At 72.9% G+C, this 227,602-nt stretch carries 201 protein-coding genes, 7 pseudogenes and 1 riboswitch (2 of these 209 cut by a window edge); of the genes and pseudogenes, 110 read left to right on the forward strand and 98 right to left on the reverse strand.

The genetic code is table 11. From position 1 onward, the window contains the following. Together O7607_RS02490 and O7607_RS02495 are read left to right on the forward strand one after the other, a co-directional pair. Nucleotides 1–1,751 carry the 3' portion of a Tex family protein gene (locus O7607_RS02490; RefSeq protein ID WP_269700696.1) on the forward strand. It extends 682 nt beyond the left edge of the window, so 1,751 of the gene's 2,433 nt are visible here — the last part of the coding sequence; its start codon lies off the left edge, out of view; it ends in the stop codon at nucleotides 1,749–1,751. 77 nt (nucleotides 1,752–1,828) lie between these two features. Next, the gene (locus O7607_RS02495) at nucleotides 1,829–2,263 is read left to right on the forward strand and encodes a hypothetical protein (RefSeq protein WP_269700697.1); all 435 of its coding nucleotides are present in this window, start codon (nucleotides 1,829–1,831) and stop codon (nucleotides 2,261–2,263) included. Here the strand turns inward: O7607_RS02495 and O7607_RS02500 are convergent. Next, nucleotides 2,226–3,239 carry a DUF389 domain-containing protein gene (locus tag O7607_RS02500; RefSeq protein WP_269700698.1) on the reverse strand — a complete coding sequence of 338 codons (1,014 nt, stop codon included), beginning with the start codon at nucleotides 3,237–3,239 and terminating at the stop codon, nucleotides 2,226–2,228. The genes O7607_RS02495 and O7607_RS02500 overlap by 38 nt on opposite strands. A gap of 181 nt (nucleotides 3,240–3,420) precedes the next feature. Between O7607_RS02500 and O7607_RS02505 the strand changes: the two genes are divergently transcribed. From O7607_RS02505 to O7607_RS02515, 3 genes are read left to right on the forward strand one after another with little or no spacing between them, the layout of a single operon-like run. Next, a complete protein-coding gene (locus O7607_RS02505; protein WP_269700699.1) occupies nucleotides 3,421–4,551 on the forward strand; it encodes a DegT/DnrJ/EryC1/StrS family aminotransferase in 1,131 nt (376 codons plus the stop codon). After that, entirely contained in the window at nucleotides 4,548–5,756 is a 1,209-nt protein-coding gene (locus O7607_RS02510; protein ID WP_269700700.1) for a glycosyltransferase family 4 protein, read from the forward strand. Before O7607_RS02505 ends, O7607_RS02510 begins: the two co-directional genes overlap by 4 nt. Next, complete coding sequence (locus O7607_RS02515; RefSeq protein WP_269700701.1) at nucleotides 5,756–6,976, forward strand: glycosyltransferase; 1,221 nt, start codon at nucleotides 5,756–5,758, stop codon at nucleotides 6,974–6,976. Before O7607_RS02510 ends, O7607_RS02515 begins: the two co-directional genes overlap by 1 nt. A gap of 54 nt (nucleotides 6,977–7,030) precedes the next feature. Here O7607_RS02515 and O7607_RS02520 read toward each other — a convergent pair whose 3' ends face one another. Genes O7607_RS02520 through O7607_RS02545 form a run of 6 tightly spaced genes read right to left on the reverse strand, consistent with a single transcriptional unit; the run spans nucleotide 7,031 to nucleotide 13,722 of the window. Continuing rightward, nucleotides 7,031–8,365, reverse strand: a complete 1,335-nt coding sequence (locus O7607_RS02520) for a glycosyltransferase (RefSeq protein ID WP_269700702.1) — start codon at nucleotides 8,363–8,365, stop codon at nucleotides 7,031–7,033. Nucleotides 8,366–8,414: 49 nt separating this feature from the next. Beyond that, nucleotides 8,415–9,740: an oligosaccharide flippase family protein gene (locus O7607_RS02525; protein ID WP_269700703.1), complete on the reverse strand. Its 1,326-nt coding sequence runs from the start codon at nucleotides 9,738–9,740 to the stop codon at nucleotides 8,415–8,417. Further along, nucleotides 9,737–11,017, reverse strand: coding sequence for an O-antigen ligase family protein (locus O7607_RS02530; RefSeq protein ID WP_269706874.1), 1,281 nt, complete (start codon nucleotides 11,015–11,017; stop codon nucleotides 9,737–9,739). The genes O7607_RS02525 and O7607_RS02530 overlap by 4 nt, the downstream gene beginning before the upstream one ends. Nucleotides 11,018–11,054: 37 nt before the next feature. Continuing rightward, a complete protein-coding gene (locus tag O7607_RS02535; protein WP_269700704.1) occupies nucleotides 11,055–12,062 on the reverse strand; it encodes an SDR family NAD(P)-dependent oxidoreductase in 1,008 nt (335 codons plus the stop codon). Further along, on the reverse strand, nucleotides 12,059–12,997 hold the full coding sequence (locus O7607_RS02540) for an NAD-dependent epimerase/dehydratase family protein (protein ID WP_269700705.1): 939 nt from the start codon (nucleotides 12,995–12,997) through the stop codon (nucleotides 12,059–12,061). The genes O7607_RS02535 and O7607_RS02540 overlap by 4 nt, the downstream gene beginning before the upstream one ends. Continuing rightward, nucleotides 12,994–13,722, reverse strand: a complete 729-nt coding sequence (locus O7607_RS02545; protein WP_269700706.1) for a sugar phosphate nucleotidyltransferase — start codon at nucleotides 13,720–13,722, stop codon at nucleotides 12,994–12,996. The genes O7607_RS02540 and O7607_RS02545 overlap by 4 nt, the downstream gene beginning before the upstream one ends. Before the next feature lie 149 nt (nucleotides 13,723–13,871). On the opposite strand from O7607_RS02545, the gene O7607_RS02550 reads away from it, so the two are divergent. Beyond that, entirely contained in the window at nucleotides 13,872–14,801 is a 930-nt protein-coding gene (locus O7607_RS02550) for an NAD(+)/NADH kinase (RefSeq protein ID WP_269700708.1), read from the forward strand. 6 nt (nucleotides 14,802–14,807) lie between these two features. On the opposite strand, the gene pgm is transcribed toward O7607_RS02550, so the two are convergent. Both pgm and glgC read right to left on the reverse strand, forming a co-directional pair. After that, a complete protein-coding gene (gene pgm, locus O7607_RS02555) occupies nucleotides 14,808–16,451 on the reverse strand; it encodes a phosphoglucomutase (alpha-D-glucose-1,6-bisphosphate-dependent) (protein WP_269700710.1) in 1,644 nt (547 codons plus the stop codon). 33 nt (nucleotides 16,452–16,484) lie between these two features. After that, a complete protein-coding gene (gene glgC, locus O7607_RS02560; RefSeq protein ID WP_269700711.1) occupies nucleotides 16,485–17,717 on the reverse strand; it encodes a glucose-1-phosphate adenylyltransferase in 1,233 nt (410 codons plus the stop codon). A gap of 94 nt (nucleotides 17,718–17,811) precedes the next feature. Between glgC and glgA the strand changes: the two genes are divergently transcribed. The 4 genes from glgA (at nucleotide 17,812) to glgB (ending at nucleotide 24,236) form a co-directional block, all read left to right on the forward strand. Further along, entirely contained in the window at nucleotides 17,812–19,005 is a 1,194-nt protein-coding gene (gene glgA, locus O7607_RS02565; RefSeq protein ID WP_269700712.1) for a glycogen synthase, read from the forward strand. A gap of 90 nt (nucleotides 19,006–19,095) precedes the next feature. Further along, nucleotides 19,096–19,824: a class I SAM-dependent methyltransferase gene (locus tag O7607_RS02570; protein WP_269700713.1), complete on the forward strand. Its 729-nt coding sequence runs from the start codon at nucleotides 19,096–19,098 to the stop codon at nucleotides 19,822–19,824. A 225-nt stretch (nucleotides 19,825–20,049) separates the two neighbouring features. After that, a complete protein-coding gene (locus O7607_RS02575) occupies nucleotides 20,050–22,146 on the forward strand; it encodes an alpha-1,4-glucan--maltose-1-phosphate maltosyltransferase (protein ID WP_269700715.1) in 2,097 nt (698 codons plus the stop codon). After that, the gene (gene glgB / locus O7607_RS02580) at nucleotides 22,134–24,236 is read left to right on the forward strand and encodes a 1,4-alpha-glucan branching protein GlgB (RefSeq protein ID WP_269700717.1); all 2,103 of its coding nucleotides are present in this window, start codon (nucleotides 22,134–22,136) and stop codon (nucleotides 24,234–24,236) included. Before O7607_RS02575 ends, glgB begins: the two co-directional genes overlap by 13 nt. 240 nt (nucleotides 24,237–24,476) lie before the next feature. Here glgB and O7607_RS02585 read toward each other — a convergent pair whose 3' ends face one another. Beyond that, nucleotides 24,477–25,517, reverse strand: coding sequence for an App1 family protein (locus O7607_RS02585; protein WP_269700719.1), 1,041 nt, complete (start codon nucleotides 25,515–25,517; stop codon nucleotides 24,477–24,479). 118 nt (nucleotides 25,518–25,635) lie between these two features. Here O7607_RS02585 and O7607_RS02590 point away from each other — a divergent pair, with 118 nt between their 5' ends. From O7607_RS02590 to O7607_RS02605, 4 genes are all read left to right on the forward strand, one after another. Beyond that, entirely contained in the window at nucleotides 25,636–27,240 is a 1,605-nt protein-coding gene (locus O7607_RS02590) for a hypothetical protein (RefSeq protein ID WP_269700721.1), read from the forward strand. A 16-nt stretch (nucleotides 27,241–27,256) separates the two neighbouring features. After that, nucleotides 27,257–28,060: a peroxide stress protein YaaA gene (gene yaaA, locus O7607_RS02595; RefSeq protein WP_269706875.1), complete on the forward strand. Its 804-nt coding sequence runs from the start codon at nucleotides 27,257–27,259 to the stop codon at nucleotides 28,058–28,060. A gap of 107 nt (nucleotides 28,061–28,167) precedes the next feature. Next, entirely contained in the window at nucleotides 28,168–28,815 is a 648-nt protein-coding gene (locus O7607_RS02600; protein WP_269700723.1) for a hypothetical protein, read from the forward strand. A gap of 80 nt (nucleotides 28,816–28,895) precedes the next feature. Then, nucleotides 28,896–29,837, forward strand: coding sequence for a TAXI family TRAP transporter solute-binding subunit (locus O7607_RS02605; RefSeq protein WP_269700725.1), 942 nt, complete (start codon nucleotides 28,896–28,898; stop codon nucleotides 29,835–29,837). 3 nt (nucleotides 29,838–29,840) lie between these two features. Here the strand turns inward: O7607_RS02605 and O7607_RS02610 are convergent, their stop codons facing one another. Beyond that, a complete protein-coding gene (locus O7607_RS02610) occupies nucleotides 29,841–31,229 on the reverse strand; it encodes a sensor histidine kinase (RefSeq protein ID WP_269700726.1) in 1,389 nt (462 codons plus the stop codon). Nucleotides 31,230–31,239: 10 nt separating this feature from the next. Beyond that, complete coding sequence (locus O7607_RS02615; RefSeq protein ID WP_269700727.1) at nucleotides 31,240–31,896, reverse strand: response regulator transcription factor; 657 nt, start codon at nucleotides 31,894–31,896, stop codon at nucleotides 31,240–31,242. 84 nt (nucleotides 31,897–31,980) lie between these two features. On the opposite strand from O7607_RS02615, the gene O7607_RS02620 reads away from it, so the two are divergent. Together O7607_RS02620 and O7607_RS02625 are read left to right on the forward strand one after the other, a co-directional pair. After that, complete coding sequence (locus tag O7607_RS02620; RefSeq protein WP_269700728.1) at nucleotides 31,981–32,319, forward strand: DUF952 domain-containing protein; 339 nt, start codon at nucleotides 31,981–31,983, stop codon at nucleotides 32,317–32,319. Nucleotides 32,320–32,384: 65 nt separating this feature from the next. After that, nucleotides 32,385–32,927 carry an acyltransferase gene (locus O7607_RS02625; protein WP_269700730.1) on the forward strand — a complete coding sequence of 181 codons (543 nt, stop codon included), beginning with the start codon at nucleotides 32,385–32,387 and terminating at the stop codon, nucleotides 32,925–32,927. 51 nt (nucleotides 32,928–32,978) lie between these two features. Here O7607_RS02625 and O7607_RS02630 read toward each other — a convergent pair whose 3' ends face one another. From O7607_RS02630 to O7607_RS02645, 4 genes are all read right to left on the reverse strand, one after another. Continuing rightward, a complete protein-coding gene (locus O7607_RS02630) occupies nucleotides 32,979–34,727 on the reverse strand; it encodes a CDP-glycerol glycerophosphotransferase family protein (RefSeq protein ID WP_269700732.1) in 1,749 nt (582 codons plus the stop codon). A gap of 192 nt (nucleotides 34,728–34,919) precedes the next feature. Continuing rightward, nucleotides 34,920–36,203 carry a nucleotide sugar dehydrogenase gene (locus O7607_RS02635; protein WP_269700733.1) on the reverse strand — a complete coding sequence of 428 codons (1,284 nt, stop codon included), beginning with the start codon at nucleotides 36,201–36,203 and terminating at the stop codon, nucleotides 34,920–34,922. 3 nt (nucleotides 36,204–36,206) lie between these two features. Beyond that, nucleotides 36,207–37,775 carry a glycosyltransferase family 2 protein gene (locus O7607_RS02640; protein WP_269700734.1) on the reverse strand — a complete coding sequence of 523 codons (1,569 nt, stop codon included), beginning with the start codon at nucleotides 37,773–37,775 and terminating at the stop codon, nucleotides 36,207–36,209. Next, complete coding sequence (locus O7607_RS02645; protein WP_269700735.1) at nucleotides 37,772–39,337, reverse strand: glycosyltransferase family 4 protein; 1,566 nt, start codon at nucleotides 39,335–39,337, stop codon at nucleotides 37,772–37,774. Before O7607_RS02645 ends, O7607_RS02640 begins: the two co-directional genes overlap by 4 nt. Nucleotides 39,338–39,617: 280 nt before the next feature. Between O7607_RS02645 and O7607_RS02650 the strand changes: the two genes are divergently transcribed. Further along, nucleotides 39,618–40,808, forward strand: a complete 1,191-nt coding sequence (locus tag O7607_RS02650; RefSeq protein ID WP_269700736.1) for a hypothetical protein — start codon at nucleotides 39,618–39,620, stop codon at nucleotides 40,806–40,808. A gap of 3 nt (nucleotides 40,809–40,811) precedes the next feature. On the opposite strand, the gene O7607_RS02655 is transcribed toward O7607_RS02650, so the two are convergent. Continuing rightward, the gene (locus tag O7607_RS02655; protein WP_269700737.1) at nucleotides 40,812–42,725 is read right to left on the reverse strand and encodes a hypothetical protein; all 1,914 of its coding nucleotides are present in this window, start codon (nucleotides 42,723–42,725) and stop codon (nucleotides 40,812–40,814) included. Nucleotides 42,726–43,164: 439 nt separating this feature from the next. Here O7607_RS02655 and wecB point away from each other — a divergent pair, with 439 nt between their 5' ends. The 3 genes from wecB to O7607_RS02670 are packed head-to-tail and all read left to right on the forward strand — an operon-like array spanning nucleotide 43,165 to nucleotide 47,817. Further along, on the forward strand, nucleotides 43,165–44,250 hold the full coding sequence (gene wecB, locus O7607_RS02660; RefSeq protein ID WP_269700738.1) for a non-hydrolyzing UDP-N-acetylglucosamine 2-epimerase: 1,086 nt from the start codon (nucleotides 43,165–43,167) through the stop codon (nucleotides 44,248–44,250). 34 nt (nucleotides 44,251–44,284) lie between these two features. Next, nucleotides 44,285–45,697 carry a glycosyl transferase gene (locus tag O7607_RS02665; RefSeq protein WP_269700739.1) on the forward strand — a complete coding sequence of 471 codons (1,413 nt, stop codon included), beginning with the start codon at nucleotides 44,285–44,287 and terminating at the stop codon, nucleotides 45,695–45,697. Beyond that, complete coding sequence (locus O7607_RS02670; RefSeq protein WP_269700740.1) at nucleotides 45,694–47,817, forward strand: glycosyltransferase family protein; 2,124 nt, start codon at nucleotides 45,694–45,696, stop codon at nucleotides 47,815–47,817. The genes O7607_RS02665 and O7607_RS02670 overlap by 4 nt, the downstream gene beginning before the upstream one ends. 59 nt (nucleotides 47,818–47,876) lie before the next feature. Here the strand turns inward: O7607_RS02670 and O7607_RS02675 are convergent, their stop codons facing one another. The 5 genes from O7607_RS02675 to O7607_RS02695 form a co-directional block, all read right to left on the reverse strand. Further along, nucleotides 47,877–49,463: a glycosyltransferase gene (locus tag O7607_RS02675; RefSeq protein ID WP_269700741.1), complete on the reverse strand. Its 1,587-nt coding sequence runs from the start codon at nucleotides 49,461–49,463 to the stop codon at nucleotides 47,877–47,879. A gap of 98 nt (nucleotides 49,464–49,561) precedes the next feature. Then, nucleotides 49,562–51,217 (reverse strand): glycosyl transferase family 1, encoded by a 1,656-nt coding sequence (locus tag O7607_RS02680; RefSeq protein WP_269700742.1) that lies wholly within the window; start codon nucleotides 51,215–51,217, stop codon nucleotides 49,562–49,564. Nucleotides 51,218–51,249: 32 nt separating this feature from the next. Beyond that, complete coding sequence (locus O7607_RS02685) at nucleotides 51,250–52,275, reverse strand: Gfo/Idh/MocA family protein (RefSeq protein ID WP_269700743.1); 1,026 nt, start codon at nucleotides 52,273–52,275, stop codon at nucleotides 51,250–51,252. 56 nt (nucleotides 52,276–52,331) lie between these two features. After that, the gene (locus tag O7607_RS02690) at nucleotides 52,332–53,438 is read right to left on the reverse strand and encodes a DegT/DnrJ/EryC1/StrS family aminotransferase (RefSeq protein ID WP_269700744.1); all 1,107 of its coding nucleotides are present in this window, start codon (nucleotides 53,436–53,438) and stop codon (nucleotides 52,332–52,334) included. Nucleotides 53,439–53,589: 151 nt separating this feature from the next. After that, nucleotides 53,590–54,222, reverse strand: a complete 633-nt coding sequence (locus tag O7607_RS02695) for a TetR/AcrR family transcriptional regulator (RefSeq protein WP_018784870.1) — start codon at nucleotides 54,220–54,222, stop codon at nucleotides 53,590–53,592. A gap of 155 nt (nucleotides 54,223–54,377) precedes the next feature. Between O7607_RS02695 and O7607_RS02700 the strand changes: the two genes are divergently transcribed. The 4 genes from O7607_RS02700 to O7607_RS02715 all read left to right on the forward strand — a co-directional run bounded on the left by O7607_RS02700 (nucleotide 54,378) and on the right by O7607_RS02715 (nucleotide 59,377). Continuing rightward, nucleotides 54,378–55,280, forward strand: a complete 903-nt coding sequence (locus tag O7607_RS02700; protein ID WP_269700745.1) for an ABC transporter permease — start codon at nucleotides 54,378–54,380, stop codon at nucleotides 55,278–55,280. Further along, nucleotides 55,273–56,073: an ABC transporter ATP-binding protein gene (locus O7607_RS02705; protein WP_269700746.1), complete on the forward strand. Its 801-nt coding sequence runs from the start codon at nucleotides 55,273–55,275 to the stop codon at nucleotides 56,071–56,073. The genes O7607_RS02700 and O7607_RS02705 overlap by 8 nt, the downstream gene beginning before the upstream one ends. Nucleotides 56,074–56,178: 105 nt before the next feature. Beyond that, nucleotides 56,179–57,681 carry a bifunctional cytidylyltransferase/SDR family oxidoreductase gene (locus O7607_RS02710; protein WP_269700747.1) on the forward strand — a complete coding sequence of 501 codons (1,503 nt, stop codon included), beginning with the start codon at nucleotides 56,179–56,181 and terminating at the stop codon, nucleotides 57,679–57,681. A 19-nt stretch (nucleotides 57,682–57,700) separates the two neighbouring features. Then, on the forward strand, nucleotides 57,701–59,377 hold the full coding sequence (locus O7607_RS02715; RefSeq protein ID WP_269700748.1) for a CDP-glycerol glycerophosphotransferase family protein: 1,677 nt from the start codon (nucleotides 57,701–57,703) through the stop codon (nucleotides 59,375–59,377). Nucleotides 59,378–59,383: 6 nt separating this feature from the next. Here the strand turns inward: O7607_RS02715 and O7607_RS02720 are convergent, their stop codons facing one another. The 5 genes from O7607_RS02720 to O7607_RS02740 all read right to left on the reverse strand — a co-directional run bounded on the left by O7607_RS02720 (nucleotide 59,384) and on the right by O7607_RS02740 (nucleotide 64,365). Beyond that, nucleotides 59,384–60,130: an alpha/beta fold hydrolase gene (locus tag O7607_RS02720; protein ID WP_269700749.1), complete on the reverse strand. Its 747-nt coding sequence runs from the start codon at nucleotides 60,128–60,130 to the stop codon at nucleotides 59,384–59,386. Nucleotides 60,131–60,311: 181 nt separating this feature from the next. Beyond that, nucleotides 60,312–61,166, reverse strand: coding sequence for a C39 family peptidase (locus tag O7607_RS02725; protein WP_269700750.1), 855 nt, complete (start codon nucleotides 61,164–61,166; stop codon nucleotides 60,312–60,314). A 193-nt stretch (nucleotides 61,167–61,359) separates the two neighbouring features. Then, nucleotides 61,360–61,502: riboswitch (cyclic di-AMP (ydaO/yuaA leader) on the reverse strand. Nucleotides 61,503–61,811: 309 nt separating this feature from the next. Beyond that, on the reverse strand, nucleotides 61,812–62,573 hold the full coding sequence (locus tag O7607_RS02730) for a hypothetical protein (RefSeq protein WP_269700751.1): 762 nt from the start codon (nucleotides 62,571–62,573) through the stop codon (nucleotides 61,812–61,814). Nucleotides 62,574–62,710: 137 nt separating this feature from the next. Then, nucleotides 62,711–63,055: a hypothetical protein gene (locus O7607_RS02735; RefSeq protein ID WP_269700752.1), complete on the reverse strand. Its 345-nt coding sequence runs from the start codon at nucleotides 63,053–63,055 to the stop codon at nucleotides 62,711–62,713. A gap of 80 nt (nucleotides 63,056–63,135) precedes the next feature. After that, entirely contained in the window at nucleotides 63,136–64,365 is a 1,230-nt protein-coding gene (locus O7607_RS02740) for an acyltransferase family protein (RefSeq protein ID WP_269700754.1), read from the reverse strand. Between the two features lie 159 nt (nucleotides 64,366–64,524). Here O7607_RS02740 and O7607_RS02745 point away from each other — a divergent pair, with 159 nt between their 5' ends. From O7607_RS02745 to O7607_RS02755, 3 genes are all read left to right on the forward strand, one after another. After that, nucleotides 64,525–65,850, forward strand: coding sequence for a polysaccharide pyruvyl transferase family protein (locus tag O7607_RS02745; RefSeq protein WP_269700756.1), 1,326 nt, complete (start codon nucleotides 64,525–64,527; stop codon nucleotides 65,848–65,850). 40 nt (nucleotides 65,851–65,890) lie between these two features. Beyond that, entirely contained in the window at nucleotides 65,891–66,526 is a 636-nt protein-coding gene (locus O7607_RS02750; protein ID WP_269700758.1) for an alpha-ketoglutarate-dependent dioxygenase AlkB, read from the forward strand. 95 nt (nucleotides 66,527–66,621) lie between these two features. After that, nucleotides 66,622–67,959 carry a uracil-xanthine permease family protein gene (locus tag O7607_RS02755; RefSeq protein WP_269700759.1) on the forward strand — a complete coding sequence of 446 codons (1,338 nt, stop codon included), beginning with the start codon at nucleotides 66,622–66,624 and terminating at the stop codon, nucleotides 67,957–67,959. Between the two features lie 453 nt (nucleotides 67,960–68,412). Here the strand turns inward: O7607_RS02755 and O7607_RS30430 are convergent. From O7607_RS30430 to O7607_RS02765, 4 genes and pseudogenes are all read right to left on the reverse strand, one after another. Then, a pseudogene (locus O7607_RS30430) lies at nucleotides 68,413–70,494 on the reverse strand (DNA gyrase subunit A); the annotation flags it as partial. 393 nt (nucleotides 70,495–70,887) lie between these two features. After that, nucleotides 70,888–71,721: pseudogene (locus O7607_RS30435) on the reverse strand (LAGLIDADG family homing endonuclease); the annotation flags it as partial. After that, a pseudogene (locus O7607_RS30440) lies at nucleotides 71,701–72,189 on the reverse strand (DNA gyrase subunit A); the annotation flags it as partial. The pseudogenes O7607_RS30440 and O7607_RS30435, both read right to left, overlap by 21 nt. A gap of 32 nt (nucleotides 72,190–72,221) precedes the next feature. Then, a complete protein-coding gene (locus O7607_RS02765; RefSeq protein ID WP_442929450.1) occupies nucleotides 72,222–74,279 on the reverse strand; it encodes a DNA gyrase/topoisomerase IV subunit B in 2,058 nt (685 codons plus the stop codon). A gap of 347 nt (nucleotides 74,280–74,626) precedes the next feature. On the opposite strand from O7607_RS02765, the gene O7607_RS02770 reads away from it, so the two are divergent. Next, the gene (locus O7607_RS02770) at nucleotides 74,627–75,883 is read left to right on the forward strand and encodes a hypothetical protein (protein WP_269700762.1); all 1,257 of its coding nucleotides are present in this window, start codon (nucleotides 74,627–74,629) and stop codon (nucleotides 75,881–75,883) included. A 46-nt stretch (nucleotides 75,884–75,929) separates the two neighbouring features. On the opposite strand, the gene O7607_RS02775 is transcribed toward O7607_RS02770, so the two are convergent. Together O7607_RS02775 and O7607_RS02780 are read right to left on the reverse strand one after the other, a co-directional pair. After that, entirely contained in the window at nucleotides 75,930–76,562 is a 633-nt protein-coding gene (locus O7607_RS02775; RefSeq protein ID WP_269700763.1) for a class I SAM-dependent methyltransferase, read from the reverse strand. Then, entirely contained in the window at nucleotides 76,562–76,999 is a 438-nt protein-coding gene (locus O7607_RS02780) for an RrF2 family transcriptional regulator (RefSeq protein ID WP_269700765.1), read from the reverse strand. Before O7607_RS02780 ends, O7607_RS02775 begins: the two co-directional genes overlap by 1 nt. 155 nt (nucleotides 77,000–77,154) lie before the next feature. Here O7607_RS02780 and O7607_RS02785 point away from each other — a divergent pair, with 155 nt between their 5' ends. The 5 genes from O7607_RS02785 to O7607_RS02805 all read left to right on the forward strand — a co-directional run bounded on the left by O7607_RS02785 (nucleotide 77,155) and on the right by O7607_RS02805 (nucleotide 82,082). Further along, the gene (locus O7607_RS02785) at nucleotides 77,155–78,366 is read left to right on the forward strand and encodes a globin domain-containing protein (RefSeq protein ID WP_269700767.1); all 1,212 of its coding nucleotides are present in this window, start codon (nucleotides 77,155–77,157) and stop codon (nucleotides 78,364–78,366) included. Nucleotides 78,367–78,667: 301 nt separating this feature from the next. Then, nucleotides 78,668–79,885 (forward strand): glycosyltransferase, encoded by a 1,218-nt coding sequence (locus O7607_RS02790; protein ID WP_269706876.1) that lies wholly within the window; start codon nucleotides 78,668–78,670, stop codon nucleotides 79,883–79,885. A 135-nt stretch (nucleotides 79,886–80,020) separates the two neighbouring features. Then, the gene (locus O7607_RS02795) at nucleotides 80,021–80,878 is read left to right on the forward strand and encodes an alpha/beta hydrolase family protein (protein WP_269700769.1); all 858 of its coding nucleotides are present in this window, start codon (nucleotides 80,021–80,023) and stop codon (nucleotides 80,876–80,878) included. An 85-nt stretch (nucleotides 80,879–80,963) separates the two neighbouring features. Beyond that, nucleotides 80,964–81,593, forward strand: coding sequence for a hypothetical protein (locus O7607_RS02800; RefSeq protein ID WP_269700771.1), 630 nt, complete (start codon nucleotides 80,964–80,966; stop codon nucleotides 81,591–81,593). A gap of 111 nt (nucleotides 81,594–81,704) precedes the next feature. Further along, nucleotides 81,705–82,082, forward strand: a complete 378-nt coding sequence (locus O7607_RS02805) for a hypothetical protein (RefSeq protein ID WP_269700773.1) — start codon at nucleotides 81,705–81,707, stop codon at nucleotides 82,080–82,082. Nucleotides 82,083–82,086: 4 nt separating this feature from the next. Here the strand turns inward: O7607_RS02805 and O7607_RS02810 are convergent, their stop codons facing one another. Together O7607_RS02810 and O7607_RS02815 are read right to left on the reverse strand one after the other, a co-directional pair. Next, nucleotides 82,087–82,287: a GTPase activator gene (locus tag O7607_RS02810; RefSeq protein WP_269700775.1), complete on the reverse strand. Its 201-nt coding sequence runs from the start codon at nucleotides 82,285–82,287 to the stop codon at nucleotides 82,087–82,089. 36 nt (nucleotides 82,288–82,323) lie between these two features. Next, on the reverse strand, nucleotides 82,324–83,214 hold the full coding sequence (locus O7607_RS02815) for a DUF72 domain-containing protein (protein ID WP_269700776.1): 891 nt from the start codon (nucleotides 83,212–83,214) through the stop codon (nucleotides 82,324–82,326). 144 nt (nucleotides 83,215–83,358) lie between these two features. On the opposite strand from O7607_RS02815, the gene O7607_RS02820 reads away from it, so the two are divergent. Both O7607_RS02820 and O7607_RS02825 read left to right on the forward strand, forming a co-directional pair. After that, a complete protein-coding gene (locus O7607_RS02820; RefSeq protein ID WP_269700778.1) occupies nucleotides 83,359–84,069 on the forward strand; it encodes a hypothetical protein in 711 nt (236 codons plus the stop codon). Nucleotides 84,070–84,092: 23 nt separating this feature from the next. Continuing rightward, a complete protein-coding gene (locus tag O7607_RS02825; RefSeq protein WP_269700779.1) occupies nucleotides 84,093–84,845 on the forward strand; it encodes a Pr6Pr family membrane protein in 753 nt (250 codons plus the stop codon). Between the two features lie 21 nt (nucleotides 84,846–84,866). Here O7607_RS02825 and O7607_RS02830 read toward each other — a convergent pair whose 3' ends face one another. After that, nucleotides 84,867–86,945: an amylo-alpha-1,6-glucosidase gene (locus tag O7607_RS02830; RefSeq protein WP_269700781.1), complete on the reverse strand. Its 2,079-nt coding sequence runs from the start codon at nucleotides 86,943–86,945 to the stop codon at nucleotides 84,867–84,869. Next, nucleotides 86,942–87,319: an SCP2 sterol-binding domain-containing protein gene (locus O7607_RS02835; protein WP_269700783.1), complete on the reverse strand. Its 378-nt coding sequence runs from the start codon at nucleotides 87,317–87,319 to the stop codon at nucleotides 86,942–86,944. The genes O7607_RS02830 and O7607_RS02835 overlap by 4 nt, the downstream gene beginning before the upstream one ends. A 122-nt stretch (nucleotides 87,320–87,441) precedes the next feature. On the opposite strand from O7607_RS02835, the gene O7607_RS02840 reads away from it, so the two are divergent. Then, a complete protein-coding gene (locus O7607_RS02840; RefSeq protein ID WP_269700785.1) occupies nucleotides 87,442–88,419 on the forward strand; it encodes a glycoside hydrolase family 88 protein in 978 nt (325 codons plus the stop codon). Here O7607_RS02840 and O7607_RS02845 read toward each other — a convergent pair. Next, nucleotides 88,406–88,912, reverse strand: coding sequence for a mycothiol transferase (locus O7607_RS02845; RefSeq protein WP_269700787.1), 507 nt, complete (start codon nucleotides 88,910–88,912; stop codon nucleotides 88,406–88,408). The genes O7607_RS02840 and O7607_RS02845 overlap by 14 nt on opposite strands. Before the next feature lie 99 nt (nucleotides 88,913–89,011). On the opposite strand from O7607_RS02845, the gene O7607_RS02850 reads away from it, so the two are divergent. From O7607_RS02850 to O7607_RS02905, 12 genes are all read left to right on the forward strand, one after another. Then, nucleotides 89,012–89,527: a 2'-5' RNA ligase family protein gene (locus O7607_RS02850; protein WP_269700788.1), complete on the forward strand. Its 516-nt coding sequence runs from the start codon at nucleotides 89,012–89,014 to the stop codon at nucleotides 89,525–89,527. Nucleotides 89,528–89,739: 212 nt separating this feature from the next. Next, the gene (locus O7607_RS02855; protein ID WP_269700790.1) at nucleotides 89,740–90,849 is read left to right on the forward strand and encodes a hypothetical protein; all 1,110 of its coding nucleotides are present in this window, start codon (nucleotides 89,740–89,742) and stop codon (nucleotides 90,847–90,849) included. Nucleotides 90,850–90,872: 23 nt separating this feature from the next. Further along, nucleotides 90,873–91,700: an MEDS domain-containing protein gene (locus tag O7607_RS02860; RefSeq protein ID WP_269700792.1), complete on the forward strand. Its 828-nt coding sequence runs from the start codon at nucleotides 90,873–90,875 to the stop codon at nucleotides 91,698–91,700. After that, nucleotides 91,697–92,659 carry an anti-sigma factor RsbA family regulatory protein gene (locus tag O7607_RS02865; protein WP_269700794.1) on the forward strand — a complete coding sequence of 321 codons (963 nt, stop codon included), beginning with the start codon at nucleotides 91,697–91,699 and terminating at the stop codon, nucleotides 92,657–92,659. Before O7607_RS02860 ends, O7607_RS02865 begins: the two co-directional genes overlap by 4 nt. 136 nt (nucleotides 92,660–92,795) lie before the next feature. Then, nucleotides 92,796–94,265, forward strand: a complete 1,470-nt coding sequence (locus tag O7607_RS02870; RefSeq protein ID WP_269700796.1) for a hypothetical protein — start codon at nucleotides 92,796–92,798, stop codon at nucleotides 94,263–94,265. Between the two features lie 118 nt (nucleotides 94,266–94,383). Then, the gene (locus tag O7607_RS02875; protein WP_269700798.1) at nucleotides 94,384–94,758 is read left to right on the forward strand and encodes a hypothetical protein; all 375 of its coding nucleotides are present in this window, start codon (nucleotides 94,384–94,386) and stop codon (nucleotides 94,756–94,758) included. A 43-nt stretch (nucleotides 94,759–94,801) separates the two neighbouring features. Further along, complete coding sequence (gene pip / locus O7607_RS02880) at nucleotides 94,802–95,806, forward strand: prolyl aminopeptidase (RefSeq protein WP_269700800.1); 1,005 nt, start codon at nucleotides 94,802–94,804, stop codon at nucleotides 95,804–95,806. Then, nucleotides 95,803–96,627 carry a metallophosphoesterase family protein gene (locus O7607_RS02885; protein ID WP_269700801.1) on the forward strand — a complete coding sequence of 275 codons (825 nt, stop codon included), beginning with the start codon at nucleotides 95,803–95,805 and terminating at the stop codon, nucleotides 96,625–96,627. The genes pip and O7607_RS02885 overlap by 4 nt, the downstream gene beginning before the upstream one ends. Then, nucleotides 96,624–97,286 (forward strand): 4'-phosphopantetheinyl transferase family protein, encoded by a 663-nt coding sequence (locus O7607_RS02890; RefSeq protein ID WP_269700802.1) that lies wholly within the window; start codon nucleotides 96,624–96,626, stop codon nucleotides 97,284–97,286. Before O7607_RS02885 ends, O7607_RS02890 begins: the two co-directional genes overlap by 4 nt. Nucleotides 97,287–97,378: 92 nt before the next feature. Beyond that, nucleotides 97,379–99,640, forward strand: a complete 2,262-nt coding sequence (locus O7607_RS02895; RefSeq protein ID WP_269700803.1) for a catalase — start codon at nucleotides 97,379–97,381, stop codon at nucleotides 99,638–99,640. Nucleotides 99,641–99,728: 88 nt separating this feature from the next. Next, a complete protein-coding gene (locus O7607_RS02900) occupies nucleotides 99,729–100,829 on the forward strand; it encodes an L-dopachrome tautomerase-related protein (RefSeq protein WP_269700804.1) in 1,101 nt (366 codons plus the stop codon). 120 nt (nucleotides 100,830–100,949) lie between these two features. Further along, nucleotides 100,950–102,323 (forward strand): glycosyl hydrolase family 18 protein, encoded by a 1,374-nt coding sequence (locus tag O7607_RS02905; RefSeq protein ID WP_269700805.1) that lies wholly within the window; start codon nucleotides 100,950–100,952, stop codon nucleotides 102,321–102,323. Nucleotides 102,324–102,366: 43 nt separating this feature from the next. On the opposite strand, the gene O7607_RS02910 is transcribed toward O7607_RS02905, so the two are convergent. Together O7607_RS02910 and O7607_RS02915 are read right to left on the reverse strand one after the other, a co-directional pair. After that, complete coding sequence (locus O7607_RS02910) at nucleotides 102,367–103,344, reverse strand: DUF2804 domain-containing protein (RefSeq protein WP_269700806.1); 978 nt, start codon at nucleotides 103,342–103,344, stop codon at nucleotides 102,367–102,369. A 70-nt stretch (nucleotides 103,345–103,414) separates the two neighbouring features. Continuing rightward, nucleotides 103,415–104,173, reverse strand: coding sequence for a peptidylprolyl isomerase (locus O7607_RS02915; RefSeq protein WP_269700807.1), 759 nt, complete (start codon nucleotides 104,171–104,173; stop codon nucleotides 103,415–103,417). Between the two features lie 218 nt (nucleotides 104,174–104,391). Between O7607_RS02915 and O7607_RS02920 the strand changes: the two genes are divergently transcribed. Then, nucleotides 104,392–105,540 (forward strand): RNA ligase RtcB family protein, encoded by a 1,149-nt coding sequence (locus O7607_RS02920; protein WP_269700808.1) that lies wholly within the window; start codon nucleotides 104,392–104,394, stop codon nucleotides 105,538–105,540. Then, nucleotides 105,537–106,142 (forward strand): peptide chain release factor H, encoded by a 606-nt coding sequence (gene prfH, locus O7607_RS02925; protein ID WP_269700809.1) that lies wholly within the window; start codon nucleotides 105,537–105,539, stop codon nucleotides 106,140–106,142. Before O7607_RS02920 ends, prfH begins: the two co-directional genes overlap by 4 nt. A gap of 28 nt (nucleotides 106,143–106,170) precedes the next feature. Here prfH and O7607_RS02930 read toward each other — a convergent pair whose 3' ends face one another. Beyond that, nucleotides 106,171–106,596, reverse strand: a complete 426-nt coding sequence (locus O7607_RS02930) for a VOC family protein (RefSeq protein ID WP_269700810.1) — start codon at nucleotides 106,594–106,596, stop codon at nucleotides 106,171–106,173. 128 nt (nucleotides 106,597–106,724) lie between these two features. On the opposite strand from O7607_RS02930, the gene O7607_RS02935 reads away from it, so the two are divergent. The 3 genes from O7607_RS02935 to O7607_RS02945 are packed head-to-tail and all read left to right on the forward strand — an operon-like array spanning nucleotide 106,725 to nucleotide 108,546. Then, nucleotides 106,725–107,063, forward strand: coding sequence for a hypothetical protein (locus O7607_RS02935; protein ID WP_269700811.1), 339 nt, complete (start codon nucleotides 106,725–106,727; stop codon nucleotides 107,061–107,063). Next, nucleotides 107,060–107,689, forward strand: a complete 630-nt coding sequence (locus tag O7607_RS02940; RefSeq protein ID WP_269700812.1) for a hypothetical protein — start codon at nucleotides 107,060–107,062, stop codon at nucleotides 107,687–107,689. The genes O7607_RS02935 and O7607_RS02940 overlap by 4 nt, the downstream gene beginning before the upstream one ends. A 29-nt stretch (nucleotides 107,690–107,718) precedes the next feature. Next, on the forward strand, nucleotides 107,719–108,546 hold the full coding sequence (locus O7607_RS02945) for a DUF72 domain-containing protein (protein WP_269706877.1): 828 nt from the start codon (nucleotides 107,719–107,721) through the stop codon (nucleotides 108,544–108,546). Between the two features lie 89 nt (nucleotides 108,547–108,635). Here O7607_RS02945 and O7607_RS02950 read toward each other — a convergent pair whose 3' ends face one another. After that, nucleotides 108,636–109,430, reverse strand: coding sequence for a DUF3152 domain-containing protein (locus O7607_RS02950; protein WP_269700814.1), 795 nt, complete (start codon nucleotides 109,428–109,430; stop codon nucleotides 108,636–108,638). Between the two features lie 121 nt (nucleotides 109,431–109,551). Here O7607_RS02950 and O7607_RS02955 point away from each other — a divergent pair, with 121 nt between their 5' ends. The 3 genes from O7607_RS02955 to O7607_RS02965 all read left to right on the forward strand — a co-directional run bounded on the left by O7607_RS02955 (nucleotide 109,552) and on the right by O7607_RS02965 (nucleotide 112,345). Then, on the forward strand, nucleotides 109,552–110,070 hold the full coding sequence (locus tag O7607_RS02955) for a SigE family RNA polymerase sigma factor (RefSeq protein ID WP_269700816.1): 519 nt from the start codon (nucleotides 109,552–109,554) through the stop codon (nucleotides 110,068–110,070). Between the two features lie 5 nt (nucleotides 110,071–110,075). Next, entirely contained in the window at nucleotides 110,076–110,795 is a 720-nt protein-coding gene (locus O7607_RS02960; RefSeq protein ID WP_269706878.1) for a hypothetical protein, read from the forward strand. A 503-nt stretch (nucleotides 110,796–111,298) separates the two neighbouring features. Next, nucleotides 111,299–112,345, forward strand: a complete 1,047-nt coding sequence (locus tag O7607_RS02965; protein WP_269700817.1) for a zinc-dependent alcohol dehydrogenase family protein — start codon at nucleotides 111,299–111,301, stop codon at nucleotides 112,343–112,345. Nucleotides 112,346–112,412: 67 nt separating this feature from the next. Here O7607_RS02965 and O7607_RS02970 read toward each other — a convergent pair whose 3' ends face one another. Together O7607_RS02970 and O7607_RS02975 are read right to left on the reverse strand one after the other, a co-directional pair. Further along, nucleotides 112,413–115,643 (reverse strand): Ig-like domain-containing protein, encoded by a 3,231-nt coding sequence (locus O7607_RS02970; RefSeq protein ID WP_269700819.1) that lies wholly within the window; start codon nucleotides 115,641–115,643, stop codon nucleotides 112,413–112,415. A gap of 248 nt (nucleotides 115,644–115,891) precedes the next feature. Then, nucleotides 115,892–116,464: a winged helix-turn-helix domain-containing protein gene (locus O7607_RS02975; protein ID WP_269700821.1), complete on the reverse strand. Its 573-nt coding sequence runs from the start codon at nucleotides 116,462–116,464 to the stop codon at nucleotides 115,892–115,894. 257 nt (nucleotides 116,465–116,721) lie between these two features. On the opposite strand from O7607_RS02975, the gene O7607_RS02980 reads away from it, so the two are divergent. Beyond that, the gene (locus O7607_RS02980; RefSeq protein WP_269700822.1) at nucleotides 116,722–121,119 is read left to right on the forward strand and encodes a S8 family serine peptidase; all 4,398 of its coding nucleotides are present in this window, start codon (nucleotides 116,722–116,724) and stop codon (nucleotides 121,117–121,119) included. A 364-nt stretch (nucleotides 121,120–121,483) separates the two neighbouring features. On the opposite strand, the gene O7607_RS02985 is transcribed toward O7607_RS02980, so the two are convergent. After that, nucleotides 121,484–121,972 carry a winged helix family transcriptional regulator gene (locus O7607_RS02985; protein ID WP_269700823.1) on the reverse strand — a complete coding sequence of 163 codons (489 nt, stop codon included), beginning with the start codon at nucleotides 121,970–121,972 and terminating at the stop codon, nucleotides 121,484–121,486. 279 nt (nucleotides 121,973–122,251) lie between these two features. Here O7607_RS02985 and O7607_RS02990 point away from each other — a divergent pair. Further along, a pseudogene (locus O7607_RS02990) lies at nucleotides 122,252–122,458 on the forward strand (hypothetical protein); the annotation flags it as partial. A 30-nt stretch (nucleotides 122,459–122,488) separates the two neighbouring features. Here the strand turns inward: O7607_RS02990 and O7607_RS02995 are convergent. After that, a complete protein-coding gene (locus tag O7607_RS02995; protein ID WP_269700825.1) occupies nucleotides 122,489–123,523 on the reverse strand; it encodes a sigma-70 family RNA polymerase sigma factor in 1,035 nt (344 codons plus the stop codon). A gap of 96 nt (nucleotides 123,524–123,619) precedes the next feature. Between O7607_RS02995 and O7607_RS03000 the strand changes: the two genes are divergently transcribed. Continuing rightward, nucleotides 123,620–124,447, forward strand: coding sequence for an alpha/beta fold hydrolase (locus O7607_RS03000; RefSeq protein WP_269700827.1), 828 nt, complete (start codon nucleotides 123,620–123,622; stop codon nucleotides 124,445–124,447). Between the two features lie 67 nt (nucleotides 124,448–124,514). Further along, a complete protein-coding gene (locus tag O7607_RS03005) occupies nucleotides 124,515–124,742 on the forward strand; it encodes a hypothetical protein (protein ID WP_269700829.1) in 228 nt (75 codons plus the stop codon). Between the two features lie 52 nt (nucleotides 124,743–124,794). Here the strand turns inward: O7607_RS03005 and surE are convergent, their stop codons facing one another. From surE to O7607_RS03020, 3 genes are read right to left on the reverse strand one after another with little or no spacing between them, the layout of a single operon-like run. Continuing rightward, on the reverse strand, nucleotides 124,795–125,625 hold the full coding sequence (gene surE / locus O7607_RS03010) for a 5'/3'-nucleotidase SurE (RefSeq protein WP_128138723.1): 831 nt from the start codon (nucleotides 125,623–125,625) through the stop codon (nucleotides 124,795–124,797). Beyond that, nucleotides 125,615–126,556 carry a 1-phosphofructokinase family hexose kinase gene (locus O7607_RS03015; protein WP_269700832.1) on the reverse strand — a complete coding sequence of 314 codons (942 nt, stop codon included), beginning with the start codon at nucleotides 126,554–126,556 and terminating at the stop codon, nucleotides 125,615–125,617. The genes surE and O7607_RS03015 overlap by 11 nt, the downstream gene beginning before the upstream one ends. A gap of 60 nt (nucleotides 126,557–126,616) precedes the next feature. Next, nucleotides 126,617–127,561, reverse strand: coding sequence for an FAD-dependent oxidoreductase (locus O7607_RS03020; protein WP_269700833.1), 945 nt, complete (start codon nucleotides 127,559–127,561; stop codon nucleotides 126,617–126,619). A 148-nt stretch (nucleotides 127,562–127,709) separates the two neighbouring features. Between O7607_RS03020 and O7607_RS03025 the strand changes: the two genes are divergently transcribed. From O7607_RS03025 to O7607_RS03050, 6 genes are read left to right on the forward strand one after another with little or no spacing between them, the layout of a single operon-like run. After that, nucleotides 127,710–128,123 carry a YbaB/EbfC family nucleoid-associated protein gene (locus tag O7607_RS03025; RefSeq protein ID WP_269700834.1) on the forward strand — a complete coding sequence of 138 codons (414 nt, stop codon included), beginning with the start codon at nucleotides 127,710–127,712 and terminating at the stop codon, nucleotides 128,121–128,123. Further along, complete coding sequence (locus O7607_RS03030; RefSeq protein WP_091423449.1) at nucleotides 128,120–128,449, forward strand: hypothetical protein; 330 nt, start codon at nucleotides 128,120–128,122, stop codon at nucleotides 128,447–128,449. Before O7607_RS03025 ends, O7607_RS03030 begins: the two co-directional genes overlap by 4 nt. Nucleotides 128,450–128,452: 3 nt before the next feature. Beyond that, complete coding sequence (locus O7607_RS03035) at nucleotides 128,453–128,947, forward strand: WXG100-like domain-containing protein (protein ID WP_269700836.1); 495 nt, start codon at nucleotides 128,453–128,455, stop codon at nucleotides 128,945–128,947. Next, nucleotides 128,940–129,467 (forward strand): endonuclease, encoded by a 528-nt coding sequence (locus O7607_RS03040; protein ID WP_269700837.1) that lies wholly within the window; start codon nucleotides 128,940–128,942, stop codon nucleotides 129,465–129,467. The genes O7607_RS03035 and O7607_RS03040 overlap by 8 nt, the downstream gene beginning before the upstream one ends. Next, nucleotides 129,464–130,009: an SUKH-4 family immunity protein gene (locus tag O7607_RS03045; protein WP_269700839.1), complete on the forward strand. Its 546-nt coding sequence runs from the start codon at nucleotides 129,464–129,466 to the stop codon at nucleotides 130,007–130,009. The genes O7607_RS03040 and O7607_RS03045 overlap by 4 nt, the downstream gene beginning before the upstream one ends. Further along, entirely contained in the window at nucleotides 130,006–130,542 is a 537-nt protein-coding gene (locus O7607_RS03050; protein WP_269700841.1) for an SUKH-4 family immunity protein, read from the forward strand. The genes O7607_RS03045 and O7607_RS03050 overlap by 4 nt, the downstream gene beginning before the upstream one ends. Before the next feature lie 2 nt (nucleotides 130,543–130,544). Here the strand turns inward: O7607_RS03050 and O7607_RS03055 are convergent, their stop codons facing one another. Together O7607_RS03055 and O7607_RS03060 are read right to left on the reverse strand one after the other, a co-directional pair. Next, entirely contained in the window at nucleotides 130,545–131,438 is an 894-nt protein-coding gene (locus tag O7607_RS03055; protein ID WP_269700843.1) for a hypothetical protein, read from the reverse strand. Between the two features lie 47 nt (nucleotides 131,439–131,485). Beyond that, nucleotides 131,486–132,100 carry a dihydrofolate reductase family protein gene (locus O7607_RS03060; RefSeq protein ID WP_269700844.1) on the reverse strand — a complete coding sequence of 205 codons (615 nt, stop codon included), beginning with the start codon at nucleotides 132,098–132,100 and terminating at the stop codon, nucleotides 131,486–131,488. 163 nt (nucleotides 132,101–132,263) lie between these two features. Between O7607_RS03060 and O7607_RS03065 the strand changes: the two genes are divergently transcribed. Beyond that, nucleotides 132,264–132,626 (forward strand): ADP-ribosylation/crystallin J1, encoded by a 363-nt coding sequence (locus O7607_RS03065; RefSeq protein ID WP_269700846.1) that lies wholly within the window; start codon nucleotides 132,264–132,266, stop codon nucleotides 132,624–132,626. Between the two features lie 40 nt (nucleotides 132,627–132,666). Here O7607_RS03065 and O7607_RS03070 read toward each other — a convergent pair whose 3' ends face one another. After that, nucleotides 132,667–133,404 (reverse strand): VOC family protein, encoded by a 738-nt coding sequence (locus O7607_RS03070; RefSeq protein WP_269700848.1) that lies wholly within the window; start codon nucleotides 133,402–133,404, stop codon nucleotides 132,667–132,669. Between the two features lie 143 nt (nucleotides 133,405–133,547). Here O7607_RS03070 and O7607_RS03075 point away from each other — a divergent pair, with 143 nt between their 5' ends. Then, entirely contained in the window at nucleotides 133,548–133,973 is a 426-nt protein-coding gene (locus O7607_RS03075; RefSeq protein WP_269700850.1) for an iron chaperone, read from the forward strand. Between the two features lie 8 nt (nucleotides 133,974–133,981). Here O7607_RS03075 and O7607_RS03080 read toward each other — a convergent pair whose 3' ends face one another. Further along, nucleotides 133,982–134,935: an NAD(P)/FAD-dependent oxidoreductase gene (locus O7607_RS03080; protein WP_269700851.1), complete on the reverse strand. Its 954-nt coding sequence runs from the start codon at nucleotides 134,933–134,935 to the stop codon at nucleotides 133,982–133,984. A 95-nt stretch (nucleotides 134,936–135,030) separates the two neighbouring features. Then, nucleotides 135,031–135,735 (reverse strand): hypothetical protein, encoded by a 705-nt coding sequence (locus O7607_RS03085; protein ID WP_269700853.1) that lies wholly within the window; start codon nucleotides 135,733–135,735, stop codon nucleotides 135,031–135,033. 199 nt (nucleotides 135,736–135,934) lie between these two features. Between O7607_RS03085 and O7607_RS03090 the strand changes: the two genes are divergently transcribed. The 5 genes from O7607_RS03090 (at nucleotide 135,935) to O7607_RS03110 (ending at nucleotide 138,410) form a co-directional block, all read left to right on the forward strand. Next, on the forward strand, nucleotides 135,935–136,384 hold the full coding sequence (locus tag O7607_RS03090) for a MarR family winged helix-turn-helix transcriptional regulator (protein ID WP_269700854.1): 450 nt from the start codon (nucleotides 135,935–135,937) through the stop codon (nucleotides 136,382–136,384). Then, nucleotides 136,381–137,196, forward strand: coding sequence for an NAD-dependent epimerase/dehydratase family protein (locus O7607_RS03095; protein ID WP_269700855.1), 816 nt, complete (start codon nucleotides 136,381–136,383; stop codon nucleotides 137,194–137,196). Before O7607_RS03090 ends, O7607_RS03095 begins: the two co-directional genes overlap by 4 nt. Before the next feature lie 62 nt (nucleotides 137,197–137,258). Further along, nucleotides 137,259–137,591 carry an ArsR/SmtB family transcription factor gene (locus O7607_RS03100; RefSeq protein ID WP_269700857.1) on the forward strand — a complete coding sequence of 111 codons (333 nt, stop codon included), beginning with the start codon at nucleotides 137,259–137,261 and terminating at the stop codon, nucleotides 137,589–137,591. After that, nucleotides 137,588–138,064, forward strand: a complete 477-nt coding sequence (locus O7607_RS03105; protein ID WP_269700858.1) for an SRPBCC family protein — start codon at nucleotides 137,588–137,590, stop codon at nucleotides 138,062–138,064. The genes O7607_RS03100 and O7607_RS03105 overlap by 4 nt, the downstream gene beginning before the upstream one ends. Continuing rightward, the gene (locus tag O7607_RS03110) at nucleotides 138,042–138,410 is read left to right on the forward strand and encodes a nuclear transport factor 2 family protein (RefSeq protein WP_269700860.1); all 369 of its coding nucleotides are present in this window, start codon (nucleotides 138,042–138,044) and stop codon (nucleotides 138,408–138,410) included. Before O7607_RS03105 ends, O7607_RS03110 begins: the two co-directional genes overlap by 23 nt. Here the strand turns inward: O7607_RS03110 and ftrA are convergent. Then, nucleotides 138,377–139,378, reverse strand: coding sequence for a transcriptional regulator FtrA (gene ftrA, locus O7607_RS03115; RefSeq protein ID WP_269700862.1), 1,002 nt, complete (start codon nucleotides 139,376–139,378; stop codon nucleotides 138,377–138,379). The two genes, O7607_RS03110 and ftrA, sit on opposite strands and share 34 nt — an antisense overlap. Before the next feature lie 70 nt (nucleotides 139,379–139,448). Between ftrA and O7607_RS03120 the strand changes: the two genes are divergently transcribed. Both O7607_RS03120 and O7607_RS03125 read left to right on the forward strand, forming a co-directional pair. Next, entirely contained in the window at nucleotides 139,449–139,904 is a 456-nt protein-coding gene (locus O7607_RS03120; RefSeq protein WP_269700864.1) for a rhodanese-like domain-containing protein, read from the forward strand. Nucleotides 139,905–139,958: 54 nt separating this feature from the next. Next, nucleotides 139,959–140,537 carry a dihydrofolate reductase family protein gene (locus O7607_RS03125; RefSeq protein WP_269700866.1) on the forward strand — a complete coding sequence of 193 codons (579 nt, stop codon included), beginning with the start codon at nucleotides 139,959–139,961 and terminating at the stop codon, nucleotides 140,535–140,537. Here the strand turns inward: O7607_RS03125 and O7607_RS03130 are convergent. Further along, nucleotides 140,519–141,229 (reverse strand): helix-turn-helix domain-containing protein, encoded by a 711-nt coding sequence (locus O7607_RS03130; protein WP_269700868.1) that lies wholly within the window; start codon nucleotides 141,227–141,229, stop codon nucleotides 140,519–140,521. The two genes, O7607_RS03125 and O7607_RS03130, sit on opposite strands and share 19 nt — an antisense overlap. A 21-nt stretch (nucleotides 141,230–141,250) precedes the next feature. After that, nucleotides 141,251–142,126 (reverse strand): sulfotransferase domain-containing protein, encoded by an 876-nt coding sequence (locus O7607_RS03135; protein ID WP_269700870.1) that lies wholly within the window; start codon nucleotides 142,124–142,126, stop codon nucleotides 141,251–141,253. Between the two features lie 243 nt (nucleotides 142,127–142,369). Between O7607_RS03135 and O7607_RS03140 the strand changes: the two genes are divergently transcribed. Both O7607_RS03140 and O7607_RS03145 read left to right on the forward strand, forming a co-directional pair. Continuing rightward, the gene (locus O7607_RS03140; RefSeq protein ID WP_269700872.1) at nucleotides 142,370–145,642 is read left to right on the forward strand and encodes a hypothetical protein; all 3,273 of its coding nucleotides are present in this window, start codon (nucleotides 142,370–142,372) and stop codon (nucleotides 145,640–145,642) included. Between the two features lie 45 nt (nucleotides 145,643–145,687). Then, entirely contained in the window at nucleotides 145,688–146,113 is a 426-nt protein-coding gene (locus tag O7607_RS03145) for a VOC family protein (RefSeq protein ID WP_269706879.1), read from the forward strand. A 3-nt stretch (nucleotides 146,114–146,116) separates the two neighbouring features. On the opposite strand, the gene O7607_RS03150 is transcribed toward O7607_RS03145, so the two are convergent. From O7607_RS03150 to O7607_RS03160, 3 genes are all read right to left on the reverse strand, one after another. Beyond that, nucleotides 146,117–147,106 (reverse strand): BtrH N-terminal domain-containing protein, encoded by a 990-nt coding sequence (locus O7607_RS03150; protein ID WP_269700874.1) that lies wholly within the window; start codon nucleotides 147,104–147,106, stop codon nucleotides 146,117–146,119. Further along, the gene (locus O7607_RS03155) at nucleotides 147,103–148,059 is read right to left on the reverse strand and encodes a DUF3800 domain-containing protein (protein WP_269700875.1); all 957 of its coding nucleotides are present in this window, start codon (nucleotides 148,057–148,059) and stop codon (nucleotides 147,103–147,105) included. The genes O7607_RS03150 and O7607_RS03155 overlap by 4 nt, the downstream gene beginning before the upstream one ends. A gap of 77 nt (nucleotides 148,060–148,136) precedes the next feature. Beyond that, on the reverse strand, nucleotides 148,137–148,616 hold the full coding sequence (locus tag O7607_RS03160; RefSeq protein ID WP_269700877.1) for a DUF4240 domain-containing protein: 480 nt from the start codon (nucleotides 148,614–148,616) through the stop codon (nucleotides 148,137–148,139). A gap of 179 nt (nucleotides 148,617–148,795) precedes the next feature. Here O7607_RS03160 and O7607_RS03165 point away from each other — a divergent pair, with 179 nt between their 5' ends. Together O7607_RS03165 and O7607_RS03170 are read left to right on the forward strand one after the other, a co-directional pair. Then, complete coding sequence (locus O7607_RS03165) at nucleotides 148,796–149,737, forward strand: ATP-binding cassette domain-containing protein (RefSeq protein ID WP_269700879.1); 942 nt, start codon at nucleotides 148,796–148,798, stop codon at nucleotides 149,735–149,737. Continuing rightward, on the forward strand, nucleotides 149,734–150,480 hold the full coding sequence (locus O7607_RS03170; RefSeq protein WP_269700880.1) for an ABC transporter permease: 747 nt from the start codon (nucleotides 149,734–149,736) through the stop codon (nucleotides 150,478–150,480). Before O7607_RS03165 ends, O7607_RS03170 begins: the two co-directional genes overlap by 4 nt. On the opposite strand, the gene O7607_RS03175 is transcribed toward O7607_RS03170, so the two are convergent. Genes O7607_RS03175 through O7607_RS03190 form a run of 4 tightly spaced genes read right to left on the reverse strand, consistent with a single transcriptional unit; the run spans nucleotide 150,464 to nucleotide 155,493 of the window. Continuing rightward, nucleotides 150,464–153,601 (reverse strand): BTAD domain-containing putative transcriptional regulator, encoded by a 3,138-nt coding sequence (locus O7607_RS03175; RefSeq protein ID WP_269700882.1) that lies wholly within the window; start codon nucleotides 153,599–153,601, stop codon nucleotides 150,464–150,466. The genes O7607_RS03170 and O7607_RS03175 overlap by 17 nt on opposite strands. Before the next feature lie 52 nt (nucleotides 153,602–153,653). After that, nucleotides 153,654–154,340: a hypothetical protein gene (locus O7607_RS03180; protein ID WP_269700883.1), complete on the reverse strand. Its 687-nt coding sequence runs from the start codon at nucleotides 154,338–154,340 to the stop codon at nucleotides 153,654–153,656. After that, nucleotides 154,337–155,158: an ATP-binding cassette domain-containing protein gene (locus tag O7607_RS03185; RefSeq protein ID WP_269700884.1), complete on the reverse strand. Its 822-nt coding sequence runs from the start codon at nucleotides 155,156–155,158 to the stop codon at nucleotides 154,337–154,339. The genes O7607_RS03180 and O7607_RS03185 overlap by 4 nt, the downstream gene beginning before the upstream one ends. Further along, a complete protein-coding gene (locus O7607_RS03190; protein WP_174533405.1) occupies nucleotides 155,155–155,493 on the reverse strand; it encodes a PadR family transcriptional regulator in 339 nt (112 codons plus the stop codon). The genes O7607_RS03185 and O7607_RS03190 overlap by 4 nt, the downstream gene beginning before the upstream one ends. A 134-nt stretch (nucleotides 155,494–155,627) precedes the next feature. Between O7607_RS03190 and O7607_RS03195 the strand changes: the two genes are divergently transcribed. Further along, complete coding sequence (locus O7607_RS03195) at nucleotides 155,628–156,473, forward strand: hypothetical protein (RefSeq protein WP_269700885.1); 846 nt, start codon at nucleotides 155,628–155,630, stop codon at nucleotides 156,471–156,473. 46 nt (nucleotides 156,474–156,519) lie between these two features. Here O7607_RS03195 and O7607_RS03200 read toward each other — a convergent pair whose 3' ends face one another. Genes O7607_RS03200 through O7607_RS03220 form a run of 5 tightly spaced genes read right to left on the reverse strand, consistent with a single transcriptional unit; the run spans nucleotide 156,520 to nucleotide 162,164 of the window. After that, the gene (locus O7607_RS03200) at nucleotides 156,520–157,656 is read right to left on the reverse strand and encodes an acyl-CoA dehydrogenase family protein (RefSeq protein WP_442929515.1); all 1,137 of its coding nucleotides are present in this window, start codon (nucleotides 157,654–157,656) and stop codon (nucleotides 156,520–156,522) included. A 38-nt stretch (nucleotides 157,657–157,694) separates the two neighbouring features. Beyond that, on the reverse strand, nucleotides 157,695–158,642 hold the full coding sequence (locus tag O7607_RS03205) for a hydroxyacid dehydrogenase (protein WP_269700887.1): 948 nt from the start codon (nucleotides 158,640–158,642) through the stop codon (nucleotides 157,695–157,697). Nucleotides 158,643–158,650: 8 nt separating this feature from the next. After that, nucleotides 158,651–160,078 carry an aldehyde dehydrogenase family protein gene (locus O7607_RS03210; RefSeq protein ID WP_269700888.1) on the reverse strand — a complete coding sequence of 476 codons (1,428 nt, stop codon included), beginning with the start codon at nucleotides 160,076–160,078 and terminating at the stop codon, nucleotides 158,651–158,653. 2 nt (nucleotides 160,079–160,080) lie between these two features. Beyond that, entirely contained in the window at nucleotides 160,081–161,130 is a 1,050-nt protein-coding gene (locus tag O7607_RS03215; protein ID WP_269700889.1) for an ABC transporter ATP-binding protein, read from the reverse strand. Then, nucleotides 161,127–162,164, reverse strand: a complete 1,038-nt coding sequence (locus O7607_RS03220; RefSeq protein WP_269700890.1) for an ABC transporter ATP-binding protein — start codon at nucleotides 162,162–162,164, stop codon at nucleotides 161,127–161,129. The genes O7607_RS03215 and O7607_RS03220 overlap by 4 nt, the downstream gene beginning before the upstream one ends. A gap of 120 nt (nucleotides 162,165–162,284) precedes the next feature. Here O7607_RS03220 and O7607_RS03225 point away from each other — a divergent pair, with 120 nt between their 5' ends. From O7607_RS03225 to O7607_RS03240, 4 genes are read left to right on the forward strand one after another with little or no spacing between them, the layout of a single operon-like run. Beyond that, nucleotides 162,285–162,815 (forward strand): Lrp/AsnC family transcriptional regulator, encoded by a 531-nt coding sequence (locus tag O7607_RS03225; protein WP_269700891.1) that lies wholly within the window; start codon nucleotides 162,285–162,287, stop codon nucleotides 162,813–162,815. Between the two features lie 19 nt (nucleotides 162,816–162,834). Next, nucleotides 162,835–163,782 carry a nickel ABC transporter permease gene (gene nikB, locus O7607_RS03230; RefSeq protein WP_269700892.1) on the forward strand — a complete coding sequence of 316 codons (948 nt, stop codon included), beginning with the start codon at nucleotides 162,835–162,837 and terminating at the stop codon, nucleotides 163,780–163,782. Beyond that, nucleotides 163,772–164,677, forward strand: a complete 906-nt coding sequence (locus O7607_RS03235; protein WP_269700893.1) for an ABC transporter permease — start codon at nucleotides 163,772–163,774, stop codon at nucleotides 164,675–164,677. Before nikB ends, O7607_RS03235 begins: the two co-directional genes overlap by 11 nt. A 36-nt stretch (nucleotides 164,678–164,713) precedes the next feature. Next, entirely contained in the window at nucleotides 164,714–166,900 is a 2,187-nt protein-coding gene (locus O7607_RS03240) for a thiamine pyrophosphate-dependent enzyme (RefSeq protein WP_433496119.1), read from the forward strand. Nucleotides 166,901–166,962: 62 nt separating this feature from the next. Here the strand turns inward: O7607_RS03240 and O7607_RS03245 are convergent, their stop codons facing one another. The 5 genes from O7607_RS03245 to O7607_RS03265 all read right to left on the reverse strand — a co-directional run bounded on the left by O7607_RS03245 (nucleotide 166,963) and on the right by O7607_RS03265 (nucleotide 171,770). Beyond that, nucleotides 166,963–167,943, reverse strand: a complete 981-nt coding sequence (locus tag O7607_RS03245; RefSeq protein WP_269700895.1) for a D-2-hydroxyacid dehydrogenase — start codon at nucleotides 167,941–167,943, stop codon at nucleotides 166,963–166,965. Then, nucleotides 167,940–168,140, reverse strand: a complete 201-nt coding sequence (locus O7607_RS03250) for a tautomerase family protein (protein ID WP_018786431.1) — start codon at nucleotides 168,138–168,140, stop codon at nucleotides 167,940–167,942. Before O7607_RS03250 ends, O7607_RS03245 begins: the two co-directional genes overlap by 4 nt. A 1-nt stretch (nucleotide 168,141) precedes the next feature. After that, nucleotides 168,142–169,008, reverse strand: a complete 867-nt coding sequence (locus O7607_RS03255) for a tetratricopeptide repeat protein (RefSeq protein ID WP_269700896.1) — start codon at nucleotides 169,006–169,008, stop codon at nucleotides 168,142–168,144. A 67-nt stretch (nucleotides 169,009–169,075) separates the two neighbouring features. Further along, the gene (locus tag O7607_RS03260) at nucleotides 169,076–170,689 is read right to left on the reverse strand and encodes an ABC transporter substrate-binding protein (protein WP_269700897.1); all 1,614 of its coding nucleotides are present in this window, start codon (nucleotides 170,687–170,689) and stop codon (nucleotides 169,076–169,078) included. A 31-nt stretch (nucleotides 170,690–170,720) separates the two neighbouring features. Next, the gene (locus O7607_RS03265; protein ID WP_269700898.1) at nucleotides 170,721–171,770 is read right to left on the reverse strand and encodes a dipeptidase; all 1,050 of its coding nucleotides are present in this window, start codon (nucleotides 171,768–171,770) and stop codon (nucleotides 170,721–170,723) included. Between the two features lie 345 nt (nucleotides 171,771–172,115). Here O7607_RS03265 and O7607_RS03270 point away from each other — a divergent pair, with 345 nt between their 5' ends. After that, entirely contained in the window at nucleotides 172,116–172,748 is a 633-nt protein-coding gene (locus tag O7607_RS03270; protein ID WP_269700899.1) for a helix-turn-helix domain-containing protein, read from the forward strand. Between the two features lie 74 nt (nucleotides 172,749–172,822). Here the strand turns inward: O7607_RS03270 and O7607_RS03275 are convergent, their stop codons facing one another. The 13 genes from O7607_RS03275 to O7607_RS03335 are packed head-to-tail and all read right to left on the reverse strand — an operon-like array spanning nucleotide 172,823 to nucleotide 188,908. Next, nucleotides 172,823–173,914: an alpha/beta hydrolase gene (locus O7607_RS03275; protein WP_269700900.1), complete on the reverse strand. Its 1,092-nt coding sequence runs from the start codon at nucleotides 173,912–173,914 to the stop codon at nucleotides 172,823–172,825. 5 nt (nucleotides 173,915–173,919) lie between these two features. Next, nucleotides 173,920–174,918 (reverse strand): LLM class flavin-dependent oxidoreductase, encoded by a 999-nt coding sequence (locus tag O7607_RS03280; RefSeq protein WP_269700901.1) that lies wholly within the window; start codon nucleotides 174,916–174,918, stop codon nucleotides 173,920–173,922. Further along, nucleotides 174,915–175,241, reverse strand: coding sequence for a TIGR04076 family protein (locus O7607_RS03285; RefSeq protein ID WP_151500654.1), 327 nt, complete (start codon nucleotides 175,239–175,241; stop codon nucleotides 174,915–174,917). The genes O7607_RS03280 and O7607_RS03285 overlap by 4 nt, the downstream gene beginning before the upstream one ends. Next, entirely contained in the window at nucleotides 175,238–176,242 is a 1,005-nt protein-coding gene (locus O7607_RS03290) for a zinc-binding dehydrogenase (protein ID WP_269700902.1), read from the reverse strand. The genes O7607_RS03285 and O7607_RS03290 overlap by 4 nt, the downstream gene beginning before the upstream one ends. Next, nucleotides 176,239–176,652 (reverse strand): nuclear transport factor 2 family protein, encoded by a 414-nt coding sequence (locus O7607_RS03295; protein WP_269700903.1) that lies wholly within the window; start codon nucleotides 176,650–176,652, stop codon nucleotides 176,239–176,241. Before O7607_RS03295 ends, O7607_RS03290 begins: the two co-directional genes overlap by 4 nt. Next, a complete protein-coding gene (locus tag O7607_RS03300) occupies nucleotides 176,649–177,914 on the reverse strand; it encodes an amidohydrolase family protein (RefSeq protein WP_269700904.1) in 1,266 nt (421 codons plus the stop codon). The genes O7607_RS03295 and O7607_RS03300 overlap by 4 nt, the downstream gene beginning before the upstream one ends. After that, nucleotides 177,911–179,581, reverse strand: a complete 1,671-nt coding sequence (locus O7607_RS03305; RefSeq protein WP_269700905.1) for a hydantoinase B/oxoprolinase family protein — start codon at nucleotides 179,579–179,581, stop codon at nucleotides 177,911–177,913. Before O7607_RS03305 ends, O7607_RS03300 begins: the two co-directional genes overlap by 4 nt. After that, a complete protein-coding gene (locus tag O7607_RS03310) occupies nucleotides 179,574–181,262 on the reverse strand; it encodes a hydantoinase B/oxoprolinase family protein (protein ID WP_269700906.1) in 1,689 nt (562 codons plus the stop codon). The genes O7607_RS03305 and O7607_RS03310 overlap by 8 nt, the downstream gene beginning before the upstream one ends. Beyond that, nucleotides 181,259–183,310: a hydantoinase/oxoprolinase family protein gene (locus O7607_RS03315; RefSeq protein ID WP_269700907.1), complete on the reverse strand. Its 2,052-nt coding sequence runs from the start codon at nucleotides 183,308–183,310 to the stop codon at nucleotides 181,259–181,261. Before O7607_RS03315 ends, O7607_RS03310 begins: the two co-directional genes overlap by 4 nt. After that, on the reverse strand, nucleotides 183,307–185,340 hold the full coding sequence (locus tag O7607_RS03320; protein ID WP_269706880.1) for an ABC transporter ATP-binding protein: 2,034 nt from the start codon (nucleotides 185,338–185,340) through the stop codon (nucleotides 183,307–183,309). Before O7607_RS03320 ends, O7607_RS03315 begins: the two co-directional genes overlap by 4 nt. A gap of 2 nt (nucleotides 185,341–185,342) precedes the next feature. Then, complete coding sequence (locus O7607_RS03325) at nucleotides 185,343–186,227, reverse strand: ABC transporter permease (protein WP_269700908.1); 885 nt, start codon at nucleotides 186,225–186,227, stop codon at nucleotides 185,343–185,345. Next, nucleotides 186,227–187,237, reverse strand: a complete 1,011-nt coding sequence (locus O7607_RS03330; protein ID WP_269700909.1) for an ABC transporter permease — start codon at nucleotides 187,235–187,237, stop codon at nucleotides 186,227–186,229. The genes O7607_RS03325 and O7607_RS03330 overlap by 1 nt, the downstream gene beginning before the upstream one ends. Before the next feature lie 15 nt (nucleotides 187,238–187,252). Continuing rightward, the gene (locus O7607_RS03335) at nucleotides 187,253–188,908 is read right to left on the reverse strand and encodes an ABC transporter substrate-binding protein (protein WP_269700910.1); all 1,656 of its coding nucleotides are present in this window, start codon (nucleotides 188,906–188,908) and stop codon (nucleotides 187,253–187,255) included. A 263-nt stretch (nucleotides 188,909–189,171) separates the two neighbouring features. Here O7607_RS03335 and O7607_RS03340 point away from each other — a divergent pair, with 263 nt between their 5' ends. The 12 genes and pseudogenes from O7607_RS03340 to O7607_RS03395 all read left to right on the forward strand — a co-directional run. After that, nucleotides 189,172–189,294 (forward strand): hypothetical protein, encoded by a 123-nt coding sequence (locus O7607_RS03340; protein WP_269700911.1) that lies wholly within the window; start codon nucleotides 189,172–189,174, stop codon nucleotides 189,292–189,294. Nucleotides 189,295–189,651: 357 nt separating this feature from the next. Then, nucleotides 189,652–190,968, forward strand: a complete 1,317-nt coding sequence (locus tag O7607_RS03345; protein WP_269700912.1) for a cellulose binding domain-containing protein — start codon at nucleotides 189,652–189,654, stop codon at nucleotides 190,966–190,968. A 287-nt stretch (nucleotides 190,969–191,255) separates the two neighbouring features. Next, the gene (locus O7607_RS03350; RefSeq protein WP_269700913.1) at nucleotides 191,256–193,685 is read left to right on the forward strand and encodes a ricin-type beta-trefoil lectin domain protein; all 2,430 of its coding nucleotides are present in this window, start codon (nucleotides 191,256–191,258) and stop codon (nucleotides 193,683–193,685) included. Nucleotides 193,686–193,809: 124 nt separating this feature from the next. Further along, the gene (locus tag O7607_RS03355) at nucleotides 193,810–195,549 is read left to right on the forward strand and encodes a family 43 glycosylhydrolase (protein WP_269706881.1); all 1,740 of its coding nucleotides are present in this window, start codon (nucleotides 193,810–193,812) and stop codon (nucleotides 195,547–195,549) included. Nucleotides 195,550–195,560: 11 nt separating this feature from the next. Continuing rightward, a complete protein-coding gene (locus tag O7607_RS03360; RefSeq protein WP_269700914.1) occupies nucleotides 195,561–196,685 on the forward strand; it encodes an RICIN domain-containing protein in 1,125 nt (374 codons plus the stop codon). A 140-nt stretch (nucleotides 196,686–196,825) separates the two neighbouring features. Then, nucleotides 196,826–197,161: pseudogene (locus O7607_RS03365) on the forward strand (TIGR03618 family F420-dependent PPOX class oxidoreductase); the annotation flags it as partial. Nucleotides 197,162–197,248: 87 nt separating this feature from the next. Next, nucleotides 197,249–197,839, forward strand: coding sequence for a DinB family protein (locus tag O7607_RS03370; protein ID WP_269706882.1), 591 nt, complete (start codon nucleotides 197,249–197,251; stop codon nucleotides 197,837–197,839). A gap of 89 nt (nucleotides 197,840–197,928) precedes the next feature. Further along, nucleotides 197,929–199,740 (forward strand): hypothetical protein, encoded by a 1,812-nt coding sequence (locus O7607_RS03375; protein WP_269700915.1) that lies wholly within the window; start codon nucleotides 197,929–197,931, stop codon nucleotides 199,738–199,740. Between the two features lie 36 nt (nucleotides 199,741–199,776). Then, nucleotides 199,777–200,787 (forward strand): glycosyltransferase family 2 protein, encoded by a 1,011-nt coding sequence (locus O7607_RS03380; protein ID WP_269700916.1) that lies wholly within the window; start codon nucleotides 199,777–199,779, stop codon nucleotides 200,785–200,787. A 123-nt stretch (nucleotides 200,788–200,910) separates the two neighbouring features. After that, nucleotides 200,911–202,038: an SPFH domain-containing protein gene (locus O7607_RS03385; RefSeq protein ID WP_269700917.1), complete on the forward strand. Its 1,128-nt coding sequence runs from the start codon at nucleotides 200,911–200,913 to the stop codon at nucleotides 202,036–202,038. A gap of 53 nt (nucleotides 202,039–202,091) precedes the next feature. Next, nucleotides 202,092–203,123 (forward strand): hypothetical protein, encoded by a 1,032-nt coding sequence (locus tag O7607_RS03390; RefSeq protein ID WP_269700918.1) that lies wholly within the window; start codon nucleotides 202,092–202,094, stop codon nucleotides 203,121–203,123. Between the two features lie 159 nt (nucleotides 203,124–203,282). Beyond that, nucleotides 203,283–203,903: pseudogene (locus O7607_RS03395) on the forward strand (DUF4386 domain-containing protein); the annotation flags it as partial. A gap of 84 nt (nucleotides 203,904–203,987) precedes the next feature. On the opposite strand, the gene O7607_RS03400 reads toward O7607_RS03395, so the two are convergent. Beyond that, on the reverse strand, nucleotides 203,988–204,767 hold the full coding sequence (locus O7607_RS03400) for an SDR family NAD(P)-dependent oxidoreductase (protein WP_269700919.1): 780 nt from the start codon (nucleotides 204,765–204,767) through the stop codon (nucleotides 203,988–203,990). 86 nt (nucleotides 204,768–204,853) lie between these two features. Here O7607_RS03400 and O7607_RS03405 point away from each other — a divergent pair, with 86 nt between their 5' ends. Continuing rightward, entirely contained in the window at nucleotides 204,854–205,693 is an 840-nt protein-coding gene (locus O7607_RS03405) for a helix-turn-helix transcriptional regulator (protein WP_269700920.1), read from the forward strand. A 21-nt stretch (nucleotides 205,694–205,714) separates the two neighbouring features. Here O7607_RS03405 and O7607_RS03410 read toward each other — a convergent pair whose 3' ends face one another. Together O7607_RS03410 and O7607_RS03415 are read right to left on the reverse strand one after the other, a co-directional pair. Further along, nucleotides 205,715–206,977, reverse strand: coding sequence for a cellulose-binding domain-containing protein (locus tag O7607_RS03410; RefSeq protein ID WP_269700921.1), 1,263 nt, complete (start codon nucleotides 206,975–206,977; stop codon nucleotides 205,715–205,717). Between the two features lie 206 nt (nucleotides 206,978–207,183). Beyond that, nucleotides 207,184–208,083, reverse strand: a complete 900-nt coding sequence (locus O7607_RS03415) for a DUF6745 domain-containing protein (protein WP_269700922.1) — start codon at nucleotides 208,081–208,083, stop codon at nucleotides 207,184–207,186. Between the two features lie 144 nt (nucleotides 208,084–208,227). Between O7607_RS03415 and O7607_RS03420 the strand changes: the two genes are divergently transcribed. Next, complete coding sequence (locus O7607_RS03420) at nucleotides 208,228–208,704, forward strand: SRPBCC family protein (RefSeq protein WP_269700923.1); 477 nt, start codon at nucleotides 208,228–208,230, stop codon at nucleotides 208,702–208,704. A 28-nt stretch (nucleotides 208,705–208,732) separates the two neighbouring features. Here O7607_RS03420 and O7607_RS03425 read toward each other — a convergent pair whose 3' ends face one another. Next, nucleotides 208,733–209,914, reverse strand: a complete 1,182-nt coding sequence (locus tag O7607_RS03425) for a hypothetical protein (RefSeq protein WP_269700924.1) — start codon at nucleotides 209,912–209,914, stop codon at nucleotides 208,733–208,735. Between the two features lie 199 nt (nucleotides 209,915–210,113). On the opposite strand from O7607_RS03425, the gene O7607_RS03430 reads away from it, so the two are divergent. Together O7607_RS03430 and O7607_RS03435 are read left to right on the forward strand one after the other, a co-directional pair. Then, complete coding sequence (locus O7607_RS03430; protein ID WP_269700925.1) at nucleotides 210,114–210,452, forward strand: hypothetical protein; 339 nt, start codon at nucleotides 210,114–210,116, stop codon at nucleotides 210,450–210,452. A 103-nt stretch (nucleotides 210,453–210,555) separates the two neighbouring features. Further along, on the forward strand, nucleotides 210,556–210,960 hold the full coding sequence (locus tag O7607_RS03435) for a DoxX family protein (RefSeq protein ID WP_269700926.1): 405 nt from the start codon (nucleotides 210,556–210,558) through the stop codon (nucleotides 210,958–210,960). A gap of 24 nt (nucleotides 210,961–210,984) precedes the next feature. Here the strand turns inward: O7607_RS03435 and O7607_RS03440 are convergent, their stop codons facing one another. Continuing rightward, entirely contained in the window at nucleotides 210,985–212,115 is a 1,131-nt protein-coding gene (locus O7607_RS03440; protein ID WP_269700927.1) for a glycoside hydrolase family 53 protein, read from the reverse strand. 11 nt (nucleotides 212,116–212,126) lie between these two features. Continuing rightward, nucleotides 212,127–213,308, reverse strand: coding sequence for a cellulose binding domain-containing protein (locus tag O7607_RS03445; RefSeq protein WP_269700928.1), 1,182 nt, complete (start codon nucleotides 213,306–213,308; stop codon nucleotides 212,127–212,129). 200 nt (nucleotides 213,309–213,508) lie between these two features. Between O7607_RS03445 and O7607_RS03450 the strand changes: the two genes are divergently transcribed. Together O7607_RS03450 and fmdA are read left to right on the forward strand one after the other, a co-directional pair. Beyond that, nucleotides 213,509–213,787 carry an FmdB family zinc ribbon protein gene (locus O7607_RS03450; protein ID WP_269700929.1) on the forward strand — a complete coding sequence of 93 codons (279 nt, stop codon included), beginning with the start codon at nucleotides 213,509–213,511 and terminating at the stop codon, nucleotides 213,785–213,787. A gap of 21 nt (nucleotides 213,788–213,808) precedes the next feature. Continuing rightward, nucleotides 213,809–215,062, forward strand: coding sequence for a formamidase (gene fmdA, locus O7607_RS03455; RefSeq protein WP_269700930.1), 1,254 nt, complete (start codon nucleotides 213,809–213,811; stop codon nucleotides 215,060–215,062). Nucleotides 215,063–215,131: 69 nt separating this feature from the next. On the opposite strand, the pseudogene O7607_RS30540 reads toward fmdA, so the two are convergent. The 4 genes and pseudogenes from O7607_RS30540 to O7607_RS03475 all read right to left on the reverse strand — a co-directional run bounded on the left by O7607_RS30540 (nucleotide 215,132) and on the right by O7607_RS03475 (nucleotide 217,848). Beyond that, nucleotides 215,132–215,702 (reverse strand): annotated as a pseudogene (locus tag O7607_RS30540) (response regulator). A gap of 57 nt (nucleotides 215,703–215,759) precedes the next feature. Next, the gene (locus O7607_RS03465) at nucleotides 215,760–216,944 is read right to left on the reverse strand and encodes a sensor histidine kinase (RefSeq protein ID WP_269700931.1); all 1,185 of its coding nucleotides are present in this window, start codon (nucleotides 216,942–216,944) and stop codon (nucleotides 215,760–215,762) included. 5 nt (nucleotides 216,945–216,949) lie between these two features. Further along, on the reverse strand, nucleotides 216,950–217,468 hold the full coding sequence (locus O7607_RS03470) for a DUF418 domain-containing protein (RefSeq protein ID WP_269700932.1): 519 nt from the start codon (nucleotides 217,466–217,468) through the stop codon (nucleotides 216,950–216,952). Continuing rightward, complete coding sequence (locus O7607_RS03475; protein ID WP_269700933.1) at nucleotides 217,420–217,848, reverse strand: hypothetical protein; 429 nt, start codon at nucleotides 217,846–217,848, stop codon at nucleotides 217,420–217,422. The genes O7607_RS03470 and O7607_RS03475 overlap by 49 nt, the downstream gene beginning before the upstream one ends. A gap of 320 nt (nucleotides 217,849–218,168) precedes the next feature. Here O7607_RS03475 and O7607_RS03480 point away from each other — a divergent pair, with 320 nt between their 5' ends. Then, nucleotides 218,169–220,787 carry a hypothetical protein gene (locus O7607_RS03480; protein ID WP_269700934.1) on the forward strand — a complete coding sequence of 873 codons (2,619 nt, stop codon included), beginning with the start codon at nucleotides 218,169–218,171 and terminating at the stop codon, nucleotides 220,785–220,787. A gap of 15 nt (nucleotides 220,788–220,802) precedes the next feature. After that, on the forward strand, nucleotides 220,803–221,369 hold the full coding sequence (locus O7607_RS03485; protein WP_269700935.1) for a hypothetical protein: 567 nt from the start codon (nucleotides 220,803–220,805) through the stop codon (nucleotides 221,367–221,369). Between the two features lie 79 nt (nucleotides 221,370–221,448). Here O7607_RS03485 and O7607_RS03490 read toward each other — a convergent pair whose 3' ends face one another. Then, nucleotides 221,449–222,522: an XdhC family protein gene (locus O7607_RS03490; protein ID WP_269700936.1), complete on the reverse strand. Its 1,074-nt coding sequence runs from the start codon at nucleotides 222,520–222,522 to the stop codon at nucleotides 221,449–221,451. Nucleotides 222,523–222,638: 116 nt separating this feature from the next. Between O7607_RS03490 and O7607_RS03495 the strand changes: the two genes are divergently transcribed. The 5 genes in view from O7607_RS03495 to O7607_RS03515 are tightly spaced (at most 10 nt apart) and all read left to right on the forward strand, a layout consistent with a single transcriptional unit that may run on beyond the window. Continuing rightward, complete coding sequence (locus tag O7607_RS03495; RefSeq protein WP_269700938.1) at nucleotides 222,639–223,511, forward strand: FAD binding domain-containing protein; 873 nt, start codon at nucleotides 222,639–222,641, stop codon at nucleotides 223,509–223,511. A 2-nt stretch (nucleotides 223,512–223,513) separates the two neighbouring features. Then, the gene (locus tag O7607_RS03500) at nucleotides 223,514–224,062 is read left to right on the forward strand and encodes a (2Fe-2S)-binding protein (protein WP_269700939.1); all 549 of its coding nucleotides are present in this window, start codon (nucleotides 223,514–223,516) and stop codon (nucleotides 224,060–224,062) included. After that, nucleotides 224,059–226,449 carry an aerobic carbon-monoxide dehydrogenase large subunit gene (locus O7607_RS03505; RefSeq protein ID WP_269700940.1) on the forward strand — a complete coding sequence of 797 codons (2,391 nt, stop codon included), beginning with the start codon at nucleotides 224,059–224,061 and terminating at the stop codon, nucleotides 226,447–226,449. Before O7607_RS03500 ends, O7607_RS03505 begins: the two co-directional genes overlap by 4 nt. A 10-nt stretch (nucleotides 226,450–226,459) precedes the next feature. Then, nucleotides 226,460–227,326: an XdhC family protein gene (locus O7607_RS03510; protein ID WP_269700941.1), complete on the forward strand. Its 867-nt coding sequence runs from the start codon at nucleotides 226,460–226,462 to the stop codon at nucleotides 227,324–227,326. 8 nt (nucleotides 227,327–227,334) lie between these two features. After that, nucleotides 227,335–227,602, forward strand: the 5' end (the start) of a protein-coding gene (locus O7607_RS03515) for a nucleotidyltransferase family protein (RefSeq protein ID WP_269700943.1). 305 nt of this gene lie beyond the right edge of the window; 268 of the gene's 573 nt are visible here — the first part of the coding sequence; its start codon is at nucleotides 227,335–227,337; the stop codon falls past the right edge of the window.

The following is a 227,602-nucleotide window of genomic DNA, read 5'->3' on the forward strand; positions in this document are numbered from 1 at the left end:
GCGAGAAGGAGGGCGTGCTGGAGCTGACCATGGACCCGGAGGCCGAGGGCGACGCCGACGCGGCGACCGGACCGAGCCGCTACGAGGCCGCCGTGGCCGGACGCTTCGGCATCAGCGACCAGGGACGGCCCGCCGACAAGTGGCTGGCCGACACGGTGCGCTGGGCCTGGCGTACCCGGATCCTCATCCACCTCGGCGCGGACCTGCGGATGCGGCTGTGGCAGGTGGCCGAGGAGGAGGCCGTGCGGGTCTTCGCCACCAACCTGCGTGACCTGCTGCTGGCCGCACCGGCCGGGGCGCGGGCGACGATGGGCCTCGACCCGGGCCTGCGTACCGGGGTGAAGGTCGCGGTGGTCGACGCCACCGGCAAGGTGGTCGCCACCGACACGATCTACCCGCACGAGCCACGCCGGCAGTGGGACGCCTCGCTGCACACGCTCGCCACGCTCGCCGCCGCGCACGGCGTCGAGCTGATCGCGATCGGCAACGGCACCGCCAGCCGGGAGACCGACAAGCTCGCCGGTGACCTGATCAAGCGGCACCCGGAGCTGAAGCTGACCAAGGTGGTGGTCTCCGAGGCCGGCGCGTCGGTCTACTCCGCCTCCGCGTACGCCTCGCAGGAGCTGCCCGGCCTGGACGTCTCGCTGCGCGGCGCGGTGTCGATCGCCCGCCGCCTCCAGGACCCGCTGGCCGAGCTGGTAAAGATCGACCCGCGGTCGATCGGGGTAGGGCAGTACCAGCACGACCTGTCCGAGGTGAAGCTGTCCCGCTCGCTCGACGCGGTGGTCGAGGACTGCGTCAACGCGGTCGGCGTGGACGTCAACACCGCCTCCGCGCCGCTGCTCACCCGGGTCTCCGGCATCGGCGCCGGGCTGGCCGAGAACATCGTGCTGCACCGCGACGCCAACGGGCCGTTCCGCACCCGCGCCGAGTTGAAGAAGGTGCCGCGGCTCGGACCGAAGGCGTTCGAGCAGTGCGCCGGCTTCCTGCGCATCCCCGGCGGCGACGACCCGCTCGACTCCTCCAGCGTGCACCCCGAGGCGTACCCGGTGGTGCGCCGCATCCTCTCCTCCACCGGGCAGGACCTGCGCGGCCTGATCGGCAGGTCGGCCATCCTGCGCGGCCTGCGCGCGACCGACTTCGTCGACGAGACGTTCGGCCTGCCCACCGTCACCGACATCCTGGCCGAGCTGGAGAAGCCCGGCCGTGACCCGCGCCCGGAGTTCCGCACCGCGACGTTCGTCGAGGGCGTGGAGAAGATCGGTGACCTGACGCCGGGCATGGTGCTGGAGGGCGTGGTGACGAACGTGGCCGCGTTCGGCGCGTTCGTCGACGTGGGCGTGCACCAGGACGGCCTGGTGCACGTCTCGGCCATGTCGCACACCTTCGTGAAGGATCCGCGCGACGTGGTGAAGTCCGGCGACGTGGTCAAGGTCCGGGTACTCGACGTGGACGTGCCCCGCAAGCGGATCTCGCTGACGCTGCGGCTGGACGACGAGGCGCCGGCCGGCGGTGGTCGCCCGGCGGGCGGCGACGGACGGCGGGACCGGGGCGGGCAGGGCGGCGCCGCTCCGCGGGCCGGCGGCCAGGGTCGCGGCCAGGGCCGGGGCGGGCAGGGCGGCGGTGGCCAGCGGGGTGACCGGGGCGCGTCGCGCGGCGGCCAGCAGCAGCGGCCGGGGCGCGGTGGCGGCGGTTCCGCCCCGCTCAACGACGCCATGGCCGAGGCGCTGCGCCGCGCCGGGCTGGCCTGATCTCCCGGGGTGCGCTGCCGAGCTGACGACTCAGCTCGGCAGCGCGCCGTGCGCGCGGCGCGCGTACCCTCGCGGTCGTGGGTGGCGAGGACGACGAGCGGTGGCGGGAACGACGACGCCACGCGGTGCGGGCGCACGCGGAGGCCGCTGATCGGGAACGCGCCGCGGAGCAGGCGGAGGCCGCGGAGCTGGTGGCCCGGTTCGCCGCCGAGGCGCTGCGGCGCGGGCTGCGCACCGACCGGCTGACCGCGACCGGCCACGACGGGCGCGGGCGTTACCGCACACGACTGACCGGGTGGTACGTGGACCGGGCGCACAGCCGCGCGGTGGACACCGACGGGTGCTTCTACCTGCTCACCGTGACGCCCGGTCTGCGCGCGCGGCTGTTCGGGGCCGACCCGCGGCCCAGCGCACCGCCGCTGGTGGTCGGCCGGGGCGGTCGCGACGGCGAGTCGGTGCCGCTGGCGGCGCTGCTCAGCCGGCGTCTCGACGCGGGCGACGACTGGCGCTGAGGGCGGCGGCCGGCCGCTGATCGGCCCGCTGCCGCGGCACCGGACGCGCGGCGCGCCGGGCGACGTGCCGCCACCAGCACAGCTGCACCACGAGCGTGAGCAGCCCGGCGAGCACGATCGCGGCCAGGTTGATCACCAGTTGGAGGGCCGAGCCGGCCGCCTCGTGCCACACGCCGTACGCGGACGCCACGGCCACGTTCGCCGCCGCCGGCACGGTGGTCACCGAGATCAGCACGCCCACGAGCGAGCCGGACTTCTTCGACGTCAGCGACAGCATGCCGGCGATGCCGGCGAGCAGGCCCACCACCCAGGACAACGCGTCCGGGCGCCAGATGAAGTCGGTCATCGGCCGCTCGGCCAGCAGCATGTCCCGGCCGACCAGGCCCGCTGCGGTGAGCGCCCAGGTGCTCAGCACTGTCGCCGCCATGGCGACCAGGAAGCCGACGGTCAGGGCCTGCACCGAGCGGCCGGCCACGCGCGGCTGCCGGCGCAGCAGCGCCACGCAGAGCGCGGCGAGCGGACCGAACTCGGGGCCGACCACCATCGCGCCGACGATCAGGATCGGCTGGTCGAGCAGCACGCCGATGCCGGCGATCATGGTGGCCACCACGATCAGGGCGAGGAACGTGCCGGTGAGTACCGTCTGCTCGCCGGTCTTCGCGGCGATCTCGTCCCAGACCACGGCGTCCTCGCCGTGCCCCGGCGCCTCCTCGGCGGCCCGGTCGGCCGCCTCGGACAGCGTCAGCTCCACGTCGTCGGCCGCGATCGCCCCGTGCGCCTCGACACCCAGTTCCTGGAGCCGGCTCAGCACGCCGTCGGCGCTCTCCCGGACGACGTCGCAGGTGACGTAGTCACCGGCGGGCTGGCGGGCGGCCCCGGGCAGCACCACGAGGTGCGTGACGCCGGGATCGGCGGCCAGCAGGTCCACGACCGCCGACGACTGGTCACTCGGCGCGATCACCCTCAGGTGCAGCACTCGGGGCTCCTGGCTCGTCGATTCCTCTGCGGGGCCGCCGAACTCTACTCGGTCGCGGCCCGATCGTGTGCTTTTCGGCACGAACCCGGCGTACGCCATCACCCCTCGGCAGGTCGTCCGTTTTACCGTCCGTGACCCTTCGATGCCACGACTGTGATCCCACTGCGGGGACGGAGGCTCGATGACCGGCCGAATCTACCTGTCGCCGCCCGATGTCGGGCCCCTGGAGGAGTCCTACGTGCTCCGCGCGATCCGCTCGGGCTGGGTCGCGCCGCTCGGCCCCGAGGTGGAGGCGTTCGAGCGGGAGGTCGCGCAGCGAGTCGGGGCGGCTCACGCGCTGGCCCTGAACTCCGGTACGTCCGCGCTGCACCTGGCCCTGCTCGCCCTGGGGGCCGGGCCGGGAAGCGTGGTGGCGGCACCGACCATGACCTTCGCGGCGACCGCGAACGCCGCCGTCTACACCGGCGCCGAACCGGTCTTCGTCGACTGCGACCCGGCGACCGGCAACATGGACGTGACAGCGCTCGCCGAGATGCTCGACCGGCTGGGCCGGTCCGGCGAGAAGGTCGCCGCGGTGCTGATCGCGGACATGTTCGGCACCTGTGCCGACTACGACGAACTGCTGCCGGTGTGCGAGGCGGCGGGAGTGCCGGTCGTCGAGGACGCCGCGCAGGCGCTGGGCGCGACCTACCGCGGGCGTCCGGCCGCCTCCTTCGGGCGGCTCAACGCGCTGTCCTTCAACGGAAACAAGATCATCACAACCTCCGGCGGAGGGATGCTGCTCTCCGACGACGAGGCGTTGCTCGCCCGCTGCCGACACCTGGCGACCCAGGCACGCGAACCCGTGCCGCACTACGAACACGTCGACGTGGGTTACAACTACCGGCTCAGCAACCTGCTCGCCGCCCTGGGGCGGGCACAGCTGCACCGGCTGGACGGGATGATGCGGCGCCGCCGGCTGCTCCGCGAGCGCTACGCCAAGCTGTTCTCCGGCGTTCCCGGCGTCCGGCTGCTCGGCGACGGGGACGAGGGCTCGAACTGCTGGCTGACCAGCATCGTGGTCGACCCCGAGCGGACCGGCTGGCCGGCGGCGGACCTCGGGGCGCACCTGGCCGCGCGCAACATCGAGACCCGGCACGTGTGGAAGCCGATGCACCGGCAGCCGGTCTTCGCCGGGTGCCGGTCGGTCGTCACGGGCGCCGCGGACCGGCTGTTCGCCCAGGGTCTCACCCTGCCCAGCGGTTCCGCCCTGGACGACGACCGGGCGGCGCGGGTCATCGGTGCCGTCGAGCAGTTCCTGGACGCCCGGTGACGGCCGGCGCGGGCGCGCGTCCGCTGCGGATCGTCGTCCTGCTGAAGACGGACCAGGGCGGGCTCTGGGTCCTCCCCCAGGTCGAGGAACTGCGCCGCCGCGGGCACCAGGTCGTCGCGGTCCTGCCGCGCGCCACCGGGCGCCTGACCGGCGAACTCCGGCAGCGAGGCGTCGAGGTGCACGACTCGCCATTCGACTTCCGCTTCCGGCCGCGCCCGTCGACGCTGCGGGACCTGTGGCGGCTCCGCCGCCTGATCAGCCGGCTCCGCCCGGACGTCCTCAAGTACCACCTGTACGCGTCCGCGCTCGCCGCCCGCTTCGCGAGCCTGCGCCTGCCGCTGCGTCGCGTCCACATGGTGGCCGGGCCGCTCTACCTGGAGTCTCCGCTGATCAAGGTCGTCGAGCGGGCGTTGTGGCGGCTCGACCACGTCACCATCTGCGGCACCGGCCACACCTCCGGTCTCTACGGCGCGCTCGGGTGTCCCGCGCCCCGGCGCCCGGTCGTCACCTACGGCGCCAGGGCCGCGCACTTCGCCGAACTCGAGGGCGCGGCCGGCCGGCGAGAGGTGCGCGCCAAGGCGCGGGCCGAACTCGGCATCGAGGAGGACGCTTTCGTCGTCATCATGGTCGCCTACGTCTATCCGCCGCGCCGACTGGTCCACCAGGGCCGCGGCATCAAGGGCCACGACGTGCTGCTGGCGGCCTGGCGGGAGTTCCGCGCCGACCACCCGGACGCCCGGCTGCTCCTGGTGGGCGCCGGCTTCTCCCCGGCCGGAGAGACACACCGGCGGGAGCTGATCCGGCGCTTCGAGGTCGACCGGGATCCGAGCATGACGTGGTTGACGTCGGTGTCGGACGTGCGGGACTGCTACCGCGCCGCCGACCTGAGCGTCAGTCCCTCCCTCTCCGAGGGGCACGGCGCGGCCTGCGAGGCGGGAGCCTCCGGGGTGCCCAGCGTCGTCAGCGACGCCGGCGGCCTGCCCGAGACCGTCGACGAGACGACCGGGTGGGTGGTGCCGCGCAACGACGTGCCGGCGCTGGTCGCCGCGCTGCGCAACGCCCATCGGGAGTTCACCGACGGCCGGCTCCGTCTGCGCGGTGAGCGGGCCCAGCAGTTCGCCCTGCGGCACTTCGACGACACGGTGGCCGCCGCCGCCGTGGCCGACGTGGTCGAGGCCACCTGCCGGACCGGCGGGAGTTCCTGATGCGGGTCGTGGTCACGTCGGAGTCGCGCTTCAGCCGGACTCCGGACGGTGCGGTGTGGGTCGAGGCCGGCCCGGACCACACGATCTGGCGGCGGTACCTGGCCGCCTTCGACCGCGTACGCGTCGCCGCCCGGGTCCGGGACGTCGCGCAGCGGCCGCCGGCCGCCTCCCGGGTCGACGGGGACGGCGTCGAGGTCTGGGCGCTGCCGTACTACGTCGGGCCACGGGGCTACCTGCTCGGGCGGCGGACGCTCGCCGAAGCGGTTACCGCCGCCGCGGAGCCTCGGGACGCCGTGGTGCTCCGGGTGCCGTCGCCGATCGGCGCGCTTCTGGCCCGGGCGCGCAGCCGGGCCCGCCTCCCGTACGCGCTCGAGGTGATCGGCGATCCGTACGACGTGCTCGCCCCGGGGGTCGTCCGGCATCCGCTGCGGCCCGTGCTGCGGACGCTGTCCACCCGCACGCTGCGCAGGCAGTGCCGGGAGGCCGCCGCGGTCGCGTACGAGACGGAACGGCGCCTGCAACTGCGGTACCCGACGCTGCCGACCACGCCGACGGCGGGCATCTCCAGCGTCGACCTGCCACCCGCGGCGTTCGTCCCGCACGCCCGGCCGCTCCGGCAACCGCCGGCGGAGCCGACGCTGGTGTCGGTCGGCTCGCTCGAACAGCTCTACAAGGGCATCGACACGCTCATCTCGGCGCTGGCGCTGATGCCCGCCGACGGGCCGCGGGCCCGGCTCGTGCACGTCGGCGTGGGTGCCTACCGGCCCCACCTGGAGCAGCTGGCCGCCCGGTCGGGCGTGGCCGGCCGGGTGAGCTTCACCGGCCCTCTCCCCGACGCCGAGGCGGTCCGCCGGACGCTGGACTCGGCGGACCTGTTCGTGATGCCGTCGCGCACCGAAGGTCTGCCCCGGGCGCTCATCGAGGCGATGGCCAGGGCGCTCCCGGCCGTGGGTTCGACCGCCGGCGGCATCCCGGAACTGCTCGAACCGGACTGCCTGGTGCCGCCCGACGACCCGGCCGCTCTCGCCGCCACCGTCACCGCGATGCTCGCCGCCCCGGACCGGCTGGCGGCGGCCTCGGCCCGCAACCTCGGCCGGGCCCGTGACTTCTCCGCCGAAACGCTCGACGCCCGCCGGGCGTCGTTCTACCGGACCGTCGCCGAGGTCGCCGCCGGCCGGCCGGACCGGCGGTCACCGGTCGCCCTGCGGTCCGGACGCTGACGTACGGCGCCGGCGCACCTCCGAGGTGCGCCGGCGCCCCGCGGCCGGGCCCGCTCAGTGCGCGGGGTGTCCCGGACGCACGTCCCCTCGGGTCACGCCTCGGAGGATGTCGAGGTAACGGCCGAGCTGGTCCTCCCGGAACAGTCCGTCGAGCGCGGTCGCCGGCACCGCCGGCACCCGTCCGGTCCGTTCCTTCACGGCCAGCCACTCCCGCAGCCGGGCCGCGATCGCGGCCGGATCGTTCGCCACGACACCCGCGCCGCGATCACGCAGCAGGCGTGCGGCCACGCCGTCCGCGAAGCCGAGCAGGAGGACGGGACGGCGGGCCTGGAGGTAGTCGAAGATCTTGCCGGTCATCGTGCCGGCGTCCCGGGGGTCGTTCCACATGAGCAGCACGAGCGCGTCCGCGTCCGCCTGGATCCGCCACGACTTCTCCGTCGAGACCTGGCCGAGAAGGGTGACGGAGTCGGTCACGCCGGCTCGTTCGGCGGCGGCGCGGACGATGCCGTGGTCCTCCCCCGCGAAGATCACATGCACCTTCGCGGCGTCCGGCCCGAGCAGGGCGATCGCGTCGAGGAGAGGACCGGGGTCACGCTTGCCCGGATAGATGTAACCGGTGTGCGCGAGCGTGAGTGTGCCGGACGGCACCTCGACACCGGCCGGGGTCGCGGGTGCGGGCCGGCGGTCGATGCCGTTCATGACCACGTGCGTCCGGACCCCGAACGTGCGGCGGATCGTCTCGGCCAGCGGCTCCGAGATCGTCACGCACGCCGCCACGGTACGCAGCACCCGGCGTTCCAGCCGCTCGTCGACAGCCCGGCGCAGCGGCGTCCGTACCCAGTGGTCGTTGCCGACGGACCACAGATCCCGGTAGTCGGCGACCCAGGGCACCCGGAACCGCCGGGCGAGCGTCGCGGCCACGACGAACCCGGAGAAGGGCGGGCCGGACACGAGGATGACGTCCGGGCGCCAGCCCGCCGCGAACCTGTCGAACTCGCGCACCGGCGGCCGGATCCAGTTGAGCTGTGGGTCCGGCAGCAACAGCTCCATGCCGGCCCTGACCAGCAGCCGTCGGGCACCCGCGCGGGTCCGGCCGAGGCGGGAACGCACGGGTGCCGGGCCGCCCGCCGCCGAGCCGTGCCCGCTGCCGCCGGGCCGGGGAAGACGCGGTGCCGGTGCGATCCGGATCAGCCGGTCCTCGGGCACCGGGACGGGAGCTCCGCCCTGGTCCGCGCCGACGGCGGTGAGTACCCGGACGTCCCACCCCTGTCGCGCCGCGTACGCCGCGAGGGCGGCGGGCCGGCGGGCACCGACGGTCTCCGCCGGCGGGAAGTGGTACGAGACGATGAGCAGGCGCGGAGCCGGCTCCGGGTGCGGGTCGTTCGTCATAGCGGGGTCAACCATTCCTTCCGGTACACGGACATGACGACGAGGAGCCTCAGCTCTGTGGGACGAGTCGCGGCGCGGGACGAGGACGGCCGTGTTCGCGTCCGGCCGCCGTCACGACGCGCAGCGACATCAGCCACCCGACCCCGTACGCCAGCGCGCCGGACACCCCGAACGCCCACACCGCGGTCAGCGGTGACCCGCCGGCCAGCGCCACCACCGAGACGGCACCGGCCACCACCACGACCCGGCCCGCGTCCCAGACGAGCTGGAGAGCCTGGCGTTCGTACACGACGAGCGTCTGCGACAGCGGCGAGACGACGAGCTGAGCCGCCATGAAGACGGCCAGGGCCTGGGCGTAGACGCCGCTGCTGTGCCACTGCGCGCCGAAGACCAGGCTGAAGGCCGTGGGCGCGGCGACCACGACGAGGAGCGCGCCGGGACCCGCGATCAGAGCCAGCTTCCGGCTGGCGCCCAGGAAGACGCGCCGGCCGCCCCGCGGCTGCTCCCGCGCGATCCGCGCGATCTCCCCCAGGTAGACCTGCGCCACCGCGGACGCCACGAGCGCGGCGGGCATGGCGATCATCCGCTGGGTCAGCCCCAGCCAGCCGGCCACCGCCGAGCCGTACCAGTAGGCGATGAGCAGCACCGGCAACTGCATGCCGAGAATGTTGAGCAGGCCGGACGGAGCCAGCAGGAAGGGAAACCGCCGGTAGCGGCGCGCCACCGCCAGCAGGCGGGGCCGCCGCCGAGGCGTCCGGGCGGTCGCGTCGCGTCCCCCGGCGCCCCGGAGCAGGACCGCGGCGGCCGCGACCTGACCGAACCCGAAGCCGAGCGCCAGGCCACCGGGACGAAGCCCCGCCACCCCCGCCCCGACCTGGGTGACCACGACCGCCAGGGACTGCAGGAGGTTGCGCCGGCCGATCACGCCGTACCGACGATGCCGCACCGCGAACTGGTTGAGCACCAAAACGACACCCATCGCCGCGGCGGAGGGCGGCACCACCCAGAGCCAGTGGACCAGTTCGGGCTGACCGAACCAGGCGGCCACCCGGTCTCCCACCAGCAGGACCACGACCGATCCCAGGAGCGCCGTACCCGCGGCCGCGGCGAGACCGAGCCGCACCAGCGCCCGTGCGTCCGCCTCCCGTTCCGGCAGCGGAACCGCCATCTCGAACCGGAGCGCGGCCACCGTGCCCGCGATCACCACCAGTGCGGCGACCACCGCGAGGACGCCGAAATCGACAGGGCGGTAGAGCCTCGCCAGCAACGGCGCCGCGGCCAGCGCCAGCAGTTGACCGCCGGCCGATCCGGCGGCGATGCCCACCACTCCGCGCCGCCCGCTCGACATGGCGAGCCGCCTGGCACGCCACCTCACCCAGGGACACCCGGCCGGTCGGCCGGCCGCGTCCGCCCGCCGCGGACCGGCATACCGGTGCGCAGCGTCGCACCGGCCATCACGAGCACACCGAGAGCCAGTGCGGCGAAGAGCGGACGGCCCGCGTTCACGTCACCGGAGGTCGACACCGCCACCACGTTGAACGCCAGCACCGCCAGGACGAACCCGGCGACCGGGTCACGCCGGGTCGCGCGCCAGAGCCCCGCGGCCACGACGAGAGTGGCCAGGATGAAGGCCCCGCCCACCAGCCAGCCCGCTTCGGCCGGCAGCTCCAGCCAGAGGTTGTGCGGGTAGTTGTGCACCAACATGCCGGAGTAGTCGGACCAGTTGCCGTAACCGACCCCGCCCGGATGCTCGGCGATCATCGGCACGCTGACGTCACGCATCTCCGCCCGGGCGGTGCCGACCATCTCCTCGCTCGGGTCGACCAGGAGCGCGTACACCCGGGGCGGCAGCAGCGACGGCATGGCGATGACGGCCAGCACCAGGGCACCCATCAGGCCCAGACCGACCCACTCGCGACGGCCCCGCCGCAGCTTGAGGCGGAACCCGGCCAGCACCAGGACGAAGAGGGCGACCACGGTGGCCAGGAGCGGCCCCCGGGAGCCGGTCGCGAACAGAGCGAGGCCGAGCAGCACCGCCAGGCCCGCCGCCCACCAGGCCGCCACCCGCTTCTGCAGGTAGAGCCAGGTGAGAGCGACGAGCGCACCCCCGATGGCCCGGGCCAGCCAGATCGGGTTGGAGCCGAAGCCGTCGGCCCGCCCGTCCTGCGGATCGCCGGTGAGCGTGGCGATCGCGAGCACCACCCCGGACAGCACGAACACGGCGGCGAACATCTCCACGTCACGTCGTCCGCGCAGCACCGCGACCGCCAGCGTGGCGAACATCGTCAACGTCAGGAGCAGCAGGAACTTCTGCCGGCCGTAGTCGGTCTCCGGGGGGTGCAGGAAGCCCGGCAACGCGAGGACACCGAAGACCACCAGAACCCAGAAGATCACCGTGCGGGCCCGGGAGGACGGACGGAGGATCTCGTGCAGGAGCAACGGCACCGCGAGCACGACCGCGGCGATGAGGAAGCCGCGGCCGACCTCACGCGTGAACTGGTCGAAGTTGAGCAGCAGCACCACGGCGGTGGCGCGCAGCACCGCCGAGACGAGACCACCTGTTCGCCGTACCGGTGCCTCCGGCCGGGCGGGCCCGGCGGCGCCGCGAACCGTACCGATCGCCGACGACCGCCGGTTGTCCTGCATCACCATCACGTTCGAGCCTCCTGCGGCACCGAGCTGGGAACCCTCACACCGCCCGGTCGGAGCGGTAGCGCGCGAGGTTGGCCGGATCGAGGAACCACTCGACGGTCGCCTTGAGCCCCTCGTCGATGCTCGTGGCCGGCTGCCAGCCGGTCCGCGCCCGGAGCAGGCCGGCGTCGCCGAGCAGGCGCTCGACCTCGGACTCCGCGGGGCGGAGCCGGGACTCGGAGACCTCCACCTCCGGCTGGACGCCGAACATCGCGGCGATCTTGCGCACCAGGTCGCCGATCGAGGTCTCCCGGCCGGTCGCGGCCTGGAACACGCCGCCCACGACCGCCTCGTCGGGCGCGGTGCCGACGGCTCGGAAGGCCGCCACGGTGTCCGTCACGTAGAGCAGGTCGCGGGTGGTACGCAGCGCGCCGAGCCGGACCACCCCGCCGTCCTTGGCCAGCTGGCTGATGATGGTGGGGATGACCGCCCTGGTGGACTGACGCGGGCCGTACGTGTTGAACGGCCGGAGGGTGACCACCGGCAGGCCGAAACTGAGGTGGTAGCTCTCGGCCAGCTTGTCCGCACCGATCTTGGAGGCCGAGTACGGCGACTGCCCGCGCAGCCGGTGCTGCTCGGTCATCGGGACCGTGGTGGCCGTCCCGTACACCTCGCTGGTGGAGGTGACGACGACGCGGCCCACGCCGGCGGTCCGCGCGCTCTCCAGCACGTTGAGCGTGCCGGTGATGTTGGTGTCCACGTAGGACTGCGGCGCGAGGTACGAGTACGGGATGCCGCCCAGCGCGGCCAGGTGGTAGACGGTGGAGGCGCCGTCGACCAGCCGCTGCACCATTCCCCGGTCGCGGATGTCCCCCGCCACGACCTCGACGCCCGCCAACTGGTCCGGGTCGAAGGTGTCCAGCCAGCCGTGCGATCCGGCGCCGTTGTAGTGCACGAGGGCGCGTACCGGGTGGCCCGCGGCGACGAGGGCCTCGACCAGGTGGGACCCGATGAAGCCACCGGCTCCGGTCACCACCACCGGTCCGCCGGACGAGTGTGCCGTCATGGTTCGCTCCTCCTCTGCGCCGGTCCGGCGGTGACCGGTACCGGGTCGGTTCCACGAGCCGGTGCCGCCTGACTCCACAGCGCACCGACCGAGTCGTACAGGTCGTGTTCGGGGACCCACCCCAGGACCGAGGCGGCCCGGCCGACGTCGGCGCGCATCCAGCCGACCTCGGCGGACCGGGGGGACGGTGGGCGGTCCTCAAGGACGCGGACCGGCCGGCCGGCGACCGAGACCAGCAGGTGGACGGCGTCGCGCACCGGCACCGCCCGGCCGCTGCCCACGTTGAGGACACGAGCCCCGGGCGCGGTGACGGTCACGGCCCGCCGGACCGCGGCGGCCACATCCCGGACGTCGACGAAGTCCCGGTACGCCCCGAGCGGACCGGTGCGCAGGTCGTCGCCGGGCGCGAGGCGGGCCAGCAGCGCCGCCACCCGGCCGAGCAGTGTGGTGCCGGGCATGCCGGGGCCGACGGGGTTGAACACCCGGAGCACGACCGCGTCCACCCGGCCGGCGTCGGCCGCCAGCTCCATGAGCCGGGTCGCCGCCGCCTGGCTCACGCCGTAGGCGCTGACCGGGGCCGGGGGAAGGTCCTCGGTGGCCGCGGTGCCGAACGGCACCGGACCGTACTCGGCCGCGGAGCCGAGACGGACCAGCCGTGCGCCGGGTGCGGCGTCGGCGACCGCGTCCACCAGCTTGGCGGTCGCCGTCGTGTTCGCCCGGACGAGATCCTCGGCCGCGCCGCTGACCGCGCCCGCGCAGCTGACCACGGCGTCCGGCCCGGCCCGGTCGAGCAGCGCCCGCAGCGCCTCCGGCGTCGCGGTGACCAGGTCGCACTCGGCGCGCGACGGGCACACCACCTCGGCGGTGGTCGCCAGTTCCCGTCGTACGTGCGCGCCGATGAAGCCGGAGGCGCCGAAGAGGAGGACGCGCATCATGCCCCGGCCGGCGCGCCGGCGGGCAGGAGCACGTCCCGCAGCTCAGCGAAGCAGCGGTTGGCCTCGTCGTAGTCCTCGGGGCGGCCGATGTCCAGCCAGTAGCCGTCGAACTCGTAGCCGGCCGGTGGCTCGCCCCGGCCCAGCAGGTCCAGCACCAGCTGGTCGAACCCGAACGGTTGCCCCGCCGGGTAGTGGGCGATGGTGTTCCGGGAGAGCCCGTAGACACCCATGCTCACCCGGTAGTGCAGGACGGGCTTCTCGGAGAAGGAAGCGATCTTGTCCCCGGCCAGCTCCAGGACCCCGAAGTCGATCTTCACGGTACGCCGGTAGGTGGCGACGGTCAGCGGTGCGCCCGACCGCGCGTGGGTGGCCAGCAGGTCGGCGTAGTCGAGGTCGGTGAGCACGTCGCCGTTCATCACCAGGAAGTGCTCGGGCAGGCGGTGCCGGATGCCGAAGAGCGGGCCGATGGTGGACAGCGGCCGGTCCTCCTCGACGTAGTCGACGGCCAGGCCGAACCGCGAGCCGTCGCCGACGAAGGCCCGGATCAGCGCGCCCAGGTGGTTGATCGCCAGGATGACGTGGGTGAAACCGCGATCCGCGAGCTGGCGCAGCACGATCTCGAGGATCGCGTGGCTCTCCCCGATCGGCACGAGCGGTTTCGGCAGCGTGGAGGTGTAGGGACGCAGCCGGACCCCCGCGCCGCCCGCCATGATCACGACATGCATCGACTCTCCACTCGTCCCCACGCCCTACCTCGCGTCCAACGAGCCGGACCGGCACCCGGGTACGGAAATCACCTGTTCGGGGCACGTCCCCCGCGTCACGCCTGCGGGTAAGCCCGGCGGGCGGCACGCCCCTGTGATGAGCTGTACCGGTGGCGGGAGATGTGCTGGGGCTGGTGCTGCACCCCACCCGGGACGTCTCCGAGGTGGTGCGGATCATCGCGGACTGGGCCGCCCGGCACCGGATCACCCTCGCGGTACGCGCCGAGGACCGCGCGCGGGTACCCGCCTCGGTGGAGGCGATCGCCGCGGACGAACTGGCCGACCGCTGCGCCGCGCTGATCAGCATCGGTGGCGACGGCACCATGCTCGGCGCGCTGCGGATGGCCGTCCGCGACCCGAAGCCGGTGCTCGGCGTACATCTGGGCCGAGTGGGCTTCCTGGTCGAGGTGGAGCCGCCCGATCTGCCCCGGGCGCTGGAACGGCTGGTGGAGCACGACTTCACCGTCGAGTCGCACGCCTGCCTGGCCTGCGACGTCTGCGGCGACGACGTGGTGGCGTTCAACGACATCGCCCTGGTCCGGCAGCCCGGCGCCGGGTTCGTCACCGCCACGCTGGCGGTGGACGGCCAGCGGTACGGCTACTACCGCTGCGACGCGCTGGTGGTGAGCACGCCGACCGGCTCGACCGCGTACAGCTACGCCGCCGGCGGCCCACTGATCTCACCGGCCACGGAGGCGATGGTGGTGACGCCGTCCGCGCCGATGGCCGGGATCTCCCGCTCGGTGCTGCTCTCCGCGCACGAGACGGTGCACCTGGAGCTGCGCGCGGACTCGGCACCGGTGGCGGTGGAGATGGACGGCCTCCTGATCCGGCAGGCGGCGACCGAGGGTTCGGTGCACATCCGGTACGTCAAGGACGCCGGCCGCGTGGTCCGCCTCGACCCGCGCCGCTACCAGGAGCGCAACCAGCTCAAGCTGAGCCTGCTGGACCTGCCGCTGCTGCCGGACCAGCTGCGGGAACTGTTGCCGGACGGGTTGCGGGAGCAGCTCAACCGCAGGGAGCTGCCCCCGCCCCGCTGAGCCGGGTCAGGCGGTGGCGAGCACCCCGTCGACCAGCGCCTTGGCCTCCTCCTGGATCCGGGCCAGGTGCTCCGGGCCCTGGAACGACTCGGCGTAGATCTTGTAGACGTCCTCGGTGCCGGACGGCCGGGCGGCGAACCAGCCCGACCCGGTGGTCACCTTGAGCCCGCCGATCGCGGCGCCGTTGCCGGGCGCGGTGGTGAGGGTCGCGGTGATCGGCTCACCGGCCAGCTCGGTCGCGGTGACCTGCTCCGGCGACAGCTTCGCCAGAACGGCCTTCTGCGCCCGGTCGGCCGGCGCGTCGATCCGGGCGTACGCGGGCGCGCCGAAGCGGTCGGCCAGCTCGGCCCAGTGCTCGCTGGGCGTACGGCCGGTGGTGGCGATGATCTCGGCGGCGAGCAGGCAGAGCAGGATGCCGTCCTTGTCGGTGGTCCACGTGCTGCCGTCGCGGCGCAGGAACGACGCGCCGGCGCTCTCCTCGCCGCCGAAGCCGACGGTGCCGTCGAGCAGGCCGGGCACGAACCACTTGAACCCGACCGGCACCTCCAGCAGCGGGCGGCCCAGGTCGGCCGCGACCCGGTCGATCATCGAGGAGGAGACGAGCGTCTTGCCCACCGCCGCGGCCGGACCCCACTGCTCCCGGGTACGGAACAGGTGGCCGATCGCCACGGCCAGGTAGTGGTTGGGGTTCATCAGGCCGCCGTCGGGCGTGACGATGCCGTGCCGGTCGGCGTCGGCGTCGTTGCCGGTGGAGACCGCGTAGTCGTCCCGGGCGGCGATCAGCGAGGCCATCGCGTTCGGCGACGAGCAGTCCATCCGGATCTTGCCGTCGCCGTCGAGCGTCATGAACCGCCACGTCGGGTCCACGAGCGGGTTGATCACGGTGAGGTCGAGGCGGTGCCGCTCGGCGATCTCCCCCCAGTACGCCACGCTCGCCCCGCCCATCGGGTCCGCGCCGATGCGCACCCCGGCGTCGCGGATCGCGTCGATGTCCAGCGCGGCGGGCAGGTCGTCGACGTACCGGGCGAGGAAGTCGTACTCGCCGGTGGTGTCGGCGGCGCGCGCCCGCGCGTACGGGATGCGTTTCACCTCCTTGAGCCCGGCGGCGAGGATGGCGTTCGCGCGGTCCTGGATCCACTTGGTGGCGTCGGTGTCGGCGGGCCCGCCGTTGGTGGGGTTGTACTTGAAGCCGCCGTCGGACGGCGGGTTGTGCGACGGGGTGATCACGATGCCGTCGGCGAGGCCGCTGGTGCGCCCCCGGTTGTGGGTGAGGATGGCGTGCGAGACCGCGGGCGTCGGGGTGTAGCCGTCGCGGCTGTCGCGCAGCACTGTGACGTCGTTGGCGGCGAGCACCTCCAGCGCGTCGGCCTCGGCCGGCGCGGACAGCGCGTGGGTGTCCCGGCCGAGGAACAGCGGCCCGGAAAGGCCCTGCTCGCGGCGGTAGTCGCAGAGCGCCTGGGTGACCGCGAGGATGTGGTCGGAGTTGAAGGCGTTGCGCAGGCTGGACCCGCGGTGCCCGGAGGTGCCGAAGGAGACCTGCTGCGCCGGGTCGTCCGGGTCCGGGTGCTCGGCGTAGTAGGCGGTGACCAGCCGGGGCACGTCGACCAGGTCGTCGGGCTGGGCGGGCCGGCCGGCACGGGGGTGGGCCACTGCGGGATCCTCCTCGGGAAACGGTGGAACTGCTCAGGGCTCGACGCGCTGGCCCTTGCCGATGACGACGATGCCGTTGTCGGACACGGTGTAGCGCTGGCGGTCCTTCTCCAGGTCGACGCCGATCTCGGCGCCCTCCGGGACGTGGACGTTCTTGTCCAGGATCGCGCGCCGGACGACCGCGTGGCGGCCGATCTGGACACCCTCCATCAGCACGGCGCCGTCGACGTGCGCCCAGGAGTGCACCTTCACCTTCGGCGCCACGATCGAGTTCTCCACCAACGAGCCGGAGATCACCGAGCCGGGCGAGACCATCGAGCTGACCGCGCGGCCCACGCGCTCGCCCCAGGCGTGCACGAACTTGGCCGGCGGGTACGGCGGCTGCTCGGTGTAGATCGGCCACTCGAAGTTGTAGAGGTTGAACACCGGGTGCACGTTGATCAGATCCATGTGCGCGTCGTAGAACGAGTCGAGCGTCCCCACGTCCCGCCAGTAGCCGCGGTCGCGGTCGGTGCTGCCCGGCACCTCGTTGTCCTTGAAGTCGTAGACGTTGGCCTCGCCGCGCTCGACGAGCATCGGGATGATGCTGCCGCCCATGTCGTGCTTGCTCGTCTTGTCCGCCGCGTCGCGCTCGACCGCCTCGCACAGCGCCCGGGTGGTGAACACGTAGTTGCCCATCGAGGCGTAGATCTGGTCCGGCGCGTCGGGCAGCCCGACCGCGTCGGTGGGCTTCTCCCGGAACGCGCGGATGCGCTTGCCGTCCTCGCCGACCTCGATCACGCCGAACTGGTCGGCCGTCGACAACGGCTGCCGGATGCCCGCGACCGTCACCCCGGCCCCGGAGGCGATGTGGTCGTCGACCATCTGCCGGGGGTCCATCCGGTAGATGTGGTCGGCGCCGAAGACGATCACGTAGTCGGGCTGCTCGTCGTTGATCAGGTTGAAGCTCTGGTAGATCGCGTCGGCCGAGCCGGCGAACCACCACGGGCCGCGGCGCTGCTGCGCGGGCACCGGCGTGACGTAGTTGCCGAGCAGCGTCGACATCCGCCAGGTCTTGGTGATGTGGCGGTCCAGCGAGTGCGACTTGTACTGGGTCAGCACCACGATCTTGAGGAAGCCGGCGTTCGCCAGGTTGGACAGGACGAAGTCGACCATGCGGTACATCCCGCCGAAGGGGACGGCGGGCTTCGCCCGGTCGGTCGTCAGGGGCATCAGGCGCTTGCCCTCCCCGCCGGCCAGGACGATCGCGAGCACCTTGGCAGCCATGCTCAGACGCTAACGACCTGGACCCGACTTCACCACTCGGACGCCCACACTTGCGCACCGCGTGGGACACCCGGCTCTGCACTAGGGTGCGGGCATGGCACCGATGCGCGTCGACCTGCTCACCCGCGAGTACCCGCCGGAGGTCTACGGCGGCGCCGGGGTGCACGTGGAATACCTCGCCCGCGAACTGCGCCGGCTCGCCGACGTCCGGGTGCACTGCTTCGGCGCGCCCCGCGACGAGAAGGGCGTGACCGCGTACGCCGAACCGGCCGCGCTGGCCGGCGCCAACGCCGCGCTGCGCGTCATGGGCGTCGACCTGGAGATGGCCGCCGGTACGGCCGGCACCGACGTGGTGCACAGCCACACCTGGTACGCCAACCTGGCCGGGCACACCGCGAAGCTGCTGCACGGGGTGCCGCACGTGGTGACCGCGCACAGCCTGGAGCCGCTGCGCCCGTGGAAGGCCGAGCAGCTCGGCGGCGGGTACGCGCTCTCCTCCTGGTGCGAGCGGACCGCGTTCGAGGCGGCCGACGCGATCATCGCGGTCAGCGCGGGCATGCGCCGCGACGTGCTCACCGCGTACCCGGCGGTGAACCCCGACCGGGTCCGCGTGGTCTACAACGGCATCGACACCGCGCAGTACGCCCCGGACCCGGCCACCGACGTGCTCGACCGGCTCGGCATCGACCCGGGGAGGCCCAGCGTCGTCTACGTCGGGCGGATCACCCGGCAGAAGGGCCTGCCGTACCTGCTGCGGGCGGCCCGCGAGCTGCCCGCCGACACCCAGCTGGTGCTGCTCGCCGGCGCGCCGGACACCCCGGAGATCGCCGCCGAGGTGGAGGGCCTCGTGGCGGAGCTGCGGGCGAAGCGCTCGGGGGTGATCTGGGTGGCGGCGATGCTGCCCAAGCACGAGGTGATCCAGGTGCTCACCCACGCCACCGTCTTCGCCTGCCCGTCCGTCTACGAGCCGATGGGCATCGTCAACCTGGAGGCGATGGCCTGCGAAACCGCCGTGGTGGCGACCGCCACCGGCGGCATCCCGGAGGTGGTCGCCGACGGCGAGACCGGGCTGCTGGTGCCGATCGAGCAGGCCGGCGACGGCTCCGGCACGCCGCTGGACCCGGAGCGCTTCGTGGCCGACCTGGCCGCGCGCATCAACGAGCTGCTGGCCGACCCGGAGCGGATCGCGGCGTTCGGGGCGGCGGGGCGGCGGCGCGCGGTGGAGCACTTCTCCTGGGACGCGATCGCCCGCCAGACGCTTGAGGTCTACCGCTCGGTGGGGGTGTAAGGAAGGGCCCCTTCTTAACGCCTCCGGTAGAGGAAGGGCCCCTTCTTGACAGCACGCCCGGTCGCGGTCGGCGGGGGATACAGTCCCTGGATGCCGGATGCGATCTTCGCCCATCCTCGGCTCGCGCCGGTCTACGACGCGTTCGACGGCGACCGGGACGACCTGGACGCGTACCTCGCAATCGCCGACGAGCTGGACGCGCGCGTGGTGCTCGACCTCGGCTGCGGCACCGGGAACCTGGCCCTGCTGCTCGCCCCGCACGGCCGTACCGTCGTGGGGGTCGACCCGGCCGAGGCGTCCCTCGCCGTCGCCCGGTCGAAGGACCACGAAGGCCGCGTGCGCTGGGTGCACGGCGACGCCACGACGCTGCCACCGCTGCGCGCCGACCTGGCCGTGATGACCGGCAACGTGGCGCAGGTGTTCTGCACCGACGACGACTGGGCGCGCACCCTGCGGGGCGTCCACGCGGCGCTGCGGCCCGGCGGGCATCTCGTGTTCGAGGCGCGGCGTCCCGAGCGCCGGGCGTGGGAGGAGTGGGCGGCGGACAGCGCGCCGGTGACTCGGGACGTGCCGGGCGTCGGGCCGGTGGAACGACGTCTCGAGGTCACCGCTGTGGAACTGCCGTTCGTGTCCTTCCGGTTCACGTACCGGTTCCCGGCCGACGGCGCCGTCCTCACGTCGGACTCGACGCTGCGGTTCCGCGACCGGGACGAGGTCGAGGCGAGCCTGGCGGCCGCCGGCTACCGGGTGCTCGACGTGCGGGACGCGCCCGACCGCCCCGGCCGGGAGTTCGTCTTCGTCGCCCAGCGGTCGACCTGAACGTCGCTGTCGGACGGGCCAGAGCGCCCGGAGCCCGCCGACCCTGTGCCCGAGGCGCGGAGAGAGGCCGTTCGTGGCACCGGGGCCGGGCGCCGGAAGTCCGCCACCCGTTCGGTGGAACGCCATGGGTGCCTCACCGGCACGGACTCGACGCCCTCGTGAGCGGGTTGAGGGCTGAGGTGAAGTCGCCGAGCGCGAGAGGATCTCGCGCAGTAGGTTGAGCGGGTGACTGGACGGTTCCCGATCGAAGACGTCTCCCCCGTCGTCTCCTGCGGTCGCTACCCGGCCAAGGCGGTGGTCGGCGAGGTCGTGCCGGTGTCGGCACGGGCCTATCGCGAGGGCCACGACGCGCTCGGGTGCAACGTGGTCTGGCTCGGCCCGGACGGCGTGGCCCGCCCGTTCACCCGGATGCGCCCGGGCGAGCCGGGCCAGGACCGCTGGCACGCCACCATCCGCCCGGACGCGGTGGGCCTGTGGCGCTTCGCCGTGGAAGCCTTCCAGGATCCGTACCTCACCTGGCAGAACGCGGTCACCAAGAAGCTCGCCGCCGGCCAGGGCCCGGCCGAGCTGGCGAACGACCTGGCCGAGGGCGTACGCGTGCTCACCGCCGCGCTCGACCTGGTGCCGAAGGCCGACCGGGATCGCGTATGCGAAGCCGTGCGGGCCCTGGCCGACGACGACCTGGACCTGCCGCGGCGGGTGAGCGCGGCGCTGGATCTGGCCGACCTGCTGTGGGAGCACCCGGTGCGCGAGCTGGTCACCACCGGCGAGGAGCGCACGATCTGGGTGGACCGGCCGCGGGCGCTCTTCTCCGCCTGGTACGAGTTCTTCCCCCGCTCGGAGGGCGCGGTCCCGGCGACCGTCGACGCGCCGGCCCGTTCCGGCACGTTCGCCACCGCGATCCAGCGGCTGCCGGGTGTCGCGGCGATGGGTTTCGACGTGCTCTACCTGCCGCCGATCCACCCGATCGGCCGGGTCAACCGCAAGGGCCGCAACAACGCGCTCACCGCCGGGCCGGACGACGTGGGCTCGCCGTGGGCGATCGGCGCGGCCGAGGGCGGCCACGACGCCATCCACCCCGACCTGGGTACGCCGGAGGACTTCCGCGACTTCGTCGCGGCCGCCGCCGAGCAGGGGCTGGAGGTGGCGATGGACCTGGCGTTGCAGTGCGCGCCGGACCACCCGTGGGTCACCGAGCACCCGGAGTGGTTCACCACCCGGGCCGACGGCAGCATCGCGTACGCGGAGAACCCGCCGAAGAAGTACCAGGACATCTACCCGCTGAACTTCGACAACGACCCGGAGGGCATCCGGGCCGAGGTGCTGCGGGTGGTGCTGCACTGGGTCGGCGAGGGCGTCCGGATCTTCCGGGTGGACAACCCGCACACCAAGCCGTTCGACTTCTGGCACTGGCTGATCGCCGAGGTCAAGAAGGTCGACCCGGACGTGCTGTTCCTCGCCGAGGCGTTCACCCGGCCGGCGATCATGCACGGGCTCGGCAAGATCGGCTTCACCCAGTCGTACACCTATTTCACCTGGCGCACGACGGCGGCCGAGATGCGGGAGTACTGCGAGGAGCTGGTCGCCTCGGTCGACTGGATGCGGCCGAACTTCTGGCCGAACACGCCGGACATCCTGCACTCGTCGTTGCAGCACGGCGGCCCGCCGATGTTCAAGATCCGGGCGGTGCTGGCCGCGCTGCTGTCCCCCTCCTGGGGCATGTACGCCGGGTTCGAACTGTTCGAGCACGTGGCCCGGCCGGGCGCCGAGGAGTACCTGGACAACGAGAAGTACGAGCTGCGGCCCCGGGACTGGGACGCGGCGCTGGCGCAGGGCCGGTCGCTGGCGCCGTTCATCACCACGCTGAACCGGGTACGCCGGGACAACCCCGCCCTGCACCAGCTGCGCAACCTGCGGTTCCACGACATCGACAACCCGGCGCTGCTGTGCTGGTCGAAGCACGACCCGGAGACCGGCAACACGGTGATCGTGGTCTGCTCGTTCGACTCCCGCGAGGTGCAGTGGGGCAACACCACACTCGACATGCCGGCGCTCGGGCTGGACTGGCACGAGCGGTTCACCGTGCGCGACGAGCTGACCGGCGCCGAGTACGACTGGGGGCAGCGCAACGCGGTACGCCTCGACCCGTACCTGCAGCCCGCGCACGTGCTCACCGTGCGCCGCCCGGCCGCACCGGCCCCTGCCGAACCGGAGCACCCGGCCGCGCCCGACCTGACAGTCGAAGACGTACCCGCCGACCTCTCCGGCGGCACCGCCCCGACCGCACCGGCCGACAAGGACGACGCCCGATGGACCAGCTGATCACCGGCGAGGTACACGACCCGCACGCCGTGCTCGGCGCGCACCCGGCCGGCGGGAGCACCACGATCCGGACGCTGCGCCGGGGCGCCGGCGAGGTGACGGTGCTGGTCGACGGCGAGGCGCACCCGATGAAGCGGGTCCACGACGCCGGTGTCTTCGAGGCGGTGCTCCCCGGCGAGGTGCTCGACTACCGGGTCGAGGTGGACGGCACGACGCACGACGACCCGTACCGTTATCCGCCCACGCTCGGCGACCTCGACCTGCACCTGATCGGCGAGGGCCGCCACGAGCGGCTCTGGGCGGCGCTCGGCGCCCGCGTGTTCGACGAGGGCGTCGCGTTCACCGTCTGGGCGCCCAACGCACGGGCCGTGCGGCTGATCGGCGACGTGACCGGCTGGGCGCCCGACGACGGATGGCCGATGCGGTCGCTCGGCTCCAGCGGCGTGTGGGAGATCTTCGTGCCGGGACTGCCGGTGGGCAGCCGCTACAAGTACCGCATCCTGGGCGCCGACGGCCGGTGGCGGGACAAGGCCGACCCGATGGCCGCGCGCACCGAGGTGCCGCCGGCCACCGCGTCGGTGGTGCACGAGTCACGGTACGAGTGGGGCGACGCGGACTGGCTCGCGCGCCGGTCGCGGCAGGCGCCGCACCAGGAGCCGATGAGCGTGTACGAGGTGCACCTGGGCTCCTGGCGGCCCGGCCTCGGCTACCGGGAACTGGCCGAGCAGCTCACCGCGTACGTGCTGGAGATGGGCTTCACCCACGTGGAGTTCCTGCCGGTGATGGAGCACCCGTTCGGCGGCTCGTGGGGCTACCAGGTCACCGGCTACTACGCGCCGACCGCCCGGTTCGGCGACCCGGACGACTTCCGGTACCTGGTGGACCGGCTGCACGCGGCCGGCATCGGCGTGCTCCTGGACTGGGTACCGGCGCACTTCCCAAAGGACGAGTGGGCGCTCGCGCGCTTCGACGGCACCCCGCTGTACGAGCACCCCGACCCGCGTCGCGGCGAGCACCCCGACTGGGGCACGTACGTCTTCGACTTCGGCCGCAACGAGGTGCGCAACTTCCTCGTCGCCAACGCGCTGTACTGGCTCGACGAGTTCCACATCGACGGGCTGCGCGTGGACGCGGTCGCGTCGATGCTCTACCTGGACTACTCGCGCTCCGACGGGCAGTGGGCGCCGAACGTGCACGGCGGCCGGGAGAACCTGGAGGCGATCGCGTTCCTCCAGGAGGTCAACGCCACCGTCTACCGGCACCACCCGGGCGTGCTGATGATCGCCGAGGAGTCCACCGCGTGGCCCGGCGTCACCAGGCCCACCTCCGAGGGCGGGCTCGGGTTCGGGTTCAAGTGGAACATGGGCTGGATGCACGACACCCTGCTCTACACCTCGAAGGACCCGATCTACCGGCAGCACCACCACCATCAGCTCACGTTCTCGCTGGCGTACGCGTGGAGCGAGAACTACGTGCTGCCGATCAGCCACGACGAGGTGGTGCACGGCAAGGGGTCACTGGCGGGCAAGATGCCCGGCGACACCTGGCAGCGGCTGGCGACGGTACGGGCACTGCTGGCGTACATGTGGGCGCACCCGGGCAAGCAACTGCTGTTCATGGGCTGCGAGCTGGCCGACGACAGGGAGTGGAGCGAGGAGCGCGGCCTCGACTGGTACCTCACCCACGACCCGGCCCGCGCGGGCGTGCAGCGGCTGGTGGCCGACCTGAACCGGGTCTACCGGGCCAGCCCGGCGCTCTGGGCGCAGGACACCGACCCGGCCGGTTTCCGCTGGATCGCCGGGGACGACGTCGCCAACAACGCGGTGTCGTTCATCCGGATCGCCCCGGACGGGCAGACGCTGGTGTGCGTGGCGAATTTCTCCGCGTTGCCGCTGGAGGACTACCGGATCGGTCTGCCGGCCGCAGGTACGTGGGCCGAGGCGCTGAACACCGACGCCCACCACTACGGCGGTTCCGGCGTGGGCAACCTGGGCGAGGTGCACGCGGAGAACGTCCCGTGGCACGGCCTGCCCGCGTCGGTCGCCCTGCGCGTCCCCCCGCTTGGCGTCCTCTGGCTCCGCCCGGCCTGACGGCGTCGCCCGATGGTCGGTCGGCCCGATCGGCGACCGCCCCACACCGCACCCTGCTCCCGGTCGGCAGGTCACCCTCGCCGGTGCTGCCCGGGCCGGCGGAAGGTTCTCGGTTTGAGCGTTATGACTCAGAGGCATATTTATACCTCTGAGTCATACCCGTCGCGGGGAGTAGTTTCCTGGGGCGGGACTACGCAACGTGTTGAGGGACCGCCCGTCGGCGCGGGCCGACCGCAGGAGTCAGACCAGGTCGGCTTCGCGCAGGAGCTTCCAGAGGCCGGCGCCGTCGGGGGCGCTGAGCCACTTCTGGCCCACCGGGCCCGAGGACGACCGCCCGGCCGGTGCGGGCAGGCTGCCGGCCAGCACCGACTGGGTCGGGGACAGCTGCCGGATCGCCACCCCTGCGACGTGGTCCGGGTGCGCGGCGGCGAACTCCCGGTAGATCTCCGGGTCGTGCTGCCCGTCGTCGCCGATGAGCAGCCACCGCACCTCGGGGAACTCCCGGGACAGCCGGGCCAGCGTGGCCCGCTTGTGTTCCCGGCCGCTGCGGAACCACCTGTCGGCGGTCGGCCCCCAGTCGGTGAGCAGCAGCGGCCCGGCCGGGTAGAGGTGCCGGGACAGGAACCGGGTGAGCGTCGGCGCGACGTTCCAGGCGCCGGTGGACAGGTAGAAGACCGGCGCGCCCGGGTGGGCGGTGGCCAGCCGCTCGTACAGCACCGCCATGCCGGGCACCGCGGTGCGGGCGTGCTCGTCCAGCACGAACGTGTTCCACGCGGCGAGCAGCGGCCGGGGCAGCGCGGTCACCATGACGGTGTCGTCGATGTCGGAGATGATGCCGAACCGGACGGCCGGGTCGAGGACGCGGACCAGCGCCTCCACCGGCTCGGCGTCGGCGACGCTGAGGCGTACGCAGCCCCAGCCCGGGGTGAAGTCGGCCTCGATCACGGTGTCGACGAAGCCGCTGCGGTCGGCGGTCACCTCCTGGCGCACGCCGTCGGCCTCGATGGTCACTTTCACGTGCTTGGCGGGCAGTGTGGCGAAGCTGCGCCAGCCCCGCACCTTGTCCAGCCGGCCCCGCCGCCGCGTGTCCGGACGCCCGAGCAGCACCCGGCAGAGCACGCGCGCCCAGCCCGGGGCGCCGTAGCCCGCGTACGCGATGATGTTCGGCTGCCACCCGGTGCGCCGCAACCGGCGCTCCACCAGGCCGTGCACGGCGTCCTCGAAGCGCGCGGCGCGGTGCAGTTGCGGTACGGCCAGCTGGTCCGGTGGTGTGGGTGGCACACGGCAACAGTGCCACAACCGGCCCGGCCGGGCCACGCGAGTGATCCACGCCGATCCGCCCAAAGGCCGGGCGCCGCCGTGACAGACTTCGGTCGGGACGACGACGGGGGCGTTGGTCGTGTCGACGACGAAGCGGGACCGGGTACGGCCGCGTCCGGACGCGGCGGCGCTGGTGGCGCTGCTGCTCGGTGCCGCGGGGGTCGGCTACCGGCTGGTGCTGACACTGCTCACGGTGCCCGCGTCGAACAGCGACGAGGCCACGTTCGGCCTGGCGGCGCTGCACATCGCCGCCGGTGACGAGCGGCCGGTCTTCCTCTACGGCCAGCGCTACATGGGCGTGCTGGAGTCGTACCTGGCCGCGCCGCTGGTCGGCTGGGCCGGGCCGAGCTGGCCGGTGCTGCGGCTGCCGCTGCTCGCGCTGTTCGCGGTCTTCCTGTGGCTGGCGTACCGGCTGACCCGCCGCCTGTTCTCCCCCTGGCTCGCCGTCGCCGTGGTGGGCCTGCTCGCGCTCGGCTCGGAGCGGGTGGTCCGCGACCAGCTCACGGTGGTCGGCGGTCGCCCGGAGGTGAAGCCGGCGGTGCTGGCGATGCTGCTGATCGCGGTCGCCCTCGGCGACCGGCGGATCCGGCACCACTGGCTGGCCACCGGCGCGTTCGGGCTGCTCGCCGGGCTGGCCCTCTGGTCGGACTGGCTGATCGCGCCGTACCTGCTGGTGGCGGCCGTGGTGCTCGCGGTGGCGGTGCCCCGGGACCTGATCGGCTGGCCGGGCGTGCTGCTGGTCGTGGGCTTCCTGGCCGGGATCGCCCCGGTGGTCAAGGACAACCTCGTCGCCCCGCCCGGACAGGACTCGCTGTCGGTGTTCCGCGAGATCAGCACCAAGGAGGGGGTCGCGCCGTCGCTCGCCGAGCGGCTGCGCGGCGGGCTGCTGGAGGGCGTGCCGCTGGCCTCCGGCATGTGCCCGATGGACGGCTGCGCGCGCTGGGCGCAGTGGTTCGGCGTGCTCTACCCGGTGCTGCTGGTGGCCGCCGCCGCGCTCGGGCTGGTCGCCTACCGCCGGGCCGCCGACCACGCCGCGCGGGTCCGGGCCGTGGCGATCATCGCCCTGGTCGTGGGCGCGGCGCTGACCCTTCTGGCGTACGTGCGCAGCCCGCTCGCCGCGACCGACCCGCTCGGCAACGCCCGCTACCTGTCGGTGCTCCAGATCTCGCTGCCGGCCGTGCTGTGGCCGCTCTGGCTGGCCGCCGCGCACGCGCTGCGGGCCACCGCCGGGTGGGCGGCCCGGCTCGGCGGCGCCACGGCGGCGGTGGTGCTGGCCGCGCTGACCGCCGCCACGCTGGCCGGCACCGTGGCGTTCCTGGCCGGCGTGCCGGGCGTACGGGACGAGGAACGCGCCGCCCGCCGCCTGGCCGACGCGGTGCGGGCGGCGGGTCTGCACGAGGTGTACGGGGACTACTGGACCTGCAACCGGATGATCTTCAACACCGGCGAGGCGGTGGCCTGCGGTGTGCTCGACGAACGGCTGACGCCGGGGCAGAACCGCTATCCGGCGTACTGGCGGCGGGTGGCGCGCGCGGACCGGCCCGGGTACGTGCTGGCCGTCGGCTCCCCCGCCGAACGCACCCTGCGGCGGCTCCTGGGCGAGCGTGCCGACGCGGCGGTGGTGGCCGAGGTGGGTGGCAGTCGCGTGTACCACCCCGACCGTGCCGTGCGGCCGTGGCGCTGAGCCCGGCCCGTACGCTGTGCCGGTGCTCATCCTGCTGCCCCCGTCCGAGGGGAAGGCCGAGGCCGGCACCGGCCGCCGGCTGGACCTGTCCCGGCTGTCCCTGACCGAGCTGAACCCGGCCCGGGAGGCGGTCCTGACCGCGCTCGTCGACCTGTGCGCCGGGCCGGACGAGACGGCGGCCCGGACCGCGCTGGGCCTGACCGAGGGGCAGCGCGGCGAACTGCGGCGCAACGCCCGGCTGCGGGAGACGGCGACCGCACCGGCCGGGCGGCTCTACACCGGGGTGCTCTACGAGGCGCTCGGCCTGGACACGCTGCCGCCCGACGCGCAGCGGGCGGCCCGCCGCCAGGTGCTGATCAGCTCCGGCCTGTGGGGCGCGGTCCGCCTCGCCGACCGGATCCCGCCGTACCGCTGCCCGATCGGGGCGCGGCTGCCGGGGCTCGGGGCGCTGTCGGCGTACTGGCGGGAGGCGCTCGGCCCGGTGCTGGAGCCCGCCGCCGGACGCGGCCCGGTGCTGGACCTGCGCTCCGGGGCGTACGCGGCCACCTGGACGCCGCGCGGCGCGCTCGCCGAACGCACGGTGACCGTACGGGTGCTCCACGAGCGGACCGTGGACGGCACGCCGACCCGGTCGGTGGTGAGTCACTTCAACAAGGCGACGAAGGGCCGCCTGGTGCGGGACCTGCTGCTCGCCGACGCCCGGCCGCGCACCGCCGACGCGCTGGTGGGGGCGCTGCGGGAGCTGAAGTACACGGTCGAGGAGGCGCCCCGGGCGACCGGCCGGCCCCGGCAGGTCGACCTGGTGGTCACCGAACTCTGAGGCGCGCGCTTCCCGCAAATTTTCCTCAAGGCTCGGGCGCAGCGGTTCCCGGTCCGGCGCTCGGCAGCGACGGTAGAGGTACCCCGACTCTGACCGAGGAGCGCGCCATGCTCACCACGCTGCTCGACCGCCCGCGACCGTCGCCGCCGCCGCTGGACTGGCTGACCCTCACCGACGCCTTCGAGATCGCCTGCATGGTGCGCTGCACGCCGCCGCCGGCCGCCGACGTCCGCCGGCTCGACTCCGGACCGCACCGGGGTGGAATCGCCGAGTTCAACCGCGAGGACGCGGCGCAGCGGATGCGACAGCTGCTGGGACGCCTCGACGTACCTGTGGAACACGAGCTGACCACCGGTGGCCTGCGCCGCCGCTACGAGCTGCACCGGCTGTCTGTGCCGCCGCCGCACCGGGCGGCGTACGCGAATCTGCTGACCGCGGGCTGGCGGCAGGGTCGCCGGGAACTGCTCGGCGGGCCGTTCCCCGGCGCCTCGACGGCGCGCCGGCTGTGGCGTCCCCGGCTGGCGGCGGCGGCCTGGCGGGCCGCGCTGCTGGCGGGCGGGCGGCACGTACGCCGGCACTGCCTCGGCATCCGGCTCGCCGACCGGGACCTGGCGGCGGTGCTGGTACGCGGCGCGGCGCTGCTGGACGTGCCGGCGGCGCTGCGGCCCGGTTCGGGCTGTTTCCTGGTGGTCGTGCCCAACGGCGAGCACCGGGAACGGATCACCGAGAGCGCGGAGCTGGCCCCGGCGAGCTGACCGGCCCGGTGCGGGCGCTCGGCGGTGCCCGCACCGTGCGGGCTTGCGCCGCGACGGGTGCACGGCGCAGAGTGCAGCCCGTGAGCCGACACTGGCCTGTGCGCGCCGCCGCCCCGCTCGTGCTGGTGCTGCTGCTCGTCGCCGGGCTGGCCGCATGCCGGGACGAGCCGTCCGAGCCGACCCGGATCCGCATCGCCACCGGCAGCCCGACCGCCGTCTACCACGCCTTCGGCCAGTCGCTGGCGTCCCTGCTCAACCGGGAGGTGCCCGGCGTACGGGCCGAGGTGGTGGTCACCGCCGCGTCGGCGCAGAACGTCCGGCTGGTCGGCGCCAGGGAGGCGGAGCTGGGCTTCACCCAGGCCGACGTGCTGCCGCCACGCGAGCCCGAGCACCCGTCGGTGCTCGCCGTGGCCCGGGTCTACGACGACCTGCTGCACCTGGTCACCCGCGCCGGCGGGCCGATCCGCACACTCGGCGACCTGCGCGGCCGGCGGGTGTCGGTGGGCGCCGACGGCTCCGGTACCGAGATCACCGCCAGCCGTCTGCTGGAGGTGGCCCAGCTCGGCGGGAACCGGGTCCGCCAGGAGCACCTGGGGCTGGACGACTCGGTGGCGGCCCTGCGGGAGGGGCGGATCGACGCGTTCTTCTTCTCCGGCGGGCTACCCGTACGCGGCGTCGCCGAGCTGGCCCAGCGGACCTCGCTGCGGATCGTGGACCTGGGCGACTGGACCGAGCCGCTGCGCCGGGCGTACGGGCAGGTCTACGTGACCCGGGACGTGCCGCGTTCGGTGTACCGGGCCGACCCGGTCAGCACCGTGGCGAACCCGAACTACCTGATCGTCCGCGCCGACCTGCCCGCCGCGCTGGTGCGGGAGGTGACCCGGCTGCTGATGGACCGCCGGCAGGAACTGGCCGCCGCACACCCGGCGGCGGGACGGATGAGTCCCCGGTCGGCGATCGTCACCACCCCGCTGCCGCTGCATCCGGGCGCGGCCCAGTGGTACCGCGCCGCGAAGCCCTGAGGATCAGCACCGCACCGGCACGTCGGCGGGCGCCGGGAACCACAGCTCGGCGACCAGGCCGCGGGGATCGCCCTGGCGCATGGTGAGCCGGCCGTCGGAGGCGTCCACGAGCACCGCCGCGATGGTCAGCCCCAGACCGGCGCCGTCCACGTTCTGCGCGTCCGGCGCCCGCCAGAACCGCTCGGTGGCCTGGTCGAGCTGACTCGCCGTCATGCCCGGACCGGTGTCGCTGACGGTCAGCACCGTCCCGCCGCCGTCGGCGCGTACGGTCACCGTCACCTCTCCCCCGGTTCCGCTGAACTTCACCGCGTTGTCGATCAGGGCGTCCAGCGCCTGGTCGATGGCGGTCGGCACGGTCCAGGCGTACACCGGCGCGCCCCCGGCGTCGAGGCGGAGCGTGACGTCGCGGTGCCGGGCCAGCGGCAACCAGGCCGACACCCGGGAGGCGGCGGTGGCGGTGGCGTCCACAGTCACCCGCTGGTTCTCCTCCCGCTCGGCGCGGGCCAGGGTGAGCAGCGCGTCGAGCACGGTGGCGAGCCGGTCGGTCTCCTCCAGCGCCAGCCGGTGCTCGGCGCGCCCGTCCGGGTCGGTCAGGCTCGGGCCCAGTTCCTCCACCCGCAGCCGCAGCGCGGTGAGCGGGTTGCGGAGCTGGTGGCTGGCGTGCGCGACGAAGGCGCGTTGCCGGTCCATCACGTCGGACACCGCGTCGGCCATGTCGTTGAAGCTGGTCGCCAGCCGGCGCAGCTCGGGCGGACCGAGCCGGGCGCGGACCCGCGCGGTGCGGCGGCCCTCGGCGATCTCGTGGGTCACCGCGTCCAGCTCGGTGACCGGGCGCAGCACCCAGCCGGCCAGCCCGAACGCGGTCGAGACGCAGGCCAGCACCGCCAGCAGGCCGATGCCGGCGAGCAGCAGCCACCACACGGTGACGGTGCGGCGGACCCCGTCGGCCGGGCTGGTCGTGACGACGGCGCCGAGCACCTCGCCGCCGTCGTTGATCGGCACCGCCGTCACCACCGGGCCGCTGACCCAGGGCCAGACCGACTCCGGGCCGCTGAACTGCTGCCCGGACAGCGCGGTGTCGAGCGCCGGCCCGCTGCCCGCGTCCGGCTCCCACCCGGACGAGGCCACCACGGTACGGCGTTCCCGGTCCACCACCGCCGCGCCGATGCCGTAGAGCGCGTCGTAGGCGGCCAGTTCCCCGTCCAGCGGGCCGGGACCGCCGCCCCGCAACGCCGGCCCGGCCAGCGAGGCGAAGCGGGTGGCGTCGGCGAGGCGGTCGGCGCGTACCCGGTCGGTCTCCCGGGTCGCCAGCGTGGCCGCCAGCGGGGTCTCCAGGGCGATCAGGACCAGCACCATCAGCAGCAGGTAGCTGATCACCAGCCGGCGGCGCACGGCCCCCTCCTCACGCGTCGCGGAGCCGGTAGCCGACCCCGCGTACGGTCTCCACGAGCGTCGGGTCGCCGAGCTTGCCGCGCAGCGACCCGACGTGCACCTCCACGGTGTGCCGGTCGGCCCAGGTGGTGCCCCAGACGTCGAGCAGGATCCGCTCGCGCGGCACCGCCACCCCCGGCTGGCGGGCCAGGGACAACAGGATGTCGAACTCCTTGCGGGTGAGCGAGACGTCCCGGCCGGCCACCGTCACCGTCCGGCCGCCCACGTCGATGCGGACCGTGCCGGCCTCGATCAGGCTGCGCTGCGGCGCGGTGTGTGCGGCCCGGCGCAGCACCGCCTCGATCCGCGCCTGCAACTCCACCATCGAGAACGGCTTCACCACGTAGTCGTCGGCGCCCAGCCGCAGCCCCAGCACCCGGTCGCGTTCCTCGCCGCGCGCGGTCACCGCGATGATCCCGAGCCGGCTGCTGCGCCGCCGCAGCTCGCGGCACAGGTCGGTGCCGTCGCCGTCGGGCAGCCCCAGGTCGAGCAGCACCAGGTCGCAGGGGGCGGCGGAGAGCGCGGCGGCCACCGTCGCGGCGTGTTCCACCTGGTAGCCGCGCCTCGTCAGCGCGGACGACAACGCCGCGGCGACCCGGCGGTCGTCCTCGACCAGGAGGATCCGCACCCGTTGCCTCCCTCACTCGACGTGTTGCCCTGCGAATGGTGGCAGACGCGCCGCCGGGACGCGAGGCCGCTCTAGGCTGCTGCCGTGATCTACAAGATTCTCTCCGACGACGAGTGGGCGCAGGCGCGGGCGGACGGACGGTTCGCCGGCACCGCGATGGACCGCCAGGACGGCTACGTCCACCTCTCCGCCGCCGACCAGGTGGTGGAGACCGCCCGGCGCTTCTTCGCCGGGGTCACCGGCCTGACGGTGCTCGCTGTGGACGAGGCCCGGCTCGGTGACGCGCTGCGCTGGGAGGAGTCCCGCGGTGGCGCCCTGTTCCCGCACCTGTACGCGGCGCTGCCGGTGGACGCGGTCCTCGCCGCGCACCCGCTGCCGGCCGACCGGCCCGCCGCCGACGCGGTGGCCGAACTGCTCGGGTGAGCGCTCGTTATGCTGCGTCGAGCCCGCCCGACGGCGCGACGCGCCCTGGCATGATGCGAGTTGAGATGACTGACAGCAACGACCGGTCCGCCTCCGTCTTCGTCCACCCGACGGCCGACGTGGAGGACGGCGCCCAGGTCGGGGACGGCACCAAGGTCTGGCACCTGGCGCACATCCGGTCCAGCGCCCAGGTCGGCGCCGGCTGCGTGATCGGCCGCAACGTCTACGTCGACGCGGGCGTCACCGTCGGCGACCTGGTGAAGATCCAGAACAACGTCTCGGTCTACCAGGGCGTGACCATCGAGGACGAGGTGTTCGTGGGCCCGTGCGCGGTGTTCACGAACGACTTCCGGCCGCGCGCCCAGAATCCGGACTGGACGATCACCCCGACGCTGGTCCGCCGGGGCGCGTCGATCGGCGCGAACGCCACGCTCGTGTGCGGCATCGAGGTCGGCGAGTACGCGATGATCGCGGCCGGCTCGGTGGTGACCCGCGACGTCAAGCCGTACCAGCTCGTGGCCGGCAACCCGGCCCGCCCGAAGGGCTGGGTCGACGCCAAGGGCGAGGTCATCTCCCGCGACGTCGACAACCCGCCGCAGCAGGGCTGAACGCGACGAGGGCGACGACCGCGCCGGTCGTCGCCCACGCGTCGGTACGCCTCAGCCGCAGAGCCGGCCGATCTCGTCCCGGAACCGGTCCATCGGGTTCGACCCGGCCGGGCCGAGCAGGTACTCCTTCAGCTCCCGCCGCGCCCCGGCCATCGCGTCGTCAGCGGCCCGGGACACGTCGAGGATCTTCGCCAGCTCGCCGCAGTCCGCCGAGAGCAGGTACGCCGCCCGCGCGGTCGGGAACTGCCGCCGGAACTCGTCCTCGGGCAGGCCGGCCGGGTTGGCCACCACGTACGGGCGCTCGCTCTGCACGAAGTCGGAGACCACGCTGGACACGTCGCTGACCAGCAGGTCGGTGACGTTGAAGCAGTCGAACAGCCCCGGGGTGCGGCCGGTGACCACCAGGTGCGCGGCACCGTCCAGCGAGGACGGATCGGTCTCGGCGCCGGCAGCCTTGATCCGGGACACGATCCGCTCGTGCACGGCGCGGGCCTTGGGCGAGCGTGTCCCGGTCAGCGGGTGCGGCTTGTAGATCACCCGCACGTCCCCGGCGGCGAGCAGACCGGACACGATCCGCTCCCCCATCAGCACCAGCGACGTGTGGTACGGGTCGTCGTCGAGCCAACCCTCCCAGGTGGGCGCGTACAGCACGGTGAAGCGGTGGTCGGCGGCCCCGGAACCGAACGTGTGCACCCCGGCCAGCTGCGGCCGGCCGATCTCCACGATGTCGCGGTCCAGCACGCCGACGTCGGCGCGGGCGTACCGTTCCCGCCCGGCCGGCCCGGCCACCCAGACCTCGTCGTACACCTTGCTGTACGGGTTGACGCTCGCCTGCTTGTCGCTGTCGCCGTGACCCACGAAGACGTGCTTGACGCCCGGCTCCCGCAGCAGGTGGATGTTGGCGCCGACGTTCGCGGCGTACAGCGCCACGCGCAGCGAACTCAGGTCCAGGTTCATGAAGTCCACACCGGCCGGCACGCAGATCACCGGCAGCCGGGTGTCGGCGAGCTGCCCGAACGCGTCCGCGGCGCGCAGCAGCACGACCGCCCGGCGGCCGGTCGCCTCCACCGGGGCGAGCCACATGTTGGCCTGGTAGACGTCCTTGGCCGGGCCGGCGAAGTAGAGCGCCACCTCGGGCCGTTCCCGGGCCATCCAGTCGTGCACGGCGGGCAGCACACCCGGTGCCTTGCCCCGGCCGCGCAGCGCGGTGAGCGCCAGCACCGCGGCGGTGACCAGGCCGGCGGCGAGCGTGACCAGGCCGGTGACCACCACCGGGGCGACCCGGTCGAGCGCGGCGGCCACCACCGCGGCCGGCACCAGCAGCACGTTCAGCAGCGGCATGCGCAGCCCGGCCAGCTGCCGCGCCCAGGCCGGCGGCACCGGGACCCGCCGCAGCGCGCCGAGGTCGATGTTGCGGGTGTACGCCGGGGGGTCGACCCGGCCGTCGATCACCTTGGTCACCGCGCCTGTGGCGACGGCCAGCGTCCACAGTGCGGCGGGCAGCAGCAGGACGGCGACGGTGCCCGCCACGCCGGGGCGCACCGCGGCGATCACCAGCAGCACCACAGACAGGTCCCGCACCAGCCGCCGGAACGTCTCGCCGAGACCGGCCTTGTCGAGCAGCGTGGCGGTTCCGGTGTGCCGCCCGGCCAGGGCCAGCTCACCGGCGACGGCGGCCACGGCGGCCACCGCGTACGGGACCACCAGGCCGAGGACTCCGGCGAGGACCATGACCGCGTAGCCGAGGAGCGTCGCGCCGACCGCGGCGAGACCCTGCTGGCTGCGTACTCTGCTGAACAACGACACGCTCCCTGTCTGTCCCGCCGATGTCGGTCCGAGTCGATCTCCGACGGCTGCGACCCTAAACGGGCCACATGACACAAGTATTGCCGGGGTGTCCGGCAGGTGAACTGCGGACGGCGTCATCCCGGCGACGGCATGCGACAGGCCCCGGCCGTTCGAGACGGCCGGGGCCCGTGAAGCCGGTAGGGGTCAGCCCCCGATGACCACCCGGCGCACGCCGGTCCAGCGCGCCGGGTCGGTGACCCGGCGGCCGTCGACCAGCACCGTCACGCCCGGCAGGTCGGCCGGGGCGAGGGTGCGGTACTCCGCGTGGTCGGCCTGGATCACCGCGGCGCCGACCGGCTCGCCGTCGTAGCCGGGCAGGCCGTGCGCGACCAGTTCCTCGTTCGTGTACATCGGGTCCGAGACGTACGGCACGGCGCCCCGGCGGCGCAGCGCGTCCACGGTCGGGAAGACGCCGGAGAACGCGGTCTCCTTGACGCCACCCCGGTAGGCGGCGCCCAGCACCAGCACACCCACACCGGTCAGGTCGCCGTACGCGGCGGCGAGCAGGTCCACCGCGTACTCCGGCATGGCCGCGTTGGCCTCGCGGGCCGAGCGGACCACGGTGGCGGCCGGGTCGTTCCACAGGTACATCCGCGGGTAGATCGGGATGCAGTGGCCGCCGACCGCGATACCGGGCGAGTGGATGTGGCTGTACGGCTGCGTGTTGCACGCCTCGATGACCTTGGTGACGTCCACGCCGACGGTGTCGGCGAAGCGGGCGAACTGGTTCGCCAGGCCGATGTTCACGTCCCGGTAGGTCGTCTCGGCGAGCTTGGCCAGCTCGGAGGCCTCGGCCGAGCCGAGGTCCCACACGCCGTTGGGGCGGTCCAGGTCGGGCCGCTCGTCGAAGTCGAGCACCGCCTCGTAGAACCGCACGCCGTGCGCGGCCGACGCCTCGTCGATGCCGCCGACCAGCTTCGGGTAGCGGCGCAGGTCGGCGAAGACCCGGCCGGTGAGCACCCGCTCCGGGCTGAACACCAGGTGGAAGTCGGTGCCGGCGGTCAGGCCGGAACCCTCGGCGAGCATCGACGCCCACCGGGTACGGGTGGTGCCGACCGGCAGCGTGGTCTCGTAGCTGACCAGCGTGCCCGGCTTCAGCCCGCGGGCGATGGCCCGGGTGGCGTCGTCCATCCAGCCGAAGTCCGGCACGCCCTCGGCGTCCACGAACAGCGGCACGACCACGACGACCGCCTCCGACTCGGCGACCGCGGCGGCGGTGTCGGTGGTGGCCGACAGCAGGCCGGCGGCCACCGTCTCCTTGAGCTTGACGTCCAGGTCGGCCTCGCCCGGGAAGGGCACGGCACCGTCGTTCACCAGCTGGACGACCCGCTCGGAGACGTCGGCGCCGATCACCCGGTGCCCCTTGGACGCGAACTGCACGGCCAGCGGCAGACCGATCTTGCCGAGCGCGACGACGCAGATGTTCATGAACTACTTTCCTCCAGAGGGCCAGATTCGGCGCAGGCGGGCAAGGAACCGACCGGGGGTCACCGGCGTGATCGCGACGATCACCTGGCCCTTGTGGTTCGTGGTGGGCGTGACGAGGTGCCATCGGACACCGCGCCGGGCCACCAGCCGGGGTGCGGAGACCGGGCGGTCGGTGCGCATCGGCGACGAGCCCGTCCCACCCAGGGCGGAGACCTCGGCGCGTACGATACGACGCTCGTCCGTCCCCGCGACGACCGCCAGCAACCGGTCCACCGCGAAGTCCGTCCGTACGACGGTACCGGGGCCGGACGCCTCGATCGACGTGGCACCCGTCAGGTCGCCCACGCTGACGCGCAGCGCCTCCGCGCTCAGCTCGGCCAGCTCGGCCCAGCGGCTGCGCGCGGTGACCACCAGGGCCCGCGCCCCGGCGGCGTCGCGTCCCCAGGCCAGCTCGGTCGCGGTCAGCTTGGCCAGTATCGCGGCGGCACGCTCGGTCACGTCGTACCAGTCGTCCGGGTAGCCGAACGCCGGGTCGCGGAAGCCGACCTGGTCGGCGTACCAGCGGTCGCCCTCGATGACGACATCGGACAGCGACCGGTCGGACTGCTGGCCGACGAGCGTGCGCAGCGCGTCGAGGTCACCGTCGCGCGCCACCGCCAGCCGCACCCGCTCCTCGGGCGCCATCCGGGCGGTGACCCCCTCGGTCAGGTACGCCTCGGCGAGCTTGCGGATCCGGTCGTGGACGTGCCGCTGCACGTCCGGGGAGAGGGCGAGGAACTCCGCGCGGAGCAGCTTCGCCACCTCCCAGGTGAAGTGGCGCACCAGCACCGCGTCCCGCCGCGGGCCGGGCTCGATCAGCCCGGCGACGAAACCGACGAGTTCCTCGGCGCAGCGCAGCCGCTCGGAGAATCGGCTGGCGTACGTGATGTTCTGGGCGTTGTCCCGCTTGACCGCGTAGTAGTACTCGTAGTCGCCGAGGACCGACACCTTCTTCGCCCGGAAGCACGCCTCCAGCGTGAACGGCTGGTCGCTGCCCATCGGCATGTCGGTGCGGTACCGCAGGCCGTACCGCTCGATCAGGTCCCGGCGGAACAGCTTGGTGTTCGACAACGACCAGGGCAGGTCGCTGTCGAACAGGTCGAGCCGCTCCTGGGTGGTGGCGTAGACGGCCTGGTGCACGTAGCGCTTGTTGGTGCCGACCATCCGGCCCAGCACCACGTCGGAGTCCCACCGGTCGGCGGCGTCGACCAGGCGCTCCAGCGCCTCCGGGCCGAGGTGGTCGTCCGAGCCGATGAAGAAGACGTACCGGCCGCGGGCGTGGTCGAGCGCCACGTTGCTCGGCGCCGCCGGGCCGCCGGAGTTGGCCTGGTGCAGCACTCGGAACGTGCCGGGGTACCGCTTGGCGTAGCGGTCCAGTTCGGCGCCGCTGCCGTCGGTGGAGCCGTCGTCGACGGCGACGACCTCCAGCCGGTCCAGGCCGATGGTCTGCCCGACCAGCGAGTCCAGGCAGGCGGTCAGGTACGGCATGGTGTTGTAGACCGCGACCACCACTGTCACGTCCGGCCCGCTCATGCCCCCACCTCCACCTGTGCCGGCTCCACCGGGGCGAGTGCCGGCGCCGGCCGGGGCGGCGCACCGGGCAGCAGCCGGGAGTAGACCTCGTCGAGCACCCGGGCCTGTGCCTCCCAGGTCCATCCGGCCAGCAGGCCCGGCCGGTCGTACGCGGCGCGGTACCGCTGCGGGTCGGCGAGCACCGCGGTGACCGCGCGGACGAAGTCGGTCACGTCCTCGGCGCGGAACACCTCGCCCTGACCGGTCTCCCGGACAGTCTCGGCCATGGTGCGCACGTCGGAGACGACGAGCGGCAGGCGGGCGTGTGAATACTCGAAGAACTTGGTGATCAGCGCGATCTCGTGGTTCGGCCAGTGCTGGATCGGGATGACGCCGACCTGCGCGCCGCTGAGGAACCGGACCACCTGGTGGTGCGGCACGTACGGCAGCACGTGCAGCCGGTCCGCCACGCCCAGTTCGCCGGCCCGGGTGACCAGGCCCCGGACGTACGCCGAGTCGGGCTTGTTGACCACGAACGCGACGTGCGCCCCGGGCAGCCGGGGCAGCGCCTCGACCATCACCCCGAGGCCGCGCTTGGCGGCGGCCACCCCGCTGTAGACCAGCAGTGGCTCGTCCGGCCCGAGTCCGCAGCGGGCGCGAATGTCCGGCACCGGCTCGGCCGGGTCGGCCGGCAGCTCGTCCACGGCCGGTGCGTTCAGGACGACCGCCGGCCGGTCGGTCAGCCCGTGCTCGGTGCGCAGCAGGTCGGCCAGGCCACCGGAGACGGTCATGGTGGCGTCGGCGTACGGCACGTACTCCCGCTCGTGCGCCACGTTGCCTGGTAGCCAGCGGGCGTTGTCGCGCCACGGCTGCACGCCGGGCAGGTATTCGTGGGCGTCCCACAGCAGGGCGATCCGGCGCCCCTTCGCGGCGGCCCGGACCTTCGCGCGGGCGCCGACGCCGAGCATCCGGAAGTCGTTGGCGTGGATCAGGTCCGGCGCCAGCTCGTCGACCACCGGGCCGTAGGCCAGTTCGTAGTCCCACAGGCCCGGTTCCAGGCGCCGCCACGCGCCGTCGCCGCGCAGGCGGCGCCAGAACAGCGTGTACGCGCGGTCCCAGGGGCCGTCCAGCTTGCGGCCCTTGCGGGCCCGGGTGAGCTGACGGTTGCGGAACCCGACCCACTTGCGGGTGAGGCCGGACAGCTTCTCCTCGGCGCGCAGCGCGGCCCAGGGCAGCCCGCCCGGCCGGCCCGCGCCGGACTCCCGGGCCGCGACGGTGAGCGCCGCCCGGCGGACCGCCAGGTCCGCGCGCCAGGCCTTGACCGCCTGGGTACGGTGCGCCGCGATGCCGCTGGGCGGGTAGGCGAGCGGGTGCCGCAGCCAGGCCCGGCGGAACTCGTGCCGGCGGCGGGCCAGCGGTTCGGGCATCGGCACGAGGCGTACCTCGGCGGTGCCGAGGCGCCAGGTCTGCGGGCTGCCGACCGGCGCCCGCCCGAGCAGCACCACGTCCCAGCCGGCGTCGGCGGCGGAACGGGCCGCCTTCTGCACCCGGGAGTCACCGATGACCCCGTTGTCCACCAGCATGACGACCCGTCCCCGGGTGCCCGTCGCTGCGGTCGTGCCGTCAGATCCCATTCCTGCCCGTTTCGTCGTCGCCAGCACCGCGCCCGCGGACCCGAGCGAGTCTACGACAGCGGATCGGGCCCGGACGCCCGCCGCCGCCGGTGCCCCCCGACCTGCTGTGACTGTTGCTACCCTCCACCCTGTTCAACGACCGGCGCCCGCTCCGGGTCGTTCGCCGGGTCGCCGGTCGCGCCACGCGGGCCTTCGGCCAACCCCAGCTCAGCGCGAACGGGACCGCACAATGGACGTGGTGACCACCGAGGAACCCCGCCGGCCCGCACCAGCCCCGCCGACCGGGCCGGCCACAGCCGAGCGCGCCCGGCCGGGCCCCGTCCGGCGGCTGCGCGACGCCGCCCGGGACGCGGCGCCCGCGCTGGCGGTGTACGCGGTGATCCGGCTCGTCGGCGTCCTGGCCGTCTACGTCTGGGCCCGCTCGCTCAACCTCTCCCCGGTGCGCGAGCTGACGCTGTCCGACGCCACGTACTACCTCGCCATCGCCCAGCGGGGCTACGACGGGTACGAACGGATGCAGAGCGACATGGCGTTCTTCCCGCTCTACCCGGCCCTGATCGGCGTGGTCGAACGGGTCACCCCGCTCGGCCCGCGTACCGCCGGGCTCGCGGTGGCCGCGCTGGCCGGCCTGGCGGCGGCCTGGGCGCTGTACGCGATCGGCTCGTACCTGCACGACCGTCGCACCGGCGTGCTGCTCGCCGCGCTCTGGGCGGCGCTGCCGCACGCCATCGTGCAGTCGATGGCCTACAGCGAGACGCTGTTCACCGCCCTGGCCGCGTGGACGCTGTACGCGCTGCTGCGCCGCCACTGGCTGACCGCGGGCGTGCTCTGCCTGTTCGCCGGCCTGACCCGGCCCACCGCCTCGTCGCTGATCCCGGTGGTCGGCCTGGCCGCGCTGCTCGCCGTCATCCGGCGCCGGGACGGCTGGCGCCCGTGGGTGGCCATGCTGCTCGCCCCGGCCGGCTGGCTCGCCTACCTGGCCTGGGTGGGCGTCCAGACCGGGCGGCCCGACGGCTGGTTCCACATCCAGTCCGCCGGCTGGCGCAGCCACTTCGACTTCGGCGTGGACACGTTGCGGCGCGGACGCGAGGTGCTGGCGGTGTCCGCGACGCCGCAGATGCTCGTGGTGAGCCTGGTGCTGCTGCTGGCGCTGATGTTCTTCGTGCTGAGCGTGATCGACCGCCAGCCCTGGGAACTGCTGCTGTTCAGCGGGCTGATGCTGGTCACCACGATCGGCGCGGCGGGCTACTACCACTCGAAGGCGCGGTTCCTGGTGCCGGCGTTCGCGCTGCTGCTGCCGGCCGCCGTCGGCCTGGCCCGGGCCGGGCGGGCCCGGGCCGTCACGGTGCTGGTCGCGCTCACCGCGTTCTCGACCTACTTCGGCGGCTACCTGCTGCTCATCTGGACCCGGTCGCCGTGACGCTCACCGGGTGAGCGGGCGGACGTCCCACAGCCAGACGTCCGCCACCCGCTGCCCCGGCCCGTAGAGCGCGTCGAGCACCACCTTGAGGTCGTCGTGGCGGCGGGCCCGGTCCGGCAGCGCCACCGCGTCGGCCTTCCAGTGCCGCACGTCGGCGCGGGCCTGCTCGACGTCGGCCGGGCCGACCGCGGTGTCCCGCTGGCCCCGCGACACGGCGGTGAGCAGCTTCGCGGTCGGCTGCGGCTCGACGCCCCACCGGCCGGTGTTGTCGGTCTTGGAGACCGGCGCGAGGAAGTACCCCTCCGGGACGGCGAAGCCGGCCAGCGCCGCGGAACTCCAGTACAGCGACGTCATGCCGTCGACCGGGACCGGCACCAGGGTGCGGCCGGGGGCGACGTGGTCCTTCCAGACGCCAGCGGTCACGAAGTCCGGCACCGGGTTGCGCCCGCGCGCCTCCAGCGGGGTCGGCAGGATCGGCAGCAGCGCGGCGAGCAGCGCCACAGCGGCCAGGCGGGGCACCAGCCGGGACTGGCCGGCCTCGCCGACCCGTACCCGGGCCACCCGGTCCCCGGCGACCGCGAACAGCACGCCGAGCGCCACCGTGGTGATCAGCGCGAACCGGGACACCACCACCGAGTCGAACACCGGCAGCTCGGACACCAGCGCGAACGGCGCCGGCACGTCGGTGCGCCGGGTGCCGACGGTCCAGGTGGTGCCGATCGAGAACACGGCCGAGATCAGCGCGACCACGGCGAGCACCCGGACCACGATCTCGCGGCGCAGCCACCAGGCGGCGCCGACCGCGAGGATCACCACCGACCAGCCGTAGAAGCTGGCCTGCTCGGTGGTGTTCGGGCCCCAGCGCAGGGCGCTGGTGGGGCTGCCGGCCACGGACTCGGTGGCGTACCGCACGAACGACCCGAGGGTCAGCGCGTAGACGTCCGGGTTGCCCGGGTGACCGACCCGGTGCTGCGGGCCGGCGAACTGCATCCACAGCGGGTACGCGGCGGCGGCCCCGACCAGCACCCCGGTCACGGCGAGGCCGCCGAGCATCGGCCGGGCCCGGCGCAGCGCCTCGCGCGGCCGGAAGATCACGTAGCCGATCACCATCATCAGGCAGCCGAGCGCGGTCAGGAACAGGATCTCCAGGCTGACGAAGAACTGCGCCGTCACGAGCGCGCCCAGCACCAGGCCGTCGCGGACCGGGCGGCCGTCCCGGGCCAGCCGGATCACCCGCCAGAGGATGAACGGCACCAGCCACTGGGCGGTGATGTGCGGGTGGCCGTTGCTGTGCGACACCAGCGCCGGCGCGAAGGCGCAGAACAGGCCACCGGCGAACGCCGCCACCCGGGACGAGACCAGGTTCCGGGACAGCACGTGGTACCAGGCGTACGCGGTGCCGGCCAGGTTGAGCGTGATGAACAGCAGGTACGCGAACGGCGCCCCGAACAGCAGGGTGACCGGGGACAGCACCAGCCCGGGCAGCTGCATGCCGACGTTCGTCATCAGGTTCACGCCGTCCGGGGCGTTCTGCAACGTGGTGAAGAACGGGTTCTCCAGGTTGCTGACCGCGTGCGCGGCGTACGCCAGCATCCACTCGTTGAAGCCCTGGTCGTTGGGGCGGCTGCCGAGCAGCCGGCCGTCCGGATTCACCCAGCCCCGGCCGGTCACCCAGAACGCGCCGGCCAGGAAGATCGCCGCGACCAGCAGGTCCGGCCGCATCCGGCGCCAACGCGACGGGCGGTCGGTGTCCTCCGCCGTGGCGGCCTCCGGCTGCGCCGGGCGCGGCGGCGTGGCCTCGGCGGGCCGGTCCGCGCCGTCGGCGGCCGGCGGCTTCGCGGTCTCGTCGGTGGCGTCGGCCACCGATCCACCGGCGTCTGCGGTGCGGGTACGGGTCTCGGGCCCGGGGGCGGTCATGGCGCCGTAGTGTACGCAAGCCGGGCAGCGGCGCCGGGCCAGGCTCGCCCGGCCCGGTGAAGAGTCGGCGACGATCCGCCGACGGCGGGACGTACCCGCGGTGACCGGGCCGCGCCGCGGCGGGCGCACCCCGCCGGCCGGGCACCCGGCGGGCCGGGGTGATCCGGCCGGTTCGGTTAGGCTGGTCCCTCGTGTCCCGTTCCATGCCACCGGTCACCGTGCTCCCCGTCGGGGCGGCGGCGTCCGGTGACGGCGGGTGGCCCGGCCCACCATCGCGCACCGGCCGTGTCCGCGTACGTCGTCCGGCGGCGGCCGGGGCACTACTATTCCTAGGGCCTGCGGGCACCGGCCCGGCCACCCGGCCGGGGTCCACGGCCTCCCGACTCGGGCGGCGGCCGGTCCGCACCGAGAATCCGTCGCAGATCACGAGGAGTCACGTGTGAAGGTCGTCAGCATCGTCGGCGCCCGACCGCAGTTGGTGAAGCTGGCGCCCATCGCGGCGGCGTTCGCCGAGGACGGGTGCGAGCACGTGATCGTGCACACCGGCCAGCACTACGACGCCGACCTGTCCGACGTCTTCTTTTCCGGTCTCGGCATCCCCGACCCGGACGTGCACCTCGGGATCGGCTCCGGCAGCCACGGCGTGCAGACCGGCAACACGCTGGCCGCCCTGGACCCGGTACTCGCCGCCGAGGCCCCGGACTGGGTGCTGGTGTACGGCGACACCAACTCGACGCTGGCCGGCACGCTCTCGGCGGTCAAGCAGCACCTGCGGGTGGCGCACCTGGAGGCCGGGCTGCGGTCGTTCAACCGGCGGATGCCGGAGGAGCACAACCGGGTGCTCACCGACCACGCCGCCGACCTGCTGCTCGCCCCCACCGAGGAAGCCGTCCGGCACCTGGCCACGGAGGGCCTGGCCGCCCGTACCGAACTGGTCGGCGACGTCATGGTGGACGTCTGCCTGCGGGTCCGCGACGACGTGGCCCGGGGTGGGCAGCCCCGCCCGGCGCTGCCCGACGGCATCGACCCGGACGCGCCGTACCTGCTCGCCACCCTGCACCGCGCGGAGAACACCGACGACCCGACGCGGCTCGCCGCGCTGCTCGACGCGCTCGCCGACCTGCCCGTGCCGGTCGCGCTGCTGGCCCACCCGCGGCTGGTCGCCCGCGCCGACGAGCACGGCCTGAAGCTGACCCGGGGCGCGCTGCACGCCGGCCGGCCGCTGCCGTACGCCGCGATGGTGGCCGCCGTGGTCGGCTCCGCCGGCGTGGTCACCGACTCGGGCGGCCTGCAGAAGGAGGCGTACCTGCTGGACCGGCCGTGCACCACGCTGCGCACCGAGACGGAGTGGGTCGAGACGCTCGCCGACGGCTGGAACGTGCTGGTGCCGGACCCGCGCGAGCTGGGCGCCCGGTGGGCGGCCACCGCGACGCGGCCCGCCCCGGACGCGCCGCGCGGCACCCCGTACGGTGACGGCCGGGCGGCCCGGCGGGTCGCCGAGACGCTGCGACGGCACCTGGCATGACGACGCGCTCCCTCCTCACGATCGGTTATCCGCGATGACCAACCGCCCTGTCCCGCTCCCCCGCTCGCGCGGCGGGAAGCGGCCGCACGCCATCTACCTCGCGATCGGCTTCCCGCCCGCGGCGAAGAGCAGCGCGTACCGGCTGCGCGAGACGGCGAACCAGTTCGTCGCCCAGGGCTGGGACATCACCGTCATCACGATCTGCCAGCAGGCGTGGGAGCGGGAGTACGGCCTGGACCACACGCTGTCGGAGAAGGTCGACCCGCGGGTGCGGGTGGTCGAGCTGCCGCTGATCCGGGAGGATCTGGAGACCGACATCCGGGCGTTCTCCGAGGAGCGCTCGCTGGACCCGGCGGGCTGGATCAAGCGGCTGCGCAAGCGCGAGCAGCAGGCGTTCCCGGAGCCGGTGTTCGGCGGCTGGCGGTACGAGCTGGAGAAGGCGGTGCTGCGGCTGCACCGCGAGCACCCGGCCGACCTGCTGCTCGCCTCCTGCGCCCCGTACGTGAACCTGGCCGCCACCCGGAAGCTGTGGGAGGAGCACAAGGTCCCGTACGCGGTCGACTTCCGCGACGGCTGGTCGCTCGACGTGATCGGCGGCGGCGAGGCGTTCACCCGCGACTCGGTCTCCGGCCGGTGGGAGTCCTCCGTGCTCGAACACGCGCTCGCGGTGTGGTGCGTCAACGACCCGATCGCCGGCTTCTACCGGGAGCGGTATCCGCACCTGGCCGACCGGGTGCACGTGGTGCGCAACGGCTACGACGAGGACAGCCTGCCGGACATCTCCGGCCGCTCGCCGGACCCGGCGGCCGGGCTGACCTTCGGCTACCTGGGCTCGGTCAACTTCAGCCCGGCGTTCCTGGAGTCGGTGCTGGACGCCTGGCGCATCGCCCGCCGCGACGACCCGTTGCTGGCCCGTTCCCGGTTCGAGGTGCGCGGCCACATCGGCGCGGGCGCGTCGCGTGAGGCCAACCGGCACATGGACCTGCTCAAGGAGGCCGCCGTCGACGGGGTCAGCTTCGGCGGCCCGGTGCCGAAGGCGGAGCTGGCGGCGACGTACGGCTCCTGGGACGCGCTGGTGCTGATGCTCGTCGGCGGGCGGTTCGTCACCTCCGGCAAGGTGTACGAGTTCATGGCCAGCGGCCTGCCCGTGCTCTCCGCCCACGACGTCGACCACGACGCCAGCAACGTGCTGGCCGGGCATCCGCTGTGGACCGGGGCGGTCGGGCTCGACCCGCACCGCCTCGCCGGCTCCTTCGTGGAGGCCGGCCGGCTGGCCCTGAAGGCGACCGACGCGGACCGGGCCGCCGCCCGGGAACTGGCCCGCCGTTACGCCCGGCCCGCCGTGCTCGCCCCGGCGGTCCGCCGCCTCACCGAACTCGTCCGGCCCACCGGCGCCGGCGCGGCCACCCCGGCCACGACCTCCTCGACGGGAGATGCCCGACAGTGACCACAGTGCTCATCGTGGCCGCCGCCGCACCGAAGCAGCCGGCCGTGCTGATCGAGGCGCTGGAACGTTTCCGCAGCCGTGGCGCCCGCGTCACCGTCGCCTGCTTCTTCGACAGCGCGGAACTCCCGGTCGACCCGGCGCTGGCCGAGGTGCGGTCGTTCGTCGTACCCGCCGAGAAGCGCGACGCCCGGCTGCGGCGCGCGCTCGGCCGGGCACAGGCCAACCGCAAGATCTGGCTGCACGCACAGCGCCACTCCTGGCTGCGGCAGCGGTTCCGGTCGGCCGACCTGCTGGTGGCCCTCGACCCGCGGTCGGTCTACACGGTGTGGGAGATGGCCCAGCGCAACACCCGGGCCGGCGCGCACTACGGGCTCGTGCCGGCGCAGCGGGCGCTCGACGCGCCGCGTACCGAGCCGGTCGGCAAGCGGCTGGAGCGGCAGGTCGCGGCCGCTGCCGGCATCGGCACCCGGGGCGCCAAGCGGGCGGCGGTGGAGACGGTGCGCACCACCGTCCAGAAGGCGACCGGCCAGCGGATCATGAGCAACCCGGCGGGTGCCTGGTTCTGGTCCCGCGCGGTGGCCGCGCCCCGCGTACCGGACCGGCTGCGCAGCAAGCTGGCGGTACGGCTGCACGACAGCGCGGTCAAGGCGGGGCGCCCGGCGGTCGCCGCCCGCACCGCCGCGGCCGCGGTCAGCCGGATCAACAGCGCCGCCACCCGCGCGGACGTGCTCACCAAGGCCGCGCAGGGCGAACTGGCCCTCGGGCACGTCCCGTCCGGCCTGCACGACGCGATCCGCGCCCAGCTCGCGCTGGCCGACGCCCGGCTGCCGAAGGACCCGAAGAAGGCCGCCGCGGCGGTGTCGCGGGCGTGGAGCCTGGCGTCCAACCGGGTGCTGCACTTCGACCGGCTCTCCTCGCCGATGAGCGACGACCCGGGCGCCTTCCTGGCGCCGTTCCGGGAGAGCGCGGCGGCGCGGAAGCTGTCGCAGCCGCGGGGCCGGCTCGCCCCGGCCGCCCCGGCGCCGACCGACCGGCCGCTGCGGCTGCTGGTCACCACGCTGATCAACGACAACTTCCTCCAGGAGATCCTGGAGCGCTACCGGGCCATGCCGAACGTGGAGGTCCGTTTCCTGGACCTGTACGAGGACCCGGTGACCCGCCCGCTGGCGCTCAGCGGCAGCACGGTGATGGAGCACCTGCTCGGCGCCGAGTCGACGTACGGCGCCAAGATCGAGGAGTGGCTGCGGCCGCACCTGGACTGGGCCGACACCGTCTTCGTCGACTGGTGCCAGGCCACCGCCGCGCTGTTCACGCTGCACGACCCCGGGACGGCCAGGATCATCGTCCGGCTGCACAGCTTCGAGGCGTTCAACTTCTGGCCGCACCTGGTGGACTTCTCCCGGGTCGACGACGTCGTCTTCGTCTCCGAGCACCTGCGGGACCTGTCCACCGCGGTGCTGCCCCAGCTCACCGGCGAAGGCGCGCCCCGGCTGCGGGTGGTCGACAACGCGATGGACCTGCAGCGCTACCCCCGGGCCAAGCCGGCCGACGCCCGGTTCACGCTGGGACTGGTCGGGTTCAGCTCGGTGGCGAAGGACCCGCGGTGGGCGATCGACGTCCTGCGGAAGCTGCGCGAGCACGACGAGCGGTACAACCTGACGCTCATCGGCAGCAACTTCAACAACCGGACCAGCAAGCCGGCGAAGGACTACGGCCGGCAGTTCGCCAAGGACCTGGCCGAACTGGAGCCGCTGGGCGCGGTCCGGCGCTACGGGCAGACCGACGACGTGCCGGGCGCCCTCCAGGAGGTCGGCGTCATCCTCAGCACCTCGGTGCGGGAGAGCTTCCACTGCGGCCTGGTGGAGGGCGCGGCGAGCGGCGCGGTGCCGGTGGTGCGGGACTGGCCGTTCTTCGCCGGCAAGCCGCACGGTGCCCGTACCCTGTTCCCCTCCGACTGGGTGGTGGACACCCCGGCGGAGGCGGCGGAGCGGATCCTGGCCGTCACCGCGACCGAGCAGGCGTGGGCGGAGGTCGGCCGGGCCGCCTCGGAGCACGTGCTGAAGACCTGGGACTGGGGCGTCAGCCAGGCCGACTACGACCGGTTGCTGCTGGGCGACTGAGCAGGCGCAACGACAGCGGGGCCCGGCCGGTCGGCCGGGCCCCGCCGCGTTGTCGCCGGTCAGCGCGCCGGCACCGTGGCCCGCTGGTTCGGCACCGGCACGACGGCGGTGTCCGCCGGCGCGACGGGCCCGGGGTGGTGCGGCAGCAGCCGGGTGTAGACCTCGTCCATCACCCGGGCCTGGGCCTCCCACGTCCACTGCTCCAGCACGCCCGGCCGGTCGTACGCGGCCCGGTAGCGCTGCGGGTCGGCCAGCACGGTACGCACCGCCCGGACGTAGTCGGCCAGGTCCTCGGCCCGGAATACCTCGCCGTGCCCGGTGGCCCGGGTCGCCTCGGCCATCGTCCGCACGTCGCTGACCACCATCGGCAGGCCACCGTGGGCGTACTCGAAGAACTTGGTGATCAGCGCGATCTCGTGGTTCGGCTTGTGGTGGATCGGGATGACGCCGAGGTCGGCCGGGGAGACGAACGCGGACACCTGCCAGTGCGGCACGTACGGCAGCAGGTGCACCCGGTCCGCCACGCCCAGCTCGGCGGCCAGCTCCTCCAGCTCGTACATGATCGGGGCCTTGCCGTTGGGGTGCACCGAGACCAGCGCGACGTGCGCCTCGGGCATCTCGGTGAGCCCGCGGATCATGATGTCCACGCCCCGCGACGGGTTGATGCCGCCGCAGTAGACCAGCAGCGGCGTGGCGGCGCCGATCCCGCACATCGCCCGGATGTCCGGCACCGGCGTCGCCCGCTGTTCCGGCGTGAGCGCGCGCGGCGGCGCGTTCAGCACCACGGCCGGCTGCTCGGGCAGGTCGTGGCTCTCCCGCAGCAGGTCGGCCAGGGTGGACGAGACGGTGATGACCGCGTCGGCGTACGGCGCGTGCTCCCGCACGTAGGCGATCTGGGCGGGCAGCCAGCGCAGGTTGGCGGGCCGGCCGATGATGCCGGGGACGAACTCGTGCGCGTCCCAGAGCAGCTTGACATCGCGACCGCCGGCCCGGGCCCGCATCACCGCCCGCGCGCCCACGCCGAGCATCCGGAAGTCGTGCGCGTGGATCAGATCCGGCCGCAGCTCATCCACCACCGAGGCGAAGGCCAGCTCGAAGTCCCACAGCTCCGGGTCCAGCCGGCGCCAGGCCCGGTCGCCGTGCACCCGCTGCCAGAACCGCAGCGCGGCGCGGTCGAGCCGGGAGTTCGGGTCCTGCTGGCTCTCCTGGAGCCGCCGCAGCTGCGCCGAGCGGAACTTGACCCACTGGAACATCGCCCTGTTGAGGAAGTACGGCGCGGCCAGCCGGGCCTTGCCGGCCAGCTCGGCGAAGCGGGGGCCGCCCGCCGCCCGGTTCACCTTGATCTCGGAGAGGCGGAACGTCAGGTCGTCCCGGCGGGCCCGCAGCGTGTTCAGCCGCCGCTTGGCGTCCGGCCCCGGCTTGTACGCCAGCGGCCGGCGCAGCAGCGCGCGGCGGTACGCGACCGGATGCGTCAGCCGCCGGGGCATCCGGATCAGGCGGACCTCGGCGTCGCCGATGCGCCAGCTGTCCTCGGTCGCCGCGCCCTTGAGGATGCCGACCAGGATCACCTCCCAACCGGCCTCGGCGGCGGAGCGGGCGGCCTTCTGCACCCGGGAGTCGCCGTGGACCCCGTTGTCGACCAGCATCACCACCCGTCCCCGGGTCGGTCGGGCATCGCTACTCGGGACAGCTTGCATCGGGTGCTTCTCCTCGTCGAGGGGGCGGTGCACGGGCGGTCGGCGGGTCACCGCAGGAAGGCGTCGAACACCTCAGCGGTCCGCCGGCCGTCGTGGTGGTCACGGACGTAACGGGCGCCCTCCGCGGCCAGGGCGACCGCGGCGGGTCTGTCGTCGAGCAGCGACTCGATCGTCTTGACCAGCGTGCCGGGTGTGGCGTTGGCGATCGGCGGCTGGACCCCGGCGGCCCGGTGCGGCCCTTCACTCACGTACGCCACCACGACCTTGCCGGCGGCCATCCCCTCGCAGGAGAACGTGCCGTAGCTGCCCATCACCAACTGGTCGACCACGATGTCGCAGTCCTGCACCAGGCGGCGCATCTCGCTGTGCGGCAGACCCTCCACCAGGCGCAGTTCGATGATCCGTCGATCGTGCAGCTCCTGCAACCGGGGCAGCAGCCGGTCGGTGCCCTTGGTCCAGCGGTTGGACGGGGCGTGCAGCACCACCGGCCGGGTGCGTTCCAGCACCGGACGGTCGCAGGCCCAGGCGTCCACGTCCACGATCAGCGGCGCCCAGGTGGCGAACGGCACGTCGTCCAGCAGGTCCGGAGTGGTCACGAAGAACGGCAGGCCGCTCTCCTGCGCGGTACGCCGGTTCCGCTCGGTCACCACGGTGAGCCGCTCGCGCAGCTCCTCCGGGGCGTCCCGGAACGCGGACTCGGCGTGCCGCTCCAGGTGCGCGCCGGGGTGGCGGATCTCACTGCCGTGCGCCAGCAGCGCGACCTTGATCCGGGCCCGGCGCAGCGCGGGCAGGTCCCCGGCGATGTCGTCGCCGTTGAGCCGGCCGAGCACCGGGCGGAAGGCGTCCACGATCAGGTGCGTGTACCAGCCGAGCACCCGCGCGGCCTGCTGCATCTGCACGTCGAGCCGGTGTTCGCCGGGGAAGTGCAGATAGCGGTCGGCCGGGTAGCGGTAGGTGGCCGGCGGCTTGGCCACGACCAGTTCGATGCCGACGTCCGTCCGCGCGGCGCTGATGGCCGCCGCGAGGGCGGAGAGCTGACCGGCGTAGTTCGCCGTGCCCAGTCCCAGCCGGACCGGCCCGGCGCCGAGCGCCCGCCACCGGCCCGGTGTGCCGGCCTCGACCGGCGCGACCGGCGGGTCCTGCTGCTCCGGCGTCTCGGGGGCCTCGTCGCCGCCCCGCTGCCAGGCCCGTTCCACCGCCTTGGCGAAGGAGGGCACCGAGCCGGAGGCGAAGAAGTCGCCGGCCCGGTGCCGGGTCAGGTGCTCGCGGACCGCCCGGCTGTCGGCCGCGACGATCCGCAGCCCGGCGGCGAGGCAGGTGTCGAGCAGCCCGAGACCGGCGTCCGGCGTGAACCCGACCACGGCCACGTCGGCCGAGGCGAGGAACGTGGCAGTCACCGTGCGGGGGCGCGGGACCGGGTGGACCCGGCGGCGGGCCTTGCCGGCCCGGCGGACCAGGTCCTGGGCGGTCGTCTGCTCCGCCGGGTCGCAGACCAGCGCCAGGTGGAACTCGGGCAACCGGGCCAGGGCGCGCAGCACGCCGTCCAGCGCCCGGTCACCGGTGATCCCGCCGGCATGCACCAGCAGCGGCGTGCCGGCGGGAAGTTCACACAGTTCGCGTACCGAAGGGGTCTCCCAGGGCCGCGCGCCGGCGGCGGCCCGGCGGAGCGCGATGCGCCACCGCCGGGGAATCCGCCGTCGCACCGCGGAGACCGTCCGCCGCACCGGCGCCGGGCTCATCGCAGTGCCGGCTCCGCGTCGCTGCCGCTGGCCGTGACGGACACGACCTTGCCGTCGGCGGACGACTCCAGGAGAGCCGCCGCGACCTGCACGGTACGCAGGCCCTGCCGCAGCGTGACGATGTCGCTCTGCTTGCCCTCGACCGCGTCCCGGAAGCGCTCGTGCTCGACCAGCAGCGGCTCCCGCTTCGGGATGGCGTAGCGGACCATGTCGCCCTCGGCCACGCCGCGGAACGCGCGCAGCGCCTCCCACTCGGTGTCGATGGCGGCGTTGGCGTAGAACGTCAGGTCGGCGGTGAGCGTGTCGGCCACGAAGCAGCCCTTGTCGCCGGTGACCACTGTCGACCGCTCCTTGAGCGGGCTGAGCCAGTTCACCAGGTGGTTGACCATCGTGCCGTCGGCGAGCTGGCCGACCACGGCGACCATGTCCTCGTGCAGCCGGCCGCTGCGCGAGACGGTGCGGGCGGCGACCGAGGCGTACTGCTGGCCGGTGACCCAGGCGGTCAGGTCGATGTCGTGGGTGGCCAGGTCCATCACCACGCCGACGTCGGCGATCCGGTGCGGGAACGGGCCCTGGCGCCGGGTCACGACCTGGAACACCTCGCCCAGTTCGCCCGCCTCGAGACGGGTACGCAGGCTCTGCAGCGCCGGGTTGTAGCGCTCGATGTGCCCGACGCCCGCGACCAGGCCGGCGTTCTCGAACGCCTCGACCAGCCGGGTGGCGGCGTCGACGGACTGGGCCAGCGGCTTCTCGATGAGCGCGCAGACGCCGTTGGCGGCCAGCTCCATGCCGATCGGCTCGTGCAGCGCGGTCGGGCAGGCCACCACCGCGTAGTCGACGCCGATGGCGAGCAGGTCACTCAGCTCGGGTACGACCGGCGCGCGCAGCGTGCCGGTCACGTCGCCGGCCGGGTCGACCACGCCGACCAGCTCGACGCCGTCCAGGTTGGACAGCACGCGGGCGTGGTTGCGCCCCATCGCGCCGAGGCCGATCAGGCCGGCCCGCAGCTTCCGTCCGCTCACTGCGCTCTCCTTCGTTCGCGACTGCGGGGCTCGCAGACCCGGCTCACTCCTCGCGCTCACCGGGCACCGGCGGCCAGGTTCGCAGCCTCGGCGATCCGCTCCAGCTCGGCCTGGGTCAGCGACGGGTGCACCGGCAGCGAGACCACCTCGGCGGCGGCCCGCTCGGTCTCCGGCAGGTCCCACGCGCCGGGCTTGCCGTCGACGAGGTACGGCTTGAGCCGGTGGATCGGGGTCGGGTAGTAGACCGCGTTGCCGATGCCCAGCTCGGTGAGGCGGGCCTGGGCGGCGTCACGGTCGCCCCGCACCCGCACCGTGTACTGGTGGTAGACGTGCTTGGCGCCGTCGGCGACCGGCGGGGTGACCATGCCGGTGATGGCCGAGTCGAGGAACTTGGCGTTGGCGCGGCGCTGCTCGGTCCAGTCGGCGAGCTGGGTGAGCTGCACCCGGCCGATGGCGGCGGCCACGTCGGTCATCCGCATGTTGGCACCGACGATTTCGTTGGCGTACCGCTGCTCCATGCCCTGGTTGCGCAGCAGCCGCAGGGTGCGGGCGAGGTCCGCGTCGGCGGTGGTGATCATGCCGCCCTCGAGGGAGTGCATGTTCTTCGTCGGGTAGAAGCTGAAGCAGCCGGCGGTGCCGAACGCGCCGACCGGGGTGCCGTTCAGCTCGGCGCCGTGCGCCTGCGCGGCGTCCTCGACCACGGCGAGGCCGTGCTGCTGCGCGATCTCCATGATCCGGTCCATGGCGGCCGGGTGGCCGTAGAGGTGCACCGGCATGATCGCGACGGTCTTCGGCGTGATCGCCGCGGCGACCGCCTCCGGGTCGATGCAGAAGCTGCCCGGCTCGATGTCCACGAAGACCGGCTCGGCGCCGACCAGCCGGACCGCGTTGCCGCTGGCGGCGAAGGAGAACGACGGGACGATGATCTCGTCGCCCGGGCCGAAGCCGAGCGCCATCAGCGTCAGCTGCAGCGCGGAGGTGCCGGAGTTGACGGCGACGCAGTGCCGGCCGCCGACCAGGTCACCGAACTCCTCCTCGAACGCGGCGACCTCGGGGCCCTGCACGACCCGGCCGCTCCGCAGCACCCGGACGGCCGCCTCGATCTCGGCTTCGCCGATGATCGGCCGTGCGGGGGGAATGAACTCTGGATGCGGCCCGACCATGGGGCTTCCTCCTGTCGACGCGTGGTTCATGAGAGACATTTCGGGGGATCGTAGCGGTCTGTCGGGAGAAACCGCGTATCGCACGGATTGTCCGACCGGTTGTGACCTTCTGTTCATGATCGACGACGGCCCTCCGGGGGCGGCCCGGGGTTCAGACTTCCACCTCGTCGCGCACAGGCCCCACGCATGCTACCCGCAGGGCGGCGACGATCGCGGCCGCCATCCGGGGCACCTCGGCGGGTTCCAGCGGGGCCCGGGAGATCGCCATCCGCCAGTAGACCGGGCCGACGATCAGGTCGACCGCGGCGCGTCGGTCGGTGTCCGGGGACAGCTCACCGCGCTCGACCGCCCGGCCGATCAGGATCCGGCCCACGGCCTGCTGGTAGTCGTCCAGGGCGGCCTGCAACTTCTCCGCGATCTGCGGGTTGCGGGCCGCTTCGGCCAGCAGATCCGGGATGATCTGCGCGGCCAGCCGGTGACGCAGTGCGCGCGCCATCACGTGCAGCAGGATCTCCAGGTCACCGAGAAGGCTGCCGGTGTCCAGCAGCGGGATGTTGCGCCCCGCCACCGCCGAGACCATGTCCAGCACCAGGTCGAGCTTGGAACGCCAGCGGCGGTAGATGGCGGTCTTGCTCACACCGGCCCGGCGGGCCACCGCCTCGATGGAGAGGCGACCGTAGCCCACCTCGGCCAACTCCTGCATCACGGCGGCGCGGATGGCACTGGTGATCTCCCCGCGCAGCACCGCCGCGCCGGCCGGAGCACGCCTCTTCTCGGTCGTCACGTGGAACAATGTAGCGCAACGACGGTACGGTTGCGTCCCGACGTTCGGTGGACTACCTTCCATGCAGCAGCGAGGCGGCTCCTCCCCGCCCGGCCACGCTGGATCTCTTTCACCGCACTGCTCCCCATCAGCACGAAAGATCGGAGCGCCTGAACATGGCCAACACCGCGGTGGCCGACCCCGAATCCGGGCTGACCCGGGCCGAACTGGCCCGGCGGTACGGGCTACGGGTGGCCGGGGAACGACCCGCCCTGGGCGAGTACGCCCGCCGGTTGTGGGCGTACCGGCACTTCATGACCGCGTACTCCCGGGCGAAGGTCGCCTCCTCGCTGAGCAACACCCAGCTCGGCCAGCTCTGGCAGGTGCTGACACCGCTCACCAACGCGGCCGTCTACTTCCTGATCTTCGGCGTCATCCTGGGCCAGCACCGGAACGTGCCGAACTTCATCGCGTACCTGTGCACCGGCGTCTTCATCTTCATCTTCACGCAGACCGCCGCCTCGAACGGCGTCAGCGCGATCACCGGCAACCTGGGCCTGATCCGGGCGCTCCAGTTCCCCCGGGCGGCGCTGCCGATCACGGTCACGCTGGTGCAGCTCCAGCAGCTGCTCATGTCGATGGTGGTGCTGGCCGGCATCGTGCTCGTCACCGGCGAGCCGCTCACCTTCCGCTGGATCCTGATCGTCCCGATGCTGCTGCTCCAGACGATCTTCAACGTCGGGCTGAGCATGGTCATGGCCCGCCTCGGCTCCAAGGTCACCGACCTCAAGCAGGTCATGCCGTTCGTGATGCGCACCTGGCTGTACGCCTCCGGCGTGCTCTACCCGGTGACGCTCATCCGCGAGCACCTGCCGAACTGGGCGGCAAACGTCCTGGAGTGGAACCCGCCGCTGGTCTTCATCGAGCTGGCCCGCTACGCGCTGCTCGACTCGCACCAGGCGCACCTGGTGAGCTCCCCGGCGAAGCTCTGGGCGCTCGGGTTGTTCTGGGCGGTCGTGGCGGGCGTCGGCGGGTTCGTCTACTTCTGGCGCGGAGAGAAGGAGTACGGCCGTGGCTGAGCAGACCCTGCCGCTGAACGCCGGCCCGGTGACCGACTCGGGTCGTGTCCCCACCGTGGTGGTGGACGACGTGCACGTGATCTACCGGATCCACAAGGGCGCGACCGGCGGCACCAGCCCGGTCTCCGCGCTCAAGCGGATCGTCTCCCGCACCAAGGCGCCGAACATCCGCGAGGTGCACGCGGTCAAGGGCGTGAGCTTCACCGCGTACGAGGGTGAGGCGATCGGCCTGATCGGCAGCAACGGCTCCGGCAAGTCCACACTGCTGCGGGCCATCGCCGGGCTGCTCCCGCCGGCCCGCGGTGCCGTCTACACCCAGGGCCAGCCGTCGCTGCTCGGCGTGAACGCCGCGCTGCTCAACGACCTGTCCGGCGAGCGCAACGTGGTGCTCGGCTGCCTCGCCATGGGCATGCACCCGGACGAGGTCAAGAAGATCGCCCCGGAGATCATCGAGTTCTCCGGGATCAACGAGCGCGGCGACTTCGCCTCGCTGCCGATGCGCACCTACTCCTCCGGCATGGGCGCGCGGCTGCGCTTCGCGATCTCCTCGGCGAAGAAGCACGACGTGCTGCTCATCGACGAGGCGCTGGCCACCGGCGACCGCAAGTTCCGGGTCCGCAGCGAGCAGCGGGTCCGCGAACTGCGCGACAGCGCCGGCACCGTCTTCCTGGTCAGCCACTCGATCGGCTCGATCCGGGACACCTGCGAGCGGACCATCTGGCTGGAGAGCGGCGTCCTGAAGATGGACGGCCCCACCAAGGAGGTCTGCGACGCGTACGAGAACCAGAAGTAGCGCCCCGGAGCGCACCGCACCGGGTTTCCGCCCGGAGCGGTGCGCTCCCGCGTACGCGTTAAGGTTTTCGGACCCATCCCCTTTCACCCAGAGTGAGGTACGGCAATGACGCAGGACCACACCACCGCACCGGACGCCGCGCCGGCGAGCCCGGCACCCTGGCGCCCCGCGCGTACGGTGGCCGTGATCCTCGCCGGGGGGACCGGCACGCGCCTGGGGCTGGGCATCCCGAAGCAGCTCCTCAAGATCGCCGGCAAGCCGATCATCGAGCACACCCTGGCCGTCTTCGAGGCCGCACCGGAGATCGACGAGATCATCGTGCTGATGGCCACCGGTCACGTGGACGACGCGCGGCGCATCGTCGCCGACGCCGGCTTCCGCAAGGTCACCAAGGTGATCGAAGGCGGCGAGACCCGCAACGACACCACCCGGATCGCGCTCGACGCGGTCGGCGAGGGCGACGTCAACATCCTCTTCCACGACGCGGTCCGCCCGCTGGTCAGCGCCCGGATCGTGCGCGAGTGCGTGAACGCGCTCTGGACCTACTCGGCCGTCGACGTGGCCATCCCGTCCGCCGACACGATCATCCAGGTCGACGCGGACGACTGCATCACCGACATCCCGGTCCGGTCCCGGCTGCGCCGCGGCCAGACCCCGCAGGCGTTCCGCTCCGGCACCATCCGCGAGGCGTACCGGCGGGCCGAGGGCGACCCCGACTTCGCCGCCACCGACGACTGCGGCGTGGTGCTGCGCTACCTGCCCGGCACGCCGATCAAGGTGATCGACGGCTCGGACGAGAACATCAAGGTCACCCACCCGGTCGACGTGCACCTGGCCGACAAGCTGTTCCAGCTCGCCGCCGCCCAGGCGCCCCGCCTGACCGACCACCGCAGCTACGCCGAGGAGCTGACCGGCCGGACCATCGTGGTCTTCGGGGGCAGCTACGGCATCGGCCACGACCTGGCCGAACTGGCCCGCTCCTACGGCGCCCAGGTCTTCCCGTTCAGCCGCTCCACCACCGGCACGCACGTCGAGCGCGCCGAGGACGTGGCCGCCGCGCTGAAGACCGCGTTCGAGGCGACCGGCCGGATCGACCACGTGGTGGTCACCGCCGGCATCCTGGAGAAGGGCGCGCTGGCCGAGATGGACTCGGAGACGATGGACCGTCTCCTGCACGTCAACTTCGTCGGCCCGGTCACCATCGCGCGCCAGTCGCTGCCGTACCTGCAGCAGACGAAGGGCCAGCTGCTGCTCTACACGTCCAGCTCGTACACCCGGGGCCGGGCCCGCTACGCGCTCTACTCCGCCACCAAGGCCGCGCTGGTCAACCTCACCCAGGCGCTCGCCGACGAGTGGGCCGAATTCGGGGTACGCGTCAACTGCGTCAACCCGGAGCGCACCGCCACCCCGATGCGGACGCGGGCGTTCGGCGAGGAGCCGGAGCACACGCTGCTCTCCTCCGAGGCGGTCGCGCAGGCGTCCCTGGACGTGCTGATCTCCGAGCTGACCGGCCAGGTGGTCGACGTGCGCCGGTCCCCCGGCGAGCCGGTGGCCGCCGTACCGGCCCAGCCCGGCGCCGACCGGTCCGAGCTGTCCACCGGCGCCTGAACCCGACGGGACGTGTCCGATGCGTGGTGACCTGGTCCGCAAGCTGCTCGCCCGGGTACTGACCACCGGGCTGGCGGTGCTGGCCTTCCTCGTCGTGGCGCTCACCGGGGCCACCGGCTGGGGCCTGGCGCTGGCGGTGGCCGCGCTCGCCGCCACCGCCTGGGAGCGCCGGGTCCGGCCGTCGGCCGACGGTCTCGCCGAGACGGTGCTCGTCGCCGCCGGCATCCTGGTCGGCTACGCCCGGCGCCTCGACGACGGTTTCGACCCGGCGCTGACCGCCACCGCGCTGGTGCTGCTCGGCCTGGTGCTGCTGGTCGGCCCGCTGCGGCAGGCCGGCGCGCTGGAGATCCGCGCGGCGAACCTCCCGGTCCGCACGTGGGCACCCGTGGTCGCCGCCCGGCTGGGCGACGCGCTGCTGGTGCTGCTCGCCGTGGTGGCGCTCGCCGCCGCCCTGACGCTGCCGGCCTGGACGGCGCTGGCCGCCGCGCTGCTGGTCGGCGCCGGATGCGGGGCGGTCGCGCTCGACCTCGCCCGGCGCCGGTTCCGGCCGCCCGCCGGAGGTGGACCGGTCGGCCGGGCGCTGCGCCACCACCGGCCCGAGTTCGTGCTGCACTTCTCCGCGCCGCCCGGCTCGGAGTACCAGGTCACCATGTGGCTGCCGTACCTGGAGCGGATCGGCCGCCCGTTCGTGGTGGTGCTGCGCGAGCCGGAGCTCCTGCCCGCGGTGGCCGCCGCCACCCGCGCCCCGGTGGTCCTCTGCCCCACGCTGAGGGCGCTGGACGAGGCGCTGGTGCCCAGCCTGCGGGTCGCCTTCTACGTCAACCACGGCGCGAAGAACGCCCACCTGATCCGGTTCAACCAGCTCACCCACGTGCAGCTGCACCACGGCGACAGCGACAAGGCACCGAGCGCCAACCCGGTCTCGGCCATCTTCGACAAGATCTTCGTGGCCGGGCAGGCGGCGATCGACAGGTACGCCCGCGCCGGCGTGGAGATCCCCGCCGACAAGTTCGTCGTGGTCGGCCGTCCCCAGGTCGAGGCCATCGAGGTACGCCGCGAGCCGGTCACCCCGTCGGCGCACCCTACGGTCCTCTACACCCCGACCTGGACCGGGCACCACGCCGACGCCAACTACTGCTCGCTGCCGGTGGCCGAGACGCTGATCCGCCGGCTGATCGACAGGGGGGCCACGGTGATCCTGCGCGCCCACCCGTACACCGACAAGAACCCGGCCTCGGCCCGCCAGCTCGCCCGCCTCACCGAACTGCTCGCCGCCGACCGGGCCAGGACCGGCCGGCCGCACCTGTTCGGCGCCGCCGCGAGCCGCGAGCTGACGCTCACCGAATGCGTCAACCGCGCCGACGCGCTGGTCTCCGACGTCTCCGGGGTCATCTCCGACTGGCTGTACTCCGGCAAGCCGTACGCGGTCACCGACACCGGCGCCGACGGCGAGCACTTCGTCGAGCGGTTCCCGCTGGCGGCGTCCGGCTACGTGCTGCGGCGCGACATGTCCAACGTGGACGAGGTGCTCACCGACCTGCTCGACGCCGACCCGAAGGCGGCGCAGCGCTGGGCGGCCCGGACCCGCTACCTGGGCGACTTCCCCGCCGACGGCTACGCCGAGGCGTTCCTCACCGCCGCCCGCCGCGAGTTGGAACCCGACTGGTCGGTCCCGGCGCCGCGCGCCGTGGTGTAGGCCCGCTCAGAGGTACGGGTCGAGCAGGGCGAGCACCGCGGCCGGGTCTTCGACGTGCGCGTTGTGGCCCAGCCCGGGCAGCGTGGCCACCGGCACACCCAGTTCCTTGAGCTGCGCGTCGGTCACCATCGGGTCCTGCTCGCCCCGGGCCAGCAGCACCGGTACGTCGGTGGCGGCCAGCAGCGCCGCCAGCCGGGGCTCCCCGACCGCGAACGCCGCCGGGTCCATGGCGAGCCGCCAGCGGCCGTCCTCCCGCCGCAGCCCCGCCTCCACCACGGGATGGTCCGGGGCGAACAGCCCGGCGAGCCCTGACACCCGCAGGTAGCGGCGAGCCGCCTCGTCGCGGGTGGCGAACCAGGTGACCGGCCGCGCGGCCAGTTCCTGCGACTTCGCCAGCTCGGCCGGGGACCAGACCGCCTTGATGCCGAGCCCCACCACCGCGTCGACCGGAAGGGCCCGCTGCCGGGCGGCGAGCGCCAGCGCCACCACCCCGCCGAGCGAGTGCCCGAGCAGGACCAGCCGGTCGGTGGGGCCGAGCCGTACCGGGCCGAGCCCGTCGGCCACGCGTTGGGCGAGGGCCTCGAACGAGTAGCCGGGCAGCGGCGGCGACCAGCCGTGACCGGCGAGGTCGGGGGCGAGCCAGCGGCCGGGCCAGCGGCGCTCCAGCAGCGGCGCCCAGGGCAGCCACACCTCGCCGGTGGCACCCATGCCGTGCAGGAGAATCAGGTGCCGCTTCCCCGTCGTATCGCCCATTGGCGCAGTCTGCCACCGCCCGCCCCGCACACGCGAGACCGAACCCGCCGCCCCCGGCCCCCACCAGCCCGTCGATCTTGCGGTTTCGGCCCCCGGGATGCCCGGCTCACCCGTTATGCCGGGGCCACAACTGCAAGATCAGCGGGGCGAGGTGAGGCGGGGCCGGGGTGGGGTGGGACGGTCAGGCGGAGTAGCCGCGGCTGGCGATCCAGTGCGCCAGGTCGATCGTGGTGAGCCAGTACGAGGGCAGGGACGGGTCGGCCGAGTCGGCGATCCGTACGGTCCGGCCGTCGTCCTTGTAGCCGACCACGGCGACGTAGTGGCCGCCCGGGAACGAGTGCCAGCCGCCGTTGGTGTCGGTGGCGGTACCGGCGACGTTCGCGACGACCGCGCGGCCGTTGCTGATCGCCTCGACGACGTCGGCCTGGAGCCGGTCCATCTGGGCCGGGGTGGCGGTGCCGGGAATCATGCGGGTCCGGTACGGGTTGCCCTTGACCTGCTGGTTGAGCACCCGGGTGGTGTCCTCGGCGGAGTTGGTGCCCATCTCGGTGGTGCCGAGCGGGCCGGCGAGCGCGTCCTGGCTGCGCTCGATGCCGGCGGCGCTGAGCGCGTTGCGCACGGCGGCCGGGCCGCAGTAGAAGTAGTTGATCTGCGCCTGGTAGTCGTAGTCGAGCGACTTGCTCGACGGCGGCTTCGGCTTGGCCTTCCGGGTGAGGTCCGGGTCCGCCGCCGCCTTGGCCGACGGGGAGGCGCTCGCCGACGCGCTGGGCGCGGCCGAGGCGCTGGGCGACGCCGGCGGTACGGCGATGCGGGCCTCGCCGCGGCTGGCGGGCTGCTCGCCGAGGCGGGCGGCGCCGAGATCGGCGACCGCCGCGGTGTTCTCCTGGACCGGGGCGTCGTCACCGGCGGCGGCGACGGTGCCGGCACCGGCGGCCAGCACGAGCGCGGCGGCCGATCCGGCGATGATCTGGTACGGGCGTTCGGTGACGATCCGTCGCAGCTGACGCTTCAGGTGGTGCTTCACGAAATCCTCCACGGGGCGTGAGCGGCACACGCCGGCCCGGCACGCGGAGGAACTCACACGTGCTGGCGGGGCCGGATGGCCGGGGGATCGGGAACGCCCGTGATGCCGGGCGCCCAGGGGGCGGTTGCCGGTCGCGCGTCAGGCGAGCGCGGGCACCGCGGTGCCGTGGAGGCGGGGGGACGATCGAGGGGTGGGCAAGAGGGGTAACTCCTTCCGTGGCCGCCGACCGGGTTAGCTGACGGATTCGGGCGGGAAGTACGCCCTACCGCGGGCCGTGGGCTCGCGGATTCACCCCGATGGTGCTCATGGGTCCCCGGTTCGTGGAACTCGATTAGGCGGGTCGGTGCGGCGTCGCCGTCGGCGATCGATTACCGCATCGGACGCGCCGACACTACCGGTGGGTATGTCCCATGCCAAGCGCTCCCACCTGCGTAAACGTGATCCGCGGTAACGGATTTCGGAACACCCGGTTACTGACTTCACTCAATGGGACAAGCAGTTTCGACGGCACCTGGCGGCGGAAACCGGACAGACGGCGAGCAGCCGACCGGCAATTGCGCGGCTCGATGACCCGTTCTGCGCCCCGCGCCCGATTCGGCGGCCTGGGTGACCGGGCTCACCACATTGCGGGTAACAATTCGGTCGAGACGGGGCGCCTCAGCCGACCCGGGCCGGGCGCCACCGCGCGTTCCGGGCCGCCGCGGGCACCGGCAGGGCGCTCGTCGTCGTGCTCCGGTACGGCAGGGCGGGCCGCAGGGCCACGGTTGCCGCGTACGCCTCGGCGGCGAGGGTCCGGGCGGCCTCGGCGGCCAGTTCCGCGTCCCGCCAGGCCGTCCGCTCCCGCGCGGCGGCGCGCTCCCATCCGGCCCGGCGCCCGTCCCGAACCGTGCGGGCCAGCACGATCTCCTGCTCGGCCGGGTGCCGGCGCGGATCCCACCCGTTGCGGTGCGCCAGCACGTCGGCGAGCTGACGGGCGGTCAGGTCGCCCCGCCAGTGCGCCGTCATGGCGGCGTGGTGCAGCCAGCGCTCCCGGGCCGCGTACTCACCCGGGGTGCGCGGGGTGCGCGGGGCACCCAGCGCGGCGGCGCCGGCCAGGCGGCGGGCGGCGCTGTCCGCCTCGTCGTACGCGGTCCAGGCCCGGTCCGCCTCGTCCTGCGCGGCCAGCCACCGCTCCCGGCGGCGACGGGCCGTCTGGGCGGCCCCGGCGGCGGCCACCGCCACCTCCTCGGCGTAGCGGACCAGATCGTCGCGGCGGGCGGCATCGGCGTCCGGCTCGGGGGCGGCGTCCGGCTCGGGGTCGCGTTCCGGCCGGGCGACGAGCGCGGCGAGCAGGCCCAGGGCGAGCAGCAGCAGGAAGGACCAGATGGCGGCGGCCTCGGGCACCGCGGTGAGGAAGTGGTACAGGGCGGTCTGCGACATGGTCGGCACCTCACGGGAAGAACCTGGCGGGAGGACCCGCACGACCTCGCCGGGGCGGGCCGGTGGAACGGGCCGCCGGGGCGGGTGCGGGGATGACGTTCGGTGGGTGCGGTGAACGGGCGTGGCCCGGGGGCGGATCAGCGGGCGGGCGGGGCCCGCGGGCCGGCCGGCGCGGCGACCCGGCCGGCCGGGACCGGCTGCGGTGCGGCCGGGTCGACGGCCCGGGGAGCGGGCGCCGGGACACCGGCGGGAAGGGCCTGCCGCTCGGCCGCGCGGTCGGCCTCCGGCCGCGCGGTGGCCGAGGCACCGGCGACGGGGTACGCCGGGACGGCCGCCGCCGGAGCCGGGGCGGCAGCGGCGACACCGGACGGCAGCGTGGCGGCGCCGAACGAACAGGCGACGACCACGGCGAGACTGGCGAGCATCCGGGCGGTCCAGCGCGCCACCCACCACACGGGGCAGGTGAGCGCGATCGGAAGCACGGGTACAAATTACCGCCGAACCCCCACGAACGCACCGCCGCACGGCGTGTCGCGAATCGACCGGCCGAGGGGTGCGCGTGTCAGTCCGGGCGACGCCGCCCGGCGTACTCGATGCCCTCGCCCGGACCGGCGACGGACGTCGCGCCGCCGTCGGCGGCCGGGCCGGCGGCGTCGTCGGCGGCCCGGCGCGGAGCCGGCACCGCCGGCGCGGCGGCCGGCATGCGGGACGCGGCGCGGGCCCGGCGGGACGGGCCGAGCAGGCGCATCATCGGCACCTCCACCCAGCGGTGCAGCGCGGCGGCCAGCGCGAGCGTGACCACCAGGAAGCCGAGGACCGCGAGCGGGCCGCGCCAGCCGGGCAGGCCGCTCCCCCAGTGCCCGGTCAGCCGCAGCACGGTGACCATGACCAGCACGTGCACCAGGTAGAAGGCGAACGACACCTCGCCGAGCCAGACCATGGCGCGGGACCGCCAGGGGGTGGGCCGGCCGCGCACGTCGGCGTCCGCCGCGGCGGCGATGACCAGCAGGTATGCGACCGCGAGCAGCGCCGCCCAGAACTCGGCCGGGATCCACAGCGCGGCGACGACCCAGGTGGTGACGAAGACGCCGGTGGCGACGGTGAGGTTCGGGCCGCGCCAGCGGTGCCGGCGCATCAGCTCGGCGGCGGCCACACCCATCCAGAACTCCAGCGACCGGGTCACCGGGAAGATCTGCGTGAACCACCACCGCTGCTCCTCCGGCACGAGCTGCTGGCCGGGCCACAGCGCCAGGATGAGCAGCGGCGCCGCGACCAGCACGGTCCGCAGCACGCCGGTACGGGCCCGGCGCAGCCACGGCACCACGAGCGGCAGGCACAGGTAGAAGGCCAGCTCGCAGGAGAGCGACCAGCTCACGTTGTTGACGCTGTAGAAGTAGCCGCCCAGCGGGATCCACGCCTGGACCAGGAAGAAGTTGGCGATCGCGGCCCACGGGACGATCGGGTCGGCGAACCAGGCCGCCACCGCCACCGCCGCGACGAACGTCACCACGTGGTTCGGGTAGATCTTGGCGAACCGGCGGCGCAGGAACGTCCACGCGCGTTCCCCGTCCCGGTACGACCAGACCAGCACGAACCCGCTGAGGATGAAGAAGAACTCGACGCCGGACAGGCCGAGGCTGAACGCCTTGTCGATCAGGGGCTTCAGGTGCGGCTCGGCGACGATGCCCATGGTCCCGGCGTGGAAGCCGAAGACGAGCAGCGCGGCTACCCACCGCAATCCGGTCAGCGACGGCAGTCGTGGGGCACGGGTGACGGTCGGCGCGCTGGTCATTCCGGGCACCCTACCCCGGGGAACCGGGACGTTCCCGGCGAGCCGACGTCCGCCGGGTCTCTCAGGGGCGGCGGATAGGATTTCCGTTCCTGCACGCGCGGGCACCCCACCACGGCTCCCGCCCGGACGCCGTGCCGTACGGAAGGTGAGCGAAACCGGATGCACCAGCGGATCCTGCTCCGCGCCCGCAAGGGCCCGTTCGACGTCCTCACGCCGGAGGAGACGTTCGCCGGCAACTGGATCGGCGACAACAGCGGCAACCTGGTCTTCAGCCACGCGGCGCACAAGCTGCTCGCCACCTCCACGGCCGAGATCACAGCGACCCGCACCCCGGCCGACCCGCGTCTCGCCGACGAGATCAACGAGCGGCACGACGTCTTCGTGGTGCCGCTGGCGAACGCGTTCCGGCGCAGCTTCATCCACCGCCTCACCCCGCTGACCCGGCTGATCGAACGGCTGAAGATCCCGGTGGTGGTGCTCGGCGTCGGCGTGCAGACGAACGTCGACGGCGACCGCGAGTACCTGCGCCCGATCGACGAGCCGGTGCGCGCCTTCTGCAAGGCCGTGCTGGACCGGTCGCACAGCATCGGCGTCCGCGGCGAGGTGACCGAGAGCTACCTGAACACGCTGGGCTTCTCCGATGTGGAGCAGATCGGCTGCCCGTCGATGTTCCTGCACGGCGACACGTTCCGGCTCGAGAAGGACCGCCCGGAACTGACCGCCGACTCGAAGGTCGCGCTCACCATCTCCCCGTACGTCCGATCGATGGCCGCTGTGGTCCGCCACCACCAGGAGCGCTACCCGAACCTCTGCTACGTGCCGCAGGACCTGCGCACGCTCGGCACCCTGCTCTACGGCGACGCGCCCGAGCACCGGGGCCAGAGCAGCGACATCCCGCTGCACACCTCGCACCCGCTGTTCGCCGAGGACAAGGTGCGCATGTTCGTCGACCCGTGGACCTGGATGTCGCACCTGTCCGGGTACGACTTCGCGTTCGGCACCCGCATCCACGGCACCATCACCGCGCTCGTCGCCGGCACGCCCGGCTACCTGTTCGCGCACGACTCGCGCACGCTGGAACTGGCCCGCTACTTCGGCATCCCGCACCGGATCATGCGGGACGTGCCGGCCGACGTCGACGCCGCCGACCTCTACGCGGAGGCCGACTACACCGCGCTCAACGACGGCCACAAGGCCCGCTTCGAGACCATCACCGCGTTCCTGCGCAAGCACGACCTCGGCACCTCGTTCGCCGACGGCGACAGCGCCGCGCGCTTCGACCGGCAGGTCGCCGAGACGGTGTTCCCGCCGGCCGTCCGGCCCGCCGCCGCCACCCCGCCGGCCGAACTGCTGACCCGCATCGAGCGGCTGCGCGACGAGAACGCCAAGCTCACCGCCACCATCGACGCGCTGCGCTCGCAGCAGCTCCGGGAGCGGATCAAGCAGGCCGTCCCGGGCACCGTCCGCCGGATGCTGCGGCGCTGACCGTCGTACGCCTGTTCGAGAGCGCGGTACGATCGGCGACGTGTCCGACGCGTACCAGCCCTCGATACTCGACCTGGCCGAGCAGGGCCCGGCCCTGGGCCCGCTCGCCGGGGCGCTGCGCCGGCACGAGCTGAGCCGGGGCGCCTGGGTCGACCACCTGCCCGGCTGGGTCCGGGGCTCCGACGAGGTGCTCGACACGCTGCGCCACGACGTGCCGTGGCGGGCCGAACGCCGCACCATGTACGACACCGCTGTCGACGTACCCCGGCTGCTCTGCTGGTACGCCGCCGGCCGGCCCCTGCCGCACCCGGTGCTCACCGCGGCCCGGGACGCGCTCACCCGGCACTACGCGCCCGAACTGGGCGAGCCGTTCGTCACCGCCGGCATGTGCCTGTACCGCGACGGGCGCGACAGCGTCGCCTGGCACGGCGACACCCTGGGCCGCTCCGCGCACACCGACACCATGGTGGCGATCGTGTCGTTCGGTTCCCCGCGCGCGCTGCTGCTGCGCCCCCGCGGCGGGGGCGGCGGCAGCCTGCGGTTTCCGCTCGGCCACGGCGATCTCGTGGTGATGGGCGGCTCCTGCCAGCGCACCTGGGAGCACGCGGTGCCGAAGACCACCCGGCCGGTCGGCCCCCGGGTCAGCGTCCAGTTCCGTCCCACCGGCGTCGCCTGAGCCCGGGCCGGGCCCCCATCCGGCCAGGGCACGTGCTAGAAACAACTCCCAGGGTCGATCACGCCCCCGTCACCCGATGACGCGAAGGGCGACCGATGACCCAGTCCCCCACCTCCCGCTGGTCCCCGTGGACCCTGCACGGCGACGGCCGCCAGGTACGCCCCGGCGACGTGGTCGCGCCCGACGAGCGGCTCTCCTGGCCGCGCACCATCGGCGTGGGCGTGCAGCACGTGGTCGCCATGTTCGGCGCCACCTTCACCGTCCCGCTGATCACCGGGTTCCCGCCCGCCACCACGCTGCTCTTCTCCGGCCTCGGCACGCTGCTGTTCCTGCTGATCACCGGCAACCGGCTGCCCTCGTACCTCGGTTCGTCGTTCGCGTTCATCGCGCCGGTGCTGGCGGCGAAGACCGACGGCGGCATCGGCGCGGCGCTCGGCGGCATCGTGGTCGCGGGCGTCGCGCTGGCGCTCGTCGGCGTGGTGGTGCAGGTGGCCGGTTCCCGCTGGATCGACGCGCTGATGCCGCCGGTGGTGACCGGCGCAATCGTCATGCTGATCGGCCTCAACCTCGCGCCGGTGGCCTGGGACGGCGACGGCTCCGGCACCGGCGTCAAGGCGCAGCCGCTGATCGCCGTGGTCACGCTCCTCGCGATCCTGCTCACCACGGTGCTGTTCCGGGGCTTCGTGGCGCGGCTGTCGATCCTCGTCGGCGTGGTGGTCGGGTGGGTGCTCGCCGCGCTCACCGGCAACCTCGACCAGCAGGCGGTCAGCGGCCTGCGCCAGGCGGCCTGGGTCGGTTTCCCCGAGTTCCACACGCCGAGCTTCGACGCGCGCGCCGTCGTGCTGGTCATCCCGGTGATCCTGGTGCTGATCGCGGAGAACGCCGGGCACGTCAAGGCGGTCGCCGCGATGACCGGCCGCAACCTGGACCGCGACATGGGCCGGGCGCTGCTCGGTGACGGCGTCGCCACGGTGCTGGCCGGCTCCGGCGGCGGTTCCGGCACCACCACGTACGCGGAGAACATCGGCGTGATGGCCGCGACCCGCGTCTACTCCACCGCCGCGTACTGGATCGCCGGCGGAACGGCGATCCTGCTCGGGCTCTGCCCGAAGTTCGGCGCGCTGATCCTGACCGTCCCGGCCGGCGTGCTCGGTGGCGCCACCACCGCCCTGTACGGCCTGATCGCCATCCTCGGCGCCCGGATCTGGATCGAGAGCCGGGTCGACTTCCACGACCCGATCAACCTGTTCACCGCGGCGGTGGCGGTGATCATCGGGGCCGCCAACTACACGTTGACGGCCGGCGACCTGTCGTTCAACGGCATCGCGCTGGGCACTGCCGCCGCCCTGGCGATCTACCACGGCATGCGCCTGATCGCCCGCCTGCGCGGCACCACTCCCGAGTCCCGCCAATCCCCCGACCCCGAACTCTGACCCCTCACCCCACCCGCCCCGCCGCCTTTTGCCCCGCCGCCCCGTCGCTCCGTCGATCATGAAGTTAGCGGCACAAATTGCCCGATTCACGCCCGCCAACTTCATGGTCAACAGACGGTCGGGGCGCGATCGGGACACCCGAGGGCCCGACCGCGTCGATCATGAAGTTGACGGCGATCGGTGTCCGTTTTGCCGCCGCCAACCTCATGATCAACCGCGCAGGACGGGGGGCGAGTGCCCACACACCCGCAACTCGCCAGCCACCCGGGCGCCCGCTGCGGTGATCAAGGAGTTTGTGGTCGGCGGGAGGCGTGAAAGGGCCGCAAACTCCTTGATCAACGGGGTCGGGCAGTGCCGAGATGGGCAGGGTCGCCGGGTGCGCGGGCGCGGGCGGGAGACGAGCGGGCGCGACTGAGCGGTAGGGCGGGTGCGCCAGGCGCCCGCCCTACCTCGTCAGTCGCGGTCGATGTGGTGGCCCACCACCGTCGGGCCGAGCATGACGGCGAAACCGGAGCCGTCTCGGCGCGGGTCAGCAGGGGGCAGTTCCACCGGGTCGCCGGTGGCCGTCGCACCCACCGGCCGCGGACCGATCCACGCCACCGACAGCTCCACCTCACCCTTGAGGAACCGCTGCGCGCGGACGCCGCCGGTCGCCCTCCCCTTCGCCGGGTACGCCTTGAACGGCGTCACCTTCACCGTGGCTCCGGTCGAGGTGACCACCATCGGCTCACCGTGCTTCGCGTCGTCGGTGCGGATCGCGCCGAAGAAGACCGCCCGGGCGTCGCCTGGCAGGTTGATGCCGGCCATGCCGCCGCCCTTGAGCCCCTGCGGGCGTACCACCGATGCGGCGAAGCGCAGCAGCGACGCCTCCGAGGAGACGAACGCCAGCGTCTCGGCGCCGTCGGTCAGCCAGGTCGCGCCGATCACCTCGTCGCCGTCGCGCAACGAGATCACCTCGAACTCCTCGGAACGGACCGGCCAGTCCGGGGCGCACACCTTCACCACACCGGCCCGGGTTCCGAGCGCCAGACCGGGCGAGCCCTGCGCGGACGGACCCAGCGGGGCCAGCCCCACCACTGTCTCGCCCGGCTCCAGCGGCACCAGTTCCGCCGCCGACATGCCACCGCGCAGCGACACCGTGCCGGACTGCTCCGGCAGCACCGGCAACGGCAACACGTCGATCTTGAACGCGCGCCCGGCGCTGGTCACCAGCAGCACCCGGCCGCGGGCGGTGGAGTGCACGAGCGCGCGTACCGCGTCGTGCTTGACCCGGCCGCTGCGCCGGCGCGCCTCGGCGGCCTCCTCCGACTCGGCCGCGGTCCGCGCCACCAGCCCGGTGGCGGAGAGGATCACCTGGCACGGGTCGTCGGCGACCTCCAGCGGACCGGCGGGCACCGAGGCGGCGAGCACCTCCTTGAGGTCGCCGTCGACGAGCGTGGTGCGCCGCGGCGCGCCGAACTGCTTGACCACGGCGGCCAGCTCGTCGGAGACGACCTTCCGCAGCACCTTGGGATCGTCCAGGATCTTCGACAGCTCGGCGATCTCGCCGCGCAGCTTCTCCTGCTCGGCCTCCAGCTCCAGCCGGTCGTACTTGGTCAGCCGGCGCAGCGGAGTGTCCAGGATGTAGCTCGCCTGGATCTCGGAGAGCTTGAACTTCTGCATCAGGCCGTCCTTGGCGGCCTGCGCGTCCTCGCTGGCGCGAATCAGCTTGACCACCCGGTCGATGTCGAGCAGGGCGATCAGCAGACCGTCGACCAGGTGCAGGCGCTCCTCCCGCTTGCGCTTGCGGTACGCGCTGCGCCGGGTCACCACCTCGTAGCGGTGCGCCAGGAACACGTCGAGCAGCTCCTTGAGCCCGAGCGTGCGGGGCTGACCGTCGACGAGCACCAGGTTGTTCACGCCGAAGGACTGCTCCAGCGGGGTGAGCCGGTAGAGGTCCGCGAGCAGCGCCTGCGGGTTCACGCCGACCTTGCACTCCACCACCAGGCGGGTGCCGTTCTCCCGGTCGGTGAGGTCCTTGACGTCGGCGATGCCGGTCAGCCGCTTGGTCTTGTTCACCTCGTTGGTGATGGCCGCGATGACCTTCTCGGCGCCGACGCCGTACGGTAGCTCGGTCACGGTGATGGCCTGCCGGCCGCGGCTGCCCTCCAGCGGGCCGATCTCCACCCGCCCGCGCATGCGCACCACGCCGCGCCCGGTCTCGTACGCGCGGCGCACCTCGTCCAGGCCGAGCAGCAGCCCGCCGGTGGGCAGGTCGGGGCCGGGGACGAACTCCATGAGCTTGTCGAGTGTGGCGTCCGGGTGGTTGATCAGCCAGCGGGCGGCCTGGACGACCTCACCGAGGTTGTGCGGGATCATGTTGGTCGCCATGCCGACGGCGATGCCGGACGCGCCGTTGACGAGCAGGTTCGGGAACGCCGCCGGCAGCACGGTGGGCTGGGTCAGCGAACCGTCGTAGTTCGGCTCGTAGTCGACGGTGTCCTCACCCAGCTCGCCGGTGAGCAGCATCGCCTCCCGGGACATCCGGGCCTCGGTGTTGTGGTTGACGAAACCACCGGCCAGGAAAGAGTGGTCCGCGGATTCGACTCGAACGGAAAAGACCTCCGCCGGCTCGTCGGGAGCAACCGCGACGACCTTCTCGTACCGATAGCCCGCATCCATGACGGGCAGGATCGTGGCAAGGATCTCGGTGTCCTTGATGCGGTCGATGATGCGGAGTCGTTCGGTTTCCCACCGCTCGACACGATCGAAGTTGTGGCTGGTGAGCCACTTGCGTCCGCTGCCCCGACGATCGAAGTCGATGCTGCTGCGCACGTAGTCGGCCACAAAGGGGACATGGTCCTGACTGAGCCGATGCGGGCGCAGCGGCGCGTGCCGCAGCATCTTGGCCAGCACCGCCTGCTTGGTACGGAGAAAGCCGACACGAGTTGCGAAAGCCCTGATGTTTCGCGTCCCGGAAACCACCAAGCGGTGCTCCACCGAGCCACTGGGCCGGGTGTAGTGGCGTCGACAGGCGATCACACCGAACTCCGCGAGCAGTTCTTGCACCTCCCGAGTCAGACGCTCGCTGTAGCTGGTGTACTGGATGGTGAAGCTGCTGTTGGCGACGCGGACTCCGCCGTCACCTTCGAAGAGGGCCATCAGGAAGGCCCGCTTGATGCCCCACCCCCCTGCCCAGATGAATTCGGGCACGAACTTGTCTCTCGCCTGGTGACCGATGAGCTCGGCGAGTGGACTCGCCCGGAAGGCGTCCATCCCGCCGGCGACGTCTTGGACGTCAAGTTCGTGAATACGGCGACGGTCTCGGCGCGTGTGCCGGTCGTTGACGTAGCGTCGTCCGGCCACGACCTGGTCGTAGGCATGCAGGACCTCGCCGAAGAAGTGCTCATCGGTATTGCTGAATCCTGCCCGCGACTCGCTGGCGAAGCCTTCAGAGACCCAGGCGCCGCCGAGCACGCCGAGCATGTATTCACGAGCGGTGGGGACGACCTGGTTCCATGCGTTCCGCGCGATACAGACCACGGAGCCCGGCGTCACCTCGTCGAGCCGACGCCATTGGAAGACAGGGACGCCCATCGGAGCTTCGAGGCAGAGAACCAGATGATTCTCACTACCACGGAGGGAGAATCCGGTCTCAGTCGTGAACCGGATCGTCGGGTGGACACCCGAGTTGAAGACCTTGTTGACGCGAACCGCTTTGCCGTCCTTGTCGAGGACTTCGAAATCGGCCTCCGCCTCGCTGTTCGGCGGCAGGTCGACCACATCACCGATCCGTGGGCTGCTGCCATCGGCCAGGCGGATCCGGGTGTCACCGACGACGCAGTAGCGCGCCGCGGCCGGTCCGTCGTCCGGGGAACCGAAGTTGCCGTGCCCGTCGATGAGTGGGACGTTGAGCGAGAAGTCCTGCGCCAGCCGCACCATCGCGTCGTAGATGGCGGTGTCGCCGTGCGGATGGTACTTGCCCATTGTGTCGCCGACGATGCGGGCGCTCTTGACGTGGCCGCGGTCCGGGCGGTGGCCCTGCTCGTGCATCGACCACAGGATGCGCCGGTGCACCGGCTTGAGCCCGTCGCGCGCGTCGGGCAGGGCGCGGGAGTGGATGACCGAGAACGCGTACTCCAGGTAGGAGTCCGAGACCTCGGTGACCAGCGGGTTGTCGAAGACGCGGGCGCCGGCCTGGTCGAAGGCGGCGAGGTCCGCCTTCGCGCGGTCGTCCTTGCGGCGTGCCATGGTGCGGTTCCCTTCCGAGAAGAACCCGTTGGTCAGGCGTCGATGGCGTCGCGGTCGACGCGGTCGGCGGAGTCGATCAGCCAGTTGCGGCGGGGTTCGACCTTCTCCCCCATGAGCAGTTCGAGGATCCGCTCGGCGGCGTCGACGTCGTCGAGCGTGATCCGGCGGACCGCCCGGGTGGCCGGGTTCATGGTCGTCTCCCACAGCTCGTCGGCGTCCATCTCACCGAGGCCCTTGAAGCGCGGGATCGGCGTGACGATCTGCTTGCCGGCCTTCTCCAGCTTGCGCACCGTCGCCTCCATCTCCGCCTGCGTGTAGGTGTAGACGGTTTGCGGGTTGCGCCCCTTCGTGGTGATCTTGTGCAGGGGCGGCATCGCCGCGTAGAGCCGCCCGGCCTCGATCAGCGGCCGCATGTAGCGGGCGAACAGCGTGATCAGCAGGGTACGGATGTGCGCGCCGTCGACGTCCGCGTCGGCCATGATGAGCACCCGGCCGTACCGCAGGGCCGACAGGTCGAACGTCCGGCCGGAGCCGGCGCCGAGCACCTGCACGATGGCGGCGCACTCGGCGTTGTCCAGCACCTGCTGGAGGTTCGCCTTCTGCACGTTGAGGATCTTGCCCCGGATCGGCAGCAGCGCCTGGTATTCCGACGAGCGGGCCATCCGGCTCGTACCGAGGGCGCTGTCGCCCTCCACGATGAACAGCTCGCTGCGCTCCACGCCGGTGGCCCGGCAGTCGACGAGCTTGGCCGGCATGGCCGCGCCCTCCAGCGCGGTCTTGCGGCGGGCGGCGTCCTTCTGCTGCTTCTGGGTGAGCCGCACCCGGGCCGCGTCGACGATCTTCTGGAGCACCGTGCGGGCCTCGGCCTTGGTGCGGCGGTCGTCCAGCCAGCTCTTGAGGTGCGCCTCGACCAGGCCCTGGAGCACCTTGGTGATGCCGGCGGTGGACAGTTCGTCCTTGGTCTGCGAGGTGAACTGCGGCTCCGGGATGCGTACGTGCACCACCGCGGTCATGCCCTCCAGGACGTCGTCCAGGGTGGGCGCGTCCTCCTTGGGCTTGAGCAGGCCACGGGCGTTGCGGGCGGCGTCGGCGAGGGTACGGGCCAGCGCCCGCTCGAAGCCCTTGCGGTGCGTGCCGCCGTGGGCGTTGCGGATGGTGTTGGTGAAGCACTCGACGGTGCGCTCGTAGCCGGTGCCCCAGCGGAAGGCCACCTCGACCTCGGCGCGCCGCTGCACGTTGGACTGCATGACGCCGTTGGCGTCGGCGGCGTTCTCCCGGTAGGTGCCCTCGCCGGTGACCAGCAGCGTGCCGGAGACGGGCCGGTCGCCGGCCGGGGCGAGGTATTCCACCATGTCGGTGAGCCCGTTCGGGAAGTGGAAGCGCTCCTCGACGGATTCCTCGCCGGTGTCGTCGCGCAGCCGGTAGGCCACGCCGGGGACGAGGAACGCGGTGTTGCGCAGCTTGAGCCGGACCGCCTCGGTGTCGAGCGCGGCACCGGTCTCGAAGTAGCGCGGGTCGTGCCACCAGCGGATCGAGGTGCCGGTGCGCTGGCCGCGCTTCATCGCGCCGACGATCTGCAGGCCGGGACCGGGGGTGAACGGCGCGTCCGGGCCGTCGCCGTCGAAGACGCCCGGTACGCCGTGGCGGAACGACATGGCGTGGACCTTGCCGCCGCGCCGGACGGTGACGTCGAAGCGGCGGGACAGCGCGTTGACCGCCGACGCGCCGACGCCGTGCAGGCCGCCGGAGGTCTTGTAGCCGGAGCCGCCGAACTTGCCGCCCGCGTGCAGGCGGGTCAGCACCAGCTCGACGCCGGAGATGCCGGACTTGGCGTGCACGTCGGTGGGGATGCCCCGGCCGTCGTCGTCGACCTGGACCGAGCCGTCGGCGTGCAGGATCACGTCGACTCTGGTGGCGTGACCGGCGACACCCTCGTCGGTCGAGTTGTCGAGGATCTCGTTGACGAGGTGACCCACGCCACGGCTGTCGGTCGAGCCGATGTACATGCCCGGGCGCTTGCGGACGGCGTCGAGGCCTTCCAGGTGCGTCAGGTCGTCGGCCCCGTAGAGGGTGTCAGGCTGTGCGGTCAACTGGTCGTACTCCCAGGTCTCGGCGGTGTGGTGCCGTTCACCGTGTGATCCCCCCACGATGATCGCCGGGCGCGGCGCGCCGGAGCGAGCCTAGCCGGGTGCCCCGACAGGTCGGCGGCACCGGGGCGGTGCGTTGCGCGATCGGCCTGCCGGCCGGGTCCGCGCCGAGGCCGCGTACGGCGGTCCGGCGGGACGGGTGGGGCGTCCAGGCGGCACAACGATCCGCGCGCCCGGTGTCTTCCCCGGCGAGGGGCCCTGGATGTCGGGGCATTGACGTCCGTCACACGCGCGTGATCTGATCGCCATCCCAAAGAATCTTTCACATTTCGATGTCTGGGAGGTCGGGCATGTCCGTGTTCCGTCGTTCCGTGCTCGCGGCGGCGCTGGCGCTCGCCACGGTGGCGTTACCCGCCGCCGCGGCGCCCGCCCGGCCGGCCGCCGCCGCACTGCCCACCGCCGCCGTGGCGCTGGGTGACAGCTTCATCAGCGGTGAGGGCGCCGGGGCGTACGCGCCGGTGGCGGACGTCAACGGGGTGGCCCAGGGCTTCCCCGGCTGGTCCGCCGCCAACGCCAACGCCTACTTCTGCCACCGCTCGCCGAACGCCTCGCTGTTCCAGGCCGACCTGCCCGGCATCTCCGCGCGGTTCAACCTGGCCTGCTCGGGCGGCCAGCCGTACGACATCGCCAACGCGTCCGCCACCCGGGCCAAGGGGCGGCAGGTGGCCGCCCAGCTCGACCAGCTCCGAGCGGTGGCGCGGACCCACGACATCGACCTGGTGCTCGTCGGGCTCGGCTCGAACAACAGCTCGTTCACCTTCGGCAGCGTGGCGGAGAAGTGCGCCAACCGGTTCATCGCCGACGCGTGGACCGGCTGGTGGGAGTTCTGGGCGTACCTGGGCGGGCCGGTGGAGCAGAAGCCGTGCACGGACGCCGACCTGGGCACCGCCGCCCAGTTCGCCGCCGCGACCGCGGAGACCACCACGGCGCTGCGGCAACTGCTGGCCACGCTGGACGAGGTCGACGCCGACGGCCGGCACCGGGTGGTCTTCCAGGACTACACCAACCCGCTGCCGTACGAGCTGGACCAGACCTACTGGACCGAGGACAGCCGCGACGACACCCGGGACAAGTTCCGCGCGCTGGGCGCCGAGCGGTACGCGGCCGGCTGCCCGATCCACCGGGCCAGCCTGGCGCCCGGCCACCGCTTCTCGCAGGGGCTCGGCACGCTCGTCAGCTCGGTGCGCGGCACGCTCGCCGGTGAGTTCCCGCAGGACGACCTCGTCTACCTGAACGTGCAGCGCGCGTTCGACGGCGCGCGGCTCTGCGAGTCGACGGGCAGCCCGGGCAACGCCCTGGCCACCCCGATCCGGCTGATGGACGGCCCGACCGGCACGTTCGTCACCAGCCTCTCCGGATACGACAAGCTCGACATCCAGCGGATCGCCAACGCCTGCGGCACGTACTTCCAGACCTGCCAGGAGTCGTGGCACCCGAACGCCGCCGGGCACAAGGTGCTCGGCCGGTGCCTGGCCGGGGCGGCGACGACCGGCGCCCGTACCGTCTCCTGCGTCCGCGCCCCGGACGGCACGGTGAGCGTGAGCTGACCGCGCGAGGACCGGGCCGGATCTCCGGCCCGGTCCGGCGTCAGGGTCAGGGCCGGATCGCGGCGCCGAGGACGTGCGGCGAGGCCGGGGCGGGCAGCCCGGTCGGCGGGAAGCGGAAGCGGTCCAGTTCGGTCACCTCGAAACCGGCCGCCCGGATCGCTGCCACCGTGTCCCGGGCGGTGTGGCAGCCGGCGCAGAACAGCGGCCAGAGCGTGGCGTCGGCCAGGCGCTGGGCCCGCCGCAGGCCGGGGGTCTGCGCCACCACATGTTCGTAGAAGCGCAGTTCGCCGCCGGGCCGCAGCACCCGGTGCGCCTCGCGCAGCGCCACCGCCTGGTCCGGCACCGAGCAGAGGACGAGCGACAGCACCACCGCGTCGGCCGCGCCGTCGGCGACCGGCAGCGCCTCGGCCAGCCCGGCGGTGACGGTGACCGGCACCGGGGCGCCCGGTGCGGCGGCGCGGGCCAGGGCGCGCAGGCGCGGCTCCGGCTCGACGGCGAGCACCCGGGTCACGCCCGGCGGGTAGTGCGCCAGGTTGCGCCCGTTTCCGGCGCCGACCTCCACCACCCGACCGCGCAGCCCGGTGACGAGGCGGGAGCGGTGCGCGGCCATGCCGGCCTGGTCCATGGCGACGCTGGCGCGGGCGAAGAGCCGGGAGAAGACGGGATGCGAGACGGCCATCAGCGACCGGCCGGTGGCGCGCCGAGGCTGAGCAGGAGCGGGCCGGCGGATCCGTGGACCAGGTCACCGAGGCGTACGCCGTCGAGCACGGCGAGGAACGCGGCCTGCGCGCGGCGCAGCTCACCGCGCAGCCGGCACTCCGCGACCAGCGGGCAGACCGGCCGCGCGCAGTCGACCACCTCGCCGTCGCCCTCGAAGGCGCGGACCACCTCACCGACGGTGATGTCCGCGGCGTGTTCGGCGAAGGCCACACCGCCGGAGCGGCCCCTGATGGTCACCAGGACACCGATGCGTTGCAGCCGTTGCACCACCTTGGCGACGTGGCTGCGGGGCAGCGCGAGCCGGTTGGCGAGTTCGTCGACGGTGGCCCGGACCGGGGCCGCGGCGGTCAGCATGGCGATCCGCAGCGCCATGTCGGTCGACCGGTTGAGCCTCACGCACCGACCCTAGCCATTCGGTGCCGTCCGCGACACCGACAGATTCACGGTGACCCATGCCACCCCGGCGGCGGGACCTTCGGCCCTGAAAGAGGAATATAGGAATCCTGTTTCGTGGGGATCGACCTGTTCGAGTCCCAGAAGGAGATTCGGTAGTGCTCACGCAATCCTCAGCAGCTGTGGTGACCGCCACCCTGCCCGTCGTACGGGCGCACGGCGAGGCCATCACCGGCCGCTTCTACCAGCGCATGTTCGACGCCCACCCGGACCTGCTGGACCTGTTCAACCGGGGCAACCAGGCCACCGGGGCGCAGAAGGCGGCGCTCGCCTCGGCGGTGGTCGCGTACGCGGCGCACCTGACCGGCGAGACCGGCATGCCGTGGGGGCCGGTCCTGGACCGGATCGCGCACAAGCACGCCTCGCTCGGCATCACCGCCACCCAGTACCCGATCGTCGGCCGGCACCTGCTCGCCGCCGTCGGCGAGGTGCTCGCCGACGCCGTCACCCCGGAGGTGGCCGCTGCCTGGGACGAGGTCTACTGGCTGCTGGCCTGCGAGCTGATCGCCCGCGAGGCGCGGCTCTACGCGGGCGCCGGCGTGCCCGAGGGCGGTCCGGTGTGGCAGGACTGGCGGGTGACCGGCCGGGCCCGGGAGAGCGCCGACGTCGTCTCGCTCACCCTCGCGCCGGCCGGCGGCGGCGCCGCGCCCGGCTTCACCCCCGGCCGGTACGTCTCGGTCGCTGTCGACCTGGACGGAGGCCGGGGACAGCAGATCCGCCAGTACAGCCTCTCCGGCCGCCCCGGCGCCGACACCTGGCGGATCACCGTGAAGCGGGTACGCGGCGAGGGCGGCGCGCCCGACGGCATGGTCTCCGGCCACCTGCACGAGCGGGTGTCCGTCGGCGACACGCTGCGGCTGAGCCCGGCGTTCGGCGAGGTCGACGCCACCGGCGGCGACGGGCCGCTGCTGCTGGTCAGCGCCGGTATCGGGCTCACCCCGGCGATGGCGGCGCTGGCCCACCTGGCCGACCGGGACCCCGGACGCCGGGTGACGCTGGCGCACGCCGACCGGGACGCCGAGGCGCACGCGCTGCGCGCGGAACTGCCCGCGCTGCAGCAACGGCTGCCGAACCTGGCCGTCCACCTCTGGTACCTCGACGCCGCCGGTGCCGACCTGCCCGGCCTGAAGGCGGAGGTGTCCGCCGGGCTGATCGACCCCGACCGGCTCCCGCTGCCCACCGGGGTCGCCGCGCACCTGTGCGGCCCGGTCGCGTTCATGAACCTGGTCCGGGGCAACCTGCTGCGCCGGGGTGTGCCGGCCGAGCGGATCGCCTACGAGGTGTTCGGCCCCGGGATGCTGCCGGGCTGACGCCCCGCGGTGAAGTCGACGATCTCCTGGTTAGGGGCGCAAGCCGAGGGTAGGGGTCCTCCATGCGCATCCCCGGCATCAACGCGACCTTCCGGCCACCACGGAAGCGGTGGACGCCGCCCCACCGGACGCCGGGGCGCCGGCCACCCGAGTCGACACGCTCGTGGCGGTCGCGCGCCGGCTGACCGGGGACGCCGACGCCGCGTACCGGCTCGGCGCACGGGCACGCGAGGTGGCGAAGGAGCGGTCCGGTCCGGACCGCTTCCTCGCCGACTGGGACCGGATCCTGGAGGACGAGAACATGCGCATCGCGATGATTTCCCAGCACGCCAGCCCGCTCGCCGCCCCCGGCGAGGAGGACGCGGGCGGCCAGAACACGCACGTGGCGGAACTCGCGTCCGCGCTCACCGTTGCCGGCCACGACGTCCGCGTCTACACCCGCCGCGACTCCCCGGCGCTGCCCGAGGTGGTCAGCGCGGCGGACGGCTACCAGGTGTGCCACGTGCCGGCCGGTCCCGCCCGGCGGGTGCCGAAGGACGACCTGCTGCCGTACATGGGCGAGTTCGGCAGCCGGCTGGCCGACACCTGGCGGCACGGCGGCTGGACCCCGGACGTGGCGCACGCGCACTTCTGGATGAGCGGACTGGCCACTGTGCACGCCGGCCGCCGCACCGGGGTGCCGACGGTGCTGACGTACCACGCGCTCGGCACCGTCAAGCGCCGTCACCAGAGCACCCGGGACACCAGTCCACCGGGGCGCGCCGGTTACGAGCGGGCACTCGGCCGGGCGGTGGACCGGGTCGTCGTGCAGGGCTCGGACGAGGTCGCCGAACTGGTCCGGATGGGCGTACCCCGGTCCCGGATGGCCCTGGTCCCGTCCGGCGTCAACGAGGCGGTGTTCCGCCCGAACGGTCCGGTCGCGCCCCGCGACCCGGCCCGCCCGCGCATCCTCACCGTCGGGCGGATGGTCGAGCGCAAGGGCTTCCTGGACGTGGTCCGGGCGCTGCCCGCGGTGCCGGACGCGGAGTGTGTGATCGTCGGCGGCCCGCCGGCCCACCTGCTGCCCGCCGACACGTTCGCCCGCCGGCTGTCCGCGCTCGCCGACTCGTGCGGCGTGGCCGACCGGGTACGGCTGCTCGGCGGCGTGCCGCGCGAGGAGATGGCCGCCTGGTACCGGTCGGCGGACGTGCTCGTGGCCGCACCCTGGTACGAGCCGTTCGGGCTCACCCCGTTGGAGGGCATGGCCTGCGGCGTGCCGGTGATCGGCACGAACGTGGGCGGCATCGCCGACAGCGTGGTGGACGGGCTCACCGGCGACCTGGTGCCGCCGCGTGACCCCCGCGCGCTCGGCACCGCGCTGCGCCGGCTGCTCGGCGACAACGTGCGCCGGTTCGCGTACGCCACCGCCGCGCTCGACCGCGTCCGCAGCCGGTACTCCTGGAAACGCTGCGCCGAGCAGCTCGGTGCGGTCTACGGTGCGCTGACCAGCGCGGCCCGGCCCGCACCGGCGGTGGCGTGAGGCGGGCGCGCACCCGCTGCACGCGTGCCGGCCGCGACGCACCGGGGCCGTCGGCCGCCGCGCAGGCGTGCCGGCGCAGCGGACGCGGACACCCCTTACTACCCGTCGGTAGGTTAGGGCCGTAGGCTGGTCCGGGTGAGCGGGGACTACACCCAGGAGTTCGTGGACGTCGACGGCGCACGCATCGGCGTGCAGGTCTACCCGGAGCCGGCCGGTCCGCCCGGCGCGCCGGTGGTGCTGATCTGGCCCGCGATGGGCGTGCGCGCCCGCTACTACCGGCCGTTCGCCGCGGCGCTGCGCGACGCCGGGCTCGCGGTGATCGTCGCCGACCTGCGCGGCACCGGCGAGAGCACCCCGACCCCGTCGCGCGCCTGCCGGTACGGCTACCAGGAGATGGCCACCGACATCGGCGCCGTGCTCGACGCGCTCAAGCCCCGGCTGGACGGCCGTACCCGGCTGCTGCTCGGGCACTCCCTCGGCGGCCAGGTCGCGGTGCTGCACCAGGCGCTGCACGACGCCGACCGGGTGGACGGGCTGGCCCTGGTGGCGGTGGGGCTGCCGTGGTGGCGGCGGTACCCGGGTCTGCGCGGGTGGGGCGTGCTGCCGTACACCCAGGGGATCGCGGCGACGGCCCGGCTCCTCGGCGTCTGGCCCGGCTGGGGCTTCGGCGGCCGACAGGCCGCCGGCGTGATCCGGGACTGGGCGCACACCGCCCGCACCGGCCGGTTCCCGGCGCTGGACGGGGTGGACACGGAGGCCGCCGTGCGGCGGATCCGGACGCCGGTGCTCGCGGTCAGCGTCGACGACGACCAGTACACGCCGCACGAGACGCTCGACCACCTCTGCGAGAAGCTGGCCGAGGCACCCGTGACGAGGCACCGCTACACGGTCGCCGAGGCGGGGGCGCCGCTGGACCACTTCACCTGGGTACGCGCGTCGGCGCCGCTGGCCGCCCGGATCGCCGCGTTCGCGGGCACGCTCCCCCGCCGCTGAGCCCTCCTCCTCCCCGCCACGCCGGGGCGTGAGTCGCCCGATCGTGGGTATGCCGCACCGCCCGAACACGGCGGAGGGGGATCTGATGTCAGAACGGCACACCACGCTGCGCTCGATGCACGACCTGGGCCTGGCGGCCTGGTTCGGCGGCTCCCTGATGGGGGCGCTGGGCGTCAACGGCGCGGCGGCGCGGATCAACGACACGACCGAGCGGCTGCCGGTGGCCTCGGCCGGGTGGGCCCGGTGGACACCGGTCAACGCGGCGGCGATCGGCGCGCACCTGGCCGGCGCGGTCGGCGAGCTGGTCACCGAGAGCCCGCGGATGGCCCGCCAGGCGGGCGTGGGAAAGATGAGCGCGGTGAAGACCGCGCTGACGCTCGGCGCGCTGGCGGTGACCGGCTACAGCCGGCTGGTGGGCATGCGGCTGGAGAAGGCCGGCGGGCCGCCGGTCGAGGGGACCACCGAGCCCAACCACCACACCCCGGCGAACGTCGCCGCCAGCCAGCGGCAGATGAAGCTGCTCCAGTGGGCGGTACCGGCGATGACCGGCGCGCTCGTCGTGGTGTCGGCGTACATGGGCGAGCAGCAGAAGCCGGGGCAGGTGTTCCGGGGCATGCTGGACCGCGCGGGCGGACTCATGTCCGCGCCGAAGAACATCGGCAAGGTGGCCGCCGTGGGCGCGGCCGGACGTTCCCTGGTCGGGGCGGCCCGTTGACCACCGCGCGGCCGGTGACCCACATCGGGGTGGGTCACCGGCCGCGCGGTGCACCGGAACCGGACCGGCCGCCGACGGGCGGCGCGGGCACAGCAGCCAGGTGAGGTGACCATGACCAGCAGGAACCGGCCGGGTGCCGGGCGCGGGCCGGAGTCGGCCGCGCCGTGGGGCAGCACCGGCGGCTTCGACGCCGACGCGCCGTGGGGCGCGGGCGACGACGACCCGATGGACGAGGGCAGCGAGGAGACCGCCGTGCCCGAGGGACGGCTCGGTGAGCGGCGGGCGGCCGGCGCCGGGCCGGGTGGGCCGAAGGCGGGCCGGCACGGCTTCGGAAACGTCGAACCGACCCGGACACCGGTGGCCGGGCCGGGCGCGCCGCCGGATCCGGCGCCGTCGGGACGGACGTTCCCGGACGACCGCGCGGACGGCGACCTCGGCGACAACGCGCTGGAGGAGGCGACCGGGATGCGCCCGGAGACGCGTCCCTAGGCCGTCAGGAGCCGGTGCCGTCCTCGCCCGGCGCCGACGGCTCGTTGTCCGGCACCGGTGACTCGGCCACCGGGTGCCCGGTGTCGTCCACCAGGCCCGGCGCCATGCTGCCGCCGTGCGCCTCCTCGGCCTCCCGGGTCGCTCGCGGGTCCCGCTCGTCCTCGCCGCGCCGCTGCTCCACAGATCCCCCTTCGCGGTCGTCCATGAACCCGGCGGTACCCGGGAGGCGGCCGGGAAAACCTCAGGCGCGCGCGGCGGCGGGCGCGACGCCGAGCAGGCCGGCCAGGCGGGCGGCGTCGCGCTGGGCCTGGTCGCCGCAGCAGTTGTTCATCAGCACGTGCAGCTCGGCGCAGTCGTCGGCCAGCTCGCGCAGCAGCACCGACCAGTGCCGCAGTTCCTGCTCGCCGTAGGCGTAGCGGAACCGCTCCTGCTTGTCCCCGCTCTCCCAGGCCGCGCTGTGCCCGTGGAACCGGATCACGGCCAGATCGGTGGTGGCGACAAGGACCGGCGGCACCGAGGAGACGTGCCCCTGCGGCATGTCCACACAGGCGTACCCGAGGTCGTGCTCGCGCAGGAACGTCACGGTCTCGGCCATCGCGTCCCCGTCGAACCAGGACGAGTGCCGCAGCTCGACGGTGACCGGCCAGGGACGGCAACGCCGTGCGGCGTCCAGGATCCGCCGCCGGGCCGCCTCACCGCGGGCCAGCCACGGCGGGAACTGCAACAGCACGGCGCCGAGCCGGTCGGCCGCCGCGAGCGGCGCCAGCGCCGCGTGGAACCGGTCCCACAGCTCGTCGTACGCCCCGGCGGGCAGGTCGCGCCAGCGGATCCGGCTCGGGCCGCCGACCGGACGCAGGTCCTTCGGCAACGCGTCGATCGGCGTGTGGTGGCCGGTGAACAGGCGGAACGCCTTGACGTCGAAGGTGAACCCGTCCGGGGTGGCGTCCGCCCACGCCGCGGTGGTCTCCGGCACCGGCACGGCGTAGTACGACGTGTCCACCTCGACCAGTCCGAAGCGCTCGGCGTAGAAGCCGAGCCGGCCGGCGGGCGTGTTGACGCCGCGCGGATACCAACCGGAGCGGACCAGCATCTGGTCGGCCCACGAGGACGTGCCCACCTTGATGACACCCATGTAATTCAGTTCACCGCGACCGCCGGACATCGGCAACCGGAGATGCGATCCGGGCCGTGACCGGCGCGGGGTGACCGGGCTCACCAGGGTTCCGCCGGGCCGGGGTGTGACGCGGGGCCGGGTGGCGGCGCTGAGGGTCACGAGATGGACGCATCCGGCCTGGACCAGGAAACCGTCGAGCGGCTGCTCGCCGGCCGCCCCGGCGACACCTCGTCCGCTCCGCCGCGGCTGGTGGCCGTACTGGTCGCGGTCCGGGCCGCGCCCGGCGCGGGCGAACTCGACGGGGAGGCGGCAGCGGTCGCGGCGTTCCGGTCGGCCCGGCGGTCGGGCCGTCGCCGCGGCGCCCGGTTCTGCCTCCCGGCCCGGCTCGGCGTCCGGGTGGCGGTGACCGCGCTCGCCGCGTCCCTCACCGGCGGCGTCGCGCTCGCCGCCACCGGGAACCTGCCGCGCGCCGTCCGCCCGGCGGCACCGCCGGTCGTCACCGCGCCGCCCACGCCGCCGGACCGCCCGAGCCGGCCGGCCGTCTCACCGGCGCCCGAGGCACCGCAGCCGTCCGAACCGTCCGGCCTGTGCGTCGCGTACCGGGCCGTCGCCGAACCGCAACGGGGCCGCGCCCTGAGCACGCCCGCCTTCGACGACCTCGTCAGCGCCGCCGGCGGCCGCGACCGGGTGCCGGACTACTGCGCCGGGCTCCTGGGCGACGACGATCCGCCGGGAAAGGCCGGCGACGAGCGGGGCGGCGGCAGGACCGGGCACCCGGTCCACCCGTCCGGCGGGCCGCCGGGCCCGGACGTGCTCCCGTCGGGGCAGGCCAAGCGGCCTTCCGGTACGCCGCCCGGGCGGCGTACCGGCTGACGACCGGCTGGTAGCTTGCCCCCGTGACCCCCCGGCGCCGTCTACCGGCGATCCTCCTCCGCCTCACCCTGGTGCTCGCCGTGCTGGCCGGCATCGTGCTCACCGCGCTCGGCCCGGCCACGGTGACCGGCCTGCTGCCGTACTTCACCATCCAGAGCAACGTCGCGGTCGGCGTCCTCGCCGGGTACGCCGCCTGGTGCGCGCTGCGCGGCCGGCCGGAGCCGCCGAGCGTCCTCAAGGGAGCGGTGACCCTCTACATCACCATCACCGGCACCGTCTACCACCTGGTGCTGGCCAACCCGGCCAGCCCGTTCGCCATGACCCAGCCGGACCGGCAACCGGGCGAGTGGTGGGGCAACCAGTTCCTGCACACGGTGGTGCCGCTGCTGGCGGTCGCCGACTGGGCGCTGTTCGACAGGCGCGGCCGGCTGCGCCCCCGGTACGCCGCCTGGTGGCTGGTGTTCCCGCTCGGGTACCTCGGGTTCGCGCTGGTACGTGGCCTGATCGTGGACCGCTACCCGTACCCGTTCATCGACGCGGGCGAGCTGGGCTACGCCGGGGTGGCGATCAGCGCGACCGGGTTCGCCGCGGTGTTCTGGCTGCTGGGCCTGCTGTTCGTGGGCGTGGACCGGCTGCTCGCCCGGATCGGGCGCGCCGATCCGTCTGCGGCCGGGCCGGCGCAGCCGCCGATGTCCGAGCCGACCGGGTCCGATCCGGCCGACTCCGGGCCGGCCGGGTCCGAGCCGGCGATGCGGGAGACCACCGGCTCGGGCTGAGCGGCCCGTCGGGTCAGCGGGTCAGGCGGCCCGGTGGGCCGGCTCCCCCACGCGCATCCGCCGGCCCGCGCCGCGTTCCCGGCCGTACGAGTCGGCCCGTCCCCACCGGCCCGGCACGTCCAGCAGCTCGATCCGTCCGAAACCGGCCGGGACGGACGGATTCACCAGCAGGTTCTCCCCGCACGGCCGCAGCCCCAGCATGGTCGCCAGCAGCATCAGCAGCCCGCCCGAGGCCCACGACTGCGGTCGCCCGGCGTCCGGCAACTGGACCGGATACTTGGTCAGCGTGCGGGGATAGCCGGCGATGGACTCCGGGACCGAACCGCCGAGCGTCTCCGCCATCGCGAACACGCCGGCGACGACGTCGGCCGCCTCCTCGTCGTAGCCGTACCGCCGCAGGCCCGCCGCGACGATCGCGTTGTCCGACGGCCACACCGCGCCGAGGTGCGCGCCGACCGGGTTGTACGGCAGTTGCCCCTGCGCGTACGTGCGCACGCCCCAGCCGGAGAACAGGTCCTCCCCGCACAGGTGCCCGGCCACCGCGTCGGCCCGGTCCGGCTCCACGATGCCGCTCCACAGCAGGTGCCCGAGGTGCGAGGTGAGCGCGTCGACCGGCTCGCCGTCCGGGGTGAGCGCGAGCGCGTAGTAGCCCCGCTGCGGCAGCCAGAAGTCGCTGTTGAACCGTTCCCGCAGCCGCGCGGCGTCGGCCTCCAGGCGCTCGGCGTAGGCCGGGTCACCCCAGAACTCCCGGGCCAGGCGGGCGCCCCGGATCCGCGCGTCGTACGCGTACCCCTGAAGCTCGCAGGTGGCGCGCGGGTACGGCGGCTGGACGCCGTGCCGGTCGACGATGGCCTCGGGCGAGTTGCGCCAGGTCTGGTTCGCCACCCCGTTGACCGTGTTGCGCGGCAGGTAGCGCAGGTAGCCGTCGCCGCACAGGTCGCCGTACCGGGTCAGCCAGTCCAGCGCCATCCGGGCCGGGTGCCGCAACTCGTGGATCAGGTCGGCGTCGCCGGTCCAGCGTTCGTACTCGTCGAGCAGGATCACGAACAGCGGCGTGGTGTCGGCCGCTCCGTAGTAGAGCGCCGTCGGCTGCTCGTCGAACGCCGCCGCCTCGCCGTACCGCAGCTCGGCGACGATCTTGCCGGGCTCCTCCTCACGCCGGTCGTCGAGCCGGCCGCCCTGCAGCATCGCCAGCATGCGCAGCGTGCCCGGGGTCAGCTCGGGCGTGAACGCGAGCGTCTGGAGGCAGGTGATCAGCGTGTCCCGCCCGTACAGCGTCATCGCCCACGGCATCCCGCCGACCGGCACCCGGTCGGTGTAGGCCAGCGGCATGTAGCGCAGGGCGGCCAGGTCGGTCAGCGCCTGCCGGTACACGGCGGACAGCGCGGGCCGGTCGGCGAACAGGTGCGGCGCCCGGTCGAGCCACCGCTCGAGCTCGTCGCGCATGTCCTGCCGGACGTGCCGGCGGTGCGACTCGATGCCGGCCCGCAGGTCCCGCCCTCCGGCACCCTGGATGATCATGACGACGTGCAGGTCGACGTGCCACTTGCCCTGCGGTTCGACACGGATCCGGAAGGTCATCCCCCGCGGGTCCACCTCGGCCGGGACGGTGCTGGAGACACACGTCTCCCGCGCGAACCGTCCGCGCTCGTACCGGATCCGCAGCCGCTGGTGCTCCGGCTCCGGGACGACCGTCGGGCGCCGCGGGCCGGGCCGCAGGATCTCGGAGGTGTCGGCGAAGTCGGCAGCCATCTCCACCCGCACCGTGTACTGGGCGGGTTCGGCCGAGTGGTTCAGCACCGTGAGGCTCTCGTGGTACGCCTCGTCGATCGACCGGTGCCGGATCACCGAGACGTCGGCGTCCACGTAGTGGCTGGCCGCGCCGGGCACCAGCACGAAGCGGGTCTCGAAGTAGGTCAGGTCGTCGCGGGACAGCGCGTGCAGACGCTCGCCGTCGACGGTGAGCACCCAGTGGGACAGGAACCGGGTGTCGAAGGAGAACAGGCCGATCGGGGCGGACGGGTCGCGCTCCATGTCGCCCTGCGCGTCGCTCATCGCGAACGCGTTGCCGGCGACGACGTGGACCAGCTCCTGCCTCATCGCGCCGCCGCCCGCCGGTCGGCCACGTCGCGGGGATCCCGCGCGTCCGGCGGGCCGGGGAAGATCCGGCGCAGCGTCATCAACAGTCTGAGGTCGCCCTGCGCGACGAGGTCGTTGCGCAGCAGCGCGGCGGCCGGGTGCAGGCACCCCGCCGCGATCCGGTCGAAAACCTCCCGGTTCGCGCCGACCACCAGGTCGGCCTCGTCGGCCAGGCGGTCCACCCGGACGTCCTGCCGGTCGACGGTCAGGTACCAGTGCTCGGTGTGTCCGTCGTCGCGCAGGTCCAGGCGGATGGTGCCGGAGGTGGTCTCGGGCAGCTCCGGGTGCCGGCCGGCGGTCCCGCGGGTCAGGTGTTCCACGGCCGAGACACTCATCGGGCCTCCTCGTCGGTGGTCGCGGCCGGCGCCGCTCGTCCCGCAGCGTCCCCGTCCTGCGGGTGAGACGAACTCACCCGGTCCGGGTGAGGCGCGGCGCCGCGGCGGGTATCCCTGCGGCCATGCCGACGACCGGGGACGCCACCGCCGACCGGGTGCTGCTCGCGTTGCTGACCATGCAGCGTGAGTCCTGGGAGCAGGGGATCCTCGGGCAGGCGCTGCTCGACCTGGGCCTGGACGAGGCCGCCGTGCTGGTCGCCGACGCCGCGGTGACCCGGCAACGGCCGGACGGGCGGCTCGGCGAGCCGGCCGGTTCGGTGGGCGCGGTGAACGGCGCCGCCTGCGGCGAGGTGGTCCGGCACGCCGCGCGGAGCACCGGCGACCGACGGTACGCGGCGGCGCTGGACGCCCAGCTCGACTGGCTGGCCCGCCGGGCGCCGAGGGCCGCCGACGGCACGCTGTTCCACCTGCTCGACGGCCGCCAGGTGTGGGCGGACACGATCTACATGGTGGTGCCGCTGCTGGCGCTCACCGGCCGGACCGAGGCGGCCGCCGCGCAGGTCGAGGGGCACCGGCGACGGCTGCACGACGCACGTACCGGCCTGTACGCCGCCCGCTGGGACGAGGACCGGGACGAGCTGGACCGGCCCGGGCCCTGGGGCACCGGCAACGGCTGGGTGGTCGCCGGGATCGCCCGCGCGCTGCGGCTCGCGCCGGACTGGCCGGGCGGCCTCCGCGCCGAGCTGGCCGGGCACGCCGAGGAGGTGCTGAGCGCCTGCCTCGCGTACCGGGGCGCGGACGGCCTGTTCCCCGACGTGCTGGACGAGCCGGACGCGTTCCGCGAGGCGAACACCGCCCAGCTGCTCGGGTACGCGGCCCTCAGCGGGGTGGCCGACGGGTGGCTGGCCCGGTCGTGGTTCGAGGTCGGGGCGGACCTGCTCGCGGCCGCCGCCCGGGGCATCGACGCGTACGGGCGGGTGACCGGGGTCAGCGGGGCGCCGGACTTCGAGCGCCCCGGCACCTCGCCCGAGGCGCAGGCGTGTCACCTGCTCGGGCACGCCGCGCTGCGCCGGGCCGGTGCGGCACTCAGCGCAGGATGAGCCCGCGCACGTACGCGGCCTGACCGACGTGCTGGAAGTCGTCGTCGAGCACGCTCACCAGCCGCACGCCGAGCGTCACCGGCGGATCCCAGTTCTCGTCGACGATCCGGTCCAGGTCGGCCGCGCTCAGCCCGCGCAGGTACGCGAGGCTCCGGTCCACCACCGCCCGGTGGTAGTCCAGCAGAACGTCGCCGTTCTCGGGGCGTACCGCCGCGATCTGCTCCGGGCCGTGCCCGAAGCCGGTGTCGGCGGGGTCGGGCCGCAGGCCGCACCGCGGCGCCCAGTCGCCGGTGGCCCAGAGCTGCGGCTCGCCCATCACGTCCGCGACGTGGTCGTCGTGGATCCGGGTCAGGTGCCAGACCAGCCAGCCGACCGGGTTCGCCCCGTCGGCCGGCGCCTGCCGCAGCTGGGCCGCGTCGAGCCCGTCGAGCGCCCCGGCGACCAGATCGGGCAACCGCCCGTACGCCTCGGTCAGCACGTCCTTCGCGTCCACGCGCGCCTCACTCCCCTGCCGTCTCGTGCGTACCCTCGGGCAGTACCGCGCAGCGTGCCCGGCAAACCTCGGCGCGGGCACCGCCTCTAGGGTGATCGCGTGGTCGCGGCGCTGGAGCTGTATCTGGACACCGACGCCACCCGGCGGATCCGGGTGCTGTGGGATCTGCTGGAGTCCGACGGGGTGCCGAGCATGCGGTCGCTGCTGGCGCAACGGCACCGCCCGCACGTCTCGCTGGCGGTCGCGCCCCGCCTGGACCCGCACCGCGTCGCCGAGGCGCTCGCCGGAACGGTGGTGGCCGCGCCGCTGCGGCTGGAGTTCCAGCACGCCGGGCAGTTCGTCGGGCGGGTGCTCTGGCTCGGTCCGGCGCCGACGGGCGAGCTGCTGGCGCACCACGCCCACGTGCACGACCGGCTGGCGCGGGCCGGCGTCGAGGTGGTGGAGCACTACCGCCCCGGCCGCTGGGTGCCGCACTGCACGCTGTCCATGCGGGTGCCGAACCCGCTGATGGGCGCGGCGGTGCGGCGCTGCCTGGAGGTGCTGCCGCTGACCGCGACGGTGGTCGGCGCGGCGGTGGCCGACCACGCCCGCGACATCTCCCACCCCCTGCCCTGACCACCGGTACGCGCAGGTCCCGCACGATGATCGGCATCGGACCAGGATGCGGGCGGGACAGCTCGGCGGCGACCGGGTTTCGCGCCATCTGCGGCCGCCCTGACGATCGGGGCCGAACCGACGCAAGCTGGCAAAAGCGCAGGTCAGAGCCATTCTGGCCCCCCGAAGACGTGCGGCCGGAGCGGCAGCGAAGCACGTCGAAGGAGAGCCTCATGGCCGCACCCGTCGTCCGTTCCGTCACCGCCGACCACACCGTCCTGCTGCCCGGGCAGTCGACCACCGTCCGGGTCGACGCCTACCACCCCGACTCCCGGCTGCTGACGCTCGCCGGCCGGGTCAGCGACCCCACCGGCGTCACCTGGGACAGCCCGGTCCGGGTGGACCTGAGCGTCCCGCTGACGATCCAGCTCGCCAGCGCCTCGCCGGGAGTGACAGTCACACCGAGCGGCGCCGAACCGGGCCGCTTCACAGTCACCGTGCTGGCCGGCCGGGGCACGGTGACGCTGACCGCGACGGCGCGTGACGGCGCCGGACGCACCGGCACGGGCACCACCACGCTGACCGTGCCGCTGCTGGTCGGGATGAGCGCCGAGAAGGGGGCGCGGACGCAGCGGGCGGTGGCCGACTACCCGGGCATCCGTTACATGCGCGACTTCGGCACCGACGGCCCGGACGCGGACGCGCTGCCGGAACTGCCCGCGCTGACCACCGGCAAGTTCGCCGACGCGCCCTCGGCCGTCATGCACGTCAGCTGGAAGGACGACGTCGAGCAGCTGGCCGGCTGGCTCGACGGCGTGGCCCGCCCGATCTACCTGACCTGGTACCACGAGCCGATGGGCGACGTGGCGCCGGCGACGTACCGGGCGACGGCGAGCCGGGTGACCCAGATCGTGGCCGCGCACCGCAACCGGCGGTGGGTGCTCGGGCACGGGCCGATCGTGACCCGCTACTGGCTCGACGAGGGGCGCGGCAACCCGGCCGACTGGGGTTACCCGGGCATGACCCACTACGGCGTGGACTGCTACTCCCGGGACACCGCCGCGTACTGGCCCGCCTCCCGGATGTTCGGCGTGGCCTTCGGCAAGGTGCGCGCGGCGTACCCGGGGATCCGGCTGCTGGTGCCCGAGTACGGGCTGAGCCGCATCGCCGCGGACACCACCGGTGCGGGCCGGGCTCGGACGATCCGGGAGCACGTCACCTGGCTGCGGCAGCAGAACGACGTGGACGCGATCGCGTACTGGAACAACTGGGCCGAGTTCGAGCTGGGTGACCCGCCACTCGAGGCCACGGCCTGGCGCGATCTCCAGGGGGGCGCGGCATAGACTGCGCCCATGAGGCGGAGCCGGTGACCAGCGGGAGCGTGACGTACCCGGGCTACACCCATGGCTGCCTCGCCTACGACGACCCGGCCACGCTGCGCGCGCTGGCGGTCGAGCAGGTAAGCGCCGGTCTCGCCGCCGGTGAGCAGGTCTGGGTGGTTTATCCGGAGGATCGCGCCACCGTCGCCGGCTGGCTGGCCTCGGTTCCCGGGGTCGACGCCGCGCGCCGGCGGGACGCGCTCCGGCTGGTTCCCGTCGGCGAGGCGTACCGGCACGACGAGATCGTCGACCCCGGCCGGCAGGTCCGGGCGTACGTGCGGGCCACCACCGAGGCGCTGACCGCCGGGCACACCGGCCTGCGGGTGCTGGCCGAGGCGACGAGCCTGGTCCGCACCACCGCCCAGCGGGACGCGTTCGCCCGCTACGAGCACCGGATCGACCACTGGATGCGGCACCGGCCGATGTCGGCGATCTGCGCCTACGACCGCCGGCAGCTGGACGACGCGGCGATCGCCGAGCTGGCCTGCCTGCACCCGGAGACCAACGCGGACGTGCTGTTCCGGCTGCACGCCGGCGGCGACGACTCGGTGGTGGCGCTGGCCGGCGAGCTGGACCCGTCCAACCACCGGGACTTCGCCGCCGCGCTGGAGCGTGCCGACCCGCGGCCGGTGGCGGGCCGGGTCGTGTTCGACGCCGCCGGGCTGCGTTTCGTCGACCACCGCAGCCTGCTGCACCTGCGCGACCACGCCCGCCGGCACGACGCCGTCGCGGTGCTGCGCACCCCCAGCCGGGTCCCGGCCCGGCTGGTCGACCTGCTCGGCCTGTCCGAGGTACGGGTGGAGGTCGTCGGATGAGGAGCGGCGCGGCCTCCGGCCACGTGGGCTACTTCCACGAGGCGTTCGTCTACGACTCCGACGAGGAGTTGCTGGCTGTGACGCTGCCGTTCCTGATGGACGGGGTCGCGGCCGGCGAGCCGACGGCGGTGAACCTGGACGAGCGCAACGCCGAACTGGTGCGCCGGGCGCTGCCGCCGGGTGCCGATGTGACGTTCCTGCCGGTCGGCGACGTCTACGCCCGGCCCAGCGTCGCCCTGCGCTCCTACCGCGAGCTGCTGGCCTCGTACGTGGCGGCGGGCGCGGCGCAGATCCGGATGGTGGGCGCGCTGCCTCCGGTGCTGCTCGGCGCGACCTGGGACTGGTGGGCGCGTTACGAGTCGGCGATCAACCACGCCTACGACGACTTCCCGCTCTGGGGCATCTGCGCCTACGACCGCCGGGGCACGCCCGCGCACGTGCTCGCCGATGTGGCGCGTACCCATCCCCTGGTGGCGCGGCCGGACGGCGGGCACGAGCCGGCCGGTCTCTACACCGAGCCGACGAGTTACCTGACCGAGTACCGCCCGGCGCCCACGGACCCGGTGCAGCGGACCGCGCCGCTGGTCGAGCTGGTCGACCCGACGCCGGCGCGGGCCCGCGCGGAGGTCCGCGCCGCCGACCGTGGCCTGCTGCCGCCCGACGGCCTCGACGGCCTGGTCATCGCGGTCAGCGAGGTGGTCAGCAACGCGCTGCGCCACGGCGAGCCGCCGGTGCGCCTGCGGTTGTGGCGCGCGCCGGACCGGATCGTGGTGACCGTCCACGATCGGGGGACGGGCCCCAAGGACCCGTACGCCGGGCTGCTGCCGGCCGGTGACGGTTCCGACGGCGGGCTGGGCCTGTGGATCAGCCACCAGAGTTGCGACCACGTGACGTACCACAGGGACGCGGGCGGCTTCACCATCCGTCTGACGGCGGGGAACCCGCACTTCCCGGTCTGACCCCGACGCCGGTCGGCGGGCAGGGGGGCGGGGTGGGGCGAGCCTCGCGCGCGGACGCGGTACCGTAGCGCCTCATCGTGCCCTGCGGGGCGGTCATCCGCCGGCCTGGCGCTGGCGAACCGACGGAGGATGGCGCATGTCCAACGGTGCCGAGCCGTTCGCACCCCATGACGACCTGTCCGCGCGGCCGCGGTTCGACCCCGCGTTGCGCGGCTACGACAAACGCCAGGTGGACCGGTACGTCGAGCAGATCGACGCCGAGGTGAGCGCGCTGACCGCCGCGCGGGACCGGGCGTACGCGCAGGTGCGCGACCTGACCGCGCAGGTGCAGCGGGCACAGGCCGAGGCGGTGGAGCTGCGCGACCGCCCGTCGCCGGTGGACCGGGCGTCCTTCCGCGACCTCGGCCCGATGGTCGACCAGATCCTGGACCTGGCCGAGAAGCAGGCCGGCCAGATCACCGACGTGGCCAACCGGCGCGCGGATGAGGTCCAGGGGCAGGCGGAGAAGCTGCTGGCCGCCGCGCAGGAGCAGGCCGCGCGGGAGCGGCGTGAGCTGGACGAGGAGCTGTCCGCCCGCCGGGCCGAGCAGGACCGGGTGGACGAGGAGCGGCGGGCCGCCGCGCAGGCGGAACTGACCGCCGTGCGGGAGCTGGCGGAGAAGCTGCGCGCCGAGGGCCAGGCCGTGCACGACCGGGCCCAGCAGGAGGCGAAGCGGATCACCGAGCAGAGCGCGCAGCAGGTCGAGCAGGCGCGCTCGGCGTCCGAGGCGCTGGTGAAGGCGGCGCGGACGCAGATCCAGCAGGAGGTCCAAGCCAACCGCAGCAAGGCGCAGCAGGAGCTGGCCCAGTGGCAGGCCACCATGGCCAAGGAGTTGGACGAGCGGCGGGCCGCCGCCGAGCAGGAGCTGGCCGACCGGGCCGCCGCCGCGGAGAAGGACATCGCCGCGCTGGTCGCCGAGGCGCAGCAGTACGCCAACGAGGTCCGGGAGCGGGCCGACGAGGAGACGGCGGCGCACCAGGAGCAGCTGGCCGGCGTACAGCGGGAGATCCAGCAGCGGCAGGAGACGCTGACCGGGCTCAAGGCCGAGCTGGAGACGGTGTCCCGGCAGCTGGAGGACACCCGCCAGGAGATCGCGACGATCGAGCAGACCGGCGCGGAGCTGGAGGAGCGGCTGGTCGGCGTACGCCGGGACCTGGCGGCGGAGAGCAAGCGGCTGGACGAGGCGCGGCGCGCGGCGGACCTGGCCGAGCAGCACGCCAAGGAGACCCGGGCCCGGGTGCAGCGGGAGGCCAAGCGGGTCGCCGACCTGGCCGCGGCGGCGGTCATGGCGGCCGCGGCGGGCGGTGGCGAGACCGCCGAGTACCCGCAGGTGTCGGTGCGCCCGGCGATCGCCGTCCCGGCCGAGGTGGCGCCCCGGGCCGTGGACGGGCGGACCGAGCCGGACGCGATCGAGCCGGACCGGTCGGAGCCGCCGGCCATCGAGCCCTTCGTCGAGCGGCTGGACGGGCCGAGCTTCGACGCGTTCGCGGTCCGCACGCCTGCTCCGCGCGGGGTGCCCGAGGTGGAGACCACGGGTACGGACAACGGCGTACCGGCGACCACCTGAGCGTTCGGTGCCGCCGGCCGGGCCGGCGGCACCGCATCTTGCTCATCGAGCTTGCTCTATGCAAATATTTGGATCGTTCTGCTGGTGCATCTCGATCCTTTTGCGGGAGTTGACGGGCATGCGGAAGATCTCCTCCATCGGCGCCTCCGTCGTCCTGACCGTCGCCGCGGCGGGCGCCGTGCTGGTCGGTTCGGCCGGACCGGCGAGCGCCGGATGCAGCCACTCGCACTCCAACGTGGACAGCAAGTTCGGCCAGCTGTTCAACGCCACGAACGTCAACATCCGCACCGGCCCGCACACCACCTGCGGGTCGGTCGGGTACGGCCAGCTCAGCCACACCGTCGACTTCCACTGCTTCGCCAGCGGCGACCGGGTCACCGCGAACGGCCACACCACCTACACCTGGACCTACCTGCGCGACGTCACCACCGGCAAGTCCGGCTGGGTCGCAGACGCGCTGCTGGACAACCTCGGCGGCAACGTCGCCTGCTGACCGGGACCACCGGGAGGCCCCTCGGCGGGCAGAATGAGCGGGCATGACCGGCCTGCACCCGCCCGTCGAGCCGTACGCCACCCATTGGATCCCGGTCGGTGACGGCCACGTCCTGTACGTGGAGGAGGTCGGCCGGCGCGACGGCGTACCCGTGGTGTTCCTGCACGGCGGGCCCGGCGGCGGCCTGGTGCCCGCGGCCCGCCGGTTCTTCGACCCCGCACGCCACCGGGCCGTGCTGTTCGATCAGCGCGGCGCCGGCCGCAGCACCCCGCACGGCGAGGTGCGCGCCAACACCACCTGGCATCTGGTGTCCGACCTGGAGACCATCCGGCAGCGGCTGGGCATCGGCTCCTGGCTGGTGTTCGGCGGGTCGTGGGGCACCACGCTCGGCCTGGCGTACGCGCAGGCGCACCCGCGGCGGGTGACCGGCCTGGTCCTGCGCGGTGTGCTGCTGCTGCGGCGCGGCGAACGGGACTGGTTCTACCAGGGCGGGCTGCGCCACCTCCAGCCCGAGGAGTGGGAGCGGTTCGTCGCGCCGATCCCGGCGGACGAACGCGACGACGTGCTGGCCGCGTACCACAGGCGGCTGCACGGCCCGGACGAGGCGCGGGCCCGGGAGTACGCGCGGGCCTGGGGCCGGTGGGAGGCGGTCAACTCGTCGCTGCGGCCCGACCCGGAGATGCTCGCCCACTTCACCGCCGACGAGCACGCGCTGCCGGTGGCCCGGATCCTGTCGCACTACGCGGTGAACGGCGGCTTCCTGACCGAGGGCCAGTTGCTCGACGGCGTGGATCGGATCCGGCACCTGCCCGCCGTGATCGTCAACGGCCGCTACGACCTGTGCTGCCCGCCGGTGTCCGCGTACGACCTGGCCCGCCGGTGGCCGGAGGCGACGCTGCGGATCGTGCCGGAGGCCGGGCACTCCGCCGCCGAGCCGGCCGTGACCCGGGAGGTGCTGCGCGCGCTCGACGAGGTGACCGCGCGGGTGGAGAGCCCGGCCGGCGAGCCTGGTCATCCGGAAGCGCCGCTGGCAGGATCGGCCGGGTGACGGGTGCGCTGTACGCGGTCAGTGACCTCCACGTGTCGTACGCGGAGAACCGCGCGGTGGTGGACGGCCTGCGACCGGAGACGGCGGACGACTGGCTGATCGTGGCCGGTGACGTCGGCGAGGTCTTCGCCGACGTGGAACGGACGCTGCGGCTGCTGCGCGACCGGTTCGCGCGGGTGGTGTGGGCGCCGGGCAACCACGAGCTGTGGACCCACCCGAAGGACCCGGTGACGTTGCGCGGCGTGGCCCGCTACGACGCCCTCGTCGCGATGTGCCGCGAGCTGGGCGTGCTGACCCCGGAGGACGACTACCCGGTGTGGCGGGGCGCGGGCGGGCCGGTCACCGTGGCGCCGCTGTTCCTGCTCTACGACTACTCGTTCCGCGCCCCCGGCACCGCGACCAAGGAGGAGTCGCTGCGCGCGGCGTACGACGCCGGTGTGGTGTGCACCGACGAGATGCTGCTGCACCCCGACCCGTACCCGGATCGGGAGTCCTGGTGCGCGGCGCGGCTGGAGGTGACCCGGCGGCGGCTGGAGGCCACCGACCCGGCGCTGCCCACGGTGCTGGTCAGTCACTGGCCGCTGGTGCGGCAGCCCACCGAGGTGCTCTGGTTCCCGCAGTTCGCGCAGTGGTGCGGCACCGACCGGACGGCCGACTGGCACGTACGCCACCGCGCCGCCGTCGCGATCTACGGCCACCTGCACATTCCCCGCACCACGCACTACGACGGCGTGCGGTTCGAGGAGGTCTCGCTGGGCTACCCGCGCGAGTGGCGGCGCCGGGGCGGCGAGCCGGCGCCGATGAAGCGGATCCTCGGATGATCGGCACGCTGCTGCCGGCCGGGGCGATGGCCGTGGAGGCGTTCGCCGACCGGCCGGGCGAGACGCCGTACCCGGGCGAGGAGGACCTCGTGGCCCGCGCGGTGGCCACGCGCCGCCAGGAGTTCGTCACGGCCCGGCGCTGCGCGCGGGAGGCGCTGGCCCGCCTCGGGTACGCCCCGGCGCCGATCCGCCCCGGGCCCCGCCGGGAGCCGGTCTGGCCGGCCGGCGTGGTGGGCAGCATCACCCACTGCACCGGCTACCGGGCGGCGGCGGTGGCCCCGGCCGGGGCGCTGGCCGGTCTGGGCATCGACGCCGAGCCGCACGAGCCGCTGCCCGACGGGGTGGCCGGGGTGGTCACCGTGGCGGGTGAGCCGGAGCGGCTGGCCGTGCTGCGCGCCGCCGACCCGGCGACGCACTGGGACCGGCTGCTGTTCAGCGCCAAGGAGTCGGTCTACAAGGCGTGGTACCCGCTGACCGGGCGCTGGCTCGGGTTCGAGGAGGCGGAGCTGACCTTCGACCGGGACGGCCGGTTCACCGCCCGGATCCTGGTCGACGGCACCCGCGCCGACGGCGGCCCGCCGCTGGACGTCCTGGACGGCCGCTGGCTGGTAGACGGTGGGCTGCTGCTCACCGCCGTGGCCGTACCGCACCGGTCCTGACCAGCGATACCGCGATTGTTCCGGTTTGCCCGCCCCGAGCTGGGGTAGGGCCGAAGGGGCCTGGACATTTAGCTGTAGGAGGACAGGTCCTGATGGAATCCAGCAAGCCCGCCCAGATCGTCAAGGGTGTCGTCGAAGCCGCCGTCGAGAAGGTCGGTGACGCGCTGACTCCGGACGTGCCCGGCGCTCCCGGCAGCGCGCCGCCACCGCTGGAGGAGCCGACCACGCCGCACGGCCCGCTGCCGCCCAAGGCCGAGCAGGGCGCGCCGGACACCCGGACCCCGACCGGCGCCGAGACCGGCGTGCCGAAGATCGCCAAGGGGCAGCAGGGCGCGTACCTCACCACGGCCAACGGGGCCCGGCTGCGCGACACCGACCACTCGCTCAAGGCCGGTCCGCGCGGCCCGGTCCTGCTCCAGGACCACCACCTGCGGGAGAAGATCACCCACTTCGACCACGAGCGGATCCCGGAGCGGGTGGTGCACGCCCGGGGCGCCGGCGCGCACGGCACGTTCGTCGCGTACGGCACCGCCGAGGAGGTGACCCGGGCCGGCTTCCTGAAGAAGGGGCGGGAGACGCCGGTCTTCGTCCGCTTCTCCACCGTGCTGGGCTCGCGCGGCTCGGCCGACACGGTCCGCGACACCCGGGGCTTCGCCACCAAGTTCTACACCGACGAGGGCACGTTCGACCTGGTCGCCAACAACATCCCGGTGTTCTTCATCCAGGACGCGATCAAGTTCCCGGACGTCATCCACGCGGGCAAGCCGCACCCGGACCGGGAGATCCCGCAGGCGCAGAGCGCGCACGACACGTTCTGGGACTTCGTCTCGCTGCACACCGAGGCGCAGCACCACACCATCTGGAACATGTCCGACCGGGGCATCCCGCGGTCCTACCGGACCATGGAGGGCTTCGGCGTGCACACGTTCCGCATGGTCGACGAGGCCGGGGCGACGGTGCTGGTCAAGTTCCACTGGAAGCCGAAGCTGGGCGTGCACTCCCTGACCTGGGAGGAGGCCCAGCTGATCAGCGGCATGGACCCGGACTTCCACCGCCGCGACCTGTACGACGCGATCGAGGCCGGCGCGTACCCGGAGTGGGAGCTGGGCATCCAGGTCTTCCCGGACACGCCGGAGGAGACGTTCGCCGGGATCGACCTGCTCGACCCGACGAAGATCGTGCCGGAGGAGCTGGCGCCGGTGCAGCCGATCGGCAAGCTCACGCTGAACAAGACGCCGCGGAACTTCTTCGCCGAGACCGAGCAGGTGGCGTTCCACGTCGGGCACCTGCCGCCGGGCATCGACGTGACGAACGACCCGCTGCTGCAGGGCCGTCTCTTCTCGTACGTGGACACGCAGCTCACCCGTCTGGGCGGGCCGAACTTCACCCAGATCCCGATCAACCGGCCGCACGCCGACGTCAACGACATGCTGCGTGACGGCTTCCACCAGCACGCGGTGCACGCCGGGGTGGCGCCGTACCGGCCGAACTCGCTCGACGGCGGCAACCCGTTCCCGGCCGGCGACCGGGAGCACGCGTTCGTGGACACCCCGGTGACGGTGGCCGAGGCGCCGAAGGTGCGTGCTTCGCCGGCCTCCTTCGACGACCACTACAGCCAGGTACGCCTGTTCTGGCAGAGCATGTCGCCGGTGGAGAAGGAACACATCATCCGGGCGTACACGTTCGAACTGGGCAAGTGCTACCACCAGGCGATCAAGGAGCGGCAGCTGCAGTGCCTGGCGAACGTGGACCCGGTGCTGTGCGAGCAGGTGGCGATCGGCCTGGGCCTGCCCGTGCCGCAGCCCACCGTGCCGCTGGCGGAGGTGCAGCCCAGCCCGGCGCTGTCCCAGGTGGGCCGGGAGTGGCCGGCCGACGGCCGGATGGTCGGCATCGTGGTCGACGCCCAGGCCGGCCTGGACGACGTGCACGAGGTACGCCGGGCGGTGGCCGCCGCCGGCATGGTGCCGTTGCTGATCGCCGCGCACGGCGGCACCGTCGACGGGCTGCCGGTGCAGCGCACGTTCGCCACCGGCCGCTCGGTCGAGTTCGACGCGGTGCTGCTGGCCGGCGCCCCGGCCCCGGCGCCGGACGCGCTGCCGGCCCGCGACGCCAAGGCCGGCGCACCGGGCGGGGCCACCGTCGATCCGCGGGTGCTCCTGCTGGTCGAGGAGGCGTGGCGGCACGCCAAGGTGATCGGCGCCTGGGGCGCCGGTGCCGAGGTGCTGAACCAGGCCGGCGTCACCGGCACGCCCGGCGTGGTCACCGGTGGTTCCGGTGCCGAGGTGCTCGCCGAGGTGCAGCGGCTGATGGCGGCGCACCGGGTCTGGGAGAGGTTCCCGGCCTCGGTCGCCTGATCTCGTCGAAGTGCGTGGGGGCGGTCCCGGATCCGGGACCGCCCCCACGCCCACGTTTGCCGCGGCCCCGCCCGGGAACGAGCAGTGGATGAACGGGCCTGTGGCCGACGAACCGGTCGGCGAGCTGGAACTGGTGCACACCTTCACCGGGGCGATGCCGACCGGGGTGAGCGTGTCGCACACCGGCCGGATCTTCGTCAACTTCCCGAAATGGGGCGACGAGGTGCCGGCCACGGTGGTCGAACTGCGCGACGGCCGTGAGGTGCCGTTCCCCGATCAGGGCTGGAACGACCCGTCCGGCGACGACGACGCGGGCGCGTTCGTCTCGGTGCAGAGCATCGTGGTCGACCCGGCCGACCGTTTCTGGGTGCTCGACACCGGCAGCCCGATGTTCCAGCCCACGAAGCCGGGCGGGCCGAAGCTGGTCCGCGTCGACCTGGACACCGACTCCGTCGGGCAGGTGATCACCTTTCCGGCCGACGTGGCGCTGCCCACGACGTACCTCAACGACGTCCGGTTCGACCTGCGCCGCGGCGAGGCGGGTCTGGCCTACATCACCGACTCCTCCGACTCCGGTCCGAACGGCCTCATCGTGGTGGACCTCGCCACCGGGGAGTCCTGGCGCCGGCTGCACGAGCATCCGTCCACCAAGGCCGAGCCGCTGTCGGCGTTCCGGCCGGTGGTGGAGGGGCGGCCGTTCCTGCAACGCCCGGCGGACGGGCCGGCGAAGCCGGTGTCGATGGGTTCGGACGGCATCGCGATCTCCGCCGACGGCGCCCGGCTGTACTACTGCCCGCTCGCCTCGCGCCGCTGGTACAGCGTGGCCACCGACGCGCTGGCCGACAGGTCGCTCGGCGACGAGCAGGTCGCCGCCACGGTGGTGGACGAGGGCGACAAGGGCACCGGTTCCGACGGTCTGGAGACCGACGACTCCGGGGCGCTCTACCTGACCGCGTACGAGCACAACGCGGTGCTGCGGCGCCGCCCGGACGGGGAGTTCGAGACAGTGGTGCACGATCCGCGCCTGCTGTGGCCGGACACCATGTCGGTCGCCGTCGACGGCCACCTCTACGTCACCGCGAACCAGTTGCACCGGCAGGCGACCTACCAGGGTGGACGTGATCTGCGGCGCAAGCCGTACGCGCTGTTCCGGGTGCCGATCGGTGCCGGGCCGGTACTGCTGCGCTGACCGAGGGCGCATGCCGCGTCACGTATCGAAGTGCGTCGTTGACGACTTAGTTAATACTATTTAATATTCGGGCCACCTCGAGGAACACCCCATCCGCCCCCGTCCCCGGGAAGGCCCTCGATGCCCAGACCTCACCTCCGGCGGCGCCTGGCCGCCGGTGCGCTCGCGCTGGCCACCACCGCCACGACGCTCACACTCGCCCCCACCGCCGCCGAGGCGGTGGTGCTGCCGAACAACTTCAAGAGCGTCGGCTACATGCCCTCCTGGAGCGGCAACGTCAACACCATCCAGTACGGCAAGCTCACCCACATCAACTACGCGTTCGTGCTCCCCAACGGCGACGGCAGCCTGCGCCCGGTGGAGAACCCGAGCAAGCTCTCCTCACTCGTGTCGCTCGGGCACGCCAACAACGTCAAGGTCTCCATCGCCGTCGGCGGCTGGAACGACGGCGACGACTCCGCGTTCGAGGCGCTCGCCGCCAACTCCGGCACGCGCACCGCGTTCGTCAACAACCTGATCGCCTTCGTCAACCAGTACAACCTCGACGGCGTCGACATGGACTGGGAGTACCCCGACCCGGGCGCCTCGGCGAACAACTACACGCTGCTGATGCAGCAGCTCGGCAGCGCCCTGCGCAGCCGCGGCAAACTGCTCACCGCCGCCGTGGTCTCGGAGGGCTACTACGTCGACGGCGTGCCCACCGCCGTCTTCGGCTCGGTGGACTGGCTGAACATCATGGCGTACGACGGCGGCAGCCCGCACGCCAACTACGACTGGTCGATCGCCAGCATCAACAGGTGGAAGTCGCGCGGCCTGCCCGCCGCCAAGGCGGTGCTGGGCGTGCCCTTCTACAGCCGGCCCGGCTACTACACCTACTCCGCGCTGGTCGGCATGGACCCGGCGAACGCCAACCGGGACTGCACCACAGTGGGTGGCGCGCAGCAGTGCTACAACGGCGTACCGACGGTGAAGCGCAAGACCCAGTGGGCCATGGCGAACGCCGGCGGGATGATGAACTGGGAGCTGTCGCAGGACACCACCGGTTCGACCTCACTGGTCAGCGCGATCTACGACACCGTCACCGGCGGCGGCAACCCGCCGCCGTCCGGGCGTACCGGGCCGATCACCGGCATCGGCGGCGCCTGCGTGGACGTCGCGGCCGCGAGCACCGCGAACGGCACCGCGATCCAGCTGTACGGCTGCAACGGCACCGCCGCGCAGAGCTGGACCGTCGCCGGTGACGGCACGCTGCGCGCTCTGGGCAAGTGCCTGGACGTGACGAGCGCCGGCACCGCGAACGGCACCACGATCCAGCTCTGGGACTGCAACGGCACCGGGGCCCAGGTCTGGGCGGCCCAGAGCAACGGCACGCTGCGCAACCCGGCGTCGGGCCGCTGCCTGGACGCCACCGGCAACAGCTCCGCCAACGGCACCCGGCTGCAGATCTGGGACTGCTTCGGCGGCGCGAACCAGGTCTGGCGGCTGCCGGCCTGAGCGGGCGTCCCCGCCGGGCGGCCCGGCCCGGCGGGGACCGGCCTCACCAGCGGTTGCGGGCCTCCTCGGCCCAGCCGACCAGGCCGTCCAGATCCACGCGCTCGCCGTCGTCGGTCGCCGCCCAGCCGGTGAAGTGCCCGAAGCACTGGTGCGTCTCGCCGGCCAGCACGAGCAGGTTGGTACGCGCCACCCGCTCGTGGAACGGGTGGAACGTCACGTCCACCCGGTCGCCGGTGATCCGCCACGGCCGCAGCCAGTCGGCGGTGTCGTACTCCCAGGTCAGATCGGCGCCGATCTTGTGCAGCCGCCCGTCGACGAAGACCGCGTTCTCGGTCGAGCCGGTGCCGTCGGTCCACTTGCCGCCGAGTTGGATCGACCGGCCCGGCCCGCTGCCGGCCGCCCAGTTCCACCGCACCGCGTACCGCCACTTGCCCCGGCCGTGGTCGAGCGCCGCGTACGACCCCTCCCCCACCGGGTACGCCGTGCCGTCCACGGTGATCGTGCCGTGCACCGGCCGGCCGATGTCCTTGACCGTGTACTGGAACCGTCGGGTACTCCACGGCACCACCACGCCGAGCGACTCGTGCCCCGCCGGCAGCGGCACGGTCAGGTCCACCTCGACGCCCGGCGCGGTCGCCCGCACGGTGCTGCCGTCCGGGCCCTGGTCCACCGCGACGGTCAGCTTCCCGCCCCGGGCCCGGACCGGACCGGCGCCGCTGACCGGCGGCAGCACGGTACCCCGGGCGAGCGGCACCACCGCCTCCGCAGTCGTCTCCCGGCCGGTGCTCCGGTCGAGCAGGTAGAGGCTCTGCACCCCGGCGTAGTCGAGCGACGACACGACCAGGCCGAGGATGTGCGTCGGTGTGACCACGCCCCAGTGCTCCCACCGCTTGGCCCGGCCCCAGCCGCGCAGGTTCGCCCGGTGCAGCGGCCGGCGGCTCCAGCCGACCGCGTCCGGGTTCAGCCGCCCGTCCGGCCGGCACAGGTCGACCGGCTCGGTGATCTCCCGCTCATGCGTCATCGCCGCAGGCTACCGGCGGCGACGCGGGCCCGGCGGGCGGCCTCGGCAGCCGTCCCGCCGGGCCGTTACGTCAGCGGCCCTGCTTGGCGCGGCAGATCTCCACCGGCACCGCCGGGGCGCCGTCGACCGGCGCCGGATCCTCCGGGGTGGGCGCGATGCCGCCGGCCGAGATCCGGTCCAGCGTGGCCAGCCCGGCCGCGTCGACCTGGCCGAACACCGTGTAGTTCGGGCGCAGCGCCGAGTCGGCCTGGACCAGGAAGAACTGGCTGCCGTTGGTGTCCGGGCCGGCGTTGGCCATGGCCAGGGTGCCGCGCGCGTACAGGCGGCGTACACCGGTCGGGTCGGTCGGCGCGGGCGGCAGGTCGGTGGGCAGCTCGTCGCGGTAGCGGTAGCCCGGGCCGCCCGAGCCGGTGCCGGACGGGTCGCCGCACTGCAGCACGGTCAGCGTCGGGTACGCGGTGAGCCGGTGGCAGGGCGTCCGGTCGTAGAAGCGCTTGCGGACCAGGTGCAGGAAGCTCTGCACGGTGCACGGCGCCTGCTCGCGGTCCAGCGTCAGCCCGATCGGCCCCTGGTTGGTGCGCAGCGTGACCCGCACGGTGCCCCGGTCCGGCGTACGGCGCGGGTCCGGCGGCAGCGGCACCGGCCGGGCGGCCGGCTCGTCCGGCGTCGGCGTGTACGCGCACGGCCCCTTGGTGGGCGCGGGATCGGCGGGCGGCGCCGCGGTCGCGGCGACACCGGCGGCGGCGACGATCGTCGCGGCGGCCACGCTCACCCCGGCGAGGCGGGCCAGCAGGGGTAAGGCGGCGTGCGTTCGGGTTTCGCTCGACACGGTGGTCCTCCCTGGACTCGTGGTACCAGAACGACCGGAGTCTATGGATCAGGTCATCCGATGTCGACGCGGGCGCTCGGCGGGTCGAAAGTCGGTTGCCGGCCCGCGCCGCTTCCGAGAAGGTGATCGGCATGACGTTCTGACGGATCGCACCCAGCCCGCAGGCCCCTCCTCGCCGCCTGCCGTTCCCGCTTCTCTTTCCGCAGAATCGAGCGTCTGTGTCCGCGTACCCCTCCGGGCGGGCCGTCGTGCCCGCCACCGTCTCCGTCTTCTCCTCCCCCGGCAGCTGGATCGAGTCCGCCGCGCTCGACCAGTGCCGTCAGGTCGCCGCCCTCGACGGCATGGCGCACGTCGCCGCCATGCCCGACCTGCACCCCGGCAAGGGCGCGCCGATCGGCGCCGCCATGTCCTCGACCGTGCTCTACCCGTTCCTCGTCGGCTCCGACATCGGATGCGGCATCGCGGTCTTCCCGATCGCGGTGCGCCGGGTCGTACCGGAACGGCTCGCCGCCCGGTTCCCCGACCTGGACCGGGCGCTCGACCCGGACGACGACGACCCGGCCTGGTCGGTGCTGGACGGCGAGATCCCGGCCGGTCACCTCGACGGGCTCGGCACCGTCGGGCGCGGCAACCACTTCGTCGAGCTGGCGCGCGTCGGGCCGATCCTCGCGGCGGGGCACGCCGCGCGGCTCGGGCTGGACGCCGGTGACCTGGTCCTCGTGGTGCACTCCGGCTCGCGCGGGCTGGGCGAGCGGATCCTGCGCGAGCACACCGAGGCGCACGGCGCCGGTCCCGCGCCCGACCCGGACGCCTACCTGGCCCGGCACGACGCGGCGGTGCGCTGGGGCTCGCTCAACCGGCGGCTGCTGGCCGCGCGGGTCGCGTACGCGCTCGGCGCCGAACCCACCGAACCGGTCGTCGACCAGTGCCACAACCTGGTCGAGATCCGCGACGGGCACTACCTGCACCGCAAGGGCGCGGCGCCGGGCGACGGACGGGACGTGCTGATCGCCGGCACCCGTGGCACGCCCTCCTACCTGGTGGCCGCGCACGCCGGGCCGGACGCCGGCTACTCCGTGGCGCACGGCGCCGGGCGCAAGATGTCCCGCGCCGACGCGCTGCGCCGGGGCCGCGCCAAGCACACGGTCGAGGAACTGCGGCGTACGCCGGTCGGCTCGATCGTGGTGTGCGGCGACCGGCAGCTGCTGTTCGAGGAGGCGCCCACCGCGTACAAGCGCATCGAGCAGGTGATCGGCGACCTGGTGGCGCACGATCTCGCCACGCCGGTCACCACCACGGTTCCGCTCGTCACCTACAAGACGCCGGACGCGGGTCGCCGCGACGAGCGCCGGAAGGGCCGCCGGTGACCGAGCTGCTGCTGTCCGCCGGGCGCGGACCCGCCGAGTGCGCGTGGGCGCTGGCCCGGCTGCTGTCCCGTCTGGAGGGCGAGGCGGCCCGGCGAGGTCTGCGTACCGAGCGGGTCGAGACGGTGCCCGGCGACCGGGCCGGCACGTACCGGTCGGTGCTGGTCCGGATCACCGGCGCCGGGGCGGAGGCGTTCGCGGCCGGGTGGACCGGCACGCTCTGCTGGCAGGCGCCCAGCCCGTACCGGACGGGTCACGGCCGGAAGAACTGGTACGTCACCGCGCGGACCTGCCGGACCGAGGTGGTGGTAACGCCGTTCCACGAGGCGGACGTGGAGTTCGTGCCCTGCCGCACCGGCGGGCCGGGCGGCCAGCACCGCAACAAGGCGAGCACCGCCGTCCGCGCCACGCACCGCCCGTCCGGCCGGACCGTGGTCGTGGACACCGAACGGCACCTGCACCTCAACCGCCGTATCGCGGTCGAGCTGCTGCGGCAGCGGATCGCCGCCGACGACGAGGCGGCCCGGCGCGCGGGCGTCGACGCCCGCTGGCGGATCCACGACGACCTCGTGCGCGGCGACCCGGTACGGGTGGAGCGGCCCTGACGCGGCCGTGACCCGTGCTCGCCCTGCCTCAGGCGACGAAGACGCAGAACGGGTGACCGGCGGGGTCGGCGTACACCCGTAACGGCTCGTCCGGGTCGTCGGACCGGTCCCGCAACAGCCGCCCGCCGAGCGCAAGCACCCGCTCGTGCTGCCGTTCCAGCTCGGCCACCGACGGCACGGTCAGGTCGAGGTGCAACTGCTGCGGCACCTCCCCCTCCGGCCAGGTCGCCTCCGGCAGCCGGTCGACCTGCTGAAAGGCCAGTTGCGGCACGCCTTCCGCGGTCCGCAGCACCAGCCAGTCCCGGCCACGCACGTCGGGTTCCCCGGCCGCCGGGGGCTCGTCACCGGACCGGTAGACCAGGCCGAGCAGCACGCGGTAGAACTCGGCCAGGGCGCGCGCGTCGGTGCAGTCCAGCACCACCTGACACAGCCGCAGACCCGGTCCGTCGGTCATCGTCACCACCTCCGGCCTCTACTTGCCCCGCCGGTCGCGGCCCAATCCGCGGTCCGTGACCGCCCCGGCTACCGTGGGCGCGGCGACCGGGCGGCCCGGCCCGCCGACGTACTGCGCGAGGAGGACGGATGCGACGGAGAAGGACCGGTCCGGTGACGGCGCTGGCGACACTGACGCTCGCCCTCGCCGCCTGCGGCGGGGACGCCGGGACCGATCCCGAGACCTACCTCCGCGACGCCATGCGCGAGGCCGTGTCCGTCAAGCAGGAGACCGGGCAGTTCCCCCGGGGCGTGAGCGACCTGTCGGTCGGGGACTACGACGGCATCGGCGTCGTCACGTTCGTCACCAACAACGACGCGTCGGCGCTCTGCGTGCAGCTGTCTGTGCCGGACGCCAAGCGCAGCGTGTACTCCGCCGACCCCGGGCAGGTCACCGAGGGCGCCTGTGACATGGACCGCGTCCGGTGAGCCCGCTCGTGCAGCGCTTCCGCGCCGTGGTCGCCATGTGGATCTTCGTCGGCGGCGGTGGGTTCCTGCTGGCCGGGTTCCTCGGCCTCGCGTTGCTGACCCAGACGGGTCCGTTCGCGGCCGCGTCGACCTTCTCCGCCGCCGCCGAGTTCGCACCCGGCGCCGAGATCAAGGTGCGGGACACCGGCGTACGCCCCGGCAACATCCTCATCCTCGCGTCGCCGGCCGACGTGGACCCCGCCACCGTCCGGTGCACCGCGAAGAGCCGCGTCTACACCAGCGGCGAGCAGCGCAGCAGGGAGCTGACCGGGGCCCGGCCCGAGGGGACAGCGTCGGTGATGACCGACCGCGGTGACCCGCGGTTGTTCACTCCGGTGCTGGCCACCGAGGGCATCACCTGGATGGAAACCGACTTCGTGAGCTGCACCGGTGACGGCGTGGAGGCGTTCACCCTGACGTCGGCGAAGGGCCTGCAGAGCGACCGTTTCCGGCTCGGCGCCGGCCTGCTGCTCATGCTGCTCGCGCCGGTGTTCGCCGGGTTCGGCTGCCTCGCGCTGTACTTCACCCGGAAGTGGAACCGGGAGGCGGCGCTGCGCGGCGGCTCGACGAGCTGGCCCTACCGGTGACCGGGATGCGCCTGCACGTGGGCTGTGCCATGTGGACGCACAAGTCCTGGTCCGGCCGCTTCCTGCCGCATCCGCTGCCCGCGCACGAGCGGCTGCGCGCGTACGCCGCGTGGTGCGACGCCGTGGAGGGCAACACCACGTTCTACGCCACCCCGGCCCGCCAGACGGTGGCGTCCTGGGCCGCGCAGACCGATCCAGGCTTCCGCTTCCTGCCGAAGCTGCCGAAGGTGGTCACGCACGAGCGCCGGCTCACCGGCGGCGAGGCGGAGCTGCGGGCGTTCCTGCACGCCATGGAGCCGCTCGGCCCCCGGGCGGACGCGCTCTGGATCCAGTTGCCCGGCTCGTTCGGCCCCGACGACGTGCCCGACCTCGACCGGTTCCTGCGCACGCTGCCCGCCACCTACAGGTACGCCGTCGAGGTCCGCCACCCGGCCTTCTTCACCGAGGCCGGTGCGGTACGCGCGCTGGAGGCGACGCTGCACCGGGCCGGCGCCGAGTGGATCCCGTTCGACACCACCGCGTTCTTCCGGACGCCGCCGACCAGCGACGCGGAGCGGGAGGCGTGGACGCGCAAACCACGTCTCCCGCTGCGTACCCGGGCGCTGACCGACCGGCCGATCGTGCGCTACCTCGGCCGGGACGACCCGGCCCGCACCGTCGAGGGCTGGCAGCCGTGGCTCGACGTGGTCACCGGCTGGCTGCGGGAGGGCCGCTCGCCGACCGTGTTCGTGCACACACCGGACAACGCGGACGCGCCCGAGCTGGCCCGCCGCTTTCACGACCAGGTCCGCGAGCGGGTGCCCGGGCTCGCGCCGCTGCCGGAACCGGAGCCGGTCGGCCCGGCCACGCTGTTCTGAGCGCCGGATGGGATCGCCGACGCGGCCGGGCACACGCGCGCCCGGCCGGACGGTCCGCGCAGCCCGGCCACGCGGACCCGCGCCGGACCTCAGCCCGGCCGGCCGCCCTCGGGCGGGGGCAGGCGGTCGTCGTACACGCCGGACGGGCCTGTGTACCGCTCGCCGCGCAGGAACGGCAGCGGGTTCGGGGTGCAGCCGTGCAGGCCGAGTGTCTGCTGCTGCATCACCGGCGCCGGGCGGCCCCGCCCCGGGCAGCGCTCGTGCCCGTGACCGAGACGGTGGCCGACCTCGTGGTTGACCACGTATCGGCGGTACGCGGCGAGGTCGCTCCCGTACGCGGGCGCGCCGAGCACCCAGCGGGCCACGTTCACCACCACCCGGCCCCCGTTACGGCAGGACGTGTACCGGTCCAGGCCGTCCCCGCACAGGTCGTCGCGCGTACCGGGGGTCGCGAGGTAGACGGTGAAGTCGGCGGGCTCACGGGCGCCGACGCGGCGCAGGGCGATCCGTCCGTCGGTCGTCCAGCCACCCGGGCCGGCGAGGATGCCGGTGACCTGCGCCCCGAAGTCGGCCGCCGGCAGACCCGTGATGTCGCGCTCCACCGCCACCCGGTAGCGCAGCAGCTTGCCCGTACCCCCTGTGGTGGCCGGCTCGGCGGCGGCGAACCGCCACCGGTTGCCGCCGTCGGCGGGATAGCCGATCCGCGCCGGCCGGGGCCGGACGGGCGCCGCCGCCGACGCGGCCGGCGCGGCAGCGGACGGCGCGGCCGGCTCGGACAGCGCGACAGCGGGCTGGTCGGCCACCGCCGGTGTGCAGCCGGCCAGCGCCACCGCCAGCGCGATCACCGCCGCGCCGCCGCGTGTCCGGTCCACGGTCCTGGTCATCTCGTCTCCCCTCGGTGCCCGGTCGGGGGCACGGGGATGAGGACGGGTGATCCGTCGCGAAAGTTGGTCCGGCGGGGACTCAACCTTTTCCGCGTCCCGCACGTCCCTACCGGGGTGAGAGGTGCAGAGGACCGGCATGGCCCGGGGTGACGCGGAGTTCGTCGAGTTCGCGCGGGCGTCCTCCGCGCGGCTGACGCACGCCGCCTTCCTCATGACCGGCAACCACCACCACGCCGAGGACGCCGCCCAGACCGCGCTGGTGCGCACGTACGCGTCCTGGTCCCGGATCCGCAACGGCGACCCGTACGGCTACGCCCGCTCGGTGCTGGTGAACCACCTCGTCGACACCTGGCGGCGGCCGATCCGCGAGTACCCGAGCGACGACCTGCCGGAGCGCCACGGCGGCGACATGGCGGAGGAGGTGGCGACGCGGCGGTGGCTGGTCACCGCGCTCGGCACGCTCACCGCGCGCGAACGCGCCGTCGTCGTGCTACGGCACTACTTCGACCTACCGGAGGCTCAGGTGGCCCACGAACTCGACGTGTCGGTCGGCACCGTCAAGAGCACCTCGTCGCGGGCGCTGGAGAAACTGCGTACCGCCGGTTTGTCCGCACCGCGACCGCAGGAGACGTGCCGGTGACCGAGATGGACGAGCTGCGCCGCGTGATGCGGGTGACCGAGCGGGCCGACGGCCTGGACATCGCGGACATCATGCGCCGGGGCCGCCGGCTGCGCCGCCGCCGGCGGATCGGCACCGGGGTCGCGGCGGCGGTGGCGACCGTCGCGGTGGCGGTCGGGGTCACCGCCGTGGCGTCGCGGCCCGGCCCGCCGGACCTCCCGGCCGGGGAGCCGGTCGCCACCGCGTCCGCCGCCACTCCCCCGCCCTCGCCGACCGCCTCGCCGGCCCCGACCGAGGCGCCGCCGCAACCGCTCGGGACCGTCGTGGGAAGCGGCATCCGGTACGGCGCCGACGAGCGCGTGTTCTTCGTGGTCCCGGTCGACGTGCCGGAACTGCCGCGCGTGACGATCGGCCTGGTCGCCGGGCGGCGCGCGCCGGACGGCCGCCTGACCTCCGACTTCCTGGTCAACGACGTGTCCGGCAGCGACCGCCGGGCGGGGTTCCACGAGATCGGGTACGACCAGCAGCGAGTGCCCACCGACACGTCCATCCCCACGTTCGGCTACTTCGTCGGCCCGGCCGCCCGCATCGTCGGGACAGTCGACGGCCGGCAGGTCGACGCGAAGCTGGCCCGCTGGAGCGAGGACCCCCAGGTGGTGATCTTCTGGTTCGACCCGGAAACCCTCACCCCGGGAACCCCGCTGGACGGCATCACCGCCCAGGACTCCAAGGGCCGCCGCCTCTAGCCCACCCTTGCCTCCCCCCTCCCCTCCCCCTCCCCCTCTCCCCCGGTGATCAAGGAATTTGCGGACTGACACCGCCCCGGTGAGGACACAAATTCCTTGATCACCGGGGTCAGGAGGGCGTGGCGTGAGAGCCGAGCCCGCCCCAGACTCCGTGATTCGCCGCCCGGGCCGCCCCGCGCACCCGCCCCCGTCCCAACGGCCCGAGCCGCCAGCAGATCTTGGTACGAAACGGCCCCAATGAGGGCACTTTCGTACCAAGATCTACGCTGCTCCCGGGATACGGACCACCCATCTCGGACCCGACGCGCCTGGGATGGACAGGTGAGGTGGCGACCGGCAGCCCCTGCCCCCCGCTCGCGGTGATCTTGCACTTTCTGCCCGGTCAGATGGGGCATTCAGGACATCGACAGGGCCGCAAGTGCAAGATCGCGGGAGCGGGGAGCGGGGAGCGGGCGGGTGGGGGGTGGAAGGAGACGCGGGGTGGGGGTGTGAGGATCGGGGGCATGCGTGCTGTGGTGTTCGAGCGGTTCGGGGTGCGGCCGGAGATTCGCGACGTGGACGATCCGACGCCGGCGCCGGACGGGGTGGTCGTCCGGGTCGGTGCGACCGGCCTGTGCCGCAGCGACTGGCACGGCTGGCAGGGGCACGACCCGGACATCCGCCTGCCCCACGTACCGGGGCACGAGTTCGCCGGTGTCGTCGTGGCGGCCGGCGCGGACGTCCGCGGCTGGCGGCCCGGCGACCGGGTGACCGCGCCGTTCGTCTGCGCGTGCGGGCGGTGCCCGTCCTGCCTGGCCGGCGACCAGCAGGTCTGCGAGCGGCAGACCCAGCCGGGCTTCACCGGATGGGGCTCGTTCGCCGAGCTGGTCGCGGTACGGCACGCCGACGTGAACCTGGTCCGGCTGCCGGACGAGCTGGACGAGGCGGCCGCCGCCGCGCTCGGCTGCCGGTTCGCCACCGCGTTCCGGGCTGTCGTCGCGCAGGGCCGGGTGGCGGCGGGCGATTGGGTCGCCGTGCACGGCTGCGGCGGTGTCGGCCTGTCCGCGGTCATGGTCGCGGCGGCGAGCGGCGCGCGGGTGGTGGCCGTGGACGTCTCCCCCGCCGCGCTGGAGCTGGCCCGCCGCAGCGGCGCCACCGTCTGCCTGGACGCGAGCGCGCTCGGCGGTCCCGGCGAGGTGGCCGCCGCGATCCGGGAGGCCACCGGCGGGGGCGCCCACCTCTCCCTCGACGCGCTAGGCAGTCACGCCACCTGCGTGGCGTCGATCGAGGGCCTGCGCCGGCGCGGCCGGCACGTGCAGGTCGGGCTGCTGCCCGCCGCGCAGGGCCGCCCGGCGCTGCCGATGGACCTGGTGATCGCGTACGAGCTGGAGCTGCGCGGCAGCCACGGCATGGCGGCGCACGCGTACCCGGAGATGCTGCGGCTGGTCACCGCCGGGGTGCTGCGCCCGGGCGAGCTGGTCACCCGCACCGTCGACCTGGCCGCCGCGCCGGATGCGCTGGCCACCATGGACCGGCCGGCAGTCGCCGGGATGTGCCTGATCGAGCCCTGAGAACGGGCGCGGGCCGGCCCGGCGCCGGGAGACCCGGCGCGGACCGGCCCGCGAGGCCGCGCGATCGTCAGTCGGTGACGGTCACCGTGACGGTACGGGGCGGCTGCTGGTACTGCCCCCGGTTGTCCATGCCGCGGATCGTCACCGTGTACGTGCCGGCCGGGATCACCGGCGACGTGTACGCGAAGTTCGACCCCGGCGAGCCCGGGCTGGTGAGGAACGTGGCGATCCACGGCCAGTTGCTCGGCGCGCCCGCCCGGCCGAACGTGCCGGCGGAGTTCATGCCCTGCCCGGCGCTGTTGCCGATCTGCACCTCGACCTTCTGCATGCCGCCGTCGTCCACGGCCCGGCCGGTGATCACGATCCGGCCGCCGGTGTACGCCTGGCCCTCGACCGGAGTGATGCTCGGCTCCAGCGTCGGGTCGGTGTCACCCGGGTAGACCAGGTAACGGGCGGTCGCGCCGCTGGTCGAGTTGTCCTGCTGACCCGAGGTGTCCACGGCCCACGCCTCGACGCTGTAGGTGCCCCGGGTGGGCAGGTCGATCGAGAGCGTGAACCCGGTGCTGGTCGCGCCGGGCGAGGCGAGCGTCGCGTCGACGGTGGCGAACGCGGCGGCCATGGTGCCGTTGGGCTGCACGTACCGGCCGGTGTCCAGGTCGCGCAGCGCGATCCGGACCGCCCGCACACCCTTGTCGTCGGTGGCGGTGCCGGCCAGGTCCAGGTGCAGCTGGTCGATGTCCTGGTTGGTGCCGGTGAAGCTGAGCAGCCCGTTGGGGAAGGCGTCGCCCGGCACCTGGGCGGTGACGGTGAGCCGGCCCATGTTGGTGCTGGACGTGGTCAGGCCGAGCTTGTCGGTCGCCCGTACCCGGAAGTCGTAGACGCCCGGGGTGAGCGGCACCGTGGTGAACGACCAGTCGAACGTCGCGGCGTCGAGGTTGGTCGGCGAAATCCGGTGGTAGCCGGCGACCGAGTCGGCGCCCCACGTACCGTCGCTGGCGAGCGCCTCGCGGGTGGTGTTGTTGCGCAGATAGATCTCGACCGACTTCAGGGCGTCGTCGTCGCGCGCCGTACCGGCGAACGTGATCGTGCCGCCGGGCGCGACGGTGAGCGGCGCCGGGTTGCCCGGCGGGGTCATCGCCACCGGCGAGGTGATCGCCACGGTCGGCGGTACGCCGTTGGCGGAGACGGTCCAGTCGCGGGTGTCGCCGCGCAGGTCGCTCTGCCCGGTCGTGTCGACGGCGGTGGCGGTCATCTTCCACTGCCCCTCGATCGGCAGCGTGACCTCGTACTGCCAGGTGGCGGACGTCGCGCCGATCACGTCCGGCTCGCCGCGGAAGGTGTTGTAGACCGCGGCGACGGTGCCGTCGTCCTGCAGGTACCTGTTGTCCGGCGTGCGGAACGAGTAGATCAGCGAGTTGACGCCCTTGTCGTCGGTGGCGGTGCCGGAGGCCACGAACGTCTGCGTGGCGACCAGGCCGGCCGCCGGCGAGCTGATCCGGGTCGTCGGCGGCAGGTCGTCGAAGCGGAACGCCTCGATCTTCTTGACCGCCTTGGTGGTGTCGCCGGCGCCGTTGCGGTCGAACGTCTTGGCCTGCAACTGGTAGACCCCGGCCGGCAGCGTCACCGGCAGGCTCCACGTGGTGGAGGTGGCGTTCGGCGCGGCGACCGTCGTGTTGATCGCCTTGAACGCGCCCCAGGTGGTCATGTCGGCCTGGAGGTACTTGCCGCTGTTGCGGTCCTGGATCTCCAGCTGGACCCGGGCCACTCCGGCCGGGGCGAGCGCCTGACCGCTGATGGTGAACGACTCGCCCGCCGGCTTCACCGCGCCCTCGATCGGCGTGGTGATCGTGGTGTCCAGCGCCGCCGGCGCGGGCTCCTTGGAGAGGTCGAAGAAGGCCACCCGGCCGGTCGTCTTGCCGCCCTTGACGTTGCCGTCACCGCCGACGAGCAGGCCGCGCGAGGTGGCGAGCATCGCCTTCTCGCCCTCGTACGAGTTGGAGCCGGGGTTCCACTCCAGGGCGGTGCCGGTGAGCGGGTCCAGCGCGCCGAGGTGGTCGCGGCGGACCACCTGGTCGCCGAGGCCGTAGCCGCTGAGTCCCTGGCCGGTGCCGTAGCCGACGTTGTCCAGGCCGGGCCACGGCACGTTCGACGTGGGCGACTCCTGCCAGCTGAAGTGACCGCCGACGTAGACGGCGGTGTCGGTGATCGCCACCGAGTAGATGCTGTCGAAGTGCCGGGAGATCCAGAGCGGCTCGACGTGGTCGTTTCCGGTCAGCGAGTACGCGATGGCGGTGTCGTTGATCGGCGGACGGTCACCGCCGGAGCCGCTGGTGACCACGAAGTACGAGTCGTCCGGGGCGATGTCACCGGCGAAGACCCGCTGGATGCCGCCGACGAAGGAGAGGTTGTCCTCCCACAGCCTGGTACGCCAGGGCAGCAGCGCCTTGCTGGCCGTACCGATGAGCGCCACGCCGTAGCGGTCCTGACCGGCGATCTGGCGGCCGGTGTGCACGACCAGCAGCTTGCTGCGGTCGTGGGTGAGCTTGAGCTGCTGCACGGTGAGCATGCCGCCGACGCCGATGCCGCCGGTCAGCGGCAGGTTGAAGCCGGTGTCGACGGCGCCGGTGGTGGGGTTGAGCGCGGCCAGGCCGCTGCGGCTGACCCCGTTGACGGTGGCGAACTGGCCGCCGACGTAGACGGCGTTGCCGCTGACCGCGAGCGCGGTGGCCCGCGCGTTGGCGGTGGCGGTGAACGCGGCGATCGGCGCGCCGGTGGTCGGGTTCAGCCGGGCGATCTTGCGCTTGGTGACCCCGTTGATCGTGTTGAACGCGCCGGCGATGTAGAGCGACGAGCCGTCCGGCGACGCCTCCACCGCGGCGACCGCGCCGTCGATGACCGGCTTGAACCCGGTGTCCACCTTGCCGGTGTCCAGGTTGTACGACGCCAGGGACCGCTGCGTGATCGCGGACCCGCCGACGTTCGCGATCGACGTGAACGTGCCGGCGATGAAGACGCGGTTGCCGATCACCTCGATGTCGGTGATCTCGCCGTTGGTGATCCGCGGCGTGTCGGTGCGGGGCGTGGTCGGCATCAGCCGGGTGTCCCCCGGGGTGACCAGCGCACGGGTCGCGGTGGTACGCGCGGCGCCGAGCGCGGCGTTGCTCCCCGTCGCCTGGGCGCCGGTACGGCCGGCCACGCCGGCGTCTCGCACGGTGACGGTGGCGGCGAGCGCCGGCACTCCCGCCACCACGACCGCGCCGGCGGCGACGACCGCCACCGCGCGAAGCCAAACTCGCATCGAGACAACTCTCCCTGTCCGCCGGGACGGCCCCCTCGGGTGATTCCCGATTCCCCTCCGTCCGCGTGCCGGACGCCACCGTAGGAGGCAAAGACCTCTCGCGATACGTGCCGCACCGGTAATCGACCGGTCGCCATCAATTCCGGCCACACCGGTAGGACGCCTCCACCGATCGGGTCACCTGCTGTCACCGTCCGGCCGTGCGCGGCGTCGGCACGCGACGCCGATCGTCCGCAGCGGACCCAGAGTCAGTCGCCCCGCACCCGGGGGTGGCGGTGGTCGGTCAGCCGCAGGCCGACGCCGCGTACCGCCGCGATGGTGACGCCGGTGCCCAGCTCGTCGAGCTTTCGGCGCAGCCGCTTCACCAGGGACTGCACGTCGGCCCGGCCGTGCGTCGGCGCGTCGTGCCAGACCGCGTGGTGCAGGTCGGCGTAGCTCCACACCCGTACCGGCTCGGCGGTGAGGCAGGTCAGCAGGTCGCGCTCCAGCCGGGTCAGGGCGGTCTCGCGGTTGCCCCACCGGGCGGTGGACCGGGCCGCGTCGATCACCAGCGCGCCGTCCGGCGCGGGCTTGTCCCGGGGTACGGGCCGGACCGGCGCGACGGCCGGCGCCAGCGCGGGGGCCGGGGCGGGCGCATCGGTCATGATCAACTCGCGCAGCTCGTCGAGATCGGCGACCATCAGAAGGGGCGCGACGCCGTCCAGCAACTCGGTCAGCCGCAGCCGCTCGGCCGGCGACGACGTCACCCCGATGACGAGCGAGAAGGGGCGCTCCGACGGGTCGGTGCCGGAGTCCGCCGCGTTCGTGCCGTCAGTCGTCACCGCGCCCCACCGTGACTAAAACTGTCAACAGGCCGCCCATTCCGGGGGCCTGTTGGTGACATGTTGCTCACGTACGGTCATTGATCGTTCCTTACTGTCGATCATAGTGTCCACTCAGGCGTCCGGCGCAGACCCGCACGGCGCCTAGGGGGCCTGGGGGGTTCTTTTCACACCGGTGTCGCAGTCGGGAGTTCGTCTCCTGGCCCTTCTGCCATGGCTCGATCATCAGCGGGTCATCGGAACAGGAGGCAGCACCGATGCTGAGACGTCCACACAGATGGGGCCCGGCCCGGCGGCTGGTGAGCGCGGGCGCGGCCCTGGTGCTCGCCGCCACCACGCTGGCCGTGACCGGCACGGCGGCACAGGCCGAGACCGGCGCGGGCGCGTCGGCCGACGACAAGATCCGTCCCGAACTCACCCGCCAGCTCCAGGGCAAGAGCGAGGGTGACTTCTGGATCCACTTCGGCGCCAAGGCGGACCTGAGCAAGGCCGCCGCGATCAAGGACTGGAACGAGCGCGGTGCCGCCGTCGCGGCGGCGCTGAAGAAGACCGCCGCCGACAGCCAGTCGAAGATCCGCGCCGAACTGGACCGCTCGGGTACGAAGTACCAGACCTTCTGGGCGACGAACGCCATCAAGGTCACCGACGGCTCGCTGACCATGGCGCAGAACTTCGCCGCCCACTCCGAGGTGGACGGCCTGTACGCGCCGGTGGAGTACAAGCTGCCGGAGACCACCCCCGGCACCGACGAGAAGACGGCGAACGCCCTGGAGTGGGGCATCGCCAACATCAACGCCGACGACGTGTGGTCCCAGTACGGCGTCAAGGGCGCCGGGATCACCGTGGCGAGCATCGACAGCGGCGTCCAGTTCGACCACCCGGCGCTGGTGAACTCGTACCGGGGCAACAACGGTGACGGCACCTTCGACCACGACTACAACTGGTTCGACGCCGCCGGCGAGTGCGCCACCGCGCCGTGCGACTCCGACGGCCACGGCACGCACACCATGGGCACCATGGCCGGTGCCGACGGGGCCAACCAGATCGGTGTCGCCCCCGAGGTCAAGTGGATCGCCGCGAACGGGTGCTGCCCGTCCGACGACGCGCTGGTCTCCTCCGGGCAGTGGATGCTGGAGCCCACCGACCTCAACGGGCAGAACCCGGACGTCAGCAAGCGGCCGAACATCATCAACAACTCGTGGGGCACCAGGACGCCGTCGAACGAGCCGTTCATGGAGGACATCACCGACGCCTGGACCGCGTCCGGCATCTTCGGCGTCTGGTCCAACGGCAACAACGGCCCGTCCTGCCAGACCAGCGGCTCGCCGGGCAGCCTGGCCAGCAACTACTCGGCGGGCGCGTACGACGTCAACAACAACATCGCCAGCTTCTCGTCCCGGGGCACCGGGCAGAACGGTGAGATCAAGCCGAACATCTCGGCGCCGGGTGTGAACGTACGCTCCAGCGTGCCGACCGACTCGTACGCCAGCATCAGCGGCACCTCGATGGCGGCGCCGCACCTGGCCGGCGCGATCGCGCTGCTCTGGTCGGCGGCGCCCACCCTGGTCGGGGACGTCACGGCGACCCGCGCGCTGCTCGACGACGCGGCCATCGACAAGGGTGACACCCAGTGCGGCGGCACCACCGACGACAACAACGTCTACGGCGAGGGCCGCCTGGACGCGCTCGCGCTGCTCGCCGCCGCCCCGATCGGCGACAACGGCACGCTGGCCGGCAAGGTCAGCGACGCCGCCACCGGCGCGGGCATCGCCGGGGCCACCGTCACCGTGTCCGGCGCGGCGGACCGCACGCTGACCACCGGCGCGGACGGGACGTACTCGTCGCTCCTGCCGGCCGGCGACTACCAGGTGGTCGTCTCGGCGTTCGGGTACGCGACCCGCACGCTGTCGGCGACGATCACCGCGAACACGACGACCACGCTCGACGTGGCGCTCACCGCGGTGGCGAGCGTGACGGTCAGCGGGCAGGTCACCGACGGGTCCGGGCACGGCTGGCCGCTGTACGCGAAGGTGAGCGTCGAGGGCACGCCGATCTCCGACTACACCACGCCGGCGACCGGCCGCTACAGCCTGTCGCTGCCGTCCGGGGCCACCTACCGGCTCACTGTCGAACCGCAGTACGCCGGCTACCTGACCACCACCAAGGAGATCACCGTCGGCACGGGCAACGCCGTCGCCAACATCGCGGTGCAGGCGAACCCGGAGGCGTGCACCACCGCCCCCGGCTACACGACCAGCTCCGACGGCGAGTACGAGACGTTCGACGGCACGGGCGTGCCGGACGGCTGGACCGTGGTGGACAACGCCGGCACCGGCCAGATCTGGGAGTTCACCGACGCCGGTGAGCGCGGCAACCTGACCGGCGGCAGCGGTAACTTCGCCATCATCGACAGCGACAACTACGGCAGCGGCGGGCGGCAGGACACGTCGCTGGTCAGCCCGGTGGTCGACCTGACCGGCGTCACCGCGCCGGTGATCCGGTTCAACCAGGACTACAACTGGCTCAACAGCGACCGGGCGGACGTCGACCTGAGCCTGGACGGCGGCACCACGTGGAGCAACGTGCTGCGGCAGGCGGCCGACGTACGCGGCCCGCGGGTGACCGAGGTGCCGATCCCGCAGGCGGCCGGCCAGTCGCAGGTGCGGGTGCGCTTCCACTACTACGAGGCGAGCTGGGAATGGTGGTGGCAGGTCGACAACGTGCTCATCGGCAGCAAGCTCGTCTGCAAGCCGGTGAACGGCGGCCTGGTGCTCGGCCACGTCCGCGACAAGAACGACAACGGCTACGTCAACGGCGCCACGGTGACCAGCAAGGACCGCCCGGCGGAGAAGGCCACCACCGTGGCCACGCCGGACGACACCGAGCTGCCCGACGGCTTCTACTGGATGTTCTCGTCGCTGACCGGGACGCACCCGTTCACCGCCAGCGCCGGCAACTACGTGAGCCAGACCAAGCAGGTGACGGTCGAGGAGGACTGGGCCACCGCGGCCAACTTCCAGCTCGCCGCCGGCCGGCTGTCGGTGAAGCCGACCTCGATCACCGGCACGGTCCGGATGCCCAGCGGGAAGGTCAGCAAGACCTTCACCGTCACCAACACCGGCGGGGCCCCGGTCACCGCCGAGTTCAGTGAGCGCGACGGCGGGTTCGTGCTGCAGCGGGCCGACGGTTCCCAGTTGTCCCAGCAGCAGGTGCTCGGCTCCACCGGCGCGCCGCTGCAGCGGCTGACCGCCGCCACCTCGTTCGCGGCCCGCTCGTCTGGCAAGTCGTCGAACGCGATCGCCGCCGCCGCACCCCAGGCGGACCCGTGGACCACCATCCCGGGCTACCCGGCGAACGTGATGGACAACCGGGTCGTCACCGTCGACGGCTCCGTCTACTCCATCGCCGGTGGCGACGGCACCGCGTCGAGCGCCAAGAACTACCGGTACGACCCGATCGCCCAGACGTGGACCGGGATCGCCGACCTGCCCGGCGCGCGCAACGCCATGACCGTCGGGGTGGTCGACGGCAAGATCATCGCCACCGGCGGCTGGGGCGCCGCCGGTCCGGACGCCGCCACCTTCTCGTACGACCCGGCGGCGAACACCTGGACCCGCAAGGCCGACAACCCGGCGCCGCGCTCGGCAGCCGGCCAGGCGGTCGCGGGCGGCAAGCTGTACGCGATCGGCGGCTGCACCACCGCCAGCTGCACGCCGATGGCCAACTCGGTGGTCCGGTACGACCCGGGCGCCGACGCCTGGGAGACGCTGCCGGCGTACCCGAAGTCGGTGGCGTTCCTGTCCTGCGGCGGGATCGACGGCATCGTCTACTGCACCGGCGGCAACGACGGAACCACGTCGCAGAAGGTCGGGTATGCCTTCGACCCGGGCGCGAACGCCTGGACCGCCATCCCGGACGCGCCGGCCGACAGCTGGGCCTCCTCGTACGCAGTGGCGAACGGCAAGCTCCTGGTCGTCGGCGGGTCGCAGGGCGGCGCCATCACCAACGCCGGCTTCGCGTTCGACCCGGCGACCAACTCGTGGGCCAACCTGCCCAACGCCAACACCGCCCGCTACCGCGGCGGCGCGGCCTGCGGGTTCTACAAGATCGGCGGTTCGTCGGGCAGCTTCACGGCCACCAAGGACAGTGAGGTCCTGCCCGGCTTCGGCGAGTGCTCGGAGGCCGCGGCCGACGTGAGCTGGCTGACCGTCGACAAGTCGAAGGTGACGCTGGCGCCGGGTGAGAAGGTCACCGTCACCGTCACGATGACGGCGAACGTCGACCAGCCGGGCACGTACTCCGCGTCGGTGGCGATCAAGGAGGACACTCCGTACACCGTCGAGCCGGTGGCGGTGACCATGATCGCGCAGCCGCCGACCACCTGGGGCAAGCTGTCCGGCACGGTCTCCGGCACGAGCTGCCAGGGCACCACCGCGCCGCTGGCGGGCGTGACAGTGCAGGTCGACTCCTGGGCGAACTCGTACACCTTCACCACCGACGCCCAGGGCCGGTACGCCTACTGGATGGACCGGCGCAACAACCCGCTGACCCTGATCGTCGCGAAGGACGGCTGGAAGCCCCAGACGCGCCAGACGAAGATCAACAGCAGTACGCCGACGGTGGAGGACTTCACCCTCTCCCCCACCCGCTGCTGACCTCAGCACCGACGAGGACGGCCCGCCCGGCACACACCGGGCGGGCCGTCCCACTCCTGTTGATCTGCGAGCCCGGCGAGATCTTGGTACCAAACGGCCCCCAGAGGGGCACTTTCCTGCCAAGATCTCCGCCAATCCCACCACGCGGAACGCGCGTCTCGCCTGACGGGAGGCTCGTCGCGGCAACCAGCCGCACGAGGATCTCCGGCACACACCCGCGCCTCCACCGGCGGCGGATCTTGCACATGCGGCCCTGGCAAAGTGCGCCAAAGGGACACCCCCGGGGCCAAAAGTTCAAGATCGCCGGACCGGACCGGACCGGACCGGACCGGGCCGGGGTGGGGCGGGGCGGGCGGGGGCGCGGTCAGGGAGTGAGGCGGAAGCCTACGCCTCGGACGGCGTGGATCGTGGCGGAAGCGTCGAGGCGGCCCAGCTTGCGGCGGAGGCGGCGGACCACCGAGTGCATGTCCGAGCGCCGTCCGAGGTGGTCGTTGCCCCACACGGTGCGGTGCAGCCGGGCGTACGTCCACACCTGGCCGGGCGTGCCGGCGAGGCAGACCAGCAGGTCGTGCTCCAGCGGCGTCAGCCCGATCTCCCGCTCCCGCCAGCGCAGCACCCGCCGGTCGGAGTCGACGGCCAGATCACGCCCGGGCGGCTCGGCCGGTGTCTCGACGTCCACGACCGCGGGCGGCGGGGTGAGCGCGGGCCGACGTACCAGGTCGAGGAAGCGACGGGCCTGGTGGGCGCTGGAGACGATCAGGAACGACTCGGTGCCGCCGAGCAGTTGGGCGAGCTGCCGGCGCTCGGCCGACGAGGACGCGATGCCGATGACCAAGGACGGGAGCCCTGTCATCCGTTCCCACCTTTCCGGCAGGCCGAACCACAACGCCGGGCGGCCGCCAGGCACGACGTTGCGGAGGCACCTGGCTTGCGGAGTTCGACCCGAGGGGTGCGGGAGCTGCGGTTTCGTGAGGCTTCGGGGTGAACTACCGGGATCATATAGCCGGGCACCGATGATTGGTATAGCAGTTAACGTCGATGTAACTGCCTGCAACAAGGTGTTCGAGGCAACCTGCGCCGGGCCGGTTTCGCCACGCGCGTACCGATGAGAGCCGGGAGGTACGGCGGTCCAATGCGTGTGATCACCCACCTGCTCTGTCTGGCCGACGGGACGCCCACCCGCGCGGACATCGCGGCGCGCTGCGCCGAACTGGCCGAGGCGCTGCGTGGCCGCGACGGGGGCGTGGTGGTGTGCGACGTGTCCGCCGTGACCGCACCCGACCTGGTCACCGTCGAGGTGCTGGCGCGGATGCGCCTGACCGCGCGGCGGTTCGGCTGGCGGCTGGAGGTACGCGGCGCGGGCGACGACCTACGCGAGCTCGCGGGCCTGCTCGGGCTGGCCGGCGCCCTCCTCCAGCCGGGCGGGCAGCCCGAACAGCGGGAACAGGCGGTCGACGTCGAGGAAGTTGTTGAGCGACGTGATCCGGTCGCCGGAGACGCCGAGCACGATCAACGCCCAGGGCACGTGGCCTGAGCCGTCGGGGTCACGCCGGTAGTGCCCGAACGCGGGCATCCCGTTGGCGGCGGTCGGTACGAGGCGGGAGCCGCGGCAGCCGCTGCCGGTGCCCGCCATCCACGCCGCGATGTGCTCGGGGCCGCGCAGCCACAGCGGCAGCGGCGGCATCGACAGCGTCGCGTCCTCGTGCAGCAGGGCGGTGAGCGTCGTCAGGTCGTACGCCTCGAAGGCGCGCACGTAGCGCGCGAGCAGCGCCTGCTGCTCGGCGTCGAGCGGCCGGCGCACGTCGGCCTCGGTGTCGGCCGAGGCGAGCGTGGCCCGCGCCCGCTGCAGGGCGCTGTTGACGCTCGCCACCGACGTGTCGAGCAGTTCGGCGACCTCCTGCGCCGACCAGGCCAGCACCTCGCGCAGGATGAGCACTGCGCGCTGCTTCGGCGGCAGGTGCTGCAGCGCCGCGACGAACGCCAGCCGGACCGACTCCCGGCCGGCGACCACCTCGGCCGGGTCGGCGACCTCCGGCAGCACCCGGTCGTCGGGCGCCGGACCGAGCCAGATCTGCTCCGGGCGCGGCTCGCCGGGGTGGGTGGCGGTGCCGACGCCGGCCGGGCCGAGGTCCATCGGCCGGACCCGGCGCTGCGCGCTGGTGGACATGGTGAGGCAGACGTTCGTCGCGATCCGGTAGAGCCAGGTCCGCAGCGCGGACCGCCCCTCGAACTTGTCGAAGTTGCGCCAGGCCCGGACGAACGTGTCCTGCACCGCGTCCTCGGCCTCGAAGGCCGAACCCAGCATCCGGTAGCAGTAGCCGGTCAGCTCCGACCGGTACGCCTCGAGTTGCGCCTCGACGGGGACGCTCGCCACCTCGCTCACCTGGCTGAAACTAGCCCACATGCTGCGTGAACGCGAGCACGTTCGAGCCCGTGCCGATGAGTACGCCCGGCCCGCGCGGTCCAACTGTCGTCAGGTCACCACATCCGAGGAGCACCGATGACCACAGCGCAGCGCGACGAGACCCACGCCCCGGGGCGGTACGCCGACGTCAACGGCGTCCACCTGTACTACGAGACGCACGGCGCCGGGCGGCCGATGATCCTGCTGCACGGCGGCCTCACCTCGGGTGAGATGTTCGCGCCGATCCTGCCCACGCTGGCCGCGAAGCACCAGGTCGTCGTGGTGGACCTCCAGGGCCACGGCCGCACCGCCGACGTGGACCGGCCGCTCGACATGGCGCTGATGGCCGACGACGTCGCCGCGCTCATCGACCACCTCGGGCTGGACCGCCCGGATGTGGTCGGCTTCTCCCTCGGCGGCGGCGTCGCCCTGCACGCCGGTTTCCGGCACCCGGAGAAGGTGGGCCGGCTGGTCGCCGCGTCCGCGCACATCCGCCGTGACGCCGTGTACCCGGAACTGCTGGCGCAGCAGGGTCAGGTGAACGCCGCGGCGGCCGAGTACATGAAGGACACGCCGATGTACGAGCTGTACCAGCGGGTCGCGCCGCGTCCGGAGGACTTCGCCCGGCTGCTCGACAAGATCGGCGAGGCGATGCGGAAGGACTTCGACTTCACCGAGCAGGTACGCGCCCTGCGGGTGCCGACACTCGTGGTCGCCGCCGACGCCGACATGGCCCCGCCGAGCCACTTCGTCGAGGTGTTCGGGCTGCTCGACGGCGGCCTCCGCGACGGCGGCTGGACGGGCGAGGGCCGCCCGGCGGGCGGGCACGCGCTGGCGATCCTGCCCGGCCTGACCCACTACGACATCGGCCAGTCGCCGCTGTTCGCCGCGGTCACCCTGGACTTCCTCGACCGGGACCGCTGAGTCCACGCGTGTGCCGCGTCCCGTCCCGGGGTACCGCTTGCACAGGAGCACCGGTGAGGAGGACGAGATGACCGACCCCAGGTACGCACCGATCGGACTGGCCACTGCCGGGCAGCTGGTCCCGGACGACGGGGAGACCGGCGGAGGTGAGGTCGTCGGCGCCGACGACGCGGCGGCGGACGCCGCCCGGGCCGGCGCCGACGTGGACCTGTCCCGGGCCGACCGGGACAGCGACGGCACCCCGGTGGGCGCCGCCGACGCCGAGGCCGACCGCAGACGCGCCGCCGGCGAGTGAACGACCGGTTCCGCCCCGCCATCCGTACGACGGTGGCGGGGCGGAGCCGTCCTCAGCCCTCGACCGGCAGCTCCACGTCGGGCAGGTGGCCCAGCGCCCGGATCGCGGTCACGGCGGCGTACCCGTCGGCCAGCCAGGCGATGTCGGTGCCGGGGACCGCGCGGACCGCGTTCTCCTCGACCGCCGTCCGCACGAAGCCCTCGCCCCGCTCGGCGATCGAAACCTGCACCTGACCGAACGGCGCCAGGGTCGCCCGGCGCAGCCCGGCCACCTGATCGGCCGGCAGGTCGGGCACGTTGAGGTTGAGCACGGTGCCCGGGTCCGCCTCGGCCAGCCACGGCAGCAGCGTCGCGGCCAGCTCGGCGGCGCTCGACCAGTGGCGGGACTCGTCGTCCACGCTGTCCAGCACCGCGATCGCCGCGCCGCCACTGCCGGCGCTCGCCGCCGCCGCGGTGAGCACGTCGAGCGACACGGCGAGCGCGCGGATGCCGTTGTTCCCGGCGGTCAGCGCCGCGCCGACGGTGCCGGAGTGCAGGACCGCGTGGCCCGCGTTCGCACCCCGGTTGATGCCGGACAGCAGCAGATCCGGGACCGGCCCGAACACACCGAGCCCGGCCAGCACCGCGATGTAGGCCGGGGAGGCGGCCACCGCGTACGCCGGCACGTCGGGCAGGCCGTCCAGCTCGGTCTCGCGGAACACCAGACGCCCGTCCTCGGTCACCGCGGACAGCGCCGCGCTCATCCCGCTCGCCTCGGCCTCCGGCGCCGCGACCACCACGTCCAGCCCGCGCTCGTACGCGGCCCGGGCCAGCGCGCGGATGCCGGGGGCGTGCACGCCGTCGTCGTTCGTCACCAGCACCCGGGGCGGCCGGTCAGCCGTCATCGTCGCCACCGTCCAGCGGGGTCAGCCGCACCCGGCCGGCCAGTTCGCGTACCGCCTCGGCCCGGCCGGTGCCCAGCCCGTGCCGGGTCACGTTGAGCGCTCCGGCGGCGGCGCCGACGTGCAGCGCCTCCCGCATGTCGCCGCCCCGGGCCAGCACCGCCGCCACCCCGGCGGTCATCGAGTCGCCGGCGCCCCGGTGGTCGGCCAGTTCCAGCGGCGGGGCGTGCACCAGCAGCGGCTCGCCGTCCTCCGGCAGCGCCAGCGCCGGCTCCCCGGCGCGGCTGATCAGCACCGTCCGTGCGCCGCGCTCCTGGCAGCGGCGGCCGGCGTCGCGCAGCGCCTCGACGCTGTCGTCCTTGGCGAGGCCGTCGTCGAGCAGTTCCTCGTGGCTGACCTTCAGCACGCTCACCCCGCCGTCGAGCACGGCCTCCAGGTACGGCCCGGACAGGTCCGCCACCACCGTGCCGCCGTTGGCGCCCAGGTCGGCGGCGAGCCGGCGGTAGATGTCCGGGTCCACCACCTGCGGGTCGGCCGGCCCGCTGAGCACGCTGACCGGGGCACGCAGCCCTTCGGTGAGTGTCACCGTGTACAGCTCGTCGATGTCGTGCCGCACCATCGGCGCGCCCGGGTGCTCGGCGATCTCGGCCCGCTCGCCGTCGCGCCTGTCGTGCACGTACCAGCCGGTGCCGGATTCCCGCCGGACCACCCGTACCGTGACGTCCTCGTCGTCGAGCAGCTTGCGGACCGCGTCGCCGACCTCGCCGCCGAGGCCCACGCACATGGTCACCGGTACGCCGAGCGCGGCGATCATCCGGGTCTGCCACACCCCCTGCCCGCCGGGGTGCAGGTGCAGCTCGGGTACGTCGCCCTGCTGCTCGATGGTCACAGTCAACAGCGGGGCCGGGGCGAACACCATCACCTTCTGGTCCATCCACCAGTGGTGCCCGCTGACCGGCCCCGGTAATCCCCCAGGTCAGTACGGGTGCGGCGGTCAGCTGCCCAGGGCGAGATCCGCCACCTCGGCGGCGCAGCCCCAGGACAGCGTCACCCCCGCCCCGCCGTGCCCGTACGCGTGCACCAGCCGTCCGTCCGCCGGGTCCACCTCGACGCGGGGGCCGCCGTGCCGGGCTGGGCGCAGCCCGATCCGCTCCCCCACCAGCGGCGCGTCCGCGAGCTGCGGCACCAGCGCCACGCACCGGCGCCGGATCGCGGCCGCCTCCTGCGGGTCGGGGCGGGTGTGCCACACCCGCCCCTCGTAGGTGCCGCCGAGCACCACGTCGTGGCGGCGCGGATGCACGTACGTGATGCCGGCCGGGTCGTCCTCGTCGCGCACCGAGACGGTCAGGCCCGGATTCGCCACCAGCAGGACGTGCCCGCGCGCCGGGTACACGGCCGGGTCGGCGGCGAGGCGGCCGGCGGCCAGACCGGTCGCGTTCACCACGACCGGCGCGACCTCGTACGCCTCGGCGAGCGCGCCCAGGGGACGGCGGACGATTCGGCCGCCGCCCGCCTCCAGGCGCTGCCGCAGCCAGGTGAGGTACGGGGTCATCTCCACCGACGGGGCGGTGAACCGCAGCAGCGCGGTGTACGGCGGCTCCGCCGGCTCGGCCACCAGGTCGCCGCAGGCGTCGGCCCACCACGGCGGCCCGGCGTAGCGGTGGCGCAGCCACATCCGGGTGGGCCGGTCGACCACCCCCGGCACGCCGTCGGCCGCCTGGCGGCGCAGCTCGGCGTGGGTGTCCCGGGCCCAGCGCAGCACCCGGGGATCCTCCTCGGTGTGGCTGGGGTACCAGACCGCGGCGGCCACCGTGGACACGGTGTCGGCCGGGTCGTGGGCGGTCAGCACGGTGACGTGTGCGCCGCGCCGCTGGAGCGTGAGCGCTGTCGTCATCCCGATCACCCCGCCGCCGACCACAACCACGTCCGCCTTCGTCATGATCTGCTCCCGTCGTCCGTACCCGCGTGTTCCCGCCGATGGTGGCCGCCCGGACGGCTGGTGTTCAAGACGGATCGGGCGGCGTACGGGACCAAATCGCTTTGTCCGTCTCGGTTACGCTCGTGGCGTTTGGCCTTGGGGAGGTCTCATGAGTGCGGATCCTTCGATGAGCGGCGACTTCACCCGCATGCTCGACGCCACGATGGCGGCACTTCGGACGGTGGGTCCGCCACCGGAGGGCGAGGCGGACACGCCGGCGGTCGGCGAGGCGGCCGACGGGCAGGTACGCGCCGAGATGGGACGCGACGGCAAGCTCCACTCGCTGCACGTCGAGCCGCGGCTGATGCGGCTCGGCTCCGAGGAGCTGACCGCGCACATCGTCACCGCCGTCAACGCGGCGATCGACGGGCTGCGCGCCGGCCCGGCCCCGCAGGTGGCGGACATGTCGCAGCTGCGGGAGCAGTTGCAGGAGGTACGGGACACCGCCGTACCCCGGCTCGGGTCGTTCCTCGACGCGCTGACCGAGGCGCAGGAGCGACTGGCACGCGGCGGGCAGCGATGAGCGGCGACGGCTTCGAGGTGCACCCGCCGCTGATCCGGGCCGCCGGGCGCGGCGTCACCGACCTCGCCAAGCGGTTCAACGGCGAGCTGGAGGCGTTCGAGGCGCGGATGCAGGGCTACGGCGAACCGTGGGGCGCCGACGACATCGGCTCGTTGATCGGCATCGCCTACACCGAGGTGGCGAACTACATCTTCGACTGCGTCGGCATGGCGGCCGACGAGTTCACCTCCGCCGGCGCCGACATCACCGGGATGGCTGACGCGTACGAGCGGGTCGACGAGGACGGCGCGGGCACCATGCGCTCGCTCGCCGGCGGGCTGGGGTGAGCCGTGGGACTGCAACTACCGGGTGAGCTGATCACCGCGCTCGGCTGGATCGGTTACACCTGGCCGCAGGCCGACGAGGAGAAGCTCTTCGAGATGGGCCAGGCGTGGCTCGAGTTCGGCGGCCGGATTGGGGCGGCGGCCGGTGAGGTGGACGCGGCGGCCGCACAGGTGTGGACGCAGAACGTCGGCCCGGCGATCGCGGCGTTCCAGAAGTGGTGGGGCGGCGAGCAGAACGGACCGCTCGTGCTGCACGACAGCATGCCGGCGGCCATGCTGCTCGGCACCGGGCTGATCATCTGCGCGGCTATCGTCCTGGCACTGAAGATCGCGGTGATCGTGCAGCTCGCCATCCTCGCGTTCCAGGTCGCCCAGGCGATCGCCACCGCCGTGGTCACGTTCGGCGCCTCGCTGGCCGAGATCCCGATCTTCCAGATCATCACCCGGGAGATCGTCGGCGCGCTCATCGACCAGGTGATCGGAAGACTGCTCGATGCCTAGCCCGAGGCGCGGCCGGGGCGCCGCCGCGAAACCGGCGGCCGGCAAGATCGTCCGCAAGGCGGTCGAGAAGCTGGAGAAGCCGATCGTCCGGGTCACCGGGCCCAACCGGAGCCTGCCCACCAAGGTCGTGCGGGTGCAGCGCCGGGACTTCCACGCCACCGCCCAGTTCCGGCGCAAGATGGCCGCGCTGAAGAAGCTCAGCGACTCCGGCAAGCTCTACAAGGCCACCAACCCGGTGGCCCGCGACAAGAGCATCACCGACGGCTACAAGGACCGGATCCGGCAGAAGATCTGGGACAAGTACTGGCCGCACGACAAGGACCTCGCCAACCGGCTCAGTCAAAGGCTCAGCGACTACCACCCCGACCACGTGTGGGAACTGCAGCTCGGCGGGCCGGACACCGTCGACAACCTCAAGCTGCTGCATGGTAGAACCAACACGGACATCGGCTCCCAGATCTGGGGGCAGATCCAGAATCTGCCGGACGGAACCCCGATCCGAATAGAGGTAGTGGATTGACTTCCGATCTCGCGCAGCTTCTCGGCGAACTCCGCGCGGACCTCGCCGCGGACGAGCCGGCCAGTCTCGCGTACGCGCAGATCGGCGAGCCCGCCGACGCCGGTGACGTGCCGGCGGACCTGCCGGCCGGCCTGCGTGATCTGCTGCTCGCCGCCGACGGCCTGCGGGCCGGCGCGTTCGAACTGGCCTCGGCCGGCCGGCTCGCCGGGGTGCAGTACTTCCTCGACTACGCGCCCGACTTCTCCCCCGTCCCGCAGGACAAGGGCGGCTGGCTCGTCGTCGGCACGCGCAGCGACGAGCCGATCTTCCTGGAGCGGGCGACCGGCGCGGTGTGGTACTTCCCGCCGACGGGCACCGAGTGGTTCATGGGCGACGCGTTCGAGGAACTGGCGCCCGACCTCGACTCGTTCGTGCACTACTACGTGCTCGGCCCCGGCTACGCCGAGCTGGTCACCGACGACGACGGGTGGTGCGCGTTCCTCGACCGGCAGGGCCTGCTCGACGAGGCGGACGAGGTCGACGAGGACGAGGCGCAGCCGTGACCGTCACCCGGGAGCAGCTCACCGCGCTGTGGGGTGAGCGGGGCGTCATCTACTTCCCCGACCAGCGCTTCGACGCGATCCTCGGGCCGCTCGGACCGGAGGTGTTCCCGCCCGACGGCGCGCTGCCGGTCGAGGTGCCGATCCTGTTCACAGTGGATGTCTCGGTGCCCGACGTCGAGCTGTTCTCCACGCTGTCGATCGAGCTGGGCGACCAGGGCCCCCGCCCGTACGTCGTGCTCGGCGCCTCGCCGGAGGACCCGGCACTGCTGTTCTGCCTGGACGCGGGCACCGGCGCGGTGATCCTGCTCGACCTGGAGACACCGAACCTGGAGACGGTGAACAGCACGTTCGCCGCGTTCGTGGAGTTCCTCTACCGGCTCGGGCAGCTCATCGCCACCGATCCGGGCGGGCGGGAGCGGGCCGCACGGGCGGCGGCCATTCGCGACGACCTGCGCCCGGTCGACCCGGCCGCGTTCGCGGAGCCGGAGTCGTGGTGGAACATGGCCTTCGACGAGCTGGAGTCGACCGCCTGACGTCAACCGGCGACCGGCGCGGGCACCGCCGGTGCGGCGCGCCGCGCGCCGGTCAGCCCGGCGACGAGCAGCAGGTACGCGGCCAGCTCCACCGCCGCCGTGAGGGCCGGTACGGGCTGCGGCAGCATCCGCGTGGGTGTGATGGCGTACCAGGCGAACAGGGCGGTGTCGGCCGAGTCCGGCAGGAGCAGGGCCTCGATGCCCGCGTCGAGCAGCGGCAACGCGAGCACCGCCAGCAGTGCCGCGCCGGTCGCGGCGAGCCGCCGGCCCCGCCCGGCCAGCAGCACGGCGAGCACCAGCGCGGCGAGCGCGAGCGCCAGCGGCGGCAGCAGCGCGAGGACGAGCGCGGGCACGACGTCGGCCTGGTCGTACCCCGGGCCGCCGACCCGGGTGAGCGTGGTCTCGGTGCGGACCTCCACGAGCCGGGTGCTCGCGGCCACGGCGGCGCCGACGTCGGCGACCCGGACGGCCGCGTACCCGAGGACGGGCGCGGCGGCGACCGCCGCGGCGATCAGGTGCCGGCGCCGCCCACGACCCCGGAACGCGACCAGCAGCACCGCCACCGCGACCAGCGCCGCCCAGCTCCCCGCGAACGCCGCGTCGAAGCCGGCCGTGACGTCGAAACCGCTGTCGCCACTGCCGTACACCAGCCAGCCGACGTCCCCGGCGGCCGGCTCGGCCGGCATCGTGCGGACCGCGTCCACGATCAACGGTACGAGCGCCGCCGGCACCGCCCAGCGCGGCGCCGGCAGTCCGGCGGCGACGGCGTAGCCGAGCAGCAGCGCCAGGCTCAGCACCTCCGCGCCGCGCCAGAGCGGTGCGGCCACCAGGACGCCGACGACGTGGGCGACGGCGGACACGGCCGCGAGGATCAACAGCAGCGGAGCGCGACGCACCGGCGGATCCTTTCACGACACACCGGCACGCCGCGGCCCCGTGATCGTCAGCTCCCGGCCGGCACCTGGTCCTTGACGTCGTCGTAGCCGACCGCGCCCGGCGCCGGCGCCGGGGTGTAGATCACCCGGATCACGCCGGTCGGGTACGCCTCGGTCGCGGCCACCCGCAGGTGGTACGGCGCGTCGCCCCCGTCGAACAGCCGGCGGCCCTTGCGGGCGGCGACCGGGTGCACCAGCAGCCGCAGCTCGTCCACCAGGCCCGCGGCGAGCAGTTGCTGCACCACCGAGATCGAGCCGGGGATGAGGATGCCCTTGATGCCGGCGTCGGCCTTGAGCGCGCGTACGGCGTCGGTCAGGTCACCCTGGATCAGCTCGGAGTTGCGCCAGGAGAACTCCAGCGGCTGGCGCGAGACGACGACCTTGCGCATGTCGCCGAGCTGCTTGGCGAACGGCGCGTCCTCACCGCCGGCGGCCTCCCGGTCCGGCCAGGCGCTGGCGAAGCTGTCGTACGTCTCCCGGCCGATCAGCAGCACGTCGGAGGTGTCGTAGTCCTCGGTGACGGCGCGGCCCATGTTGTCGTCGAAGTACGGGAAGTGCCAGTCGGGGTCGATCTCGGCGACACCGTCGGCCGAGATGAACAGCGTGGAGATGACAGTGGCCATCGCGGTGCTCCCTACCTGTCTGTCTGTCTGGGATGTCGACGGGTGGACCGCCGAGGCTTCGCGAACTCATCGCATCCGCTGTCGATTCTGCGGCCGAAACCCGATGGCCGGTCGCGGCGCGCCGCCGGTACGGTGCCCCAACCGTCGCCGAAGGGGGTACGCGATGACGGAGACGACGACACTGTGGCGCCCGACCGGTCCACGAGAGCTCGACCTCGTCCGCGCCTCCGGCTGGCGGGCCTGGCCGCCGCGGCTGCCGGACCAGCCGATCTTCTATCCGGTGCTCAACGAGCAGTACGCCGTCATGATCGCCCGGGACTGGAACGTGCCGGCGTCCGGCGCCGGCTACGTGACGCGTTTCCACGTCGAGCGCGCGTTCGCCGCCCGCTACCCGGTCCGGCAGGTCGGTGGCCGGGAGATCCTGGAGCTGTGGGTGCCGGCCGAGGAGCTCGACGAGTTCAACCGGCACATCGTCGGACCGATCGAGGTGGTCCACGAGTTCCGGGCGCCGGAGCGGGCGGGCTGACCGGCGCCGGGCGGGTGGTCGCGCCCGCCCGGTCAGCGGGTCAGCCCGGGGTGAGCAGGCAGAACTCGTTGCCCTCCGGATCGACGAGCACCCGCCAGTGGATGTGGGCCCCACCGACGCCGGCGGCGGTGGCGCCGAGCGCCAGCAGCCGGGCCTCCTCGGCGTTCAGTTCGTCGCCCGGGTAGGGGCGGTTGTCGAGGTGGACGCGGTTCCAGCCGGTCTTCGCGTCGGCCGAGCGAGCGAACCGCAGGTACGGCCCGACGCCCTGGGCGGAGCGCAGCACGGCCTGCTGGTCGGTCGCCTCGTGCACGGTCCAGTCGGTGGCCCGGCTCCAGAAGTCGGCCATGGCGCGCGGGTCGGCGCAGTCGACCACCACCTCGGCGATCGGACCGGTGTCCGCGTGCCGCGGGTTCGGCTCCCGTACGCAGAACTCGTTGCCCTCCGGGTCGGCCAGGACCGTCCACGGCACGTCGCCCTGGCCCACGTCGGCGGGGGTGGCGCCGAGAGCCCTCAGGCGCGCGACCAGATCCGCGTGGTGCTCGGCCGAGGTGGTCGCGAGGTCGACGTGGACGCGGTTCTTCGCCGTCTTCGGCTCGGCGGAGACGACGAGATCGACGTAGAGGAAGCGGGGGTCCGGGTAGGTGAAGCCCTCGGGTTCGAGGTTCGTCACTCCGGGAGCCTCGCTGGAGATCCCCCAGCCGAGCACCTTCGCCCAGAAACCGCCGAGCGTCACCTCGTCGTGGGCCTTCATGTTGATCTGCACGAACCGCGTTGCCATGGCCGCGATGCTAGAGCCCACGCCGCGCCGGCGTGGTCCCGGCAGACGATCAGGAATCGAGAAGCGCCCGGTCACCGGCACGCCATAGCGTTGCCGTCAGCGGTCGGCACCACGCGGACCGCAAGCCACGAGGGGGAATCGAGATGTCCGACGGGTTCAGTGCCGAGGAGCGCGCCGCGATGAAGGAGCGCGCGGCCGAGCTGCGCGCCGAGGGGAAGAAGGGCGCCAAGAAGGCCGACGACCTCCAGGCGGTGCTCGACCGGATCGCGCAGATGGCGCCGGAGGACCGCGAGCTGGCCGAGCGCGTGCACGTGACGATCATGTCCGCCGCGCCGGAGCTGTCGCCGAAGACCTGGTACGGCATGCCCGCGTACGCGAACGCCGACGGCAAGCTCGTCGTGTTCTTCCAGGACGCGGGGAAGTTCAAGTACCGCTACTCGACGGTGGGCTTCCAGGAGGCGGCGAACCTCGACGACGGCGACATGTGGCCGGCGTCGTTCGCGCTGATGCGGTGGAGCCCGGAGGTGGAGAAGAGGCTCACCGAACTGGTGCGGGCCGCCGTGTCCTGATCACGCGGTCAGGCGGACGGCGCGGCGCCGAGGGCGAGCGCCGCCGCCGCGGCCGCGCAGCCCCAGGACAGCATCACCCCGTTGCCCGCGTGGCCGTAGTTGTGCACGACGAGCGCGTCACCACGCCGTTCGGCCTCCACGCGCGGCGCCGCTCGGCCGGGACGCAGGCCGACTGTGTGTTCGAGGACGTCGGCGCCGGCCAGGGCGGGTTCGATGGCGGCGCACCGGGCGATCACCTCGGCCTCCTCGGCCGGGTCGGGCGTGGTGTCGTCGCTGCGCCGCTGCCCGCCGCCGAGCACCACGTGGTCACCGTGCGGGAAGATCGACGCCCAGGCCGGCGCCATCGGCGCCTCCATGAAGAACCGGTCCAGGCCGGGGTTGCGCACCACGATCCGGGGCCCGCGCACCGGGTGCAGGCCGGTGTCGCCGGTCAGGGCCCGCGCCGCCAGCCCGGCGCAGTTGACCACGACCGGGGCCAGCGCCGCCGCCTCGTCGAGCGAGCCCACCGGCTCCTCCCGTACCTCGCCGCCGCCGTCGCGGAGGCGGGCCAGGAGGTACGCGAGGTAGACCGGCATGTCGACGAGGGGCAGCCGGACGGTGAACGCGGTGCCGAAGCCGGCGGGCCGCTCGTCGTCGCCCAGGTGCCGGAAGCCCGGCGTCTGCTCGGCGTACGGCGGCGTCGCCCCTTCCGGCCGGGCGGCGAGGATGCCGTCGCGCCACGCCACGCCGGGCATCGGCCCGGCACCGAGCACCCGCAGCGTCTCGTCGGTCCAGGCGCGCTGCGGGTCGCCGGGTGGGGACAGGTTGGGGCCGACCATCGCCCCGGCCAGCGCCGACGTGGTCCGCGCGGGCGGCGCCGCGGTGCGCACGAGCACCCGGGCGCCGTTCTCGACCAGGCGGATGCCGGTGCTGAGGCCGCTGACCCCGGCACCGATGACGAGGACGTCCGGACGTGTGGTCATCGCGGGCTCCATCCGCTCGACGGTCGCGGCCCGGCCCATTCTCCACCGGTCGGTCCCGTCTGTTTGTCCCCGCAGCGACGTCCGCCGGTAGGCGGTCAGCGCTGCCAGGAGTCGAGGCCGCGGACCGCGGCCCCGGCGATGTCGTCGGCCAGCCCGGGGTCGTTACTGGTGCCCTCCCAGCCCTGGTCGTGGACGACGGTGACCGCGTCGGCGACCCGGATCACGATGATCTGGCTGGTGGCCTGCCCGTCGGCCGGGCTGCCGTCGAGGGCGATGGCCGGCCGGGTGACTGTCACCAGCAGCGCCTCGTCGCCGGTTCGGGCCATCGGCTGGGACCGGACGGTGACGGTGCCGCCCGACTCCTTGAACGACCGGCAGGACTCCATCGCCCCGCGGACCCGGCGCAGGTAGTCGGCGGCGCCGGTGCCCTCGAAGGCGAAGACGGTCTGGTGCAGCGTGCCGTAGGGGACGTTCTCCGGCGGGTCCGTCGGCTGCTTGTAGGTGCTCATCATCGCGGCGCTCGCGGTGACCGACCGTCCACCGCTGCGGAACTCCTCGGCGCACAGTTCGGGCAGCGCGTCGGTGACCTCCATCGGCTGCGCGTCGTTCTTGCGCAGCGCCGGCGGCAGGTCGGCGAAGGCGGACTTCGGGATGGTCACGGGCCCGCCGGACGACGGCGACGCCTCCGGCGTCGCGGGGGTGGTCGCCGAGGTCGCGCTCGGGTCCGCGGTGCCGCCGTCGCCGCCGTCGCCGCAGGCGCCGGCCAGCAGCGTGGCGACGAGCAGGGGTACGCCAAGCATCCGCCTACGGCGACCCGGTGTCCTCATGTCGACCTCCGTCCCGTGCCCGTCCCGACGAGGTTCCCGATGCCACGCCGCCCGAAACGGCGCGCCCGTTCCCCTGCTCCCCCAACGGCCGGGCACCCCACCACGTTCCGGTGCGCAGCCACTCCTTGACTTTTCGTTAGGCGGCTGACAATGTTGTCAGGTGCCTAACGAAATGAACGCCTCCGAGCTGGACGCTCCGGGCGTCTGGGCGAAGAAGTACTTCCTCGCCAGCCGGGCCCTCATGGAGTCCGTGCTGCGTCCCTACGATCTCGGGAACACCCAGTGGTACGTGCTGTACCGGCTGAGCGAGGGCCGGCCGGTCGGCCAGCGCATCCTCACCCGCGAACTCGAGGTCGAACGGGCGACCCTCAGCGCGGTCATCGCAGCGCTCGTCCGCAAAGGGCTGATCGAACAGGTGCCCGACCCGGCCGACCAGCGTCAGAAACAGCTGCACATCACGCCGGCCGGCGTGGACCTGTGGCACTCGCTCCCCGATCCGATGGCGTTGATCGCGGAAGTCGCCTTCGGCGGAGTCGACCCCGCGGACATCGAAACCATGAACCGCGTCCTCAGCGGCGCGACCAGACGACTCATCGACTACCGGAAGGAGCACGGATCATGACCGTTCTCGTGACCGGCGGAACGGGCCTCGTCGGCTCCCGCCTGCTCGGGCGACTCACCGCGGCGGGTGTCGAGTGCCGCGCCCTCGTCCGTCCCGGAAGAGACGTCCCCGAAGGCGTGCGGCGCGTCGAGGGTGACGTCCTCAGCCCCGACTCCCTGCCGGCGGCCGTGGATGGCGTCACCGCGATCATCCACCTGGCCGCCGTGTTCCGCACCCGCGACGACGACCAGATCTGGGCCGTCAACCGGGACGGCACCCGCAACCTGATCGCCGCCGTTCAGAAGCACGCGCCGGAGGCCCGGTTCCTGCTGGCCAGCACGTCCAACGTCTACGGCGCCGACAGCCCGCACCCCGGGCGTGAGGACGACCCCGTCGCGCCGACGCTCGCCTACCCCGCCAGCAAGATCGAAGCCGAGCAGCTGCTTCGTGCCAGCGGGCTCACCTGGGGCGTCCTGCGGCTTCCCTTCATCTACGGAGACCGGGACGGGCACCTCGAATCGTTGCCCGAACTCGCGGCCGGCATGGGGTGGCACCCGGCACAGAGACTGAGCGTCTGCCACCACGCCGACATCGCCACGGCGTTCGCACTGGCCCTCGCGGGCGCCTTCGACAACCGCACCGTCAACATCGCCGACGAGTCACCCCTGAGCATCTACGAGATGTCCCAGCTCGTCGGCTACTCCTACGGCTCCTCCGCCGAACTGCTCAGTCAGCCGTGGCGGGGGCAGATGGACATCAGCCTCGCCCGCAGCCTCGGCTTCACACCGACGATCAGCACCATCTACGAGGCTGTCCGCAGCGGCGCGCTCTGACCCGGCGCCAGCATAAACAAAGGATCGTTTGCGCAAACGTGTGTTTGCGGTAGCGTGAGGGCATGCAGTCCGATCCGGACCTCGATCTCGCCTTCGCCGCCCTCGGCGACCCGGTCCGCCGCGCCCTGGTGACCCGCCTCGCCCGGGGTGAGGCCACAGTGGGCGAGCTGGGTGAGCCGTTCGACCTGACGCCGCAGGCGATCTCCCACCACGTCGGCGTCCTGCGCCGGTGCGGCCTGGTCGAGCAGCGACGGGAGGGCACGCGGCGGCCGTGCCGGCTGCGCGTCGACCGGCTCGCCCGGATGAGCACGTGGATCGACGAGCAGCGTCGCGCCTGGGACGACCGCCTCGACGCGCTCGAGGAGCACCTCTCCGGTCCGGAGGCGACCCGGTGAGGGCCCGTACCGAACGCCACGGCGACGAACTGATCGCGCTGCGCCACCTGCCCGCCACGCCGGACCGGGTGTGGGCGGCCTTCACCTCACCGTCCGGCATCGCCGCGTTCTGGGGCGGCTCGCACGCCACGGTGCCGCCAGGCTCGGTGACCGTCGACCTGCGACCGGGCGGGGAGTTCGCGCTCGACACCCGCGCCCCGGACGGTCGGACCGGGCGTCTGCGGTTCGTCTATGTGTCCGTCGATGCGCCGCGTGAGCTGGTGTTCGACGAGCCGGTCACCGGCCTGCGCACCACAGTCACGCTGCGGCCCGCCGGAGACGGCACCGACCTCACCGTGCACCAGCGCAAGCTCCCGCCCGAGCTGCGCACCGATCAGGCGGCCGACGGGCTCGCCTCGATCCTCGACGCCCTCGCCGCGCACCTCCGACACCACGACGATGGAGACAGCAGTGACCCGAGCAACCCAGCGTGACCTGGTCGCCGAGTACTTCGACGGCTTCCGGGCGAGCGACCACGAGCGCATCCTCGCCACGCTCACCGACGACGTCGAGTGGGTCATCCACGGCCACCGCACCACCCGGGGCCGCGCGGAGTTCGACGGCGAGATCGAGAACCCGGCGTTCACCGGCAGCCCGCAGCTCGACGTCGAGCGTGTACACGAGGACGGACCGGTCGTCGTGGTCACCGGCGAGGGCCGGGGCGTCAGCGTCGAGCACGGGCCGTTCCGGTTCGCCTTCAACGACCTGTTCACGTTCCGGGACGGCCTCATCGCCCGCGTCGACTCCTACGTCGTACCGCTGGGGTCCGCCGGGTCGTGAGCGCGGCGGCCGCCGGGCCGGGTGAAGGCCCGCCGGTACGCCGACGGCGAGGTCCGCATCGCGGCGGTGAAGTGGTGCCGGAACGTCACGGCCGTCTCGAACCCGACGGTCGTGGCGACCTCCTCGATCGGCGCGGTGGTCGTCTCCAGCAGCGGCAGGCTGGCCTGGACGCGCCGGTCGATCAGCCACCGGATCGGGCTGGTGCCGGTGGCCCGCGCGAAGTGCCGCAGGTAGGTACGCGCCGACATGTGCGCCCGCCGCGCCAGCCGGTCGACGGTGATCGGGGTGTTCAGGTTCGCCAGCGCCCAGGACATGCTCGCCGCGAGCCGGTCGTCCTCCGGGTCGCCGGGCACCGGCGCCTCGATGAACTGCGCCTGGCCGCCCTCGCGGTGCGGCGGTACGACCAGCCGGCGGGCGACCGCGTTGGCGATCGTCGGGCCGTGGTCGCGGCGTACCAAGTGGACGCAGAGGTCGAGGCCGGCCGCGCTGCCGGCGCTGGTGAGGATGTTCCCGTCGTCGACGTAGAGCACGTCCGGGTCGACGCGTACCGCCGGGTGGCGGCGGGCGAGCAGGTCGGCGTACCGCCAGTGGGTGGTGGCGCGGCGACCGTCGAGCAGTCCCGCGCCGGCCAGGGCGAACGCGCCCGAGCAGATCGTCACGATGCGGGCGCCGCGCCGGTGTGCAGCGCGGAGCGCGTCGGTGAGCGCGGGCGACGGGTCGGCGTGCACGTCGGCGACGCCCGGCACGATCAGCGTGTCGGCGGCGGCGAACGCGTCGAGTCCGTGGCCGGTGTGCAGCGTGGCGCCGCCGACCAGCCGCACCGCGCCGGGGGTCTCCGCGCACACGGTCAGCTCGTACCAGGGGACGTCGAACTCCGGCCGGGGCAGGCCGAAGACCTCGGTGACGATGCCGGTCTCGAACACCGACATGCCCTCGTACGCCAGCACCGACACGGTGGAGCGGTTCATGGCGGGATCTTAGCGACAGGCGTCGCTCGCGCCACTGGAGCGGCCGGACGGCGGCCACCACGATGGGGTCATGCCGAACGTCCTGCGCATCCCCGCCGCCCGTCCCGCCGACGCCCTCGCCCACTTCGCGGCCCGGCTCTCGTTCGAGGCCGACGTCAGCGACGTGCACGCCGACCTGGAGGCGGGCGTACCGGGCCTGGTCGTGGTCGACTCCCGCTCCCTACCGGCATGGCGGCAGGGGCACATCCCCGGCGCGGTGCACCTGCCCACCGCGGAGATCGCCGCCCGGGCGGGCGAGCTGGTCCCGCCGGGCGCCACTGTGGTCACCTACTGCTGGGGGCCGGGCTGCAACGGGGCCACCCGCGCGGCGCTGGAGTTCGCCCGGCTCGGCCGCCCGGTCAAGGAGATGATCGGCGGGTACGAGTACTGGGTGCGGGAGGGTTTCCCGGTACGCACCGAGGCGGGGCTGGTCCGGCGGCCCGCCGACGACCTCACCGCCCCGGCCGGCGTCTCGTGCGGCTGCTGAGCCGTGTCGGTTCCGTACAAGACGGCAGGTGGTGGCCGTTCCTAGCATGGCCGCATGCGTGATCTTGTCTACACCGGATTCATGTCGCTCGACGGCGTGGTGGACTCCCCCGGCGGTGGTCCGGGCGAGGACCACCGCAGCGGCGGCTGGGTCGTCAAGGACGTCGAGTTCCTGCCGGAGGCGTTCTCGCTCAAGGGCGAGGAGTTGGCACAGACCACGGCGCTGATGTTCGGCCGCCGCAGCTACGAGGCGTTCGCGCCGACCTGGCGCGACTCCGAGGACCACGCCGCCTACCGGGACCTACCCAAGTACGTGGTGTCGTCCACCCTGCCCGACGACGCGCTGGTCGACGGCTGGGGGCCGACGACGGTCCTGCGCAGCACCGCCGACGTCGCCGCGCTCAAGCAGGGCGACGGCGGCGACATCTTCATCCACGGCAGCGCCGAACTCGCCCGCCGTCTCGCCGAGGCGGACCTGATCGAGCGGTACCACCTGCTCGTCTTCCCGGTGCTGCTCGGCGCCGGCAAAAGTCTGTTCACCCAGGCGGACCGGGACCGGCAGAAGCTGCGTCTGCGCGACAGCGCCGCCTACCCCAACGGCGTCGTCAAACTCATCTACGACGTGACCCGCTGAGCCGGGTCCAGCGCGATCGCGCCACCGGCGCCCGCGCGCAGCTCACCGGCCGTCCGCCCGACGTACCGGCGCAGCGCGCGGGCCAGGTGCGGTTCGTCCACGTACCCGAAGGTGGTGACCGCGTCGGCGGGCGGGCCGCCGGCGGCCAGCAGCACGGCGGCCCGGCGCGCGCGGTCGATCTGCCGCACCGCTCCCCGGGTCAGCCCGGTCGCCGCCCGGAACCGACGTTCGAGGGTACGCGGTGACGCCGGTGGACGGCCGCCGCGCAACGCCTCGGTGACGAGCGGGTCGCGGACCACCACCCCGGCGCGGACCAGCCGCTCCACAAGCGCCTCCGCGTCGTCCGGGCCGGGTGTCTCCCACCGGCCGCCGTCGAGGCGGAACGTGCGGCGGCCCGCGTCGGGCAGCTCGGCGCCGCCGTCCACAAGCGCGGGCGTGGGTACGAGCCGCAGCGAGGTGCCCACCGCGAACTCGATGCCGACGAAGCTCGCACCCTCGGGCACCGGCGCGGTGCCGGTAGCGGTCTCGGGGCCGGAGAGGGCCGCGTACGAGCGCCCGTCGCGCTGCCAGAACACCAGTCCCCAGCACGGCGTCGCCACCGAGGTCATCTCGTCGACCCGATCGCTGACGCAGGTCCACACGGTGTCGACCCAGGCCGAGTCGGACGAGCGTGTGGTGAACCGCAGCTCCACGGCAGGAGCATACGGCGATCGTCAGCGGGCGGGTGACTCGTCCCGGGCGGGGTAGCCGAGGATCTCCGCGAGGTCGCCGGCCGCCTTCGTGTACGCGGCGTAGATGTCGTCGTCGAAGTGGTTGCGCCAGTCGCCGGACGCGCCCTTGCGGTAGTGGGAGATCCGCCCCGGGGTCTCCTTCGACTTCTTCATCTTGGTGAAGCTGTAGCGAGCCAGCAGGGCCTCCAGCTCGGCCGGCGGCAGCGTGATCCCACAGTGCCGCATGAGCTGGTCGACCTCCTCGGTCTGCCGCTCGCCGGTCAGGTCCTCGTAGCGGAACAGCCGGAACGTCTCGTCGGCCGGCGCGACCGCCCAGGAGCGCATCTGCCCGAACTGCTTCTTGTCGCGCAGCCGGTCGATGACGTAGAGCATGCCCTCCTTCTTCGGCAGTTCCTGGAGGGCCTTGCGCGCCTGGGGGATGTCGCCCATCGGGGCGTGCGAGTTGCGCAGCGAGAAGTAGCTCGACACGACCACGTCGCGCGGGTCGCGGATCACGAAGAACGCGCGGTAGCTGCCGGCCTTGGGCACTGCCTCGAACCGCTTGTGGGAGAGAAAGATCGCCAGGCCCACGCGGCCGGCCGGCACCGGTGCGGTCGCCCCGCCAGCGTAGAAGCGCGGGTCGTACGGCAGCAGCCCGCAGTGGCGGTAGACGGCCGGGTCGCTGAACAGCGCCTTGATCCACTGGCTGCCGGTCTTGCGGACGGTGCAGTGGAAGATGTTGGCGAACTCGCTCCGTGCCACCACCGGAACGGTGAGTCGCATACGGGCGTTGCGCGCTTCCATCTGCGCCCGCCGGGCCTTGACGCGCAGAGAATTCGGCGAATTGTGCTTGGCGAATTCGACGGCCCGATTAATCATTTCCCAACCTCACCCGGGCCCCGCGGAGCAGGGGCAGCACGAACACCTTTCCGCACGTCACGCAGGTGAAGTCCGCAGACCTCGCCTGCTCCGCCCCGCGCCCCGACGCGCCGCTAGGAATATCCCCGACGGTCCGATTAATGTCAATCCCGGTCAGCTGGGAGAACGCTGAAAATCTACAATTTCCATAGGAATTGCGGAATAGTGCGGCGGGGCAGCAGCGCACGCTCGTGCACCGGCACAATGAGCGCCGTGCTCACCCCCACCCGCGATCTGCTGACCGCACTCGACCCGCTGTCCCACCGTGACCGGGCGCGGCGCCTCGTGGCGTGGGCACGCACCGCACCCGACCGTGCGCAGGTCTGCGCCGACCTGCGCCGGCACGGCAGCTACGAGCGGCGACTCGCGCTGCTCGCCGCGCTGGCCACCCGGGACACCGCGGCCGTCCTGGCCGCGACGTTCGATCCGGAGCCGTCGATCGCCGCCACCGCGCTGACCGCCGCCGTGCGGGCCGGCGTGACGCCCGCCGACCTGACCGACCGGCCGGCGGAGGCGCGGCGGCGCGTCTACCGGGCGCTGCGCCGCCGGCCGTCACCGGCCGTCGCCGACGCACTGATCATCGGGGTACGCGAGCGGTTCGGTGACCACGAGGCCGCCGCGTTGCTGCCCGCCTGCGGCCCCGAGACGGTACGGACCTGGCTGCCCGACCTGGAGCACGCGCTGAACCCGGAACGGCTGATGCGGACGCACTCCGACATCGTGCTGGCGCGCACCGGTGAACGGCTCGCCTCGGCCCCGCCCGAGAGGCGCGGGCGGCTCTGGGCGGAGGTCGCCGCAGCGGTGCTGCACGGCGATCCGGCGCGGGCACTGGACCTGCTCGACGCGTACGCGCCCGAGGAGTCGCTGCCCGGCCCGCTCGTCGCTTACGGGCGGCTCGCCACACACGACGCGCGCCGGGTCGTACGCCTGCTCGTCTCCCCGGCCCGCGCGGCCTGGCTGGCCCGGACCGCGCTGCCCCGGGCGCTGCTGCGCCGCCTCGCCGCGCTGCCCACGGACGAGCTGATCCCGCTCGCCGCCCGGCTGCGGGAGCGCGACCGGGCGCTCGCCGGTTTGCTGCACGCCGTCGCGCCGAGCCGCCGCGCGGAGCTGTACGACGGCGCGCTGGCCGACACCGACACCACCGCGCTGCTGCCCGGCACCGCGGTGATGGAGGTGCTGCCGGCCCCGGTGCGGGCGCGCGAGGCGGCCCGGGTGCTGACCCTGCCTGCGGTCCGCGAGCGGGAGGAGCAGGTGCGGTTCTGGAGCGCGTACCTGCCGTGGCCGCAGGCGTCCGCGTCGGCGAGCGCGGCGCTGCGCTCGGGCGACGCGGAGGAGCGCGCGGACGGCTGGCGACTGCTGGTGGCCGCGGCGCGCCGCTCCCGCGACCCGCGCACGGTGGCCCAGGTGGTGGTCCGGCTCGGCCGGCTGCGCAACGAGCAGGATCCGGTACGCGCGGCCGCGCTCACCGCGCTGGCCGGCGTGGCGCCGCTGCTCACCGCCACGAGCGCGGGCGGACTGACCGGGCTCACCACCGACGCGGTGGACGCGCGGGACACCTCGGCGACCACCACCACCGCGTTGAGCCGGCTCGCCGTCGACGTCCTCACGCTCCACGTGGACGTGCCGGAGCTGGCCGAGTGGGCACTGCTCACGATCGACGCGGTGAGCAGCGACGCGAACGTACCGGTGCTGCGCCGCCTCGACACGGTGCTGCGGCACGGCCAGGAGGCTGTGGTGTTCGACCGGCTGCGCGGCCGGATCGAGGCCGGTATGGCACGCGCCCGGTACGGGCTGCTGTTCGCGCTCACCCACGCGCTCGGCCGGCGGGCCTGGCGCCTGCCGGAACTGCAGGACCTGCTGCGCCGGGCGATCGGGCCGGACACCCTGCCCCCGGTGGCCCACACGGCGACCAGGCTGTGGCTCGCCGATCCGCGTACCCGCTCGCAGCGCGTCGCCGAGGTGCTCGACGTCGACGCCTCGGCGGTGGCGCTCCACGAGGTGTGGACGATCGTCTGCACCTCCCGCACCGACCTGCTCGACCGGGTGCTGGACCGCGCCCCGCGCGGCCGGTTCGTGGAGAAGGGAAAGCGGTGGGTGCCCGGCCCGGCCCCGCACGCCCAGCGGTGGCTCCCCCGCCACCAGGACCGGTTCGTCGCGCTGCAGGCCCGCGTCATCGCCGACTCCGGTCACCGGGTGTGGCAGCGGGCGGCGGCGATCCGGGCCGCAGCCGGGGCCGGCCCGGCCGGGCGCGAACTGGTGCTGCGCCACGTCGACGCGTCCGAGGTGCCAGTCGCCGAGGCGGCGCTGGGTGCGCTGGTCTGGACCGATCGGCCGGACGAGGCGTTCCCGGTGCTGCTGCGGTACGCCGACGGCGACCGGGCACGCGTCGCGCTGTACGCCGCCGGACGGGCCGCCCGGTACGTTCCGCCGGCCCGCCTGACCGAACTGCTGGGCGGGGTGCTGACCGGCGCCGCGAAGGTCACCAGCCGCAAGGAGGCCGCACGGCTGCTGGCCCGCTACGCGCGGGTGGACGCGATGGCGACGCTCGGCGAGGCGTACGCCGATCCGGGCACGCACCGCGACGTGCGCGCGGCGATCGTCTCCGCCGCCCGGCAGCGGCTGGGACCCGAGGCGACCTGGGCCGTGCTGCGCGCGGCGGTGCACGCCAGCCGGGAGGAGCGGCGCGCGGTGCTCGGCGCGTACCCGTCGGGGATCTCGGAGCGGCACCGCCGCAGCTACGCCGGCCTGGTCGTGGCGGCGTGCCGTGCCGACGACCGGGAGGTCCGCCGCGCCGCGTTCGACGCGCTCGGCGAGTGGTCGCAGTGGCTGACCGGCGTCACCGACCTGGTCGTGGACCGGCTCACCGACCCGGACGAGACGACGCCGAGCATCGGGGTGGCGAACCTGCTGCGAGCCGGTGGGGACGAGGCCTTCCGGGCCGCGCTGGAGCGGCTGGTCCAGCGGGACGCGACCGACGACGACCCGGGCGGCCCGGTGACCGACCGGCCCGCCCGGCGGCGCGTCGAGTCGCTCGCCGAGGGCGCGGCCCTGTGGTCCGACAGCCGCCCCGCGGGCGCCGACCGGGCCGGGCTGGTCGAGGCCGCGCGGTGGCTCGCCGGCCGGGACGGCTTCCTGGGTACGGCCACCGGCCTGCTCGTCGACCTCGGGCGGCTCGACGACCTGGACGAGGTCGCCGCGCTCTGCGCGGACCGGCCCGTGGTCGCTGTCCGTACCGCGCAACGCGTCGGTGATCGTCTGCTCACGATGCGGCGGCGGCCCGACCCGGCGGCCCTGGCCGGCACCGTCGCCCACCTCGCCGGGCGCGGAGACCTGGCCGGTGGGCTGTTCGCGGTGGCGCTCGTCGCGCGCGGGTCGGAGTTCGGCTGGAAGACGCCGTGGCGGGACCTGCTGATCGGGTTGCGCCGCCATCCGGACGCCGACGTGCGGGAGGCGGCGTACACGCTCGACATGAGCTGACCAGGCCGGACGCCGTCCTATGCTCGAGGCGTGACGCTTCAGCGGATGGACCACGTCAGCGTCGTGGTGGACGACCTGCCGGCCGCGATCGCCTTCTTCACCGAACTCGGGATGGAGGTGGAGGGCGAGATGCCGGTCGAGGGGCAGTGGGTGGACCGGGTCAACGGCATCGACGGCGTCCGGGTCGACATCGCGATGATGCGGACGCCCGACGGCCACGGCAAGCTCGAACTGACGCGGTTTCGGGCACCGGCGCTCGTCGCCGCCGAACCGGCGGGCGCGCCGCCGAACACGCTGGGCCTGCGGTCGGTCATGTTCGCCGTGGACGACGTCGACGACACGGTGGCCCGCCTGCGGGCCCACGGCGGCGAGCTGATCGGTGAGGTGGCGGACTACGGGGACGTCTACCGCCTCTGCTACCTGCGTGGCCCGGCGGGCGTCATCGTGGCGCTGGCCCAGCAGCTGAGCTGACGGCTACCCGGCGTCCACGGCCGCCAGCACCGTCATCGCCTCGCGTTCGCGCACAGCCAGGTCGGCCAGGACCGCCGACGCGCGGGTCAGGTGGGCCGCGTCGCCGGTCCGCCCGGCGTCGGCGATGTGGTCGGCGACGGCGGTCCACAGTGGCGCGATGTCGGCGTACATCAGCTGTGCCCGGCGCAGGTGGGCGTCGCCGGTGACGGTGGCGGCCTCGGCGAGGAAGTCCCGGTACAGGGCGCGGAACAGTGCGCCGCCGGTGCCGCCGCGTTCCATCAGCGTCGCGGCGAGCGGAAGGCCCCGGGCCGGGTCGGCGGCGCGGTCCAGCCAGCGGGTGACCCGGCCGGCGGCGGTGGCGATCCCCCGGTGGCCGAGGTTGGCGATCGGCGGGTCGAGGAACGCCCCGGCGTTGGCGCGTACCGCCGCGCGTACGGCGGCGGCCAGGTCTGGCGGGGCGCCGGGCGCGGTGAGCGTGTACGACAGGTGGCGCGCGGTCATCGGTCCACGCGCGGCGCGGGCCCGGGCGAGGCTGTCCAACGTGGTGGTCACCGCGCCGCCCTGCTGGGCGGTGTCGACCAGGTGGGCGTGGGTGTCGTCGTAGCCGTACATCGCGACGGTGTGCCCGCCGAAGTGGACCTTGGTGGTGAAGTAGTCCAGGTGGTACGAGTCCAGTTGCAGGCCGACCGGCTGTCCGGCGTCCAGCGCCTCGGTGACGTTCCGCCACGCCCTGGCCGCCGACGTCGTCTCCCGGACGCGCAGGTCCAGGCCCAGGTGGCCGGCGGCGGCCCGGGTCACGCACAGCGGCTTGGTGCGCCCGCCGAGGAACGGCACGTCCATGCCTTTGGCGTCCCAGTAGACGAAGCCGAGCCCCTCGCCGAGGCCGAACAGCATCGGCTCGGACAGGCTCAGGCCGGCGTGCCGGGTCAGCACGCCGAGCGTGGTGGTCTCGCAGTGCACCCCGCCGGTCGGCGTCACGTCGTCGAGGATCACGACGGCTCCTGTACGCCGGGCATCCGGCGGGCCACCCCGGCGAGCAGGTCGGCGGCCTGGACGCGGGGGTCGTCGCGCGAATCGGTCATCACCAGCCCGGCCAGCGGTGACGGGCCGGGCGGATCACCGGCGGCCAGTGCCGTCTGGAGGCGGCGCAGCCGGTCCTCGGTGAGCGCGCTCTGCTCGTCGTGGATCACCAGCACCCGCCGCCGGCCGCCGCTCCAGTGCAGGACGGTCTCGGCCAGCGCCGGCAGCAGCGGCTCCAGCGGCGGCGGGATCGTCCGGTCGCCCGCGTACAACCGGGCCTGCACGGCTGCCACCCGGGCCGGGTCGAGCGCGTCGAGGACCGCGCCTGCCTGCGCGTCGCCGACGTGGCGCCGCAACGCGTCCCGCGCGGCGAAGAACCGGTCGACGCTCCGGTCGTCCGCCCGGTCCCGCCGCTTGGTGCGCAGCATCTCGACCACGGCGGCGAGGAAGCCCGCCCAGTCCGGCCCGGCCGCCCGCCCGGCCCGGTGCAGCGCCGCCGCGGCCGGACGCCGGTCACCGGCGAGGCGGGTGCCCGCCGCGTACGACGGCTCGGCCAGCAGCAGGTCGACGACCCGGGTGGCGAGGAAGAACTCCTTGTCGACCAGGTGCACGTGCGCCCGGCCGCGCAGCGCCGACAGGAACCAGCCCACCGCCTCGGCGGCTTCCCGGCGGCGCAGGAACTGCCGGGACTTGACCTCGTCGGGCGAGAACCGGAACCCGGACCGCAGCGTGCGGATCAGCTCGGCGGCCTCGTCGCGGCTCAGGTCGACGCTGGCGTGGACGATCACCGGGGTTGCCGGGTCGAGCAGGTTGGTGCCGGAGAAGCCGGACTCGTCGCAGGCGATCTCCCGCACCGCGCCGGTCAGCGCCGCGCCGGGTGGCAGCCCGCCCTGCAGCGGCAGCCTCGCACCCGTCGATCCGGCCATGCCGACCATGCTCGCCCACCCGGGCCGCGACGGACCAGCGGTTAAGCCGGATCGGGTCGGGCGGCGGGTCGTGGACCTCATTCCACCGGCCGGTAGATCGCGGTCAGGCGCGGCAGCCGGGCGCGCATCTGCTCGTCGTCGTCGAAGTCGAAGTCCTCACCGGCCGGGTCGGCCGGCTGGGCGGGAGCGGCGCGGTCGGCGGCGTCGAGCGCCTCCCAGAACGCGTCGGTGCCGGCGCCGGTCGCCTCGGCGTACGCGTCGCCCGCCGCGCTCAGCACCGCCTCGCAGTCGAGCGCGTCGTCGTCCGGGTCGACGCCGGCGTCGGCGAGGGAGTCGGGATCGGCGACGGCCCGCTCCCAGACCGCCCGCCCCTGCGCCACCAGCCAGCCGCGGAAGTAGTCGAACCCGTCGTCCGAGCAGCCGCCGCGCATCAGGTAGGCGGCCGTCCACAGATCCCAGCGCCACCCCTCGGACGTAACGTCGTCGTACGCCTGCTCGAAGCCCACTATCGTCGCCGGACTCAGCGCCGACAGCTCCGCGACCAGGTGCCGGGCCACGACGTCGGCCCCTCGGCGGTGACCGTCTCGCGTCCCGCGGCGCGACGCGCCCGCTCCACGATGTCCCAGAACGTCTCCCGATCCACGGCGGGACCGTACGCCGCCCCACCGACAAGCTGTCAGCGGCCGTGTCAGCGCCGTGTCAGGGCGGTGGCGGTACGGCCGCCCATGGTGGTCGCATGACGAGTTCAGCGATAGCGGTCTCCGGGCTGCGCAAGGCGTACAAGGACCGGGTGGTGCTCGACGGCATCGACCTGGACGTCCCCGCCGGGACGATCTTCTCCCTGCTCGGCCCGAACGGGGCCGGCAAGACGACGACGGTGAACATCCTGACCACGCTGATCCGCGCCGACGCCGGATCGGTGCGGGTCGCCGGGCACGACGTGGCCACCGAGGCCAGGGCGGTCCGCGCGGCGATCGGCGTGACCGGGCAGTTCGCGGCGGTGGACGAACTGCTCACCGGGCGGGAGAACCTGCAACTCATGGTCGACCTCGGCCCCCGCAACCGGGTGACCGGCAAGCGCGTCGTCGCCGAGCTGCTGGAACGGTTCGACCTGGTCGAGGCCGCCGACAAGCTGGTGTCGGCGTACTCCGGGGGCATGCGCCGCAAGCTGGACCTGGCGATGACGCTGGTCGGCGAGCCGCGGATCATCTTCCTGGACGAGCCGACGACCGGGCTGGACCCGCGCAGCCGGCGCACCATGTGGTCGATCATCAGGGAACTGGTGGCCGGCGGCGTGACGGTCTTCCTCACCACCCAGTACCTCGACGAGGCCGACCGCCTCGCCGACCGGATCGCGGTGCTCGACCAGGGCCGGCTGGTCGCCCAGGGCACGTCGGAGGAGCTGAAGCGCCGGATCCCCGGCACGCACGTGCGGTTGCGGTTCGGCACCGGCGCCGAACTCGACGCGGCGGCGCTGGTGCTGCCGGAGGCGGTACGCGACGAGGAGGCACTTGCTCTGCGCGTGCCCACCGACGGCGGGACCGCGGCGCTGCGCGCCCTGCTCGACCGGCTCGACGCGCACGCGATCAGCGCCGGCGACCTGTCCGTGCAGACCCCCGACCTCGACGACGTCTTCCTGGCCCTGACGGGCCGCGCCCCGGAGGTGGCCGCGAAATGAGCAGAAACCACTCGGTCGTCATGCTGCGCCGCAACCTGACGCACCTGCGCCGCAACCCCACGTCGGTGTTCAACGCCGTGCTGATGCCGATCATCGTGATGCTGATGTTCGTGTACATGCTCGGCGATGCGTTCTCCGTCGGCGTCGACTACGTCGACTACGCGACGCCGGGCCTGATGCTGCTGGCGGTCTGCTACGGCCTCGGCGGCACCGCGACGTCGGTGAACTCCGACATGACGAAGGGCATCATCAACCGGTTCAAGGTCATGCACGTCTCCCGGGGCGCGGTGCTGACCGGGCACGTCGTCGCCACCGTGCTGACGAACGTCCTCGCGGTGTCGGCCCTGGTCGGGGTGGCGTTCCTGCTCGGCTTCCGCCCGCCCGCCGAGCCCCTGCACTGGCTCGGCGTGGCCGGCGTGGTGGTGCTGCTCAGCGTCGCGGTCAGCTGGTTCACAGTCGCGCTGGGCCTGTTCGCCAAGTCGCCGGAGTCGGCGGGCATGGCCTCCGTGCCGCTGGTCCTGCTGCCGTTCTTCAGCAGCGCGATCGTGCCCGCCGACAAGATGGGGCCGGGACTGCGGCAGTTCGCCGAGTACCAGCCGTTCACGCCGATCATCGAGACCCTGCGCGGCCTGCTCGAAGGTGCGCCGTCGGCCGGCGACGTGATCCCCGCGCTCGCCTGGTGCGCCGGCATCGCGGTGGTCGGCTACCTGTGGGCGCGGTCCACGTTCACGAAGCGAGCGTGACCTCGACCAGCCGCTCCCAGCCGGTCTCCCGGCCCGCTGCGACCGCCTCGGCGAACCCCGCGTCGCCGAGGCGGTCGCGCGCTGCCGCCTCGATCCGGGGCACGTCGGGGTGGGCGCGGTCGAGCAGCCCGCGTACCGCGGTGGCGGCCCCGAGCAGCCGCGCCGCCTGGTCCGGCCGGTCGAGCCGCACCGCCAGGTCCGCGACGCCGACGAGCACCTGCGCGGTCAGGGGCGCGTAGCCACCCTCGCGCGCCGCCCGGCACGCCGCCGCCCGATGGGTACGGGACTGCTCGACGTCGTCGGTCAGGTAGCCCAGCAGATCCTCGATGCCGGCCCGGACGCCCGCCAGGTTCGCCTCGTCGCCGAGCAGCGCCGACACGGACCGCAGTTGTGCGTACGCCTCGTCCGCGTCACCGTCGTGCCGGGCCAGGTACGCCTTCGTCAGCGCCAGCTCGGCCAGCGCGCCCGGCCAGGCGACCCCTGCGGCGAGCCGCTGCGCCTCGGCCAGCGCGGCGGCGCTCGCCGCCTCGTCGCCGTCCAGCCGGTACAGCCACGCCAGCCGCGCCCGTGTCCGGATCACGTCCTCGACGGCACCGACCTCGGTCACCGCCGCGACGGCCTGTTCGTAGTAGTCGCAGGCGGCGGCGACGTCACCGCGTACGGCGGTCAGCTCGGCCAGCTCGCTGAGCGCGAACGAGATCCCGAAGCGTTCCCCGATCGCCCGGAACTCGGCGAGCGCCTGCCGCAGGCACGCCTCCGCCTCCGCCGCCTCGATGCCGAGGATGACGCGCAGCTTGCCCAGGTGCAGCCGGGCCAGCGCGCGTACCCACGGGTCGGTGTGGTCGAGCAGCGACTCCCAGGCGGGCAGCAGCGCGTCCGGCTCCCGCAGCATCCGTTCCATCGGCACGACCAGGGCCAGCTCCGGGTGCCCGCCGCGACCCTCCCCGCTCAACCGGTACGCCCGGTGGATCCACTCGGCCGCGTGCTGTGCGTCGCCCGGCCCGGAGGTGAGGAAGACCACCACCAGCCCGTACACCACGGCGCGGATGTGGTCGGGCACGTCGCCGGGCGTCTCGGTGGCCGCGACGATCAGTTCCATGCCCTCGGTCCGGTGGCCGCCGAGCCACCAGTACCAGCCGGCGCCGGCTGCGAGCCGCATCGCCTCGCGTCCCTCGCCCGCGGCGAGCGCGCCGCGCATCGCGGCGGTGATGTTGTCGTGCTCGGCTTCGAGCCGGGCGAGCCAGGTGAGCTGGTCGGCGCGGCGCAGCCGCGGCTCGGCGGCCTCGGCCAGCGCGGTGAAGTACGCCAGGTGCGCGTGGCGCGCGGTGTGCGTCTCCCCCGCCTCGGCGAGCCGCTGCGCGGCGTACTCCTTGATGGTGCCGAGCATGCGGTAGCGCGGCGCGACGTCGCCGGCGGCGACCAGCAGCGACTTCTCGGTGAGTGTGGTGAGCAGGTCGAGCACGTCGCCCGGCTCGACGGCACCGCCGGCGCAGACCCGCTCGGCCGCGTCCAGGCCCGCCCCGCCAGAGAACACCGACAGCCGGCGCAGCACCGCGCGTTCGGCGTCGGTGAGCAGTTCCCAGCTCCAGTCGACCATGGCGCGCAGCGTCCGGTGCCGGGGCAGGGCGGTCCGGCTGCCGCCGGTGAGCAGCCGGAACCGGTCGTCGAGCCGGGTGGCGAGCTGGTCGACGGACATGGTGCGCAGCCGCGCCGCGGCCAGCTCGATGGCCAGCGGCATGCCGTCGAGCGCGCGGCAGATCCGCGCCATGGTCGCCGACGTGTGTTCGTCGAACGCCAGGTCGCGGCGGACGGCCGCGGCCCGGTCCCGCAGCAGGCGAACGGCGGGCGACGACTCGACCTCGGCGACCGGGGCGTCGCCGCCGGGTAGGCCCAGCGGCGCGACCGGCCACAGCGCCTCCCCGGTGATGCCGAGTGGCTCCCGGCTGGTGGCCAGGATCCGCAGCCGCCGGCACTCGCCGAGCAGCCGGTGCGCCAGCGTCGCCGCCGCCTCGACGACGTGTTCGCAGTTGTCCAGGATCAGCAGCATCGCCCGGTCCCGGATCGCCGCGACCAGCCGGTCGACCGGTTCCGCGCTGCCCGCGTCGCCGAGCAGCGCGTCGCGCAGGCCGAGCCCGGAGATCGTCGTCTGCACCACGTCCCCGTCGGCGCTGATCGCGGCGAACTCCACCAGCCACACCCCGTCCCGCAGGTCTCCGGTCATCCGGCGGCCGGTCTCGGTGGCCAGCCGGGTCTTGCCGGAGCCACCCGGACCGGTGAGCGTGGTGAGCCGGTGTTCGGCCACCAGCGCGCCGACGGCGGCGAGGTCGGCGTCCCGGCCGACGAAGCTGGTCAGCTCGGCGCGCAGGTTGGTCCGGCGGGTGTCGTCGCGGCGTGCCGTCTCGCCGCGCAGCAGGGCGACGTGCAGCGCCGACAGCTCCGGCGACGGATCAGCGCCAAGGGCGTCGGCGAGCGCGTCGGCGGTGCGCTGGTAGACCATCAGCGCCTCGGTGTCCCGGCCGGCCGCGACCAGCGCGCGCATCAGCGCCATGGCGAGCCGCTCACGCACCGGATGGGCGGCCACCAGGTCGGTCAGCTCCGGGACGAGGTCGGCCTCCCGGCCGAGCCCGATCTCCGCGTCGTACCGGTCCTCGGTCGCGGTCAGGCGCAGCCGTTCCAGCCGGGTGGCCGCCGCGTCGAGCGCCGGGCTGTCGGGCAGGCCGATGTCGCGCAGCGCGTCGCCGCGCCACAGGCCCAGCGCCTCGCGCAGCAGCCGTACCCGCTGCGGCCCGTCGCCGTCGCGGGCCCGGCCGACAAGACGTTCGAACCGTACGGCGTCGACGGTGTCGGGCTCGACGGCGAGGCGGTAGCCGTCGGGCAGCCCGTCGACGGCGCCCGCCGGCAGCGCCTTGCGCAGCCGGGAGACGAGGCGTTGCAGCGCGTTCGAGGCGTCGGCGGGCGGCTGCTCGCCCCAGATCCAGTCGACGAGCGTCGCCTTCGGGACCACCCGGCCGGGCTGGAGTGCGAGGGCGGCCAGCAGCCCACGCAGCCGCGCGCCCGGCACGTCGGCCGGTAGGCCGCCGTGCGTGGTGACCTGGAACGGCCCGAGCAACCCGATCTGCACCCGCCGATCCTGCCACGCCCTGCGATTCGATCCGGTCCGCCGGGCGCGGGGGTCAGGTGGCCAGGCGCAGATGCCGGCGCTGCCGCAGCCGCACCGCGGCGGCCACCACGACCAGCACCGTGAGCGCGACAGCGAAGACCAGCCCGTGGGTCAGGCCCCGGGTGAGGTAGCCGCCGTCGGTGTGGTCGACGGCGTACGTGGCGAGCTCGCGGCTGAACCAGAACGGCAGCGCCCGGGTGGCGCTGCCCGCCGGGTCCATCACCATCTGGAGACCGACCACCGTCAGCAGCACCAGCGTGCCCTCCAGCTCGCGCGGCAGCACGGCGCTCAGCAGCAGACCGAACGGCACCGACACGAACACGGTCAGCACCATGATCAGCGCGATCGCGCCGTACCGGACGTCGCGCTGGTCGGCCAGGACGAGCAGGAAGTACGGCGTGGACAGCAGCACGCCGACGGTCCAGAGCGCGAGCAGCCGGCCGAGCACCAGATGCCGGCTGCCGTAGCCGGAGAGCCGCAGGCGGGGTTCCATGCCCCGCGCCGCGCTGCCCGCGAACAGCGCGGCGGTGCTGAGCGCCCAGGCCAGGCCGAGACAGACGAAGCGGATCGACTGCCCGAGAAAGTCGCCGCGGCGGCTCAGGTAGAAGGCCAGCGGCATCAGCAGCAGGATGACCAGCACGGTACGGCGGCGCAGCAGCTCGCGCAGGGCGGCCTCGGCCACCACGAGGGTCCGGCTCATGCGTTCCGCTCCCCGGAAAGGTCGAGCACGACGTCGACGCGGTCGAGCTGGTTGAGCAGGTGGGTGACGACCACGACGGCCTTGCCGGCGTCGCGCCACCGCCACACCTCGTGCCAGAAGTCGAGGTAGGTGCCCCTGTCGAACCCCTGGTAGGGCTCGTCGAGCAGCAGCACGTCCGGCTCGCCGAGCCGGGCCAGCACCAGGTTGAGCTTCTGCCGCGTGCCGCCGGAGAGGTGCCGCGCCTGGGTGCGCCGCGGCGGCGTCCACTCCAGGCCGGCCGCCTCCGCGCGCCCGGCCCGCCGCGCCGCCGTCCGGCCCAGCCCTCGGCCGGCGCCGATCAGCACGAAGTGCTCGTCGGGACTGAGGAACTCGGCGGTGCCGCCGTCCTGCGGGCAGTAGCCGAGCGTGCCGTGCACGTCGACGGTCCCCGCGTCCGGGCTCAGCAGGCCGGCGCAGATCCGCAGGAACGTGCTCTTGCCGGCGCCGTTGGCGCCGACCACCGCCGCGATCTCGCCCGCCCGGACGGTGAGGTCGACCCGATCCAGGACGGTCCGCCCCCGGTAGCGCTTCGTGATGCCCTGCGCGGCGAGCCGCACCGGTCCGGGCTGGCGGCGCGGCGGACGCACGTCGGGGCCGCCGAGGCTGTCGACCACCGCCTGGGCGTACGTCTGCGGCGCGCCGAAGACCCGCAGCGGCGGTTCCCCGCTGTCGAGCAGGTGGGTGGCCGCCTCGGCGACGACGTGACCGGTCAGGTCGGGCCCCACCCCGTGCCGGCGCAGCTCGCCGGTGAGGGCGGCGAGCCAGAGGTCGTGGTTCACCGCTTCGGCTCCTCGCTCAGTATCGTGCCGACGCTCGACGCGAAGGCGCTCCAGTCGTTCGCGGCCGCCCGCAACGCCGCGCTGCCCTCCGGGCTGATCCGGTAGTACTTACGCGCGGGGCCGGTCCCGCCCTCCCGCCAGTGCGCGGTGAGCAGGCCGGAGCGCTGCAACCGCAGCAGCACCGGGTACAGGGTGCCGCCCTGTACCGCGCCCAGCCCGTGGGCGCGCAGCGCCTGGGACAGCTCGTACCCGTAGGACTCGCCCCGGCTCAGCAGCGCGAGCACGCAGAGGTCGAGCACTCCGCGCAGCCACTGCGCCCGCCGTTCCTGGTTCATCCCGCTCCTGACGCGACGTTCACCGGACGACGGTAGCGCCGCCATCTAGGTAGCGCAACCACCTAGTACGGGCATCCCCGCGCGACGGATCCTGATAAGTTGCGCGCTCGCACGGGTTCGACGGGGGAATGCGCATGTCCGACACGGGGGCCGGATCGGATCAGGGAGCGGCGCGGGACGCAGAACTACCCGCAGTGGTGGCGTGGTCGGCCGCGCCGTACGGGCCGTACCCTCCGCCCGGTCCGCCGTCGACCGGCCGCAACCGGGGTCTGGTCATTGCCGTCGCGGTGCTGAGCGTGCTGCTGCTGGTGGCGTGCTCGGGCCTGATCGGCGGTGCGTTCCTGCTGGGTTCCTCGCCGCGCGAGGCCTCCGAACCGGAGCCGGCCGCGCCGCCGGTGGCGCCCTGGCGGTCGTCCGGCGCGACACCTGCGCCCGGTACGACGGCGAGCGTGGAGCCCTCGACGCGCGGGCCGCAGCCCAGCGACTTCCCGGCGGCGCAGATCTCCGACCTGAACGACGTGTGCGACGGCGTCCTCTACTTCCCGCAGTCGCCGAAGCGCGCCGGGGCGGCGCCGCACCCGGTGGCGCTGCTCGTCGGCACCGACATGGGCACGGACCGCCGCCACGACCGGGTCTACTACTACGACGAGGGCCTGTCGAAGCGGGTGGAACGGACCTGGGCGTCGGAGGACCCGAAGACCGTGCAGATGGTCGCCTGCCTGGACCGGACGAGCACCGGCGCGACGATCCGCAAGTGCCGCTACGACGACCCGAAGCCGGACACGCTGACGCTGCTGAAGGCCACCTACCGCCTGCGGGTCTACGAGGTGGCGACCGGCCGCAGGCTGCTGGACAAGACCATGGGCGGGGACGACCAGCAGTGCCCGTTCGTCGTCCTCTACGGACCGGACAAGAAGATCTACGCCGAGGTGAGCCACCGGTCGCTGCTCTCGGCGCTGCGCAACCTGGTCAAGCGGTAGGCGCGTGCCCGGCCCGGATCGTCCGATCACGGGCCGGGCACCACGGTCAGCGGAAGGCCGCGTGACCGGTGAGCGTCTGCCCGATGATGAGCTGGTGCACCTCGGAGGTGCCCTCGTAGGTGAGCACCGACTCCAGGTTGTTCGCGTGCCGCATCACCGGGTAGTCGAGGGTGATGCCGGCCGCGCCGAGGATCGTCCGGCACTCGCGGGCGATGGCGATGGCCTCCCGCACGCTGTTGAGCTTGCCCAGGCTGATCTGCCGGTGGTCCAGCGTGCCGGCGTCCTTGAGGGTGCCGATCTGCATCGCCAGCAGCATCCCCTTGCCCAGTTCCAGGGCCATGTCGGCGAGCTTGAGCTGGGTGGCCTGGTACGCGGCGAGCGGCTTGTCGAAGATCTGCCGGCTGCGGGCGTACGCGACTGTGGTCTGCAGGCAGTCGTGCGCGGCGCCGAGCGCGCCGAAGACGATGCCGTAGCGGGCCTCGTTGAGGCACGACAGCGGCCCGGACAGGCCGGCCGCCTCCGGCAGCATCGCGTCGGCCGGCAGCCGCACGCCGTCGAGGACGAGTTCGGAGGTCACCGAGGCGCGCAGGGAGAGCTTGCGGGTGATCTCCGGTGCGGTGAACCCGGGCGTGCCGGCCGGGACGACGAAGCCCCGGATGCCCTCGTCGGTACGCGCCCACACGACGGCGACGTCGGCCACCGAGCCGTTGGTGATCCACATCTTGGTGCCGTCGAGTACCCAGTCGGCGCCGTCGCGGCGGGCCCGGGTACGCATGCCGGCCGGGTCCGAGCCGAAGTCCGGCTCGGTCAGCCCGAAGCAGCCGATCGCCTCACCGGCGGCCATCCGGGGCAGCCACTCGCGCTTCTGCTCCTCGGAGCCGAAGCGCCAGATCGCGTACATGGCCAGCGACCCCTGCACCGAGACCAGGGACCGCAGGCCCGAGTCGCCCGCCTCCAGCTCGAAGCAGGCCAGGCCGTACGCGACGGCCGAGGTGCCGGCGCAGCCGTAGCCCTCCAGGTGCATCCCGAGCACGCCGAGCTCACCGAGTTCCCGGGCCAGTTCCCGCACCGGCAGCCGGCCCGCCTCGTACCAGGCGGCGACCTCCGGCCGGATCCGCCGGTCCACGAAGCCACGCACGGCGGCCTGGAGTTCCCGGGTGTCGTCGTCGACGAGCGTGTCCACACCGAAGTAGTCGAGGGCGGACGCGGGGACGGTCAGTGTCACGTACGGGTTCCTTCCAGGTGGGCGAGGACGCCGCGCGCCACGGCGACGGCCATCGCGTCGAGCGCGTCGGTGGTCATCGCCGCCATGTGCGGGGTGGCGAGGACGCGGGGGTGGTGCAGCATCGGGTCGTCGGCGGCGGGCGGTTCGGGCGCGAACACGTCGACCGCGTAGCCGCGCAGCCGGCCAGCGTCGAGCGCGGCGAGCACCGCCGCGCCGTCGACCACGCCGGCCCGCGCGGTGTTGACGAGCAGCGCGTGCGGCCGCATCCGGGCCAGCGCGCCGGCGCCGATCAGGCCGGTGGTCTGCGGCGTCTGGGGCACGTGCAGGCTGACCACGTCCGATTCGGCGAGCAGAGTGTCCAGGTCCACCAGACGTACGCCGTCCGGCGGCTCGGTGACTGCCACGTCGTACCCGAGGATCGTCATGCCCATCCCGCGGGCGCGGGCGGCGACGCCCCGGCCGATCGCGCCGAGGCCGACGAGTCCCAGCGTGCGGCCGGCGAGCATGGTGCCGGTCAGTCCGGCGGCGACGACCGAGCCGGGCAGCGACCGGCCGGGCGGGAAGCCACCGGCCGCCAGCGTGGTCACGGCGGGGGTGAGCTGCCGGGCGAGCGCGAGCGCGGCCAGGACGACGAACTCGGCCACCGAGTCGGCGTTGGCGCCGGGCGTGCCGACCACGGGCACGCCGAGCCGTCGCGCGGCGGCCAGGTCGATGCCGTCGAGCCCGGCGCCGTGCCGTCCGACGACCCGGAGCCGGGGTGCGGCCTCCAGCATCGCGGCGGTCACCGGGGAGGAGCGCACCACGAGCGCGTCGGCGGTGGCGAGCGGGCCGGCCGCGAGCGCGGCGGGGTCGGTGAGGTGGGCGACGGTCACCTCACCGGCGGCGTGCAGCAGCCGCATCCCGGCCTCGGCGATGGGCTCGGTGAGCAGGATCTGAGCGGGCATCGGGGTCCTCACCAGCCGGTGTAGCAGGTCACCGGCACGCTGTAGAAGTCGCGGGCGTAGCCGCCCTGCTCACGCGGGCCGTGGTTGGAGGCGCCGGTGCCGCCGAACGGCAGGTGCAGTTCGGTGCCGGCGGTGGGCAGGTTGACGGTGACGATGCCGGCGCGGGCGTCGCGCTTGAACCGTTCCGCCGTCGCCAGGGAGGTGGTGACGATCCCGGCGGACAACCCGTAGTCGGTGTCGTTGGCGAGGTCGATCGCCTCGTCGAGGTCGGCGGCGCGGATCACGCAGGACACCGGGCCGAAGATCTCCTCCCGGGCCACCCGCATGTCGTTGCGCGCACCGACGAGCAGGGTGGGTCGCATGAACTGCCCGTCGTGCGTCCCGCCGGCCGCGACCGTCGCGCCCTCGTCGCGTCCGATCCGGACGTAGTCGAGGTTCTGGTCGAGCTGACCGGCGCTGACCACCGGGCCGAGCTGGCTGTCCGGGTCGAGCGGGTCACCGACGCGCAGCGCCCGCGTCGCCTCGGCCAGCGCCGCCACGAACCGGTCGTGGATGCCGGCCGTCACGATCAGCCGGCTGGAGGCGGTGCAGCGCTGGCCGGTGCTGAAGAAGCTGCCGTCCAGCGCGCAGCGCACCGCCACCTCCAGGTCGGCGTCGTCGCACACCACGAGCGGGTTCTTGCCGCCCATCTCCAGCTGGAACCGCTTGTTGCCGTGGGCGATGCAGCGCTGGGCGACGTGCGCGCCGGTGCGGGTGCCGCCGGTGAACGAGATGCCGTCGAGGCCGTCGCTGGTGAGCAGTTCCTCCCCGACCACCGAGCCGGCGCCCATGACCAGGTTGAACACGCCGGCCGGGACACCGGCGCCGGCGATGATCCGGGCGAGTTCCCCGGCGCTGGCGGGGACCAGCTCGGCGGGTTTCAGCACGACCGTGTTGCCGTACGCGAGCGCCGGCGCGACCTTCCACGCCGGGATCGCCAGCGGGTAGTTCCAGGGCGTGATGATCCCGACCGCGCCCAGTGGACGGCGGCGGACCTCGGCGTGCACGTTCGGCCGGGTGGAGGCGTAGACCTCGCCGGTGGGCTGGAGCAGCTGGTGGGCGTAGTAGCGAAACGTCTGCCCGGCGCGGACGACCTCGCCTCGGGCCTCGGCGAGCAGCTTGCCCTCCTCCCGGGCGAGCAGCGTGGCGAGTTCGTCGGCTCGGTCCATGATGGTGGCGCCGATCCGGTCCAGCATCCCCATCCGGTCGCCGACGGGCAGCGTCGCCCAGCCGGGCCGGGCGCGGCGGGCCGCCGCGATCGCCGCGCGGGTCGTCTCCCGGTCGGCGGCGGCGTACTCGCTGACGACCTCGCCGGGGCGGGCCGGGTTGAGGTTGGGGCGGCGTTCCCCGTCTACCCACTCGCCGTCGACGAGGTTGCGGTGGTACGGCACGGACACGTCTACCGCCCCGCGCCGACGGCGGCGACCGGTTCGCCCTGCGGGTCGGCGTTCTCCGGGAAGTGGCAGGCGACCTGGTGCCCGTCGCCGGTGAGCTTCGGGGTCTCGGTCGCGCAGACGTCCTGCGCCTTCCAGCAGCGGGTCCGGAACCGGCAGCCGGACGGCGGGTTCAGCGGGCTCGGCACGTCACCGCTGAGGATCACCCGCCGGCGCTCGGTCTCGATCAGCGGGTCGGGGATCGGCACCGCCGACAGCAGGGCCTGGGTGTACGGGTGGCGCGGCCGGTCGTACATGTCCTCGCAGTCCCCGACCTCGACGACGGTGCCGAGGTACATCACCGCGATGCGGTCGCAGAGGTGCCGCACGACGGCGAGGTCGTGGGCGATGAACATCATGGTCAGGCCCAGCTCCTCCTGGAGTTCCTCCAGCAGGTTGACGATCTGCGCCTGCACCGAGACGTCGAGCGCGGAGACCGGCTCGTCGGCGACGATGAACTGCGGGTTGCTGACCAGGGCGCGCGCGATGCCGACGCGCTGGCGCTGGCCGCCGGAGAACTCGTGCGGGTAGCGGTCGTGCCACTTCTCGCTGAGCCCGACCATCTGCATGGTCTCCCGTGCCTTCGCGCGCCGGCCCGCCGCGGGCAGGTCGGAGTGCACGAGCAGCGGTTCCTCGATCAGCTCGCCGATCGTCATGCGGGGGTTCAGCGAGGCGAACGGGTCCTGGAAGATCATCTGCATCTGCCGGCGCATGCCCCGCATCCGCCGGCGGTCCAGCGTGGTCAGTTCGGTGCCGTCGAAGGTGACGGTGCCCTGGCTGGGCTTGAGCAGCTGGAGGATGCCCCGCCCGGTGGTGGACTTGCCACAGCCGGATTCGCCGACCACGCCGATGATCTCGCCGCGCCGCACGTCCAGGTCCACACCGGAGACCGCGCGCAGCCGGGCGGGCAGCAGCGAGCCGCGTACCGGCACCTTGAAGTCGACAGCCAGGTCACGCACCCGCAGCAGCGGGTCCGGGGCGGCGTCGGGGGCGGTGTCGGGGGCCGTGGTCGTCATGAGCGCACCTCCGCGGTCTGGTCGGCGAAGCGGTCCGTCGTGGTTAGCCAGCCGCCCTGCTCGGCCGGGCGCATGCCCCAGCAGCGGGTGAGCTGGTCGCGGTCCGGCACGGTGGTCAGGCCGGGCGACTCGCCCTGGCAGATGTCGCGGGCGTGCACGCAGCGCGGGGCGAAGCGGCAGCCGGGAGGCAGCTCGGACAGCTCCGGCGGGCGGCCGGCGATGGGACGCAGCTTGCCGCCGCGAGCCTGGTCGAGGCGCGGCACCGAGCCGAGCAGACCCCAGGTGTACGGCATCTGCGGCTGGTGGAACAGGTCGACAGTGCCGGCGCGTTCGACGATCTGCCCGGCGTACATGACGTTCACCCGCTCGGCCATGCCGGCGACCACGCCGAGGTCGTGGGTGATGAGCAGGACCGCGGTGCGGGTCTCCAGCGCCAGTTCCCGCAGCAGGTCGAGCACCTGCGCCTGGATGGTGACGTCGAGCGCGGTGGTGATCTCGTCGGCGAGGATCAGCCGTGGCCGGCAGGAGAGCGCCATGGCGATCATGACCCGCTGGCGCATGCCGCCGGAGAGCTGGTGCGGGTAGGAGCTGAGCCGGGTCTCGGCGGCCGGGATGCGCACCATCTCCAGCAGCTCGACGGCTCGCCTGCGGGCCGCCCGGCGGCTCATCCCGAGGTGCAGTTCCAGCGCCTCGGTCATCTGCCGGCCCACTGTCAGCACCGGGTTCAGCGAGGTCATCGGGTCCTGGAAGATCATCGAGATGCCCTTGCCGCGTACGCCCCGCAGCTCCCGTGCGGACAGTCGCAGCAGGTCACGACCCTCGAAAAGCACCTGACCGCCGGTCACCTGACCGGCCGGCGGCACGATCAACCCCATGATGGACTGAGCGGTCGCCGACTTCCCGCAGCCGGACTCTCCGACGAGGGCGACCATCTCCCCTGCGTCGACAGTGAACGACACCCCGTCCACCGCCGTCACCGAGCCCCGCGCGCCGCGGAATTCGGTGCGCAGATCCCGGACCTCCAACAAGGCCATCGATCCCCCTGAGTTAGACTCCCGAACGCCACCATTCGTCACTGGGGAGTGTTGCACAGACGATGTTCGTCGTCTAGGCTCCCGGCAGCGACGAATTCCGTCACTAAGAGTTGGAGCGAGATGGCATCCAAGAGCTCGATCGAGAAAGATCGCAGCATCATCCGGGAGCTCGTTCAGGACCCGAGGCAGACGAACGTCGCGCTGGCGGCGAAGGTCGGCCTCTCCGAGGGATCCGTACGACGCCGGGTGGAACGGCTTGTCACCGAGGGTCAGCTGCAGTTCGCCGCCATTCCCAGTGCCGCCTTCATGGGGCGGCCGGTGCACACCCTGTTCGAGATCCAGAGCGCTCCCGGTGCCACAGAAAGGCTCATCGACAAGCTCGCCGGGATGCCGGAGATCGCGTACGTCTACCACGTGACCGGCCAGTTCGACGTCATCGCCGTCGGCTACTTCGCCTCCAGCAACGCCATGCGGCGGTTCTGGACGGAGCGGCTCGGCAACCTCGACGGGGTGATGGAGAGCAGGTCGGTGATGGTGCTACGGGTCGCCAAGCGCGCGCACGAGTGGGCGCGCGACATCGCCGTCACGGGGGACGAGGAAGCCGGCTGGGACGCGGAGGCGGACCCCGGCACACCCGGCGCTGACACCTGACCGACCGGAGAAACCCGCAATGCTGCGCATCACGTTGACCCGTCTCTTATCGGTTATTCCAGTCCTGTTCGGGATCTCGGTGATCTCGTTCCTCGTGATCCGCATGATCCCCGGCGACGTGATCAGTTCGATCATGGGCCAGGACTTCGGCGACCCCGCGATCGAGGCGGAGATGCGCCGCTACTTCGGGCTCGACATGCCCGTGTACGAGCAGTTCCTGAGGTGGCTCGGCGCCCTCGTCCAGGGCGACTTCGGCACCTCGATGCGCACCGGCCAGCCGGTGCTGGAAGAGATCATGCAGCGCCTTCCGTCCACGCTGCTGCTGGCCGTGTCGGCGCTGCTGGTCTCGATCCTCATCTCCATCCCGCTCGGCGTCCTCAGTGCCACCAAGCGCAACGGGCTGCTGGACGCCACCACCCGGGTCGGCTCGCTGGTCGGGCTGTCGCTGCCGAACTTCTGGCTCGGCATCCTGCTGGTGTACGTCTTCTCGGTGTCACTGGGCTGGCTGCCGTCCCAGGGCGCGGGTGAGGGCGAGGGCTTCTGGGGCACCCTGAAGCACCTCGTCCTCCCCGCCGTGACGCTCGGCTCCAGCCTCGCCGCGATCAGCATGCGGATGACCCGCTCCAGCATGCTGGAGGTGCTCAACCAGGACTACGTGCGCACCGCCCGGTCCAAGGGCCTCGCCGAGCGCGTGGTCATGAGCCGGCACGCGCTGCGCAACTCGCTGATCCCGGTCGTGACGGTGCTGGGCATCCAGGCCGGCGCGCTGCTGGGCGGCACGGTGATCGTCGAGCAGGTGTTCGCCTGGCCGGGCCTGGGGACGATGGTCATCCGCGGCATCTCCCAGCGCGACTACCCGGTCGTCCAGGGCACCCTGCTCTTCCTGGCCTTCTTCTACGTCGTCGTCAACTTCCTCGTAGACCTCATCTACACCTACCTGGATCCGAGGTTGCGCAGTGGTCACTGACATCGCCCCCGGCCGCCGCCCCGCCGAGGCGGCGGCCACTCGCAAGACCCCCCGCAGCCTCGAGTTGCTGCGCCTGATCTGGCGCGACCGGGTGGGCGCCATCGGCCTGGTCATCGTGGTGCTGATGGTCTCCGCAGCGGCACTGGCCCCGCTCATCGCCCCGTACGACCCGACCGCCATGTCCAACCAGCGGCTCGCCGCGCCCGGCGGCGACTTCCCGCTCGGCGCCGACGAGGCCGGCCGTGACCTGCTCAGCCGGGCCCTGTACGGCGCACGCACCTCGCTGGCCGTCAGCCTGATCGTGGTGACCTGCGCGGGCGCGATCGGCGTCCTGCTCGGACTGCTCGCCGGCTTCTACCGGGGCTTCCTCGACGCGGTCATCACCCCGGCCACCGACATCATGTTCGCCTTCCCCACGCTGCTGCTCGCGCTGGCGGTGGTGGCCGCCCGGGGGCCCGGCACGGAGAACCTGATCCTGGCCCTGATCCTCGTGTTCATCCCGAGCTTCGCCCGCGTGGTGCGCGGCACGGCCATGTCGGTGCGCCGCGAGCCGTACGTGGAGTCCGGCCAGGCGGTCGGCCTCAGCAACGCCCGGCTGATCTTCAAGTACATCCTGCCCAACTCGGTCGCCCCGATCGCGGTGCAGTTCACCACGAGCCTCGCCACCGCCATCCTCGTCGAGGCGTCACTGGGCTACCTCGGGCTCGGCGTGCAGCCGCCCCAGCCGTCCTGGGGGTCGATGCTCTCCAGCGGCAAGGCGTTCATGGAGATGTCGATCTGGCCGTCCGTCGTCCCCGGCGTCTGCATCATGATCGCGGTGCTGGGCTTCAACCTGCTGGGCGACACCCTTCGCGACGTGCTCGACCCGCGACTGCGCGGCCGTTCCAGCCGCTGACCCCTCGCACCCCCGGCAAGGAGCAACGTGGAAACCATCGACGAACACCTGGTTCGTCAACTGTCGGAATGGTCGGCGGGCGCCCCGGCGCCCGCCGACCCGTCGCCGGACGTCGAGGTCGACGCCGGTCTGCTGCTGGACTACTTCGACGCCCAGATCCAGAGCCGCCACCTCGACCTCGCGCTGCGGTGGCTGCAGTCGAAACGGGAGGGCTTCTACACGATCGGGTCCAGCGGCCACGAGAGCAACGCCGCCGTCGCGCTGGCGCTGCGCCCGACCGACCCGGCGCTGCTGCACTACCGGTCCGGCGGTTTCTACGCCGCCCGGGCCGGGCAGGTTCCCGGCTCCACCCCGGTCACCGACGTGCTGCACTCCGCCGCCGCGTCGCGCCGGGATCCGATCTCCGGTGGCCGGCACAAGGTGTTCGGGCACCGGGAGCTGAACATCATCCCGCAGACCTCGACCATCGCCTCGCACCTGCCCCGCGCGATGGGCATGGCGTTCGCCCTGGACCGCGGCGTCGGCGACACCGGCTACCCGGCCGACGCCGTGGTGGTGTGCAGCTTCGGCGACGCCTCGGCCAACCACTCCACCGCCGCCGGGGCGCTGAACGCCGTCGGCTGGGCCGCCCACCAGGGGCTCGGGATGCCGGTGCTGTTCGTCTGCGAGGACAACGGCATCGGCATCAGCACCCGGTCCCCGCACGGCTGGGTGGACCGGATGCTGTCCGCGCTGCCCGGCCTCGACTACACCGCCGCCGACGGCACCGACCCCGTGCGGTTGCTCGCCGTCGCGGCCGAGACGGCCCACCGGGTACGCGCCGGACGCCGTCCCGCCGTGCTGCACCTGCGGACGGTCCGGTTCATGGGCCACGCCGGCTCCGACGCGGAGCTGGCGTACCGGTCCCGGTCGGAGATCCTCGCCGACTACGCCCGCGACCCGCTGCTGGCCACGGCAGCGGTGCTGGCCTGGCGCGGGATCCTCGCCCCGGCCGAGAGCCTGGCCCGCTACGAGCAGACCCGCAAACTGGTCATGGACCAGGCGGAGGCGATGCTCGGGCGGGTCGAGCGGCTGCCCGACGCGGCGGCGGTGACCGGGCCGCTCACCGAACGCCGGACCGACCGGGTCGGCGCGGCCGCCGCACGGGCCGGCGCCGGCCGGGAGAAGGTGTTCGGCGGCCGGCTCCCCGAGGCGCGCGGGCCGCTCACGCTCGCCCAGTCGGTCAACGCCGCCCTGCACGACGCGCTGCTCACCTGGCCGCAGGCCCAGGTGTTCGGCGAGGACGTGGCGCGCAAGGGCGGCGTCTACGGCGCCACCCGCGGGCTGCGCAAGGCGTTCGGCGCGAACCGCGTGTTCGACACGCTGCTGGACGAGCAGACCATCCTCGGGGTGGCGCTCGGCGGCGCGCTGGCCGGCACGCTGCCGATCCCGGAGATCCAGTACCTCGCCTACCTGCACAACGCCGAGGACCAGCTGCGCGGCGAGGCCGCCTCGCTGCGGTTCTTCTCCGACGGGCAGTACGGCAACGGGATGGTCGTCCGGATCGCCGGCCTGGCGTACCAGAAGGGGTTCGGCGGGCACTTCCACAACGACAACTCGGTGGCGGTGCTGCGCGACATCCCCGGCCTGGCGCTGGCTGTCGCCTCCCACCCGGCCACCGCGCCGGCGCTGCTGCGGCAGTGCCTCGCGCTGGCCGAGCAGGAGAAGCGGGTCTGCGTGTTCCTGGAGCCGATCGCGCTCTACCACACCCGCGACCTGCACACCGACGGCGACGGCGGCTGGCTGGCCCGGTACGCCCCGCCGGACGAGTGGGCGGCCGGTGAGGCGCCGCTCGGGCAGGTCCGCACCGTACGCGGCGGCGGTGACCTGGCGCTCGTCACGTTCGGCAACGGCGTGCCGATGAGTCTGCGGGTGGCCGAGACGCTGGCCGCCGAGCGGGGCGCCGGCACCCGTGTCGTCGACCTGCAGTGGCTGGCGCCGCTGCCGGCCGCGAGCCTGCTCGCCGCGCTCGACGGCGTACCCCGGGTCCTGGTGGTCGACGAGACGCGGGCCGGCGGCGGGGTGTCCGAGGCGGTGGTGGCCGCCCTGGTGGACGCCGGTTACCCGGGGCGGATCTCCCGCGTCAACAGCGTCGACAGCTACGTCCCGCTGGGCCCGGCGGCCGACCACGTCCTGCTCGGTGAGCACGACGTGCTGACTGCGGCGCGCGCGCTGCTCGACTGACGCACGGCACGACGAAGGCGGCCCACCGGATCATCCGGTGGGCCGCCTCCCGTTCGGCCGCCTCAGTACCCCAGATCGGGCTGCCGCTTCAGGCCGGCCAACTGCTCGCCGGCCAGGTAACGCTCCAGGTTGACGCAGAAGTCGGCGTAGAGCCGCTGGAGGTTGCCGGTGCCGCGGAACGACGTGTGCGGGGTGATCGTCGTGTTCGGCAGGTCCCACAGCCGGTGGTCGGCCGGCAGCGGCTCCTCCTCGAACACGTCCAGCACCGCGCCGGCGATCCGGCCGGACCGCATCGCGTCGACCAGGGCGTCCTCTGCCACGAGGGCGCCCCGCCCGACGTTCACCAGCACCGCCGACTCCTTCATCGCCGCGAAGTGCGCGGCGTCGAAGAAGTAGCGGTTCTCGGTGGTCAGCGGCATGGCCAGGACCACCGAGTCGGCCTCCGGCAGCACCGTCATGTGCTCGGCGTACGGGATCACCCGGTCGAAGCCCTCGGCCGGAGCGCCGGAGCGGTTCACGCCGATCACGTCGACTCCGAGTGCGCGGGCCCGCCAGGCCACCTCGCCGCCGATGCCGCCGGTGCCGAACACCAGCATCGTGCTGCCGATGAAGTCCCGGCCGGTGATCCGCACCCACTCCCGGCGTTCCTGCGCCTCCCGGTGCTCCGGGAACGCGCGGAAGCGCATCAGCACCGCGCCGATGGCGTACTCGGCGATCGGCACGTTGTAGGAGTTGGGCGACCGGGTGTAGAGCAGCCCTTCGGCGAGGCGGCGCTGCATCAGCTCGCCGCCCACCCAGTCGAACCCGGCGGCGGTGATCTGCACCCACCGCAGCCTGTCGCACTTGGCCAGCAGCTCGTCGAAGGTGTCCTCGTTCATCGCGCTGCGCAGGATCACCTCGGCGTCGAGCCACTCGTCGCGTACCGGCTCACCGTCCGGAACCGGGCTGAACCGGCACTGCGGGAACCGCTCCCGCAGTTGCGGGAGCAGGTCCGACAGGTTGGGGGTGAGCAGGACGTGCGGTCCCGCGACGGCGCCGGTCACGAGGACTCCTGCGCACGCTTCCGGTTGTTGTACGTCACGCCGCCCTTGGCCCAGTTGTCGTACGACACCTCGTAGAGCAGGACGTGGGTGTTCTCGCGCGGGGAGCCGTACTTGACCAGCACGTCGGTCAGGTCAGCGATCATCGCTTCCTTGGTGGCCTGGTCCCGCTTGCCGATCTCGGCCCGGATGATTGCCATGTCAGTTCTCCTTGCTCGTGGTCGCGAAGTCCGGGTTGCGCTCGTATTCGGCCTTGACTGCGAGGTACGCGAAGGCGTGCGTGACGCGGGTCTTGAGCACCCCGTCGAAGACCTCGCGCGCCTTGGCGACGTCGCCGTTGTAGTAGTGCCAGTTGCCGAGGCCGTACCCCTGGGTGACGGTCTTGAGGCTGTTGCCGTCGCACATCGCCCACAGCTCGTCCGGGCCGATCTGGCCGGTGTAGAGCTTCATCCGGCCCTCGTAGCCCACCAGGTGCGGCTCGTCGACCAGGTCGACAGTGCGGAACCGGTCGAGCACCTCCTCGGCCTCGGCGGTCCGGCCGAGGCGCCGCAGCGCCATGTACTGCCAGTCCTGCGACGCCACCAGGCCCTCCTGGTGGCGGGACGCCTTCTCCGACTCGGCGAAGCTGGACAGGCAGCCCTCCAGGTCGCCGGCGAGGTACTGGGCGACGCCGAGGTGGTACCAGACGGAGGCGTGCAGCGTGGTGTTGTAGCGGCCGAGGATCTCCGGGTTCGCGGCGGCGTCGGTGTCGCTGAGGTGCTGCGGGCGCACGTCCTCGGGCCGGCCGAGGATCAGGCTCACGACGTCCTTCTCCACCTCCGGCTGGTACATCTCGTACTCGTCCTCGACGCCGGCGAGCTGGTCGGCGGCGGTGCGCAGGTCCGCGATCGCGCCGGCGTAGTCACTGATGGAGATCCGCCGGTGCCCCCGGAAACGCAGCAGGCGCGGGCTGTTCGGCTCCAGTTCGAGCGCCTCGGTCAGCAGCGCCACGGACTCCTCGTGCTTGCCGAGGTAGCCCTTCAGCCGGGCGGCGATGATGTAGCGGTGGGTGAGGGGTACGGACGTCATGGATTGCCTTTCGTCGCGGTACGGCGGAGGGGGCGCCCCCGGGAGGCGGCGCCCCCTCCGCGGTTCGTCAGCGGTCCAGCCAGAGGTGCCGGTAGAAGCGGTACGTCGGCGTCGGGTCACCGCGGTAACCCATGACGTCCTTCTGCACCACGTCGAAGTCGGCGTTCAGGAACGTCATCGCCACCGGGCCCCGCTCGGCGAGGATCTTCTCGGCCTGCTGGTAGAGCTGGGCACGCTTGCCCTTGTCCATCTCGGAGCGGGCCTTGACGACCAGGTCCTCGTACTCCGCGTCGGACCAGTTGCCGTAGTTCAGGCCGCCGCCCTTGAGGAAGCTGGCGGTGAACCGCTCGTCCGGGTCGTAGGTGAGGCCGAAGCCGGACTGGTACATGTCGAAGTCGCCGGACTTCGTCTTGGTGTCGGCGATGGTGGACTCCACCGACTCCAGCGTCACCTTGATGCCGATCTTGGCGAGCTGCTGCTGCTCGACCTCGGCCGAGCGCACCTGGAACGCCGAGGTGGCGATGACCATCAGCTTGGCGTCGAAGCCGTTCGGGTAGCCCGCCTCGGCCAGCAGCGCCTTCGCCTTCTCGATGTCCGGCTTGCCGTACACCGGCTCCTTGAGCGCGCCGAAGCGGTCCGGCGGCAGGTAGCCGGCGTTGAGCGCGGTGCCGAAGCCGGAGTTGGCGACGTTCAGGATCTCCTGCCGGTCCAGCGCCATGTAGATGGCCTGCCGGACCTTGACGTTGTCGTACGGCGCCTTCGAGGTGTTCAGCCGCAGGTGCAGCGACAGCGAGCCGGAGCCGCCGTACCACTTGAGCTTCTCGTCCCGCTTGAGCGCGTCGATGAACTCGGGCGCGGGCCGCCACAGGAAGTCGACGGTGCCGCTGCGCACGGCGGCGGCGCGGGCGTTGTCGTCGGGGTTGAAGGTGAAGTCCAGCCCGTCCAGGTACGGAACCCCGGACTCCCAGTACTTGTCGTGCTTGTCGAGCTTGATGGCCTGGCCGGTGGTCCGGGCGGCGAGCTTGAACGGCCCGCTGCCGCCGTCGACGCTGCCGTTGAGGTCGCCCTGCTTCTCGACCACGGTCCGGTCGACGATCGACGACGCGGCGGTGGAGAGCAGGGTCAGGATGGCGGCGTTGGGCTTGGCCAGCTTCATCACGACGGTGCGCTCGTCGGGCGCCTCGACCGAGGTGATGCCCTCGTAGCTGCGGGCGCGCGGTGCCCGGGTGGCCGGGTCCTTGATCCGCTCGATCGAGTACTTCACGTCGGCGGCGGTCACCTTGCGGCCACTGTGGAAGTACGCGTTGTCGCGCAGCTTGAACGTCACGGTCAGGCCGTCCGCGCTCAGCTCCCACGACTCGGCGATGGCCGGCTTGATCTCACCCCGGTACGACTGCACGAGCGACTCGTAGATCTGCTCGTTGATGACGAAGGCCGAGGTCTCCGACATCCGGTGCGGGTCGAGTTCGTTGGCGTCCAGCCGGATCATGATCCGCAGGCGGCCGCCGGACTTCGGCGTGCCGGCGGCCTGCGTCTCGTCCTCCAGCTTGACGTTGCTGGTGAGGCCGTCACTGGCGTTGCCATCGGACTTGCCCGACGGCGGCTCGCCGCCTCCGCAGCCGGCCGCGAGCGTCGCCACGACGCCCACCGCCAGCGCTCTCATCAGAATTCGGGTACGCATCAGTCTCCTTGGCAGTGTCACGATTAGCGCTTCAGGCCGGCTTCCATGCCTCCCCATAGACCCGAAGCCAGTTGCCCCCGAGGATCTTGGTCACGTCCTCCGGCGAGAAGCCGCCGGCCAGAAGCGCCGCGGTGATGTTCGGGAAGTCCGAGGCGTCGTCCATGCCGATCGCCCGGCGCTCCTCCCAGCCGAAATCACCCAGCAGGTTCCGGTGCTCCTTCGAGTTCGCCTCCGCGATGCTCTTGAGCTGCGCGATCCGCATCTCCTCGGTCCACGTCTCGTCGTAGTCGGTGGCCACGGCGACGTGGTCGACGCCGGCCACCTCCACGACGCGGGAGACGTGCTCGACGAAGCGGGTCAGGTCCGGACGACGGGACGGGTCGTCCGGGTGGTACAGGAATCCCGACAGGGTGGTGATGCCCATGACGCCGCCCTGCTCGGCCAGGCGCCGCAGGTATCCGTCCGACTTGGCGCGGATGTGCGGCGACAGCGCGTCGCAGAACGAGTGCGTGACGACGACCGGCTTGTCCGAGGCGTCCATGGCGTCCAGGCCGGTGCGCTCGCCGCTGTGCGAGACGTCGACGAGCACCCCCAGCTCGTTCATCGCCTTGACGAACGTGCGGCCGCGGTGCGAGAGCCCCGAGTCGGTGTCCTCGCCGCAGCCCGCACCGAGCAGGTTCTGCCGCTGGTACGTCAGCTGGAGGATGCGGACGCCGAGGTCGTGGAACGTGCCGAGCAGGTCGAGGTCGGCGCCGATCATCTCGGTGTCCTGCGGGCCGAGGATCACGGCCTCCTTGCCCTCGGCCTTCGCCCGGTGGATGTCGTCCACCGTGAGGGCGAGCAGGACGTCGTCCGGGTGCGCGTCGATCCACCTGCGGCAGCGGTTGACTTCGCGCAGGGCGGTGACGGTGTCCGCGTACGGCCTGGTGACCGTGTGGTTCACAGCGGTGACGCCGCCTCGCCGGATCCGGTCGAGGTGGGCGTCGCTCAGCTCGATGACAGTGCTTCCGTCCACCACGGTGGCGGCGGCGTGCACGTCGGCGGCCGAGAGAACGGGATGGTCGGTGGCGGCAGTGTTCACGTCATCTCCAGATCATCGGAAGATGCCGAGACTCTACGAGGCACGCAACTTGTTGTCCATAAAATCTCACCAACTCGTCAGTACGTAGTGTCTAACTGACGAATTTCGTCGTTCTGACGCGCGGCAAACCGATCGAGGCAGCCCGTCCGGCGCGAACGGGTCATAGCGCCACCAAGACTTCGAAGCGGAGAAAACGCACGGTGCACTGTGGAGGGGGTGACGCAGTCCATCCCGTACGCCGAGGATTGCGACCTCCTTACCCTCGCGGACCTGCGGGGATGTTCGATACCATCGAACATCCCGGCGGAGGTCCCGCCACCTCGACAGGAGGTCCCCGTGCGGCCCATGAACAGTCAGCCGTCGGAGCAGGCCGGCTCCGGTGGCGCCGCGGACGAGAACACGCCCGCGGGTGTCGTCGGCGGCCGGATCCGGCGCTACCGCAAGGAACGCGGGCTGACGCTGCGCGGCCTGGCCTCCCGCTCGGGGCTGTCCATCGGTTTCCTGTCCCAGGTCGAGCGCGGCATCTCCTCCATCGGCCTGACCGCGCTCGGCAGCGTCGCGAAGGCGCTCGACCGGTCGGTTGCCGACTTCTTCGACGCCGGCACGCCCTCGCCGGACAGCACCGTCTCCTCGCTCCCCCGGCACTTCACGCTGACCAGGGCGGAGACGGCCGCGACGCAGTACGTGTCCGGGCAGCAGACCTACCGCATGCTCTCCGACCGGGGACCGGACCTGGTGCTCGAACCGATGCTCGTGCACATCGCGCCGGGCGGGCGCCGCGAGAACGCGTACGGCCACCGGGGCGAGGAGTTCGCCTACGTCATCTCCGGCGAGCTGCTCTACGAGGTCGAGGGCGTCGAGCACCGGCTGTTCCCGGGTGACAGCGTGCACCTGCGCTCGTCGGTGCCGCACCAGCTCTACAACGACACCGACGCGGTGACCACTGTGGTCTCGGTGGTCACGCCCCGCCTGTTCTGACCGGCGCACCGGGCACCACGAATCGCCCTCTGATTTCACGTAGGTGAACACGGAGGGCGATTCGCTGTGTGGCGTCAGCGACCGAGGCGGGCGTCCACGGCGGTCATCGTGTCCTGCCAGATGACCGACGCCGGGTCGATGACGGCAAAGTGATCCCCCGGCTGTTCGAGGTGGCGGATCTCGTCGCCCGCTGCCGCCGCGGCGGCGGCGTAGCGCCGGTTGGCGTCGACGAGGTCGAGGCTGTCCTCCGTCCCCTGCACGAGCAGCGTCGGCACCCCGGTCGGCAGGCGCCGCATCGGGTCGCTCTCGGCGTACCGGCGCGGGGCCGTCACCGGGGAGCCGCCGAGCGCCGCGGCGACCGCGCCGTCGCCGAGGTAGCGCCGCTCGCCCTCGGTGAGGTCGAGCACCCCGGCCAGCGACACCGCGAGCGCGACACGCGGACCGCCCGGACGCGCGGCGAGGTCCGCCGCGGCGCGCAGCGCGAGCTGCCCGCCGGCCGAGTGCCCCAGCACGACGATGCGGTCCAGGTCGACCAACCGGTCGCGGGCCGGTTCCCGCAACGCGCGCAGGCCCGCCTCCACGTCCTGCGTGGTCGCATCCCAGCCGTGCCGGTCCGGGCGCCGGTACTCCAGATTCCAGGAGGCGTACCCGCGCCGGGCCAGGTCGGCGGCGAGCGCGTCCATCAGGTCCGCCCCCCAGATGGACCGCCAGAACCCGCCGTGCAGCAGCACCGCGACCGGCGCCGGGCCGGCGTCCGAGGTGGACGGCAGCCGCAGGTCGCCCCACTGGTCCGGGTCGGGGCCGTAGGCGATCCGGGTGGCCGGCGCGCGGAGGCGGTGCACGGCGTGCCGGATCGCCCACGCCAGGCCCCACAGTCCCCGTCCGGACAGGTGGACCGCGCCGGGCACCGGCGGCTCGACGGTCAGGTCGTACCAGACCACGCCGGACGGCTGCGCGCCGATGAGGGCACGGGCCGCCGACGTGGGGCCGGGCAGAGCCACCACCGGCTGGTCCGTCGCGGCGAGCAACGAGCGCAGCTCGCCGGCCGAGGCGACGGTGACGACCTGACCGGGGACGTCCAGTTCGGCGCAGGTGGCGGCGGTCAGCGACGCCAGCAGGGCCGGGTCGGCCACCAGGCCGGGGCCGGCCACGACAGTGAGCCGCACCCGAGTCACCTCCGCAGCAACGGCAGGACGGCCGAGCCGAGCAGGTCCACGCCGCGCTCGTCGGTGAGGCCGTGCGGCGTACCGAACTCGACCCGGCGCACGCCCGCGTCGATGAGCGCCTGGGCCTGCGCGGCGACCTGCTCCGGCGTGCCGGAGAAGGCGAACCGGTCGAGCACGTCGTCCGGGATCAGCCGGCCCGCCGCCTCGTCCTCGCCCGCGTCGACCAGCTCACCGACGCGCTTGACCAGGTCGTCGGGCATCTCGACGGTCGGGTCCAGCTCGGCCACCACGGCGAGGTACATGGCCACCTCGGTGCGGGCCTTCGCGCGGGCCGCCTCGCCGTCGGTGTCGACGACTGTCACGGCGCCGAGCACGATGCCGACGTCGGCGACGTCGCGTCCGGCCTTCTCCGCGCCGGTCCGCAGCCGCTCGCGGATCACCGGGACCATGTCCGGGTTGGCGCTGCCGCCCACCTTGATCTCGTCGGCGATCCGGCCGGCCAGCGCCGCGCCCTGCGGGCCCCACGCGCCGAGCAGCAGCGGCGGGTCGGGCCGCTGCACGTCGTAGCGCAGCGCGGTGCCGGGGGCGAGCGAGAAGACCTTTCCGGTGAAGCCGCTGCGGTCGCCGCGCAGCAGGCGGTAGACGACCTGGACGGCTTCCTCGATGGTGGTCAGCGGCCGCGGCTGCGGCAGGCCGACAGCGCCCAGCCAGGTTCCGCGGGCCAGACCCAGGTAGGCCCGCCCGTGCGAGGCCAGGTCCAGGGCGGCGATCTGACCGGCGATCTCGTACGGCGCCATCGAGTACGGGTTCAGGCAGGCCGTGCCGAGGCGTACCCGTTCGGTCGCCTGTGCCATCTCCAGCAGCGGGAAGATCGGCGGCTGGTACATCAGGTCGCCGAAGACGGTGAGCACGTCGAAGCCGTGCGTCTCGGCGGCACGCGCCAACCGGGCGTACGCGCCGGCCGGCTTGTCGCTCTGCAGGCCGAGCCCGATCTCGACGGTCATGTCAGGTCCGCCGAGTTCATCGTGCGCCGGCAGGTCCGTTCCACCTTCATGACGAGCCGCTCCTCCGGGTCGGGGCAGATGAAGTGGGAGTCCTGGGCCAGCCAGTCCCCCGGTGCCAGGTCACGCTGCTTGGCGGCGAGGAAGGGCAGCACCGAGGCGAGCGCGTACACGCAGAAGTGCTTTCCCTCGGGCAGCCGCAGGTGCGCGCTGTTCGTCAGTTCGAAGTGGTCGCCCACGGCCATGCCGCACACCGACCGGCCCTCGATCCGGTCGACTGTGACCTTCAGGTCGTAGATCTCCATGTCGCCGTCGCTGTCGCTCACGGTCCCTCCCCCTCGTCGATCCGTACGATGATCTTGCCGGTGGTCCGGCGTTCGGCCAGCTCGGTGAGCGCCGCGGGCGCCTCGTCCAGCGACACGACGCGGCTGACCGGCGGCCGGACCGCGCCGGAGGCGCACATGTCGAACAGTTCCTGGTAGGCGGACTCGACGGCGCTCGCCCGCTGCCACGGGTACTGCGAGCCCCAGGAGAGGCCGACGAGCGTCGCGTTGGCCGCCATGAGCCGCAGCGGGTCCACCGGCGGCGGTGCGCCACCGGCAGCGCCCACCGCGACCAGGCGGCCCTCGAACGCGAGACAGTCCCAGGACCGGGCGAACACGTCGCCGCCCACCGGGTCCACCACGACGTCCACGCCCCGGCCGTCGGTGGCCGCGAGCACGGCAGGCACGAAGTCCTCCGCCGTGTAGTCGATCGCCACCTGGGCGCCGTGGTCGCGGCAGATCGCGGTCTTGGCCGGGCCGCCCGCGGTGGCCACGACCCGGGCGCCCCGGGCGACGGCGAGCTGGATCGCGGCGATGCCCACCCCGCCGGCGCCCGCATGCACCAGCACCGTCCGCCCGGCGGTGAGACCGGCTCGTTCCAGCGCGAACCACGCGGTCTGGTAGGTGACCGGCAGCGCCGCCGCGGTGACCGGGTCGATCGTGGACGGTCGCGGCACCACCACCGCGGCGCCCACCGTCACCGTCGTGCCGAGCGCGCCGCGCGGCAGCGCCGGGCAGGCGAGCACCTCCTGACCCAGCAGGTGCTCGGCCCCGGCGCCGGCGGCGACGACCCGCCCGGCCGCCTCCACACCGGGTGTCATCGGCGGGTCGGGCCGCACCGGGTACTCGCCCCGGCAGAGCATGACGTCCAGGAAGTTCAGCCCCACCGTACGCACGGCGAGCCGTACCTCACCGGGGCCGGGCGGCGGGTCGTCGGGCAGAACGGCGACCGACAGCACGTCCGCCGGCTCACCGGTCCGCCCGGCGACCAGCCGCCGGATCACGCCGCACCCACCGGTTCCCGGACCAGCTCGGCGTGGTGGTGCACGATCACCCAGCGGCCGTCGACCCGGCGCACCACGTCGGTGACCCGGGTGATCTCCGGCTCGTCGTCCGGGCCGAGCTGCGCGACCAGCTCGTACCGGGCCACGCCGAAGTCGTCCCACACGTCGATACGCTTGTCCCGCGCGGCGAGCACCGCCAGCCGGGGCCGCTGCCCCGCGGCGTCCCGCCGGGCGCGGTACTCGTCCAGCTCGGCCCGGGTCCGCAGCGGCCCGGGCAGGTGCGTCTCCCAGGTGGTCACGTCGGGGTCCAGGTGCGTGTCGAACCGCTGCTGGTCCCCGGCGAGGAACGCGTCGTACATGTCGTCGATACCGGCGGCGATCTCCGCCGCGCCTGCCTGCGCGAAGGTCATCGCGTCTCCTCCTGGTTCCGATCGTCGCGGGCGATCTGCCCGCCCTTCATCACCCACCGCACGTCCCGGAACGCCGAGGTGTCGGCCAGCGGGTCGGTGTCCGTCGCGATCAGGTCGGCCAGCTTGCCGGCCTCGACGGTGCCGAGGTCGGACTCCGCGCCGAGCCACCGGATCGGGCCGAGCGTGCCGGCGTGGATGGCCCGCGCGGTGCCGATCCGCTCGGACATGTACTCCAGCTCCCGGATCGAGGCTGTCGTGCCCTCGAACTGCCAGAACGGGGGCATGTCGCTGCCGAGCAGCACCTCCACCCCGGCGGCGACGGCCATGTCGAAGCTCTCCAGGTGCCGGGGGCCGGCGCCGAGCGACCGGCACTGCATCCACTCCGGAACGCCCAGCTCGTCGAAGAACTCCTTGCACCGGGTCACCAGCAGCGTCGGCACGAGCGCCGTGCCGCGTTCGGCCATCCGCGCCGCGACCTGCGGGGTGAGCTGGTAGCCGTGCTCCACGCAGTCCAGTCCCAGCTCGACCGCCGCGCCGATCACGTCGGCGGGCCCGGCGTGCGCGGTCACCTTGCGGCCCCACGCGTGCGCCGTCTCGATCACCGCCGTCATCTCGTCGGCGAACAGCTGGGGCGTGTGGATGCTCTCGTGCTCACCGGCGATGCCGCCCGAGATCATCACCTTGATCAGGTCAGCGCCGGCCTTGATCTGGCTGCGCACGCCGTGGCGGAAGCCCACCGGGCCGTCGCACTCGAGCGTGTCGTTGCTCTCGTGGCCGTGCCCGCCGGTGCACACCAGCGCCCGGCCGGCGGTGTAGATGCGCGGACCCGGGACACGCCCGGCGTTGATCGCCCGCCGCAACGCGAAGTCGGCGTGGTCCTTCTCCGCCACGCAGCGCACAGTGGTCACGCCGGAGTGCAGCGTGCGCCGCGCCCCGTCGGCCATGTAGTGGGCGAGGTCGTACGAGCCCATCCCCTTGACGCCGTCGCCCCCGGAGCCGGGCAGCGACAGCGAGAAGTGGGTGTGCATGTTGACCAGGCCGGGCGTCACGTACCCGCCGTCGAGGTCCACCTCGGTCAGCCGGCCGGCGGCCCGCGCCTGCTCGGCCACCTCGGCGTACGGCCCGACGGCGGCGATCCGGTCACCCCGGACCCACACCCCGGCACCGGTCACGGGCGCCATGCCGTCCACCACGCGGGCATCAAGCACTGTGCAGTTGCCGAGCAGCACGCTCGGCTGCTCGGGCGAATAGGCGGCACTCACGCGATCACTCCATAAACGTCTCGGGCGGCCCGCGCGGAGACGTAGCCCTCGGCCACGTCCCGTCGCACCGCCTCCGGATCCCGACTCCTCGGGTCACCGTGCCCGCCGCCACCGGCGGTCAGCAACGTCACCCGATCCCCCACCGCCACCGCGGTACGCCGTGTGCTCACCCGGTGCTCCCGGTCCGTGCCCGGGAAGACGACCACCTGGTTCGGCTCCGGCTGCTCGCCGCCGGCCAGCGCCCACGGCGCGCTCTTCGTCTTCTTGATCACCGACAGGAACTCGCCCGGCGTCACGAACCGGATGTCCCGCCGCAGGCCGCAGCCGCCCCGGAACCGGCCGGCGCCCCCGGAGTCGGTACGGATCTCCAGACGCTCGAAGAACATCCCGGTCTTCGACTCCAGCACCTCGACCGGCGTGTTGCGCGCCTGGGTCTGGCACAGGTGGTTCGCCGGTCCGATGCCGTCGTGCCGGGGCGTGCCGCCCCACCCGACCGGGTCGTTGTTGCTGACCGCGAACATGTCGCCGGTGTCCGGGTGCCGCCCCACCATCATGAAGCCGGGCACGTCGCCGCCGGAGGAGGCGGCGAGCCGGTCCGGCATGCCCTGCGCCAGCGCCTTGAGGATCAGCTCCAGCGCGACGGTGCCGGTCCACTGGGTGAACGTGGCGGCCGGGTACTGCGCGTGGAACAGCGTGCCGGGCTCGGCGCGTACCCGCAGCGGCGCGAAGTGCCCGGCGTTCGTCTGCTCGTACGGCGTCGTGACGCCCTTGAACGCGACCCGGCAGGTGGCGATGGTGGCCCCGAGCGGCAGGTTCACCGGCCCGGGCACCGCCGGGGACGACCCGGCGAAGTCCACTGTGAACTCGCCGTCGGCGACGGTGACGGTGACCCGCATGAGGATCGGCTCGTCGGTGACGCCGTCGTCGTCGAGCCAGTCCTCGGCGGTCCAGCTGCCCTGCGGCAGCGCGGCCACCGCCTCCCCGGCGCGCTGCGCGGCGGCGTCGATCACCCGGTCGACGACCGCGTCGACCACCGCCGGGCCGTACTCGCGGTACAGCTCGGTCAGCCGCCGCTCGCCGGTCCGCAGCGCGGCGATCTGCGCGTTGAGGTCGCCGATGACGAGTTCCGGCATCCGCGAGTTGAACCGGATCAGCTCGTGGATCTCCGGCACCGGCTCACCGCGGGCGTACACCTTCGTGCCGGGGAAGATGATCCCCTCCTGGTGCATGTCCGTGGAGTCGAGCACGTAGCCGGGGTCCTTGGCGCCCAGGTCCATCCAGTGCGCCCGGATGCACAGGAAGCCGATCAGCTCCTCGGTTCCCGGCAGCACGACCGGCGCGAACATCGTGGCGTCGTACGTGTGCGCCGCGTTCCAGTACGGGTAGTTCAGCAGCACCACGTCGCCGCGGTGCAGGTTCTCCACGCCGACGTACTCGACGCCCTTGCGCAACGAGTAGTCGTTGGCGCCGAGGAAGCGGGACAACCCCGTCGACTCCGCGACCAGCCGCAGCCGCCGGTCGTAGATGGAGATGCCGAAGTCGTACACCTCGTAGATCACCGGGTTGAAGGCGGTGCGCACCAGCGCGGCCCGCATCTCCTCGGCGGCCGAGACGAGATGACTGCGGACGACCTCGACGGTTGCCCCGTCGACCGTCGGCTCACCCATCGACGTCCACTCCGTAGACGTCCCGGGCCGCCTCCCGGGAGACGTACCCCTCGGCCACGTCCCGCCGCACCGCCTCCGGGTCGCGGCGGCGCGGGTCACCGTGCCCGCCGCCACCGGCGGTCAGCAGGGTCACCCGGTCGCCGACGGCGACCGTCGTGCGCTTGGTGCTCACCCGGTGCTCGCGGTCGGTGCCCGGGAACACCACGATCTGGTTCGGCTCCGGCTGCAAGCCGCCGTCCAGCGCCCACGGCGCGCTCTTGGTCTTCTTGATCACCGTCAGGAACTCACCGGGCGTCACGAACCGGATGTCCCGCCGCAGGCCGCAACCGCCCCGGAACCGGCCCGCGCCGCCGGAGTCCTCGCGGATCTCCCAGCGCTCGAAGAACATCCCGGTCTTGGCCTCCATGACCTCGATCGGGGTGCCCCGGCCGGTGCTGCCCGAGACGTGCGTGGCGCCGTCCATCCCGTCGTGCGTCGCGGTGCCGCCCCAGCCCACCAGGTCGTTGTTGCTGACCGCGAACATCTTGCCGGTGTCCGGGTGCAGGCCGACCATCATGAATCCGGGCACGTCGCCGCCGGAGGACGCGGGCAGCAGGTCCGGCATGCCCTGGGCCAGCGCCTTGAGGATCAGCTCCACCGCCACGATGCCGGTCCAGAGCGTGAACGTGGGCTGCGGGTAGACGGCGTGGAACAGGCTGCCCGGCTCGGCGCGCACCTCCAGCGGTGCCACGGTGCCGGCGTTCGACGGCTCGTCCCGCGACGTCAGCGACTTCAGCACGACCTTGCAGATCGCCTCGGTCGCGCCGAACGGCATGTTGATCGGGCCGCGGGTCGCCGGGGCCGAGCCGGCGAAGTCGACGACGAAGCGCCCGTCGGCGATGGTCACAGTGACGCGCATCTTCACCGGGTCGTCGGTGATGCCGTCGTCGTCCACCCAGTCCTCGGCGGTCCAGGTGCCCTGCGGAAGCGTCGCCAGCGCCGCCCGGGCGCGGGCCTCGCCGTCGGCGATGATCCGGTCGATCGCCTGGTCGACGGTGTCCCGGCCGAACTTCTCGATGATCTCCAGCATCCGGCGCTCGCCGGTACGCAGCGCGGCGATCTGCGCGTGCAGGTCACCGAGCACCGCGTCGGGCATCCGCGAGTTGAAGCGGATCAGCTCGTGGATCTCGCGCACCGGCTCGCCCCGGGACACGACCTTGGTGCCCGGGAAGATCAGCCCCTCCTGGTGCATGTCGGTCGAGTCGAGCACGTAGCCCGGGTCCTTGGCGCCCAGGTCCATCCAGTGCGCGCGGACGCAGAGGAAGCCGACCAGTTCGCCGTCCGCGTCCGGGTCGGCCTCGTCCGGCCGGAACACCGGGGCGAACAACGTCGCGTCGTACGCGTGCGCCGCGTTCCAGTACGGGTAGTTGAGCAGCACCACGTCGCCGCGGTGCAGGTTCTCCCGGCCCACGTACTCCACGCCCTTGCGCAGCGAGAAGTCGTTCGCGCCGAGGAAGAACGTCAGCCCGGTGGCCTCGGCGACCAGCCGCAGGTCGGCGTCGTACATCGACAGACCGAAGTCGTGCACCTCGTAGATGACCGGGTTGAACGAGGTGCGGATCAGGGTGGCCCGCATCTCCTCCGCGGCCGACAGCAGATAGCTGCGGACGACCTCGACCTGGGCTCCGTCCAGCGTGGTCATGCGGCTTCCTCCAGGGTGACGAGCAGGTATCCGTGGTCGTCGACGGTTACCCGCTGACCGCTGGGCACCACAGTGGTCGAGGTGCCCTCGTCGACCAGCGCCGGTCCGTCGAAGGTGTCGCCCGGCTCCAGGCGGGCCCGGTCGTAGACCGCGAACGGCACCACCGCGTGCTGCCCGAAGTCGTACGCATCGCGGTGGGTCAGCAGCGCCTGCGACGGGTCGCCGTCGCCGCGCGCCAGCGTCTCCAGCTCGGGCCGGTCGGTGCGCCCGATGCCGCGCACCCGCAGGTTGAGGATCTGCAGCGGGTTGCCCATGGTGTGGCCGTACCGGGTGCGGTGCGTCTCGTCGAACGCGGCGCGGATCGCGTCGCGGTCCAGCTCGCGCCCGACGGTGACCATCAGGCTGTGCTCCTGGCCCAGGTAGCGCAGCTCGAACTGCCGCTCCAGCACCGCCTCGCCGGCCGGCACGCCCTGCGCCACCAGCGACGCGACCGCCTCGGCCTCGACGGCCTTGAACAGCTGCTCCAGCTCCGACAGGTCCGCGTCGTCGAGCGTGGCCATCACGGTACGGCTGAAGTCGTTGACGATGTCGGCCGAGAGCATGCCCCATGCGGAGAAACCGGACGGCGCGAACGGCACGATCACCTCGCCGATGCCCATCTCGCGGGCCAGCAGCGGCGCCAGCAGCGGTCCGGCGCCGCCGAACGCGAGCAGCGCGAACTGCCGGGGGTCGTGACCCCGCTCGACGGTGATCTGCCGGACCGCGCCGACGGTACGGGCCAGCAGCACGTCGAACACGCCCGCCGCCGCGTTCTCCACGCTCAGGCCGAGCGGCTCGGCGAGCTGCTCGGCGATGGCGGCGCGCGCCTCGGCGTCGCGCAGCCCCATGGTGCCGGCGAGGAACCGGTCCGGGTCCATGTAGCCGAGCACCACGGCGGCGTCGGTGACCGTCGGCCTGGTGCCGCCCCGGCCGTAGCAGACCGGGCCGGGGTCGGCGCCGGCGCTCTGCGGGCCGACCTTCAGCAGGCCGTGGTCCAGCCAGGCGATCGAACCGCCGCCGGCGCCGATGGTCCGGATGTCGTACGTCGGGATGAGCAGCGGGAAGTGCTCCAGCTGGGCCTCGTACGCGGCGACCGGGTTGCCGCGCTCGATCACGCAGGCGTCCAGCGAGGTGCCGCCGATGTCGAACGTGAGCACGTTGTCCCGGCCCAGCTCGGAGGCGACGTACGCGGCGCCGACGATGCCGCCGGCCGGGCCGGACAGCACGGTGTGCGTGGGTGCGGTCTTGGCAACCGCGCTGGTCATCGAGCCGCCACCGGACCGCATGATCAGGAAGCGCCCGGCGAAGCCGCGCTCGGCCAGGCCGGACTCCAGCTCGTCCACGTACCGCTCGAAGATCGGCCGGATGTACGCCTCCAGCACCGTGGTGCTGGTCCGCTCGTACTCCCGGTACTCGCGCACGATGTCTGTCGACAGCGATAGGCTGACCTCGGGGAACTCCTCGTGGATCAGGCGCGCGGCCTCCCGCTCGTGGCTCGGGTCGAGGAACGAGTGCAGGAAGCAGATGGCGATCGAGGTGACCTGCTGGTCCACCACGAGCGTGCGGGCGGCCTCCCGGACGCTGTCCGGGTCCAGCGGCTCCACCACGCGGCCCCGGTAGTCGAGCCGGCCCCGCACGCCGGCGGTGAAGCGGCGCTGCACCAGGCTCTCCGGCCGCTGGTACTGGAAGTCGTACATGTGGTCGGACGGCACGTTGCCGCGGCCGATCAGGAAGATGTCCCGGAAGCCCTCGTTGGTGATGATGCCGGTACGGCCGCCACGACGCTCCAGCACCGCGTTGAGGCCGAGGGTGGTGCCGTGGATGAACAGCTCCACCTCGGACAGGTCGGTGCCGAGCGCGGTGATCGCGTTGAGGACACCGTCCGCGGGCCGGGCCGGGGTCGTGGCCGCCTTGCGGAAGCGGACCCGGTTGGTGCGCGTGTCCAGTTCCATGGCGTCCACGAAGGTCCCGCCGATGTCGACGGCGAGCCGGATGGGGCGACGGGTCATGGCGTGACAGCCTGCCTTCCGATGAGGGCGGGAAGCTCGGGAACGCGCCAGCAGGCGGCCCGGCTCTCGCCGTACGACTGAAGCTCCTGCTGCTCCGATCGGCACCGGTCGGTGACGAACGGGCACCGGGCGGCCAGTGGGCACCCGGTCGCGGCGTCGGCTTCCTCCAGGTCCTTGACCAGCTCGACGGCCTCGCCGTCGGACCCGGTCGTCCCGCCGAGGCGGGGGGCGCTGCCCAGCAGCGCCCGGGTGTACGGGTGCCGGGGCGTGTCGAAGACGACGTCCACCGGTCCTTCCTCGACGACCCGGCCGAGGTAGAGCACCACGACACGGTCGGCGAACCCGCGCACCGTGGCCAGGTCGTGGGAGATGAACACCGAGGCGCGGTCCGCGTCGGCCGCCACGTCAGCGATCACGTCGAGGATCTGCGCCTGGACGGTGACGTCCAGCGCCGAGGTCGGCTCGTCGAACACGATCAGGTCCGGCTCGCCGACCAGCGCGCGGGCGATGCCGATACGTTGCGCCTGGCCGCCGGACAGCTCGTGCGGGTAGCGCTGGAGGATCGACCGGTCCAGCTCCATCCGGTCCAGCACGGCGGTGACGCGCGCCTCCCGCTGCGCCGCGGACAGGCCCGCGGCGCGCAGCGGCTCGGCGACGGAGTCGCCGACGGTACGGCGCGGGCTCAGCGAGCCGATCGGGTCCTGGAACACGAGCTGCGCCCGGGTCCGGGCCCGGCGCAGCGCCCGGCCCCGGGGGCGGGGGCGGCCCGGCTGCTTGACCAGCGCCTGCCCGGCGACCGTGACGGTGCCGGACGTGGGCGCGACCAGGCCCATCACGAGCTTCGCGAGGGTGCTCTTGCCGCAGCCGCTCTCGCCCACCACGCCCAGCGTCTCGCCCGGCCCGAGCCGGAGCGTGACGCCGCGCAGCGCGTGGTGCCCGCCGGAACCGAACCGGCTGCGATAGACGACGTGCGCGTCCTCGATCTCCAGCACGGCGGGCTTCGGGTCCGGGCCGGCCGCGCCCGCGCCGGACGCGACCGGCGTGTGCGACGTCCGCGGCACGTCGGCGTCCAGCGGCCGGGTCTGCGGGTGGAAGCAGGCCAGCGACCACTCGCCGCCGCCGGGCACGGGCCCGGTGGCCGGGCGCCGGGACGAGCAGGTGCGGTCGGCGTGCGCGCACCGGGCGACGAACGGGCAGTTGTGCGGCGCCTCGGTGAGCAGCGGCATGGCGCCGGGGGTGGCGACGACCGGCCGGCCGCCGACGTCCGGCACCGAACGCAGCAGCGCCCGGGTGTACGGGTGGGCGGGCTCCCGCAGCACCTGCGCGGCCGGTCCGCTCTCCACCACAGTGCCGGCGTAGAGCACCACCACCCGGTCGCAGACCTCCGCGATGGACGCCAGGTCGTGCGAGATCAGCAGGACGCCCCGGCCGTCGGTGTCGGCGGCGTGCCGGAACTGGCGCAGGATCTCCCGGGTCAGCGTCACGTCCAGACCGGTGGTCGGCTCGTCGGCGATCAGCAGCTCCGGCGCGCAGCCGGTGGCCAGCGAGATCATCACGCGCTGGGCCATGCCGCCGGACAGTTCGTGCGCGTACGCGTCGAGCCGCCGCTGCGGGCTGCGGATGCCGACCGCCTCGAACAGCTCGCGCGCCGCCTCGCGGGCCCGCTCGCCGGACATCTCCTGGTGGGTGGCGAGCCGGTCGACGAGCTGCTTGCCGATGGTGCGGGTGGGGCTGAGCGCGCCGCGCGGGTTCTGGAAGCAGATCGCCACCCCCCGGCCGCGGTGGGCGGCGAGCGCGGCGTCGTCCATGCGCAGCACGTCCGAGTCGCCGAAGCGCACCCGGCCGGTGGCGTGCGAGCCGCCGGGCAGCAGCCCGACGATGGCGCGGGCCACCATGCTCTTGCCGCCGCCGCTCTCACCGACGAGGCCGACGACCTCGCCGGGCCGGACGGTGAAGCTGACGCCGCTGAGCGCCGCGACCTGCCGGCCGGGCCGGCGGATCGTCACGGAGAGGTTCTCGATCGACAGCATGGTCACCGCCGCTTCGCGTTCGCGCGGTCCTGCAGGCCTTCGCCCAGCAGGCTGAACCCCAGGACGCAGACGAACAGGGCCAGGCCGGGCGGGACCGAGGTCCACCACCGGCCGCCGACCACGTCCGCGGCACCCAGGCTGATCATGGCGCCCCACTCCGCCTCGGGGATACTCACGCCCAGGCCGAGGAAGGAGAGCCCGGCCAGGGTGAGCATGGCCCAGCCGCAGTTCAGCGGCGCGATGACCCGGACCGGGGTGAGGCTGTTCGGCAGCAGGTGCCGCCAGAGCACGCCCACCGGCGAGGCCCCGGAGGTGATCGCGGCGTCCACGAACGGCAGTTCCCGCAGCGACCGCACCTCGGCGCGGACGAGCCGGGCGTACGCCGGCGCGTTCACCGCCGCGATCGTGATGATCAGGTTGATGGTGCCGTTGCCGAGCAGGGCGGCCACCGCCAGCGCCAGGATGAACGTGGGGAACGACTGAAAGATGTCCACCACCCGCATCAGCACGTCGTCGAGCCAGCCGCCGAAGTAGCCGGCGACCAGGCCGAGCAGCGTGCCGACGACCACGGCGAGCGCGACCGCGGCCAGGGCGATGCCCAGGTCGAGCCGGGCGGCATAGAGCATCCGGCTCCAGATGTCCATGCCGTTGCCGTCGGTGCCGAGCAGGTGGCTGCCGCCCGGGGCGACCAGCGTGTTCGCCGCGTCGATCTCGGTCTCGCCCCACTGGCTCAGCAGCGGTGCGAACACCGCCAGCAGCGCGACCACCGACAGGATGCTCGCCCCGGCGATGATCATGCGGCGGGCGAAACGGCTGTCCCGGTCGCCGCCGGGCACGACCACCGGCGCGGCGGCGGGACCGTCGGGGACGGTTCGCAGCTCGGCCATCAGAGCCTCACTCTCGGGTCGAGGATCGCGTGGACCACGTCGGCGATGAGGAACACCAGCACGTAGCACAACGCGATGACCAGCACCGACGCCTGCACGACCGGGTAGTCCCGGTAGAGCAGGCCGCGCAGGGCCCACTGGCCGAAGCCCTGCCACGAGTACACGTACTCAACGAGCACGGTGGAGCCGATCGCCGTGCCGAAGACCAGCGCGGCCAGTGACGGCAGCCGGACCAGCGTCGCCCGCAGCAGGTAGCCGTAGTGCAGCGTGCGGTCGCGCAGCCCGTGTGCCTTCGCCGCGGCGTACGACTCCGAGTGCAGCACCTCGAGCGCGGAGGCCCGGACGCTGCGCAGCAGCGGGGCGACCACACCGACCACGAGGGTCAGCACCGGCAGCACCAGGTACGCCGCGGCCGAGGCGATCGCCGGCCCGTTGGCGGTGAGGACGGCGTCGACGAGGTCGGCGCCGGTGAGCGGGGTCAGGCCGGTGTCCGGGTCGACCCGGCCGTTGGGCGTGGGGAACCAGCCGAGGATGCTGTAGCCGACGAGCACCAGCACCAGGCCGAGCCAGAACTCCGGTACGGAGTTGCCGACCAGCGCGAAGATCCGGACGCTGTGGTCGCCGGCCCGGTTGGCCCGCTTGGCCGACCAGATGCCCAGCACGGTCGCCACCACGAGCGCGATGCTCACCGAGATGACGACGAGTTCCAGGGTCGGACCCACCCGCAGCGCCATCTCCGAGCCCACGGAGCTGCCGCTCTGGATCGACGTCCCGAAGTCACCGGTGAGCAGCCCGCCGAGGTAGTCGAGGAACTGCTGCCACAGGGACTGGTCGAGCCCGAAGCGGGCCCGGGCCGCGGCGGCGTCCTCCTCGGTGGCGTTCTGCCCGAGGATGCTGCGGACCGGGTCGCCCGGCAGCACCCGGACCAGGAGGAAGGCCAGGACGACCACTCCGAGCAGAACGGGGATCAGCTGGAGCAGTCGCCTGACGACGAAGCGGAAGATACGCATGGGTGGGTGGTGTCCCTAGGCCGATGCGCTCAGGTAGCGCAGGCGGGCGAGGCCGTCCATCGGCTGCACCCAGCCGGCGACGGATTCCCGGACGGGCAGGTTGAAGTTGGGCTGGCAGATGACCACCCACGGCACGTCGGCGGCGAGGATCTCCTGGACCCGCTTCCACAGCGCGTTGCGGGCGCCCGTGTCGACGGTGGTGTGCGACTTCTCGTAGATCTGCTCGATCTCCGGGTTGCTGTAGTTCGAGTAGTTGAGGTTGGCGCCCTTGACGAAGCTGGTCGCCAGCATGTACTCGACGTCGTCCACCCAGAGCTGCCCGGAGGTGATCTGGAGCGGGATGTTCTTCTTGGTCCGCCGCTCGCCGAGCGTGGCCGGGTCCAGCGGGGTCAGCTTGAGCCGGATGCCGGCCTTGGCCGCCTCGCTCTGCACCTGGACGGCGATCTTCTGCTGCTCCTCGTTGTCGGCCTCGAAGACCAGCTCGGAGTCGAGCGACGCCCGGCCGGCGGCGGCCATGGCGGCCTTCGCCTTGTCCAGGTCGTAGGTGAACGGGTAGCCGCTCTCGTCGTAGCCGGGCATGTCCAGCGGGACCGGGCTCTTGGCCGGGCGGGCGTCGCCGCCGTACACGTTGTTGATGATCTGCTCGTAGGGCACCGCGTACGCGAGCGCCTTGCGGACGTTCACGTCGTTGAACGGCGCGGCGGTCACCGACATCTGGATCGCGACCTGGCGGTTGCTGGCCGCCGAGATGACCTTGATGCCCGGCGCCTTCTTCAGGTCCTGGATGTCGCGCTGGCTGATGCCCAGGGCGATGTCGATGTCACCGGCCTGGAGCTGGAGCCGCTGGTTGGAGGCGGCCGGCACCACCGAGATCCGGATGGTCGGCGTCTTGGCCGGGTCCGGGCCCGGGTAGTCGGTGTTCGCGCTGAGCTCGATCTCCTGGCCCTGGGTGGCCTTGGCGACGTTGAAGTAGCCGCCGGTCGGCGGGTTCTTCGCGAACCAGTCCTTGGCCCACGGGTCGCTCGCGCTCGCGTGCTTCTTGGCCTCGACCGAGTCGAAGACGTACAGCGAGATCGCCTGGATCTGCCGGGTCAGGGCGCTCGGGAACGCCTGGTGGAACTCGACCGTGTAGTCGTCGACGACCTTGACCTGGTCGGCGCTGGTCAGGCCGATGGTGCGGTAGACGCCGGCCACGTTCGCCTGGGCGGCGAACGCGCGGTCCTTCGACCACTTCACGTCGGCGGCCTTCATCTCGTTGCCGCTGGCGAACTTCACGCCGCGCCGCAGCTTGAGCGTCCACACCTTCTGCTCGGCGTCCGGCTCGAACGACTCGGCGAACGTCGGGGTGATGTTCTGGGTGTCGAGGATCTGGCTGCCGCCGGCGTTGGTGACCCCGTAGTCGATCAGGTACGGGAAGACGTTCTTGTAGAGCATCAGCGCGGTCAGGTCGAAGCCGACGAAGTCCTGGTCCCAGCTCGACAGGTAGCTGGAGACGGCGATGCGCAGCGTCTTGGCGGAGGCGCCGCCGGACTTGCCGTCCGTGGACTTGTTACCGCTGTCCGCGGCGCAGGCGCCGGTGGCGAAAAGGAGCGCGACGCTGCCACCCAACTGCAGGACGCCGCGGCGGGAGAGCGCGGGCGAGGAGGCGCCCGGACGGTGTGAACGAGCCATGAGAAGCCCTCCTAGAAGCACGAGGCGAATGGCCCGAGCTGCGGACCTACCTGGTGTTCTACCGGATTAGGCACGAGTGAACAATAGGGTGAACGGCGTTCACTGAACACGGCCGTGCTGTGAAATCAGAGCGCTCCCGAACTGCGGGATAGCCCGAGCATCAGCGTTCACAACGGTTCATCAAAACGTTACGTACGGCGTATCGAAGAAGGCCGAGACCGTCGGCTGTTCCTGGGCGTGACCTGTCCGGCGCCCTGGGCGCCGTGGTCGCGGCGCTGCACACCGCGTACCGGCGGCTCGGGCTCGCCGGGGCGGACCTCGCCCGCGTACCCCAGCCGGACGCCCTCGCCGGCTGCGACCTGACGGCCCTGGCCGCCCGCGTCTGAGCAGGCCGCGCCGCCCGCGCCGGGCGCTCCTGTGAGCGCTCACCCGGCGGTCCACCCGGCATTCCTCCGGGCCCGGGCGGTTGAACATGTTATCGATAACCTGCTATGTTCCGGCACGGGAGCGAAGGGCACGCTCCCCGTCACCCCCGCAATCGGCAAGGCGTCCCGAGGCATCTCCCTCGCCGCCCGGCCGGTCGGTGACCAGTCCGGGCCGCTCCGCCGATGCACGCCACGCAGGCGGCCACCGGACGACTTCAGCCCCGGCCGCACGCGCGGCTCCGCGCCCTCTTCGCAGGCGACGTCGGCATCGACGGACGGCCCGGCCTGCACCGCCACCCAGGGCAAGGAGTCCAGCAAATGGCGAAACGAACACCGCTCATCTCATCCATCGCCGCCGCGGCGATGCTCCTCGCGGCGGCGGCCGGGGGCGCGCTCAGCAGCAGCTTCGGCGAGACAGCGCAGGCGTCGACGAACGGCACGCTCGCGGCGACAGCCGGCTGCGGCAAGGCGCCCACGCTGTCCAGCGGGACGCGCACCATCTCCAGCGGCGGCCAGAACCGCAGCTACATCCTGCGCATCCCGGACGGCTACGACCGCAACCGTCCGTACCGGCTGATCTTCGGGTTCCACTGGCTGAACGGCTCGGCGAACAACGTGGCCTCGGCCGGCTACTACGGCCTGCTGCCGCTGTCGAACAACAGCACGATCTTCGTCGCGCCGCAGGGCATCGACAACGGCTGGGCCAACACCAACGGCCGGGACCTGACGCTGTTCGACGACATCTCCCGGCAGATCGAGAACGACCTCTGCGTGGACACGTCCCAGCGGTTCGCGCTCGGCTGGAGCTACGGCGGGGCGATGAGCTACGCGGTGGCCTGCGCCCGGCCCAACATCGTCCGCGCGGTCACCGTCATCTCCGGCGCCAACCTCAGCGGCTGCAACGGCGGCACCCAGCCGGTCGCCTACTTCGGCATCCACGGCACCTACGACAGCGTGCTGAACATCTCCATGGGCCGGTCGCTGCGCGACACGTTCGTCCGCAACAACGGCTGCACCGCGCAGAGCCCGCGCGAGCCGAGCCGTGGCAGCCTCACCCACATCACCACCACGTACTCCGGCTGCCGCGAGGGCTACCCGGTGCAGTGGGCCGCGTTCGACGGCGACCACACCCCCAGCCCGGTCGACGGGTCGGGCAGCCCGAACGACTCCCGGACCTGGACGTCGGGGGAGATCTGGCGGTTCTTCAGCCAGTTCGCGTCCACCACGCCGCCGACCACGGCGCCGCCGACCACCGTGCCGCCGACCACGCCGCCGGTCACCACCGCGCCGCCCACGACTCCGCCGGTCACGACGCCGCCGCCGGGTGAGCCGGGCGCGTGCACCGCGACCTACCGGACCGTGAACACCTGGCCGGGCGGGTTCCAGGCCGAGGTCACTGTGGCCAACAACGGCGCCACCACGCTCAACGGCTGGACCGTACGCCTGACCCTGGCCTCCGGCCAGGCGATCAGCAGCCTCTGGAACGGCGTCAACACGGGCACCTCGGGCTCGGTGTCGGTCCGCAACGCCGACTACAACGGCACTGTCGGCGCGAACGGCTCGACGACGTTCGGGTTCACCGCCACCGGCAACGGCGCCACCGCACCCAGCGGCGTCAGCTGCACCAGCCCCTGACCGGGCCGGGCACCGATCCCCGCACGGGGAGCCGGGCCGTGGGGTGGCGCCGCGCCGCCCCACGGCCCGGCACCGGCCGGGACAACGTGAGGTCCCGCCGGACGCCGGGATGTGCTCTAATTAACTCTGGTCGATGTTTGCGCTAACATTCTCGATCCCGCAGGCCACCACCACCAGCACCTCGGGACCGGCACGCAACTCTTGTTAGCGTTTACACCGACGGTTACCCACAACTCGCGACACCCGGCCCCGCCGGCCGGACGGTCGCGCGTACCCGAGGAGCCGTCATGGTGATCCCCCGTCCCCGGTCCGTCCGATCCGGACCATCGCGTCTCGTCATCTCCGCCCTGGCCCTCTCCCTGGCGGCCACCGGCGGCGGCCTCGCGCTCGCCGCGAGCCCCGCCCAGGCGGCCACCACGATCACCGTCAACGGCGCCTCCGGGGGCCAGACGTTCGACGGGGTCGGCGCGGTCAGCGGCGGCGGCGGCAACAGCCGGCTGCTGATCGACTACCCGGAACCCCAGCGCGGGCAGATCCTGGACTACCTGTTCAAGCCCGGCTACGGCGCCGCGTTGCAGATCCTCAAGGTCGAGATGGGCGGCGACACCAACTCCACCAGCGGCTCGGAGCCGAGCCACGAGCACGTCCGGGGCGATCTCAACTGCAACCGTGGCTACCAGTGGTGGATCATGGAGCAGGCCAAGGCCCGCAACCCCGCCATCAAGCTGGCGGCGCTGCCCTGGGGTGCTCCCGGGTGGATCGGCAACGGCAACTTCATGTCTCAAGACATGATCAACTACTTCGTGGACTGGTTGGGCTGCGCGCGGCAGCACAACCTCACCATGGACTACATCACCGCCGCCCAGAACGAGAAGCGGACGGACGCGAACTGGACCATCAGCCTGCGCCAGGCGCTGAACGCCGCCGGCTACAGCGGCGTGAAGATCATTTACGGGGACGACTACCCCGGCAGCTGGGGCCCGGCCAACGCCGTGGCCGGCAACGCCACGCTGCGCAACAGCATCGACGTGCTCAGCGGCCACTACCCGTGCGGCTACCTCAGCGCGCAGACCACATGCACCGTGTCGTCGACAGCCACCTCCACCGGCAAGACGCTGTGGAACAGCGAGGGCGGCTCGCAGGACTACAACGACGGCGCCAAGCCGCTGGCCCGCGGCATCAACCGCGGCTACATCGACGGCCGGATGGTCGCCTACCTCAACTGGGACCTGATCGCCGCCATCACCCCGAACCTGCCCTGGTCCACGGTCGGGCTGATCCTGGCCAACCAGCCCTGGTCCGGCTGGTACTCGGTCGGCAAGAACACCTGGGCGCTGGCGCACACCACCCAGTTCACCGCGCCCGGCTGGCGCTACCTGGACTCGGCCTCGGGCTACCTCGGCGGCAACCGCAACAACGGCAGCTACGTGTCGCTGCGCTCGCCCACCACCGGCGACTACAGCACCGTCGTCGAGACCATGGACGCCACCGCGGCCCAGCAGGTCACCATGAACGTCACCGGCGGGCTGTCCACCGGCCAGGTGCACATCTGGTCCACGAACCTGAACTCGAACAACCCGAACGACTTCTTCGTGCGCGGCGCGGACATCACCCCGTCGGGCGGGTCGTACTCGTTCACCGCCCAGCCCGGTCACCTCTACACCGTCACCACCACGACCGGTCAGGGCAAGGGCACCGCCACCAGCCCGGCCCAGGGCTCGCTGAGCCTGCCGTACCGCGACGACTTCGACAGCTACGCCGGCGGGCGGATCCCGAAGTACCTCCAGGACATGCAGGGCGCGTTCGAGATCGTCGGCTGCGGCGCCGGCCGGGCCGGCATGTGCCTGCGCCAGATGTCCGCGCAGGCGCCGATCACCTGGAAGACCCTCGCCGACCCGGCGACCTACGGCGGCAACCTGAACTGGGGCAACTACACGGTCTCGGCCGACGCGCTGCTCGAACAGTCCGGCTACGCCCAGATCATGGGCCGCGTCGGCACCACGAACCTCGATCCGATCGGCCGCTACAACGGCTACTTCCTCCGGGTCACCGACTCCGGCGCGTGGTCCATCCTGCGCAACAACACCGCCGGGCAGCTCGCCACGCTGCGCAGCGGGAACGTCGCGGCGCTGGGCACCAACCGCTGGCACAGCCTCGCGCTGGGCTTCTCCGGCACCACCATCACCGCGAGCATCGACGGCACGACGGTCGGCACCGTCACCGACTCCACGTTCGGCACCGGCCAGGTCGGCTTCGGCACCAGCCAGGGCCAGACCGCCCAGTTCGACAACCTGGCGGTGGTCGCCGGCCCGGGCGGCAACCCCGGGGGTACGAGCGGCGCGTGGCTCAACCCCAACTCGAGCCGCTGCCTGGACGTGCCGAACCAGTCCCAGACCAACGGCACGCAGGTGACGTTGTGGGAGTGCAACGGCGGGACCAACCAGCAGTGGACGGCGACGTCGAGCCGCCAGCTCCAGGTGTACGGGAGCAAGTGCCTGGACGCCGAGGGGCAGGGCACCTCGTCCGGCACCCGGGTGATCATCTGGGACTGCAACGGCGGCGCCAACCAGCAGTGGAACGTCAACACCGACGGCACGATCACCGGCGTCCAGTCCGGACTGTGCCTGAGCCCGAACGGCGGCGGGACCGGCAACGGCACCGCGATCGTCCTGTCCGCCTGCACCGGCGCGAACAGCCAGAAGTGGAGCCGGGCGTGACGGCCCGACCCTCGCCGACCACATCATCCGCCGCGGCGCGGCCTACCCCGGGAGAAGACCTGTGACGTCAACGCTATGGAGAACCGACCGCCGGACCAGACGATGGCTCGCCCTGGCGGTGACCATGCTCGCCCTGCTCGGGCTGGCCCCGGCCATCGCCGGCGGGCTGAAGCCGACCGCCGCCCGGGCGGACAACCCGATCGTGCAGACCATCTACACGGCCGACCCGGCCCCGCTCGTGTACAACAACCGGGTCTACCTGTACACAGGCCACGACGAGGACAACTCGACCTGGTTCACCATGAAGGAATGGCGGGTCTACTCGTCCGACGACATGGTGAACTGGACCGACCACGGATCGCCGCTCAGCCTCGCCACGTTCAGCTGGGCCAAGCAGGACGCGTGGGCCGGCCAGGCGGTCCACCGCAACGGCAAGTTCTACTGGTACGTGCCGATGGTCGTGCGGGCGACCGGCCAGATGGGCATCGGGGTGGCGGTGGCGGACAGCCCGACCGGGCCGTTCCGGGACGCCATCGGGCGCCCGCTGGTGAGCAACGGCGAGATCGACCCCACCGTGTTCATCGACGACGACGGCCAGGCCTACCTCTACTGGGGCAACCCGCGCCTGTGGTACGTCAAGCTGAACGCGGACATGATCTCGTACTCGGGCAGTCCCACCCAGATTCCGTTGACCACGGCGGGCTTCGGGGCGCGGACCGGAGACGCGAACCGGCCGACCCTCTACGAGGAGGGGCCGTGGGTGTACAAGCGCAACGGCCTCTACTACATGGTCTTCGCGGCCAAGTGCTGCTCGGAGTTCATCGCCTACTCGACCGCGCCCGGGCCGCTGGGACCGTGGACGTACCGCGGCACCGTCATGCCCACCCAGGGCAGCAGCTTCACCAACCACCCCGGGATCACCGACTACAAGGGCGGCTCGTACTTTTTCTACCACAACGGCGCGCTGCCCGGCGGCGGCGGTTTCACCAGGTCGGTGGCGGTGGAGAAGTTCTCCTACGGCGCCGACGGCTCGATCCCGACGATCAACATGACCACCACCGGCGCGCCGCAGATCGGCACGCTCAACCCGTACGTGCGGCAGGAGGCCGAGACGAGCGCCTGGGCGTCCGGCGTGGAGACCGAGCCGGCCAGCGGCGGCGGGATGAACGTCGGCTTCATCGACAACGGTGACTACCTCAAGATCAAGGGCGTCGCCTTCGGGACCGGCGCGACCTCGTACACCGCCCGGGTGGCCTCCGCGGGCAGCGGCGGCACCATCGAGCTGCGGCTGGACGGGACCAGCGGCCCGGTGGTGGGCACCTGCCGGGTGGCCGGCACCGGCGGCTGGCAGACCTGGGCGGACACGACCTGCGCGGTCAGCGGCGCCACCGGCACCCACGACCTCTACCTGCGGTTCACCGGCGGCAGCGGCTCGCTGTTCAACATCGACCACTGGCGGTTCACCCCCGCCGGGAGCACGCCGCCGCCCACCGACCCGCCGACCACCACGCCGCCGCCGAGCGATCCCCCGCCGACCACTGCGCCGCCCACCACGCCGCCGCCGAGCGGTGACGCCTGCACCGCCACCTACCGCACCACGAACTCCTGGTCGGGCGGATTCCAGGCCGAGGTCACGGTCACGGCCGGCGCGGCGGCGCTCAACGGCTGGTCCGTGCGGTGGAACCTCGCGAGCGGCCAGAGCATCAGCCAGGTCTGGAGCGGCACGCTGAGCACCAGCGGCTCCACCGCGACCGTCCGCAACGCCGCGTACAACGGCTCGGTGCCCGCGTCCGGCTCCACCACGTTCGGCTTCATCGCCAACGGCTCGCCGACCATCCCCTCCCTGACCTGCACCAGCCCGTGAGAGGAGCAGTAATGCGTACCAGAACGAGGAAGTGGCTCACCGCGGGCGCCGCGCTGGCGCTGCTGGCCGCCGGTGTGCTCACGCCCGCCGGGCCGGCGGGCGCCGAGTCCAACGGCGGCACCCGGGTGATGCCGCTGGGTGACTCCATCACCGAGGGCACGCAGGTGCCGGGCGGCTACCGGATCGGCCTGTGGCAGCGGCTGGCCGGTGGCGGCTACCGGGTCGACCTGGTCGGCTCCCAGTTCAACGGGCCGGGCAATCTCGGCGACCACGACCACGAGGGTCACCCCGGCTGGCGCATCGACCAGATCGACGCCAACATCACCGGCTGGCTGAACGCCTACCAGCCGCGCACGGTGCTGCTGCACATCGGCACCAACGACATCCTGCAGAACTACAACGTGTCGACCGCGCCGAACCGGCTCTCCTCGCTCATCGACCGCATCACCAACACCGCGCCGAACGCGGACGTGTTCGTCGCGCAGATCATCCCGCTCGCCAACTCCGGCCAGGCGGCGGCGGTACGCACGTTCAACGCCGCGCTGCCCGGGATCGTGCAGTCGAAGGTAAACGCTGGCAAGCGCGTCCACCTGGTCGACCAGTACTCGGCGCTGACCACCGCCGACCTGATCGACGGCGTCCACCCGACCGCCACCGGCTACGACAAGATGGCCGCGGTCTGGTACCGCGCGTTGCAGTCGGTGTCCGGCAGCATCGGCACCCCTGGGAGCAGCGGCGGCACGTACCAGAACGTGCAGCTCGTGGGCGCCGGCTCGGGCCGGTGCCTGGACGTGCCGAACGGCAGCACCACGAACGGCACCGCGGTGCAGCTCTACGACTGCTGGGGCGGCACGATGCAGCGCTGGACCTACACCTCGGCCAAGCAGTTGCAGGTGCTCGGCAACAAGTGCCTGGACGCCAGCGGGCGGGGCACCGCGAACGGCACCAGCGTGATCATCTGGGACTGCAACGGCCAGCCCAACCAGCAGTGGAACCTCAACGCCAACGGCACGATCAGCGGGGTGCAGTCCGGGCGCTGCCTGGACGCGGCCGGCTACGGCACCGCCAACGGAACCAGGATCAACCTCTGGGACTGCCACGGCGGCACCAACCAGCAGTGGAGCACGCGCGCCTGACCGGCACGCGACGGGCTCCCCGGCGGCGTCCGCCGGGGAGCCCGTCCGGGCGTCGCCCGCCGCATGACCAGCGGCGGACCCGGCGGGTACGTAGAGTGCGAACCATGTCGAAGCCGCCGCTGCCCGAGCCCGCCGTCGCCATGCTGGGCAAACCGAATCCCGCCGTCATCGCCACGCTTCGCGACGGCCAGCCGGTGTCCGCGGCCACCTGGTACCTCTGGGAGGACGGCCGCGTCCTGGTGAACATGGACGAGGGCCGCCGCCGGCTGGCACACCTGCGCAGCGATCCCCGGGTCTCCCTGACCGTGCTGGACGAGGGGAACTGGTACACCCACGTCAGCCTGATCGGGCGGGTGGTCGAGCTGCGCGACGACGAGGGCCTGGCGGACATCGACCGGATCTCGCAGCACTACACCGGGCGCCCCTACCCCCGGCGGGACCGCGCCCGGGTCAGCGCCTGGATCGAGATCGAGCGCTGGCACGGGTGGGGCGCGCACAAGGACACAGCCAGACCGGCTGACGGCGCCCCCACGATGTCCGACCCATGCGGAAGAGTGTCGGGCATGAGTGAGCCGTACGACCCGAAGGCAACGCTGCACCACTACCTGCGCGCGATCCGGGAGAACCTGATCTGGAAGCTCGACGGGCTGAGCGAACGCGAGGCCCGGCTTCCCCGCACCGCGACCGGCAACAACTTCCTGGGCCTGCTCAAGCACTGCCTGAACGTCGAGGCCGGCTACTTCGGGCTCACGTTCGGCCGCGAGTTCCCCACGCCCGAGGAGCTGGTGCCGTTCGACGCGTTCGACACGGACCCGCAGGCGGACTGGTACGCGCGAGAGGACGAGACCAAGGACGGGCTGATCGACCTGTACCGCCGCGTCGGGGCGTTCGCGGACGAGACGATCGAGACGCTGCCGCTGGACGCGCCGGGGCGGGTGCCGTGGTGGCAGCCCGGCCGGCAGGACGTGACGCTGCACCATGTCATCGTGCACGTCTGCGTCGACCTGGCCCGGCACGCCGGGCACGCCGACGTCATGCGCGAGCAGCACGACGCGACGGTCGGGCTGGGACGGGACAACCGGAACGTTCCCGAGGGCTACGACTGGCCGGCGTACGTCGGTAAGCTGTCGGCGCTCGCCGACCGGTTCGCGTAGCCGGCCCTTCCGGTATGCCGGCCGGAAGTTTCAACCATATTTCGGACAGCGGATCGACAGGACCAGCAGCATCGTGAACCATCTATCCCATGAAGATCCGGCCCGCCGTCGCTCCGCCGACCGCTGAGGACACCGGTCCCGCGCAGCCTCCCGCCGACCCGCCCACGGACGAGCAGCCCTCGGACGAGCGCCCCTCGGACGGCAGACGCCGGTGGCGGCCGAACCCGGAGTGGACGCTGGCGATCCTGGGCAGTCTGCTGCTGGCGGTGGTGCTGACGTGGCCGACGATGCGTCACCCGGCGACCACGATCCCCGGTGACCTGGGCGACCCGACATTGCAGGCGTGGCAGGTCGCCTGGTCGGGGCACGCGCTGCTCAACGACCCGGCCAACCTCTGGAACTCGAACACGTTCTTTCCGGAGCGCTACACCTACGCCTACAGCGACACGCTGCTCGGGTACGCCCCGTTCGGGATGCTCGGCTCCGGCTTCGAGGCCGCCGTGATCCGCTACAACGTCCTCTACGTGCTGCTGCACGCGCTGGCGTTCCTCGGGGCGTACGCGCTGGCCCGGCAGCTCGGCGCCAACCGCTGGGGCGGTGCGGTCGCCGGGATCGCGTGGGCGTACGCGCCCTGGCGGCTGGCGCACTCCGGCCACCTGAACATCCTGTCCAGCGGCGGGATCGCGCTGGCCCTGGCGATGCTGGCCCGTGGTCACGGCTGGTCGCTGCGCCACGGCTACCGGCCGGAGCGCCGCAAGCCCGGCTGGGCGGTGGCCGGGTGGCTCGTCGCGGCCTGGCAGGTCACGCTCGGCTTCGGCATCGGGCTGCCGCTGGCCTACTTCCTGCTGGCCGCCGTGCTGGTGGCGGCCGGTTGCTACGGCTGGTCCTGGTGGCGCAAGCGGGAGCGGCCCCCGTTCGGCCGGCGGCTGCTGATCGCCGACCTGGCCGGCGGCGCCGTGTTCGGCACCGTGACGCTGCTGCTCGGGCTGGTCTACCTGCGCGTGGTCGACCTCAACCCGCAGGCCGTCCGGTCGCTGGACTGGACCAAGATGTTCTCCCCGCCGCTGATCGGGTTCGTCACCGCGCCCGGCGACTCGTGGTTGTGGGGGGAACGGCACGCCGCCGCCCGCGAGCAGCTGACCTGGCCACCGGAGATGGCGCTGCTGCCCGGCATGACGCTGATCGGGCTGGCCGCGGCGGGGCTGTTCGTCTCGGCGTTCCCGGTGCGGCACCGGGTCGCGCTGGGGCTGGGCGTGGCCGGCACGGTGCTGCTGGGCCTGGGTGCCACGCTCGGCGGGGACGGCGACCCCGGCTACCTGACGTTGTCCAATCTCCTGCCGGGCTGGGACGCGTTGCGCACCCCGGGCCGGATGATGCACTGGACCAGCCTGCTGCTGGCCGTACTGGCGGCCGGGCTGGTGACGGCGCTGGCCGAGTCGTTGCGCCGGCCCGCGGCCGCACGCGCGTCCCGGGCCGCCGCGGCGCTGGTCCTGCTGGTGCCGCTCGCCCTGGTGACGCTGGAAGGCGTCAACCGCACGCCGCACCCGGTCGTGCCGACACCACCGGCCGCGATGCGGACCGCGCCGGAACCGATGCTGGTGCTGCCCGCCGGCGGGGTGGGCGACCTGAACTACATGCTCTGGTCCACCGACGGGTTCCCCCGGATCACCAACGGGCTCGGCGGTTTCGAGCCGGTCACCCAGGCCCAGACGCGGGTCGCCGTGGCGACGTTCCCCGACGCGGGCAGCGTGGCGTACCTGCGTGGGATCGGCGTGCGGTCGGTCGTCGCGGTGCCGAGCCGCGCGGCGGGGACGCCGTGGGAGGGCATCGAGACCCGGCCGGTCGACGGGCTGGGCATCACCCGGGAGGATGTCGATGGCACGCTTGTCTACCGTCTCTGACGCCGGGTACGCCCACCCGGGTGAAGGCCGGGCGGGGTGAGCACCGTGCGGTTGTCGGTGGTGGTGCCCTGCTTCAACGAGGAAGACTCGGTGGAGCGGCTGCACGAGATGCTCAGCGCCGCGTTCGCCGAGCTGCAGGACGTTGACGTCGAGGTGGTGTACGTCGACGACGGCAGCGAGGACGGCACCCTGGCGGCGCTGCGCCGGCTCGCCGCCGCCGATCCGGCCGTCTGCTACACCTCGCTGAGCCGCAACTTCGGCAAGGAGGCGGCCATGCTCGCCGGCCTGCGCCGGGCCACCGGCGACGCGGTCGTCATCATGGACGCCGACCTGCAGCACCCGCCACGGTTGCTGCCCGAGATGGTGATGCTCTACCGCCAGGGGTTCGACCAGGTGATCGCCCGCCGCGACCGGCGTGGTGACCGGTTCATCCGGATGGTCGCCTCGCGCTCCTTCTATCGCCTGGTCAACTGGTGGATAGACGTACGCCTGCTCGACGGCGCCGGTGACTTCCGGTTGCTGTCCCGGCTCGCGGTGAACGCGATCCTGGCGATGCCGGAGTACAACCGCTTCTCCAAGGGCCTGTTCTCCTGGATCGGTTTCCGCACCGCGGTGGTGGCGCACCGCAACGAGACCCGGCAGGCCGGGCGGAGCCGCTGGACGTTCGGCAAGCTGTTCAACTACGCGTTCGACGGCCTGCTGTCGTTCAACAACCGGCCGCTGCGCCTGGCCATCTACGGCGGACTGTTCCTCACGCTCATCGCGGTGGGCTACATGGCCTGGGTCGTCGCGGACGCGGTGGAGAAGGGCATCGACGTGCCCGGCTACACCACCATCATCGTCAGCGTGATCGGCCTCGGCGGCATCCAGATGATGATTCTCGGGGTGATCGGCGAGTACATCGGCCGGATCTACTACGAGACGAAGCGCCGTCCGCACTATCTCGTGCAGGAGACCGAGCGCGTCGTCGACACCCCCGGCCGGGCGTCCCGGATTCCCGAGCAGCGTACGGCCACCGGCGAATCGATGGCCGGCGAAACCGGCTGAGCAACCCCGATCGGTGGGCGCCGATAGGCGCAGAATCGTTCTCTTTTCGCAGGTGGCGGGCGGTTGCTATGGTCGCCCGCGACGTCGGAGACCGGCGCCGAGGAAAGGGTTGCGATGGGGCTGATGGACAAGCTCCGGGGCGAGCTCATCGACATCATCGAGTGGCTGGACGACAGCCGCGACACGATGGTCTGGCGATTCCCCCGGTATCAGAACGAGATCAAGATGGGCGCCCAACTGGTCGTCCGGGAGTCCCAGACGGCGGTGTTCGTCAACGAGGGGAAGATCGCCGACGTCTTCCCGCCCGGGACGTACACGCTGGAGACCCGCAACCTGCCGATCCTGTCCACCCTGAAGGGCTGGAAGTACGGCTTCAACTCGCCGTTCAAGGCCGAGGTGTACTTCGTCAACACCCGGCAGTTCACCGACATGAAGTGGGGCACCCAGAACCCGGTCATCCTGCGCGACGCCGAGTTCGGCGTGGTCCGGGTGCGGGCCTTCGGCGCCTTCGCGGCCCGCGTGGTGGACGCGTCGCGCCTGCTGCGGGAACTGGTCGGCACCGACCCGCAGTTCCGCACCGAGGAGGTGCAGGAATACCTGCGGCAGCTCATGGTGGGGCGCCTCGGCGGCGCGCTCGCCACGGCCGGGGTGCCGCTGCTGGACCTCGCCGCGCACCAGGACGCGATCGGCCGGCGGCTGGCCGCCGTGCTGACCGAGGAACTGGCCGAGGTCGGTATCGCGATCCCCAAGTTCGTCATCGAGAACGTGTCGGTGCCGCCGGAGGTCGAGCAGGCGCTGGACAAGCGGACCAGCATGGGCGCGGTCGGCGACCTGGACCGGTACACCCGCTTCCAGGCCGCCAACGCGATGGAGGCCGCGGCGAACAACCCGGGTGGCGAGGCGGGCGCGGGCATCGGCCTGGGCATGGGCATGGCGATGGGCCAGCAGATGGCCCGGACCATGGGCGGTGGCGCGGCCACGCAGCCGGCGCCGGCCCAGCCCGCCCCCGCGCAGCCGGCCGCCGCCGAGCCGCCGCCGCTGCCGGGCCAGGCCCAGTGGTACGTGGGCGTCGGCGGCCAGCGCCAGGGTCCGTACGACCTCGGCGGGCTGGCCGAGCAGGCGAACGCGGGCGCGCTCGGCGCGGAAACGCTCGTCTGGCGTACCGGGATGGCGCAGTGGCAGCCGGCCGGGCAGGTGCCCGAGCTGGCGTCGGTGCTCGCCAGCGTCCCGCCGCCGCTTCCGCCGCAATGAGCGACACGGCTGTCTCACCGCCCTCCTACCAGTGCGGGGGTTGCGGCGCCCGGGTGGAGTTCGCGCCCGGCACGACCGCGCTGAGCTGCCCGTACTGCGGGCACCGGCAGGAGATCGCCGGTGCCGGCCGGGAGGTGCGCGAGCACGCGTACGCGGATCTGGCGTCGCTGCCCCGCAAGCCGGTGGCGAGCGTCGGGGCGCACACGTTCGTCTGCCCGGGCTGCGGCGCCCGGACGGAGAGCGACGCGCTGGCGCAGCGCTGCCAGTTCTGCGCGACTCCCCTGGTCTCCGACGCCGGGGCGGGTGAGCTGATCGCGCCGGAGGCCGTGCTGCCGTTCGCGGTGGACCGCAACGGTGTGCGGACGGCCCTGGGCCAGTGGTGCCGCAGCCGCTGGTTCGCGCCCGGGAGCCTGAAGAAGATCAGCGAGGCGGAGACGCTGAAGGGCACGTACCTGCCGCACTGGACGTTCGACGCGCGGACCGTGTCGGACTACCAGGGCCAGCGGGGCGAGCACTACTACGTCACCGAGACGTACACGGTGACCGTCGACGGCAAGCAGCAGACGCGGACCCGGCAGGTGCGGCACACCCGGTGGCATCCGGCCGCCGGCACCGTACGCCGGGACTTCGACGACGTTCTGGTGCCCGCCACCACCCACCTGCCCACCGAGCAGTTGGACAAGCTGGCGCCGTGGCCGCTGGCCGAGGCGACCGCGTTCCACGGTGACTACCTGGCCGGATACCAGGCGCTGCGGTACGACACCGAGCCCGAGGCGGGCCTGACCGAGGCGAAGGCGCGGATGGCGCCGGTCATCGAGAAGGACTGCCGGTCCGACATCGGCGGTGACGAGCAACGGGTGTCCGCAGTGGACACCACGTACTCCGACGTGTCGTACAAGCTGGTCCTGCTGCCGGTGTGGATCGCCGCGTACCTGCACGCGGGCCGGTCGTACCAGGTCCTGGTGAACGCGCGCACCGGTGAGGTCATCGGCGAGCGGCCGTACAGCACGGCGAAGATCGCGGCGGCGGTGTTCGCCGCGCTGGTGCTCGTCGCCGTGGTGGTGGCGTTCATGATGAGTCGTTAGCGTCGCCGCGCCGTCGAACGCCCACGGGCCACCGGCATCCGTCACCGGTGGCCCGTGCGCGTCGCGCCAGGAGACTGACCGAGCGGCCGATTCGCCGCCGCGCCGATCCGCCGCAGAGTGAGGGAACGACCACCGGCCGAGCGGCGAAGGGCAGCCCCGATGGACTCACTGCGCAGGACGTCGCTGGTCGCGGGCGGGTTCTACCTGCTCACCTTCGTCTCGATCCCGACCCTCACGCTGTACGCCCCGGTACGCGAGGCGGACTACATCCTCGGCACCACGCCGGACACCCCGGTCGTCGTCGGCGGCGTCCTGGAGGTGATCGTCGCCCTCGCCTGCATCGGCACCGCGGTCGCGCTGTACCCGGTGCTCAGGCGGCAGGGCGAGGCGCGGGCGCTGGGCTTCGTCGCCGCCCGCGTGCTGGAGGCCGCCGGCATCTTCATCGGCGTCGCGAGCATCCTGACCCTGGTCGCCCTGCGGCGTGCCGGCGCCGAACCGGACGCGCTGGTCACCGGCCGGACGCTCGTCGCCTTCTACGACTCGGTGTTCCTGCTCAGCCAGGCGCTCCTCCCGGCCGTGAACGCCCTGCTGCTGGGCACCCTGCTCTACCAGTCCCGCCTCGTACCGCGCGTGCTGCCGCTGCTCGGGCTCGTCGGCGCGCCACTGCTCGTCGCCTCCGACCTCGGCACCCTGTTCGGCGCCTGGGACCGGCTGTCTCCGGTGGCGGCGGTCGCCGCGCTGCCCATCGCGGTGTGGGAGTTCTCGCTCGGCGTCTACCTGGTCGTCAAGGGCTTCCGGCCCTCCCCCGTGACGGCCGGCGCGGTCGAGCCCCGCCCGGTCCAGGACGCCACCGTCCGAGCCGGGTCAGGCCCGCGCGCCGCCGTCGACCCGCAGCACCGTGCCGGTGACGAAGGAGGCGCGGTCGCTGAGCAGCCACGCGGCGGCCTGGGCGATCTCGTCCGGTTCGGCGGCCCGGCGCAACGGGCTGGCGGCGGCGAGCCGGTCGATGATGCCGGGCGACTCCGCGTCCCAGGAGCGCATCATCTCGGTGAGCGTGCTGCCCGGGGCGATCGCGTTGACGCGGATGCCCTCCGGCCCGTAGGTGATCGCCGCGGACTCGGTGAGGCTGTTCACCGCCCGCTTCATCGCCCCGTACGCGGGCAGCGCGGGGTTGCCCATCAGGCTGCCGACGCTGGAGTTGTTCACGATCGCGCCGGTGCCGGCGGTGGCCCGGATCGCGGCGACCTCGGCGACCATGGCGAGCCACGGCCCCTTGAGGTTGACGGTGTAGATGTGGTCGAAGTCCTCTTCGCGTACCCGGTCCATCGGTCCGGGCGGCACGATCGTCGCGCCGTTGTTGAAGGCGACGTCGAGGCGGCCGTACACCTCGACCGTGCGGTCCACGGCGGCGCGCACGCTCGCCGCGTCGGCCAGGTCGCAGAGCACGTACTCGGCGGTGCCGCCCGCGGCCCGGACCTGCTCGGTGACCGCCTTCAACTGCTCCTCGGTCCGGGCGGCGAGCAGCACCCGGGCGCCCTCGGCGGCGAACAGCCGGGCCGCCGCGGCGCCGATGCCGCGCCCGGCGCCGGTGATGAAGGCGACCTTGCCTGCGAGCAGGCCCTCAGTGTTCCGTGTGGTGTCCATGCGGCAAGCCTGCGTGCGGTCGCCGAGCCCATCCAGGCACCGGCGGTACCTGGTTACGCTTCGCGGCACGCGGGCACACTGGGGTCGTGGACCGACGTGAGCTGGCAGTGTTCCTGCGCAGCAGGCGGGAGCGGATCGCCCCGGCCGACGTGGGCCTGCCCGCCGGGCAGCGCCGCCGCACGCCGGGGCTGCGCCGCGAGGAGGCGGCGCGGCTGGCGTTCATCTCGACCGAGTACTACACCCGGCTGGAACAGGGGCGGGGTCCGCGTCCGTCGCGGGAGGTGCTGGCCGGGCTGGCCCGCGCGCTGCGGCTGTCCGACGCAGAACGCGACCACCTCCACCACCTGGCCGGGGAGTCGCCCGCGCCGCCGCCCGGGCCACCCCGGGAGGTACGCCAGAGCGTGCTGGACCTGCTGCACCGGCTGCCGCAGGCGGCGGCGTTCGTGACCTCGGCGACGTTCGAGGTGATCGCCTGGAACGACCTCGCGGCGGCCCTCATGGAGGACTTCTCCGCGGTGCCCCGGCGGGACCGCAACCTGGTCCGCCGGGCCTTCCTCGGCCCGCACCTGATGTACGGCGTGTCGGACGCGAGCGAGTTCGCCCGCCACTCGGTCGGGCGGCTGCGCGCCGCCGCGGCCCGCTATCCGGACGACCCGGAGATGGCCGCGCTGATCGCGGACCTGCTCGCCGGCAGCGAGGAGTTCGCCCGCCTGTGGGCCTCCCACGACGTCGGCGGCGCGCGGACGCTGAGCAAGACGTTCCGGCACCCGCTGGTCGGGCCGGTGACCGTCAACTGCGACGTCCTCGACATCACCGACCGCGACCAGCAGGTGGTCATCTACACCGCCACGCCCGGCTCCCCCTCGGAGGAGGCGCTGCGGCTGCTCTCCGTGATCGGCACCCAGCGGATGACCGTCGAGCACTGACCCGGCCACGCCGGCGGACCGTCAGCAGCCGATGCGGGTGGAGCCCATCGCCACGTCGTCGTACCAGAGGGTGTCGGCGCCGCCGCCGTAGCTCTCCCAGCCCAGCTTCAGGTCGGTGAGCTGCGGTCGCCAGGTGCGGTTGTACCACTGGCCGTCGATGTCGTGCGTCGGTACGCCGTCGGCGGTCAGCCCGGTCACGGCGACGCCGTCCAGCCAGGTACGCAGCTGACCGGCGGAACCGTCCACCATGAACTCCAGGCAGGCCCAGCGGTTGGTGGGCAGCGGCACGCTCTGCGCCACCCCGGCCGGGCTCTGCTCGGGCAGCGTGGCGTCGTCGGACGCGCGGTTCCACTGCAGCGCGCCGTTCTGGCCGCCGAGCCGCAGATCCCGGTTCCCGTCGGCGGCGTCAGCCATCGTGATCATCGTGGTGTGGTCGGTGGGCTGAGCGGTGGTGTGCCGCACCCAGATCCGGGCGTACCTGATGCTGCCGAGGCCGCTGAGATTCTTCGTGGTGCGGACGAAGACGTGGTTGCAGTACCCGGCGGCGCCGTTGATCCGTACCGCGCGGCTGCCGCTGTGCGTGGTGGTCGTGTCGATGGTGGCCGTGCCGGCACCGGAGCAGTCCGGGCTCACCACGCTCCAGTCACCCGACGGCGTCGGACCGGTCTGGTTCTCGAAGCCGTCGCAGAGCACCGCCCCCGCGCACCCGCTCGGCGGCGGGGTGGTCGGCGGCGGCGTCGTGGGAGGTGGCGTCGTGGGCGGCGGGGTGGTCGGCGGAGTCGTCGTGGGCGGCGCGGTCGTGGGCGGCGGCGCCGTCGTCGGCACCGTCGTGGTGGGCGGCGGCGTGGTGGGCGGCGGCGTGGTCGGGCCGGCGCCGTTGCACGGTACGCCGTTCAGGCTGAACCCGGTCGGCGCGCCGCCGGCGGTGCCGTACGTGCCCTGCACGCCGAACTCGGTCGAGCCGCCGGCCGGGATGCTGCCGTTGTACGACAAGTTCCGGGCGGTCACCGTCGACCCGGACTGGCTCACTGTGGCGTTCCAGCCGTTCGTGACGCGTTCGTCCCCGGCGTACGACCAGGTGACCGTCCAGCCGGAGACGGCGGTGTCACCCGGTGACACCTTGATGTTCGCGGTGAACCCGCCGGGCCACTGGTTGGGGGTGTAGTCGACCCGGCAGCCCTGTGCGGCTGCGGCCGGGCCGGTGAGCAGGGCCGTACCGGCCGCGGTGACGGCGGCCAGCGCGGCGACGGCCGCCACGAGCGGGCGGGCGCGGAGAATCGTCATGGGAAGTCCTTCGGCGTCGGACAGGGCGCAGCGGCGCGCGTCCTCGTCGGACGCGGCGGTGCGCGAGGGTGCGGCGCGGCGGTGCGCCACGGTGAGTGGTCGCTGCGTACGACCGATGTGCCCGGCTCGAAGGTGGCCCGGTCAGCCGCCGAGGTCCGGTTCTCGCGGACCTCGGCGACGCCCGAGCTCAATCTATTTACCGCCGCCTATCCAATCAAGGTCTGCGCCGGTACGGATGCCCCGTGACCCGGCTCGGCGCCCGCGCCGCCCAACCGTGGTTGCCAGCCGTCGCGATAGCGCACCCCGCCGGGTCGCAGCCGGATCCGGTCGTGGGGCGCACCGGGGACCGGTTCGGTCCGGATCGTCTCCGGCCGGTCCACGACGACGCAGACCTCCTCCCCCGGCCACCACCAGCCGCAGGAGCGGGCCAGGTCGGCCCAGGTGTCGAGGTGTCCGGACCCGTCCGGCCCGTACCGGGCGAGACCGAGCCGGCGCAGCACGTCGTAGTAGGCGATCCAGGACGCGTCCTGCTGCCCGTACCAGCACACCGGCACCGGGCCGTCGCTCGCGAGCGCCGCACGCACCGGCAGGTAGAACCCGTGCGCGAGACTCCGGTGAAGTGCCCGGCGGACGCCCTGGTGCAGCACGACCGCGAGCGGTACGCCGCTGTCGAGAGCCCGGAGCGGCGCCAGCTCGGGCCAGGGCTCCTTGGCCTTACCGGTACGCGCGGGGGACAGCTCGGGATCGGTGTGCGCGACGCCCGCGCTGAGCACGCCCCGGAGCTGGGAGACGACCATGGCGATGTCGCTCGCCGGCATCGGCGTCCGGGGCGGCCGTACCGCCCGGACGCGCTCGTGCAGCTGGTCGAGGGTGGGCCAGCCGCTGACCAGAGAAAGTGCCTTGGCCGGCGAGTCGACCCATTCGAACCGGGGCCGGGGCCGCGACGCCCTCGCGTAGACGGCGGTCAGGCAGCGCTCGGCGGTCGGCCGGTCGGCCGTCTGTGTGGACAGGGCGTGGTCGAGCCATTCCTGGCGGATCCGGACTGCCTGCTGCCACAGATCGTGCGGGATCTTCGCGGCGTCGTCGCGCCGCGTGGGGGCGCTCATCGCGCCGGGGCGTCGCCGCCCTTCCGGTAGGAGATCATGCAACGACTCTGACCCACGTCGCGGCACCGCTCAAGCGAATTCCGGTTCTTCTCGGTCATCCGCTCGTGGCCCGTAGTGGTGCGTCCCGGCCATATAGTGACCCTCGTGGACAGTGACCGTCTGACCCGCTCCCCTGTCGTCACCGCGCAGATGCTCATCCGCCGGCCCGCCGCCGAGGTCTTCGAAGCGTTCGCCGATCCGGCGGTGACCACGAGGTTCTGGTTCACCAGGAGCAGCGGCCGGCTGGAACCCGGCGCCACCGTCACCTGGGACTGGGAGATGTACGGCGTCTCCACCGTCGTGACAGTGAAGGACGTGGAGGAGAACCGCCGCATCCTGGTCGAGTGGGATCCCGAGTCCCCCACCCGGGTCGAGTGGCGATTCCTGCCCGGTGACGGCGACACCACGCTGGTCCGGGTCACCGAGAGCGGCTTCGCCGGCACCGCCGACCAGGCCGTCAGTAAGGCGATCGACTCGATGGGCGGGTTCACCATGGTGCTCTGCGCCTGCAAGGCGCTGCTGGAGCAGGGTGTGCTGCTGAACGCGGTCGGAGACGCCCACCCGTCCGGATTCGAGGACTGACCCGCCCGCCACCGGCTCGGCGGTCCGGTCAGGCGCCGGCGACCGGCACCGGCGCGAACAGGGGTGGCGCCGGATCGGCTGCCCGGATCGCGGTCACGAGCTGGGCCAACTGCGGGTAGTCGTCGCGGGCCGCGCGGAGCAGGTGGTCCGCGTCGGCGTGGTTGCCGAGGTACGACTCGGCGGCCGCGCGCAGGAGAAGCGCGACGGCGCAGAGGTCGCGCGGTTCGGCATCTGGGCGAACGTCGAGAAGCAGCTGTCGCGCGTCCCCGGGTCGCTGGTCGAGCAGGTGAGCCAGGCCCGTCACGATCCGGGCGGACAACGCGCCTGGCTGCGGCCGGACGGCGATCCGGGCGAGTTCCGAGATCTCCCGCACGTCCCGGCGTGCCACGGGCGCGCCGGCCACCACCGCGGCGTACAGGTACCACAACCCGAACTGGACGCTCAGCACCTGGCCGATCGCGGCGGCGGCAGCGGGATCGGTGCGGCCCGCGCGAGCCAGCGCCGCGAGCCGCTCGGCCTCGGTGACCAGTTCTGCCGACCGGGTGGGCGCCGCCATCAGTCTCTGCTGGTAGGCGGCGAGGGCCAGGAGCGGGTCGTCGCCGGAGCGGGCCTGAATCCCGAGCCGGTGGACGTCACCACCCACTCGGGCAACCGCCCGCACCGCCCTGACCACCTCCTCCTGGTAGTAACCCGCCCGCAGCCCGTCACGGGCGGCTGCCGGAGCCCGGAGCCAGCGGAGCAGGTTCTGACCGTCACTGCAGGTCGAACGCCCCGGAAGGAGGTTGGTCAGGCCGAGCAGCGCCCCGACGAACGCGGCGCCGAGCAACGTCAACCGCGTCAACGCCGTACCGGTGGACGTCGACACGACGACGAGTGCCGTCGCGGCGCACAGGTTGGCCAGCGGGCCCCCGGCGTAGAACAGCACCATCCGCAGCGGCAACGCCATCGTCGACGGTGAAGGCCGGACCGACACCTCGTTGCGCCAGCCGTTGAAGGGCGCGACACGGACCGCGACGACCGGCAGGCGCAGCAGCTTCGCCGCGACGAGGTGGCCGCACTCGTGCAGCACGAGGTGCAGCCACAGCGACACGCAGGTTAGGCCGGCGGCGGCGATCGCACCCGTCACGGACTCGGTGACGAGCAGCGCGAACGCCGTCGTCTCCACCGCCAGGAGGAGCGGCACGGCGAGCAGCCGACGACGGAGCTTCACCAGGAGAGGGTACGGCCGGGATGCCGAGCAGCGTGCCCCTCGGCTGATCGGGCCACGGGCCGAACCCCTGAAATCGGATGCCGGGCCCCGGCCATGATCAGCACAATGGAGGCGTCCACCGGGATCGGGAGGTGATCGGCATGCCAGAGAGGCGTTAGTCCCGCGCACGGTGCGCGGGCGGCCGGAGGGCGGTCGTCACATGGCCCGTACCGACATCCACCGACCCGAGCGGGTGCAGCGGCGGGATCCGTACCTGCGCGGCTGGTTCACCGACATCCACCGGCACGACTCCGGCCCCTGCGACCTGGCCGAGTTCCTCGCCTCGCCCGCGTGGCTCCGTACCCGCTGCCACCGCGAGGTGTCGCCGCAGGCGCCGAACCTCTGCGGCTGCCGGCTCTGCACCTTCCAGGCGTACCACAGGCTCGGGCGCAGCCAGGAACGCGTCGCCTGGCGTTCGATCCGCCGGCGGCTCCTCGCCGAGTACCGGGGCGGCGAGCGCGACCTCGACGTGCCCCCGATCCGTGGGAAGGCGTGGTAGCCACACGCTTGACCACCGATGAGTTCACCCGCCCTGGCTGGTCTGACCCGGTGTATCCGATCGGATACGGAGAACCGGCAGACCGCCAGGAGGGACGAGAACCATGACCGTCGTCGACACCACTCCCCCGCCCGTCGCCCGTGGGCTGAACCGCACGTTGTGGGTGCTCCAGGGCTTCCTCGGCGTCTTCTTCATCGTCGCCTCGGCCGCTCCCAAGCTGTTCGGCGAGACGAACACGGTCCAGACCTTCGAGGACATGGGCGCCGCGCCCTGGTTCCGGTATTTCGTCGGCCTGGTGGAACTGGCCGGTGGCATCGGGCTGCTGGTGCCGCGGCTGGCCGGCCTGGCCGCCGTCGGGCTCGCGCTGCTCATGGTCGGCGCCGCGATCACCCAGGCGTTCATCCTGGACGGCGGCGCGCTGGTGCTCACCCCCGTGGTGTTGTTCGTGCTGTTCGTGTTCATCGCGTGGGGCCGCCGCCACTCGATCACCCGGCTCCTCGAACGCTGAACCGGGGGTGCGCCGGCCGACCAGTCAGGGCGTCCAGCGCACCCCCGGGTTCACCCGCCCGTACCAGTCGAAGAGGGCCATGTTGTCCCACCCGTTCCCGGTGCCGTTGATGTTCGCCGGGTCCCAGCCGTTGCCGGGGACGGCATACCAGGTGGGTTCCCAGTAGAAGACCCCGGTGGCGCCGGCGTTGCGGGCGGTGTTCTGGACCCAGTCGAACTGCTGGGCCTGTCCGGCCCAGGTCGCGCTGATGCCGTCGCAGGTGGCGTCGCCGCCGATGACGTTCGGCTGGCCGTCCGCGTCGGCCCGGGTGAAGGGGTACGCGGTCTCCACGATCACCACCGGCTTCCCGTAGCGGTTCCGCAGGTCGACGATGTTGTTGTAGAGGTTCGCCAGGCTGCCGTGCCACACGCAGTAGTACGACAGGGCGGTCATGTCCCACTGCACGCCCTGGGCGCGGATGCCGTCGTAGAACCACCTGGCGTTGGCGTTGCTGTCCGCGTTCGCGGTGTGGATCATGACGGGGATACCGCCGCCGCACGCCTTCACCGCGTTGTAGCCCTGCTTCAGCAGCCCGGCCAGCGGGGCGAAGTCGTTGTTCACGACCTTGCCCTCGTTCCACAGCATCCCGACGTTGATCTCGTTACCGATCTGCACGCTGTCCGGCAGGGTGCCCTGCCCCCGCAGGGCGGCGCAGACGTCGTAGGTGAAGGCGTACACGTCGTTGCGCAGCTGACTGAGGCTGTGCCCGGCCCAGGCGGCCGGCTTGTACTGCTTGCCGGGGTCGGCCCAGGTGTCGGAGTAGTGGAAGTCGATCAGCACCTTGAGGCCCTTGGCCTTCGCGACGCGTGCCTGGGCCAGCACCTTGCTCTTGTTGTTGTAGCCGCTGGCCGGGTTGTTCCAGACGCGCAGCCGGACGTAGTTGGCGCCGGCGGACCGGAGGATGTCCAGCGGATCGCGGGCGACCCCGCCGGCGTCGTAGTACTTCGCCCCCAGGTCCAGGCTGCGCTGCAACGAGGAGACGTCCGCGCCCCGCATGACGAGCGTGTTCGCGGCGGCGACGGGCGCCGGCGTACCCCCGATCGTGGTGGTGAGGGCGAGGACGACGGCCGTGACGGCCCCGGCCAGGGTCCGGCGGCGGCGATGCGGTGTGCTCACGGGATTCCCTCTCAGCCGACAGTGCAGGGCGCGCCGTTGAGCGAGAACGCGGTCGGCGGCGCGTCGCTGGCGCCCCACCGGCCCTGGAAGCCGAAGGTCGCGGATCCGTCCGGCGCGATGACCCGGTTCCAGTCGACGTTGCGGGCGGTCACCGTGGCGCCGGTCTGCCCTACTGTGGCGTTCCAGGCGTTGGTGACCTGCTGGTCGCCGGGGAATCCGAACGTGACGATCCAGCCGTCGACCGGCGCCGTCCCGGTGTTCTGGACCGTCACCGCGGCGACGAAACCGCCGGGCCACTCGGACTGGTTCCGGTAGGTCACCCGGCAGGTCGAGGGCGGCGGTGGCGGCGGAGTGGACGTCGTGGGCGCGGCGACCGTGTTGGAGGCGATCGACACGTTGCCGGCGGCGTCCCGGGCCCGCACGTAGTACAGGGTGCGCAGCGGCGTCGACGGGGGCAGCGGCCCGGTGTACGTGGTCCCCGGCACGGTGGCGACGAGCGTCGAGGTGAACCAGCCGTCGAACCGGTAGATGTTGTACCCGAGCACGCCGACGTTGTCCGTCGACGGCGCCCAGGACAGCGTGGCGGCGGAGCCGGGCACCTCGCTGACCGTGAGGTTCTGCGGCGCGCTCGGCGGGGTGGTGTCCGGGCCGGTGTCGGTCACCGGAGTAACCACCTTCAGCTCGTCGGTGGCGGGCGAACGGCGGCCGTCGCCGTCGCGGGCCGACACCCGGAACGAGTACTGCTGGCCCGGCTGGATGTAGTTGGTGATCGTCACGGTGGTGACGTCGCCGAGGCTGACGCTGTAGATCACGTCGCTGAAAGCCTGGTAGTAGGTGATGTCGTACCCGACGACGGGGCAGCAGCCGCGCGTGGCGGCCGTCCAGGTGAGGGTGACCGACGTGGTCCGCACCTGGGTGGCGGCCAGGTTCGTGGGCGCGCTCGGCGGGAACGGCGTGGTGCTGGGCGGGTCGGGCGTCCTGGGCGTCGACGTGGGCGTCACAGTCCCGGTCGGGTCCGCGAGGGGCACCGCGGCGCCGCCGGGCGCCGGTGCGGCAGCGGGGTACGCGGTGCCGGCGCCGGCCGACGGCGCGGCGCTCAGGGCGGTGACCAGTACCGCGGCCGACAGCACGACGGCGGCCGGCAGACCCGGCCGCAGGCGGCGGAACAGCGAGGACGACGAGACGGCAGCCATACGTCGACGATGCCGTCAACACATCGATGATCGCCAACGTGTCCCACACCTCGGTCGGCACGGCAGCCTCTCGCGAGGTACGACTCCTGCCTGATTCGTCGTTTTGCGCCGCCTATCTGATGGATCAGACACAATCGGAACGACAGGGTGACCGCTGCAGAACGGCCACCGCACGTACGAAGGCTGGACGGGAACCCGCGATGGCCACCTTCGAGTACCGCTGCCCGCAGGACGGCAACTTCGACGTCGCGATGCCGATCGGCACCGCGGGCCCGTCGACGAGCTGCCCCCGGTGCGGACGCCCGGCGACACGGGTGTTCTCCGCGCCCCGGCTCGCCCGCATGCCGGCGGCGCTGCGCGAGGCCGTCGACCGGACCGAGCGCAGCGCGGAACAGCCGGAGGTGGTCGGGCGGGTACCCGGCGGTCGCCCGGCGCGCCGCTCGACGAATCCGGCCCACGCCCGCCTGCCCCGATGGTGACCACGAGAAGGGCTCAACGCCGTGCCTGAACTGCTGTTCCCCCTCGACTCCGCGAAGAGGTTCACCGACCAGGAGAAGGTCGGGCACAACCGCTGGCATCCCGACATCCCGCCCGTGGCGACGGTCCGGCCCGGACAGTCGTTCCGTGTCCACTGCCGCGAGTGGTTCGACGGCGCGATCCACAACGACGACTCCGCCGAGGACATCCGGGACGCTCCGCTGACCCGGGTCCACGCGCTCAGCGGCCCGTTCGCGGTCGAGGGCGCCGAACCGGGCGACCTGCTCATGGTCGACATCCTCGACATGGGCCCGATCCCGCAGGAGTCCGGCCCGCTGGCCGGCCAGGGCTGGGGTTACACGGGCATCTTCCCCAAGAACAACGGCGGCGGCTTCCTGACCGAGCAGTTCCCCGACGCGTACAAGGCGGTCTGGGACTTCTCGGGGCGCAAGGCCACTTCCCGCCACATCCCCGGGGTCTCGTTCACCGGGATCGCCCATCCGGGGCTGATGGGCACCGCCCCGTCCGCGTCGCTGCTGGCCACCTGGAACCAGCGGGAGGGTGCGCTGATCGCCACCGCGCCCGACCGGGTGCCGCCCCTGGCCCTGCCTCCGGAGCCGCAGGACGCGATCCTCGGCAGGCTCAGCGGCGCCGACTTCGACCGGGTGGCCGCGGAGGCGGCGCGGACCGCTCCGCCCCGGGAGAACGGCGGGAACCAGGACATCAAGAACTTCACCGTCGGCAGCCGGGTCTTCTATCCGGTGTTCGTGCCGGGAGCCAACCTGTCCCTAGGCGACCTGCACTTCTCCCAGGGCGACGGAGAGATCACGTTCTGCGGCGCCATCGAGATGGGCGGCTTCGTCGACCTGCACGTGGACCTGATCAAGAACGGCATGCAGACGTACGGCGTCGCCGAGAACACGATCTTCATGCCGGGTGACACCCCGCCGCAGTACTCCCAGTGGCTGGCCTTCTCCGGGCTGTCGGTCACCCTCGACGGCGAACAGCGGTACCTCGACTCGCAGCTCGCCTACCAGCGCGCCTGCCTGCACGCCATCGACTACCTGACCCGGTTCGGCTACCAGCCGGAACAGGCGTACCTGCTGCTCGGTGCCGCACCGATCGAGGGGCGGCTCTCCGGCGTGGTGGACATCCCCAACTCCTGCGCGACCGTCTACCTGCCGACCGAGATCTTCGACTTCGACATCCGCCCCTCGGCCTCCGGTCCGACCCGGATCGACCCGGGCAAGGGCGCCCCGAAGGCCACCATGAGCTGAGTCGACGACCACACCACCGGTTCCGAGGGTGGGCCGAGGCCTCGCCGCCCGTGGCGTGAGGGTGTCGGGCTAGAGGATGCCGCGCCGGCGGGCGACGGCGACCGCGGACGCGCGCTCGGGCACCTCCAGCTTGGCGTAGATGTGCAGGAGGTGGGTCTTCACGGTGGCCTCGCTGATGAACAGCGCGGCCGCGGCCTCGCGGTTCGTCCGCCCCCGGGGTGACCATGGCCAGGACCTCCCGTTCCCGCGCGCTGAGCCGGCCCTCGGCCGGCGCGGGGTGCCGACGTACGCGGGACAGCAGCAGAGCCGCGACGGACGGGGACAGCACTGTCTCGCCCCGGGCGGCAGCGCGTACGGCGCGGAACAGCTCCTCGCGCGGCGCGCCCTTGAGCAGGTAGCCGACCGCACCCGCCTCGACGGCCGGCAGGACGTCCGAATCAGTGTCGTGCGTGGTGAGCACGAGAACCCGCACGGTCGGCACCCGTTCGAGCAGCAGGCGGATCAGCGTGCCACCACTCGACTCCGGCATCCGCAGGTCGGCCAGCACGACATCCGGTCGCACGGCCTGCGTCACGGTCAACGCCTCCGCGCCGCCGGCCGCCTCCGCGACAATCTCGAAGTCCGGCTGGGTGCCGAGCATCCCGCGCAACCCGTCGCGTACCACGGATGGCGTCCACGATCACCAGCCGCAGGCGCGTCACCGGGCCGCCTCGATCACCGGCACCGTGACACTGAGCGCGGTGCCGGCGCCCGGGGACGACTCGATGTCCACCGAGCCGGCCAGGGCCTCGGCGCGCTGGCGCAGCGCGGTCAGCCCGAACCCTCCGGAGTGCTCCGCGGCGAAGGCTCCCGTCGTCGCGTACGTCAAGCACGAGGACATCCTCATGTAGGACAAGGTGACGTGGACGCGCTCGGCCCGCGCGTGCCGTCCCACGTTCGACAGCGCTTCCTGGACCGCGCGCAGCACCGTCACGTCGACCTCCGAGTGCGCGGGCAGCGGGGTGCCGGTCACGGTGAAGCTCGTGGCCACGTCGTACTGCTCGCTCCAGGCTGCCACGGCCTGTCGCGTGGCGTCGCAGAGCCGGGCGTCCTGCAGCGGCCCGGGGCGCAGTGCGTCGATCGACCGGCGCACCTCGTCCAGGCTCGTACGAGCCAGGGAGCGGGCGGTGTCCAACCGGCGGCGCGCCTGGCCCGAGGGGACGTCGTCGATCGTCTCCAGCTGCATGACGATTGCGGTCAGCCCTTGGGCGGCGGTGTCGTGGATCTCCCGGGCGAGCCGGGCCCGCTCCTCGGCGACGCCCGCCTCCCTGGCCTGAGCCGTCAGCAGTTGATGCAGCCGGGTGTTCTCGGCCATCGAGGCGGCCAGCCGGTCGTTGGCCTTCCGCCGCCGGACCGCCTCCCGTTCCATGGCCCGGATCATCGCGCCCACCCCAGCGGCCAGCGGCGTCACGACCCCCAGGTTGATCAGGAGCGACCCGGCGTTCGCGCCGGACACCACGAGCGCCGGTGCGCTTGCGGCGACCACGCCCGGGTACGCCCACCAGCCTGGCAGCGCCACGAACGCCAGCAGGTAGCAGGCAGGGATGAACAGCTGGAGCGCGTCACTGCGCAGCACCAGCACGACGGTGCACCCGACCACGCCCGCGTAGTAGACCACCATCGTCAATGACCTGCGCTCGCACCACTGCGGATGGAACAGGACGAACCACCAGTGCCACAGGGCGAGCCCGGCGGCGATCGCCGCCGAGGCCAGGCGGTCCCCCTGGGCGACCTCGTCGACGGTGACGGACACCGCGCACGCCAGCAGCAACAAGGGGTACGGAATCAGCGCCCACGCCCGATTCCACCGCAGCTCCCGCTGCCGGCCAAGGGTCTCCGCCACAGACGTCACCCCGCCATCGTCGCGCTGTCCCACACGTTTGTCGGCGCAGCAACACCTCGGCGGGCCCGCGCCGCCCCGACCCAGCACATCAGCTCGGCGAGCAGCACCGACACCAGCCACGTGCCCAGGGCGAGCACCGTGACCTCGGCGCTGCCGAGCGTCGCGCCCAGCCCCAGGGTGAACGGCAGCAGCAGCGTCACGAAGACCACCGACTGGAACAGGTAGCAGGACAGCGAGCGCTGCCCGCACGCGACGAGCGCCCGGACCGCCCTTCCCGGCCGGTCGCCGACGCGGATCGCCGCCAGCCCGATCAGCGCCGAGCACCCGAGGCCCCTGGCGACGCCGGTCACCGCGAGCCCGGCCGGCAGCCCTCCCGCCACCGCCAGGGTGACGCCAGCGACCGCCGCGCGGACCAGCAGGACGCGGTGCGCGACCGGGTCGGTGAGAACCCCACGCCGGGCGGCCCAGGTGCCGATCAGCACGGCGCTGCCCACGCCGATGACGCCGAAGGGGTCATCAGCCATTCGAGCGGACGCAGGGCCAGTGCCTCGAACGGGTCGGCGATCTCGAACGACCAGAAGAACGAGCGCCGACCGGTCGAGGGCATCGCGTATGCCCCCCCCTGGACGAGCGCGACGACTGTCAGCCACCACGCTGCCGCGACCATCAGCGTCCGGTCCGGCACCCGGGCCAGCGCCACCAGCGCGGCGACCAGCACGATCTCGTGGATGCCCTGGTTCCGCAGGACGGTCAGCGGGTCCGAGAACCCGCCGTACCGGAACGCCTCGACCAGGTCGTCCAGGCCGATGAGGACGCCCAGCGCCAGCACCGCCAGGGCACCGAGGTGGATGCCCTGCCAGAGCAGCACGGCGGTGGGCCGGGGGACAGTGCCGCCGCCGTACATTCTCGTCCCTTTCGGCGCCTTCCGGCACAGTGCGGGTCGCCGCTGCCGTCCGACAGGTGGCGGCGGCACCGGACGAGTTCGCGCGAGTGCTTTCGTAACACGCGGGAGTCTTCGACGAGCCGGTCCTTGACTGCTGGGAAGCACCCGGTGGTGCATCGCGGGAAGCGTCAGCCGCATGGCCAGTCCATAGTGGCCGGGCGACGCAGTACGCACCCAACTGGCGGGCGGCTCGACGAAAACGGAGGCCGTCGGCTACCCGCACGACCTGACCTCACTCTCGCGCCTTGTCGTACACAACGACGACACGTAGAAGTCTCTCTATGAGAGTGCCTCGTCCTGGCAGCAACAGTGATTGGCGGACGCAAGCCGGCAACCTGTTCACGGATCGCGAGGCCGAGTCGCAGGCGTTCAAGTCAGCGTTGGCGGCCTTCCGGCAGCTGCTCGACCGGAACGACGACATCGGCCCCGAGCGGCTCAACGTACTCACCTTCTACGGGCTCGGCGGCGTCGGCAAAACGGCACTTTCAGAGCGACTGGAGGCATGGGTAAGGCGGGATCTGCCGCTGGCCAACGGCTGGGGTCCGCCCCCGTCCGCCAAGGTCGAGGCGATCATCCGAATCGATCTGCACGGCTCGGCGGGCCAGGTGGACATGCTGGCGGTGCTGCTCGCGCTGCGTGCCGGTGTGGCGAGCGTCCGTCGTCGGTGGCCGCTGTTCGATCTGGCCTTCGCGGCTTACTGGTCGGCAGTACGCCCTGGCGATCCCCTGCCCAGCATCGACAGCCGGGGCGAATACGCCGACGTGGTCGCCGACATGGCCAGCAACATCCTCAACGATCTCGGGGCGGTGGGCGAGCTCGTCACCGGCACCGCAGTCGGCCTCGGAGTCCGAGGAGTTCGCACAATCCTCGGGGTGCTGCGCAGAAGGCGAGACGTGCAACTCGGTCTGAAGGCGTACGCCGGTTTCGAGGAGTTCCTCCTGCGCTGCGCGGACGAACCCAGCCCCACCGAATCGCGGCCCGCACTTGCCTGTGAGATCGCGGCCCTGCTGTCTTGGGAACTAGCCATGATGACACCGTCCGCGCTCGTGGTGGTCTTCATCGACACCACGGAACGCCTCGCTTTGGACCCGCGAAGGGTGGCCGAGGGCCACCTGAATGCGCTCATCCACGGCATGCCCAACGTGCTGTTCGTTCTGACCGGGCGGTATCAGCTGGACTGGCATCGGCACAACCGGACCGACCTGCCTTATCGCGGTCCACGGATCTGGCCCGGCCTGGTGCCGGCGGCACCGAAGCCATTGCGTCAGCACCCCGTCGATGACCTCTCTCCGGCCGATGCCCGGACGTTCATTCAACGCGCCCGGACCGGGCTCGACCTGCCGTTGACCGACGAGGTTGTCGAGGAACTGGTCGGGTCTTCTGCGGGGCTGCCGCAGTATCTCGAGCTCGCCTGCCAGGTGGCATTCTCCGCCAAGCAGGCCGGCCAGGGCCGCGCCGTCGAGATCGGCGACGTCACCGGAGGGCTGGCTTCGCTGGTGATGCGCGTCCTCGACGACATTCCCCACGACGAGCAGCGGGCAATCCGCGCGGCCTGCCTGTTCCGCATCTTCAACACATCGCTGATCGCCGCGGCCGCTGACGTCGACCACGGGTGCGCCGAACGTGCCGTGACTCGTCCAATGGTAGAGCCGCACGACAGTGATCGGTTCCCGTACCGGCTACACGACGCGGTACGGGAGGCCATCCGGCGTACTGATCACCAGGTTGCCGGAGGTTGGACAGAACGCGACTGGGAGCTCGCCGCCACCCGCGCTGCTGTGGCGACGCACGAGATGCACGCCGTCGCCAAGGCTCAGGAGGACACCCGGGGGGTCCTGGACGCCGTAGGCATCGCGATCCAGTTGGTCTGCGACCAGAACACCACCCTTGAGTCCTCGCCCAGCCGTTCCTATGCGGATTGGTTGACCAGTGCTGTGGTGTTCAGCCCTGCCATACCGGGCCTGCGGGCTCGGGTGCCGGCGCAGAGCAGAACCGAGTACGGCAGGCATGTCCTGAACTTCATCACTGCCAAGTCCCTCGACACACCCGTCGAGGAACGCTTGGCACTCCTGCGGGAGATCTCGCGCGCAGATCACCCGATGCGCCGAGTAGCTCACCGGCACCTCGGTTACGCACTGAAGTCGCAATGCCGGTGGGAGGAGGCGCTGGCGGTGTTCGACGAGCTCATTGAGGAGTCGCCTTCCCAGTTCCATCTCGGGCAACGACCGCAGATCCTGAGCACCGCCCGCCGGTTCGTCGAGGCCCGCGACGCCGCAAGGGGCCTCAAGATCGAGGCACTGATCATGAGGGCGCAGGAGTACACGCACGGCTGTCCTGATCGGTACTTCACCGAGATCGGCGACAAGTTGTCGAGCCTGCGGTATGCCGGGCGGCAGCGTGAATACCTTGAGGACCTCGGGGTCTACCTCGAGCGCCGAGCCTTTCTGCACGACGATCTCGACATCGAGAGCGTCAGGAAGCTTCGCGACGACGCCGAAATGTCCGGTCATACCGTCGCGATCCGCTCCGGTCTGCTCGCCACGATTCTGCTGCGCCGGTCGGACCCGACGGAGACGTCCATTCTGCTCGACCGGCTCAAGACTCTTGATCAGGCATCCGGCCCCGCTGGCGCCATCGGCTTCCGATACGCGTTGGCCGAGTTCTGCGACGCACGTCTCGCTGGCGACCGGGACCGGCTGGCGGCCCTACAGCATGAGGTCGACCGGCTGCCCGTCCGTACCCGCCCCTGGATTCAGGTCGAATGCTTTCTCGACTCGGTGGGCTTCCCCGTGCGTTCCGTGCCGACCCAGTGGCTCGAGCCGTACGACGTCGTTCGGCCGCGATGGGAGGGCCACCTCCACGCGTATCTGACCCGCCACGGATCAGATCTCTCCCGATGAGGAGTAGTAGTAGTCATGCCGATCTTCAACCGAAGGAAGAAGGGCACCGCCTTCTGGCAGGAGCCTCCGTTCCGATCCGCTGATCTGCAGCAACTTCACGAGTACGCCATCGGCTGCGTTGTCAGGGAGGACGGGGTGGGAATGATGCGCAGCGGCTGGGCGATCTATCGAAGAGCGGGTCTGCATTCCTGTCAGTCTTCGGAATTCCTTCGGGACGGATACCTGTACTGGTCGCAGAGCCCAGCGTTCCAGCCGGACGTGGCACTGGCGTTCCTGACCGATCTGTTCGAAAGGCTCAACGCCTGTGATCCGGTCCCGCCGCCCGACGTCTACGCCGTGCCACCGGCGCTGATCGAGCCGATGGCGGCTCACTACACGATGCGTTGCTGGGCCGGCGTCGAACTCGTGGAGACGGCGGACCGATTGAGTCGGCCGGACATCGGGGAACGCTTCGAGCCGAGCGTCTTCCTGGCGATCGCCAGAACTCCATCGCCCTTCGTTCCCGCGCGCGCCAGAGGTTGGGCGCGGACCTACGCGCGGAGACGCGGCCACCCTGATCCGTGGCCCGCATTCGGGGCCTGACGCGCCGCCGCGACGGCCGTTGCTGACTCTTCGCCGAGGAGCCTGGGCACATCTCGTTCCGGGCGACAAGGTAGGCCGGTCAGTGGTGGTGGATCGGTGTGTCGAGGTCCGTCAGCCGCCGGCCGGAGCCGCCCGCGGCCAGGGCGACGAACTCGGCGGCGATCGCCACGGCGGTCTCCTCCGGCGTCCGCGCCCCCAGGTCGAGCCCGATCGGTGAGGAGAGCCGGGCGAGGGCGGCCTCGTCCACACCCGCCTCGCGCAGGCGTCGCAGCCGGTCGGTGTGGGTGCGGCGGCTGCCCATCGCGCCGATGTAGCGGGCCGGGGTGCGCAGGGCGACCTGGAGCAGCGGGACGTCGAACTTCGGGTCGTGGGTGAGGACGCAGAGCACGGTGCGCTCGTCGACGGCCGTCGACTCCAGGTACGTGTGCGGCCACTGCACGACGAGGTCGTCGGCGTCAGGGAAGCGCTTGCGGGTGGCGAACACCGGACGCGCGTCGCACACCGTGACGTGATAGCCGAGGAAGCGGCCGATCCGGGCCACCGCGACGGCGAAGTCGATCGCGCCGAACACGATCATCCGTGGTGGGGGCAGGTACGACTGGACGAAGACGGACACCTCGTCGTGCCGCTGCTGCCCGCGCGTGCCGAGCTGGATGGTTCCGGTGGTGCCGAGGGCGAGCATGCCCTCGGCCTGCTGCGCCACCGCGCGGTCCAGGTCGGCGTCGCCGAGGGTGCCGGCCACCCGGTCGGGCCAGACCGCCAGCTGGGCGTTCCCGGCCGACGCGGTCGCCACCGGCGCGCCGGCCCGGATCGCGGCGAACACCGCGTCGGGCTCGGTCAGCACGACGTCCGGCTGGACCAGCACCTCGATGGTCCCACCGCAGGTCAGGCCCACCTCGAAGGCGTCGTCGTCGCCGACACCGTAGGTCTCGGTGCTCGCCTGGCCGGTCCGTATGGCCTCCCGGCAGAGCTCGTACACCGCGCCCTCGACGCAACCTCCCGAGATGCTGCCGACGACCTCACCGTCGGCGCCCACCGCCATGGCCGCGCCCGGCGGTCTGGGCGCCGACCTCCAGGTACGGACGACCGTCGCGACGGCGAACCGGACGCCGGCGGCACGCCACGCGGTAAGCCCGTCGACGATGTCTCGCATTGCCGCACGATCCGTGAGCAGCCGCGGCACCGTCAACGCCGACCTAAGGACTTGCTTAGGTCGGCGTTGACTTCCCGAGGCACCGGCACCACATTGACGACTTCCGGAGGTGCGATATGCAGGTACCGGCCCCGTTCGAGTACGAGCGAGCCACCAGTGTGGACCATGCCATCAGCCTGATGGAGCGGCTGGGCAGCACGTCGCGGCTGATCGCCGGCGGGCACAGCCTGCTGCCGATGATGAAGCTGCGGCTGGCCAGTTTCGACTACCTCATCGACATCAACGATCTCCACGACGAACTCGGCTACATCGAGGCGGGTCCGGACGAGCTGCGCATCGGCGCGCTGACCCGGCATCGGGAACTGCTCGAGTCCGCCGTCCTGACGGCGACCTTCCCGATCTTCGCCGACGCCGAACGGGTGATCGCCGATCCGATCGTGCGCAACCGGGGCACCCTCGGCGGTTCCCTCTGCCAGGCGGACCCGTCGGAGGATCTGTCCGCCGTCTGCACCGCCCTGGACGCGAGCTGCGTGATCCGCGGACCGGGCGGCAGCGAGCGGGTGCTGTCCATGGAGGAGTTCCACGTCGGGCCGTACGAGACGGCCGTCGGTGACGGAGAGATCCTGGTCGAGGTGCGACTGCCGGTGCGGCCCGGCTGCGGCAGCGCGTACGAGAAGGTCGAGCGCCGGGCCGGCGACTGGGCTGTCGTCTCGGCCGGCGCGGCGGTGTGGCTCGACGGCGACGTGATCTCCGACGCCCGGGTCGGTCTGGCCGCGGTGGGCCCGAACACCACCGGTATTCCGGAGATCTCCGCGGCGCTGCGCGGGCAGACGCCCAGCGAGAGCCTCTTCGAGCAGGCCGGGGCGATCGCCGCGCGCAGCTGCGAGCCGGCCACCGACCAGCGGGGCAGCGCCGGATACAAGCGGCACCTGGCCGACGAGCTGACCAGACGGACCCTGCGCCGGGCCGTGGAACGGGCGAGGAGCTGAGCATGCAGGTCACCATGACCGTCAACGACGTCGAGGTCACCCGGGAGATCGAGGGCCGGCTGCTGCTCGTGCACTTCCTGCGTGACGTGCTGGGCCTGACCGGCACGCACTCGGGTTGCGACACCAGCAACTGCGGCACCTGCGTCGTCTGGCTCGACGGCGAACCGGTGAAGTCGTGCACCGTGCTGGCCGCGATGGCCGGCGGCCACGAGGTGCGTACCGTCGAGGGCCTGGCGAAGGGCGCGGAGCTCGACCCGGTCCAGCAGGGCTTCATGCAGTGCCATGGCCTGCAGTGCGGCTTCTGCACGCCCGGCATGATGATGACGGCCCGCGCGCTGCTGAACCGCAACCCGGACCCGAGCGAGGCGGAGATCCGCGAGGCGATCTCCGGCCAGATCTGCCGCTGTACCGGCTACGCCACCATCGTGCGCTCGGTGCGCTGGGCCGCCGTGCACGAGGCGAACGCGGCCGCCGCGGTCACCGAGACCACCGAATCAGCCGAAGCCGGCGAGATCGACAACGCCGGCCAGCCCGCCGGGAGCGTCGCATGACGACCGTGCACGAGCGCGTGGACACCTTCCACGACAACGACCAGAAGCCGGTGGGATACGGCCGCATGCTGCGGAAGGAGGACCCGCGGTTCGTGCGCGGCCGGGGCCGGTTCGTCGACGACGTCCGGCTGCCCGGGCTGCTGCACCTGGCCATCCTCCGCTCGCCGGTGGCGCACGCGCGGATCCTGAGCATCGACACCAGCGCCGCCGAGGCCTCCCCCGGCGTCAAGGCGGTCGTGACCGGGGCGATGCTGGCCGAGCAGGGCCTGGCCTGGATGCCGACGCTCTCCAACGACGTGCAGGCCGTGCTCGCCACCGACAAGGTGCGCTTCCAGGGTCAGGAGGTCGCGTTCGTCGTCGCCGAGGACGGGTACGCGGCGCGGGACGCGCTGGAGCTGATCGACGTCGAGTACGACGTCCTCGACCCGGTCGTCGACGCCCGCCGCGCGCTGGAGCCGGACGCCCCGGTGATCCGCGACGACCTGGAGGGCAAGACCGACAACCACTGCTTCGACTGGGAGACCGGCGACGAGGCGGCCACCGCGGCGGTGTTCGCCCAGGCCGACGTCGTGGTCAGCCAGGATCTGGTCTATCCGCGGGTGCACCCGGCGCCGATGGAGACGTGCGGGGCGGTCGCCGACTTCGACGCCGTCGAGGGCAAGCTGCGCCTCTGGTCCACCACGCAGGCGCCGCACGCGCACCGCACCCTCTACGCCCTGGTGGCAGGCATCCCCGAGCACAAGATCCAGGTGATCTCGCCGGACATCGGCGGCGGCTTCGGCAACAAGGTGCCGATCTATCCGGGGTACGTCTGCGCGATCGTCGCGTCGATCGTCACCGGGAAGCCGGTGAAGTGGATGGAGGACCGCTTCGAGAACCTGATCAGCACCGGCTTCGCCCGCGACTACATCATGCGGGGTGAGATCGCGGCGACCCGCGACGGCCGGATCCTGGCCATCCGCACCAACGTCCTAGCCGACCACGGCGCCTTCAACGGCACCGCCGCACCGGTGAAGTATCCGGCCGGCTTCTTCGGGGTCTTCACCGGCAGCTACGACATCGAAGCCGCGTACTGCAAGATGACGGCGGTCTTCACCAACAAGGCACCGGGTGGCGTGGCGTACGCCTGTTCGTTCCGCATCACCGAGGCGGTCTACCTCGTCGAGCGGATCGTCGACTGCCTCGCCGACGAGCTGGGCATGGACCCGGCCGAGCTGCGGCTGAAGAACTTCATCCGCCCGGAGCAGTTCCCCTACACGACGAAGACCGGCTGGGTGTACGACTCCGGCGACTACGAGCCGACGATGCGCCTGGCGATGGAGATGGCCGGCTACGCGGACCTGCGGCGCGAGCAGCAGGAGAAGCGGGCCCGGGGCGAGTTGATGGGCATCGGGATCGCGTTCTTCACCGAGGCCGTCGGTGCCGGCCCGCGGAAGAACATGGACATCCTCGGCCTGGGCATGGCCGACGGCTGCGAGCTGCGCGTGCACCCGACCGGCAAGGCCGTGGTCCGGCTCAGCGTGCAGTCCCAGGGTCAGGGGCACGAGACGACGTTCGCGCAGATCATCGCGGAGGAGATCGGGATCCCGCCGGACGACATCGACGTGGTGCACGGCGACACCGACAACACGCCGTTCGGCCTCGGCACGTACGGCAGCAGGTCCACCCCCGTCTCCGGTGCCGCGGCGGCCCTCGTCGCCCGCAAGGTCCGCGACAAGGCCCGGATCATCGCCTCCGGCATGCTGGAGGTCTCGGTCGCCGACCTGGAGTGGGACAAGGGTTCCTTCCGGGTCAAGGGCGACCCGGGCAAGAGCGTCACGATCCAGGACATCGCGATGCGGGCGCACGGCGCCGGTGACCTGCCCGAGGGCATCGAAGGCGGGTTGGAGGCGCAGATCTGCTACAACCCGTCGAACCTGACGTATCCGCACGGGGCGTACATCTGCGTGGTCGACATCGACCCCGGTACCGCGCAGGTCAAGGTGCGCCGGTTCGTCGCCGTCGACGACTGCGGCACCCGGATCAACCCCATGATCATCGAGGGGCAGGTGCACGGCGGGCTGGCCGACGGGGTCGGCATGGCCCTGATGGAGATGATCGCGTTCGACGAGGACGGCAACTGCCTCGGCGCGTCGCTCATGGACTACCTGCTGCCGACCGCGCTGGAGGTGCCCGACTGGGAGACCGGCTTCACCGTCACCCCGTCCCCGCACCACCCGATCGGCGCGAAGGGCGTGGGCGAGTCGGCCACCGTCGGGTCCCCGCCCGCCATCGTCAACGCGATCGTCGACGCCCTCGAACCCTTCGGCGTACGGCATGCCGACATGCCGTTGACGCCGTCGCGGGTCTGGGACGCGATGCGCGGCAATGCCCGCCCGCCGATCTAGGGAGGTGGCCATGACGACGATCGCCGGCCGTACGCGGGATCTGACCGCCTCGCGCGCGCCGTTCGTGCACGCCACTGTGGTCCGGGCGCAGGACCCGACGTCGGCCCGGCCCGGCGACGACGCGGTGATCCTGCCGGACGGCACCATCGAGGGTTTCGTCGGCGGGATGTGCGCCGAGAACTCGGTGCGCGCGGCCGCCCTGGACGCCCTCCGGGACGGCAACGCGCTGCTGCTGCGGGTGCTGCCGGACAGCGCGCCCGCCTTCCCCGACACCCCGGGAGCGCGAGTCGTGGTCAACCCGTGCCACTCGGGCGGGGCGCTGGAGATCTTCCTGCGCCCGGTGCTACCGGTACCCGTGCTGGGTCTGGTGGGCGACACGCCGATCAGCGCGGCGGTGGCCACCCTCGCCGCCTTCCTCGACTTCGAGGTGGCCACGTCCGGCGACTTCTCCGGCGCGACAGCTGTCGTGGTGGCCGGCCTCGGCAAGGGCGAACAGGACGCCATCCGCGCCGCCCTGGATGCCGGCGTGGGCCACATCGCGCTGGTCGCCAGCCAAAAGCGCGGGGCGGCGGTGCTCGACGAACTGACGTTGACCGACGCCGAGCGCGCCCGGGTCCGTACCCCGGCCGGGCTGGAGATCGGGGCGCGCTCACCGCAGGAGATCGCCCTGTCGATCATGGCCGAGGTGGTGCGGGCGCTCCGCGTGGACGGTCTCTCCTCCTCCCCGGCCGCGCCCGTCGCGCTCCCCCAGCAGGCAGTCGACCCGGTGTGCGGGATGACCGTCCTGGTCGGGCCGGACACCCCGCACGTGCGGATCGACGGCACCGACCACTGGTTCTGCTGCCCCGGCTGCCTCGACCGGCACGTGGCGGCGTAGCCGTGTTCGTGACCGGCCTGGTCCTGGCCGCCGGGGCCTCGGTGCGCCTCGGCGAGGCCAAGCAGCTGCTGCCGTACCGCGGGCGGACGCTGCTCGACGCCACCCTCGACCTGGCCCGCTCGTGCGCCTTCGACCAGTTGCTGGTGACCCTCGGCGGCGCCGCCGACCTGGTCCGCGCACGGGTGGACCTGACCGGGGTCCAGGTCGTCGAGAACGCCGAGTTCAGCACCGGCTGCGGCTCGTCGGTCCGCGCCGCGACGCAGGCGGTGGACCCGC

This window comes from Micromonospora sp. WMMA1949, assembly GCF_027460145.1.
In the GTDB taxonomy this organism is placed as follows: Bacteria; Actinomycetota; Actinomycetes; order Mycobacteriales; family Micromonosporaceae; genus Micromonospora.

Excerpts from the sequence above, each read along its gene's own strand:
- O7607_RS02535 (WP_269700704.1), bottom strand. The coding sequence starts at position 12,062 with ATGACGGCACACTCGTCCGGCGGACCGGTGGTGGTGACCGGAGCCGGT.
- O7607_RS02930 (WP_269700810.1), bottom strand. The coding sequence starts at position 106,596 with ATGACCGACGGACCGGGTCTGCGGCTGTGTCAGGTGGTGCTGGACTGC.
- O7607_RS02710 (WP_269700747.1), top strand. The coding sequence starts at position 56,179 with ATGACGCAGGACCACACCACCGCACCGGACGCCGCGCCGGCGAGCCCG.
- O7607_RS02755 (WP_269700759.1), top strand. The coding sequence starts at position 66,622 with ATGACCCAGTCCCCCACCTCCCGCTGGTCCCCGTGGACCCTGCACGGC.
- O7607_RS02515 (WP_269700701.1), top strand. The coding sequence starts at position 5,756 with ATGCGGGTCGTGGTCACGTCGGAGTCGCGCTTCAGCCGGACTCCGGAC.
- O7607_RS03345 (WP_269700912.1), top strand. The coding sequence starts at position 189,652 with ATGGCGAAACGAACACCGCTCATCTCATCCATCGCCGCCGCGGCGATG.
- O7607_RS02740 (WP_269700754.1), bottom strand. The coding sequence starts at position 64,365 with ATGACCAGCGCGCCGACCGTCACCCGTGCCCCACGACTGCCGTCGCTG.
- O7607_RS02635 (WP_269700733.1), bottom strand. The coding sequence starts at position 36,203 with ATGAACATCTGCGTCGTCGCGCTCGGCAAGATCGGTCTGCCGCTGGCC.
- glgC (WP_269700711.1), bottom strand. The coding sequence starts at position 17,717 with ATGGCTGCCAAGGTGCTCGCGATCGTCCTGGCCGGCGGGGAGGGCAAG.
- O7607_RS02935 (WP_269700811.1), top strand. The coding sequence starts at position 106,725 with ATGCGACGGAGAAGGACCGGTCCGGTGACGGCGCTGGCGACACTGACG.
- O7607_RS03305 (WP_269700905.1), bottom strand. The coding sequence starts at position 179,581 with ATGGGTGAGCCGACGGTCGACGGGGCAACCGTCGAGGTCGTCCGCAGT.
- O7607_RS03410 (WP_269700921.1), bottom strand. The coding sequence starts at position 206,977 with ATGACGATTCTCCGCGCCCGCCCGCTCGTGGCGGCCGTCGCCGCGCTG.
- O7607_RS02820 (WP_269700778.1), top strand. The coding sequence starts at position 83,359 with ATGGACGCATCCGGCCTGGACCAGGAAACCGTCGAGCGGCTGCTCGCC.
- O7607_RS02505 (WP_269700699.1), top strand. The coding sequence starts at position 3,421 with ATGACCGGCCGAATCTACCTGTCGCCGCCCGATGTCGGGCCCCTGGAG.
- O7607_RS02675 (WP_269700741.1), bottom strand. The coding sequence starts at position 49,463 with ATGCTGGTCGACAACGGGGTCCACGGCGACTCCCGGGTGCAGAAGGCC.
- O7607_RS03155 (WP_269700875.1), bottom strand. The coding sequence starts at position 148,059 with ATGGCCGGATCGACGGGTGCGAGGCTGCCGCTGCAGGGCGGGCTGCCA.
- surE (WP_128138723.1), bottom strand. The coding sequence starts at position 125,625 with ATGACGGCTGACCGGCCGCCCCGGGTGCTGGTGACGAACGACGACGGC.
- O7607_RS03295 (WP_269700903.1), bottom strand. The coding sequence starts at position 176,652 with ATGACCTTCGCGCAGGCAGGCGCGGCGGAGATCGCCGCCGGTATCGAC.
- O7607_RS03190 (WP_174533405.1), bottom strand. The coding sequence starts at position 155,493 with ATGAACCAGGAACGGCGGGCGCAGTGGCTGCGCGGAGTGCTCGACCTC.
- O7607_RS02540 (WP_269700705.1), bottom strand. The coding sequence starts at position 12,997 with ATGATGCGCGTCCTCCTCTTCGGCGCCTCCGGCTTCATCGGCGCGCAC.
- O7607_RS03085 (WP_269700853.1), bottom strand. The coding sequence starts at position 135,735 with ATGCTTGGCGTACCCCTGCTCGTCGCCACGCTGCTGGCCGGCGCCTGC.
- O7607_RS02645 (WP_269700735.1), bottom strand. The coding sequence starts at position 39,337 with ATGCTGGTGGACAACGGGGTCATCGGTGACTCCCGGGTGCAGAAGGCG.
- O7607_RS03375 (WP_269700915.1), top strand. The coding sequence starts at position 197,929 with ATGAAGATCCGGCCCGCCGTCGCTCCGCCGACCGCTGAGGACACCGGT.
- O7607_RS03450 (WP_269700929.1), top strand. The coding sequence starts at position 213,509 with ATGGCCACCTTCGAGTACCGCTGCCCGCAGGACGGCAACTTCGACGTC.
- O7607_RS02655 (WP_269700737.1), bottom strand. The coding sequence starts at position 42,725 with ATGACCGCCCCCGGGCCCGAGACCCGTACCCGCACCGCAGACGCCGGT.
- O7607_RS03025 (WP_269700834.1), top strand. The coding sequence starts at position 127,710 with ATGAGTGCGGATCCTTCGATGAGCGGCGACTTCACCCGCATGCTCGAC.
- O7607_RS02640 (WP_269700734.1), bottom strand. The coding sequence starts at position 37,775 with ATGAGCGGGCCGGACGTGACAGTGGTGGTCGCGGTCTACAACACCATG.
- nikB (WP_269700892.1), top strand. The coding sequence starts at position 162,835 with ATGCTGCGCATCACGTTGACCCGTCTCTTATCGGTTATTCCAGTCCTG.
- O7607_RS02980 (WP_269700822.1), top strand. The coding sequence starts at position 116,722 with ATGCTGAGACGTCCACACAGATGGGGCCCGGCCCGGCGGCTGGTGAGC.
- O7607_RS03005 (WP_269700829.1), top strand. The coding sequence starts at position 124,515 with ATGACCGACCCCAGGTACGCACCGATCGGACTGGCCACTGCCGGGCAG.
- O7607_RS02965 (WP_269700817.1), top strand. The coding sequence starts at position 111,299 with ATGCGTGCTGTGGTGTTCGAGCGGTTCGGGGTGCGGCCGGAGATTCGC.
- O7607_RS02730 (WP_269700751.1), bottom strand. The coding sequence starts at position 62,573 with ATGTCGCAGACCGCCCTGTACCACTTCCTCACCGCGGTGCCCGAGGCC.
- O7607_RS02520 (WP_269700702.1), bottom strand. The coding sequence starts at position 8,365 with ATGACGAACGACCCGCACCCGGAGCCGGCTCCGCGCCTGCTCATCGTC.
- O7607_RS03260 (WP_269700897.1), bottom strand. The coding sequence starts at position 170,689 with ATGCGTACCCGAATTCTGATGAGAGCGCTGGCGGTGGGCGTCGTGGCG.
- pip (WP_269700800.1), top strand. The coding sequence starts at position 94,802 with ATGACCGGCCTGCACCCGCCCGTCGAGCCGTACGCCACCCATTGGATC.
- O7607_RS03220 (WP_269700890.1), bottom strand. The coding sequence starts at position 162,164 with ATGGCCTTGTTGGAGGTCCGGGATCTGCGCACCGAATTCCGCGGCGCG.
- O7607_RS03135 (WP_269700870.1), bottom strand. The coding sequence starts at position 142,126 with ATGATTAATCGGGCCGTCGAATTCGCCAAGCACAATTCGCCGAATTCT.
- glgB (WP_269700717.1), top strand. The coding sequence starts at position 22,134 with ATGGACCAGCTGATCACCGGCGAGGTACACGACCCGCACGCCGTGCTC.
- O7607_RS03480 (WP_269700934.1), top strand. The coding sequence starts at position 218,169 with ATGAGAGTGCCTCGTCCTGGCAGCAACAGTGATTGGCGGACGCAAGCC.
- O7607_RS02875 (WP_269700798.1), top strand. The coding sequence starts at position 94,384 with ATGCGGAAGATCTCCTCCATCGGCGCCTCCGTCGTCCTGACCGTCGCC.
- O7607_RS03325 (WP_269700908.1), bottom strand. The coding sequence starts at position 186,227 with ATGGCCGAGCTGCGAACCGTCCCCGACGGTCCCGCCGCCGCGCCGGTG.
- O7607_RS02870 (WP_269700796.1), top strand. The coding sequence starts at position 92,796 with ATGTCCAACGGTGCCGAGCCGTTCGCACCCCATGACGACCTGTCCGCG.
- O7607_RS02970 (WP_269700819.1), bottom strand. The coding sequence starts at position 115,643 with ATGCGAGTTTGGCTTCGCGCGGTGGCGGTCGTCGCCGCCGGCGCGGTC.
- O7607_RS03170 (WP_269700880.1), top strand. The coding sequence starts at position 149,734 with ATGAGCAGAAACCACTCGGTCGTCATGCTGCGCCGCAACCTGACGCAC.
- O7607_RS02900 (WP_269700804.1), top strand. The coding sequence starts at position 99,729 with ATGAACGGGCCTGTGGCCGACGAACCGGTCGGCGAGCTGGAACTGGTG.
- O7607_RS02790 (WP_269706876.1), top strand. The coding sequence starts at position 78,668 with ATGCGCATCGCGATGATTTCCCAGCACGCCAGCCCGCTCGCCGCCCCC.
- O7607_RS02600 (WP_269700723.1), top strand. The coding sequence starts at position 28,168 with ATGCTCACCACGCTGCTCGACCGCCCGCGACCGTCGCCGCCGCCGCTG.
- O7607_RS02775 (WP_269700763.1), bottom strand. The coding sequence starts at position 76,562 with ATGGCCGTCTCGCATCCCGTCTTCTCCCGGCTCTTCGCCCGCGCCAGC.
- O7607_RS02895 (WP_269700803.1), top strand. The coding sequence starts at position 97,379 with ATGGAATCCAGCAAGCCCGCCCAGATCGTCAAGGGTGTCGTCGAAGCC.
- O7607_RS03510 (WP_269700941.1), top strand. The coding sequence starts at position 226,460 with ATGACGACGATCGCCGGCCGTACGCGGGATCTGACCGCCTCGCGCGCG.
- O7607_RS03125 (WP_269700866.1), top strand. The coding sequence starts at position 139,959 with ATGCGTGATCTTGTCTACACCGGATTCATGTCGCTCGACGGCGTGGTG.
- O7607_RS03040 (WP_269700837.1), top strand. The coding sequence starts at position 128,940 with ATGCCTAGCCCGAGGCGCGGCCGGGGCGCCGCCGCGAAACCGGCGGCC.
- O7607_RS03165 (WP_269700879.1), top strand. The coding sequence starts at position 148,796 with ATGACGAGTTCAGCGATAGCGGTCTCCGGGCTGCGCAAGGCGTACAAG.
- O7607_RS03205 (WP_269700887.1), bottom strand. The coding sequence starts at position 158,642 with ATGCCCGCTCAGATCCTGCTCACCGAGCCCATCGCCGAGGCCGGGATG.
- O7607_RS03060 (WP_269700844.1), bottom strand. The coding sequence starts at position 132,100 with ATGGCCACTGTCATCTCCACGCTGTTCATCTCGGCCGACGGTGTCGCC.
- O7607_RS02905 (WP_269700805.1), top strand. The coding sequence starts at position 100,950 with ATGCCCAGACCTCACCTCCGGCGGCGCCTGGCCGCCGGTGCGCTCGCG.
- O7607_RS03490 (WP_269700936.1), bottom strand. The coding sequence starts at position 222,522 with ATGCGAGACATCGTCGACGGGCTTACCGCGTGGCGTGCCGCCGGCGTC.
- O7607_RS02835 (WP_269700783.1), bottom strand. The coding sequence starts at position 87,319 with ATGAGTGTCTCGGCCGTGGAACACCTGACCCGCGGGACCGCCGGCCGG.
- O7607_RS02570 (WP_269700713.1), top strand. The coding sequence starts at position 19,096 with ATGCCGGATGCGATCTTCGCCCATCCTCGGCTCGCGCCGGTCTACGAC.
- O7607_RS03020 (WP_269700833.1), bottom strand. The coding sequence starts at position 127,561 with ATGACGAAGGCGGACGTGGTTGTGGTCGGCGGCGGGGTGATCGGGATG.
- O7607_RS03030 (WP_091423449.1), top strand. The coding sequence starts at position 128,120 with ATGAGCGGCGACGGCTTCGAGGTGCACCCGCCGCTGATCCGGGCCGCC.
- O7607_RS03415 (WP_269700922.1), bottom strand. The coding sequence starts at position 208,083 with ATGAGCGCCCCCACGCGGCGCGACGACGCCGCGAAGATCCCGCACGAT.
- O7607_RS03075 (WP_269700850.1), top strand. The coding sequence starts at position 133,548 with ATGTCCGACGGGTTCAGTGCCGAGGAGCGCGCCGCGATGAAGGAGCGC.
- O7607_RS03355 (WP_269706881.1), top strand. The coding sequence starts at position 193,810 with ATGCTCGCCCTGCTCGGGCTGGCCCCGGCCATCGCCGGCGGGCTGAAG.
- O7607_RS03080 (WP_269700851.1), bottom strand. The coding sequence starts at position 134,935 with ATGACCACACGTCCGGACGTCCTCGTCATCGGTGCCGGGGTCAGCGGC.
- O7607_RS02530 (WP_269706874.1), bottom strand. The coding sequence starts at position 11,017 with ATGGTGATGCAGGACAACCGGCGGTCGTCGGCGATCGGTACGGTTCGC.
- O7607_RS03385 (WP_269700917.1), top strand. The coding sequence starts at position 200,911 with ATGGACAAGCTCCGGGGCGAGCTCATCGACATCATCGAGTGGCTGGAC.
- O7607_RS03500 (WP_269700939.1), top strand. The coding sequence starts at position 223,514 with ATGCAGGTCACCATGACCGTCAACGACGTCGAGGTCACCCGGGAGATC.
- O7607_RS02715 (WP_269700748.1), top strand. The coding sequence starts at position 57,701 with ATGCGTGGTGACCTGGTCCGCAAGCTGCTCGCCCGGGTACTGACCACC.
- O7607_RS03445 (WP_269700928.1), bottom strand. The coding sequence starts at position 213,308 with ATGGCTGCCGTCTCGTCGTCCTCGCTGTTCCGCCGCCTGCGGCCGGGT.
- O7607_RS03070 (WP_269700848.1), bottom strand. The coding sequence starts at position 133,404 with ATGGCAACGCGGTTCGTGCAGATCAACATGAAGGCCCACGACGAGGTG.
- O7607_RS03250 (WP_018786431.1), bottom strand. The coding sequence starts at position 168,140 with ATGGCAATCATCCGGGCCGAGATCGGCAAGCGGGACCAGGCCACCAAG.
- O7607_RS03090 (WP_269700854.1), top strand. The coding sequence starts at position 135,935 with ATGAACGCCTCCGAGCTGGACGCTCCGGGCGTCTGGGCGAAGAAGTAC.
- O7607_RS03095 (WP_269700855.1), top strand. The coding sequence starts at position 136,381 with ATGACCGTTCTCGTGACCGGCGGAACGGGCCTCGTCGGCTCCCGCCTG.
- O7607_RS03475 (WP_269700933.1), bottom strand. The coding sequence starts at position 217,848 with ATGTACGGCGGCGGCACTGTCCCCCGGCCCACCGCCGTGCTGCTCTGG.
- O7607_RS02745 (WP_269700756.1), top strand. The coding sequence starts at position 64,525 with ATGCACCAGCGGATCCTGCTCCGCGCCCGCAAGGGCCCGTTCGACGTC.
- O7607_RS02545 (WP_269700706.1), bottom strand. The coding sequence starts at position 13,722 with ATGCATGTCGTGATCATGGCGGGCGGCGCGGGGGTCCGGCTGCGTCCC.
- O7607_RS03255 (WP_269700896.1), bottom strand. The coding sequence starts at position 169,008 with ATGACGTCCGTACCCCTCACCCACCGCTACATCATCGCCGCCCGGCTG.
- O7607_RS02625 (WP_269700730.1), top strand. The coding sequence starts at position 32,385 with ATGACTGACAGCAACGACCGGTCCGCCTCCGTCTTCGTCCACCCGACG.
- O7607_RS02665 (WP_269700739.1), top strand. The coding sequence starts at position 44,285 with ATGACCAACCGCCCTGTCCCGCTCCCCCGCTCGCGCGGCGGGAAGCGG.
- O7607_RS03470 (WP_269700932.1), bottom strand. The coding sequence starts at position 217,468 with ATGGCTGATGACCCCTTCGGCGTCATCGGCGTGGGCAGCGCCGTGCTG.
- O7607_RS03485 (WP_269700935.1), top strand. The coding sequence starts at position 220,803 with ATGCCGATCTTCAACCGAAGGAAGAAGGGCACCGCCTTCTGGCAGGAG.
- O7607_RS02995 (WP_269700825.1), bottom strand. The coding sequence starts at position 123,523 with ATGTGGGCTAGTTTCAGCCAGGTGAGCGAGGTGGCGAGCGTCCCCGTC.
- O7607_RS02985 (WP_269700823.1), bottom strand. The coding sequence starts at position 121,972 with ATGACAGGGCTCCCGTCCTTGGTCATCGGCATCGCGTCCTCGTCGGCC.
- O7607_RS03435 (WP_269700926.1), top strand. The coding sequence starts at position 210,556 with ATGACCGTCGTCGACACCACTCCCCCGCCCGTCGCCCGTGGGCTGAAC.
- O7607_RS02810 (WP_269700775.1), bottom strand. The coding sequence starts at position 82,287 with ATGGACGACCGCGAAGGGGGATCTGTGGAGCAGCGGCGCGGCGAGGAC.
- O7607_RS03350 (WP_269700913.1), top strand. The coding sequence starts at position 191,256 with ATGGTGATCCCCCGTCCCCGGTCCGTCCGATCCGGACCATCGCGTCTC.
- O7607_RS03000 (WP_269700827.1), top strand. The coding sequence starts at position 123,620 with ATGACCACAGCGCAGCGCGACGAGACCCACGCCCCGGGGCGGTACGCC.
- O7607_RS03360 (WP_269700914.1), top strand. The coding sequence starts at position 195,561 with ATGCGTACCAGAACGAGGAAGTGGCTCACCGCGGGCGCCGCGCTGGCG.
- O7607_RS02800 (WP_269700771.1), top strand. The coding sequence starts at position 80,964 with ATGTCAGAACGGCACACCACGCTGCGCTCGATGCACGACCTGGGCCTG.
- O7607_RS03270 (WP_269700899.1), top strand. The coding sequence starts at position 172,116 with ATGAACAGTCAGCCGTCGGAGCAGGCCGGCTCCGGTGGCGCCGCGGAC.
- O7607_RS02945 (WP_269706877.1), top strand. The coding sequence starts at position 107,719 with ATGTGGACGCACAAGTCCTGGTCCGGCCGCTTCCTGCCGCATCCGCTG.
- O7607_RS03330 (WP_269700909.1), bottom strand. The coding sequence starts at position 187,237 with ATGCGTATCTTCCGCTTCGTCGTCAGGCGACTGCTCCAGCTGATCCCC.
- O7607_RS03370 (WP_269706882.1), top strand. The coding sequence starts at position 197,249 with ATGAGTGAGCCGTACGACCCGAAGGCAACGCTGCACCACTACCTGCGC.
- O7607_RS03310 (WP_269700906.1), bottom strand. The coding sequence starts at position 181,262 with ATGACCACGCTGGACGGAGCCCAGGTCGAGGTCGTCCGCAGCTATCTG.
- O7607_RS02690 (WP_269700744.1), bottom strand. The coding sequence starts at position 53,438 with ATGGTCGGGCCGCATCCAGAGTTCATTCCCCCCGCACGGCCGATCATC.
- O7607_RS03430 (WP_269700925.1), top strand. The coding sequence starts at position 210,114 with ATGGCCCGTACCGACATCCACCGACCCGAGCGGGTGCAGCGGCGGGAT.
- O7607_RS02890 (WP_269700802.1), top strand. The coding sequence starts at position 96,624 with ATGATCGGCACGCTGCTGCCGGCCGGGGCGATGGCCGTGGAGGCGTTC.
- O7607_RS02770 (WP_269700762.1), top strand. The coding sequence starts at position 74,627 with ATGTCCGTGTTCCGTCGTTCCGTGCTCGCGGCGGCGCTGGCGCTCGCC.
- O7607_RS02960 (WP_269706878.1), top strand. The coding sequence starts at position 110,076 with ATGGACGAGCTGCGCCGCGTGATGCGGGTGACCGAGCGGGCCGACGGC.
- O7607_RS02650 (WP_269700736.1), top strand. The coding sequence starts at position 39,618 with ATGGACGTGGTGACCACCGAGGAACCCCGCCGGCCCGCACCAGCCCCG.
- O7607_RS02830 (WP_269700781.1), bottom strand. The coding sequence starts at position 86,945 with ATGAGGCAGGAGCTGGTCCACGTCGTCGCCGGCAACGCGTTCGCGATG.
- glgA (WP_269700712.1), top strand. The coding sequence starts at position 17,812 with ATGGCACCGATGCGCGTCGACCTGCTCACCCGCGAGTACCCGCCGGAG.
- O7607_RS03065 (WP_269700846.1), top strand. The coding sequence starts at position 132,264 with ATGACGGAGACGACGACACTGTGGCGCCCGACCGGTCCACGAGAGCTC.
- O7607_RS02720 (WP_269700749.1), bottom strand. The coding sequence starts at position 60,130 with ATGGGCGATACGACGGGGAAGCGGCACCTGATTCTCCTGCACGGCATG.
- O7607_RS03215 (WP_269700889.1), bottom strand. The coding sequence starts at position 161,130 with ATGACGACCACGGCCCCCGACACCGCCCCCGACGCCGCCCCGGACCCG.
- O7607_RS03225 (WP_269700891.1), top strand. The coding sequence starts at position 162,285 with ATGGCATCCAAGAGCTCGATCGAGAAAGATCGCAGCATCATCCGGGAG.
- O7607_RS03120 (WP_269700864.1), top strand. The coding sequence starts at position 139,449 with ATGCCGAACGTCCTGCGCATCCCCGCCGCCCGTCCCGCCGACGCCCTC.
- O7607_RS02815 (WP_269700776.1), bottom strand. The coding sequence starts at position 83,214 with ATGGGTGTCATCAAGGTGGGCACGTCCTCGTGGGCCGACCAGATGCTG.
- O7607_RS03315 (WP_269700907.1), bottom strand. The coding sequence starts at position 183,310 with ATGACCCGTCGCCCCATCCGGCTCGCCGTCGACATCGGCGGGACCTTC.
- O7607_RS03100 (WP_269700857.1), top strand. The coding sequence starts at position 137,259 with ATGCAGTCCGATCCGGACCTCGATCTCGCCTTCGCCGCCCTCGGCGAC.
- O7607_RS03505 (WP_269700940.1), top strand. The coding sequence starts at position 224,059 with ATGACGACCGTGCACGAGCGCGTGGACACCTTCCACGACAACGACCAG.
- O7607_RS03015 (WP_269700832.1), bottom strand. The coding sequence starts at position 126,556 with ATGGACCAGAAGGTGATGGTGTTCGCCCCGGCCCCGCTGTTGACTGTG.
- O7607_RS03320 (WP_269706880.1), bottom strand. The coding sequence starts at position 185,340 with ATGCTGTCGATCGAGAACCTCTCCGTGACGATCCGCCGGCCCGGCCGG.
- O7607_RS03145 (WP_269706879.1), top strand. The coding sequence starts at position 145,688 with ATGGACCACGTCAGCGTCGTGGTGGACGACCTGCCGGCCGCGATCGCC.
- O7607_RS02805 (WP_269700773.1), top strand. The coding sequence starts at position 81,705 with ATGACCAGCAGGAACCGGCCGGGTGCCGGGCGCGGGCCGGAGTCGGCC.
- O7607_RS02700 (WP_269700745.1), top strand. The coding sequence starts at position 54,378 with ATGGCCAACACCGCGGTGGCCGACCCCGAATCCGGGCTGACCCGGGCC.
- O7607_RS03335 (WP_269700910.1), bottom strand. The coding sequence starts at position 188,908 with ATGGCTCGTTCACACCGTCCGGGCGCCTCCTCGCCCGCGCTCTCCCGC.
- O7607_RS02855 (WP_269700790.1), top strand. The coding sequence starts at position 89,740 with ATGGCCGCACCCGTCGTCCGTTCCGTCACCGCCGACCACACCGTCCTG.
- O7607_RS02865 (WP_269700794.1), top strand. The coding sequence starts at position 91,697 with ATGAGGAGCGGCGCGGCCTCCGGCCACGTGGGCTACTTCCACGAGGCG.
- ftrA (WP_269700862.1), bottom strand. The coding sequence starts at position 139,378 with ATGAACCGCTCCACCGTGTCGGTGCTGGCGTACGAGGGCATGTCGGTG.
- O7607_RS03195 (WP_269700885.1), top strand. The coding sequence starts at position 155,628 with ATGTCCGACACGGGGGCCGGATCGGATCAGGGAGCGGCGCGGGACGCA.
- O7607_RS02950 (WP_269700814.1), bottom strand. The coding sequence starts at position 109,430 with ATGACCAGGACCGTGGACCGGACACGCGGCGGCGCGGCGGTGATCGCG.
- O7607_RS03400 (WP_269700919.1), bottom strand. The coding sequence starts at position 204,767 with ATGGACACCACACGGAACACTGAGGGCCTGCTCGCAGGCAAGGTCGCC.
- O7607_RS03495 (WP_269700938.1), top strand. The coding sequence starts at position 222,639 with ATGCAGGTACCGGCCCCGTTCGAGTACGAGCGAGCCACCAGTGTGGAC.
- O7607_RS03140 (WP_269700872.1), top strand. The coding sequence starts at position 142,370 with ATGAGCGCCGTGCTCACCCCCACCCGCGATCTGCTGACCGCACTCGAC.
- O7607_RS03180 (WP_269700883.1), bottom strand. The coding sequence starts at position 154,340 with ATGAGCCGGACCCTCGTGGTGGCCGAGGCCGCCCTGCGCGAGCTGCTG.
- O7607_RS02840 (WP_269700785.1), top strand. The coding sequence starts at position 87,442 with ATGCCGACGACCGGGGACGCCACCGCCGACCGGGTGCTGCTCGCGTTG.
- O7607_RS03280 (WP_269700901.1), bottom strand. The coding sequence starts at position 174,918 with ATGACCGTCGAGATCGGGCTCGGCCTGCAGAGCGACAAGCCGGCCGGC.
- O7607_RS02910 (WP_269700806.1), bottom strand. The coding sequence starts at position 103,344 with ATGACGCATGAGCGGGAGATCACCGAGCCGGTCGACCTGTGCCGGCCG.